Here is a 227,346-nt window from a genome sequence, read left to right as displayed (position 1 = left end):
TGGCTATGCCGCTGGCGGCCGAACGGAACGCAACGCCGGACCTTGCCGATCGCGCGGAAGAGGAAGCTCCGGCCGGCGACACCATGCAGCCGGCCGCAGTTGCTGAGACATCCGTCCCCTCGGCACACAAGGAGGTGCGTGACGACACGACAGCCTCGGATGCCTTGATGGCTGAAATGGCCGCGCTCGACATCGACGACGGACAGCTGTCGGACAAATCAACACGGCACGAGGCGACCGCTTTCGCTGCCGCAGACGACGAGATGCCAGCTGCCGATCCGCTTTCGGATCGCATGGACGATGTCGCCGCAAGGCTTCTCGAGGATCAGGTGGCCGTCGCCGTCTGCCTGTCGCCGGGCGGCGAGGCAGGCTCTGCCGCGACCGTTGCGCTGGCGCGCTATCTCGCCGACTCGGACCGGCGCACGGTTCTAGTGGATCTGAGCGGGGCTGCCCTGCCCTCACGCCTGATGATCCCCGGCGAACATCCTGGGATCACCGATCTGCTGACGGCCAGCGTCGCCTTTGGCGAAACCATCCATGCCGATCAGCTCTCCGACGCTCACATCATTCCCCAGGGTCAGGCCGATCCGGAAAAGGCATTGAAGGGCGCGGAACGCCTGACGATGATCATCGACGCGCTCGCCAGCGCCTATGAGATCGTGTTGATCGACTGTGGCGACGCCGACCCGACAACCCTCGCCCGGCTGACACGGGTCGAACGGACGCGCGTTCTCATCTGCCTGGCGGAGGCCGAAGAGGACCGGCTGGTGGCCACGCTCGAAGCCCTGTCGGCGGCGGGCTATGAGGACGCCGCCCTCCTGTCCAAGGTCTCCATGCCGCAACAGAACATCGACGAGGCGCAGCGCCACCAGATTTGAGCTGAGAGCGGCTTCACCGCGGGGAACTTTGTTCGCGCCAAATGGGCTGAAGCGCTGGCGCTAGGCTGCACCAGCCCCATCGTCGGCCTTGAACCGACGCCGCAGAGCCTGAAGCGCGGCATAAAGCCGGCTGTTGCGCTTGATCGCCGTCTTCATCGCCACCGTGGCGCGATAGGCCAGCATGGCCGCCCGGCCGCGAGCGGTGATAGGCAGGGTGACATCGCTCAGCACCGTTTCCCGAGTGCACCAGGATCGCTTGTAGAGCTGATCGCCAATGCCGAAATCGAACAGGGTGACGCCCTCGCCGACGCAGCCTTCGATGATCAAATGAAACAGCATTTCACCTGGGCTGGCGTCCTGAGAAAGCCTGTCGTCGATCGAGCTGAATTGGCAGAGCAGATGCTCCCCTTTGCGCGACAAGCCCGCCACGGCAGCGACGCGCTCCCCCTCCGGCAAATCGACGACCAAGGCATCGAGCCGCAGGATTTCAAAGGATGCCCCCTGCGGATAGGCGGCAAGGCCGTGGAAAAAGGCCTGGATCTTGGGATCGGCGAAAACATCCGGCAGGTTCTGTGCGCGAAACCGCGTCGCCTTCTGGGCGAAAAAGAGATCGAGCAGCCGCGCCTTTTCGGACGCTGTCTGCGCCCGGATATGCCGGTAGCCGCCAAGCGCCTTGAGCTTCCTGTCGGTGACCCGGAACTTGCGCCGGCGGTTGCCGGCGTTCAGCTGTCGCAAGGTCGCTTCGAAATCCGCCAGGATCGGCAGTTGGTATGAGGCGTTCTGATGGCGCGTCGACGGCATCTGCGCCAGGGGCTGCACAAAGCCGCCCCAGACCGCCGGCACCTTGTCGAAAAGGATGAGGTCCGCGCGCCCCGCCAGGAGCGGCGGCAGGCGCCTGGCCAGCATCGTGGCCATACCGGGCAGATGCTCTGCCCAGTCTGGCGCGAAGAGACCGGTATTGCCATTGCTGTGCGGGCTGCCGATGAATCGGGCGGTGCGTCCGCCCCGGCCATGGACGATCTCCAGCGGCAGAATAAAGAGGACGTTCCCGCCCACCCGCCCCTCGACCAGCACCAGCCCGTTACCCGAAGCCACTGCCCATGCCGCGCACCAGTCAAAACGCTGATGCAGAAAATTCCCGGGCCAAGCCTCAAGCGCCCGCCATGACGCCTCGATCGCGCTCATGGTGTCGTGCAGGATAATCTCGAGTGATGTCGCCTGCTGCTTCCAGGGCGGCGTCTTGTCCTCCAGGCTGCGCGGCACCAATATCCATCCTTGTTTCGCGATGTTCGAAGCATCTGCGTTCAGACTGGTCTTGCTTTCCTATATCAAGTCGGCCCTTACCATTCAGTATAAGGCTCTGCCGATCATCTACCCGTTTATCTCCATCCATATTTACGTGATTGGCATCGAAGACTTTGAGGATCGCTCGACATTGACTGGAATCATTTCCTCTTATCGGGGCGCATAACCTGACCACCTCGCTGCGCTTGAAGATCGTGCGGAACGAAGCCAGCAGCCTATGCACCCTATGTGGTCGCGATAAGACGCTCGCCGATCTTCGCTGATTGTACAATCATGGACGCGTCGATAAAGCTTGCGCCTGCAGCTTGTCACGTCGACTGCGGTATGCTTGAGGTGTGCGACACATATGCAAGGGACAAGATATGCCGGACTACGCCGCGATTTATGATGATGTTTACCAACGGGTGCCCGGCTACCAAACCCCATTGAGTTCTCCGGGCTTACGCGTCGCCTATAAGGCTGCGGACCTGATCCGAGCGTCGGGTCCTGATCATTTGGATGTTGGATGTGGTCTCGGTTTTGTCGTGGAAGCACTTCGCAATATTCCTTTCCGCAAGAATTCGAGGGGCGCCGACGTCAGCCGCGTGGCATGCCAGGGTGCGAATACGCGGCTCGGTGAAGAAAGAGCTTTTGAAATCCAGGCCGGGCGCCTCCCGTTCGAGGACCAGAGTTTCGATCTTGTGACCTGCTTCGATGTGCTGGAACACCTTGATCTTCCCGATGTCGAGCGCTTGCGCATGGAGATCAACCGCGTTGCAAAGCCGGGCGCTTTACAGATCTTCAACATCAGCTTGCGCGACTCGGGCACAAGGGACCTTAATAATGAGAGCGTCCACCGTACTGTCCGGCCAGCTTATTGGTGGGATGAGATCTTCAATTTCGATCGCTACGAGGTCGACAAGGCTGACCGAGAAATGACGGCATTTGTCCGCCGCTAGAGCCTGGTACTGCGGGGAGCTGCAACCTCTCAATTTTCGAACGACGCGTATCCGTAATGGCGCCCATTGCTGGAGAATTTTCGTGGTGGCTCGCCTTGCCTCTTGAGAAAAATTCCTGCCATCGTGCTGGCGATCATTGAGCGGCCTGCGCGGCTGATCGCTACCTGTCACGGGAATTTGTCTGGCGGCGCCAACAACCGCCGCCACGATTTCTTCATGAAAAGAACAGGCTGGGCCATACAAGCAGTTCCGCTCACGCTGCTTTTGAGCTATGGATGCACATCAGCCGAGACCGGACGGCTTGTCCGGCCGCTTAATTATGACTGGAGCTTGTGATCTATGTCTGCCAAGATCTACCGCCCTGCTAAAACCGCCATGCAAAGCGGCAAGGCGAAGACGCATCTTTGGATTTTGGAGTTTGATCAGGATGTCCCGCGCACCATTGATCCGATGATGGGATACACGAGCTCCGCCGACACCCGTCAACAGGTGAAGCTCAGCTTCGAAAGCGCAGAGTTGGCTGTGGCCTATGCTGAACGCAACGGCATCGAATATCGCGTCATCGCGCCGAAGGACGCAACCCGCAAGGCAGTTTCCTATAGCGATAATTTCCGCTACAGCCGCCTTCAGCCTTGGACGCACTGATCTAATTCAACCTTCCCTTCCGGACTGCCTTATCTAACGCGCCGCCTTCGGCCCCTTAGCTCAGCTGGATAGAGCACCTGCCTTCTAAGCAGGTTGTCGCAGGTTCGAGCCCTGCAGGGGTCGCCAACTTATCAACCAACTATTGCGGGATTGAAGCTTTCCAGTCACTCGGCGCGTTCCTCGCGCTTTGCTCTAGGCTCGCCTGAAGGAGTCGATTGCTTAGCTATGCCGTTCGTTCTCCCATAATCAGTATAATCTTATAAACAGAAATTCGGGCTCAAGAGCCGAGCTGCATATGCCCCTCGGCATCGAGCGGCGCCATGGGGTTGAAGGCCAGCTCCCATAAATGCCCGTCCGGATCGGCGAAATAACCGGAATAGCCGCCCCAGAAGACCTTTTCCGGCGGCTTTACCGGCCTCGCTCCTCGTGCCAGCGCAAAGGCATAGGCCTCGTCCACCTCGGCCTCGCTGTGGAGATTATGAGCGAGCGTGACGCCGGAAAACCCCTCGCCGGCTCCGCCTCCGGCAAGCCGCGCATCGGCGGCCAGCTTGTCGCGCGAAAACAGTCCGAGCACGATGCCTTTGAGCGCGATGAAGGTGATCGACGGGTTGGACGCGGAGGACCGCGTCCAGCCGAGCGATTCGTAGAAGGCGGTGGCGCGTGCGACATCGGCAACGCCCAAGGTGATCAGCGAAATCCGTCGGTCAAACATAACGGCCCCCATGAATGTTGCCATATTGTTCCAGTGTTTTGTGAGGCGAGCAAGTCATTTTGTCCGGGCTCAGAGCACAGCGTGTTTTCCGTCCACGAGCAAGTCGGCCTGCCGCCATCCGACACGATCGGCAAATTTTTATGTGGCAACATGATACCACAAAGCTAACATATTGTTTTTATTGAAGCAGAAAAGTTCAGCGCCTTTGCCATTCGGTTGACCGGAGGAGCGGTTTTGCCTATAAGCGCGGCGGATCGGCCGAGGCTCTTCATCAGAGTGCTCCGGCCGTTCGTTTTTCGGCGAGGCCTTTGGCTTCGGCGAAACCAAGCAACAAGAAACGCTCGGGGCTCACAAGGTCATCCGGGTCTTAAACGAAAGAACAAAATCATGTCGACCTTCGTTCAGAAGCCCGCAGAGGTGGAGAAGAAGTGGATCGTCATCGATGCCGAAGGCCTCGTTGTCGGTCGTCTCGCTTCCATCATCGCCAACCGCCTGCGCGGCAAGCATAAGCCGACCTTCACCCCGCATGTCGACGACGGCGACAACGTCATCGTCATCAATGCCGAGAAGGCCGTTCTGACCGGCAAGAAGTACACCGACAAGAAGTACTACTGGCACACCGGCTATCCCGGCGGCATCAAGGAGCGCACCGCGCGCCAGATCATCGAAGGCCGCTTCCCGGAGCGCGTCATCGAGAAGGCCGTCGAGCGCATGGTTCCCCGTGGTCCTCTCGGCCGTCGCCAGATGAAGAATCTGCGCGTCTATGCCGGCACCAACCATCCGCATGAAGCCCAGCAGCCCGCCGTCCTCGACGTCGCCAAGCTGAACAGCAAGAACGTAAGGAGCGCCTGATCGTGGCTGACCTCTCTTCTCTGAAAGACCTCGCCACGACCCAGACGGAATCCTCCGCTCCGGTTCATGTCAAGAAGGTCGACGCCCAGGGCCGCTCCTATGCGACCGGCAAGCGCAAGAACGCCGTTGCCCGCGTATGGGTCAAGCCGGGCTCCGGCAAGATCACCATCAACGGCAAGCCGTTCGTGAACTACTTCGCTCGCCCGGTTCTGCAGATGATCCTGCGCCAGCCGATCTTCGCTGCTGCCCGTGATGGACAATTCGATATCGACGCCACGGTTGCCGGCGGCGGTCTTTCCGGCCAGGCCGGTGCCGTTCGTCACGGTATCTCCAAGGCGCTGACCTACTTCGAACCCGGCCTGCGCGGTGTTCTGAAGAAGGGCGGCTTCCTGACGCGCGACTCGCGCGTTGTCGAGCGTAAGAAGTACGGCAAGGCCAAGGCCCGTCGTTCGTTCCAGTTCTCCAAGCGTTAATCGCTTCGGAGCCGGAAACGGATCTCAGGAAAGCGGGGCTTCGGCTCCGCTTTTTTCGTTTAAGGTATTCATTCATGACCTGAGGTGATCGGCCTGATCAGCGAAATGAATTTGCTTTCATTGCGAACCTTCTGTTTTAGATGCGACTGCCCGATGAATGGACGAGACCAATGGCCGACCCGACCTCTCCTTTTGCGCCTCTCCCCGAGCCGCCTTATTATGTCGTGACGTTCTCCTCGCGTCGAACGGCTGGCGATGACGGCTATGGGGCCATGGCAGAGGAAATGGCGGCGCTGGCCCAGGCGCAGCCCGGCTTTCTCGGCGTTGAGAGCGTGCGCGGCACCGATGGGTTTGGGATCACCAATTCTTTCTGGCGCGACGAAGCCTCCATCCAAGCCTGGAAGGCGGTGGTTCGCCATGCGGCTGCGCAGGCGGCCGGGCGCGCACGCTGGTATCAGGATTATCGGGTCAGAGTCGCGCGGGTCGAGCGCGCCTATGGCTTCGGCGAATAGGCGTCTGCCGGCGATCGGCGGCGGCAGGCCTCGGCATTGCCGCAGGAACCGCTGCCCTGTATAGGCTCGGCTCATGGATCGCCCGGTCCAGCGCAGCGCGCAACGGCAGTGACGGCGGATCGGGTCAAGCGCCTGTCACAATCATTCCGTAAATGACGGCAAGCCTCTGACGGAAAAGGACGAAGAGCATGAAACCGAAGATCTTCATCGATGGCGAACACGGCACGACTGGTCTGCAGATCCGCGCGCGCATGGCCGAGCGTGAGGATGTCGAGCTTCTCTCGATCCCCGAGGCCGAGCGCCGCAATGCAGCCCTTCGCGAAGATCTTCTGAACACTGCCGATATCGCGATCCTCTGCCTGCCGGACGATGCCTCGCGCGAGGCCGTGGCGATGGTGTCGGGCAACGACAGCGTGCGCATTATCGATACATCGACCGCGCACCGAACCGCACCGGACTGGGTCTACGGCTTTGCCGAAATGGACAAGGCCCAGGCCGAGAAAATCAAGGGCGCGCGTTTCGTCGCCAATCCCGGCTGCTATCCGACCGGCGCCATTGGTCTGTTGCGCCCGCTGCGCCAGGCCGGGCTTCTGCCGGAACGCTATCCCGTCAGCGTCAATGCGGTCTCCGGCTACACGGGCGGTGGCAAGCAGATGATCGCGCAGATGGAGGATCCCGCGCATCCCGACGCGATCTCGTCGCCGAACTTTCTTTACGGCCTGACGCTGAAGCATAAGCACGTGCCGGAAATGCAGACGCACGGCTTGCTGGCCCGCGCCCCGATCTTCGCCCCCTCAGTCGGCCGTTTCCCGCAGGGCATGATCGTGCAGATACCGCTTTTCCTGGGGGATCTCGGCACCGGCGCGACGCTGGAAAGCCTGCATGCGGCGCTCGTCGCCCATTATGCCGGTCAGTCCATCGTCACCGTGGTGCCGCTGGAAGACAGCGCCACGCTTGCGCGGGTCGATGCGGTGGAGCTTGCCGGCAAGGACACGATGAAGCTCTTCGTCTTCGGCACTTCAGGCGGCGCTCATGTCAACCTTGTCGCCCTGCTCGACAATCTCGGCAAAGGTGCCTCCGGCGCTGCCGTACAGAACATGGATCTGATGCTGTCTGCATGAGCATGATCCGGCGCTGAGGATGCATCCCAACCGCCTCGCGCCCGGCATCCATACCGTTCATAAAAAAGCCCGTCTCGCTGTTCTCGCGGACGGGCTTTTTCATTCGGTTGCGATGGTGAACGGCACGGATATCAACCCTTCGCCGGGACGGCCCCCGGCAGCGAGAGGCTGCCGAGGTAACCGCGCCAGTGCATGACCGACGCGGCAAGGACGACCAGTGCGCCCGCCTGATGCAGAACACCCCAGCCGACTGGCACGGCCAGCAGCAGCGTGGTGATGCCGATCGCAGCCTGGGCCAGAACGCCGAGCGCCAGATGGGTGGCGCCGCGCGCATGAGTGGAGCCCGGCGCCAGGATGTTGGCGGCGATCATATGGCCGAAGGTGACGATCAGCAGCAGATAGGCGCCGCAGCGATGCAGGAACTGCACGGTCTTCGGATTTTCGAACAGATTGATCCAGGCCGGCTCGCGCAAGAAGAGATCGCCCGGAATGATCGCCCCGTCCATCAGCGGCCAGGTATTATAGGAGAGGCCTGCATCGAGCCCGGCCACCAGCGCACCCAGATAGATCTGCACGAAGGCCAGCAGGGTGATCAGTGCCGCGACATGGACGGAGTAGCGGGTCGGCGGGCGGTCACGGCGCTTGTCCACTTTCAGCGCGCGAAAGATCCAGACGCAGGCGGCGTAGATCAGACAGGCGATGATCAAATGCGTCGCCAAGCGATACTGGCTGACCTCGGTGCGGTTGACGAGGCCGGACGAGACCATCCACCAGCCGATGAAGCCCTGGAAACCCCCCAGTGCGAGAATGCCGAGCAGCGGAGCCTTCAGCTTCGGCTCGATCTTGCCCCTCAGCCAGAAAACCAAAAGCGGCACTGCGAAGATCAGCCCGATCGAGCGCGCGAGCAGCCGGTGCGCCCATTCCCACCAGAAGATCGTCTTGAAGCCATCCAGATCCATGCCGCTGTTGAGCTGGCTATATTGGGGGATGCGCTTGTAGAGGTCGAATTCCTGTTCCCAATCGGCCTGGCTCAGCGGTGGGATGACGCCGTGGATGGGCTTCCATTCCGTGATCGACAAGCCTGATTCGGTCAGGCGTGTCGCGCCGCCGACCAGCACCAGCGCAAACAGCGCCAGAATGACGATGCCGAGCCAGAGGCGCAGATGCCGCCGGTCTCGCGCCTGCGCCGCCAGCGGGCCATGATGCCCCGCCGCTACGCCTGTCAGGGTGATGTCGCTCATCGCTTGCTTTTTGCTCCTGCCTGCATTTCACCAGAGCAGGCCCACGATCGTCGCGCCGGAAAAAATCCCGTCCGTCGATCCGGGACATGCGATAGCCGGTCGCTGGCGATCCCTGCCCTGTGTTTGGGGACATGATGTGCAACAGCCGGCTGATCAAGGCAAGCCGCAGCTTTGCGGCATCGGGTCGCGCGGCAGACGGGACAATGGGGCTTTTGGTCTCGACCGAGCGCGCTTTCCTCGGCAAAGTGACCTTACCGTGTAAGACGACGCTTGCCCAAGCATCATGCTATACGTCTGAAAGACGGGAAGCCGGCAATCGGCCGCGTACGACCATGCGCGCGAGCGCTTGCCGCCCGGAAGGAGGAGGAAGAATGCGCCCACGCCTGCGGAAATTCATCGGCACGATTCTGATCGTGCTGCTGGTCATCACATACGCGCTGGTGGCCACCACCCTTGCCGCGGCCTTCCTGGGCGCCGCGCCCTGGTGGATCCATCTTCTGTATTTCTTCCTGTCGGGCCTGCTCTGGGTGCTTCCAGCCATGCTGATCATCAAATGGATGGAGCGCCCGGCTTGAGCCCTGTCCAGAGAATAGCGGTCCTCGCGGACATCCATGGAAATCTGATGGCGCTCGACGCCGTTCTGGCCGACATCGACGGACAGGGAATCAGCGAGATCGTCAATCTTGGCGATCACCTCAGTGGTCCGCTCGATCCAGCCGGCACGGCCGAGCGGCTCATGCAGCGGCCGATGAGCGCCATTGCAGGCAATCACGACCAGTATCTGCTGACGCTTGCGCCTGACGCAATGGGGCTGTCCGACCGTTTTGCCCATGCATCGCTGACGCCGGCACATCGTGCCTGGCTTGGCAGCCTGCCGGCCACCCGCCAGTCCGGTGCGCTTTTCCTCTGTCATGGCACACCTCTGTCTGACGAGACCTATCTCTTGGAGGAGGTGGTGGGCGATCATCAGGTGATCGCACGCGGTGCCGGTGCCGTCGACGCTTTGATCGGGGAGTTGGAAGCGGACATCCTGCTGTGCGGCCACTCCCATCAGCCACGGCTGATGCGTCTGCCGAACGGACGGCTGGTTCTCAATCCCGGAAGCGTTGGCTGCCCCGCCTATCAGGACGAAACGCCTTATCCGCACCGCATGGAATGCGGCCATGCGATGGCAAGCTATGCGGTCATCGAGCGGCGTGGCACCGCCGTCGATATCGCCTTCCGCCATGTCGCCTATGACCATCTGGCCGCGGCCGCCCTGGCCGAACGAAACGGCCGGCCGGACTGGGCGGAGGCGCTGCGCTCCGGCCGGATCGGCCGGGGCGGATAAGGCAAGCCCGCGTCTCGTTCCAGGAACGCTTTACGTCACTCTTTCGGCAGCGCGGCATCGTCAAGCTCGGCCGCGCGCTTGGCGGCCGGACGTGCCAACACACGCTCGGCATAGGCTTGAAAAGTCGGGCGCGCTTCCATGGTTCTGAAGCGCAGGCCCCAGGCAACCTGGGCACCGACATAGACGTCGGCGGCCGTGAAATGGTCGCCGGCGATATAGTCATGAGCCGACACCGCCTTTTCCAGCGTCGTCATCACATCCTCATAGGTGCCATAGCCGACGGAGCGCGCCTTGTCGGCCGGCGGCTCGCATTGAAAGGCGCGGTTCGTGACCGCGGCCTCCACCGGGCCGGCCGCGAAAAACAGCCAGCGATAATAGGAGGCACGCTCGACATCGGTGCGCGGCAGCAGGCCGGCTTCCGGAAAGGTCTCGGCAAGATAGGCGCAGATGGCGGCCGTTTCCGTCACCAACGCATTGCCGTGGCGTAGCGCCGGCACTTTGCCCATGGGATTGAGCTGAAGATAATCGGGCGATTTCATCCGATCGCCAAAACCGATGAATTCTACCTCGTAGGGAAGCTCCGTCTCTTCCAGCATCCAGCGCGCAATCCGTCCGCGGGACATGGGATTGGTGTAGAGCACCAGTTCGTCTGTCATCACAGTCCTCCCTTCTCGTTGCGCGCAGGCTAAACCCGTCGGCACGCGCTGACAATGCATCCGCGTGAGAACGACACATCGCTCCGGAATCGGCGCGCCGCGCATAAAAATGGCGGGGAAAACCCCGCCATCCTGTCGCGCTTGAAGGACAGCCGTATCAGGCCGCCATGGCCTTGCGCAGGTTTTCGTCGATCTTGTCGAGGAAGCCGGTGGTCGACAGCCAGGGCTGGTCGGGACCGATCAGCAGCGCAAGATCCTTGGTCATGTAGCCGGCTTCGACGGTCTCGACGCAGACGCGCTCCAGCGTTTCCGAGAACTTGGCAAGCGCAGCATTGTTGTCGAGCTTGGCGCGATGCGCGAGACCACGGGTCCAGGCGAAGATCGAGGCGATCGAGTTGGTCGAGGTTTCCTCGCCCTTCTGGTGCTGGCGATAGTGACGGGTCACGGTGCCATGGGCCGCTTCGGCTTCGACCGTCTGGCCATCCGGTGTCATCAGAACCGAGGTCATCAGGCCGAGCGAGCCGAAGCCCTGGGCGACGATGTCGGACTGGACGTCGCCATCATAGTTCTTGCAGGCCCAGACATAACCGCCGGACCACTTCAGCGCCGAGGCAACCATGTCGTCGATCAGGCGATGTTCGTACCAGAGCTTGGCTTCCTTGAACTTCTCAGCGAATTCCGTCTCGTAGACGTGCTGGAAGATGTCCTTGAAGCGGCCGTCATAGGCCTTGAGAATGGTGTTCTTGGTCGAGAGATAGACCGGAACGTTGCGCTGCAAGCCGTAGTTCAGCGAAGCGCGGGCAAATTCGGTGATCGATTCGTCCAGATTGTACATGGCCATGGCCACGCCGGCGCCCGGCGCGTCGTAGACGTCGTGCTCGATCGTCTGGCCGTCGTCGCCGACGAACTTGATCGACAGCTTGCCCTTGCCGGGGAACTTGAAATCGGTCGCGCGGTACTGGTCGCCGAAGGCGTGACGGCCGACGATGATCGGCTTGGTCCAGCCGGGCACCAGGCGCGGCACGTTTTCGCAGATGATCGGCTCGCGGAAGATCACGCCGCCAAGAATGTTGCGGATCGTGCCGTTCGGCGACTTCCACATCTTCTTGAGGCTGAATTCCTGCACGCGGGCTTCGTCCGGCGTGATGGTGGCGCATTTGACGCCGACGCCGTGCTTCTTGATCGCATTGGCCGCGTCGATCGTCACCTGGTCATCTGTGGCGTCGCGGTTTTCCATGCCGAGATCGTAATATTCGAGATCGATATCGAGATAAGGGTGGATCAGCTTGTCCTTGATGAACTGCCAGATGATGCGGGTCATCTCATCGCCGTCGAGCTCGACGACCGGATTATCCACCTTGATCTTGATCATGGAATTGCCTCTGTGCTTGGAAGTTGGGGCCGTGATCGTTGAGACACGAGGCCCGTTGGTGAAAGCGTGAGTGCTTGCGCTATAGCATTGCCTGATGACAAGGCAAAGCGCGTTCGGCCTTCCATTTTCCGACATGATTGACGGGCAAGAACAGCGGTGCAAGCCGGCCATGGGGACCGGCGCGAACACCAGGGCATGGGTGCAATGACAAGGGGCGGACCAATGGAGACGGTAAAACGGATGACGCGCGACGGGACAATGGTCGCACGGCTGCGGCCGGCCGGCCTGGCGCTGGTGCTGGCGCTTTCGGGCAGTGCCTCTGCAGCCTGGGCGGCCGATATGACGGGGCCGGTGCGCGAGATCATGGACGAGGCCGAGCGCGGCTGGTCGGAAACGCCGGCCGGTGAAACCCGTGATTATTTCGATGCCGAGCGGCTGAAGCGGATCTACAGCCGCGACTTCAACCGCGCCTATGCGGCGGCGGCGAAATTTCCAGCCTATGAAGACAGCAGTTCGCCCTTCGACTACGACGTCGTCGTCAGCGGCCAGGACAGCTGCACGCTTCAGGATGTGCGCATCGAACAGAAGCCGGCGGAAGCGGCCGTGACGCCGGTCGACGTCAGCTTCGACAACAAGCATTGCCTGGCCGAGGAAGGGGCACCGCCACCGGACCGCAGCACCCTGATCTTCCGCATGGTCGAGGAAGACGGCCGCCCTGTGATCGACGACATCGTCCGCCCGGATGCGGCAGGCTCGCTCAAGGGCGAACTGGACGAAATTGCCCGGGTGGCTGCCGAGGAAGCCGGCAAGGACGCGCAATAGTGTAGGCGGCCGGAAACGCCAATGAGCGACAGGATGCTTGGGGTTGCCGTGATTCTGCAGTAGAGGAACGGCTTTTTCGGCAGCCGCGGCCGATGCGCCGGCTGCCGCCTGGAAAAAGGATCTGGACGGACATGGCAGGAACGAACAGCGAGAAGCCGCTTCTGGCCGAAGGGCCGGCGATCATTCTCGTCCATCCGCAGCTTGGCGAAAATATCGGCATGGTGGCGCGCGCCATGGCCAATTTCGGCCTGGCGGAGCTGCGGCTCGTCTCCCCGCGTGACGGCTGGCCGAGCGAAAAGGCCCGGGCCGCCGCCAGCCGTGCCGACCATGTGATCGACGGCGCGAAGGTCTATGACACCACGCGCGAGGCCGTCGCGGATCTGCAATTCGTTTACGCCACGACCGCGCGCGACCGCGACGGCTTCAAGGAGGTGCGCGCCCCTGGCGTGGCGGCGGATACGCTTCGTGCCCGCTTTCGCGCCGGCCAGCCGGTGGGCATCCTGTTCGGGCGCGAGCGCACGGGGCTGACCAATGACGAGATTGCGCTGGCAGACGAGATCGTCACTTTTCCGGTCAACCCCGCCTTCGCCTCGCTCAACCTGGCGCAGGCGGTTTTGCTGATGTCTTATGAGTGGATGAGATCCGGCCTGGAATCGCTCGACGCGGTGCCGTTTCAGGCGCCCGAGCAGCCACCAGCGACAAAGACCCATCTCCATGGGCTGTTCGACCATATCGAGGAGGCGCTCGATGCGCGCGGCTATTTCCGCCCGCCGGAGAAAAAGCCGAAGCTGGTGGAAAATCTGCGCGCCATGCTCACGCGTCCGGGCTTCAGCCTGACCGAAATTCAGGTGATCCGAGGCGTTATTTCCTCGTTGGATCGCTTTACGCGGGACGCGCCGCGTGGCTCGCTGGCGGCCCATGAAACCGTCCGCAGGAAGCCGAACGAGGCTGCACCGCACGATGAATGATGCAGGCTCCGCTCCTTCCGATTCGGCACAGCCGGTGCTGATCTTCGACAGCGGCATCGGCGGGCTCACCGTGCTGCGCGAGGCGCGGGTGCTGATTCCCGAGCGGGCCTTTATCTATGTGGCCGATGATGCCGGCTTTCCCTATGGCGACTGGCCGGAGCAGGCCTTGACGGAGCGGCTGCTTGCCCTTTTCGCCGATCTGATCGACCGCTTCCGCCCGGAGGTCTGCGTGATCGCCTGCAACACCGCCTTCACGCTGGCAGGCGCGGCGCTGCGGGTCGCCTTTCCGCGGATGCGCTTCGTCGGCACGGTGCCGGCCATCAAGCCGGCGGCGGAGCGAACCCGTTCCGGGCTCGTCTCTGTCCTGGCGACCCCGGGCACAGTTCAGCGCGCCTATACGCGCGATCTGATCCAGTCCTTCGCCAGCCGCTGCATCGTCAATCTGGTCGGCTCACCCCAACTCGCGCGCATGGCCGAGGCCTATATGCGAGGCGAGACATTGGACGACGCGGCGGTGCTTGCCGAGATCGCGCCCTGCTTTACCGTCCGGGACGGAGCACGCACCGACATCGTCGTGCTGGCCTGCACGCATTATCCCTTCCTGGCCAATCTCTTTCGCAGGCTTGCGCCATGGCCCGTCGATTGGCTGGATCCGGCCGAGGCAATCGCCCGCCAGGCGCGCCGCCTGGTGCCCTCTCTCAGTGATGCGCAAGCCGATCATGGCGAGGATCGCGGGTTGTTTACATCCGGCACGCCCGATTTCGCCGCGCGCCGCCTGATGCAGGGCTTCGGCCTGCGGCTCGACGGCGGCGGGACAAATGGCCTGTCTGCGCAGGGCGCACAGCAGCGCGATGCAATTCTGTCTCCGGTCTGACATCGATCCCGCCTGTGGCATTGTCCCCAGCAATCATCGCTCAAGACGCTCGAGGTAAAAATTTATTAGCGCCTTGATGCCTATGGTTGCCGCGACGTCATCCGGCAAAGCGCACCATCATGACCGAAGCCTCTCCCTCCCGCAAAGCCGAGCCCAGCCCGGCAGCGGCGATTGTGCCCGATGCGGTTGCCGGCCATCCGCCGGGCGGCGCGTCCACGCCTGTGGAGCTGAATACCCTGGCACGCCAAGTGGCAGAACAGTTTCGCCATCAGGCCTACCCCCCGACGATGATTCCGGGGATGACGCGAATCGGCGAATTTCTCCTCCTGGCCGGTGCCGGCGCTGTCGCGACGATGGCTGCCGGCCTCGAAACGCAGAGCAGCTGGCACGGACCGACGTTGCTTTGCGTAAGCGCCGCCTTGCTGGCGATCTTCTGCCTGCAGCTGGCAGATGCCTATCAACGCCCCGCATTGCGCGCCGCCATGCGTACCCTGCCCCGGGTTCTCGGCGCCTGGACACTCGTCTGCGCGCTTACGGCGCCCGTGCCCTATCTGCTCCTTGGCGAAGCACCGTCCGTTCGATGGCTGGCGATCTGGTTTTGCACGGGTCTCGTCGCGCTTGCCGCCGGCAGGTTTCTGCTGTCGGCAGCCATTGGACGCTGGGCTCGAAAGGGCCTGATGGAGCGGCGCGTCGTCATCGTCGGCGGCGGTGAGCCGGCCAAGACCTTGATCCGCGCGCTGGAGACCGAACCGGAAGGCGACATCCGCATCTGCGGCATTTTCGACGACCGCAAATCCTCCGGTCGGTCGCCCGATGTGGTCGCGGGCTATCCCAAGCTCGGCACCTTTGCCGAGCTGGTGGAATTCGGCCGCGCAACGCGCATCGACATGCTGATTATCGCTTTGCCGCTGTCGGCCGAAGAGCGGATCATGCAGCTGCTGCGCAAGCTCTGGGTACTGCCGGTCGACATCCGGCTTGCCGCCCATGCCAACAATCTACGCTTTCGGCCACGCAACTATTCCCATCTGGGCGATGTGAGGATGCTCGACATCTTCGACAAGCCGATTGCCGACTGGGACTCGGTCGCGAAACGAACCTTCGATATCGTCTTCACGATTGTCGCGCTCTGCCTGCTCTGGCCGGTGATGATCGGCGCGGCCATTGCGGTGAAGCTCTCCTCTGCGGGGCCGGTCTTCTTCAAGCAGAAGCGGCATGGCTTCAATAACCAGGAGATCGACGTTTTCAAATTTCGGTCGATGTACACCGATCGCAGCGATCCCACGGCGAAACGCGCGGTCACGCGCGGCGATCCTCGGGTAACGCCGGTCGGGCGCGTCCTGCGCAAAACCTCGATCGACGAGCTGCCGCAGCTCTTCAACGTGCTGCGCGGCGAGCTCTCCCTTGTCGGCCCCCGCCCCCATGCGGTGGCCGCGCAGACGGCCGATCTCACCTATGTCGACATTGTCGAGAGCTATTTCGCGCGTCACCGCGTCAAGCCCGGCGTCACCGGCTGGGCGCAGATCAATGGCTGGCGCGGCGAGATCGACAGCGACGACAAGATCAGGTTCCGCACCGCGCATGACCTCTATTACATCGAAAATTGGTCGCTCTGGTTCGACCTGAAAATCCTGTTCCTGACGCCCTTCCGGCTTCTGAACACGGAGAATGCTTATTGACGCTTTCGGCCGACCAGGATCTGGCGCCTAGCCTGCGCATCAGCGCCGAGCGCGTGGCCAGCGCGACGCTCGGCTTTGGCGTCTTTCTGTCTGGCTTCGTGCTGGTGGAGCCGGCGCCTTACGAGCTGATGATGGCGGCTCTGATCGCGCTTTGGGCACCGCTCGGCCTGCGCATATCCCGCACGACGGCCCCTCTGGCGGCCCTGCTGCTCATCTTCATGATCGGTGGGTTGATGTCGCTCACCGTCGTGAAGGAGCTGGATATCGGGCCGATGTACATGGCCGTGTCAGGCTTTCTGGCGCTGACATCAATCTTCTTTGCCAGTGTCATCGAAGCACGGGCCGAACGTCTTAACGTGATCTTCAAGGCCTGGACCGCGGCAGCGGTGATCACCGCCATCCTCGGCATTCTCGGCTATTTCCACCTCCTGCCCGGCGGGGAGATTTTCACCCTTTATGATCGCGCCAAAGGCGCGTTCCAGGATCCGAACGTCTTCGGGCCGTTTCTCCTGGTCCCTTCGCTCTATCTGATCCATGCCGTGCTGAAGGGCAGGCTGATCGACCTGCCTTTGCGTGCCGCCGGTATCCTGATCCTGGCGCTGGGAGTCTTTCTCTCCTTCTCGCGCGCCGCCTGGGGGCTCTACGTCTTTGCCGTGCCGACGCTGGTCCTCGTCATGCTGATCAAGGAGCGATCCGGCCTGTTCCGCGTGCGGATGCTGACCATGGCGCTTTGCGGTGCGATGGCGATGCTGATTGCCATCGGCCTGGCGCTACAGCTGCCGCAGGTCGCCAATCTGTTTTCCAACCGCTCGCAACTCGTGCAGGAGTATGATGGCGGCCATCTTGGGCGCTTCGAGCGCCATCGGATCGGCTTTCGCATGATGCTGGAAAGGCCGCTCGGGATCGGCCCGCTCGAATTCAGCAAGATCTTTCCGGAAGACGAGCACAATATCTGGCTCAAGTGCCTGACCACCTACGGCTGGCTTGGCTTTGCCGCTTATGTCACGCTGATGATCAGCACAGTCGCGATCGGTTTTCGCCTACTGCTGTATAACCGCCCCTGGCAACCGTATCTGATGATCGCCTGGATCGCGTTGATGGGCCATGCCGGCATTGGCAATGTCATCGACATCGACCATTGGCGCCACGCCTATCTGCTGTTCGGCATTCTCTGGGGCTGCGCTGGCCTGGAAGCGCGATGGCGTCGCCGAACGATCTGACGGGATCAGACTTGGCAACCAGACAGGCAGCCCGACGGACTTGAACCGCCGAGCATGGGCATCGACACGTTGCAGGCAATGTTGTGAAGTGGGCTGGCCGCGCTTTGCCCGCGCGACCTCAAAGTTACCGTACCATAGAAAAAGGGCAGGCATCACGGTGCCCGCCCCTTCTTCATGATGATAGGCGTTGGCAAGCCGTTAATAGGGCGAATAGCACTGACGGCGCGGCCCGTAATTGGGCTGGAACGTGTTGTCATAGGCGCGATACGAGCGATAGCGCGCATAGCACCAGTTCACATGGGCATTGCCGGCGCTACGATAGATCCGGCGTGGCGGTGGCGGAGCGGCGATGGCCCCGCCGATGATGGCGCCAGCAGCCAGCGCGCCGAGGGGAATGCCCCAGCTACGGTCACGATGGCGATAATAGGAGCGATCGCGATACCAGCCACGGTCACCGCGCCAATGGCGTCGACCATCGTGACGCCAGCCATGATCGCCACGCCAGCCGCGATGATAGCCATGATGCGGACGCCAGCGACGGTGATTGTCGACTTGGATCACGTCGGATGTATCCTGCGCAACGGCAATCGGTGCACGCGGCATGGCTTGAGCCGGCAATGCCACAGGCAGAGCCATGGCTGCAGACATGATGAGGGCAAGGATTTTCTTCATTGCTTCTCCCTTCCGGCGCAGCTTCGAACTGGCGGCCGCGCTCTCAACTGGAACACACTCCATGTCACGCCGGATGGCAGCACAGGAGCTGTGGGAAAACAATGCTTTGGGACGGGCAAGCGTTCCGCGGGACGACATCACATTTTCGCGAGAACGAGTATGGTCAACGCGCGAATGTGACAAATCTATATCGCAGGGAGCTGATGCTCGAAGTGCCCAAACTCACCCAATGAATGAGGGTGGAAGGCCTGTGTCTCTTTTGAGAAGAGGATCCAGAGCTAGGGGGCTCTCTGGAAAAATGGTCGGAGCGGCGGGATTCGAACCCACGACCCCTTGACCCCCAGTCAAGTGCGCTACCGGGCTGCGCTACGCTCCGACACGGCGAAATCCCTATAGGACCGGGTGTTTAGGCGCAAGCCCCCGTCCGGAATTTTCTTGGCAAAAAGGACGATAAAAGGCGCAAATGCAGGGAGAACCACATCGAGTCCCACCAAAGTCCCACGAGCCGCTTTTTGACGGCTTCTTCCGCCAACTGCCATCCATAACGCGCGTTGACGAACTTGGGACAGAGGTCCGTGACGGAGGTTATGGGCATGGCAAACTTGCAGTGACGCGTCATCTCGAACGGACGCGTCACCGCCGTCGCAATCACCGCTGCGGCCGCCCTGCCCAGTGCATGCGCTCAGCCACAGAAACGCAGCCGGCAAAGCTGATATAGGGCTGCAGGGAAACAACAGGCGGAAGACTCCTCCCAAAAAATGCGGCAGGCGGATCAGGCGATCTCGTAGGCTCTTCTTGCCGAGGCTCTCAAAGCCGGGCTCAAGCCACCGCCCGCACCCCGGTCTCTTCGTGCCGCTGTCTCAGATGGTCACCGAGCCGAAGGGCTAGGGCGACGATGACGAGGGTCGGGTTGGCGTAACCGGATGTAGGGAATGTGCTGCCGCCACAGGCATAGAGCCCTTTGACGCCAAAGACCTGGCCATCGGTATCGACGACGCCATCACGCGCGTCGCGCGCCATTTTTGTCGTGCCGGCATGGTGGTTGCAATCACTGAGCTGCGCTTTCCACGCATCACCGGGCGCCGTCAGCCAGTCCGCCATCTTGAAGTCGCCGAGGCCGAGACGGTGGAACTCGTCGATTGCGGTCTGGGTGATGGTCGTCAGCGTCTCGCGCTCGAGTGTCCCAACGTCCCAGGTCACCTTGACCATCGGCACGCCGAGCCGGTCGCGCCTGGTCTCGTCAAGTTGGACGCGGTTTTGTGCCGAAGGTTCCTGCTCGAGATAGCATTGCAGATGGACGGCGGAGGGTTTGGCGCGTGGCGACTGGCCCTGGAGACGGCGCCAGGCGGCGGCGGCGACATCGGGAAAATCGCGCAGCAAACGCCAGATATGCGCGCGCATCCGATCCGGCAAGCGCTGGGCTCGGATGCCGCGCACAATCTCCTGCAACGAGGCCATGCCGCTCTCGCTCGGATAGTCGAAGACAAGATGCGCATTGGCATTGAGGACCTGCCGCTCGCGCTGGAGCGTTTCAGACAGGGCGAATTTCGGAAAATAGCGCTTGTCCCGACGATAGAGCAGCCGGAATCGATCTTGGAGATGCGCTCCATCCGAGGTGAGCGTTGCCGTGATCCCGTTCGGATGATCCTGGAAAAAGCGGCCCACGAGATCATGCTCGTTGCCAAGCCCCTTGGGATTGACCGAGCGGGACAGAAGCAGGAGACGGGCATTTTCCAGCCCGCCGGCGCATAGGGCAACCACCGGCGCATTGATCGTCAGGGACTTGCCGCTCCAAGTCTTCACGGCCACGCCAGAGGTCACCGTACCCGTCTCGTCGGTGCGGATCTCGGTGGCCGTTGCATGGAGCAGCACCGTAACGTTGGCGTCCGCCTTCAGGGCGGCAAAATGGGTTTTGCCGACATCGACATCAGGTGTGTAGACGGTGAACATCGCCTTGAGCCGGTCTGCCTGCCAAGGCGGAGCCTGAAGCCCGAAGAGACCGTAATTCCGTGCATCGAAGACATCCTCCTCGACACAGAAAAAGCGCTTGGCCTCGTCGACGAAAGGCTGCAGCTGCGCCGCGTCGATCGGCCAGCCGCTATGGGCCACCCAAGGGCGCTGCGCGAAATCGATGTCGTCGAAAGGCAGGCATTGCCCGGCCCAGAGGCGCCCTGCTCCGCCCAGCGCCCGCGCGCGGCCCTCTTCCATGCCTTTCAGATTCAGCGGGGATGAGAAGCCCTTGTTGAGCACCTGGAGATCCTCTTCGACCTCCAGCCCGCCGCTTTCGAGCAGAATCACCCGGCAGGATGGCGAGGCCGCCTTCCTGGCCAGCGCGATCCCCGCCGGGCCAGCGCCAATGATGCAGAGATCGCAAGCGAGACTTGCTTCGTCCTCCAGATGCAGACTGTCTTCAATCATGCGGAAGCCCTTCCGCCATCACATTCCGATCGGGAGCGATTGCTCTCGATGTCCGACAAGGCTCGATGCCGCATCACCAGGACGTCCCTCTTCCCGCAAAAGCGCTGCGCGTTTTCATTCCCTCTTAATTGATAACTATCTTTTATACAGGCAGAGCTTTGCGATCAAGACGAAGAACAATGCTGTAGAGGACTTGCCAGCGAGACAGGCTGGAGAAGAGTTGGATCAACGCAGATCGCGCTTGACCATGTTCTGATAGCGGCGCTGGATGTCCAAGGCCTCATAGAACTGTACGAGAAGGCGGTCTGCCTCCCGCATCCCGACGCCGCGGGACCGTAAGCGGCTCATCAATCGTTCCTGCCGCAAAACGCGCTCCTCCGCGCGTCTTACGGCCTGGTCCGCTCGCTGAAAATCCGCCTGCGTATAGGGCATGATGCTTTGTGTCCGGAAAATTGACCATGATCCGAACAAAGAGCGCGGCAATGCGTTCCGCCTAGCGGATAAATATTCGCCAGCGACAATCGAGGGAGATTTGTCCATGCGGCCGAGCCTGACAGCAACGACCAGCCTTGCACGGATCACCGCGCTGAAAATTGAGCGTGACCGCGATGAGTTGCTCACAATCACATCGCGCACACAAAAGCGCCTGGATCGTTCACGCGATCTGCTCCATGCCACCGACCATTGCCTGTCTCCCTACCCGACGAACCGGGCACAGACAACGACGCCCGAATGGACCGACGTATCCGATAAAGCGCACTGATCACAGCTGAACGGCAGGACCTGAAAAAGATATTTTTCCGGGCTGCTCGGCCTATATTTTCTCGAGAATAGCCGAAATCTTAAAACAGCCGTCAGCAGTCAATTATATTCTCCAGCCGATGGCGAAGTGGCAGCTACGTTTCCTCTGCGTCGCCATCGAGACATGACGTGCTCAGAACCGCACTGATTTCCGCCCCCCTTTCATCATCCTTCACGCACCCAATCCACCCCACGCTGGCACAGCCAAGGTGGCGAAAGAAGACTTGCAGGCGATTCGCAAATCAGCTAAAGAACAAAACAGGAACACTTGTTGAGGAACAGGCCCCGTGAACCGGACCCAAGACGTGATCGCCTCTGCCCTTGCTGCCGTCGCGGCCTCGCGCGCTGCCCGTGAAGCTGCCGAAAAGCGCCGCCGGGAAACGTTTTCCCGCATCGACATCGCGCGCAAGCCACAATATGAGCCCAAGCAACTGTCGCTGAATTTTCATTGAGGATCACGCGATAGCTAAACCGATACGTGACGAGAATGGCCGAATCTTGACGTTGTACGTTGGGTCCACGGCTCGCTCTTCCGCCTTACGACGCCAGCCGAAGTCAACGCATAAGAGAGCCGATACCTAGCCGGCGCGGCAGTAGGCATCTATAAGACCAGACCCTTGGTCGATCGGCATCTTGAATCGACCTCGCCTAGAGCGTCCGACTGAAAATCATACGCAGTCTGACGCTCTCCATTTTTGTTTTCGCATCGGATTTTTCCGAAAACCGGTTCCCACTTTTCGGTCCGTTGCTTTAGCGTACCTGATCGAGCAGGCGCTTGCATTCCAGAAGGTCGTAGAGCGCCTCCTGCAAAAGAGCCCGATCCTCCTTGTTGACGGACCCCTTGCCGATGGTGACATCGGGCGTCTCGTCATGGTTTCCGCCGAAGGAGAAGAAGCGGCGACTGGCCGGCGGCTTGGCGCGGCCGACGATCTGATCTTCATCACCCGCTGCAAGCTTCGGCCCGCCATCTTCGTTGCTGGCGGCCGCAAGTGCTTCCACCGTGGCAAGGTCGCCGCTGGCAATAGCCGCCACGAACTTGTTTCCATTGACCTTCAGGAGCTTCTGCACTCCCTTGATAGTGTAGCCGTGGTCATACAGCAGATGACGAATGCCTTTCAGCAGATCGACATCTTCAGGCCGGTAGTAGCGCCGGCCACCGCCGCGCTTCATCGGCCTGATCTGAGTAAAGCGTGTTTCCCAAAATCTGAGAACATGCTGCGGCAGGTCGAGATCGTCCGCCACCTCGCTGATGGTGCGAAAGGCATCCGGGCTTTTGTCCATCGGGTCCTCGGAGGGCGCCGATCCGGCACCTTATACGCTTGAGCTCTTTGCACGGGAGGCGCGTATATGCCGACACGGCAGTATGCGCTCGGTTTGCCGCGGGCCCTTGAGGTCCCTTGGTTCACCCACGAGGTCTGCCGGGAGCCAGCCGCCTAACCGTCGACAAAACCTTACAAAAAGGCTTACGCAACATGACGAAGTAGACAGCGCGGATCAAACCTGCCCGTCGCTCGAATCTCTCACATAATCATGGTGAAAATCAACGGTTTATCGCGCGGTTTTCAACCGAAATCACTCGGGGTGACCTGTCAGCATGTGCACAGATAAAGCGCGTGTACTCGCAGACGACGTCAGGGTGCGGGTGGCGCGGGCTTGGTCTTTGCCTTGCGGGCAAGATGGGCCTTGAGCACGCGCTGCTTCAGCACATTGGATGCCTTGAAGGTCATCACACGGCGCGGCGAAATCGGCACTTCCTCGCCCGTCTTCGGATTGCGGCCGATCCGCTCGTTCTTGTCGCGCACCTGGAAGGTGGCGAAAGAGGAAAGCTTGACGCTTTCGCCCCGCACGATGGCGTTGCAGATCTCGTTGATGATTGTTTCCACCAACTCGGCGGATTCGGTGCGCGAAAGTCCAACTTTGCGGAAGACCGATTCGGCCAGATCCGCGCGTGTCACCGTTTTTCCGCTCATCTTCCCCGCCAATGTTGACTGCGCTGATGCGGCGGCAAGACTATTGCCGATGTCGCAGCCGGTCAAGCGGTTCAATTGAAATAGAAATTCGATTACCAGCGCAGGAGGACCGAACCCCAGGTGAAGCCGCCGCCCATGGCTTCCAGAAGCACAAGATCGCCCTGCTTGATGCGCCCGTCGGATGCTGCGGCATGCAGGGCAAGCGGAATGGAGGCGGCAGAGGTGTTGCCGTGCTGGTCCACTGTCACCACCACTTTTTCCAGCGGAATGCCCAGCTTCTTCGCCGAGCCGTCGATGATCCGCCGGTTGGCCTGATGCGGCACCAGCCAGTCCAGATCCTCGGCGGTCGTGCCGGTGGCGGCGAAAGCGGCCTCGATCACATCGGTGATCATGCCCACGGCGTGCTTGAAGACTTCGCGACCCTCCATCCGCAGATGGCCGATCGTGCCGGTGGTGGAAACACCGCCATCGACATAGAGCTTCTGCTTGTGGGAACCATCCGAGCGCAACTGCGCCGTCAGGATGCCGCGGTCGTCGCCGGTGCCGGCGCTCTCGACTGCCTCAAGCACGACAGCGCCAGCGCCGTCACCAAAGAGCACGCAGGTGGTGCGGTCCGTCCAGTCGAGCAAGCGCGAGAAGGTCTCCGCGCCGATCACCAGTGCGCGGCGCGCCATGCCGGTGCGCAGATAGGCATCCGCCGTTGCCATGGCAAAGACGAAGCCGGAGCAGACTGCCTGCATGTCGAAAGCCGCACCGCCGGTGATGCCAAGCCGAGCCTGGATATCGACCGATGTGGCCGGAAAAGTGTTGTCGGGACTGGCGGTGGCCACGATGATGAGGTCGATCGCCTGGGGCTCGATGCCGGCGCGCGACAGTGCCTCGCGTGCGGCCGCCTCGCCGAGCGAGGCCGTTGTCTCACCATCGCCGGCGATATAACGCTGACGAATGCCCGTGCGCTGGACGATCCACGCATCCGTGGTGTCGACCGTCTTTTCCAATTCCTGATTGGTCACCACCCGCTTCGGCAGCGCTGCTCCGAAACCGCGTACAACAGACCTGATCATTCTTGCTTTCCAATCTCGCCGCCCACATTGCCGGCGACAGTCGCCCCTTCGGGCGCCTGGGCGGCGCGGTATTTGGCCAGATCGGCCTCGATTTTGTTTTTCAGCCCGTTTCGGACCATATCATGACCGACATCGATGGCTGCTGCGAAACCTTCGGCGTCGGCGCCGCCATGGCTTTTGATGACAATGCCGTTCAGCCCGAGAAACACGCCGCCATTGACCTTGCGCGGGTCCATCTTCTCGCGCAGCCGATCAAAGGCGCTTTTGGCGAAAAGATAGCCGATCTTCGCCATCAGCGTCCGCGACATGGCGGCCCGCAGATAGGTCGCGATCTGGCGCGCGGTGCCCTCGGCGGCCTTCAGCGCGATATTGCCGGAGAAGCCCTCGGTCACGACAACATCGACCGTGCCCTTACCGATATCGTCGCCTTCCACGAAGCCGACATAGTCGATGCCATCGAGCCCTGCCTCGCGCAGAAGCTGGCCAGCCTCCCTAACCTGCTCCTGGCCCTTGATCTCCTCGACGCCGACATTCAGCAGGCCAAGCGTCGGACGATCAAGTTCGAACAGAGCGCGGGCCATGGCGCCGCCCATGAGGGCGAAATCCATCAGCTGGCGCGCATCGGCGCCGATGGTGGCGCCGACATCGAGAACGATGCTTTCACCCTTCAGGGTCGGCCAGATCGCCGCAATCGCCGGACGCTGGACGCCGGCCATGGTGCGCAGGCAGAAGACGGCCATCGCCATCAGCGCGCCGGTATTGCCGGCCGAGACCACGACATCCGCCTCGCCCTTGTTGATCGCGTCGAGCGACTGCCACATGCTGGACTTGCCGCGCCCGCGCCGGAGCGCCTGGCTCGGCTTTTCATCCATGGCAATGGCAATGTCGGTTGCGTGAAACGTGCTCGCAGCCTTGAGCTTGGGAAAACGCTCCAGGATCGGCTGACAGATTGCTTGGTCGCCGAACAGCACGAAGCGGATATCCGGATGACGCTCCAGCGCCCGGGCAGCGCCCGGCAGGACGACTTCGGGACCGAAGTCGCCGCCCATCACATCGAGAGAAATTCTGATCACGCCCGCCTAATCCTATCCGTGTCCCATTGCGCCATGCCGATATCGTCATCGGCCATGGCGCAGGTCGCCATTCGCCTGAGGCCCAAGCCAGAGAGGGCCGGCCGGGCCTGAGGCTCTTGCGCCCCGGTGATCGCTGCCGGGCTGCTGGCCGCTGCGGCCCCTGGCACGGTTTTCAATCCGCATTAACCACGAGACCGTCGGAAAGCCGCGTCCATCGCACAGGCGACATCCGAATGTACCGCCCTGCCCTCCGCGTCAATCCTTTTTCCAGTCCTTCAGGACGGCAAAGGGATTGGGGCGCTTGTCTTCCACGGCTTCGTCTTGTTCGGCTTGCGCAAAGGCGACGCCCGGCTTGCGGGGATAGGGATCGATGCCCAGCGCGGCATATTCAGCCACGGCCGCACCGATATCGATCTCATCGCCCTCGAAAACATCGGGCATATCTGGACCATCGGGGTCGATGAACATCTCGGCGCTGTCATTGGCAGCAATGCGGGCAAGCCGCGAGTCCTCCGGCACGAAGATCGCTTCCACCTGTTCGTCGATGTCGCCTTCCACCGGCTCAAGCGTCACGACGCAGGCCTGCACCAGCTTCGCCCGGACGCGTCCCGCCATCTTCACGCCGTCACGCTTCCAGCGCGTCAGCTTCACGTCCGCGACAAGAGAATGGATCTCAAGCACCTGCCAGAGCTTGGCGAGCGCGGCGCGTTCGCGGTCATCCGCCTCCACATGCACCTCAAGCGGGTTGTGCGACACATGGCCAACGCGGATGCGATAGGAAAAGGGCGGTCTGTCTTTCAAGGTCATTGTCCGTTTGTCCCGGAGATCAGGCTCAGGCGGCCGGTTTCCACCTGCGCTTCCGTCATGGCGGAAAGCCGCGCCTCCGCCTCTAGCATATAGTGTGCAAGCCCGGCCATATCAGGCGCATCGGCGCCCGCCTGGGGGTAAAGATTGCGCGAGAGCGCATCTGCCAGCGCCTGCGCATCGCCCTGGTCGAGTGCCGCCGCATAGCTTTCCAGGCGGCCATAGAACATGCCGGCCAGCCGTTTCATCCGCTTCGGCACGCTGACATCGCCCACGCCCAGTTCCCGGATCGAATGATCGACATCCTCGAAGAAGGCGTCGATGATTTCCTGCGCGATCTCCTGGCCGGCGCGGCCACTGGCGCGCGTGCGGCGGAAATAAAGGATCAGCACCGCCGAAATCATCTCGAAGCGGCCCATGACCGTATCGGGCACGCCACGCTCGGCATAGAGAAAGGGCTGCCGGGCAGACTCCGTCAGCGCCTGATACTGGCGGGCGACGATCGCCGCATTGCCGTTTTTTTTGCCGAACAGCCCGAAGACCATGATTACGCCTAGGTTTGCCTGCTTCAAAAAGCCGAGAGGGCCATTCATCCGAGCAACGGCCGCGCATCGTCATGTTGCATGATCGCGGAAGCTGGTTTACCGAAGCAGGTACAAAAAGCAATGGCGCGGCCGCGAGGCCCGCCCGCCGCATTCATCCATGCGGCTGCAGTCCAGGGGTAGATGTCGTTGACGAGACGCATTTTCAAGACACGGAAGCTTTCGCGGACCGCCAATCTGACGATCGCAGCCAGGGAGGCTGGGTTCAGGCATCGCGCGCTCCTGGCGCTGATGCTCTCGGCCGCGGCCGTATCCGGCTGCAGCGCAACAGGCGACTCGCTCGGCCAGACCTATAATCAGGGCTATGTGGTCGACCAGCAGACTCTGGCGCTCGCCCCCGTCGGCTCCAGCCGCGAGCAGGTGCTGCTTTCGCTCGGCACCCCTTCGACAACCGCGACATTCGACAATGAGGTGTTCTACTACATCTCGCAGAAGCGCCATCGCGCCGCCGCCTTCATGAAGCCGAAGATCGTCGATCAGTCGATTCTCGCCGTCTATTTCGATGCCAATGGCACCGTCGCGAAACTGGCTCATTACACGCTGCAGGACGGCCGCGTCTTCGATACGATCTCGCGCACCACGCCGACGGGCGGCAAGGAAATGACCTTCCTTGGCCAGGTTCTGAGCGGCAATGGCATCGGCAAGAGCATGGCGAAATCGATCTTCGCCGATGGCGGCAACGGCAACAATTAAAGCCGGGCCTTGCCGGTGGATTAAAAAGACCCCGCGCGACGTTGGCGTCGCGCGGGGTTTTTCATGCGCCGTTCGATCTCAGGCCAGAACGGCCAGCAGCAAGAGCGCAACGATATTGGTGATCTTGATCGCCGGATTGACTGCGGGGCCCGCCGTATCCTTGTAGGGATCGCCGACCGTGTCGCCCGTCACGGATGCCTTGTGCGCCTCAGACCCTTTGACATGGCGCACCCCGTCCTTGCCGACGAAACCATCCTCGAAGCTCTTCTTGGCATTGTCCCAGGCGCCGCCGCCCGAGGTCATGGAGATGGCCACGAACAAGCCGTTAACGATGACGCCAAGCAGCGAGGCGCCAAGCGCGGCAAAGGCTGAAGCCTTGGAACCCGAAAGCGCAAGTACGCCGAAATAGACGATCACAGGCGCCAGCACCGGCAGCAAGGACGGCACGATCATCTCGCGGATGGCCGCCTTGGTCAGCATATCGACCGCGCGGCCGTAATCCGGCCGGTCGCGCCCTTCCATGATACCGGGCTTTTCGCGGAACTGCCGGCGCACTTCCTCGACCACCGCGCCGCCTGCACGGCCCACCGCCGTCATGGCGATGCCGCCGAAGAGGTACGGCACCAAGCCGCCGAAGATCAGCCCCGCCACCACGTAAGGGTTGGACAGATCGAAAGAGATCGCGCCGACATCCGCGAAATACGGATAGCGGTCGCCATGCGCGGCGAAATAAGCGAGATCGTTGGCGTAAGCCGCAAAAAGCACCAGCGCGCCTAGACCGGCAGAGCCGATGGCATAGCCCTTGGTCACCGCCTTGGTGGTGTTGCCGACCGCATCGAGCGCGTCGGTGACCTTGCGCACCTCCGGCGGCAGATGCGACATTTCGGCGATGCCGCCGGCATTGTCGGTCACCGGGCCGAAGGCGTCCAGCGCCACGATCATCCCGGCAATGCCGAGCATGGCCGTCACCGCGATGCCGGTGCCGAAGAGGCCGGCGAGCTGATAGGTGGCGATGATGCCGCCGACGATGACGATCGCCGGAAGCGCGGTCGATTCGAGCGAGACGGCCAGGCCCTGGATCACATTGGTGCCATGCCCGGTGACCGACGCCTGGGCGATGGAATTGACCGGCCGCTTGTTGGTACCGGTATAATATTCGGTGATCACGACGATCAGCGCCGTCACGATCAGCCCGACAAGTCCGCAGGCAAACAGGTTGGTGCCGGTGACGTCGCGGCCCGCAACCGAGCCGAGCGATCCCCAACCGACCGTCAGCGTCGTAGCGATGGCAAGGCCGATGATCGACAGGAAGCCTGTGGCGATCAGCCCTCGATACAGCGCGCCCATGATCGAGCCATTGGCGCCGAGCTTGACGAAGAAAGCGCCGGCGATCGAGGTCAGGATGCAGGCGCCGCAGATTGCGAGGGGATAGAGCATGGCGGTTTCGAGAACCGCCGTTCCGGCGAAGAAGATCGCGGCCAGCACCATGGTGGCGACGATGGAGACGGCATAGGTCTCGAAAAGGTCGGCGGCCATGCCGGCGCAGTCGCCGACATTGTCGCCGACATTGTCGGCAATAGTGGCCGGATTGCGCGGGTCGTCCTCGGGAATGCCCGCCTCGACCTTGCCGACGAGATCTCCGCCGACATCGGCGCCCTTGGTGAAGATGCCGCCGCCCAGGCGCGCGAAGATCGAAATCAGCGAGGCGCCGAAGCCGAGCGCCACGAGCGTGTCGATCACCTCACGCGAGCCGGGCTCAAGCCCCATGAACACCGTCAGGATCATGAACATCACGGATACGCCAAGAAGCGCCAGGCCAGCAACCAGCATGCCGGTGATCGCGCCGGACTTGAAGGCGATGTCCAGCGCCGAGGCCAGGCTCACGGAGGCGGCCTGTGCGGTGCGCACATTGGCCCGCACGGACACATGCATGCCGATAAAGCCGGCCGCGCCCGAAAGCACGGCCCCAACCAGGAAGCCGATCGCAGCCATGGCGGACAGCAGCGCCCAGGCCGCCAGGAAGACGACGACGCCCACCAGCGCAATCGTCCCATATTGCCGTGTCAGATAGGCCTGCGCCCCCTCCCGAATAAAACCCGCGATCTCACGCATGCGTTGGTTGCCCTGATCCGCGGCCAGGACGACGCGCGTCGCCCAGACCGCATAGATCACGGATACCAATGCGCATGCGATGACGCCGACTAGAATGCTCATCACGCTTTTTCCTCCTCCGGCGACCGGCGGGCGATGCCCTTGACCGGTGGCGCCTCTCCTCCCCAGGCCCGCGCCTCCTCAAGCTTGGACCATGGATGTGGCAGAGTGCTGCGGCGGCAAAAGCGCGTCAAGCGCCCGCGACGCGTGCGACCGGGGGCGATTCGTCACAAGCCTAAAGAAATGCGGGGATGATGCGTCAAAGGCGGCCGCGATGGCGGAGAAGGGCCGCAAAGCGGGCTGGAAGACACGTCCAGCCGCTCGCCGAGGCGGGGGGATCGCCGCGCAGCACCTGTGGCGCCGCGCGGCAGAACCGACAGGAAGCCTACTTGCGCACGTCGGTGCGAATCTGCCGGGCGATTCGGTCCAGCACGGCATTGACGAGGCGCGGCTCGTCCTCCTCGAAAAAGGCACGCGCGATTTCGACATATTCGGTGATGATCACGGCGACAGGCACGTCGCGCCGCTCGACCAGTTCGAACGTGCCTGCACGCAGAATGGCGCGCACGGTCGAGTCGAGACGGGAGAGCGCCCAGTCGTCCTGAAGGGCAGACTTGATCATCGGGTCCAGCGTGCGCTGGTCGCGCACCACGCCCGAGACGATCGAGCGGAACCAGCCGGTATCAGCCTTCAGATAGGTGTCGCCATCGATATCCTGCCCCAGGCGATGGATTTCATATTCGGCAACGATTTCCAGGACGCCGGTGCCACCGATATCCATCTGGTACAGCGCCTGCACGGCCGCCAGGCGCGCGGCACCGCGCTGGTTGACTTGCTTGACGGCAGCGGGGCCGTCGTTTTCAGGGGTCGGATTGGTCACGGCTGGCCGCTCAATTTCTTCTTCAGGTCGATCATGGTGAGGCAGGCACGCGCGGCAAAGCCACCCTTGTCGCCTTCGGACTTGCGGACACGCGCCCACGCCTGTTCGTCATTTTCCACGGTCAGGATACCATTGCCAAGGGCCAGGCTTTCGCTGACGGCAAGATCCATCAGCGCGCGCGAGGATTCATTGGCGACAATGTCGAAATGATAGGTCTCGCCGCGAATGACCATGCCAAGCGCGACGAAGCCGTCATAATAGGTGCCGCCCTCATCTGCTCCGTCGAGCGCCATGGCAATGGCTGCGGGAATTTCCAGCGCGCCGGGAACGGTAACGACATCATAGGTCGCACCCGCTTCCTTCAGCGCGGATGTCGCGCCATCGAGCATCGCGTCGGCCATATCGTCATAAAAACGGGCTTCGACAATCAGGATATGGGGCTTGTCAGAATCGGTCATAGGTCATCCTGGCGTCAATGATGCGCGTGAGCTTTCCGGAATCTGGGCGGTCAGACCACGGCTTGCCGCACTTGGCAAGCGATTTTCGTGTAGGACGGCCCGGCCCAGCTTTCCAAAATCATCCCAATGCAGATGATTGGCATCTAAAGGAGTCGTCGCCTCATGCAAAGCATGCCGGACATCATGACAGATCGATTGATCCTGCGTCCGCATCGGCGTGACGATTACGACGTCTTTTGCGATCTATGGGCGCATCCGGATGTGGTCCGCCATATCGGCGGCAAGCGCTTTACCGCAGAAGAGAGCTGGATGCGACTCATGAACCGGCCCGGCATGTGGCACTTCATGGGGTTCGGCTTTCTGGCAATCGAGGAGCGTGCAACGGGTCGCTTTGTCGGAGAGGGCGGATTTCATGAGGTACGGCGCGACATGACGCCCTCCCTTATCGGCACGCTGGAGATGGGCTGGGCTCTTCTACCGGCCTTTCACGGCAAGGGTTACCCCTTCGAGGCCATGAAAGCCATGATCGACTGGGCGGACAAGACTTTTCCCGGGCGAACGATGACCGCCATCATCGCTCCTGACAACGCGCCATCTTTCAAGCTCGCTTCCAAGCTTGGCTTTTTGGAATATGCGCGCACCGATTATCATGGCGAGGTGGTGGTGCTGCGCCGGGAGGTTGCCCAAGACGCGGCCTGACGCGCTCGCCGACACGCCTTTTCGCGCGCAAACGCATCGACACGTGAGGTCTCCTTAACCTCTGCTGGCTTTCAATGGGCTTGGACGCCGCGCGCGATCGCGCGTCCAGCCGCCCGTCCGCCTGCCTGGAACCGATGCCGATGCAGTCCATTCCCACCATCGAGACCGAGCGCCTCGTCCTCAGGCCCTATCGGCGCGACGACTTTGCGCCCTATGCGCATCTCTTCGCCGATCCTGAGGTCACGCGCTTCATCGGCGGCATACCCTACTCGCGCGAGCAGGCCTGGGCCCGCTTCCTGCGCCAGGTCGGCATGTGGCATTATTTCGGCTTCGGCTTCTTCGCCATCCAGGAACGCGCAACAGGCGCCTTCATCGGCGAGGCGGGTTTCCACGACCTCCACCGCGTCATCACCCCGTCGATCGAGGGTTCAATGGAGACCGGCTGGGCGATCGCCACCACCGTTCACGGCCAGGGCTATGCGACAGAAGCCGTCGGCGCTGCCCTTACCTGGGCGCGCAAGAGCTTTCCGACCACGCGCAAGACCTGCCTGATCGACATCGCCAACCGCGCATCGCTGCGGGTTGCCACCAAGCTCGGCTTTCGCGAGGTGGCGCGCACGGTCTATCACGGCGCCACGGTGGTAATCTCCGAGCGCTGAGGCTTTCTCAGGCCGCAGGGCGCGGCGCCGGAAATTCCGCGAGCCTGGCGGCGTAGCGTGCCATGGTGTCGATCTCGAAATTCACGCGATCGCCGGCCTTGCGCTCACCCCAGGTGGTGACCTCCAGCGTATGGCGAATGATCAGGACGTCAAAATCCGTGCCATGAACGGCATTGACCGTGAGCGACGTTCCATCGAGCGCTACCGAGCCCTTGGGCGCGACGAACCGGGCAAGATGCTCGGGCGCGCGCAGGCGAAACCGCGTCGCCTCCCCCTCGTCCTCGACCGACAGGATTTCCGCGGTGTCATCGACATGGCCGGCGACCAGATGGCCGCCCAGCTCGTCGCCGATCTTCAGCGAGCGTTCGAGATTGATGCGCGTGCCGACCGTCCAGCTGGCAATGGTGGACAGCCGCAGCGCCTCCTCCCAGGCTTCGACCTCGAACCAGCGCTCGTTCGACCCTCCTTCCGGCAAAGCGACGACGGTCAGGCAGACGCCGGAATGGGCGATAGAAGCGCCGATATCGATGGTCTTCGGATCATAGGCCGTGGCGATCTTGAGCTTCACGCCCGCATCGAGCGGACTCGTTTCGGCAACGGTGCCGACATCGGTGACGATACCGGTAAACATCAGCGGATCCTTTCGAAATCACGGGCGCGGTCAAGGCCGAAGCGCTCTTCCTGCACCAGTGCGAAACGCTCGGCAAGATCGTGCGTGCGCAACGGTGTGTCCACGCCAACAGGGCCAATGCGTTTGTCGCTCTCGAAAAGCAGGATGCGATCCACAAGATCCGCATCGAGAAAGGCGCGGGCAACCGCCGCGCCGCCTTCCACCATCACGGTCGAGATCCCTTCCTCGGCCAAATGCGTGAGCAGCGCCTGCAGGTCTTCGGCTTCGATAATCCGCACGCCTCGCGCTTCGAGCGCGCGGGCCGCCTCCGGCTTGCGGGCGCGCGCATGTGGCAGGGCAACCACGCAGGTTGGTATCGCGGTCGCCGTTCGGGCGAGCTGGCTCTCCGGCGCGAGCGTCAAATGGCGGTCGAGCACCAGACGCAGCGGCGAGCGATCCTCCAGCCCGTCCAGCCGCACATTGAGCAGGGGATCGTCGGCCGCAGCCGTGCCGATGCCGATCAGGATGGCATCGCATTCCGCGCGGAGGCGGTGGACGGCCCCGCGCGATTGCGGACCGGTGATTGCCACCTGCCCCTCGCCCCGGCGGCCGATCAACCCATCGGCAGAGACTGCAAGCTTCAGGATCACGCGTGGCCGGCCGAGCAGCTTGCGGGTGAGATAGCCGGCGAGCAGCCGCCGTCCCTCCGCCTCCATCAGGCCGGTTTCCACTGCGATGCCGGCCGCGCGCAACCTCTCAAGACCGCGGCCAGATACCCTCATGTCCGGATCCTGCAAGCAGACGACGACGCGCGCCACACCGGCCGCCACGAGCGCATCGGCGCAAGGCGGCGTCTTGCCGAAATGCGAGCAGGGTTCGAGCGTGACGTAGGCGGTGGCGCCGCGTGCCAAAGCTCCTGCCTGCGCGAGCGCCTGCGGCTCGGCATGCGGCCGCCCGCCCCGCGCCGTCACGCCCTCGCCCAGAATGGTTTCGCCATCAGGCGCAACGATAACGCAACCGACCGACGGATTAGAGCCGGTGGTGCCAAGATGGATGCGGGCTAGCGCCAGCGCGCGCATCATGAAGCGGGCATCGTCGAGCGCCGCCATGATCGATCAATGTCCGGGATCGCGGCTGATCTTGGCCGAAATCTCGGAGATCACCTTCTCGAAATCGTCGGCATGGGAGAAGTCGCGATAGACTGAGGCGTAGCGCACGAAGCCGACATCATCGAGACCTTTCAGCGCTTCGAGCACCTGCAGGCCGATCTGCTCGGAAGCGATCTCGTTTTCGCCCGAGCTTTCCAGCCGGCGGACGATGCCGGAAACCGCGCGCTCGATACGCTCGCGATCGACCGGGCGCTTGCGCAGCGCAATCTCAAAGGAACGCATGAGCTTGTCCCGGTCGAAAGGCACCTTCCGGCCGGTCTTTTTGATCACCATCAACTCGCGCAGCTGCACCCGTTCGAAGGTCGTAAATCGACCGCCGCAATCAGGACAGATCCGCCGGCGGCGAATGGCCGTGCCATCCTCCGCCGGACGCGAGTCCTTCACCTGGCTGTCTTCCGATCCGCAATAGGGGCAGCGCATGCGGGCCGGTTACAGGTAGGGATACATGGGGAAGCGGTCCGTCAGAGCGACGACCTTGTCGCGCACGGCAGCCTCGACGGCGGCATTGCCCTCGTCGGAATTGGCGACCTTCAGCCCGTCGAGAACCTCGACGATCAGATTGCCGATCTCGCGGAATTCCGTCTCCTTGAAGCCGCGCGTCGTGCCGGCCGGCGTGCCCAGACGGATGCCGGAGGTGACGAAGGGCTTTTCCGGATCGAAGGGAATGCCGTTCTTGTTGCAGGTGATATAGCCGCGGCCGAGCGCGGCTTCCGCACGCTTGCCGGTGGCGTTCTTCTTGCGCAGGTCGACCAGCATCAGATGGTTGTCCGTGCCGCCGGAAACGATATCAAGGCCGCCGGCCACCAGCGTTTCCGAGAGCGCCTTGGCGTTCTTGACGATCTGTGCGGCGTAATCCTGGAAATCGGGCTGCAGCGCCTCGCCGAAGGCAACCGCCTTGGCGGCGATGACATGCATCAGCGGGCCGCCCTGCAGGCCCGGGAAGACCGCCGAATTGAACTTCTTGGCCAGATCCTCATCATTGGTCAGGATCATGCCGCCACGGGGCCCGCGCAGCGACTTGTGCGTGGTGGTGGTGGCCACATGGCAATGCGGGAACGGCGACGGGTGCTGGCCGCCAGCGACGAGGCCGGCAATATGGGCCATGTCGACCATCAGATAGGCGCCGACCTCATCGGCAATCTCGCGGAAGCGTTTCCAGTCCCAGATGCGGGAATAAGCGGTGCCGCCGGCCAGAATCAGCTTCGGCTTGTGCTTGCGCGCCTTCTCGGCCACGTCGTCCATGTCGAGAAGATGATCCTCTTCGCGCACGCCGTAGGAGACGACGTTGAACCACTTGCCGGACATGTTGACGGGCGAGCCATGGGTCAGATGCCCCCCGGAGTTCAGGTCGAGGCCCATGAAGGTGTCGCCCGGCTGCAGCAGCGCGAGGAACACGGCCTGGTTCATCTGCGAGCCGGAATTCGGCTGCACATTGGCGAAATTGACGCCGAACAGCTTCTTGGCGCGCTCGATCGCCAGATCCTCGGCGATATCGACGAACTGGCAGCCGCCATAATAGCGCTTGCCTGGATAGCCCTCGGCATATTTGTTCGTCATGATCGAGCCCTGCGCTTCGAGAACGGCGCGCGAGACGATGTTTTCAGAGGCGATCAGCTCGATCTCATGCCGCTGGCGGCCGAGTTCTTTTTCGATCGCGCCAAAGATTTCCGGGTCGGCATCGGCGAGCGAGCGGGTGAAAAAGGCTTCATGGACAGCGGTATGGCTCATCTGAAGAACTCCTTGCAGGACGTGGCACGGTGTTTATCGTCCTCGCATGGCAAGGGCAAGCCGCGCAGGACGTTTTGCGCCATTTGCCACACCGCGCGCGGCTTGAGCTGCAAGAACCAATGAAAGCAAGAGGACAGAAACGACGAAGACCGCGCCCGGGCAGGACGCGGTCTGACATGTGCAGCGCTTCGCCATTCCGTTTCCGGCAGAAGGCAATCGGGCTTATTGCGGCAGGCCGTCGGCCCCACCGGTGACAGGCTCGATCGCCGTTGTTGTCTGCAGCGCCAGCTCCTGCGCACCATCAAGCTGGTAGATGTCGTCGCGGAACTGCACGACGCCATCCTTGGCGGCCCAGGCGGTGATATATTTGAAATAAACAGGCACTTCCTCGGCCAGCTTGATCGGCGAATTCTGCCCGCCCCGGATCGTCGCCTCGATCTGCTGGCGCGACCAGCCGGGCGTCTCCTTCAGGAGCCAGGTGGCAAGGTCGCGGACGTTCTGCACGCGCACGCAGCCCGAGCTTTCGAAGCGGGCGAGCTTGTTGAACAGGCCCTGCTGCGGCGTGTCGTGCATATATTCGTTGTTCGGATTGTGGAAGTTGATCTTGGTCGAGGCCATGGCGTTGATCTTGCCGGGGTCCTGGCGGAAGGTCAGGTTCGGTGCCTTCTCGGCGTTCCAGTCGATCGACTCAGGCGAAACCTCGTTGCCGCTGCCGTCGATCAGCCGGATAGCGTTTCTCTTCAGATATTCCGGGTCCTTGCGCATCAGCGGCACGATGTCCTTTTCGACGATCGAACGCGGCGCGGTCCAGTAGGGGTTGAGGATGACCTCGTAGATCTTGGAATTGATGATATGGGTCGGGCGCGACAGACGACCGACGACGGCGGTGTGGCGCTGCACGACGCGACCATTCTCCACCGCTTCGATATAGGCGGCGGGAATATTGACCATGACGAAGCGGCGACCGAGATCGCCGGACATCGACTGCAGGCGCACCAGATTGGTGTTGAGCTGCTGCAGGCGGACATTGGCCGAGACATCCATCGCCTTAACCGAATAATCGCCCATAACACCATCCGGCGGCAGACCATGGCGCGCCTGGAAGCGCTTGACCGCGCCGTCGACGTAAGAGTCGAAGGAATTGGAAACGCCGGCTTCGCGTGGCAGGTCACCGGCAATGATCAGCCACTGGCGGAGTGCCTGCACGGACGGGTCGCTGACGCCGAGCTGCAGCTTGACCTGCGGATCGACCTTCGGCCAGCCGCCATTGGAAACGATCTGCTGATACTGGCCGATGGCAGCCTGGGTGTTGTAAAGCGTGTCGAGGCCGAAGATCGGATTGTTCGAGGTCACCGAAACGGCGGTGCGCGACGCCTTGGCGTCGAACTGGTCGTCCCACATGCCCCGGCGCGGCGCGTCGATCACATCCTGCAGCGAATCCTGCGCAAACGCATTGCCTGCCACCGCAGCGGCGCCAAAGCCCGCGGCCGAGCGAAGGAAAGTGCGACGGGAAAAGGGCTTGCGTTCGGTTTTCTTCGACATCATCCTACCATCCATGCTGCAATTCATCACCCGGGCGCAGCGATATCATCGTCATGGTTAAGAAACGTTCATATCTTAAGCCCCTGTTGGGGTGATCGACTTCAAACGTTCTCAACGCTTCGTGAGAGGTACCATCGGCGAGCGGTCAAAGCCGCCTGCATCGACCAAGAGCAGACGCCACGATCGGACCGAAGCGACCGCGTCAAATGACGGGGTTTTCCGTGATTTCCGGTGCCACACCAATATGGCCAAAGCGTGTTTCGCGCGAGGGCGCGACGCAGGCGCGAGATGCGTTGCGCTGCAATGGTGTCTTTCGCGCAACAGGTTTTGCGGTGGCCCATCGAGAGGCCGGATGGCCTGGAACAGCCAAGCCGAACCGAAGGGCACGATGATCTGAAAGATTGGAGATCAAGCCCGACAAAAACAAAGGCCGGCCGTTCCCTGGGCGAGAGCGTCCGGCCTTGGCGAAATCTTGAGACCTCGGCGTTACATCCGATAGGCGATGGTGTCGTTCCAGAAGCGGTCCAGCCGCTGCAGCAGGCGGTTCATCTGGCCGAATTCGTCGGTGCCGATGCCGCCGACCTTCTGGATCGAGCCGATATGGCGCTCGTAAAGGCGGGCAACGGTTTCGGCGATCTCCTGGCCGGCTTCCGTCAGGCTGATGCGCACGGCGCGGCGGTCGATGCGCGAGCGCTGGTGGTTGATCAGCCCGAGATCGACCAGCTTCTTGACGTTATAGGAGACGTTGGAGCCGAGATAATAACCACGGGAGCGAAGCTCGCCGGCGGTGAGTTCGGAATTTCCGATGTTGAACAGGAGCAGGGCCTGGATCGGGTTGACGTCGCTGCGCCCCTGGCGGTCGAACTCGTCCTTGATGACGTCGAGCAGGCGGCGGTGCAGGCGCTCCACGAGGTGGAGTGACTCCATGTAGAGAGCCAGAATTGCTTCTTCCTGGGAATCCTTGGCAGGCGCAGGCTGCGCCTTGAGCTTGGCGTTGAGCATGATGGGACCTCTTCCTGTTTCGCTTGGCGGTGTTTGTTTTTTCCCGCCTTGGAGGAAAGCCTATCGAATGCCCATAAAACTCTACTTAAAACGCAGCGTTAACAAGCCCTTATGGTTTGGCTTGCGCGGCTCAGGGTAAATCGTTTCTTGCAGCATGCGCCTGACGATAGCGCCGATGTGCGATAACGACACGAAAGAAGACGAAGGTGAGCGCCACCACGCCGTGGAGCAGGAGGATAATCGGCTTCTCGCCGAAGATATGCGTATAGAAGCCATACATGACGATTTCGGTCGTTGCCGCCACCGCCCAGATCACCGGCCCCCAGGATACCAGCAGCCAGAGACCGAGTGCGGCGACGGGATAGGCGACAGCCAGAGTCGTGGCCACCACGCGCCAGGGCACGGGCAGAAGATCGAAGCGGGCGATGCCCCCATAGGAATAGCCTGTGAGCAGCGCCCAATAGTTCAGCCCGAACCAGAAGCAGCCGAGCGCGACCAGGCGCAGGAAGATGGTGAAAAGCGTCTCGGCGAGCGAGACCTTGGGAAGCTGAACGGAGTCGAGGGACATGGCGGCGCACCATAAGCGGCGAGCGCGCGACACGCCAGCGTCAATCGCACCGAGCACGAGGCATCGCACGAATCGTGTTCTCGGCAACGCGAAGGGCCGATGGCCGGCATCGCGTGCAGCGCTTCAGGCTGCCCGGCTGACGGACCTGCGACCCCTCGCCGCGTTTCTCATGCGGTTTTTGCGGTCGCATGTCTTAAGTGATACGAGACGCAGCCATGCCCCTTCTTCCACCGACCGGACGGACGCCATGACCGACAAGACCCATCTCGTGGACCATATTACCGGCCATCGCCGCATGCGACGCAACCGCAAGGCCGATTGGACCCGCCGTCTGGTGCAGGAAAGCCGGTTGACGGTCGATGATTTCATCTGGCCGATCTTCCTGTCGCCGGGCCAGGGCGTGGTGGACCCGATCCCGGCCATGCCGGGCGTCAGCCGGATGAGCATCGACAGGGCCGTGGACGCTGTGAAGGAAGCGGCCGATCTCGGCATTCCGGCGATTGCGCCCTTCCCCGATATCGAGATGGACCTGCGCGATCCTACGGGCTCACATATTCTGGCCGACAATCTGATCAACCAGTTCACCCGTGCGGTAAAGGCGGCAGTGCCCAATATCGGCATCATCACCGATGTCGCCCTCGATCCCTTCACCAGCCACGGCCATGACGGCATTCTGCGCGAGGGCATTATCGTCAATGACGAGACCGTCGAACAGGTCGTCAAGGCGGCCGTCATGCAGGCCGATTCGGGCGCCGATATCATCGCGCCTTCGGAGATGATGGATGGCCGCATCGGCGCGATCCGCCGGGGCTTGGACGCCGCCGGGCACCAGGATGTCGGCATCATGTCCTATGCCACCAAATTCTCCTCCGGATTTTACGGCCCCTATCGCGAGGCGATCAACACCGGTGGCCTGCTGAAGGGCGACAAGAACAGCTATTATATCAGCCCGGCCAATGGCATGGAGGCGGTGCGCGACGCGGCCCTCGATGTCGAGGAAGGCGCTGACATGCTGATGGTCAAGCCCGGTCTGCCCTATCTCGATATCTGCTGGCGGCTGAAGGAGAGCTTCTCCCTGCCCACCTTTGCCTATCAGGTCTCCGGCGAATACACGCAGATCAAGGCGGCGGCCATGAACGGCTGGATCGATGGCGAGCGGGTGATGATGGAGACGCTGCTCTGCTTCAAGCGCGCCGGCTGCGACGGCATTCTGACCTATTTCGCGGTGGAAGCCGCCCGCAAGCTGGCAAAAGCCTGAGCCGGCATCCCGCGCCGTGCTATCGGACGCAGATGTGTTCCCATTGAAGCCGAAGCCTAACGCCTCCATATGAGCGGTATCGAACCAAGGAGCTTGACCCTCATGAGCATGCGCACTGACGACATCCGCCTGCCGAGCAATGACTGGCGCGCCTATCGCGGCGTGCTCAGCCGGCGCGTCATGGCGTTTCTCGTGGATTATCTGTTCGTGGCGGTTCTCTGGATCCCCGCGAGCTTCGCCCTGGCCTTTATCGGCATTCTGACGCTTGGCCTCGCCTTCGTGCTCTATCCGGCGCTCTTCGCCATCGTCGCCATGCTCTATTTCGGCTTTACCGTCGGCGGGCCTGCACAGGCATCGCCTGGCATGCGGATGATGGGGCTGATGGTGGCGCGCACCGATGGGCGGCCGATGGATTTTCTGACTGCGATCGTCCATCTGGTGATCTTCTGGCTGGCGAATGCCCTGCTGACGCCGTTCATCGTGCTCATCGGCCTCTTCACGGATCGGGGTCGCCTGCTGCATGACTTCCTCATCGGCACGGTGACGGTCAGGCGAGACAGCTATTGAGGCGTCTGCAAGACCCAGGCGCGACAGGTTGGCCCGCACGAAAGCGCGGGCCTTTTGCCATGGCGACAGGCCTCATGGATCGCTCGGCGGCAGAAGATTTTGCAAAAGTCTGCGTGCAGCCAGATCTTGCCCCGAAAAGGACCTGAGGCTGCGCGACGGGCCGCTTGCGCCGGATCGCAAGCTTTGCCATCATCATCAGATGCGCTTGTCGCCAGATGATCCGCCTCCGTCATTTGAACGTCCCGCATTCCAGTTTTCGCACTTGGATTTTTAATCCGGGATTTTGATCCGGCTGACCGCTCCGATATGAACACCCAAACCACATCGTCCCCACAATTCTATCTCACGGCACCGGCAGCCTGCCCCTATCTGCCGCATGAGATGGAGCGGAAGGTGTTTACGCATATGGTGGGGGAGCGGGCGCCGGAGCTGAACGACCTCCTGACCCAGGGCGGATTTCGCCGGTCGCAGAATATCGCCTATCGTCCGGCTTGCGAAAGCTGCCGGGCCTGCGTTTCGGTCAGGATCCTAGCTGGGGAGTTCAAACCCTCCCGCTCGATGCGGCGGATCCTGCAGGCCAATGCCGATATCGTCTCCGCCGAATATCCGGCCGAACCGTCGAACGAGCAATATAGCCTGTTCCGTCGCTATCTTGATCACCGCCACCAACGTGGCGGCATGTCGGACATGTCGGTTCTCGATTATGCGATGATGGTGGAAGACACGCATGTCCACACCAAGATCATCGAATATCGCCTGAGGGTCGAAGGCAGCGGCATTTCCAGCGATGTGCGCGGCCCGCTGGTCGCAGCCGCCCTGACGGACAGGATGGGCGATGGCCTGTCCATGGTCTACTCCTTCTACGATCCGGAACTCGGCGACAGATCGCTCGGCAGCTATATGATCCTCGACCATATCAGGCGGGCGCAGGAACGTGGCCTGCCCCATGTCTATCTCGGCTATTGGGTCAAAGGCTCGCGCAAGATGGACTACAAGATCAAGTTCCTGCCGCAAGAGCACCTGATGGCCCGGGGCTGGGAACGGTACGACGGCGCGCCCTACACGCCACCGGGCCCCGGCGGCCGCCCATCGCTTCGTCGCTGATGACAGCCTTACCAAGCTCGACGGGCGATCGCCGCCGGGGGCTTCTGATCACCGGCCTGGGCGGGCTCGCTTTGTCCTTCGACGTTCCTTTGATGCGTCTGGCCGGCGGTGAGTTCTGGTCGGTTCTGGCGGCGCGCAGCCTGTCGACCTTGGCTGCGGCTCTGGTGATCTGGTTTCTCCTCAACCATGTCCTGCGGCGGCCGCAGCCGCTTCTGCCGGGCCGCGCTGGCTGCCTGGTCGCGCTTCTCTATGGGCTCGGCTCGCTGACATTCGTGGCGGCGCTGTTTCATACGGCGTCCGCCAATGTCGTCTTCCTGCTTGCCTTCACCTCCATGTTCGCCGCGCTGCTTGCCTGGATTTTCCTCAGAGAACGGCCCGCCAAGGCCACGCTTGTAACCATGGCCGTCATGCTGGTCGGCGTCGGCCTGATCGTCGGCGGCGGGCTTCAAGGCGGGCATCTGTTCGGCGATCTCTCAGCCGTGCTCTCCGCCTTCTGCATCGCCGGGGCCATTACCGTTGGACGCGCCAGTGCGCGAGCCATGGGCCTGGTGCCGCTGGTGTCGGCCGCCCTCCCGGCCGGCGTGGCGCTGGTCATGATGCCACATGGCTTCGTCGTCGATCAGCCGTCATGGGTGCTGCTCGACGGGCTCATGGTCATACCCCTCGCCTTCTTCTGCCTCGCCACCGGCCCACGCTATCTCTCGGCGCCTGAGGTCGGCATGTTCTATCTTCTGGAAACTGTTCTCGCGCCAATCTGGATCTGGCTGGTTTTCGGTGAAGCGCCGACAAGCCGCACGCTGACAGGCGGAGCCATCCTCATCCTGGCCCTGATCGCCCATGCCCTCTGGCAAATGCGCCGGACCAGTGGGATCAGAACGCAGCGTTCCTGACCTTATCGTGGCGGACAGACTGTGGTTTAATGGGCGAAGGCGCTAAAAGAGTAGCAATGGCAAGGTCTGGCGTCATAAATACCCATTCCTCGGATTTACCGACATGACGCTAAAGGGCGCCAACGCAGGTAGGAGCCAAACATATGCAGGTGGCCATTCAGAAATTCGATGACGTGGAAGGAATCGTCATTCCCAAAGAAGTTCTTGAGACACTTGGCCTAAGGGAAGGTGATCTCTTGGAAGTTTCCGCTGTCAGAGGCATCATGACCATGACGCCGACAGATCAGACGCGGTCACGTCAACGGGCCGCTGCCCAGCAATTCATGGACAAATACAAGGTTGCCCTGAAAAAGCTCGCGGAATGACCCAGCCGATCTTTCTTGACAGATCCATCGTTGAAGAACTGCACGATATGCAGCTTGAACAATTCGGGGGTTATGCCGGGATTGCGGGATGGGGGCGCCCTTGAGTCAGCGCTGGGACGGCCCGCCAACAAGTTTCACTATGGCTGTGACGACATCATCGAACTTGCGGCAGCCTATATGTTTGGCCTATGCCGCAATCATGCCTTCGTCGATGGAAATAAGCGAATCGCTATCGTCGCAACCGCTGTTTTCCTCATGGAAAATGGCTACGAAGTCGAAACGGACGATATGACGCTTTATGACTTCGTCATTTCGGTCGCGTCAGGCGATCAAGAAGAGAGCGAGATTACGCACTTCCTGAGATCCGTGGTGGTGAAGCGAGCGCTCTGATCACGGATCTCCCGCTAACTTTCTGGGTTAATCGCTTAAGTGCTGGGTTGCCCTGCGGCTCGATCCAAACCCATCCCTCACCCCGTAAACTTACCACTCCGTGGAAAGCCCTTCGGGACAAGCCGGCCGGCTTCGGCGCGGTCGCCCAACCATTCGACCAGTTCTTCGCGAGACTTGGCGAAGCTGCGGCCGGCACTGTCGGCCCAGGTCAAGCCCTCGTCGATGGCGAAGCAGCGGATATCGGACACTCCACCATCCTTATAGCGCTGGAGCCGGACGCCCTTCCCGCGCCCCATTTCCGGCACCTGCGCCAGCGGGAACACCACCATCTTGCGGTTTTCCCCGACGACGGCCACATGATCGCCCTTGACCGGCACGAGAAGCTTCACTTCCTCGGGCAGGGTCACATTCATCACCTGACGGCCCTTGCGGGTGTTGGCGACCAGCTCCGTCTCCGAAACGATGAAGCCATAGCCGCCGGTGGAGGCAATCAGGCGCTTGCGCGTCGGATCATGGACAAAGGCGGCGAGCACGTCCTGGTCCGTGTCCATGTCCACGATGATGCGCAGCGGCTCGCCATGACCGCGCCCGCCCGGCAGCTTGTCCGCGCCGAGCGTGAAGGCCTTGCCGCCTGTCGTCATGATCAACAGCCGGTCCGTTGTCATGGCCGGGAAGGCGAGTTTCGGCCCGTCGCCCTCCTTGAACTGCAGCGTCGAGGTATCGGCGATGTGGCCCTTCAGCGCGCGGATCCAGCCCTTCTGCGAGATGACGACCGTAATCGGTTCCTTCTCGATCATCGCCTGCTGGATGGCTTCGACATCGGCCTGCGGCGCATCGGCGAAATCGGTGCGGCGGCGGCCGAGATCGGTGGCCTTGGAGAAGCGCTTGCGCACATCGGCGATCTCGTCGGAGACCGTCTTCCACTGTTTCTCCGGGCTGTCGAGCAGCGCCTCGATGCCGGCCTTCTCCTTTGACAGGTTGTCGAATTCGGTTCGGATTTCGAATTCCTCGAGCTTGCGCAGTGAGCGCAGGCGCATGTTGAGGATCGATTCGGCCTGAAGATCGGTGAGCGAGAAGGCGGCCATCAGCGCCGGTTTGGCCTCGTCTTCCTCGCGGATGATGCGGATCACCTCGTCGAGGTTAAGATAGGCGATCAGATAGCCGCCAAGAATCTCCAGCCGCTTTTCGATCGCCGCCAGGCGGAAGCGGGAACGGCGCTGCAAGACCTCGCGCCGGTGCTGCAGCCATTCCAGCAGCACGTCGCGGATCGACATGACCTTGGGGATGCGCCCCATGGAAAGCACGTTCATGTTGAGCGGAAAGCGGCTTTCCAGCTCCGTCAGGCGGAAGAGCGATTCCATCATGATCGTCGGATCGACGCTGCGGCTCTTCGGCACGAGCACCACACGCACATCCTCGGCGGATTCATCGCGAATGTCTTCCAGCAGCGGCAGCTTGCGCGCGATCAGCAGCTCGGCGACCTTCTCGATCAGCCGCGATTTCTGCACCTGATAGGGAATTTCGGTCACGACGATCTGCCAGGCGCCGCGGCCGAGATCCTCGACCGACCAGCGCGCGCGCACGCGAAAACCGCCCCGCCCGGTGGCATAGGCTTCGATGATCGAGGCGCGTCCGTCGATGATGACGCCGCCGGTCGGAAAATCAGGCCCCGGCACCTTGTCGACGATTTCCTCAATGCTCGCATCCGGCTTCTTGATCAGAAGCGTGGCGGCATCGCAGAGCTCATGCACATTATGCGGCGGGATGGAGGTCGCCATGCCCACGGCAATGCCGGAGGAGCCGTTCGCGAGGAGATTGGGAAAAGCCCCTGGCAGGACCACCGGCTCGCTGTTCGACTCGTCATAGGTTTCGCGGAAATCGACCGCATCCTCGTCGATGCCGCCGAGCAGCAGCTCGGCCACCGGCGTCATCTTCGACTCGGTGTAGCGCATGGCCGCCGGGCTATCGCCGTCGATATTGCCGAAATTGCCCTGCCCGTCGACCAGCGGATAGCGCACGGAAAAATCCTGCGCGAGACGCACCAGCGCGTCATAGATCGACTGGTCGCCATGCGGGTGGAAATTACCCATGACCTCGCCGACGATCTTGGCGCATTTGCGGAAAGCGGTGTTGGAGCGCAGCCCCATCTCGCTCATGGCATAGACAATGCGCCGATGGACCGGCTTCAGCCCGTCGCGCACGTCCGGCAGCGCACGGTGCATGATGGTCGACAGCGCATAGGCAAGGTAGCGCTCTTCCAGCGCCGCCTTGAGGTCGACTGGCTGGATATGATCGTCGTCTGGCCCTGAGGGCGGAAGGCTCTGTCCCATGGGCGTCTGCTACCTCAACAAAAGGTGAACATCAAGCGGATCGTGCGGCGCTTGGCGAAGCAGGTAAGCGCCCTGTTTCATCGCGCGGCGTGCCGCCTTATATTGGGGGCTTCGGCGTGACGATTGCATGGCGCGCCGCAAATGAAAACAGCGCACCGAGGAAACCTGTTCATGATCCTGAGCCGTCCCACCCGCTTGACGCCCGCCCGGCCCCGTGCCGCTGCAGGGGTTCTCCTGGCGGGCGTCGCCCTCATCGCCCTGTCGGGCCCTGCCTTCGCGCTCGACGGAACGGACATGGTCCGCAAGCTCAACGCCGCCTATTCCCCCTCGGGCGGCTCGATCGGCTATCAATCCATTGCTGTGGATGGCGACACCGTGACCCTCAAGGGCGCCAGCCTCAATCCGCTCAACGAGCCGCCGGTCGCGCTTGGCGACATCGCCTTCGAAGGCGTGAAGGAAAAGGACGGCGGCGCCTATTATGTCGAGACCGTCTCCTTCCAGGATGTCGATATGGCCAAGGACGAGACGCGAATCACCGCGCGCAATCTCGCGATCGGCGGCCTTCAGATCCCGGCGATAGCAACCGGCAATTCGCTCGACAACATTCTGTTCTACCAGACGGCGGCAAGCGGCCCGATCGAGATCACGGTCAAGGGACGGCAGGTCTTTTCAGCCAACGCCATGGAAAGCAACGTCTCTCGCAAGGATGGCGACAAGGGCCTGGAGTTCGATGCCAGCGTCACCGGCATCAAGGCGGATCTGGCAACGGTGGAAGATCCGCAGTCGCGTGCCACCATCAGCCAGTTGGGCTTGAGCCAGCTGAATGGAGAAATGTCGATGGAGGGCGAATGGGAAGTCGCGACCGGCGCCTTTTCGCTGGATGATGCGGAAATCGACTTCGACAAGGTTGGCAAACTGTCGCTGACGCTCGGCCTTTCGGGCTACACGCCGACGTTCATGAACGCGATGCAGCAGGCGATCAAGGCTGCGGAGGAAAACCCCAACAAGGAACAGGCCAACCAGGCGCTCGGTCTTTCCATGCTCGGCCTGGCGCAGCAACTCACCTTCACGACAGCCGAAATCCGTTTCGATGACGATTCGCTGACCAAGCGCTTGCTCGACTATTTCGGCGCCCAGCAGAAGGTCAGCGGCAAGCAGCTTGCCGAATCGCTGAAAGGTCTGGCGCCGCTGATGGTGGCGCAGCTCAACATTCCCGAGCTGCAGAACCAGATCTCCAATGCGGTGAACACCTATCTCTCCGACCCCAAGAGCTTCACCATCAGCGCCAATCCGGACAAGCCCGTGCCCTTCCCGATGATTGCGGGTGCGGCCATGGGCGCGCCAAATTCGATCCCGACGATGCTGGGCGTGACGGTCGAGGCCAATACCGGCGACTGAAGCTTGTCCGTCATGCCGGAAAGCACGACCTGAAAAAAAAGGACGCCGGCCCCTGATAGGCCGGCGTCTTTGTTTGCGGACCCTTTGAAAGGAGATTTAGTGTCCGGCAGGCAGCGCCGCGCCGTCCTTGTCGTGCACGGCGAAGCGGTCGAGCATGTGGGCGCTTGCCGCATTCAGGCCCGTGACCTCGACAGCCACGCCATGGCGGCGATATTTCAGCACAACCTTGTCTAGCGCGCCAACGGCGCTGATGTCCCAGAAATGGGCGTCGGCGACATCGATCCGGATGGCCTCGACCGGTTCGGAAAAATCGAAAGCCGCGATGAAGGCTTCCGTCGAGGCGAAGAACAGCTGGCCATCGACGCGGTAGATACGCCTGCCGTCGGCGTCGATTTCGCTGCGCACATGGAAGAGCCGCGCCACCTTGCCCGCAAAGAAGACGCCGGAGAGCAGCACGCCGACAAGCACTCCCTTGGCCAGATCATGCGTGCCGACAGTCGTTATCACCGTCGCCAGCATGACGATCGAAGAGGATGGCGGATTGCGGCGGAGATCGAGAATCGAGCGCCAGGAGAAAGTGCCGATCGAGACCATGATCATGATCGCCGTCAGCGCTGCCATCGGAATGATCCGCACGAGATCATCGAGCACGACGATCAGCACCAGCAGGAAGGCGCCGGCGACGAAGGTCGACAGGCGCCCGCGCCCGCCGGAGGTGACGTTGATGACCGACTGGCCGATCATGGCGCAGCCGCCCATGCCGCCGATCAGGCTGGAGGCAATGTTGCTCACCCCCTGGCCGATGCATTCCTGGCTCTTGGAGCTGCCAGTATCGGTCATGTCATCGACGATCTGCGCCGTCATCAGCGATTCGAGGAGACCGACAGCCGCCAGCCCGAAGGAATAGGGCAGGATGATCCGAAGCGTCTCGAGCGTGAGCGGCACGGCAGGCAGGGCGAAGATCGGCAGCGTCGACGGCAGCTCGCCAAGATCGCCGACCGTGCGTAGCTCCATGCCGGTAAAATAGGCGATGACGGTCAGCACGACGATCGCCACCAGCGGCGACGGGATGGCCTTGGTGACATAGGGGAAAAGATAGATGATCGCGAGCGCGCCGGCGATCATCACATAGGTGAGCTGCGGCACGCCGATCAACTCCGGCAGCTGCGCCATGAAGATCAGGATCGCCAGTGCATTGACGAAGCCTGTGATCACAGAGCGCGAGACGAAGCGCATCACACGCCCGAGCTTCAAGAAGCCGGCGGCGATCTGGATCACGCCCATCAGGAGCGTGGCGGCAAAGAGATAGTTCAGCCCGTGCTCCTTGACGAGCGTGACCATGAGAACGGCGGTGGCCGCGGTGGCAGCCGAGATCATGCCCGGGCGCCCACCGGCGAAGGCGGAAACGCAGGCAATGGCGAAGGAAGCGAAGAGGCCGACCTTGGGATCGACCCCGGCAATCACCGAAAAGCCGATGGCTTCGGGGATCAGCGCCAGGGCGACGACGATGCCCGAGAGCACATCGCCGCGGACATTGCAGAACCATTCGCGTCTGTAGGACGAGAGTCTTGACGTCATGAGGGAGAGTTTTCGCAAAGGTCATGCATCGGGTGCGGCATGGCGCCGGCAGCCGTCAAAGACGAGGATGCATGTGCGTTATCTGGCGGATCGGCGGCCAGAAGAGCCACCCGGAATCGCACCGGGTCCGTGGTGAATAGCCGCTTATAAGATCAAAACAACTGAGGTGCAACCGACGGACGACGCGACACATCGCTCAGGCCGCATCGTCCCTGCTGCGCGTGAGATAAAGCGCAGCGCCGAAGGGCAGGCTGACGGCGAGCCCAACGGCGACATCGAGCAGACGGTTCAGCCCGGCGGTCTCCGGCCCCATCAGCTGGATCAGCGTGGCGGAAACCCCGGCCTGAATGGCGAAAACCGGCGGCAGGCCGAAGGAGGCGCCGATCGCGAGCGACAGGAAGACGGCGAGACCGACGCGAAATTCCCAGATCGGCCCGGGGACAAAGAGGACCGCCTCTCCGATGAGGATGCCGAGCGTGACGCCAAGCAGCACATTGACGCTTTGGCGCACATGGCTGGGAATACCAGGCGCCAGGCAGACGATGGCGCCGACGGCGGTGAAGACCGGCTGGGGATGACCGAGCAGCCAGCGCGAGGCGGCATAGGCAATGGTGGCAGCCAGTGCCGCGGCGATCGCGCGTGGCAGGGCGTCCTTCAGACGCCCCCACCAGGCTGCGAACGCCGCCAGCACGGATCAGTCCTTCTTCAGCGGCACGACGCGCAGAGCCAGTTCGCGCAGCTGCGTCGGCGTCGCCTCGCTCGGCGCGTTCATCAGCAGGTCCTGCGCCTGCTGGTTCATCGGGAAGAGCGAGATTTCGCGCAGGTTCTTCGCACCCACCAAGAGCATCACCACCCGGTCGATGCCGAAGGCGCAGCCGCCATGCGGAGGCGCACCATACTGGAAGGCGCGATACATGCCGCCGAAGCGATCCTCGACATCCTGCTTGGACAGGCCGACCAATTCGAAGGCCTTGACCATCAGCTCCGGCGACTGGTTACGGATCGAGCCCGAGGCGATCTCGAAGCCGTTGCAGACGGCGTCGTACTGATAGGCCTTGATGGTGAGCGGATCCTGGCTTTCCAGCGCCTCCAGCCCGCCCTGCGGCATGGAGAAGGGGTTGTGCGCGAAGTCCAGCTTCTTTTCTTCCTCGCTCCATTCGTAGAAGGGGAAGTCGACGATCCAGCACAGCTCGAACCGGTCGCGGTCGACAAGGTTCAATTCTTCGCCAGCCCTGGTGCGGGCCTCGCCGGCGAATTTGTAGAATTTGGCCGGATCGCCGGCAACGAAGAAGCAGGCATCGCCGTCATCCAGACCCAACTGCGTGCGGATCGCGTCGGTGCGCTCGGGCCCAATGTTCTTGGCAAGCGGACCGGCGCCTTCCAGCGTCTCACCTTCCTTGCGCCAGAAGATATAGCCGAGGCCCGGCTGGCCGGTGGACTGCGCCCATGCGTTCATCCGGTCGCAGAAGGCTCTGCTGCCACCCGTCTTGGCCGGGATCGCCCAAACCTCGACCTTCGGGTTCGACGCGATCATGTTGGCGAAGACCTTGAAGCCGGAGCCGGCGAAATGCTCGGTGACGGCCTGCATCTCGATCGGGTTGCGCAGGTCCGGCTTATCGGAGCCGTATTTGCGGATTGCCACGTCATAGGGGATGCGCGGCCAGTCCTTGGTCACCGGCTTGCCTTCGGCAAAGCCCTCGAAGACCGAGGTGATGACCGGGGCCATCGTGTTCCAGACATCTTCCTGGGTGACGAAGCTCATCTCGACGTCGAGCTGATAGAATTCGCCCGGCAGGCGGTCGGCGCGCGGGTCTTCGTCGCGGAAGCAGGGCGCGATCTGGAAATAGCGGTCGAAGCCGGCCACCATCAGAAGCTGCTTGTACTGCTGCGGCGCCTGCGGCAGGGCGAAGAACTGGCCGGGATGAATACGGCTCGGCACCAGGAAGTCGCGCGCGCCTTCTGGCGAGGAGGCGGTGAGGATCGGCGTCGTATATTCGGCAAACCCGGCCGCGTTCATGCGGTTGCGCATGTCGGCGATGATCTGCGTGCGCTTGACGATGTTCTTGTGCAGCGTCTCGCGGCGCAGATCGAGGAAGCGATATTTCAGCCGGACATCTTCCGGGTAGTCCGGCTCGCCGAACACCGGCAGCGGCAGCTCCTTGGCGGCGGAGAGCACTTCGATCTCCTGGGCATAGAGTTCGATCTCGCCCGTCGGCATGGCCTTGTTGACGGTCTCAGTGGTGCGGGCCTTTACCCGGCCGTCGATGCGGATCACCCACTCGCCCCGCACCTGCTCGGCCGTCTTGAACGCCGGCGAATCGGGATCGACCACCACCTGCGTCAGGCCGTAGTGATCGCGAAGATCGATGAAGAGCACGCCGCCATGGTCGCGCACACGATGAACCCAGCCGGAAAGGCGGACATTGGCGTCGACATCTGAAGGTCTCAGAGCGGCGCAAGTGTGGCTGCGGTAAGGATGCATCGGTCTGTCCTGGGGTCTCTTGTCACGGAAAAGCTTCGCCGCCCCGAGAGCACGCCCTTTAACAGGTCAGTGCGGGGAGCGGCTGCATAAATCGGGCGGACAAGCGCATGGACGCCGATCTTTGTCAAGACAGCCACGCTTTTGGGCCCTCTCCCGCGCCCCTCGCCCGCGACCATGGCCAGGGGCACGCGCGCGGCATGGTTTTGCGTCACACGCGTTCGCACGAGCACAAAAATCGTTGCCATTCGCGCTGCGCCCGCACAGTCTTGGGCTCGCCATCCGCCAGATGCAAACACTGTCCGCATGTGTGAAAGGGACCTTCCATGCCTTCGACCAACCGCCCGCTCCTGCCCCAGGCCGCCTCGCGGCCCTTTGCGCGCCGCCTGCACCGGGTGCTCGTGCCGCTTGCCGCCGCGCTGATCGCCTTCACCACGCCGGCGCTCGCTGAAAACCGCGTGCTACTGTCCTATGAGGCGACGCCGTCGCATGGCTTCGACCTGCCGAAGATTGCAAGCGCCAGCTATCAGGACCGTGCGGCCTTCGCCCAGGAGATCCTGGAGGCCATCGTGCCCAAGATCAGCGAAGCCGTCGGCGTGGCACCCTCGGCGCTGGAGACCGAAGTGACGCCGGGCGGCTACATGCTGAAGACGAACGCATCGCTGCAAAGCGAGAGCGAGATTGACGACGCTTCCGCCGACCGGCTGGCCGCCGCCCTCGGCTATGTCTTCCGCCAGGACAGCGTGCTCGTCTCCCGCTTCGACGATCCCAAGGGCAAGACCTTCTATGTCACGGTCTCCTTCCCCAAGGACACGCTGGATGCGAAGACCGCGCAAAGCTTCTTCGAAAAGGCCGATGCTACGAAGAAGGGTCTCGGCGGCGGCTACACCGCTTTTGCCGACGACCAGATCTTCCTCAATGTTACGGACGAGGCCGGCAAGCCCTATAGCGGCTTGGACGATAAGGCCTTTCTCGAAGGCCTGACACAGACGGCGGCCACCTTTGCGCCGAACAAGCCGGAAATTTCCCAGTCCGGCCAAGTCAATGCGCGCTTCGTCGGCAATGACTGGGAAAAATCCGCCAAGGGTGAGGATTACGTCAAGGCGCTCGGCGGCGCAGACGCGCCTGTCGTCAAGGCGCTCGACGCCATCGAGGGCGACTATGCCCGGCATGTCGAAGAGGCGGCAAAGCGTTACGGCTGGAAATAGGTCGGATTTGCAGCGCAGGCGGGCGCAAACCCGCCTGTCGCGCGCCCATGGGCGGGTTTAAAGATGGTGGGAGCAGCGGGAGCGATTCCCGCTGACACCCTATTCCCTTCATCGGCAATCGAAGTGCCATGTCCGACATCCGTCCGCTCGTTCCGCTGCTCGTCACTGCCGGCATCCTGATCGGCGGCAATGGCCTGCTTGCCACCTTCATCTCGCTGCGTGGCATTCGGGAAGGTTTTTCCCCGAGCGTCATCGGCCTGATCGGCGCCGGCTACAACATCGGCTTCGCCATCGGCTGCATCTATGTCACCCGGATGCTCAGGGCCATCGGCCATATCCGCACCTTTTCCGCCATGGCGGCGATTGCGGCCGCCGCTTCGCTGTCCATGGCGCTGGTGGTCGATCCCATCGTCTGGTTCGTCATGCGTCTTCTGGCAGGGATCTGCCTCGCCAGCCTCTTTGCCACCGTGGAAAGCTGGCTGAATGCGCGCGTCACCAATGCCAACCGGGCGCGCACCCTGTCCATCTATCGCCTGGTCGATCTCGGCTCGGTCACCGCCGCGCAATATCTGATCCCGGCCATCGGCGTCGAAGGCTTCGGTCTCTTCGCCGTCATCTCCATGGCGCTTAGCCTTTCGCTGGTGCCGATCTCGCTCGCCGACCGGTCGAGCCCTGCCCCGCCAGAGGCCTGTCGCTTCGATCCGCGTGCGCTGTGGTCGGTCTCGCCGCTGGCCACCGTCGGCGCCATCGTCGTGGGTCTGACGACCGCGCCGTTCCGATCCCTCGGTCCGCTCTATGCCGCCGATATGGGCCTGTCGGTCACGGCGATCGCCACCTTTATGAGCGCCGGCATCATTGGCGGCGTGGTGCTGCAATATCCGCTCGGCCTATATTCGGACCCGCTGGACCGCAGGAAGATCATTCTGGCGGCAACCATCGGCTCGCTCGTGTCCGTGCTGTTCATCGCGCTTCTGGCCGGGCGGAACGAGGCAGCCAATATCGCCGGCATCTTCCTGTTCGGCGCCTTCGCCATGCCGCTCTATTCGCTCTGCTCCGCTCATGCCAACGATCATGCAGCCCCAGGGCAGCATGCGCTAGTCTCCGCCGGGATCCTGTTCTTCTGGGCGCTGGGCGCCATTGTCGGTCCACTCGGCGCCTCCCTGCTGATCGATCATTTCGGCAGCCGGGCGCTCTTCCTTTACATGGCCGTCATTCTCGCGCTGTTTCTCGCCTATACGCTCCGGCGCATGGGGCAGCGCGAGGGCGTGCCGACAAACAAGAGACGCTTTCGTTTCCGGGCCCTCCTGCGCATGTCCGCCTACTTCAATCGCCTGCCCGCCCGGCCGGAGGGCGAGCCGCCACCGCCCAGGCAGAACCAGCCGAAAATCGATTGATGAACATCCAGCTCAAGTTTAAGAGAGCGGCAGTTTTCGATGCAGAAGGCGTTTGTCATGATGTCGCTTTCCCGCCGCAATCTTCTCAAGGCCTCGGCCTCGCTTGCCGGCTGCGCTGCGCTCGGCGCCGGCCTTGCGCGCCATGCCGGCGCTGCGCCACCGCCAACGCCGCTTGCGCTCGTCGCCCAGCCGGCGCGCATGACCATCGGTAGCGCCACCGCGCAAAGCGAGGTGATGACCTATGGGCTGGGTGAAACCGCCCCGTCCGGCATGCCCCCGGTTTTGCGCATGCGCAAGGGCGAGCCCTTCGCCGCGCGCTTTACCAACCGCCTTGCCGAACCCAGCACGGTGCACTGGCACGGGCTGCGGATCGACAATGCGATGGACGGGGTACCGGAACTGACCCAGCCCTATGTCTATCCGGGCGATGGCTTTGACTACCGCTTCACCCCGCCCGATGCCGGCACCTTCTGGTATCATCCGCATTGCAACACGCTGGAGCAGATGGGCCGCGGCCTGACCGGCGTGATCGTGGTGGAAGATCCAGCCGATCCGGTCTTTGACGCGGAAGTGGTGCTGAACCTGCGTGACTGGCGCCTGCGCCCGGATGGCAGCTTTCTCGAAGCCTTCAAGCCGCGCGATGCCGCACGCTCCGGAACCTTCGGGACGCTGCGCACCGCCAACTGGCGCGATGCGCCCATGATCGACGCGCCGGCCGGCGGGCTCGTGCGCCTGCGCCTGGCGGCCACCGACGTCACGCGCATCTACACGCTCGGCCTGGCGGGGGCGGATGCGGTGGTGCTCTCGCTTGACGGCCACGCCACGCCGAGGCCCCTGCCGCTCGACCAAATCGACCTGGCGCCAGGCCAGAGGGCCGATCTGGTCCTGCGCATGCCCGATGGCGAAGGCATGACGGTGACGCTCACCAATTTTCGCGGCTCCACCCCTTGGACCGTCGCCGGCCTGCGCGCCGTCGGCGCCTCCGCACATCGCGCGCTGGGTGATGTAAAGGCGCTCAGCCCCAACGCCCTTTCCCCCTTCGATGCCGGCAGCGCCACCCGCATTCCGCTCGACTTCACCGCCACGGCGGAGCATGCGCCATCGCCGAGCCTCTGCGGCTCGATCGGCTACACCTTCTGGGCGATCAACAAGGTGCCATGGCAAGGCGATACGACCGACCCGACAGCGCCCTTGGCGGAGCTGAAGCTCGGCAGAAGCTATATTCTGGAGATGGCCAACCGCACGCCGCATGCGCATCCGATCCACCTGCACGGGCTCACTTTCACGATCATTTCCTCTAACAAGCGCGACCGCCTGCCCCCGCCCACGGACACGATCCTCTTGCAGCCGGACGAGAAGGCGGAGCTGGCGCTGGTGGCCGACAATCCCGGCGACTGGATGCTCCACTGCCACATTATCGAGCACCAGAAGAGCGGCATGTCGGCTTATTTCCGGGTGACCTAGCTTTTTTCATTGAGGCGCGTGCCCTGAAAGTCTAAATCGACCAAAGCCGCATTTTCGCCATCTTGATTGAAGTTTGATGATCAGCACCACCGCCGACCTTCGCGACGCCTGCGAGAAGCTCGCCACCGCGCCTTACCTGACGATTGACACGGAATTCCTGCGCGAGACCACCTTCTGGCCGCAGCTCTGCCTGATTCAGATGGCGGGACCGGATATCGCCGTCATCATTGATCCCCTGGCGCCCGGCCTCGACCTGGCACCCTTCTTCGCGCTCATGGCCAATTCCGCGGTGATCAAGGTGTTCCACGCTGCCCGGCAGGACATCGAAATTATCTTCCATCTCGGTGGCCTGATTCCGCATCCGATCTTCGATACGCAGGTGGCGGCCATGGTCTGCGGCTTTGGCGACAGCGTTTCCTATGACCAGCTCGTCAGCCGCATCAAGAACGTCCATATCGACAAGTCCTCCCGCTTCACCGACTGGAGCCGCCGGCCACTCTCGGACAAGCAGCTGGATTATGCGCTGGCGGACGTCACCCATCTGCGCGACGTCTACGAACACCTGAAGGCAGAGCTGGAACGCGAAGGCCGCGCCGGCTGGCTGGAGGACGAGATGGCCATCCTGGAAGCGCGGGAGACCTATGACATCGACCCCGAAAATGCCTGGCAGCGGCTAAAGATGCGGCTGCGCAAGCCGCTGGAGCTCGCTGTTCTCCAGCGCATCGCGGCTTGGCGCGAGCGCGAGGCACGATCGCGCAACGTGCCGCGCGGCCGTATTCTCAAGGACGACGCTCTTTATGAGATCGCCCAGCAGCAACCGCGCGACGCCGAAGCGCTTTCGCGCCTGCGCACGGTGCCGAAAGGCTGGGAGCGCTCCGCTGCCGGCGGCGCAATCCTGGCGGCTGTGAACGAGGCCTTCGAGCTCCCCAAGGCAGACCTGCCCCATTTGCCGCGACCGACCCAGTCTCCCGAGGGGGCCGGCGCTGCCAGTGAGCTTTTGAAGGTTCTCCTGAAGCTGACGGCGGAAAAGCAAGGCGTTGCCGCTAAGGTCATTGCCAGCAGCGACGATCTCGACCGCATCGCTGCCGAGGGCGAAAAGGCCGATGTCGGCGCACTCAAGGGCTGGCGGCGCGAGCTTTTTGGCGAAACGGCGCTGAAGCTCATCCGCGGCGACGTTGCGCTGCGCTTCATCGACCGCAAGATCGAAACCGTCGAACTCTGAGCACAGACGGCGCGGACGTGGCATCGTCGGCGCCTTTGACTGACCTTGAGCGGACCCGATGCAGCCGCGAGTGAGGATCTCTCATTCATTTGCACACTATGCGCCTTCATGCGCTGTGGCTTTCGCGCAATTTCCCATTGCCCTGCGTGAAAGGAGCGTGTATCCAGCCCTCGAACGACGCCGAGCCGGCAGGCACGGTCTCGTTCCAAGCCGGAGGGTTGCTTGCTGCCTGATGCAGTGACATGTGCCCCTCGGAAACGTCGGAGTGTAGCGCAGTCTGGTAGCGCATCTGGTTTGGGACCAGAGGGTCGGGAGTTCGAATCTCTCCACTCCGACCATTGTCTCATCGCTTGATTTCGATCCCGAAGATCATTTCGATCCATGATCGCTATTGTGCGCCTTTTGAGCGCGGGATCGTGGCATCCATGGTCCAAGCGCTGGAAAGCATGCTGTGGCATCTTGTGGATCTCGTGATCCAGCGTTCCCAAACGACCGGCGTAGGCGCCACGTGCCACTTCACTCATTTGAGCGAGCGTCATCTATCCTCTTCGACCGGGGGAGATCCTCGGTCAATTTGTCCGACCGGCTTTTATCGCCGAGCTGATGCCGAAGTCATCGCGAGTCTCATCTGCGCACACATGCCGTAGACTGGCATTATCCGCCAGTCGATCGTGTCGATCCTCTGGGACACGGCGCGTCCGCTGCCGGACGCATGTCCCGTTGGCGAAACTTTCCCCGCTTGATCGTGTTGTGAGTGCATCGCAATGCCATGCCGCTCTGTGGCTGATATCTGCAAACCCTATCCTGACATTGGTAGCATCATGAAACGGATCATTCCGGCTCTCCTTCTCATTCCGATCATTGGCGGCTGCAGCTCGACCGAGCCCGGCATCCGGCCGGTGCCCGATAGCCTCACCTATCGCGGCCAGCCCGCCTCACACACCGTCAAAGCCCCTGTCGGCAGCACCTTCACCCATGAAGTTCGCGACGAATTCGGTCACCGCGCCCAGGAAACCTACCGCATCGAAGCAGATCGCTCTGTGACGCTCCTTCGCCGCGATCGCATCGATCCGGATGACTGAGAACGAGGAGACAAGAAAGATGACGCGAAGCCAAAGGGCCGTGCTCCGTAGGCTTCTCACACTGACACAAGTCAGGGCCCGGCACTGAGACCATGCACCAGCCACCCTTCGAAAAAATACCCGCATTGTGACGGGCGTCATGCGAAACGGCTGGTTAGGTCTGGGAAGGTATCACCACGCAAAACCCCGAGGATGCAAGGGTTCTGGGACAGGTGGGGAGTGTGGGGAAAAGGCTGCTGGCGGAAGAGGTGGGATTCGAACCCACGGTACGGCTTCCCGCACGCCGGTTTTCAAGACCGGTTCCTTAAACCACTCGGACACTCTTCCATGTCAGGCCTGATCTCTGCGGCCTCTTCCACGGCTTTAGGATGATGGAGGCTCCGCGTCAATTCGGTTTTCGCTGCAGAGGCAATCTTGAAGCTGAAGATCCCCGAGTAGGTCTTCCTTTGATGCATTCCCATACAAAGGCATCAGGAAGAAGCTCAATCGACGACATTGCATTCAGGGCAGCGCTTTGGGAGCACAAAGGAACCTCGGAAGGTCACCAAACAGACCGGCGAAGCGGAGATCGTGAGCAAAGGACAAGGCCCATGAACGCCAGTCGGCTCTCTACCGTATCAGATCGGTTTCCACCCTGTCGCCGGGCTTCAGCTTGAGGCGTGCGACCGTGCCGGCATTGAGTTCAAGCACATAGGCCACGGGCTTGCCGGAGTCGATGATTGCTTCTGACAGCGGCTTGGCGTCATTGCGAATGGTTTCCACGCGGCCGTCGCGGGCGATGAAGAGCATGTCCAGCGGCAGATAGGTGTTCTTCATCCACATCATCACCCGGCGGACCTCGCCGAAATCGAAGAACATGCCGTGATCCTGCGCCATTTGCCGGCGGAACATCAGCCCCTGCGCGCGCTGGTCTTCATCAAGGGCCAGCTCGACCGTGAAACGATGCTCGGCGCCATCCTGGCTGTGAATGGTCAACGGTGCGGTTGTGAAACGGATGTCCTCAGCCGCCGCCGGCTGGACGTGCATCAGCGCCAGGATCAAGGCAGCGATGCCCGCCCTCCGTGCCAAACCATAGCCGAAGAGGAACTGTTCACGATTGCGTGAAGAGATAGCCGATGAGAAAGCCGCGAAGGCTTTTTGAGCATCTGATATCGGTCGATGTGTGAGATTGGCACAGTAACGTGCCATGTCTTGTGCCCCGTTCGGGCGCTCAGGCAATGCGCTTGGGAAGCGTGGCGTCAGAGACGGCAATGAAGGCGCATGAGGTTCGGCTGGCATCCTCAAGATGCCGGCTAAGGCTCTCGACGCCGCCTTAGCATAGCCAGCTAAATATCTTGATGTAGACGGCAGGGCGCTGTTCATCGTCCCTGCCTGCCTTTGTCCGATCAATGCGCGCGGCCTACGGGCGCGGGCACATCCGGGTGGATCTCGGCCGCCATCAGGCCCTTGTCGCCATCGCCGAAGCGCACGAGCACGGTCTGGCCAGGGCGCAGCTCCGTCAGCCCGAAGCGGCGCAGCGTTTCCATGTGGATGAAGATGTCTTCGGTTCCGTCGCCACGGCTGAGGAAACCGAAGCCCTTGGTGCGATTAAACCATTTGACGATGACCCGCTCGAGCCCGCTGGTCGGCGTCACCTGAACATGGGTGCGCACCGGCGGCATTTGCGAGGGGTGAACCGCTGTCGATTGATCGATCGAGAGGATGCGGAAGGCCTGGTAGCCCCTGTCCCGTTTCTGGATCAGCGCGACAATGCGCGCCCCCTCCAGCACGGTCTGGATACCATCGCGGCGCAGGCAGGTCACATGCACGAGCACATCCTGCATGCCGTTGTCGGGAACGATGAAGCCAAACCCCTTGGCGACGTCGAACCACTTGATGACACCGGTGATCTCGATCAGGTCGAGAGCGTCGCTGCCAAAGTCGTCCCCCGGCGCAAGACCTTTCGGCGTAAGTCTTTCCACCATGAATTCTCAGCCCTCGATCTACGCGACACGGTCTGCGGTTACTGATTCTTAAGGCTGAAGCATAACATCCGGGGCGCGGCCCAGCGCAAGTCCTCGAACGAAATTTGCCGCCTTGAGGAAGAAGGCTAGCGCCCGAGGCTTGCCCCTGGCTGATGGCCGGTTACATAAGCCCTGCCGGGCCTGAGGGCAGACCGACCCCGGCCTTGAGCCCCTGCCCCGATGCAGCCCACGGCACCCATTCTTCGATCGAGGACGATACGAATGCGCTATCTTCACACCATGGTCCGCGTCAGCGACCTCACCGCCGCACTGCACTTTTATGGCACAGTCTTCGGCCTGACCGAGGTTCGACGGATCGAGAGCGAGCAGGGTCGCTTCACCCTCGTCTATCTCGCTGCGCGCGACGATCTCGACCGCGCCAAGAGCGAACAGGCCCCGCTTCTGGAACTGACCTGGAACTGGGATCACGAGGACTATACGGGTGGGCGCAATTTCGGCCATTTGGCCTATGAGGTCGACAATATCTACGAGACCTGCCAGCGGCTGATGGATGCGGGAATCACCATCAACCGCCCGCCGCGCGACGGCCACATGGCCTTCGTTCGCTCGCCTGAAGGCATTTCCATCGAGCTTCTGCAGAAGGGCGAGCGGCTGGCGCCGCAGGAACCCTGGAGCTCCATGGCCAATACCGGCAGCTGGTAAGCCTCACACAAAGCTGAAAGCGCAGCTTGCCGCCGACGGACGGGCATCAGGCCCGATTCCCGCCGGCGGCATGTCTTTTGGATCGCGACCCGATACGCGGCCACGCCGGCACACAAGGCGATGGAGGCCTGCCCGCGTGATCCGCCCCACACTGCGCCTGTTCTTCGGCCTGCTCATCTCTGCCAGCCTTCTCTCCGGCTGCGTGTCGAGCAAGGAAACGGCCGACAAAGCCACGGACGCCCTTTACGAAGCCGCACAGGAGGAAGCCGCCAAGGGCCAGGTCACGGCTGCGGCGCACGCTCCCAGGCTCGCCGAGCCCGCTGTGGCGCAAGCCGGCGGACAGGCCGCCAGCCAGGCCGACACGACGGCCGCCCAGCCCGCACTTCTCACCACGCCGACAAATGGCGCCGCACCGGTCGCAACCGCCGCACCGGCTGCCTTGGACAGCCCGGAAGGCGGCGTGGTGATGCAGGGAACGGCAGTCAACGCCATGTCGGGCAGCATCTTTTCTAACCGGCAAGCCGGCCAGGGCGGCGCGCCGCGCAGCCTGTTCGAACCGCCGGCGGCCGCGGCCTACCCGCAGACCACGGTGCCCCTGCCGCCGCAAGCCGCGCCAGTGGCACAGCCGGAGAGTTCGGACGCAGGGTCCGGCTCTTCGCTCATCGGCCTCTTTGCCAAGCCCGGGAAGGGCAGCGCCGCGCTTGGCAAAGAGGCCGCCAAAGGTGCGGCAAAAATCCCCGCAGGAACGACCCCGCAGCAGATCGCCGCTTTGAGCTACAAGCCCCTGCCCGGCATCCGGGCACGGTCCATGTTCGCCACTGTCGACGACATGGACCCGGAGCATGACGACAACAGCCCGCGCGTCTCCAAGGCGTCTCTTCCTGGGCTTGCGCGGCTGGCCGCCAGTGGCTTCTGGCTCGAACAAGCCAATGTCGATTCCAGCTGCTTTCGCCCCGATCTTCGCGCAATCCTGAAATCCGTCGAAACCCGCTTCGGCCGCAAGGTGCTGGTCACCTCAGGCCATCGCACGCCCGTGCACAATGCCCGCGTCGGCGGCGTGCCGAAATCGCGCCACCTCACCTGCGAGGCGGCCGATATTCAGGTGGCGGGCGTCGGCAAGCTGGAGCTGGCCAGCTATCTGCGCTCGCTGCCGACTGTGGGCGGCGTCGGCACCTATTGCCATACCCAGTCCGTGCATGTGGACACCGGCACACGGCGCGACTGGAACTGGGACTGCAAGCCGCGCAACGTCTAGCCAAAGGGACGGCAAAGCCTGCCGGCCCGCATGGCCTCAAGACAGAATCGAGGACGCCTGCTTATGACGTGCGATGACCCGGATCACGATCTCGCAAGCTGAATCCACAGGATCAAAAGATTGATTTTAAACGATGAATTTTCACCACCGCGTCATGTGTCAAAAAAATGAAGGATCGCGATTTTCTCGCTTGCGCGCTGCGAAAGGCATGACTATAAGCACCCCCACGAGACGACGCGGCGCCAACGGGCGGCCGACGGGATCTCCGGCATGCGCCCTTCGTCTATCGGTTAGGACGTCAGATTTTCATTCTGAAAAGAGGGGTTCGACTCCCCTAGGGCGTGCCATCCACTCCAATTATGTTTGTTCGCTGGCCCGTTTCTCGACGGGCCTCTTTGCTGTTTGGCCTGTGCCTGAAGCTTATCAACAGATCGCGTTCAGCGCCAAGAAAATACGCAAAAAACGCTTCACTTTCATTCATTTGGGGCTTGCAGGCTGGTTTGTGCGAAGCTATAAGCACCCCCACGAGACGAGCGGCAAACGCGCTGTTCGATCTCAACGGCATGCGCCCTTCGTCTATCGGTTAGGACGTCAGATTTTCATTCTGAAAAGAGGGGTTCGACTCCCCTAGGGCGTGCCACCCCCCCCGATTTTCTTCTGTGATGACTATGTTCATGCGCCTTTGATGGCGGCGTGCATGGCATCTGTACGCAGCCTTGCCCCAGCGATTTCAGAGGATCGGTCGGAAAAAGCACCGGCGCGATTCGACGAGCTGGCTGCTGATTGCCACGCCGCAAGCACCGACGATGTGCGGGTCCTGCGGCAGGTGACGGTGCCGGACAAAGACGAAGAGCGCTTCGCCACCAAGATGGTCGATCCCAATCGAATCGCTTCGACCGGGATGGCATCTTCTCTGGTCGAGCGAGGGCGACGCCAAGCAGCTCTTGCCACCATCCGTGCGGGTGATGACACCTGAAGGCGGCTTCGTGCGGAAACTGACGCTGCCGCAAGGCTTTGCGCCTGTGGCTGACAAATCGAGCGGCACCCGCAACATACCTTCCAGAGCGTGACTTTCCCGGCGACATATGGCGACTGCTCATGTACCTACCGGCGGTGCGGCGGGTCTCAAGCGCCTCAGCGTGCCGGAGCGGCGTCGATCACACGCAACTGCACGCGGCGCATGCCCTGATAGCTGTCGGCGGACAAACTGCCGGCGACATGAATGAGATTGCCGCGCGACCCCAGCAGGAAATCGCCGAGCGGCCCGCCGACGGCGCGAAAGGCCATGGCGTCGATTCGCGTCGCGTCCGGCGCCTCGAGCGAGATTTTGATATGGTTTTCGCCGACGGGCCGCACATCGCGCACCCGATGGGCCGGCAGCGCGAAAATCGGCTGCGGATGGCCGGCGCCATAGGGCCCGGCACGTTCGATCTGATCCATCAGCTCAAAGGTCGCGCCCGAGGCCGCCAGCGCCCCGTCGATCTTCAACACCTCGCTTGCTGCGAGCTCCGCCACCTTGTCACGTGCGCGGTCCTCGAAGAAATTGCGCAGCGCGCCGAGCTTGCCGCGCTCCACCGTCAAGCCGGCCGCCATGGCATGGCCGCCACCCTTGACGAGCAGGCGTTCGGATACGGCCGCGCGCACGAGCCTGCCGATATCGAAGCCGCTGATCGAGCGGCCCGATCCCGTTCCGGTGCCATTGGGGTTGAAGGCGATGGCGAAGGCCGGTCGGCGGAAGCGATCCTTCAGCCGCGAGGCAATCAGTCCGACAATCCCGGGATGCCAGCCCTCCCGCGCGGTGAGAATCACGCCGGCGGTGGAGCCGTCCCCATATTCCGCCATGGCCTCGGCCTCGGCTTCGGCAAGCATGGCCTTTTCCATTGCCTGGCGCTCGCGGTTGAGATCTTCCAGCAAGACGGCGATCTCGCTTGCCTTGTGCGGATCGTCGAGCGTCAAGAGCCGGCTGCCGAGCGCGGCATCGCCGATGCGGCCACCGGCATTGATGCGCGGGCCGACGACGAAACCGAAATGATAAGGGGTGACCGGCCCGCCGATTCCCGCTTGGCGGAAGATTGCGGCGAGTCCGGGATTTTTCATATGCCGGGCGGCGATCAGGCCTTTGACGACATAAGCGCGGTTCAGTCCCTTCAGCGGCACGACATCGCAGACGGTGGCCAGCGCCACGATATCGAGCAGGCCGAGGAGATCGAAGGCGCGCGCGCGCCCGTCACCCGCCTCGCGCCGCTGGCGCAGGACCTCAACCAGCACCAGGAAAACCACACCGGCCGCGCAGAGATGGCCTTGGCCGGACAGATCGTCCTCCCGGTTCGGGTTGACCAAAGCATGGGCTGGCGGCAAATCGAGGCCGACCTGATGGTGGTCGATCACCACGACGTCGATCGCGCGATCGGCCGCCACCTGCAGCGACTCATGGCTGGTAGAGCCGCAATCGACCGTGATGATCAGCCGCGTCCCTTCATCAATCAGCTGGTTGATCGCTGCCGGGTTCGGGCCATAGCCTTCGAAGATCCGGTCTGGAATATAGATGCGTGGCTCCAGCCCGAAATGGCTGAGAAGCCGGAACATCAGCGCCGAGGCGCTGGCGCCGTCCACGTCATAATCGCCGAAGATCGCCACCTTCTCACGCCGCTCGATGGCAGCGGCGATGCGGGTTGCCGCCTTGGCGCAGTCGGTCAGGCTGCGCGGATCGGGCATCAGGTCGCGGATGGTCGGATCGAGGAAGCGCAGCGCATCATCCTGCACCACGCCGCGCCCGGCCAGTACGCGCGCCACCAGCTCCGGCAAGCCATGAACCTGGGCTATCGCCAAAGAGCGGTTGAGGCCCGCCTGATCGAGACGGGCGATCCAGCGCTGGCCCGTTGCCGATTGCTCGACATTCAGGAAAGCGCGGGGAACCGGATCCGGCGCCTCCAGCATGGGCCTGCCCTTCCCGTTCAATTGTCCTTCGGACGCTCGATGCGGATCACCTGCGGTTCGCCCACCAGATAGCCCTCGCCGCGAATGGCGGAGACGGCCTTGCGCACCTGCTCCTCGTGGGTCGCATGGGTGACGAGGATGATAGTCTGCGCCTGCTCGTCGGTCGGCTGCTTGGAATGCTGCATGATCGATTCGAGCGAGATTTCGTTCCTGGCCATCGCCGTCGCGATCGAGGCAAAGACGCCCGTGCGGTCCTGCACCTTCAGGCGGATGAAGTAGCCGCCCTCGTGATTCTGGATCTGCGCCCGGCGATAGGGACGCAGCGCGCTGGTCGGCTGGCCGAAGGCGGGCACACGCTGGGCGCCCGGGCGGCTCTTGGCGATATCGGCGATATCGCCGAGCACAGCGGAGGCTGTGGCATTGCCGCCGGCACCGGGGCCGACCATCAGCAGTTCGCCCAGAATATCCGCTTCGATCGCCACGGCATTGGTGACGCCATCGACCTGCGCGATCACCGAATTTTGCGGCACCATGGTCGGATGGACGCGCTGTTCGATGCCGCTCTCGGTGCGTTGCGCAACGCCCAGCAGCTTGATCCGGTAGCCGAGATCGGCCGCCGCCTGGATATCTTCGATCGAGATGTTGGAGATGCCCTCGAGATAGATATCGTCAGGCGCGATCGCGGTGCCGAAGGCCAGGCTCGTCAGGATCGCCAGCTTATGGGCGGTGTCGTTGCCCTCGATGTCGAAGGTCGGGTCAGCCTCGGCATAGCCGAGCCGCTGGGCTTCCTTCAGGCAGGCTTCGAAGGTCAGCCCCTCCTTCTCCATCCGTGTCAGGATGTAGTTGCAGGTGCCGTTCATGATTCCGTAGACGCGCGAGATCGTATTGCCGGTCATCGATTCACGGATTGCCTTGATAACGGGAATGCCGCCGGCAACCGCCGCCTCGTAATTCAGCAGCGCGCCGTTTTCCTCGGCCAGCGCCGCCAGTTCCATGCCGTGGGCCGCCAGCAGCGCCTTGTTGGCGGTCACCACATGCAGGCCGCGCGCCAGCGCCGCCTTCACGGCGGAATAGGCAGGATCTTCCGCGCCGCCCATCAGCTCGACGAAGACATCGATATCGGCCTCACGCGCAAGCGAGACGGCATCGTCAAACCACTTTGCACCGTCGAGCGAGATGCCGCGATCCTTGCCGCGGCTGCGGGCCGTGACCGCCACGACCTCGATCGGCCGGCCGCAGGTCGTCGCGAGGCTTTCCCGCCGCTCGGCGAGAATGCGCATCAGCGAGGCCCCCACCGTGCCGAGACCCGCAACGCCCAGTTTCAGCGCTTCCGCCATATCAGATCGTCCTTTGAAAATATCCGTCGGCAGCCTTCTGCCACCGAAGCGCCCGCTTTGTCACCCCGGCAGCGCCTGAAGATGCGATATAACAAGACGCACCAGCGCCCAAGCGCCCAGCGAACTGTCGACACCGGGCCCGGACGGACATCGAGCCTCATGGAAAAGGGCGACAATCGCTGCCGCCCTCTTTTCAATACAAGTTCAAGACGGGGCATAGGCCCAAACAAACCGCTCAGCGTCGTGCGTTGAGCGAAATTACATTGTGCAGCGTATCATCCGCCGAGGAGAGGAAGCGCTTCAGATTGCGGGCAGCCTGGCGAATGCGATGCTCGTTTTCAACGAGTGCGATGCGGACGTAGTCGTCGCCCTGCTCGCCGAAGCCGATGCCCGGCGCAACCGCGATATCGGCCTTTTCGACCAGCAGCTTGGAAAATTCCAGCGAGCCGAGATGGCGGAATTTCTCCGGGATCTTCGCCCAGGCGAACATGGTCGCCTCCGGCGGCGGGACATCGAAGCCGGCCTTGCCGAAGCTTTCAACCATCACGTCGCGCCGGCGCTTGTAGATCGAGCGGACCTCGGCAATGTCGGATCCATCGCCGTTCAGCGCATGCGTGGCGGCCACCTGGATGGGCGTGAAGGCGCCGTAATCGAGATAGGACTTCACCCGCGTCAGCGCCGAGATCAGCCGGTCGTTGCCGACGGCAAAGCCCATGCGCCAGCCGGGCATGGAGAAGGTCTTCGACATGGAGGTGAACTCCACCGTGCAGTCGATGGCGCCGGGCACTTCCAGAACGGAGGGCGGCGCCACATCGCCGAAATAGAGTTCGGCATAGGCAAGGTCGGAAAGGATGACGAGATCGTGCTTCTTGGCGAAGGCGACGACCTCCTTGTAGAAATCGAGGCTCGCCACATGGGCCGTCGGGTTCGACGGATAGTTGATGATCAGCGCGATCGGCTTGGGAATCGAGTGCCGGACCGCCCGCTCGAGCGGCGGGAAGAAGCTGTCATCGGGTTCGACCGAGATCGAGCGGATGACGCCGCCCGTCATCAGAAAACCGAAGGCATGGATCGGATAGGTCGGGTTCGGGCAGAGCACAACGTCGCCGGGCGCGGTGATCGCCTGCGCCATATTGGCGAAGCCTTCCTTCGAGCCGAGCGTGGCGACCACCTGCGTATCGGGATTGAGCTTCACGCCGAAACGACGGGCATAATAGGCCGCCTGGGCGCGGCGCAGGCCGGGAATGCCCTTAGAGGACGAGTAGCGATGGGTGCGCGGATCGCGCACGACCTCGCAGAGCTTATCGACGATCGCCTGCGGCGTCGGCAGGTCGGGATTGCCCATGCCAAGATCGATGATATCGGCGCCGCCGGCCCGGGCGGCGGCCTTCAGCCGGTTGACCTGCTCGAAAACATAGGGCGGAAGGCGCCGAACCTTGTGAAACTCTTCCATGTTTTAAATCCTCGCCGCGACGCCTCCGGCGCCGCCGATAGTCCTCGCTGTCACCGCCGATCCTCGGACCCGGATCGATGGCCGCAATCTGTTCGCTTTGCGTCCAAATGCAGGGAAAGGCAAGCGCTAATCGATCGCTGCCACGCGCCTGATCCGACAAGGCTCCGAGAGGCACTGCACTCACGGCTTTTTCAGGGCGCGAAGACCGGCCCATTGGGCTTTTTGCGCCAAAAACGGGTCTCCGCCCTTAATCGTCACTGGGCCTGCGGCGCCGCAGGCGTCTGGGACCCGATTTCGTCGAGTGTCTGCTGGCCGTGCGTCTCGGCGAGCTTCATCATCTGGCGGCGCCGACGCTCATATTCGGCCTGCGAAATTTGACCGCCGGCGCGCTGCGCCGATAGGGCAGAAAGCCGCTTCTGCTGCTCTGCCGCCTGATCATTGGTCATCTGCGGCGCGGCGGCCGGCAGCTTGCCCTCAATCGTCGGATACACGTCCTTCGGCGCTTCGCGCAGCATGGCGGCGGTATAGGCGGAGGGCTGGCTTTTCGGCATGGTCTGTGTGCACCCGCTCGCCAGCACGGCGGCAAGGCCGAGCGCGCCGAGCCCTTGAGCACCAAGACCGTGTGAACCGAGGCCTAGGAGCCTGCGGGCCGGGCGTGTCCACGCTGCGGCGTTGGTGATCTTGGCCAGTCTCATGCTTTCGTCGCTCCGCCATCAGATGCCGCGCCCCAAGCTCCCCGTCGGGTGGCGGCAGGATCATCGATATGCCCCGGCGCCTTTCATGCGGCCGGTTGCGGGGTCCATCGCGCCTCAACGCAAGGACTTTTCCCGCGCTGGCACCTTTACCGCTTTTGAGGCAGAATGCAAAAAACCAAAAGCAGCGCGCAATGCGGAGGATTCGGCTTGGCAGGGGATAATTCGACCGGGCACGGCCCTGGCGCCGGCACGAGCGGTTTTGCGGGCTTCGATCCGGCATCGGTCAATGCCTATCTGGTCAAGGATCCCGAAGCGCTGACCGTCAATCTCGCCAAGGCACTGGAAAAGGCAGGACAGGCCGCCTCTGCCTGGCTGCAGCCGCGCGAAAGCGGCGAGACGGTGGATCACCTGGCCGACCCGGCCGTGGACATGGTCAAGACTCTGTCGAAGGTCTGCGAATACTGGCTATCGGATCCACGCCGCACGCTCGAAGCGCAGACCCACCTGATGAGCGCGATGATGGGCATCTGGATGCGCTCGATGCAGCGCCTGCAGGGTGAGGAGACCGAGGATCCCGCCGCCGCGCGGCCAGACGCCAAGCGTTTTTCAGACCCCGACTGGGCCAACAACCCATTTTTCGACTTCCTGCGCCAGGCCTATAGCGTGCTGGCCGCCTGGGCCGAGCGCATGGTGGACAATGCCGAGGGGCTGGATCCGCATGTGCGCCACAAGGCGATGTTCTACACACGCCAGATGGCCAGCGCGCTGTCGCCGGCCAATTTCGTCACCACCAATCCCGCGCTTTATCGCCAGACGGTCGCCTCCAACGGCGCCAATCTGGTGCGCGGCATGGCAATGATGGCGGAGGACATTCTGGCAGGCGGCGGCCAGTTGCGCCTGCGCCAGACCGATACCAGCAAATTTGCGGTAGGCGAGAACATCGCCAATACGCCGGGCAAGGTGATCGCCCAGAACGATATCTGCCAGATCCTGCAATATGACGCGCAGACGGAGACGGTGCTCAAGCGCCCTCTTCTGATCTGCCCGCCCTGGATCAACAAATTCTACGTGCTGGATCTCAATCCGGAAAAATCCTTCATCCGCTGGGCCGTAAACCAGGGGCACACGGTCTTCGTCATCTCCTGGGTCAATCCCGACGAGCGGCATGCGGACAAGGACTGGGAGTCCTATGCCCGCGAGGGCGTTGGCTTCGCGCTCGACACGATTCGCCAGTCCTGCGGCGAGGAAGAGGTCAACAGCATCGGCTATTGCGTCGGCGGCACCCTCCTGGCCGCCACGCTGGCCCTTCATGCGCGCGAGGGCGACAAGCGCATCCGCTCGGCAACGCTGTTCACCACGCAGGTCGACTTCACCCATGCGGGCGATCTCAAGGTCTTCGTCGACGAGGAGCAGATCCACGGGCTGGAGGAGCGCATGAAGGCGCGGGGCTTCCTGGAAGGCTCGCAAATGGCCATGGCCTTCAACATGCTGCGCGCCTCGGAGCTGATCTGGCCTTATTTCGTCAATGCCTATCTCAAGGGCGAGGAGCCTTCGGCCTTCGACCTGCTTTACTGGAACTCCGATTCCACGCGAATGCCGGCCGCCAACCACGCTTTTTATCTGCGTAATTGCTATCTCGACAATAAGTTGAGCCGCGGCGAGATGCAGCTTGGCGGCGCGCCGATCTCGCTGAAGGACGTGACGATCCCGATCTACAATCTCGCGACCCGCGAGGATCACATCGCCCCGCCGCAATCGGTGTTTCTCGGCTCGTCGTGCTTTGGTGGGAAGGTTACCTATGTGCTTGCCGGCTCCGGTCACATTGCCGGCGTGGTAAACCCACCGGACAAGCGAAAATATCAATTCTGGACCGGCGGCCCGGCCGAGGGGTCCTATGAGGCTTGGCTGGAACAGGCGCAGGCGCATCCAGGCTCCTGGTGGCCGCATTGGCATGATTGGGTCTCGGCGCTCGATGCAAAGCAGGTGCCCGCACGCAAGACCGGAGGGCAGCTCAACAGCATCGAGGAAGCGCCGGGCTCCTACGTCCGCGTGCGCGCCTGACGGCCTCGCGCCCTGCCCCTTTCTGGCGGCTTGGTGATGTAGGCCTTCGCGGAAATGCGCAACGGCGCATGGACGGGCGATAGGCCGGTGGATTAAGAAATGAGTCTGCATCCCGCAGCCAGGTCCGAGGCCTTCAAGGCCGTCGTCAAGGCTCGGCGGAGACTGCGCGCGACGAAGCGAAAGACGAGAGCATGGTCACCTATATCGAGGCCGAAGCGGCCCCTTTGCGCAACACCGGCGCCATTCGCCTGTACCGACCGGAGGATTTCGAAGGCATGCGCCGTGCCTGTGCGATCACGGCGCGCTGCCTGGACGGCCTGGCCGACATCGTCAAGCCGGGGGTGACCACAGATGCGATCGACCGCTTCGTCTTCGATTTCGGCATGGACAATGGGGCGCTGCCGGCGACGCTGAATTATCGCGGCTATACAAAATCCTCCTGCACCTCGATCAACCATGTGGTCTGCCACGGCATCCCCAATGAGAAGCCGCTGCGCGAGGGCGATGTCGTCAATATCGACGTGACCTACATGGTCGATGGCTGGCACGGCGATTCGAGCCGCATGTACCCTGTGGGCGAGATCAAGCGCAGCGCCGAGCGGCTGCTCGAGGTGACGTACGAATGTCTGATGCTCGGCATCGCCGCTGTGAAGCCGGGTGCGCGCACCGGCGCCATCGGCCAGGCGATCCAGGCGCATGCGGAGGCCAATCGCTGCTCCGTCGTGCGCGACTTCTGCGGCCATGGCGTGGGCAAGCTGTTTCACGATGCGCCGAATATCCTGCACTACGGTCGGGATACGGATGGCCCTGTGATCCGCGAGGGCATGATCTTCACCATCGAGCCGATGATCAATCTCGGCCGACCGCATGTGAAGGTGCTGTCCGACGGCTGGACGGCGGTGACCCGCGACCGGTCGCTATCCGCGCAGTATGAACATGCGGTCGGGGTGACGGCGACGGGGTGCGAAATTTTCACTCTGTCGCCCGGCGGTCTGGACCGTCCCGGTCTGCCCGCGGTCGCGGCTTAAAGCGACGCGCCCTCTGGGGCGCGCTGCGTGGCCATCATCTTCGTTCGACACAGATCTCGTCGCAAGACTGCTGTCTCCTCTTGCGCCATGCTTCAAGGTCCATCACGCGGGAAGCACCCATGACCAAGAATCCGCCTCTGCTCGACGACCTTCCCGAACAGGAGGACGAGCGCGGTTTCTTTGCCGACCAGCCGACCCGGCGCCCGAGGCTCAAGCCGCCGGCCGAGCCCATTTCGCTGGCGGATGAAAAGCCCGGTGTCTCTGCCAAGACCAGCGACGAGGCCCATTATCACGGGCACCGCGACCGGCTTCGCGCCCGCTACCGCGACCATGGCGACACCGCCCTTGCCGATTACGAACTGCTGGAGCTCGTGCTCTTCCGCCTCATTCCCCGGCGCGACACCAAGCCGATCGCCAAGGCACTGATCGATCGTTTCGGCACGCTCGGCGGCGTGCTCGGCGCGCCGATCGGGCTTTTGACCGAAGTCAAGGGCGTCGGGGAAGCGGTGGCGCTCGATTTGAAGCTGACCGCCACCGTCGCCCACCGCATGTTGAAAAGCGAATTGAAGGGCAAGACCGTGCTGTCGTCCTGGTCGTCGGTCATCGATTATTGCCACGCGGCCATGGCCCACGAGACGCGCGAACAGTTCCGGATCCTGTTTCTCGACAAGCGCAATGCCCTGATCGCCGACGAGGTGCAGCAGACCGGCACGGTCGATCACACGCCCGTCTATCCGCGCGAGGTGGTGCGCCGCGCACTCGAGCTGTCAGCGACCGCGCTCATCCTCGTCCACAACCACCCCTCCGGCGACCCTACCCCCTCCCGCGCCGATATCGATATGACCAAGACGATCGTCGATACCGCCAAGCCGCTCGGCGTGACCGTGCATGATCACATCATCATCGGCCGCGACGGCCATGCCAGTCTGAAGGGCCTGCGGCTGATCTGACGCGGCACCTGTCTGAAAACGACACATCCAGTCGCCCGAGCTTCACCGTTTTTCCATGATTGACCTGCTATGCCGGTAGATGAAACATCCCGCATCGCAGCAACCTTAACGATCCTTTTTCGCGGACAGGCTCAATCATGGTTCAATTTGATCTCGTCGTCGTCGGCAGCGGCCCGGCAGGCCGCCGCGCCGCCATCCAGGCTGCCAAACTGGGCAAGAAGGTCCTGGTGATCGAGCAGGGCAAGCGCGTCGGCGGTGTGTCGGTTCATACCGGCACGATCCCCTCCAAGACCCTGCGCGAGACGGCGCTGAACCTGACCGGCTGGCGCGAGCGTGGCTTTTATGGCCGCGCCTATCGCGTCAAGCAGGAGATCAGCGCGGAAGACCTGCGCCGCCGCCTGCTGATCACGCTGGATCACGAGGTCGAGGTGCTGGAGCACCAGTTCGCCCGCAACCGGGTGCAGCACATGCGCGGCAAGGCAAGCTTTGTCGATCCGACGACGCTTCAGGTGATCAAGGACGATGGCGAGAGCCTGCAGATCACCGGCACCAGCATCCTGCTGGCGGTCGGCACCAAGCCTTTCCGCCCATCCTATATGCCCTTCGACGGCAAGACGGTGATCGACAGCGACGAGTTGCTCGATATTCAGGAACTGCCGCGCTCGCTCGCGGTCATTGGTGCCGGCGTCATCGGGATCGAATATGCAACGATCTTCAGCGCGCTCGACACGGCGGTGACGCTGATCGATCCGAAGTCGACCATGCTCGATTTCATCGACCACGAGATCGTCGAGGACTTCACCTATCAGCTGCGCGACCGCAACATGAAGCTTCATCTCGGCCAGAAAGCCGAGAAGGTGGAGAAGCAGGCCGATGGTAAGGTGCATATCACGCTCGACAGCGGCCGCGTCGTCATCGTCGAAATGGTGCTCTTCGCCGCCGGTCGCATGGGCGCAACCGATACGCTCAACCTCGAAGCCGCCGGCCTGACCGCCGACAATCGCGGCCGCCTGAGCGTCAATCCCGAGACGTTCCAGACGAGCGTGCCCAATATCTATGCAGCCGGCGACGTCGTCGGCTTTCCCTCGCTCGCCTCCACCTCGATGGAGCAAGGGCGCATCGCCGCCCGCGTGGCCGTCGGCGCCATCGCCAAGGAGCCGCCGAAATTCTTCCCCTACGGCATCTATGCCGTTCCCGAGATCTCGACCTGCGGCCTGACCGAGGAGGAAGTCAAGCAGCGCGGCATCCCCTACGAATGCGGAATCGCCCGTTTCCGCGAAACCTCGCGCGGCCACATCATGGGCCTGGAATCAGGCCTGCTGAAGCTGATCTTCTCGCTGAAGACCCGTCGCCTTCTGGGTGTCCACATTGTCGGTGAAGGCGCGACCGAACTCGTGCACATCGGCCAGGCGGTTCTCAACTTGAAGGGCACGGTCGAATATTTCGTCGAGAATACCTTCAACTACCCGACGCTAGCCGAAGCCTACAAGATCGCCGGCCTCGATGCATCCAACCGCATGGGCGATGTCGAGGAAAAGACGGTAACGGCCGTCTCGGTGTAATTGCTCTATGGAACACGGCCGCTGTGCTTGCCGGAACAGACAAGCAGAGCGGCCTAAAAATCAAAGCTGCGAACGCCGCTCCAACAGCTCGACCCGTTCCGATAGCTCACGGTAAGCGATGCTATTTTGCAGGCCGTCTTGGATCGCAGTCAGTATATCGTTGTATTGACCGCGATTTTCGCGCTGCAAGTCCTTAATGCGGCTATCTCCAGCATCGATCGAATTTTCGACCTCATCCATACGCAAAAGAAGCGCCTGAAGACGCTGCGTGACATCGGCACGAAACTGCGCGACCTCCGCCTTCACGTCCAAGATGTCGCCTCTGACCTGCGCATGGTGACGCGAGAGTTTCGTAAACTCTGCGTCGAAGCGACCGATCGTCTCAAGGTTGCCTGAAATCCGCTCGTTCAACGTTCTCATTCCGTCGCTGACAGACTATAGCTGATTCAACAAGCGCTTCTGAAACTCGAGGTCCTCGGACATCCAACCATCCCCGCATAGGCTTTTGCAAGGTAGACCCAGGAGGCCGTTGAAACAACAGCCATTCGCATAGCACACCGAAAGAGCGCCCATCAGACACTAAAACCCCGCCTGGTCGCCCAGGCGGGGTTTTTCTATGAGCTCTCTATGTCCGCCCCGCTTATTCAGCGGCAGCGTCATCCTCGGCAGCCTTCTTCTTGGTCGCGCGCTTCTTCGGAGCAGGCGCTTCCTCGGCGGCGGCTTCGACCGGAGCGGCCGCTTCGCTTTCAGCCTTCTTCTTGCCGGCCTTCTTCTTCGGCTTGTCGTCGGCCTCGTCTTCGGCGGTCAGCTCATCCTTCGAAACGGTCTTATCCGTGACCTTGATCTGGCCGAGCAGATGATCGACGACCTTTTCTTCGAAGATCGGCGCACGCAGCGAAGCGGCAGCACCCGGGGTCTTCTGGAAATAGTCGATGATCTGGCGCTCCTGGCCGGGGAACTGGCGCAGCTGTTCGAACAGCGAGCGCTGCATTTCCTCGTCGCTGACCTGGATCTCGGCCTTTTCGCCGATCTCGGAAAGAACGAGTCCAAGGCGAACGCGGCGCTCGGCGAGCTTGCGATATTCCGCGCGGGCTTCTTCCTCGGTCGTGTCTTCATCGGCAAAAGTCTTGCCGGCCTGCTCCAGGTCGGTGTTGATCTGGCGCCAGATGTTTTCGAACTCGGCATCGACAAGACGCTCGGGCGTCTCGAAGCTGTAGAGCGCGTCGAGCTGATCGAGCAGCTGACGCTTGACCTTCTGGCGGGTGATCTGGCCGAACTGGCCTTCGATCTGGCCGCGCACGACTTCGCGCAGCTTGTCCGCCGATTCGAGGCCGAGCTTGGTGGCCAGCTCGTCGTTAATCTCGACGGCACCGGGCGCTGCAACAGTCTTGACCTTGATGTCGAAGGTGGCGTCCTTGCCAGCCAGATTGGCGGCCGGGTAGTCGGCCGGGAAGGTAACGGTGATGACCTTTTCGTCACCGGCCTTCAGGCCAACCAGCTGCTCTTCAAACCCGGGGATGAAGCGGTTGGAGCCGAGAACGAGTTCAGCGTCCTCGTCCTTGCCGCCATCGAAGGGCTCGCCATCAAGCTTGCCGAGATAATCGATCGTCACGCGGTCGCCATTCTCGGCAGCGCCATCCTTGTCTTCGAAGGTGCGGGCGTTTTCGGCGATCTTGAGGATCTGCTCCTCGACTTCCTTCTCGTCGATCTCGACGACCTCGCGGGTGACGCTGATGCCCGAGACGTCCTTCAGTTCGATCGACGGAATCACTTCATAGTTCAGCGTGAATTCGAAATCGGCCTGGGCGGCGAGGATCTTCTCGGCCTGGGCTTCGTCTTCGGTCATCGCGATTTCCGGCTGGGTCGCGGACTTTTCACCGCGCTCGCTCAGGATCTCGGAAGGCTTGTCGCGCACCAGCTCGTTGACGAGCTCGGCCATGACCGACTTGCCATACATCTTCTTCATATGCGCGAAGGGGACCTTGCCGGGACGAAAGCCGTTGATGCGGACCTTGCCCTTGACGTCTTCCAGACGCTCGACCATCCGCGCTTCCATGTCAGCGGCGGGGATGACGACCTTCAGTTCGCGCTTCAGCCCTTCGGAGCGCGTTTCGATGACTTGCATGTTCAAAACCTTCACTTCGGTTGCGGGGCCCGGCCACCTCTATCGGTGAGTAAGGGGGCCCATGCTTCGCTTCAGGGGCGGCTGCGACGTGCCAGGCCGGCCTGCTCCCGCCATGGCGACGATGTGCCACGACATGAACCTGCCAGGCCAGCGGAGACCTGCCAGCCGAACCGCATCGCCTTAATCCTGGTGCGGGTAGAGAGACTTGAACTCCCACGCCTTACGGCACCAGAACCTAAATCTGGCGTGTCTACCAATTTCACCATACCCGCTTGAGCGGGCCCTATGTCACAAAGGGGGTCGGGATGCAAGCTGCGGCGGGCTTTTGCGCCGTTATCCGGGCTTTTCTTTCACGCTGAGCGCTAACCCTGCCCGGCAGCAGCGTCACGCAGCCGACAGCGTTCTGAACTTCAGTTCCGATGTGGCTTGCACAAAGGGGAAAACATGTCCTCGGACCGCTCCGATCGGCACATTCCGAAAAGCCATGCATGAACCGCATGGCAACCATACCGGAAGGCCGCTACCGCGCGGGAACCCTTTGCCATACTAATCGTTTCAACGCAGCCGCTTCCTCTCCTCCTCCCAAGAGCGGCGCGCTTGATCACCGGCCTCTCCTCCTCCCTAGCCGGTCGATCCTCAAGCCGACGCCCGCTGGACCTCCTCCCCCAGCGGGCGTCGCGCATTTTGGGCCCACGGCTATGTCCCGAGAGAGGCACCTGGTGAAATTCCGCGTCAATCGCGGCATCGATTCTTTCAGCTCCGCACAATGCATATCGATGCTTTGCAGCCGGCGACGATCGCACTGCACACCGGCACAAGGCCAGGCCAGGCGAATCGTCCCTGCGCGACCAAACAGGGGTCGCGGAAAGCCAATGTAAGATTAGGTTTGAGCGCCTGACGCCACACGTCAAAAATCAGCCATCAGACGTTTTTGCACAAAAAGGCGTCATGCATTTGCACATTTGCATAGCAGATGCCTTCGGATTGCACTGCAGCTTCAGTCCGCGCAGGTGTAGAAGATCCTCATCGGGCAAGGCGACGATACGCCTATGCCGCAACATTTTTCGAGGATTGACCCATGAACCCGATTCGCATCGCCAAGAACTGGATGAACTATCGCCGCACGCTCGCCGAACTGGCTGGCCTGTCGAACCATGCCCTGTCGGATATCGGCATCACCCGCTACGACATCCGCAACATCGCGTCGCGCTCCTTCCGCTAAGCCGGCTCTGCGGCAAGCGCCGCGCTGACGACGCCCGGCCGCTTTTGGCCGAGAGCGCCGGCGCGCCTTCCGCTAACGCTGCCCGCATCGCTGCGGTCGCGGCGCCGGAAGCTGCAGATCTCAGGCATCAATCTGATCTCTGCACGCCTGACAGCCAAATGAACGATCCGACGGCGCCCTTTGGGCGCCGTCTGCGTTTTTGCCACCGCCAACGCCTCAACGTCTTCAAGACACCACGCCGCACGTTGCTCGACGTGCTGTGCGGATTAGCTGACAGAGGTGTAAACCGCTGACACCGCTGCCCAATTTGCTTTTCATGCTGTGTCCCTCGCGCAGGAATGATGCGAGAGCGCTTGAATTTCCGGCCGCAAAGCGTCAGGACATGGGACATGACGCATAAAGACACCCTATCCCCAATCCACGTGATCGGTGGCGGCCTTGCCGGCAGCGAAGCCGCCTGGCAGATCGCCGAGGCCGGCATTCCGGTCATCCTGCATGAAATGCGCGGTGTGCGCCCCACAGAAGCGCATAAAACCGACAGCCTGGCCGAACTCGTCTGCTCAAACTCCTTTCGCTCGGATGACGCCACCAGCAATGCGGTGGGCGTCCTCCACGCCGAAATGCGCCTTGCCGGTTCGCTGATCATGGCGTCGGCCGATGCCCATCAGGTGCCCGCGGGTGGCGCCTTGGCGGTTGATCGCGATGGCTTTGCCGAAGCTGTGACGCAGGCGATCGACAGGCATCCGCTGATCACGCTGACGCGTGAGGAAGTCAGCGACCTTCCGCCTGATGACTGGGATCTGGCGATTATCGCCACCGGCCCGTTGACCGCGCCTTCGCTGGCTGCGGCTATCCAGGCGAAGACCGGACAGGACGCGCTGGCCTTTTTCGACGCCATCGCGCCGATCGTGCACAAAGACACGATCGACATGGAGATCTGCTGGTTCCAGTCGCGCTATGACAAGGTCGGCCCCGGCGGCACGGGGCGTGATTATATCAACTGCCCGATGGACGAGGCGCAGTACAATGCTTTTGTCGACGCGCTGATCGATGGCGACCGCACCGGCTTCAAGGAATGGGAAGGCACGCCCTATTTCGATGGCTGCCTGCCGATCGAAGTGATGGCCGAGCGTGGCCGCGAAACGCTGCGCCATGGACCTATGAAGCCGATGGGCCTCACCAATGCGCACAGGCCCGATGTGAAGCCCTATGCCGTGGTGCAACTGCGCCAGGACAATGCGCTGGGCACGCTCTACAATATGGTCGGCTTCCAGACGAAGCTGAAATATGGCGCGCAGGCCGAGATCTTCCGGATGATTCCAGGCTTGCAGGAGGCCGAATTTGCACGGCTCGGCGGCCTTCACCGCAACACCTATCTCAACTCTCCCGTTTTGCTCGACCCCACGCTGACGCTCAAGGGACGGCCGGGCTTGCGCTTTGCCGGTCAGATCACCGGCTGCGAAGGCTATGTCGAAAGCGCCAGCATCGGCCTGCTTGCCGGCCGGTTTGCTGCCGCCGAACGCCTTGGCCAACCTCTGCGCCGGCCACCCATGACCACGGCCTTTGGCGCGCTGCTCGGCCATATCACCGGCGGTCACCTGATGGCCGACGAGGACGAGCCGGGCAAGCGCTCCTTTCAGCCGATGAATGTCAATTTCGGTCTTTTCCCGCCGCTGGAAGCCGGGGCGATCACGAAGCCGGAAGGCGTCAAGCGCTTTCGCGGCAAGGACAAGGCGCAGGCGAAGAAACAGGCAACGGCCGCGCGCGCGCTGAACGATTGCGCCGCCTGGCTCGATCGCCTGAAGGCCGACGCCGAAGAGCGGCGCCTCTCCGCCTGAGGGTTTGGCCCGCAAGCCCGCTGTTGTGGTTTGAAAGGTGGCGCATGGTCCGCGCCGCTCGTCCGGCTGCAACGCCCGCCGCCGTCCTCCATCAGGTGCGGAAGCTGCCCAGCAGCCAGAGCGACACGTCGCCGGCGGCCTCGCTCGTCGAAAAATGGTAGAGCCCGTTCAGCTTGTCGAACTGGGTGAAGATGATCGCGAGCGTTTGCGCATCGGGGGCATGATCGAGGCGGATCTGACCGGCTTCGAAGCGATAGCAGGCATAATGCGCGCCGCGAGACAGCATGAGGCCAACGCGCTCGTCATGGAGGCGAACGAAAAAGGCGCCGCCGTCCTCGGTGGCGTGAATGGCGCGAATCGCCTCCTCCGGAAAGGCCCGGCCGAATTCGAGGATGGCGTTGCCAGGGTCCGGCGCCGCGCGCTCCTCCTCCGCCTGCCGATTCATGCGCAGATAGAACAGGCCGGCAAGAGAGGCCGCTCCAAGCGCGATGAGCCAGGACCATTCGACTGGCAACTCCATCCGATGTCCCTTTCTGATTCCTCTCGCACCCAACGGTGCTAGCGCCACCTCGGCCGCAGGCGCTTGAGCCAACGCCGCCGGCCCGCAGCCACGCGAGCACCGAACACATCGTGCACATTTGCCAGACCGGCCTTGCGTCAGTCTCGCCTGTCTTTGCCGTCCTTGAAGGCTACCAGCGACCGCTGCGGGCGGCGCGCCACATGCGCCACTGGCGACGCCATTGCGGCGGTGTGATCGGCTGTTCGAACAGCTGTGCGCCAACATGCGCCGCCCGGTCGAAGACCGGCTGCGCCAGCGCCACAGGGACAAAGGCGGGCCGCAGGCTAGGCGCCAGGCCCCGCGCAGCCTGGCGGGCTTTTGCCAGATGCTCTCGCCCTAGGCCAATCATGGCATCAACGGCGCGGCCAAGCGCCGCCTTGTCCTCGCCTTGGAGAAATCCCTCGCGATCAAGCCCGGTGGCCGCCAGGAGATCCAGGGGAAAGAACACCTGCCCCCGGCTTCGATGGATGGGCGCAAGGAGAAGCAGCCCGGCCACGGTCTGGGCAACGCCGGCATGTCCTGCCGCATCGGCAGCACCCGCCGCCGCCTGCGGGTCCAGCACCAGGCCGGCCAGCTGGATCAGGGCACTGGCCGTCTCGCCGGCATAACCCTCCAGCGCATGGCGGCCTTCCATGGGATCGTCATAAAGGTCGAAGATCCGCGCATCGATCATATCTTGGAGGACGCTGACCGGTAGACGATATGTGGCGATCGTTTCGAGCAGCGCCTTGGCGATCGGGTGGCCGCTCGCCTTCCCCCCGGAGGGGTCGTCCAGCACATCGCGCCACCATTGCAGGCGGATCTCGCCGGGAAGCGGCTCACGCACCACGTCGCGCACGCGGGCGATTTCGGCATGAAAGGCATAAAGCGCGGCCAGCGCCGGACGCGCGGCCTCCGGCGCCAGCAGGCAGGCCAGATAGCGATCGCGGTCGTTGACCCGCAAGCTGGCGAGGCTCGGTTCCAGAGCGGCATCGGAGGTTTGCACGGCGGATGTGGAGCTCATGATCAGGGATCAGACAGCAATGACCGCCGCCGCCACGCGGCGCTCTTCGGCGAGCATGATGTTATAGGTGCGCACGGCGGCTCCGGTGCTCATCGGGTCGCTGTTCATGCCGCGCGCGCGGAAGGCGGCGCGCAGTGGGGCCGGCAGCGGCCGGATGTCGGCTCCGGTGCCGACGAGAACGAACTCGATCGGCTCGACCTCATCGAAGATCCGGAAAAACTGTGCCGGTTCGAGCGCCTGCCCTTCTTCCACGTCCCAGCCATAAATGCCCGACGGCAGCAGAAGCAGCGAGCCGCGATGCGACATGCCGGCGAAGCGAAAACCGCCATTGCCATAGCTGTCGATCGGCGCGCGGCCGGGAAAATGTGCATTGCGGACTTCGAGGGGACGTCTCATGCGCGATCTCGTTTCCTTCGTTTTCCAGGCGCGTGCCTGGCGGCAGGCGCTGGAAACACGGCATGGGCGGTAGCGGTTGCAGCCACCGTGCCCTTTACATGGGCTTTGTCTCGTCAATGACCTGGTCGGGCGGCCAGGTCGGTGTCAGGTGCTGGCGCCGCCGGCTGAGCACCTGTCCACACACAATGGGTCAGGCATCTTCCGCCATGTCAGCCGCAGCGGCATCCGGCCTCGCGCCGCGCCGCATCCGCGTCAGGCGGAAGAGAATCAGCACCGGCCCCGCGACATAGATGGAGGAAAAGGTGGCAGCGGCAATGCCGAAGAACATGACGAGGGCAAAAGGCCGGATCAAGGGGCCGCCGAACACGCAGAGCGCGGCAAGCGCCAGCAAGGTCGTCGCGGCCGTCAGCAGGGTACGCGAAAGCGTCTGGTTGATGGCGGTGTCGATGGCGATGGGCAGCGGCATCATCGGGAAGCGCCTGATAACACTGCGCACGCGGTCGTAAATCACCATCGTGTCGTTGAGCGAATAGCCGATGATCGTCAAAAGCGCGGCCACGCTGGTCATATTGAACTCGATGCCGGTGATGGTGAACAGGCCGATGGTGAGAATCACGTCATGCAGGATCGCGATCACCGCACCTGCCGCGAACTGCCAGGCAAAGCGCATCCAGACATAAGCGAGAATGGCAAAGAGCGCGACGGCGAGCCCGATCGTAGCCGCCTTGGCCAGGCTTTCCGACACGACGGGCGCCACCACATCGACGCGGCGGAACTGATAGTCATCCTCCAGTTCGCCGCGCATGAGGATGACGGGCGTCTGCTCGGCATTGTCACCGCTGTCGCGCGACTGCACGCGCACGACGACATCACGCGGATTGCTGAGCGGCGTGACGCTGACATCGCCGATATTCAGGCCCTCCAGGCGGGCTTCGATATCGTCGGGATCGGCCCCGCCCTGACGTGCCGAAAGTTCGACAACGGAACCGCCGGAAAAATCGATTCCCAGGTTGAGGCCGAGATTGGCGAGGAGCAGCAGACTCGTCAGCGACAGCACCGAGAGCGCGGCGAAGACAATGTTGCGCACCGCCATGAACCGGATCGCCGCCGTCGCGAAGAAGCCGGTGTTGATCTCGGCAATCGCCTTGGCAAGGGCGCGCCGGCCCATGCCGGCCTCCAGCACGATCCGGGTCACCGTATAGGCGGTGAACAGGGTCGTGACGATGCCGATCGCCAGGGTCACGGCAAAGCCCCGCACCGTGCCGGTGCCGAGATAGAGCAGCACGATGGCGGCCATCAGCGTGGTGACATTGGCATCGACGATGGCGGCAAAGGCGTTCTGGAAACCGTAATGCACGGCGTCAACGGCATTGCCGCGCCGACGGGCCTCTTCGCGCACGCGCTCGAAGATCAGCACATTGGCGTCGACGGCCATGCCGATGGTCAGAACGATGCCGGCGACGCCGGGAAGCGTCAGCGGCAAGCCGGTCAGCGTCAGCACCGCGATGATCATCACGACATTGAGCAGCACCGCGCCGGTCGCGACCAGGCCGAACAGGCCATAAAAGCCGACCATCAGCCCGCCGATCAGCGCGGTGGCGACAAGGCCCGCCAGAACCAGCGTGCCCAGGGCATCGGCGCGCAGGCCGGCGCCGGAAGACCGCTCCTCCACCACCGCGACGCTCGCCGGCAGCGCCCCGGCGCGCAGGACGGTGGCCAGATCTTCCGCCCCCTCCGACGTCATGTCCGGCGCGAGCCGCACGGAGCCTCCGGTGATTGCACCCGAGACCGTCGGCTTGGTGATGATCAGCCCGTCCAGCGCCACAGCGATGCGCCCGCCGGCGGCCTCGCCCGTCGCTTCGGCCAGCCGCCGCGCGCCATCCTCGGAAAAATGCAGATCCACCGCCGGATGGCCGGAGCCATCGATCACCGCCTCCGCCGCGCTGACGTCATGGCTGGATACCACCGGCTGCCGGCGCACCAGCGTGCCCACCGGCGGATCGTCGGCCGTATAGAAGACAGCACTGCCGGCCGGCAGGTTGCCGGCCTCGGCCTCGGAGGTGGAGACGGAGCCATCGATCAGGTGGAAGGTCAGTTCGCCGGGCGTGGAGAGGATCGTCTTCAAGCGCTCTGCATCGACATCGCCGCGGACCTGAACGGCGATCCGATCCGCTCCGCGTGGCGCCACCGTGCCACCATCGAGGCCAAGGGCCGCCAGCCGCCTGCGCAGGACCGGTAGCGCGTCGTCGCGCAGCGCCGCAATCCGGCGGGTCAGGCCTTCCGGCGTGATCTCGATGGAGAGTGTTGCGCCATCGGCCGGAAGCAGCTTCAGGTCGCTGCCGCCTTCCGTCAGCGCTGCCAAGGCCTTTAGCGCGGCCTGGACCTGCACCGGGTCGGTGATCGTCACCGACAGTCTGTCGCCGGCGCCGGAGAGATCGCGGTAGGCAATGCGGGTGGCTTTGAGCCGGGCGCCCACTGCGTCGACGGCAATGCGCAGCCGCTGGGCCAGCACGGCCTCGCGCTCGATCCGCAGGCCAAGCTGGGAACCGCCGACCACATCGAGCCCAAGATGAAGGCGCCGGTCCGCCAGAACGGACGGCGCCTTTTCCATCAGGCTAGCGGGAATGAGATTGATACCGGCAACCAGGATGCTGGCGATCACCACCAGCCAGACGACCAGCGCCCGCCAGCGAGAAATTCGGGGATAGCCAGGCTGATGCGGCATCGGGCTCTCGACATTGGCGCCGGAAGAGCCCGCCCCCTCGGCCGCGAGGGCCTATTCCTTGACGGGTTCGCCCTTGACGCGGACTTCGGTAATGCCACTGCGTACCACACGAATCTTCACGCCGTCAGCAATTTCCACTTCGACCTCGTTGTCATCAACGACTTTGGTCACGCGACCGACAATCCCGCCAGCCACCACCTGGTCGCCCCGGCGAATGTTCTTCAGAAGTTCCTCGCGGCGCTTCATCGAGGCGCGCTGCGGACGGATGATCATGAAGTACATGACGACGAAGATCAGCAGAAACGGCAGAATCGACATGATGATCTCGGTGGTGCCGCCACCTGCTGCGGGCGCCGCCGTCTGCGCGAATGCTTGCGTCACGAACATCGAAAACTCCTTGAACCTGTAATGGGCGGGAAATCCCCGCTCTTTCCGGCCGGCACTATAGGAAAGACGCCTTCGAATGCAACAGACAGAGCGTCTGCTATGCGCAGCTCATTCAAGCAAAGAGACGTGATCGAACCCGGCTGGATGAAGCTCGCCGGATATGGCAGCCCGCACGGCCTCACGCGATCCTCCGGCGCAGGCGCGAGGTGGAACTTGCATCTGGGCAGCGGCGGCCGGGCATGGTAACGCGCGCTCGATCAGCCAATCGTGGAAGGAGAGCTCGCATGGAAGCGCGCAAGATCGACAGCCTCATCGAGGAAGTTCGCAGACTTTCGGTGGCGCTGGAGCGCCTGGCCGGCCCCGCGCCCGCCGAAAACGATTGGATGGCGGCCGATTGTTTCGTCTGGGCGCCGCAGCGGCGCCATCTCCAGCCCGTTCCCCGGCCAAACCGCATCGGGCTTGAGCTGATCAAGGGCGTCGATCACGTGCGTGACATTCTCCACGAGAACACGCGCCGGTTCGCCGAGGGGCTGCCAGCCAATAATGTGCTGCTCTGGGGCGCGCGCGGCATGGGCAAATCGTCGCTCGTCAAATCCGTGCATGCGGCCGTGGCCGAGGAAACGGGCGTCGCGTTGAAACTGATCGAAGTCCATCGCGAGGATATCGCCACTTTGCCGGCGCTGCTGGACGTGCTGCGCGATGCGCCGGCGCCGGTTATCGTCTTTTGCGACGATCTCTCCTTCGACCATGACGACACCTCCTACAAGTCGTTGAAGGCAGTGCTGGACGGCGGCGTGGAAGGACGGCCGAGCCATGTGCTGCTCTATGCCACCTCGAACCGCCGTCATCTTCTGCCGCGCGACATGATGGAGAATGAGCGCTCCACCGCCATCAATCCGTCCGAAGCGGTGGAGGAGAAGGTTTCGCTCTCGGATCGGTTCGGTCTCTGGCTGGGCTTCCACAAATGCAGCCAGGAGGATTATCTGGCGATGATCGATGGCTATGCCGACGCCTTCAGGCTGACGACACCGCGTGAGGCGATGCAGGCCGAAGCCTTGACCTGGGCCACGACCCGTGGCGCGCGCTCCGGCCGGGTGGCCTGGCAGTTCATCCAGGACCTGGCCGGCCGGGAAGGCAAGAAACTGGCGTGAGCGAACGCGAGGCCGTGCTGGCAGGACCATGCGAGGCGGGCAATTCGCCGCCTCGCCGCCGTTACCTATTTAAGGGCGCCTACTCGGGGGCACCTATTCGAGATAGCTCGACGGATTGACCGGGGTGGCGCTCTTGCGCACTTCGAAGTGCACCTGCGGCTGGGTGGCCGTGCCGCTCATCCCGGAGGAGGCAATGGTCTGGCCGCGCTGGATCTTCTGGCCGCGCTGAACATTGAGGTTCGCCGCATTGCCATAGACCGTGACCGTGCCGTCATCGTGGCGGATCAGCACGGCGTTGCCGAGTTCCTTCAGGCTGCTGCCGGAATAGATCACCACGCCGTTTTCCGCCGCCTTGATCGGGGTGCCCTCGGGCACGGAGATGTTGATGCCGTCATTGCGGTTGCCGTTGACGTTGGCGCCATAGCCCGCAATTACCGCGCCACGCACCGGCCAGCGATATTTGCTGATGCCGGTAGCCTTTGGTGCATCGGCCGAGCCGTCATCACGCGAGGCCACTTCGGTCACCGACTGCTTCGGCGCAGCCGGCTTTTCGGCCACCTCCTTCTCCGCAGCCGGCGCGGCAACCGCCGCCGGCTTCTTCGGCTGCGCTTCGGCCACGACGGGCGGGGTAGCCGCCGGCTTGACCGAGGCGGTCATCACCTGATCCGACTTGGCAGGCAGCTTCAGCTCCTGACCGACACGAATGGTGCCGTTGGCCATGCCATTGGCGGCGCGCAGTTCGTCCACGGACACGCCGTTCTGCTTGGCGATGCGGTTGAGGGAATCGCCCGGCTTAACGACGTAGGCGCCCTTCTTGTCGCCAGCACCGGTCTCAGGCTGCTTCCCAACCGAAAGATCCTTGGCGCCGCCGCCCTTTTCGCGCGACTGGCTCTGGCCCGGCAGGATGGCGACTTCGCGCTGGGCCGGAAGCTCCGGCTTGTTCTTCTGCTTGTCGATATCGAGGCTTGCAGCCTGCGACGAGGCAGAGGCCTTGGCTGCGCTGCCCGACACGCCAAAGGTCGGAATGACGATGCGCTGGCCGGGCTCGGCCTGGGCTGCGGATGTCAGGCCGTTGGCCTTGAGGATTTCCTTTTCCGGCACGCCATAACGCTGGGAGAGCGTGGCGACACTCTCGCCTTGGCGCAACATGACGGCGGGCGCATTGGTGGTCGACCAGCCATTCTTGGAGCCGGCAGGCGCTGGGGTGGAACCGGTGGAGACCGGCTCGGCCAACGCCGGCTTGCTGCCACGGCTCAAGGACGCGACCTCACGCGGCGCGGCAGGCTTCGGCCGCACAGCCGCGGCGCCGGGCTCCGCAAGTTCGGTGCGCTGCACGGCAATGGGCTGGCTTGCGGCACGTGCGCGCGAAACCGGCGCGGGCGCAAGCTCGGCAGAGCGGGTGGGCTGCGGCGGCATCGGCTGGGCGAGCGCCTGGTTGCGCCCCATATCCATCCCGCCCTGGCCCACGTCGCTCTGCGGCACCGGCGCGGTATTGACCGAACTTGTCGTCAACAGGTCCGAGCGGTTGAACAAGCCGCCAAAGCGTGACGAGTCCGAGCTGCAGCCCGTGGCAGCGCTCGCCAGCAGGATCGCCACCACAAGGCGCGAGACCGGCTTAACAACAACAGACGAACCATTGACATGCATGTCGCACCCACTTCGAAACTCAACTCGATGTAGGTCGATTACAACGCATTAGAGTTACCGGGCGGTTAAGTTCATGCCCCTTGGCGACAATCTTTTGATTATTCAATAACCTTAACAGACCGTCGCCATGGCGCGATGCAGCAGGCAAGCCGCTCTGCTGCACACGATTTCCGCGCTGGCGGAGCGTACCCCGCCCAAAAATGCAGTCACCGACAGCCTCGTCGCTGGAGGCGGCCGGTGAACAATGCGGATGGATTGGGCCGAATCTGCGGCCGACAGGCCGCGCTGGAGTGCGGCGCCTTAAAAATCCTCGTTGTAGAATTTTTCGATCTCGGAAAGCGGGCCACGCCGCTCGGAACCGTCATCATAGGAGAAAGCCGGCGCTTCCCAGCCGAACATGTCGCCCGCAATCATGTTGGTCGTGGTGCGCTGGGCGATCTCCATCTCGGGCTTCTCCCCGTCGAGAAGCGCACTGACGAGCGTGGTGAACACCTTGCTGCCACTGTCCATGCCGTCGCTGTAATCCATCGATCGCAGACCGGCGACGGCAGCGTCGCGTGTGCCGAAATAGCGCAGGCTGTTCTGGTCCTCGGGGCGCAGATTGTCGTAGTAATCGATGAAACCACGATAATAGGCTTTGTAATCGCCGGTCTCACTATGGCGACCAAAAGCCTGATATTCACGCTGCGCAAGCTGCGGCGAAAGCTTGTTGGCCCATTCGTCCTTGGTCAGCGGCGGATATTTCTCAGAGGTTGACGTGCGTTTGTTGCCGTAGCTCAGGAAAAGCATGGCCTCGGCCGAGAGCACGACACGGGAGCTCGGATCGAAGCCCTTACCCATGCTGCTGATCTCGACCTTGGGGGCCGGCCGGGCCTCCTCGGCCGTTTCCACCACGCGCACCTGGCGCGCGTTCTTATTGCCGCCGGTTTGACCGGGATTGGATTTGCTGTCCACCTGCATGGGAGCCTCCTGCGCGTCATCGGAGCGCGCTGGCTGCAGCCTGACACGATGGCAGGCCGGCGCTCCCTGTCGCCTCAGGAGTTAAGCGCCGGAGCTTGCGCCGAACTGGATGGCGGCCTCGGCGACCGTGCAGGCGACGCCACAAGGAACGCCGAATATCTCTTCTGATACAGGGAGCTAGCTGCTTTTCCTGATCGGTCAGAGATAGGCGGCCAGCTGGGGCACGATCGGCAGGTAGGGTGCGGAGAAAAGGTCTTCGCGTTCGAATCGGCTGCCCGTGCGGGTGATGCGCACCATCCGGCATTCCTTTTCGGTGACCATGATCGGCAAGAGCAGCACGCCGCCGGACACGAGATGATCGGTGTAGCTGCGCGGCAGGCTGTCAAAGGCGGCGGTGACGAGGATGCGGTCGAATGTCCCCTCCCCGATCAGGCCGTTGCTGCCGTCGCCCTGGCGCGCGATGACATTGCGGATGCCGAGTTCCTCAAGGCCACGCTGGGCGCCGGCCACAAGCGAGCGATAGCGATCGATGGTCAGCACGCGCTCGGCGATCCGTGCCATGACGGCAGCGGTGAAGCCGCTGCCCGTGCCGACTTCGAGGATGCGCTGGCCGGGCTTGACGTTCAGCGCGTTGAGGATCCGCACCGAAAGGTCATAGCCCTCCATGAAGGATCCGCATTCGAGCGGAATCATTCGGGACGACATCGCCTCCCGCTTGTAGAGCGGCGGCGCGAAGACGCTGCGTGGCGTTTGCTCGACGGCATTGAGCAAGCCCTTGGACGTGACACCCTCGGCTCTCAGCCGCAGCACCATCGCCGCGAAGCCCTCCTGCTCCGCGAGAGCGGGCATCATCATGAAAGGCCTCCCCGCTCGCTGCCCACGGCTTTTTCGAGCGCTTCGGCCACCCGGTCCTGCACGGCGTAATCGGTCAGGTCGAGCTTCAGCGGCGTGACGGAAATCTTGCGATCCTTCAGCGCCTGAATATCCGTTCCCGCGCGAAAGTCGCCGATACGCTCTCCGAAGCGCAGCCAGAAATAGGGATGACCGCGCCCGTCCGTGCGCTCGTCGATCGTCAAGCCGAAGTCGAGCTTGCCTTGCGAGGTCACTTCGACACCTGCCACCTCGTCGACCGGGCAATTGGGGAAATTCAGGTTCAAGAAGGTGCCGTCCGGCAGATCGACGGCCATCAGCTTGCGCAGGAGGTCCGGCGCGAAGCTTTCCGCCACAGTCCAGGGCATCGGCCCGCTCAATGGATAGTGGAAGGCCTGGCTGAGCGCGAAGGACCGTACGCCCTGCAAGGTGCCTTCGATCGCGCCGGCGATGGTGCCGGAATAGGTGACGTCGTCGGCCATGTTGGCGCCGGCATTGACGCCCGAGAGGATCAGATCCGGCTTGCGGTCCAGCACCTTGCGGATCGCCATGATCACACAGTCTGTCGGCGTGCCGCGCAAGGCGAAACGCTGGCCACTGATCTGGCGCAAACGCAGGGGCTCGGACAAGGTGAGGGAGTGAGCCAAGCCGCTCTGGTCGGTCTCCGGCGCGACGACCCAGACGTCGTCGGTCAAGGCGAGCGCTATCCGCTCCAGCACGGCAAGCCCTTCGGCATGAATGCCGTCATCATTCGTCAGCAAGATGCGCATGAATGTTTCCAGGTCCCAGGCAGCGCAGCGAACGGCCTCTCGCGGAGATCCCAAGGCCGGCACCATCATGATGCCAGACAAGGCCGCGCCCTTGGGACGGCTGCTGCGTCATTCCGTGCGTCGAAACCGGTTCACGGAAAGCTGGCACAGCCGATTTATGCTGACCGCAGCATCCGATGCGCCATTTTCAAACGCAGGTCGGATACGGCGGGCAGAAAATCCCTCAGGCGGCGCGTTCGATTCGCTTCAGCCCGCCCATATAGGGCAGCAATGCTTCAGGAACAGTTACCGAGCCATCCTCATTCAGGTAGTTCTCAAGCACCGCGATCAGTGCGCGGCCGACAGCCGTGCCGGAACCATTCAACGTGTGCACGAAGCGGGTCGCCTTTTCGTCGCGGCCGCGGGTGCGCGCATTCATCCGGCGCGCCTGGAAATCGCCGCAGACCGAGCAGGACGAAATCTCGCGATAGCTGTCCTGACCCGGCAGCCACACTTCCAGATCATAGGTCTTGCGGGCGGAAAAGCCCATGTCGCCGGTGCACAGCGTCATGACCCGATAATGCAGGCCGAGGCGCTTCAGCACCTCTTCGGCGCAGGCGGTCATGCGCTCATGCTCGTCGATCGCCTGATCGGCATCGGTGATGGAGACGAGCTCGCATTTCCAGAACTGATGCTGGCGCAGCATGCCGCGCGTGTCGCGCCCGGCGGAGCCCGCTTCCGAGCGGAAGGACGGAGTGAGCGCGGTGAACCGCAGCGGCAGACGCTCGGCCTCGACGATCTCGCCGGAGACGAGATTGGTCAGCGTCACCTCTGCCGTCGGAATCAGCCAGCGACCATCGGTGGTCCGAAACAGATCTTCAGCGAATTTCGGCAGCTGCCCGGTGCCGAACATGGCCTCGTCGCGCACCATCAGGGGCGAGGACACTTCGGTGTAGCCATGCTCCGTCGTGTGCAGGTCCAGCATGAACTGGCCGAGCGCGCGTTCCAGCCGGGCAAGCTGCGCGGTGAGCACGGTGAAGCGCGAGCCGGAGAGCTTGGCCGCGCGCTCGAAATCCATCAGCCCGAGCTTTTCGCCAATGTCGAAATGTTCGAGTGCCTGGTGATTCCAGCGCGGCTTCTCGCCAACGGTCCGGGCGACGACATTGCCGGCCTCGTCGCTGCCGACAGGCACATCATCCAGCGGAAGGTTGGGAATGCGCGACAGGGCGTCGGCCAACTCGGCGTCGACCGCCTTGCTCTCGTCTTCCAGGGCCGGAAGGCTCGTCTTCATCTCGGCCACTTCGGCCTTCAGCCTGTCGGCCAAAGCACTGTCCTTGGCCGCCATGGCGGCGCCGATTTCCTTTGAGACCGCATTGCGCCGGGCCTGCATGTCCTGCAGCGTTTGCACCAGACCCCGGCGCCGTTCGTCGAGCGCGATCAAGGCGGCGGCGAGTGCCGGCTGCCCACGCTTGGCGAGCCCCTGATCAAAGGCCTCGGGATTGTCGCGAATCCATTTGATGTCGTGCATGACGCGTTCCAAACCTGTGTGAAGCGGCCAGCCTGATGGCACGGCGGCGCTGAGACGTGTGCAGCCATGCCTCGGCATGGCTTTGCGGACAATTCGGCCATGCGATAGGCGGCGAAGCTGGCGCCTCGCTGGATCATGATCGCAGCTGCTCCGGCCCGAAGCGCCACCTCTGCCTACCTGAATACGCGACACGTCACGTGAGGCTGCTCGACGAAGACCTGATCAGGCCTCGTCGCCTTTTTCCGCCAGATCGCGCGAGGCTGCGGCATTGCGGGCCTGCTGACGCTCGATCAGCCGGGCCGTATGGATCGAAACCTCGTAGAGAAGGATGGCTGGCAGGGCAAGACCGATCTGCGAAACGGGATCGGGCGGGGTCAGGATCGCCGCGGCAATGAAGGCGACGACGATCGCGTATTTGCGTTTGGCGGCAAGATCATCGGCGGTGACGATGCCCACGCGCGCCAGCAGCGTGGTGATGACGGGCAGCTGAAACACCAGACCGAAGGCGAAGATCAGCGACATGATCAGGCTCAGATATTCCGAGACCTTGGGCAGAAGCTGGATCGCCACTTTCCCATCGCCGCCCCCCTGTTCCATCGTCAGGAAGAACCACATGACCATGGGCGTGAAGAAGAAATAGACCAAGCACGCGCCGAGCAGGAACAGGATCGGCGAGGCGATCAGAAAGGGCAGGAAGGCGGCGCGTTCGTTCTTGTAAAGGCCGGGCGCGACGAATTTATACACTTGGTTGGCGATAACAGGGAACGAGATCACCAGCGCGCAGAACATCGCCACCTTGATCTGGGTGAAGAAGAATTCCTGTGGCGCCGTATAGATCAGCTCCACCTGCCGGTGGTTGAGGCCTGCCCACTCCACAGACCAGCGGAAGGGCTGGACGAGAATGTTGAACAGCCCCTTGGCGAAATAAAAGCACACGAGGAAGGCGACAAAAAACGCGCCGACGGCCCAGATCAACCGCGCGCGCAGTTCGATCAGGTGCTCCATCAAGGGCTGGGGCTTGTCTTCGATCTCGCCGCTCATGCCTTGGTCTCCCCGATTGGGCTGTTGGTCTGTCTGGGATGGGCGGGCAGCCGGCGATGCGGCGGCGCCTGGACGTCGACCACGGCAAAGGCTGCCTTGCGAACACGCCGCAGCCCGCTTTTGCCATCCTCGGGACGCTCCCACAGCTTGGCCTTGGCGCGGGTATTGCGCAGCGCCTTCGGGCGAGCGGGTCTGGCTTGTTTGGGGTGGTCGGCCTTCAACGCTGCCGCAGGCGCGGCGCGCACCGGGGTAACCGGTGCGGCATAAGTCTCGGCGCCCTCATCTTCCATCAGCGCGGAGGGATAGGAGAAGGTCTGCGGCGGCGGATCGTTGGTGACCGCGCGATGCAGGTCGGCCTTGATCTCGTTGCCCATTTGACGCAGCGGGTTCATCGCGTCACGCAGGCTCTGGGCCGGGTTCAGCCGCTGCGCATCGGAAATATGCCGGCGCACCTCGTCGAGATCGGCCTCGCGCAGCGCATCATCGAACTGCCGGCGAAAATCGCCGGCCATGCCACGCATGCGCGACATCATCCGGCCGAAGGTCCTGAGCATCCCCGGGAGCTCTTTCGGCCCCACGAAGATGATCATCACCACTGCGATGACGACAAGTTCCGTCCAGCCGACATCCAGCATTGCGACGCCTCACACCATCTTCAGGGCCGGCGGCCGGCCGGGATCGCCGGTGCCGCGCGGGGCCCGTCTTCTTGTTGTCTCAAGGAAACGCGGCAGGCCGTAGCGGCCTGCGCGCGCGCCGGGGCTCAGCGAAGCTCGTCGGACTTGTGCTCGACGGTGCGGCCATCGGCCGTTTTCGTCGTGGTCGTGCCGTGATCGGTCTCGTCGTCCGTCATGCCCTTCTTGAAGCTCTTGATCCCCTTGGCAACATCGCCCATCAGTTCCGGAATCTTGCCGCGGCCGAAGAGAAGCAGCACGACAACCAGCACGATCAGCCAGTGCCAGATGCTAAAAGAACCCATATTCCAGTCTCCCCTTCAAGGATGCCATAGCGCCGATGTAAGCGGTTCGCCCGCCCTTTTCAAACGGCATTCCGTCTCGCTCGTTATCCGAAAGCAGGACATCACGCAATCCTGATGGAGCCGCCACCGGTCATCGCCCCAGAGAGATGACCCGGTCGCCGCCGCCATCAGGCGGTTTCGTCTTCACCCACGCCAGGCGCCAGGATGCCCAGCGCCTCGATATCGTCAGGCGTGATCGGATCTTCGTCAGGCCCAAGCGTATCGGAGTCCGCCGGGATCGGCAGCGACAGGCCGGAGGAAATCTTACCCGTGATCAGACCGGCTGCCTTTAAATCCTCCACGGCCGGCAGGTCGCGCAGATCCTCTAAGCCGAAATGGTCGAGAAAATCGCGCGTGGTGCCGAACGTGACCGGCCGCCCCGGCGTGCGGCGGCGTCCGCGAAAGCGCACCCAGCCCGCCTCCATCAGCACGTCCAGCGTGCCCTTCGACGTCTGCACGCCCCTGACATCCTCGATCTCCGCGCGGGTGACGGGCTGGTGATAGGCAATAATCGCCAGCACCTCCAGGGCAGCGCGCGAGAGCCGGCGCGGCTCGGCCTGCCCGTCCGCCACAAAACGGGCGAGATCCGCGGCGGTGCGAAAGGCGAAGCTCTGGCCACTCTCCACCAGATTGACCCCGCGATCGCGATAGGCCAGCTTCAGGCGCGCCATCACGGCCTGTGCGTCCACACCATCGGGAAGACGCTCGGCAATATAGGCGAGCGAAACCGGCGCGGCGGCGGCAAAGACGAGCGCCTCGGCCACGCGTTCCGCTTCGGCCTCGACGGCAGGGTCCGGTGCCACGAGCCGGGGCCTGCTGACCTTCAACTGCTCAGCTGACATGATCGGCCTCCAAGGCGCGCAGCTCTGCCGATGTGAAACTCCGGCGTCCAGAGCGGACCTCAAGCGGGGCGAAGGCCTGAGTCTGGCGCAGCTCCATCCGCCCTTCCCGCACCAGCTCGAGCGAGGCGGCAAAGACGCTGGCGAGTGCGCTGACTCGATCCTGCGGCGTCGAGAGATAATCGAGAAGAAAGGCGTCGAGCTGCGTCCACCCAGCCGGACTGTGCTGCAGCAGCCGCGCCAGCGTTAGCCGCGCTTCCGCGAGCGACCAGACGGCGCGGCGCGCGATCGTTACCCGCGTTCCCGGTGCTTGCTGGCGCAGACGGGAATAGGCGCCGATAAGATCGAACAGCGAGGCATCGAACGTCCGGCTGCTTTCGACCGGTCGATGTTCCGGCGCGCCGCGGGCGAAGAGGTCGCGGCCCAGGCGCGGGCGCTCACCAAGCGCATGGGCAAGCGCCCTCACCTCTTCCAGCCGCTGCAGCCGGCGCGCCAGCGCTTCGGCCAGCTCCTCACCCGATGGCTCATCGCCATCCTTCTTCGGCTGCGGAACTAGGAGCTTGGATTTGAGATAGGCGAGCCAAGCCGCCATCACCAGATAATCCGCCGCCAGCTCCAGGCGCAGATTGCGGGCCCGCTCGACGAAGGCGATATATTGCTCGGAAAGCGCCAGCACGGAGATGCGGGACAGATCCACACGCTGGTTGCGGGCAAGATGCAGCAGCAGATCGAGGGGGCCTTCGAATCCGGCAATATCGACCACCAGTGCCCCCTCGTCCGCCGCCGTGCCGTCAGCCTCCGACAGCGACACCCCTCGGTCGCCGGTGCGGGAGCCGTGCGGAGCCGTATCCAGCCACGCGTCTTCAGCGCTTGGCATGGTCGAGCTCCGTCTCTGTGGCGACACGATCATGGCCGCGACGATCCCCGGAGCCATCGACCATCCGGCCTTTTCCATGCGGCGCGCCGCCGAGGATGGCACGTTCGCGTGAGACCCAGGCGCCGAATGTGCGGTGCATCCTCATGCCACCGCGAAAAGGCTGGTGAATTCGTCTCGAAGCGCTGCCTCATCCGCTGCTTCCGCCGGCCGAAAGGCAGCGCGCGCCAGCTCGGCCCGCACGAGGCTTTCGCCCGCAAGCGGCGGCACGACAGCGGACACCGCCGTCATCTCCTCCATGATGCCATGGCAATGCAGCACGAGATCGAGCCCTGCCTCGACAATATTGCGCGCGCGCGTCGTCATGTCGCCTTCCAGCGCGTTCATCGACACATCGTCGGACATCAACAGGCCCTTGAACCCGATATGGCCGCGGATGATGTCATTCACCACCTTGGCCGACGTCGTGGCGGGGCGCTCAGGATCGATCGCCGTGAAGACCATATGCGCGGACATCGCCATGGCCTCGTCCTTCATCGCCACGAAGGGCTTGAAGTCCGTCTCGGCCAGAAGGTCCAAGGGCGCATCGACCACGGGCAGCTTATGATGGCTGTCGACGAAGGCGCGGCCGTGGCCCGGCATGTGCTTGATGACGGGCAGCACGCCGCCGGCCTTGAGGCCATCGGAAACGGCACGCGCCACGGCGATGACGGTTTGCGCATCGCGACCATAGGCGCGATTGCCGATGACATCGCTGCCGCCTTCCAGCGGCACGTCGAGCACCGGGAGGCAATCGACATTGATGCCGAAGCGCATGAGGTCGAGCGCGATCAGCCGCCCATGCAGCCAGGCGGCCCGCAGACCCTTTTCCGCATTGGCCTGATAGGCCGCGCCCAGCGCTGCGCCATTGGGATAGGCCGGCACGATGGGTGGACGAATACGCTGCACCCGGCCACCTTCCTGATCGATCAGCACCGGCGCCGCATCGTCGCCAATCGAGTGGCGCAATTCGGCAACGAGATCGGCGATCTGTTGCGGCTCGCCGATGTTGCGGCCGAACAGGATGAAGCCCCAGGGCCGCTCATCGGCGAAGAAGGCTTTTTCATCGGCACTGAGGCGGAGGCCCTTGCAGCCCGATATGAAGGATTTTGATTCGCGCATGAGCACCATCCTAAAAGCCTGTCCGGGGCAAAGCGAAGGCAGGACCTGACCGACAGGGCCGCAATCCCCTGATTTCACGCGAAATCCGGTGAAAAAGCCCGCAGGCTGGCCCTGTTACGAGCTGTCAGACGCAGGCGCCCGGCCCGGCGCGCCGCCCCTGATCGGCAGATGATCGCCACCGGATCGCCTCACCGATCTCATACGCAGTCCCAGTGCAAACGAAAGCGCCGCGGGGGATCAGTCCCTCGCGGCGCTTCATCTGTCGATCCTGAGAGCCTCGGTCCGATGCTCTGAAGATCAGCGTGTGACGAGGCAGGAGCCGCCTGCGGCCTTCAACTTGTCGCAAAGCGCATTGGCGTCACCGCGCGAGCCTGCCGGGATGCGCACCCGATAATAGGTGCCCTTGCCAGCGATCTCGGCCTTCTTGATGTCGACGCCACGGCCGCCCAGCACGCTGCCGAACTTCGCCGCCATCTTCTGATAGGACGCTTTGGCATCGGCCTCGCTTGGCAGCGACGCGACCTGGATCACGTAATCGCCACCCGAGGCGGCGCTGGCCGGCGCCAGGGCTGCCGTTTCTTGCGGGGCCGTGGCGGGTGCGGCCTGGGCGGCCGGGGTCGTCTGCTTGACCGCAGGGGTTGCGGCGGCAGCGGCCGGCTTGGCGGATGCCGCGGGCTTGACGGGGGCCGTCTTGGCCGGCGTCGGCACCGGAACATGCGGCTCGACGGCGGCCACCTGCATGGCGGCTTCGTCATCGAGCGCGGGCGCGGCGCGATCGCCGGGCAAGGCGCTGGTCGTTTCGCCGACCGGCGCTTGACGCTCAGCCTTGTCCGCAAGCGAAGGGCGAATGGCCGAGGCGCCGACATCGGCGGCGGCAACCGTCGTCGGTGCAGCCTCCTCCAGCTCCTCGCGCGCCACCAGCGTGCCGTCCGGCTTGACCACCATGGTGCGCACCTTGCGCGGCGGCAGAGCCGGCGGATGATCCGCCGTCTGACCGTCTGCGGCGGAGTCTTCCGCGACCAGACGCTCGGAGCCGTCATCGGGCATCATGTCGTTTTCGCCTTCCAGCGGCAGGCTCTCCGGCGTCAGCGTCCGCTGAACCACATCCATCGGCTGCTCTTCGGACGAAACGAGCTCATCCTGCTGCGGCGCGCCTTCCTTGCCACCGGAGACGCGGTCATAGACCGCCTTGTCCTGGTTGGGCACAGTCTTGCCGCCCTTTTCGACCGGCACCATCTTCGTCGGCGACTTGTCGGCCAGAATGATCTGCGGCTCGCCGCTACTCAGGCCGACGCTCTTGCTCGACAGGAGGGCATAAGCAAGCCCGCCACCAGCAACCAGCACGACCACGGCGGCCGATGCGAGCAGGACGAGCTTGCGGGCCGAACGCGGCTCTTCGAGCGGCGTGGTCGCATCCTCGGGATAAAGCGGATCGAAACCCTGCCGTCCTTCAGCCTGGCGTTCGGCAAAGCTGCGGCGGAAGTCTTCTTCCATCGCCCGCTCGAAGGCCTCGTCCGCCATGCCGACTGGAACGACGGGGGCGCGGGCAAAGGGCTCACCGGCAAAGGCCGGCTGGGCGAAGGGCTCGTTGCTGGCCGGCCTTGGGGCAGCGGCACGCGGTGCCGGCTGGAAAAGCTGGGCCATCTCGGCATCGATATCGAGATCATAGTCGCTGGCATGCGCCATCGGCTTGACCGACTCGATGACCGGCAGCTGCGGCACGTCGAATTCCGGGATCGGCGCGACCTGCTCTTCGGCTTCGGCAAACATCGCGGGGTCGAAGGCGAGCTCATCGTCCTCGGCCATGTCAGGCGCGATCGGCAAAGATGCCGCCATCTGCGGCTGGGCACGCTCATAAGCCGGCGCATGGGGGATGGGCTCGACTGCGGCGACCGCAGGCGCGGAGACCGGCATCGGCGCGGCGGCCGGGGCCATAGATGCCATCACCGGCTCCAAGGGAGCCCGCACCACGGCCGGCGCGGCGGCTGGGACCTGGAGAACCGGAGCGGGGTGAACGACGGCGGGGCTTTCGGCAACGCGCTGAACCGGCATCGGCGGCGCCACGACCGGTGCATCCCGCATCGGCGCGACATCGGCCAAAGCGAAGGGATCGGCGTCAAGATCAAGGTCGAGATCGGAGAGATCGAGCGCGAGATCGTCGAGATCGATCACCGGCTCGAAATCATCCAGCGCCTCGGGCGCATGCGCGGCGATCGGCGCGGCGGCCGCAACAGGCACGTCCGCAACGGGCATGATCGGCGCTGGCGCGGCGACTGGCGCTTGCGCAACCGGCGTCGAATTCAGCGGACGCGTATAGCTGCGCCCTCCACCGGCCTGCCCGGCCATGGTCGGCGTGGCGCGCGTGAAATTGGGCGTGAAGGGGAAGCTGTTCTTGCGCTGTGTCGGCTCGGGCGCGGAGAGCGGACGCTCGGCCGCAGGCGGAACCGGGAAGCGTGCGACATCGGAGAGCAGCGCATCGGCACTCACCGGATCGACGAAAGAGGGAACCGGCGCAAAGCCCGCGACGTGGCGCGGTTGGGCCGGCGCGGGAACCTGCGGTGCGACCTCATGCTGTTCGACAGGAGCAAACTCGGCAGCGTGACGCTCGTCGGGCGCGGCAAAAGCCTGCGGCGCCGCATGGACGTGCGCCGGCTGAGCGGGCTGCAGATCATAGGCCTCGGCGACATCAGGCATGGCGGCAAAGCGCGACTCGGCCACGGGCATCTCGGCAGACGCCATGGCAAAGTGCGGCTCGTGCGGCATAGGTTCGGCATGAGCGGGTACCGCGACCTCGGGCATCACCTGTGGTTCAGCCAAGGGGCGCTGAGCGATCGGGGCCGGTCCAACCGCGCGGTCAGCGATCGGCGCCCTGGCGGCAGGTGCCTCAGACGAAACCATAGGCTTCGGCAAACCAACAGGCTCGGCCACGAAGGGCTCGCCCCCCAGCGACTGAGTCAGCTCGTCGACAAGGTCGAAATCGGCCATTGGATCCGGCGCGGCGGAAAATGTCGGCTCGATGCGCGGTTCGACCCTGTGGTCCAAGCCGGACGAGGCAGGCGCGGCGGCCCGTGGCGGTTCAGGTGCCCGCACCGGCTCGACGGCTGAAAGGAACGGTTCGACCGCGAGAGCGGGCGGAACGGACTGTGCAGGCGCGGCATAGGCGACCGGCGCCGGCTCGATCCGCGTCTCGGTGCGCACGGGCGCATTGACAACATCATTTGCCGGGCGCGGCAGCGGCATCTCGGCGCGCACCGACTCCAGCTGCGCCACGCTCTCCTCGAACATGCCGAGCTCACGCAGGAGCTCAGCCTCCAGGTCGATCGCCGGCTCGGCGCGAACACGTTCCTGCTGACGCTCAAGCTCGCGCAATTGATGAACGGCAGGGCGGCTGTCGTCGCCCACGATGCGGGCGAGTTCGGCCAACGGGTCGTCCTTCGCAAAGGAAGGGGCGTTGCGGTCGCCGCTCAGCGCCATTTTTTTCTCTGCCATTCGCTCCACTCACGCTCAATCAGGCTCGATCTGCCAGTGCATTGTGCGGAAATGGTGTCTGCCTATCGCATTTCGTCCGGTGCGTCCGTGCCTGTAATCGACAGGCCGGACTTGAGAACGGAGGCAACAGCGTGCACCAAGCCCAGTCTGGCTATCGTCAATTCTCTATTTTTATCGTTAACAAACCGTAAGCTCGTATTGTCCTTGCCCTTGTTCCAGTGTCCGTGGAATGCGCTGGCCAGATCATAGAGGTAAAATGCCACACGGTGCGGCTCCTGCGCGAGCGCCGCAGCTTCGATAATACGGGGATATTCTGCCAGTTTGGCAATCAGCTGCAATTCGTTGGGATCATCGAGCGCGCCAACCGTGGCCGCCATCTCATCGGCGCTGAGCGAAAATCCCGGGAAGGCCTCGGCCGCCTGGCGGAAGACCGAGCGGCACCGGGCATGGGCGTATTGCACGTAGAAAACCGGATTGTCCTTGGACTGCTCGGTCACCTTGGCAAAGTCGAAATCCAGCGGCTCCGATGCCTTGCGGTAGATCATCATGAAGCGAACGCTGTCGCGGCCGACCTCGTCCACCACCTCACGCAGCGTCACGAAATCGCCCGAGCGCTTGGACATCTTCACCGGCTCGCCGTCGCGGAACAGCTTGACGAGCTGGGTGAGAAGCACGGTCAGCGTCACGGTCCCACCGGAGACCGCGCGCGCCAGCGCTTCGAGCCGCTTGACGTAACCGCCGTGATCGGCCCCGAGAACATAGATCATGTGCTCGAAGCCGCGATCATACTTGTTCTTGAAATAGGCGACGTCGGCGGCGAAATAGGTGTAGCTGCCGTCCGACTTGATCAACGGCCGGTCGATATCGTCGCCGACCTCCGTCGAGCGGAACAGCGTCTGTTCGCGGTCTTCCCAGTCTTCGGGCACCTGGCCCTTCGGCGGCGGTAGAGCCCCCTTGTAGACATGCCCCTTGAAGGTCAGGTCGTTGATGGCATTGCGGATCGGTCCCGCGCCGTCGGCATGCAGCGTGCGCTCGGAAAAAAACAGATCGTGATGAACGTTGAGCGCGGCTAGATCCTCGCGGATCATCGCCATCATCGCATCGATCGCCTTGTTTTTGACGATCGGCAGCCATTCGGCCTCGGTCTTGGAGAGCAGCGACTGGCCGAACTCGTCCGCCAGCGCCACGCCAACCGGCTTCAGATAATCGCCCGGATAAAGCCCCGGAGGGATGTCGCCGATTTCTTCGCCGAGCGCCTCGCGATAGCGCAGGAAGACGGAGCGGGCGAGCACTTCGATCTGCGATCCCGCATCGTTGATGTAATATTCCTTCGTCACCTGCCAGCCAGCATAGGCGAGCAGATTGGCCAGCGTGTCGCCGACCACGGCGCCACGGCAATGGCCGACATGCATCGGTCCGGTGGGATTGGCCGAAACATATTCCACATTGATCGGCTTTCCGCCGCCTGCCTGGCTGCGGCCGAAATCCTCGCCAGCAAGAATGGCGGCCTTCAAGACCTTCTGCCAATAGGCGACCGAGAGGCGGATATTGATGAAGCCAGGCCCGGCAACCGAGACTTCGGACACATCTCCGTCCTTGCCCAGCGCTTCGGCGATCAGCCCGGCCAGCGCACGTGGGTTTGTGCCGAGCGGCTTAGCCAGAACCATGGCGGCATTGGTGGCGACATCGCCATGCGCGGTGTCGCGCGGCGCTTCCACATTGATGCGCGAAAGATCGACTTCGCCTTCCTTTTCACGAACGATATCAAGCGTCGAAAGGAGAGTTTTAATTCGTTCTTCGAAGTCGGTGAAGAGATTCATCAGGCCCATCCGCCAGCGCGTTCCGCAGCAATCTCTTGCCCGGGAGGCAACCGGTCATTCAAGTTTTCATGCCCATGCCACACGCCGAGACGCGCCGGTGGCATGGCATTTCTGTTCATGTGTGGCATGCATATTGGCGACATCGCGTCGATAACACCCCTTACATGCGCTTGCCGCATGGTATTGGGCGGTCGACGGCGCCAAGAGCGGGTTGCTAACGCAAATCCGGAGTATGGTCAAACAAACGCCGGTGAACGGCAATGGCATAGGTATCGGTCATGCCGGCGAGATAATCCCCGACATGACGCGCCTTGGCAGGGATTTCCATGCCGGCAATCTGATCCGCCCAATAATGTTTCTCCATCTGACCGGGATCGGCGATGAAGGCGTGGTAGAGATCGGTGACGATATTGGCCGCTGCCGCGCGGACGCGCATCACCTCAGGATGGCGGTAGATCCGCGTCATCAAGAGACGCTTGATCTGTCGGTCAGTCTCGGCCATCGAATCAGAAAAGGTCGCAATGACGCGGTCGGCGCCGCGCACGTCCGAGGCAGTTTCCGGCCGCACGTCGCGCAGCCGTGTCTGCGCCACGGTAATGACATCCTCCACCATGGCGGTGATCTGGCGGCGCATGATCTCATGGGTGAAGCGGGCAGGCTCCAGGCCGGGATAGCGCGCGCGCACTTCTCCCATCAGGCCCGCGAGGAACGGGATTTCCTCCAGCATGTCGAAGGTCAGATAGCCCGACCGCAGCCCGTCATCAATATCGTGTGTGTTGTAGGCAATGTCGTCGGCAATAGCCGCCACCTGCGCTTCCAGGCTCGCATAGCTGCCGAGTTCGAGGTCATGCATGGCGCAATAGTCGAGGATCGGCTGCGGCACGGGTCCGCGAAGGCCCTCGCCGTCAGGCCCGACCAGAGGCCCATTATGCTTGACCAGCCCTTCCAGACTTTCCCATGTCAGGTTCAGCCCATCGAATTCCGCATAGCGGCGCTCGAGCTTGGTGACGATGCGCAGCGACTGGGCATTATGATCGAAGCCGCCATAGGGCTTCAGCACCTCATGCAGCGCATCCTCGCCGGTATGGCCGAAGGGCGTGTGACCGAAATCATGGACCAGGGCCACGCCTTCGGCCAGATCCTCATCGATGCGCAGAGCGCGCGCGAGGGCACGGGCAATCTGGGCAACCTCGATCGTGTGCGTCAGGCGCGTGCGGTAATGATCGCCATCGGCGGCGATGAAGACCTGGGTCTTGTGCTTCAGCCGGCGGAAGGCAGTGGTGTGCACGATGCGGTCGCGGTCGCGCTGGAAGTCGGATCGGGTGAGACTCGGCGCTTCCGGGTAGAGGCGCCCGCGCGTGCGCCAGGGATCGGAGCCATAGCGCGCGCGCTCGCCCGATCCGAAACCCAATGCCTGCCGGTCCAAGGTCAAACCCATGATCTCTCCCATTGACGACGATTTCTTCGCTTCATACCTATAGGGCGACAGCGAAAAAAGCCATGGGCGAGCCCCATGCGCTATGCCCGCATGCCACGCTCGCGCTTCGGCCTGCCGCCGCTGCAGCAGGCGTTTCCCTCAAGGCCCGGCCTTGATATGATCTTACGATGACGTGCCCCTGATGAAAGCCGGCAAAGACGGCGGACGCGGGACGGCATGAGGATGTGAACGGCCATGAACCAGACGAGCGTCACCCTGTCCGACTCCGCAGCACGGCGCATCGGGCAGATCCTGAAAAAGGACCCGGAAAAATCCGCCATGCGCGTCTCCGTCGAGGGCGGCGGGTGCTCCGGATTTTCCTACAAGTTCGACCTTGTCGGCGATGCTGGCGAGGACGATCTCGTTTTGGAGAAAGGCGAGGCACGCGTCTTCATCGATAGCCTGTCGCTCGTCTACATGGATGGCTCGGAAATCGACTTCGTCGATAACCTGCTGGGGCAGTCCTTTCAGATCAAGAATCCGAATGCGGTCGCAAGCTGCGGATGCGGCACGAGTTTCTCGATCTGAACATTGGCGGCCTTGGCTCTCACTGGCAAAGCCACAGGCACCGCCTCCTCGGCCTAAAGATAAGGTGACCCGAGCCACAAAATGCGGTTCACCAGCCGGGTGGCAAAAGGTTTTGCGCTCAAAGCCTCAAGCGTGACGGGCCGCGCAGCTTCAATCATTTGATCCACGCGCGCCTCCAGCTCTATGGCGAAGCGCCGGTCGAGCACTTCGATGTCGACCTCGAAATTCAGCCGCAGCGAGCGCGGGTCGAGATTTGAGGAGCCGACATAGGCCCAGCGACCATCGATCGCCAAAAGCTTGGTATGGTTGAACGGCCCCTCGGCGCGCCAGACACGGCAGCCGCCTTTGAGCACCTGATCGAACTGCGCCATCATCGCCCGGTCGACCAGCTGCAGATTGTTGACCGCCGGCACGACGATATCGACGGCGACACCGCGCAGCGAGGCGGTGACGAGAGCGCTGATCAACTCCCGGTCCGGCAGGAAGTAAGGCGACATGATTCGGATCGACCGGCGGGCCACCGAGAAGGCGCCGATGAGCATCTTGTGATTGGCTTCGTTTGCCTTGTCCGGGCCGGATGGCACGACACGCAGGATGGTGGGTGCGTTCGGTACGGTCGGCTGTGGCCGCTTCAGCGCCCAGGCGGCACCGTCCAGCACCTCTCCGGTCGAAAACAGCCAGTCTTCCGCCGCCACCTGGAACAGACTGGCGACAATGGGACCGGCGAAGGCAAAATGCGTGTCGCGCGCCTGCATCTGCCCGGCAAATTCGCTGGCAAAGCCGGCACGGATGTTCATGCCACCGGTGAAGGCCAGCGCCCCATCCACGACCAGGATCTTGCGGTGGGTGCGCAGATTGGCATAGGGCAGCCGCAGTCCCATGACGATATTGCCATTGAAGGTTTTCACCGTGACTCCGCCTTCTCGCAGTGGTCCGACAATGCTCGGAACGGAGTAACGCGCGCCAACCGCATCGATCAGCACCCGCACTTCGACCCCGCGCGCCACGGCGGCCTTCAGCGCCTCGGCAAAGCGCAGGCCGATGGGATCTCGATCGAAAATATAGGTCTCCAGAAGAATGGAGCGCTCGGCTGCACCAATGGCCTCTAGCATCCGGGCATAGGCTTCGTCGCCGCCATCGAGCCGGTCGATGCGGTTGCCGGCATATAGGGGATGGCGGCTGACGCGGTTGCCGAGCGTTGCAAGCGCGCCGAAACGATGGCCGAAATCCTCTTCGATCGCAGCCGGCTCGACCAGAAACTCCTCCAGTCCCTCCGTATTCGCCCAGCTCATGCCATCGCGCTGCTGGCCGATCGAGGAGCGGCGCATGCGGTTGACACCGGCGACCGCATAGATCAGCGCGCCCAGCACGGGCGACAGGATGATGATACCGACCCAGCCAAGCGCAGCGCGCACCTCCTGCTTGGTCATCGTCGCATGGATGGCCGCGGGAACGCCGAGAGTGACAGAGAGGACGGCCAGGACATGCGGCCAATAGGTTTCGAAAAGCAGGATCATGGCCGGACATAATAGGGCGCGCCGGGCGGCGTGCAATGTGGCGAATTAAGGGCAGCGTTGATCTTCGGCGCACCGGGCATGTTGCAAGCTCAATCAACCCGCCGTGCCGGCCTCTCAATGCCACCGCTGTCCCCGGCTTTTTCGCCGGAACTTCGCAAAAGCACTGCACCGCAGCCACGTGACGTCTATAAGGTCACGAACACCGCACCGCTTGCGAACGAAGCCTGCGCTAAGATTGTTGGATGCACGCGCGCTGCGAACCGGCGCGCGGCCGTTTGCCGATGAGGGGCCGCCCATGGAGATCGCTACCTGGAACATCAACGGCGTGAGGGCACGCATCGAGACCCTGCTTGCCTGGCTCAAGGAAGCGAGTCCCGACATCGTCTGCCTGCAGGAGATCAAGACGGTCGATGAAGGCTTTCCGCGCGGCGAGATCGAGGCGCTCGGCTATCACGTGGCAACCCATGGCCAGAAGGGTTTCAACGGCGTCGCCATCCTGTCCAAGCAGACCCCGGACGAGGTGACCAACGGCTTGGCTGGGGACGACGAGGACCTCCAGTCCCGCTTCATTGAGGCGGTCTTCTCGGTCGAAGGCGGCGCCTTGCGCGTCTGCTCGCTCTACCTCCCCAATGGCAACCCCGTCGACAGCGAGAAATATCCTTACAAGCTGGCCTGGATGGAACGCCTGCGTCGCTTCGCCGAAAGCCGGATGGCGCTGGAAGAGCCGCTGGTTCTCGCCGGCGACTACAATGTCATCCCCCATGGCTTGGACTGCTGGAATCCGGAAGTCTGGAAGCACGACGCGCTGTTTCTGCCGCAAAGCCGCGCCGCCTTCCAGGCGCTGGAAGCACTTGGCCTGACGGATGCCGTGCGTGCCACGACCGACGCCAAGGGCGTCTACACCTTCTGGGATTATCAGGCCGGCGCGTGGGCAAAAAATTACGGGATCCGCATCGATCACCTGATGCTCTCGCCCGAAGCGGCTGACCGCCTGATCGAAACCCGCATCGACAAGCATGTGCGCGGCTGGGAAAAGCCATCGGACCACGTGCCCGTCATCGGCCGGTTTCGCTTCTGACGCGATCCTCGCTCATCCCTCCCTGTGCCGTCCGCGAGACGAGGCGGGCGAAATGCGGTGGCTGGTTTCTGGCGCAAGGGCACCCTGCGTCATGTTTGCAAAGGCGCTCGATAGCTGAAAAGCGCGTGAAGCCACTGCCTGGCATCCAAGGCCGGGCCGCCGCACGAGAATGTCACGTGCTGGCCCCGGAACAGGGACAGTCTAGTGGACGCTACTCGGCGTCGTTATCCGAGGTCTGGATCTTCTGCGCCATGGCAATAGCTTGGCGACGGTCGTCCTCGCCGGCCAGCGAGAAAGCCTGTTCCTGCATCTGCTGCAGCCAGGGCCGGTCCTTCGGCGAACATTTATCGAGCGCGGCGGTCATATAGGCAAGCCCACGCGCCGTTTGCCCTTCCTGGAAGATCACATTGCCGAACACGCCCATGGCGCCGACATGACCCTTCTTGCGGGCCCGGTTCAGCCATTTCTTGGCCTGCTGAACATTGGTCGTACCGCTGTCGCCATCCAGAAGCAGGCGGGCGAGCTGGAATTGCGCTTCCGGCACGCCGAAGGTGGAGGCGGCCTGGAAATAGAGCTGCCGGGCTTGGTTGAGATCGCGCTTGATCGGGCTGCCGGGAATGCCTCGGCGGTAATAATTGGCGAGCGAGATCAGCGCATTGGCAAAATAGCCGGTATCCTCGGAGCCGGGCTCCACGCCCTTCTCGGCAATCTCGCTGTAGATCTTGAAAGCTTCGAGATCGTTTTCGGCGACGCCATCGCCATAGGCATACATATTGGCCAGTGCCCAGCGCGAGGCCGTATGGCCCTGCTCGGCGGCGTAGCGATAGGCCTCGACGGCCTCGTCCTTTCGGCCGTTTTTATAGGCGGAAAAGCCGAACTTGAACAAGGCGAAGGGGCCGGACTCCTTCGTCACCCCGGCATCGGGGTCGAAGGCAAGGCAGCGCTGAGCCGGACCACAAACCGTCAGCGCCATACTCACCACCAGAAACGTCAACGATCTGCAGTCTCGTGCGACCATGGTACTCGTGTTCTTTCCTACACCCGCCGCCTCTGTGCCGTCCTGGCACGGATGACAACGTCCCCGCTCGTACCGCTCGGCCGCTACAAAGGCCGCCAAACGATCATCTCTCCTTCCCGAAGAAGAGACCTAGCACCTTATTCCGGCGAGACTTGGGCCTGTCCGACGCCGCTGCCGGCACAGATCCTTCATCATCACCTTCAAAACCCCTTGCAAGCCCTTGTATCGCTTCGATCATCATTAGCATTTCGAATGCTCGACGGCATGTTGAAAACGCTGAAGTTGACCGGGCAATCCACGTTCGATCCTTGGCTCTCCAAGGTCTAACGCTGGCTACGTAAATTTCGTGCTCTGTTTTTGTGGCGGGAAATGGACAAAATCCAGCGGCGAAAATGACAGGCCAAGCTTAAGCCGGCTGTGTTGCGGAATCATCACAAGCTGCGCGGCCAAAAGCGCCTGGATTCACGCAAAATTAAGCCCGGCACGGAGGCCGGGCTTGGTCTTTCGCTGCTGTGACGGGCATGTGCCGATCTTGGGCGCGCGGCGCGTCCACTGTGACAAGACTGGGCGTAAGCGCCGTCGTCGCCGCCTCGGCTTAGAATCTCACCTTGACCGAAGTCGAAATGGCACCGACGAAATCATTGCCGAAGTCATACTTCACGTCATTGCCATAGACGCGGCCATTATATTCCTTGGCGCCGGACGAGCCGCTTGTCAGCACACCGACCACGCCGGCCAGACGGAATTCCACATGTTCGGTCGGCGTGTAGGAAACGCCGGCACCCAGCGTCCAGGTGTCGGTCTGGGAGAGCAGGCCGGTGGACGTCCCGCGATCCCAGGTCAGGCTGAGGGCGCCGGACCATTGATCAGTGAACTTGTGGCCAATACCGCCGGAGACCGTCCAGCCATCACGGTAGAGCAGATCGAGCGAGGTGATCTGTGTCGCGGGCGAGCAGCTAGGCGTGCCGACAACGCAGAAGGGGATCGTCTGCAACTGGCTCCAGTCCGTCCACTTGACCGAGCCGAACGCCAGCCAGTCGGGCGCAATCCCGGTCTGGACCTTCAGCTCCAGCGAGTCCGGCATCTTCTGTGCGCCATAGACGTCGAAGGTGCGGCCATTGACCTGGCTCAGATCGAGCGTGCCGGTGATATCGTCGAGATTGACCTCGCTGTTGTAGACGAGGCTTGCGCGCATGGCATATTCGGGGATCTCGTAGGCCACGCCGGCCCGCCAGCCCCAGCCATCTCCCTTAAGGTCCAGTCGACCGACGCCGGTGCCCGGCACGGCGAAATCCGGCGCCACCAAGCGCTCCTTGAAGCCCTCGACCTCCTGATAGAAGCCGCCGCCGATCAGGCGGATCTGCCCGGGTCCAAGCGCCCATTTATAGGAGCAGGTGGCGGCGTAATTGTCGCTCGTCACCTTGGTTTCGATATTGTCGTTGGCACCGACCCAGCCGGCGCCCGGCTTGGTGTGCACGCCCCAGGGCTGCGAATAATCGACCATGCAGTCCAGGCCTTCCCAGCCGGCCTTGATGCCGACGCGCGGCACCCAATAGCCTTCGGTATCCTTGACCGACGTGCTGCCCCCGCCCAGGCCATTTGCGCCCAGACCATTGGCGGGGTTGGTATCGACGGCGTTCTTATATTCCCGCTGGGGGCTGACATAGGTCGTCGTCGCTTCCGCCGCATAGGTACCCGGATCGAAAAGCAGATCGATATTGTAGCCGCCGCGCTCAAGCCCGCCTGCCTGCGCTGCGGACGCCGTCAGCAGCGAAGCCAGCAGCGCACCCGTCCATCTCTTGTCCATGCCCGGTAGTCCTCCCTCACTCGCACATGCCCGGCCGATCCGCGCCCCTCCCGAGCCTGCCGAATCTGAACCGCAGCATCCGCATCAAATGTGCAAGCTCAGGTTATCCGCGGTCGCGGTCCCGCTTCAAGTCATTGGCCTGTTTCCATTTTTTCCGAACGGGGCGACATTTTGACGTAAATATGCGATCGCACCGCCGAAATTGCTGAATTTTTGAAATTACAATCTACTCTGACAAGCGTTGGCGCGGATTGGCGAAAATTCATTCTACGAAATACGGACAATGTCACTTTGCCGACACAATCGTTATTTTTGCCTTTGCTGTTAGACGTGCGAGCGAGGTCATGGTCGCCGAATCGGGAAATATTCTGACGCGCGACAGGCCATTGGCCTTACTGCAAAGTGGGGGGAAGCATGCTGTTCTAAAATCCCAATAAGCGACAGCCCGCCTGCGGACTGCATCAGGACGCGAAAAGGCCGGCGCGGATGAACCGGCCGGCCTTGGTCTCTCATGGAGCTTGAGAAAGTAGGTATCCGCCTTTGGGCATGCGCATGCGACGCCGATCATCCCGGCCAGTCGCCTTGCCGCTGCACCCTCGCGTCGTCGGACGCTCAGCCGGCTTCGGCCAGACGCGACAGTGCCAGCCGGAGCGAAGCTGCTTGGGTATCGAGCTCGGCCAGGCGCTCGCGCTCGGCCTCCACCACCTCCGGCTTCGCATTGGCCACGAACTTTTCGTTCGACAGCTTTCCCAGGATGCGCTGGCGCTCGGCCTCCACCTTGTCGAGCGCTTTGCTCAACCGCGCGCTCTCGGCCTTGAGGTCGACCAGATTGCCGAGCGGCAGGCAGAAGCTTGCCTCGCCGACGACGACCTGCGCGCTGCCGCGCGGCGCCGCCTCGGCAACATCGATCGATTCGACGCGGGCCAGGCGGCGGATTGCCGCATCGTGGCGGGCGATCCGCTCTGCCGTCAGCGCATTGGCGCCGGTAACGACCAGCGGCGCCATGGCCGCCGGCGGCACGTTCATTTCCGAGCGCACCGAGCGGATGCCAGAGACGAGGTCGATCAGCCAGTTGATCTCATCGGCGGCATGAACATTGGCAAAACCGGGAGCCGGCCAGGCGGAATGACAAAGCAGGGTCTCGCGCGCGACGCCCTCGCCGGCCGTTGCCGCCCAAAGCTCTTCGGTCATGAAGGGCATGAAGGGGTGCAGGAGCCGATAGACGGCGTTCAGCACATAGGCGACGCAGGCCTGCGCTTCCTTCTTGGCGGCTTCGTCCTCGCCGGAGAAGACAGGCTTCAAAAGCTCCAGATACCAGTCGCAGAACTGGTTCCAGACGAAACGGTAGAGGCTGCCCGCCGCTTCGTTGAAGCGGTAGGTCTCCAGGGCCTCCGTGACTTCGGCGCTGGTGCGCGAAAGTTCGGTCAAGATCCACTGGTTGATCGTCAGACTGGCTGCTTCCGGCACGAAGGCCGGATCGGCGGCCACGCCGTTCATCTCGGCAAAGCGCGTGGCATTCCAGAGCTTGGTGCCGAAATTGCGATAGCCGGCGATGCGGGCCGGATCCAGCTTCACGTCACGTCCCTGTGCGGCCATGATCGCCAGCGTGAAGCGCAGTGCATCCGCGCCATATTCGTCGATCAGGTCGAGCGGGTTGATGACGTTGCCCTTGGACTTTGACATCTTCTGCCCGTTCTTGTCGCGCACGAGAGCGTGAACATAGACGGTGTGGAACGGCTCGAAGGGCTTGCCATCCTCGTCCTGCATGAAATGCAGGCCCATCATCATCATCCGGGCAACCCAGAAGAAGATGATGTCGAAGCCGGTGACGAGCACATCGGTCTGGTAATATTTGGCAAGCTCCGGCGTCTTGTCCGGCCAGCCCAGCGTCGAGAAAGGCCAGAGCGCGGAGGAGAACCAGGTGTCGAGCACATCCTCGTCGCGGGTAATGATCTCGCCCGGCTGAAAATTCTCGAGCTTTTCCTGAACCCAGGCCTTCCACGGGCCTTCATGGGCCAGATAATGCTGGATCGCCGCGTCGAGCGCCTCTTCCTCGCTCTTCTCGACGAAGACCTGGCCATCCGGGCCATACCATGCCGGGATCTGATGGCCCCACCAGAGCTGGCGCGAAACGCACCAGGGCTGGATGTTCTCCATCCACTCGTAATAGGTCTTTTCCCAGTTTTTCGGCACGAAATTGGTGCGGCCCTCGCGCACGGAGGCAATCGCCGGCTCGGCCAGCGTCTTGGCGTCGACGAACCACTGGTCGGTCAGCATCGGCTCGATGACGACATTCGATCTGTCGCCGAAAGGCTGCATGATCTTCTTGTTCTCGACATAGGGCATGTCGTTGCCCTCGGCGTCCTTGACCGTGACGGCAAGACCCTCGGCATTGATCGCCGCGACGATGCGCTTGCGCGCCTCGTAGCGGTCGAGCCCACGATAGTCCTCGGGCACAAGATTGATGTCGTCGACCTCGGCCTCACCTGGCAGCGCGCCGGACTTGGCGATGTCGAGCGCCTGAGCGGCGCAGACGGCATAGGGCTCGCCATCGGCACGCATCTGCGCCTGCGTGTCCATCAGGCGATAGAGCGGAATATTGTTGCGCTTGGCGACCTGATAATCGTTGAAATCATGGGCACCGGTGATCTTGACCGCACCCGAGCCGAAAGTCGGATCAGGATATTCGTCCGCAATGATCGGGATCAGGCGACGATGCTCCTTCGGTCCGACCGGGATCTCGCAGAACTTGCCGATGATCGGCTGGTAGCGCGTATCGGACGGATGAACCGCCACCGCACCGTCACCCAGCATGGTTTCAGGCCGCGTCGTGGCGATCGAGATATAGTTGCGCTCTTCCTGGAAGGTGACGTTTCCGTCCTCGTCCTTCTCGACATAGGTATAGGTCTCGCCGCCGGCCAGCGGATATTTGAAGTGCCACATATGGCCGTCGGTCTCGCGGTTCTCGACCTCGATGTCGGAGATCGCCGTCTCGAACTGCGGGTCCCAGTTGACCAGCCTCTTGCCGCGATAGATCAGGCCTTCTTTGTAGAGCGTGACGAAGACTTCGAGAACGGCCTTGGACAGGCCCTCGTCCATGGTGAAGCGCTCACGCGACCAGTCGCAGGAGGCGCCGAGGCGCTTCAACTGGTTGAAGATCAGGCCGCCCGATTCCGACTTCCACTCCCAGACCTTATCGACAAAGGCCTCGCGGCCCATGGCGCGCCGGCCGGGAAGCTGGCGCTCCATCAGCTGGCGCTCGACCACCATCTGCGTGGCGATGCCGGCATGGTCCATGCCCGGCTGCCAGAGCACGTCCTTGCCCCGCATGCGCTCGAACCGCACGAGAATATCCTGCAGCGTGTTGTTCAGCGCGTGGCCCATGTGCAGGGAGCCGGTGACGTTCGGCGGAGGAATGACGATGCAGAACGGATCGGCGCCGTCCTTGGCGCCGGCGCCGGCACGAAACGCATTGTTGTCGTCCCAGAGCTTGGCGATACGCGGTTCGACGGCGGCGGAATCATAGGTCTTGTCAAGCATTTCGAGGCCAGCAACCATGTTGGAGCATGTCGCGCGGAGCCGGGAACGGCTTGGCAACGACCGCTGCATAAAAACAAAAACGTCAGGCTTTGGCGCCCATCGAACCGATAGCGCCATCTCCCCACTGCATAGTCCATCAATTGGAATCAATGTAAGAAATTATGCAGCAATTTTGAAGTGCGCGAGCACGTCCCCGCCAAGGCGGCAGCGCAGGACGCGGCAGACGACGGCAAGCAGCACGTTCGGTCAACCAGACCGTCGCCGACAATGCGCCTGCCGACTGCGTTCGACATCCGATCTCCTGCTCTGTCAATCATGATGATGACAGGACGATCTCCAAATGCCGATTCGAGCGGGATTTTCCGGGTGATGCGCATCCTGTAAGGGGATGTAGGATTAGCCACTCATTGACCGCTGGGAACATAGGTTCTCGGGGTCGAGCATGAGACAGCCTGCGTTTGATCACAAGCGACGGCTTCCTCAGGAAGCGCGCTGTGCGGGCCTGTGGCGGGAACCTGCCGTCATCAAAGATAACCTCTGGCCCGTGTCCAACATGCAAGGGCCACCGCCAGACAGCTGCAGGCCCGACGTTGCGGACCACACGGACATGGCGTCGCGTTTCGGCCGGATGCGCTTCAACTTGAAGCATCCTCCCGCATTCTGCCCGATGAAACGGTGCTCTTCACAGAACATCGCAGCACGGTCTGTGCGAACCGGATTAGCGGCGCGGCCCGCGCGCCACCCGCTCGATCTCCTCGCGAACGAGACGTTCCACCAGGCTCGGCAGATTGTCGTCCATCCATTCCTGCAGCATCGGCCGCAGCATGTCTTCGGCAATCTCGTCGAAAGAGCGGCGCGGCTTGCGATCGACAGCGATAGCGAGCTGCTCGAAGGCATGGGCGACATGCTCTCCCACGACGGGCGAGATGATGCCATCCATCATATCACGCAGATCGGCGCGTGGCATGGATTCAGCGCTCCCAGACGCATGCGCGTCTGCCTCTTCGGGCTCTGCGGCGTCATGGGCATGCAGTTCGGCTTCGAAGGCATCGGCCGCCGCATCCAGGAGGTCCTGCTCATGCGTCGGCTCATCGATCCGATCGGTGACGATGTGGAAATCGTCGTCCTGCTCCTGCGCGGGCGAAACGGCCTGGTCGCGCATGGCCGGCTGGCGCAACGCCATGGCCTCGTCGAACGGCAGGTCGAGATTGTTGTGGGGCATGACAGACCGCTCGATCGACCCTTGGAAGGACGGCACAGGCGCAAATGCGACAGGGGCCGGCTCTTCGCTTCGATGAGCCTCAGGCACTGGCTCGAAGCCGGCGATTCGAGCCTTTTCGAAGCCGCGAGAGGGCTCATAACTGCGCGACGCAGCATTGGGAGGGTCGAAGGCAGGCGCCGCACCGGCGCTGCGCTCGAAAGCGGCAAAGGCACCGCCTGCCGCAGGTGCGGCACGGGCAGGTTCCAGGCCAACGACCGGCACGGAGGGTGAAGCCGGCGCGAAGACATTCGGCGCGGGCACAAAGGCCGGCTGCTGCGCTGCAACCGGACGGAGCGCCGGCTCGGCCGTCTCCACGCGGGCGGCAACGCTGCGCTCGGAGGCCGCCCGCACACGTGCGGCGACATCGGCAAGCGACAGCGGCGGATTGGCAGGCGCTGCGGGCTGGGATGCTGCCGGGGCTGCGGCCTGCGGCGGCGCTGCGGCGGCTGGCGCGGCAAAACGCGGTGCCGAATTGGCCGGCACTTCGTAGGCGTCTTCGTCAAAAGGCGAGAGCCTGAGATCGTCCTCGATCGTCAGATGCACCTCATCGGCGCGCTGGCCGGGCATGGCGTCATGCCGAAGGCCGGGATCGTTGGCAGGCTGGCCCGGACCGCCAATGTCATTGCTCTCGATGATCTTGCGGATCGAGGCGAGAATCTCATCCATGGACGGTTCGCGCGCCACATTTCCTTGAGCCATGTCGTTTTCCAATACCTGCCTGTTGACGGCCGCCTGCGCCCCCGGGCGCGCTGCGATCTGCGGCGAAATTATGCCAGCCCGACCCGAGACGAAACCGTTCGAATCAATGCCATGAGATCATGCACAGTTTTGTTCGCGCCGTCACCCGGACTGCTCGGCCCAGTGGCACGCAATCGCCAAAGGTGGCGGGTTTGCCACGCCGGAGGCCGGGCGCAACGCAGCCTCAGCGGGCCTCGACCGGGCTCGTTCCGAACGCCTTGTTCTTGACGGCCTCGTAATGCAGTTCGGGCCGGTATTCGGCAACCGGAATACCCTGCCCCCTCACCGTCAGCCGGCCGGTTGCGGCCAGCAGCGAATAGCTCGCAACCACCGCGTTTCGCTGCGCCGACGAGAGTGTCTCGCGCGCCGCCAGCACGCCCTGCTGCGCATCGAGCACGTCGATGGTCGTGCGCTGGCCGACCTTGCGCTCTTCGATCACCCCTGCCAGCGCGCGAGTGGCGGCGGCGATACGCTCACGGGTCGCGGCAATCGTCGCTCGCGCGCCGTCGAGCTGCGCATAGGCCTGCATCACCGTTTGACGCACATTGGCACGCACGGAATCGACGACGATGGCCTGTTCGCCAAGCCGTTCCTTTGCCTGGCGGATCTGGCCATATTCCTGGCCGCCCTGGTAGATCGGAATTTCGATTCGGGCAGTGACCGCGCTGGTCGTGCTGTTGGGGGTTTCGCCCGGCTCGTTGGTCAGGTTGTGGCTGACCGAGCCTTGCAGCGTCACGCCCGGCAGCATCGTGCCTTCGGCCTGACGAACGCGATAGCCAGCCGCATCCACGCGAAAGAGCGCGGCGGCAATGGCGGGATGATCTTTCTGGCCGGCAGCCACCGCAAGATCGAGCGTCTTCGGCATGTCGCGCTCGGCCGGCTTGGCCTGCTTGATGCTCTCGGCCGTCGTGCCGACGATCTGCAGATAGGTCGCCTGGCTCTGCTGAAGCTGCGCCACGGCGGTCGCCAAGAGCGCCTTGGCTTCTGCGGCCTGGGCCTGGGTCTGATTGACGTCCGTCAGCGTGCCCTCGCCGAGCTTCTGCCGGCTTCGCGCCGCGTCCACCTGCTGACGCAGGAAGGACAGGTTCTGCTTGCGAATCGCGACGACCTCCTGGTCGCGCGCGACATTGGCAAAGGCTTCCGCCGCCGAAAGCAGCGTGGAAATCTCGTTCGCCCGCATGCTTTCACGCTCGGCAAAGGCATTGGATTGGGCGACCCGCACATTGTTCAGCGTCTGAAATCCGTCGAAAACCTGCTGGGTGATCGTGATTCCGGCCGAGCGGGTGGTGTAATCGATCGGCTTTTGCAAGCTATTCGCATCGAACCGCGCCGAGTTCTGGGTCGCATTGGCCGCGATGCGCGGACGAAAACCAGACTGGGCGATCGGCACACCCTCGTCGACCGCGCGCAGGCTGGCGCGCGCGGCATTGAGATCCGGATTGTTGGCGTAGGCCTTGGCCATGGCGCCCGCAATCGTCTCGGCCGATGCGGCGTGTGCGACGCCGACAATCATCAGCAGCGTCAGGGCGGTTCGTGTCATCGAGTTCATGGGCGAACGTGTCATCCCATTGCGCCCGTAGGCGCAATCACGGGCGGCATCCACACATGCCAGCCCGCCGTCTTCCTCAGCCCCGGCACCATCGCGGGACAGCTTCCGGCCACCGCAGACGAAAGCGCCGGCGGCCGCGTCACTCCTGATCGGGACGAACGCCTTTCGGCATCCGTTACCCTGGCACCACACCGGCCAAGGCCGGCGACGCGGCTTAGAACACGAACTCACGCGCCAGGCGGAAGCCCGGCAGAGGCTTGACAGCCGTATTGAAGGACGGGCTGTCGGAAACAATGCCGCCTTCGCGGATGAAGAGCTTGGCACGCGATGCATTGCCATAGCCCACAACGGCGACCAAACGGCCGCCATCCTTCAACTGATTGAAGACGGCATCCGGCACGGTCTCGACGGCGCCATGCAGAAAGATCACGTCATAAGGCGCCTTAGCGGCATGACCAGCCTCCAACGGACCTTCGACGACCGTGACATTGCCATAGCCGAGCGCGCTCAGCGTCGCCTTGGCCTTGGCCGCCAGCGCCGCATCGCTTTCCACAGCCACGACGGACTGCGCGATGCGCGACAGAATTGCTGCGCCATAGCCACTGTTGGAGCCAATCTCCAGAACCGCATCGCCCGGCTGCACCGCAGCAAGCTGCACCAGCTTGGCCAGCGGCGAGGGCTCCATCACATAGCGGCCGCCATCGGCGGAGGAAACCTTCACGTCCGTATCGATATAGGCAAGTGCCTTCACCTCTTCGGGAACGAAAGCCTCGCGCGGCACCGTCAGAAACGCGGAAAGCACAGGATGGGACGTGACATCCGTGGTCCGGATCTGGTTGTCGACCATTTTGATGCGTGCTGCTTCGAAATCCATCTCTGCCTTGTCCCCGTGGGCGTTCGCCACCAGAAGGCCGCACCCTCTAGCGATCCGTTACGCTCATATTGCGGCACAGCCCCCGTTTCAAGCCGGTATTCTTATCAAGACCCAGCCCGGCGCATGTTTCGCATCAGTCTCATACGCTACCGAAAGGAGATCAACCACTGCCTTTGGCAATCGGACCCTCTCCATGTGCGCCTTGCCGATCTCATCAGCCTCTTCGAAAATAAGCGTCAAAACTGTTCTCAGCCTTGCGGCCATGGCCGTCATGACCATGGGTGGGATGGCGGATCGGGCGAATGCCGCCGAGGCCGGCCCGCCTATGTTCGACGAATTGCGGTTCGGGGCCGAGGTCTCGATCGCCGGTGGCGACAAGCGCGAAAGCGGGCTCTTGCCGACCGCGAGCCTGTATCTCAATCCCTTCGACAGCGCCCCTGCCCCGACGAACTGGCGCGAGATGATGGTCCCGCGCCTTTATCTCGGCGTGACAGGTGGATCAGGAGAGCGCGCGGTCAATCAAGCCTTTACCGGCCTTGCCTGGACCGCGCCGGTGACCGAGCGCTTCTTCCTCGAAGCCGGCTTTGGCGGCACCCTGCATGATGGCGACTTGCAGGAGGACGGTACCGCCGGCGCCAAGCTGGGCTGCCACGTGCTCTTTCGCGAATATATCGCCGCAGGCTATGCGATCGATCGTCACTGGCGGCTCGTCGGCGCGATCAATCATGCCTCGCACGCCAATCTCTGCGACGGCCCGAATGACGGACTGACCCATGCAAGCCTGACGCTCGGCTACAAATTCTAAGCTTTCGCGCTGACGCGAGGCCGCGGCCGAGGTCTGTCGGCTTACCGGACTCAGCGTGCCGGCATGCCTTCCAGCCCCACCAGCGCGATCTTCTGATAGCCGGCGCGCTGGATCATGTTCATCACATCCATCAGCGCGCCGTAATCCACCGACTTGTCTGCCCGCAGGAGAACGCGCGTTTCGCGGTCGCCCTTTGTCTGCGCCTGCAGGGCAGCGGCAAAATCCGCCTCTGAGGTGACATCATTGCCGATAGCGAGCGTCCTGTCCGCCTTGAGCGTGACGAAGGCGGGACGGTCGTCGCGCTTGACCGGGCTGGCGGCTGACTGCGGCAGATCCACCTTGAGATCGACGGTGGCAAGCGGGGCAGCGACCATGAAGATGATCAGGAGCACCAGCATCACGTCGATGAAGGGTGTCACGTTGATTTCGGCATTCTCCGCCAGATCGTCGGCATTCTCGTTGAGCTTGGAGGCCATGCTCAGTTCCCCCTTGCCGCCGAGCGCGCGCGCTCCCCGCTCTGGCGCTCGGCCACGAGACGCCGGGCCATGCGATGGTCGAGATCGCGGCTAACAAGACGTTCGACGGCAGCCGTGAGGTCCGCGAGGATCGTCTTGTAGCCGCTGATCGAGCGGGCGAAGTAATTATAGATCACCACGGCCGGAATGGCGGCGACCAGACCGATGGCGGTGGCCAGCAGCGCTTCGGCAATACCGGGTGCGACGACGGCGAGGTTGGTTGTCTGCGCTTGGCTGATGCCGATGAAGGAATTCATGATACCCCAAACCGTGCCGAACAGGCCGACGAAGGGGGCGATCGAACCGATGGTGGCGAGAATGCCTGTACCGCCGCCGGCGGCCTTGCCGGCTCCCGCTTCGACGCGCGCCAGGCGGGAGGCCACACGCTCGCGCAGGCCAACGCCCGGCACCAGATCGATGACGGTTTCAGAGCGCTGCAGTTCCTCGCGTGCCTCCGTCACCATGCGCGCGGCGGGTCCTGCCAGGTCCTTGCCATCGGCGAGGTCGGCGAGCCCCCGTGCGGCGCTGAGGCGTGCCAGCCCCTTGCGTGCGCGCCTCTTGGCGGCGACGATTTCCACCATCTTGGCCACCAGGATCGTCCAACTGGCGACGGATGCCAGCGCCAGGCCAATCATCACACCCTTCACCACCCAGTCGGCGGCCAGGAACATGCCCAGCGGCGAAAGATCATGCGGCAGGCCGGGATCGCGCGCCTCGCCGCTGGTCACGGCTTGGGGCTGCTGCATCTCCTGCCCGTCGGGCAAAGTCGCGGGGGCGTCTTGCGCGGACGGCCCCTCAGAGGGAGACGTCGGTGGCTCTACGCTTTGCGATGGAGCATTGGGCGCTACAGGAGCTTGGGCGGCGGGAGCTTGGACCACCGGCGCGTCAGGCTGCGGCGCCGGCGATTGCTGCGCCTGCGCGCCAGCGGCAAACGCGATCATGGCCACGGCCAAGATGCCGGCCATGGCGGGGCGACGCGAGAACAAGGGGGCCATCTTCGTCTCTCCATGCGGACATGCCGCGACGCGCGGCTGGCTTCATTGAGGGCCTTCATAAGAAAAGCCATCGACCGGCGCAAGATTATCTTGATCGCCATTGTCAGGATTATCCTCCGGCTCTGGCGTCTTGAAGCTGCGGCTGCGCCAGTCATAGAGACGGTGGCGGGCCCAGGGCGCAGACAGATCCGGCACGGCGGCCTGCGCTTGCATCCGCAGGCCGCACTCGGCCTTGGGCGCCGCATGGATCTCCAGCGCGCCGCTGCGGCGCAAGGTGGCGCCTGTCGCCGCTTCGGCCGGTCCACTGGCGCAGAGCGGCTCGTCGCGCAGTGCCTGCGGCGCAACCACCAGATCGGCCCCATCGCAGGCGGCTGGCGCGAGACGCACATCCTCCAAAGTGACGATGCGCCACCCTTGCACACTGACGGCCGCGCACCATTGCCGCGCCACGCAGGCAAAACGGCCCGTCCCACCCGCCTGCAGCAATTGCGCCAGCACCTGTCCGGCCCGTGACAGATCCAGCGGCGGTCGCTCGCGCCCGTTCGTGCGCTGGAGCCGACCCTCCTGGGGCGCAACCGGTGCCGGTCTGGGGCCGGCGAGAGACAGCGCGGGCACCATTATGGGCGGATCGCCGGCCTTCACCACCAGCGCCCGCCGCCATTGATCGTAAATGAAGGCGGGCGGCTTGGTGCGGTTCAGCGCGGCCTTGTCATGATCGATCAGAGCGACCATGCGCCCATCCTCCGAGACGAGGACGGCCGGGCGTGGCGGTGGGGACAGCACCGCAACCACGAGCCCGGCCAGCACGACCACCAGTCCGGACAAGGCCAACACCGTTCGCAGCAGGCAGATCAGAACGCCGCCGAAGGCGATCAGTGCGAAGGCCATCGGCGCCAGCCGGCCCGTTTCGATCTGCCCACCCCAGCCCGCGACCAAGCGGGCGACCCAATTCATCCAGTCCAACCCCATGGCCACCACCATCCAGACCAGACCGTCGAGACCGAAGGGCATGACCAGCATGGCCACGAGCGCGCCCGGCATCACCACCGCGCCGACGACCGGCAGCGCCAAAACATTGGCGATCAGCCCGTAGGCAGGAATCCGATGGAAATGCGCCGCTGAGTAGATCATCGTCGAGACGCCACCGATCAGCGAGGAGAGCACCAGGCCGCGAAATTCCTGCCAGAGACCAACGACCACGCCCATGCCGCTGAAGGCAGCGCTCTCGCCAGGATCGGCGCGCACCTCCAGCCGGCGATAGAGCGCCACCAGCGCCAGCGTGGCGGCAAAGGACATCTGGAAACCCGGACCGGTGACAGCAGATGGCGTGACCAGAAGAATCAGCACGCCTGATAGCGCGATGTTGCGCAGGCTGATCGACGGCCGATCGACGAAGACGGCGATGAGCATGACGACGATCATGACGAAGGATCGCACGGCGGAAACCGCGCCCCCGGCGATCATCATATAGAGCGTGACCATGATCAGTGCGCCGACGGCGGCCACCTTCTTGACAGGGTAGCGCTGGGCAAAGCCGGGAAAGAGGCTGAGCCCGGTGCGCAGGCCGACCAGCAGCGTGCCGGCCGCAAGCGCCATATTCAGTCCCGAGATCGCCAGCACATGGCCAAGCCCGGAGAGCCGCATGGCATCCACCAACGCCGGGTCGATTGCCCGCTCTTCCCCCGTTACCAGGGCCGCTGCCAAAGCGCCCGTCGAGCCCGCCACCAGTCCGCGAATATGGGCGCCGACCTGAGCACGCAGGTCCGCGATCCCGTCCAGCAGCGTTTGAAACAGACCTTCGGGCGGACCCGGTCCAAGATCGCGCGGCGTGCCGTAGAAATAGCCGACCGCGCCATTGCCGGCGAAATAGCCGTCGAAGCCGAAATCATTGGCGCCGATCAAAGCGGGTCCGGAGGGCGGGGAGAGCCTGGCGCGTCCCTCGATCATCCCACCGATCGCCACGGGGCCGGCTCGCCCGCGCGACAGAAGGGACACCGTCTCCGGCATACGAAACAAAGCCGGCTCATGGGTTTTCACGAGGGCGACCTGATATCGCCAATGGCCGCGGGAATCGAGTTCGCGGCCATGGACGATGCCGGTCACCGTCGTCGTCACCGGCGCGTCCAAGAGCACCGTGCTCATGCGCCAGCTTTCCAGCGCAGCGGCCAAAGCGCCGGCCACGATCAGCGCAGCCGTGAGCGCAAAGGCATGCAGCAGAGGATGGCGATGCCGAAACAGGCTGACAGCCATGCATAAAACGCAGATCAGCAGTGCAAGCGAGACAGGCTGCGGCGGATGGATGCCGCAGAACCAGAGAAGCGCGCCGAGACCGATCAGGACCGGCCAGAACAGAAAGCCATGGCCATAGGCCACCTCTTCCTCGATCAATGTCGTGAGCCAGGCAACGAGCCGGGCGATGAGCCCGGGGCGGCGCAGGACGAGCGGGACATCCGGCAGAGCAAGGGCCCGGCCTTGGGTGATGACGACAGGCAGGCCAGCCGACGGCCCGAGGATCGGCGTCGCATCCGCCTCCTCCCGCGTCGCCGCGACGCGCCGCTCGTGCCGCTCCTTATCCGCCCCGTCGCTCATCGGCGCCCCGCACAGCTGCCAATGGGCCTAGTGTGCGGCGGCGGATTGCATCCGGCAAGGCGAAAGCGTGATGAAGAATGAGGCATGAACTGCACCAAAGTCGTGCAGGGCCAGATATGGCGTTTCGAAATAAGCCGTGTACCATGCAATTATTGCAGAGCCGTAAGCGCTTGCTGCACCGCATTGACACAGTTGCCAGCCAAACTGGCAGCGGTGGATTAATCCGCCAGCACAAGCGCAACATTAACATTTACGGCTTATCGAATAGACCATTGAACCCGCATCACGGAGGATCCCCGATGGCGAATAAAAGCGCAGTCATTACTGTCGATGGCAAGCAGGTTGAGATGAACGTCCGATCCGGCTCCATCGGTCCGGAAGTGATCGACATCGGCAGTCTCTACAAGAATACGGGGACCTTCACCTACGATCCCGGTTTCACCTCGACCGCATCCTGCGAATCCAAGATCACATACATCGATGGCGATGAAGGCGTGCTGCTGCACCGCGGCTATCCGATCGAGCAGCTGGCCGAGCACGGCGACTTCCTTGAAGTCTGCTACCTGCTTCTCTACGGCGAACTGCCGACAGCTGCCCAGAAGAAGGACTTCGACCATCGCGTGACCATGCACACGATGGTGCATGAGCAGATGAGCCGCTTCTTCACAGGTTTCCGTCGCGATGCGCATCCCATGGCCGTCATGTGCGGCACGGTCGGCGCGCTCTCGGCCTTCTATCACGACTCCACCGACATCACCGATCCGCATCAGCGCATGGTCGCCTCTCTGCGCATGATCGCCAAGATGCCGACGATCGCCGCCATGGCTTATAAGTACCATATCGGCCAGCCCTTCGTTTATCCGAAGAACGATCTCGATTACGCCTCCAACTTCCTGCGCATGTGCTTCGCCGTGCCTTGCGAAGAGTATGTCGTAAACCCGGTCCTGGCGCGCGCGATGGACCGCATCTTCATCCTGCATGCCGACCACGAGCAGAACGCCTCGACATCGACGGTTCGTCTGGCTGGCTCCTCTGGTGCCAACCCCTTCGCCTGTATCGCGGCCGGCATCGCCTGCCTCTGGGGGCCGGCGCATGGCGGCGCCAATGAAGCCGCGCTCAACATGCTTGCCGAAATCGGCTCGGTTGATCGCATTCCGGAATACGTCGCCAAGGCCAAGGACAAGAACGATCCGTTCCGCCTGATGGGCTTTGGTCACCGCGTGTACAAGAACTACGATCCGCGCGCCAAGATCATGCAGAAGACCACGCATGAAGTGCTGGGCGAACTCGGCCACCGTGACGATCCGCTGCTCGAAGTCGCCATGGAGCTGGAGCGCATCGCGCTCACCGATGAGTACTTCATCGAGAAGAAGCTCTATCCGAACATCGACTTCTATTCCGGCATCACGCTGAAGGCACTCGGCTTCCCCACGACGATGTTCACCGTGCTCTTCGCACTCGCCCGCACGGTCGGCTGGATCGCCCAGTGGAACGAGATGATCGAAGACCCGCAGCAGCGTATCGGCCGTCCGCGCCAGCTTTACACCGGCGAACCCCAGCGCGATTACGTGCCCACGTCCAAGCGGTAAGCTGCTCCATCGACAACAAAAAACCCGGCTGGAAACGGCCGGGTTTTTTTGTCTTTGCGTCACTCCTCTGAGATCTGGCCGAACGCGATGGCTCCGCATTCCGTTCTCATGAACCCTTTCCGGCCGCTCGAGTTCGATCACATCGTGCCCTGGATGCTCATAGGGACGCGCCACGGCCCTCCGCATAAGCAAGCAGGATCGCAGCACCCGCCTCGCCCGGCGGCACTGGCGTCTGCATCCGCGCCATCACCAGATCGAAGCCCTCGCGCATGGTGCGGCGCTGGGGCGTATCGAAAGCCAGGCGCTCGATCCAGCGCGCGAGAGCCCCAGCGCGGATCGACTCGTTGAAATATTCCGGCACGAGGGGGTAATCCGCGATGAGATTGGGCAGGGCGCCGGTCCAGATGCGGATGCGCCTCTGCATCAGGGTGATCAGCCAGTCGGCCCTGTATGTGGAGACGACGGGAATGCCGCAAAGCCCGAGTTCGAGGATCACCGTTCCGGAGGCGGCCAGCGCCGCATCCGCTTCGGCAAAGGCCTGCCATTTCGCGTCCGTGCCGGCGCGCACCTCCGGCTTGTCGGCCCAGTCTGCGATGATCGCGCGCACGCGCGCCTCATGACGCGGCACTGTTGGCAGGAGGAAGCGCATGGTTGGATGCCGCTCCCTGAGCACCGCCATGGCAGCGCGGAATTCAGGCAGCAGCCGCGTGATCTCCGAGCCACGCGAACCGGGCAGCAAGAGGCAGGTTTTCGGCTCCCGCTCCTCGCCTGTCTTCGTCGTCTGGTGCGCGCGCACATCGAGAACCTGCGGATCCTGCGCCAGCCGGTGGCCGATATAGGTCGTCCTGGGCCCGCCGAGCCGCGCCATGACCTCCGGCTCGAAGGGCAAGACGGCAAGCACATGGTCGATATAGCCGAGCATCTTCACCGCCCGGTATTCCTTCCAGGCCCAGACGCTGGGGCAGACATAATCGATCACCGGCAGTTCCGGCAGCGCCGCCCGCACCCGCTTTGCCACACGATGGGTAAAGTCCGGGCTGTCGATGATGACAAGCACATCCGGCCGCGCGGCGATGATCGCGTCCGCCGTCTGGCGGATACGGCGGATCAGCTTCGGCAGCCGCGCGAGCACCTGGGAGAGGCCCATGATCGACAGTTCGCTGTAGTCGAACAGGGACACGAGCCCCTCGCGCTGGAGATCCTCGCCGCCGACGCCGACCAGGCGCAAGGGCTTTTCGGTCGCACGTTTCAGCGCGCGGATGAGATCGCCGCCAAGCAGATCGCCGGACACTTCGCCCGCGACCACCGCCACCGTCAAAGGGGAAAAGGCGCTCATCTCACTGCTCCTCGGCCAAGGTGAAATATCCAGAGCGGTGTCGGAAGCATCCGACTAAAACCGGATCCAGCCATCTGCTCCTAATCGTTTGCTTTTGCACCGGATCTTCGCCGAAGCCAGCTCCCGCTTTCCGATCCGATGCTCTGAAGCTCAAACCGCGTGAGCGTTGTGCCCATCCGATCAGCGCTCGATGCCCATGATGAAAAGGCCGGCTGCATCGGCCGCCGCGAGCGCCGCCGCGCGGTCGAGCAGCAGCGAGCGGCCGGCCTCCACGGCGATGCCGGCCAAGCCGGCGCGCTGCGCAAGCTCGACCGTCGACAGGCCGATCGATGGGAGATCGGCGCGCAGCTCCTGTTGTGGCTTGCACATCTTGACCAAAACACCTCGCCGGCGCTGCGAGATCCGTCCCTCCCGGCGAAGCGCCTCCACCCGCGCCAGCATGCCATCCGTGCCTTCCGCACCCTCTAGGGCCACCACGCGCCCGCCAATGGCGACCGCGCCCTGGCCGATATCGAGACGGCCCAGAGCACGTGCCGCGTCGCAGCCGGCCGCTATATCGCGCAATGCGGCCGCATCCGGCCGATGCAGGCCGAGCGGTCCGGTCTCCGCCAGAAGCGCCGGGACGATTTCCTGGACGCCGATGACACGGGCACCGCTGGTTTCGATCAGCGCGATCGCCATCTTCAAGACGGCATCGTCACCGCCCGATATCAAGGTGCGGACGACGCTTGGAACGCGGGAGAGCATTTTGAATGTCGGGCGGATCTGTCGCCAGTCGGGCCGGCGCCGGACCCAGCCGGACAGCACGACGCGATCCACGCCATGACGGATTAGCAGGGCTGTGATTGCTTTGAAGTCGCCGATCGACAGCGTCACATGCTCGAAGGCCTGCCAGCCGGCCTCCGCCTCGCCCGCGAGCGTGATGATCAGCGGATCCTCACCGCGTGCCCGCGCGGCCTCGGCGACATCCACCGGCAGCCGTCCGCCGCCGGCAATGATCGCCAGACGGCCGGCGCGAGAGGCAGGCGCGGCCGTGGACATGGTGCTCAGCCCTTCTTGCCCCGGTGTGGCGAGGACAGAGCCCGCTCCTTGGCAGCGGCAATGAAATCGAGGATCTCCATGACCGGCCGGCAATCGGCAAACCGTTCGCGAATCGCCTCGGCATTCGTGCGCACATTGCCGGGGCCTTCGAAAATTTCGAGATAGGCCCGTCGCACCTCGTGGATCTCAGGCTTGGAAAAGCCGGCACGCGTCATGCCCACAACATTCAGGCCCGAAAGCACCCCGGGATTGCCATTGAGCATGCCATAAGGGATCACGTCATAGCTGACTGCGGACAGACCGCCGATGAAGGCCTGACGGCCGATCCGGGTGAACTGGTGGACGGCCGAGCCGCCACCGAGAATGGCACGGTCCTCGACCGTGACATGGCCGGCCAGCATGACATTGTTCGAGAGGATGATGTCGTTGCCGAGTTTACAGTCATGGGCGACATGGGCATAAGCGAGGAAGAGATTGTTGTCGCCGACCTCGGTCAGGCCACCATGTTCCCGCGTGCCGGTATTCATGGTCACGCCTTCGCGGATGGTGCAGTTCGCGCCGATCCTGAGTTCGGTGTCGAGCGCACTGTGGTGCACGCTTTGCGAATCCCCGCCGATGACAGCCTGTGGAAAAATCCGCGTCCCCTTGCCGATGCTGGTGCGGCCGAGGACCACGACATGGCTCATCAGCGTTACCTCATCGGCCAGCACAACCTGCGGGCCGACATGGCAGAAGGGACCGACCGTCACGTTTTCGCCGACGACCGCTCCCTCTTCGATAACCGAAAGCGGATGGATCTTGGCGCTTGCAGCAATCATGATCAAGCATCTTCCTTCTTGATGATCATCGCGCCGATATCAGCTTCCGCGACAAGCTGCCCGTCAACTTTTGCGTCGCAGTGAAACTTCCAGATCGTGCCGCGCTGCTTCTGCTTGACGACGTGGAATTCGACGCGGTCGCCCGGCACGACCGGCTTGCGAAAGCGGGCATTGTCGATGGTCATGAAATAGACGAGGTTGGAGCCCTCGCCCGTCTTACGCGCGCAGATGGCGCCGGCCGTCTGCGCCATGCCTTCGATCAGGAGAACACCCGGCATGATTGGCTGCTCGGGAAAATGGCCGGTGAAATGCGGTTCGTTCGCCGTCACGTTCTTGATGCCGATCGCGGAATTGTCACCATCGATCTCGATGATCTTGTCCACGAGCAGGAAGGGGTAGCGGTGCGGCAGGAGCTTCAGAATCTCGCGAATATCGGCCGTACCGAGAACTTTGGCGTCTGCTTCACTCATCCTTGGCTCCGGATTTCCTCTGTTTGTTTCGGGTACGCGACGTGATTTCGGCAATCTCGCGCAAGAAGTCCTTGATGGGCCGGGCCGGCACGCCGGCAACCCGTTCGCCCGGGGCGATGCTGGCGATCACGCCGCTCTTCGCGCCGATCTGCACGCCATCGCCAATGGTGATATGGCCGTTGATCCCGGCATTGCCGCCAATCATCACGCCATTGCCGATGATCGCAGAACCGGCAATACCGACCTGGGCGACGACACCGCAATGGCGGCCAATGCGGACGTTGTGCCCGATCTGCACAAGATTGTCGATCTTCGTCCCCTCGCCGATCACCGTATCGTCCATGGTGCCGCGATCGATCGTGGTATTGGCGCCGATCTCGACATGATCCTGGATGATGACACGCCCGACCTGGACGATCTTGATCATGCCCGGCCGTACACCCGGCGCATAGCCGAAGCCATCCTGTCCAATGCGCACGCCAGGATGGATGATCACATGATTGCCGATCAACGCGGTGGCAATGGTTGCGCCGGCGGCAATGGTGCAGTTCCGGCCGATGGCGACATTGGCGCCGATGACGACATTGGGGCCGATCCGCGTACCCGAGCCGATCTGCGCGCCGGCACCGATGACCGCGAAAGGTTCGATCTCGACACCCTCCTCGAGCTCCGCCGTCGGATGGACGAAGGCCTGAGGCGAGATGCCGCTCTCTGGAGCCACGGCCTCCGGGCGCAAGGCCTGGGGATGGAGCAGCGCGCCGGCAAGCGCAAAGGCCGTATGGGGTTTGGAGGTGAGAAGAACGGGCAGATGCGCCGGCGCGAGCTTTGCCACGGCGGCGTCGCAAATCAGCGCACCAGCCTGCGTCGCCTGAAGCTCCTCCGCATGCCGGCGGGTCAACAGGTAGCAGACATCATCGGCCTTGGCGCGCGAGACCGGCGCCACCGAGCGGATCGGACGATCGGCCGCTTGGGTATCGCTCAGCTCCGCGCCGATCGCCTCGGCAAGCTCCGCCAGATGAATGCCCTGATGGCGCGGATAAAAGGGTCTGCTTTCCATGATGTTCACTCCAGTCACGGCACCTTCACCGCATCGTGCATGTCCTCGACGCACATGAGATGCCGTAACGCGTCAAAATCCGCTGCTTCATGTCGTCCTTCATCTCGTCCGATCAAGGGCGATGCAGGAGGCGGTCGCGTCACCTGCATCGCCCGGAAAGCGAAAAGAGGGACGGCAGACCAGACCCGAGGCAAAGCCGGATGACAGCGCCGTCAGGCATAAGCCTTGAAAATCGGTTGACTTCAAGAGCATGCTGAAAGGTTTTTCAGGGCCTGCACGAGGTTTTCGGTCCGATATCGACGGCAAAGCCTGCTGAAAGGTGCTGTCGCTCAAGATGCATCATCGCATCCGCAACTTCGAAGAGGATTGGATGACGGCTTCCACGGGATCGATCGCATCGACTTGGGAAGACAGGGGGCACCAAAACAAAACATGCCGCATGACGGGTCGCCAGCGGCATGTTGATGATGCGGTCCGCTTCAGCACGCGGCGCGAACAGCGCCGCAGGCTTGGATGCGGATCAGAACTGCGAGGAAATACCAAGCTTCAGGTTCTGAACACGGTCATAGTCGCGCTTGGCGATCGGCACGGCGTAGTCGACACGCAGCGGACCGAAGGGCGAGGCCCAGATCAGGCCGATACCGACAGATGCGCGCAGCGACGCATCGGTGCCGACGACGCGGTCGTCCTTGGTGACCGGAACATCATTGCCGTAGAGCGTGCCGGCATCGGCAAAGATCGCGCCGCGGAAGCCGGCATCACGCGAAACACCCGGGATCGGGAAAGTCGCTTCGGCCGAAGCGGTGAAATAGGTCGTGCCGCCGATGGCATTATCATATTTCAAGCTGCGCGGGCCCACGCCATTGCGCTCGAAACCGCGAATATCGGAATTGCCGAGCTGGAACTGGTCGAAGACCTCCATCTGGCTGCCCGTCTTGAAGATATGGCCGGCAGAACCCGCCAGCGAGCCGATGATATCGGCTTCGTCGTTCAGCGTGTAGTATAGCTTGGCCTTGCCGCTGACCTTGTAATAATCCGACGTACCGCCAAGACCCGCATATTCATGCGTGAAGGAGGCGAGCATACCTCCATGCGGCAGCTGCGCATCATCAAGCGTGTTGTAGGTCAGAGTCTGCGACACGGCCGAGCGCGTCCATGGCGACCCGCGCACGACATGGCGATAGGGCGAGGCCAGTTCCGACTGGTCACCGCTATAATCCAGCTGCGTGAAGGTGTAGCGGAAGGTGGACGATAGACGCTCGGTGATCGGCGCGGTCACGCGCAGGCTGAAGCCCTGATCCTCGTAGCTGTAATTGTCGTCGTCCTTGAAATCATTCTCGTTTTTGAACACGTCGAAGCCAGCGGCCAGACGGTAGCCGAGGAAATAGGGCTCGGTGAACGAGAGATTGTAGGTCTTGCTGTTTTCGCCACGGCCTGCGGCCAGGCGGATATACTGGCCACGGCCGAGGAAGTTCTTTTCCTCGATCGAAGCTTCGAGCAGCAGACCGCCGCCGCTGCCGGCTGCATAACCGGCGCCGATACCGAAGGAGCCGGTCGACTGGTCCTGCACATCGACGACCACGACGACACGGTCGGCCGCGCTGCCCTGCTGAGTCGAAATATTGACCGAGGAGAAATAGCCGAGCGCTTCGAGACGGCGCTTGGCCGAAGCGATCATTTCCTGATTGAAGGCGTCGCCTTCGCTGATATCGAACTCACGGCGAATGACATAGTCACGCGTGCGGGTGTTGCCGCGAATGTCGATGCGCTCGACATAGGCACGCTCGCCCTGGTCGACGAGATAATCGACAGCGATGGTGTGGGAGCCGAAATCGCGGTTGCCGCGCGGCGTGACGCGAGCGAAAGGATAGCCCTGGGCAGCCACACGGCGCGAGATCGCCGACATCGTGTCCTGAACATCCTTGGCCTTGTAGATCTCGCCCTGCCGGCTGACAACCAGACCCTTCAGATCCTCGACATTCACACCCTCGACGGTCGACTCGACATTGATCGCGCCGAAATCATAGCGCGGACCTTCTTCGACGACGAACTTGATGTTGTACTGGTTCGTGGCCGGATCGAGATCGGCACTCGAGGAGACAACACGGAAGTCCGCATAGCCGCGGTTGTAATAGAACTGACGCAGGGCTTCCTCGTCGGCCTGCAGCTTTTCGGGGCTGTAGACGTCCTTGCGGGTCAGGAAGGAGAAGATCCCCGACTCCTTGGTGAGGATGACAGAGCGCAGCCGGTTGTTGCTGTAGGCGCTGTTGCCCTCGAAGCTGATGTCCTTGATCTTGGTGCGCTCGCCTTCGTTGATCTGGAAGGCGAGATTGATGCGACCCTCGGCGATCGGTGCGGTCTTGACCTCAACGGTCACGTCGCTGCGGCCGGTCGCGGCATAGGCGTCCTTGATCGTCTGAACGTCAGCCTGGACAGTCGCCTCGTTATAAGGGCCGAGCGCCTTGGTCTTGACGATCGACTGAAGCTTGTCGTCCTTGATCTTGCTGTTGCCGTTGAAGACCACCTGATTGATCAGCTGGGCTTCCTTGACGGTGACGACAAGCGTCGAACCGGCGACATTGATGGTGACGTCGGAGAAATATCCGGTCTGGTAGAGCCGGCGAACCGATGCGTCGATGTCGGCGCCGGAAAACGGCTTGCCGGGGACGATACTGATATTGGCACGCACCGTTTCCGGGCTGACGCGCGTCCCGCCGCGAACCTCGATCCGCGAAACGGTCGCAGCCTGGGCGACAGAGGCGCTTGCAAGCATGGCCACGCCGGCACCCGTCGTCACCATCCCTGCAGACAGCGCGACTGCCGAAACCGCAGTCAAAAATCTCGAACCAGCTATCATGTCGTCTTCTTACCTTTTTCCGATGTCACGCGGCAAACTCGTGCCGACTCCGGTCATGCTGCCGTTTTACCGTCTTTTGCCATTGAAGCAAGGTCAGGCCTTCATTTCCGTTTACTTCGACAAAGCCCCGTGTCCTAATGGCCACGCTCAGCGTCCATTAGGGTAAACAAACTGTTATAAATCAAGCCTTTGTGCAAGGATTTGGCAAGGTTTACCCGCATTATCGGCCTGTTTGGCATAAGCGGCGGAGCTTGAGCGACACAGATCCATCCCCAGTCCCGAAACGAGACAGTGCCCCCCGCCGTCGAGACTCGGAAGCAAACCCTGTCCGCCTGTTAGCCGAGCAGCGAACTGATGTCGTTCCAAGTGGCAAAGACCATCAGCATCAGCACCATGGCAAAGCCGATACGGAAGGCGACGTCCTGGGCGCCCGCACCCAAAGGCCGGCCGCGGATTCCCTCGATGGCATAGAACATCAGATGCCCGCCATCGAGAACCGGAACCGGCATCAGGTTCAACAGGCCGATGGAGACGGACAACACGGCCGCCAGATGGAAGAGGGCGACCAGCCCCAACGTCGCCATCTGCCCCGAAGCCTGAGCCACGCGGATCGGCCCGCCGAGTTGGTCGGCCTTCATCCGCCCGGCAATGAGATTGCCGATATAGTCGAACGTGCCGGTCACGACGTTCCAGCTCTCACGCGCGCCCTCGCCAATAGCCTGCAGGGGGCCGAAGGTCTGGACGCGGAAATTGCCGCTCTGCTGGCTCGTCAGAATGCCGATGATGCCCAGCTCCATCTTGTTGCCGAACTGGTCCTCGATCACGCTGCGCTCGGGCACCATGGTCAGGTCCACATCCTTGCCGCCGCGATCGATTCTCACGGAAATCGGCATGTCCGGGCGAACGCCAACATAGCGGCGGACATCGTCGAAGGTGACGACGGGCGTCCCGTCGATTGCCACCAGCCGATCACCCGGCAGAACACCGGCGCGCTCGGCCGCGCTGCCCGGCTTGACTTCCGACACGGTGGGATCGGCAATATGCTTGCCGTAGGTGGCGAAGATGACGGCAAAAATCGCGATTGCCAGAATGAAGTTGGCGATCGGGCCAGCGGCAACCGTTGCCGCGCGCTTCCAGAGCCTGGCGCCGAGGAAGGTGTTGCCACGGTCTTCCGGTCTCATCTCCTCCAGCGCCGCATAATCCGGCGTGCTGGCCGCGTCGCCATCGCCGTAAAAACGCACATAGCCGCCAAGCGGGATGGCCGAGAGCTTCCAGCGCGTGCCGTGCCGGTCGTTGAAGCCGATCAATTCCGGTCCGAAGCCGATGGAGAAGGCCAGCACGCGAATGCCGGTCCAGCGGCCGACGAGATAGTGACCCATTTCGTGCACGAAGACGATCAGGGTCAGCACCACGAGGAACGGCAGGATGTAGCCGACGAGAAAATGCAGCGTGTCGCCGAGGAATGCCATGTCATCAAACTCCCAAGGGCAACACAGAGCCGCCCTTCACAGACCGAGCAGGATTGCACCAATCGAAGCCCGCTGTCCATCCAGAGCCGCAAGATCGCCCGAGAGTGCTGCCTGGACGAGCACGATGGCCAGAGCCAACGCGGCAGCGACGACCAGCGCATCCGCCCGGTCCATCACACCGCCATGACCGGGAATGATGCGGCCGGAATCCTTCACGCCCGAGCGGCGCTTGACCCAGGATTCGAAGAGATCGCCTGCCTGACCGGCGGCCGACAGCACCAGGGCGATGGCGAGAATGCGCAGCACACCCTGCCCGCCCGCCAGGATCTGAACGGCCGCACCCGCGGCCACGCCGGACACCGTGCCGCCGATTGCGCCGGACCAGGTCTTGCCGGGCGAAATCCGCGGAGCGAGTTTCGGCCCGCCAATTGCACGGCCGAAGAAGAACGCCATGATATCGGTGGACCAGACAACGGCGAAGAGAAAGACGGTGGCGAGCAGCCCCGCCTCCCCGCTGCCCCGGACCGCGGCGAGCGAGATCATCGACAGGCCGGAATACAGAATGCCCGCCGGCAGCCAGGGACTGGCATGGCGGGCACGATAGAGCAGGGCTGCGGCAATGACGCCAACGAAAACCACGGCCAGAGCTGCGAGAATCCCCAGCGCAAACATGAAGACCGCCGAAAGCGCGAGCGTCGCCCAGCCGAGCACCACGCCGCGCCGGCCACGCAGGACCAGGCGCGTCATCGTGCTCCATTCAGAAAAAATCAGCGCCCCGATCGCGACACTAAAGAGCGCGAAGACATGCCCGCCCACCCAGGTCACCACCAGCGCGAAGAGCGCGAGCACGATTCCCGAGACGATTCGAAGCTTGAGTTCGCGCGTCATCAGGAACCGACGGCCAGAGTGGGAGCGCTCGTCACACCACCGAAGCGCCTGTCGCGGCGGGCATAGACATCGAGCGCACGCAGGAAGACGTCGCGGTCGAAATCCGGCCAGAACTCCGGCACGAAGACGAGTTCGGCATAGGCGGCCTGCCAGAGCAGGAAGTTTGACAGCCGCTCCTCGCCGCTGGTGCGGATCACCAGGTCGGGATCGGGAATCCCGGCCGTGTCGAGACGGCTGGCCACGCGCTGGGCGGTGATATCCTCCGGCGCCAGGCGTCCGGCCGCGACGTCGACGGCAAGCGCCTGCACCGCGCGCGTGATCTCGTCGCGCGCGCCATAGTTGAAGGCGATGACCAGGGTGATTCCGGTGTTTCGCGTCGTGGTTTCCTCGGCCTCTTCCAGCAGGGGAAGAATATCGCCGCGCAGGTTCACGCGGTCGCCGATGATGCGGATGCGCACATTCTTGCGATGCAGCTCTGCCAGGTCGCGGCGGATGAAGACTTTCAGCAGGCCCATGAGGTCGTTGACCTCGGCTTCCGGCCGGCGCCAGTTCTCGGAGGAGAAAGCAAAAAGGGTCAGGTAGTCGATGCCCAGATCGCCGGCAATGCGCACGGCCTCGCGCACGGCTTCCACGCCCTTCTTATGGCCGAGCGTGCGCGGCAGGCCGCGCTTGTTGGCCCAACGCCCGTTCCCGTCCATGATGATGGCCACGTGCTGGGGAACGGTGTGAGATCTGGCTGTGGACATTGACCGCCCGTCATAGGAAAGAGTCGACACATGCAGCGTGCAAGACGCCCCTCGAAAACCCCGAGCCGGCAGATGGACCGACCTTCGGCTGCCGGATCAAAAGCGCCACAGCGGCGGCATCCCGATCTTCTTCGGTAGCAAAAGGTCTCGCCCGCTCCCCGCCCGGAGAATTTCAGGCGTCATTAGACCTGCATGATTTCCTTTTCCTTGTCCGCAAGCAAGCGGTCGACGTCAGAAATCATGTCGTCGGTGATTTTCTGCACTTTTTCAGACAGGCTGCGGCTTTCATCCTGGCCGACGACACCGTCTTTCTCGGCCTTCTTCAAGGCATCCATGCCGTCACGGCGAACATGGCGGATCGCGACCTTGCTCTTCTCGGCATAATCGTGCGCGACCTTGACGAGCGAGCGGCGACGCTCCTCGTTGAGCTCGGGCAGCGGAATGCGCAGGTTCTGCCCGTCGATGATCGGATTGAGGCCGAGATTGGACTCCCGGATCGCCCGGTCGACAGCGCCGACCATCTGCCGGTCCCAGATCGAGACGCCCAGCATGCGCGGCTCCGGCACGGTAATGTTGGCGACCTGGTTCAGCGGCACGCGGGAGCCATAGGCCTCTACCATGACGGGATCGAGAACATTGGCGGAGGCGCGGCCGGTGCGCAGCGAGGCGATGTCGTTCTTGAACGCCGCCAAAGCGCCGTCCATGCGCCGTTTGATATCGTTGAGGTCAATACCCTTGCTCATGGTGTCACACTCCCATTTTCGCCGGCGCTCTTCCCGGCCCGCTTACGCCTGTCCGCCGCCCGCGCGCCCAAGCGCAACCACATAGGACAGCTGGTCAAAAGATCATCGGCCTGGCCCGCCTCTTCGGTGAGAAGCCGGCCAAGCCCTGTTCTTCTCATGCTTCGGCCTGCCACGCGGCGCAAGCTCTGTCGGTGCAAAAAGCCAGTCCATGCGCGAGAATCGTGTGATCCCGCACCGATGGCCTGCCCTAATAGCCGGCGCGACCGGACGATGCGCCGGAGGAACCGCTAGAAGCCGAACCCGGCCTCGCAAGTCGATTTTAATTGTCGGAGACGATCGTGCAGAGGCCGCCGCCGGAGAGGATGTCGGTGAAGCCGCCCTTCTCGTGGATCGAGAAGACGATGATCGGGATATGATTTTCGCGGGCAAGCGCGACGGCGGCGACATCCATGACAGCAAGCCCCTTGGCCAGCACGTCGGAATGGGTCAGCTTATCGAAGCGGGTGGCGGTCGGATCCTTCTTCGGGTCGGCCGAATAGATGCCGTCGACCTGCGTGCCCTTGAAGATGGCCTCGGCACCCATTTCGGCGGCGCGCAGCGCGGCGGCCGAGTCGGTGGTGAAGAAGGGATTGCCCGTTCCGCCGGCGAAGATCACGACACGGCCGAGCGATAGATGATGCAGGGTCGCGCGCTGGGAGAAGCTCTCGCAGATTTCCGGCATGGCGATGGCCGAGAGCACGACCGTATCGACATCGAGTTTGCGTAGCGATGTGGCGAGCGCCAGAGCGTTGATCACGGTCGCCAGCATGCCCATGTGGTCGCCGGTAACCCGGTCTCCGCCCTTGGACGCAACGGCGACGCCGCGGAAAATGTTGCCACCGCCAACCACGACGCCGACTTCAACGCCCATGGCGCGCGCAGCCGCAATGTCGGAGGCAATGCGATCGGCAACGGCGACATCAATGCCGAAACCTTGATTTCCCATCAAGGCTTCGCCGGAAGCCTTGAGCAGGACGCGTTTGTACAGCGGCTGAGCGGGCATCGTCACTCCTGTCGGAAAAGCGCAAGAAGAGCGCGGAAAAAGCGGGGCTGCGGCAAAGCCGGCAGGCGAAAACGGGATGCTGCGGACCGGTATGCGGCCTCGGCGGCGTTCCCCGCGATACACGAAGGGCACCGCGTTGTCCACGCGATGCCCTAGGTTTTCCCGTCGATTTTGCTGCAGCGCACACAGAGCCTTCGCCGATGCAACGCGTGCTGGCAGAGGCTCTGTACCGTGCCGGCTCAGCCCTTGGCGGCGGCAGCCACTTCGGCGGCGAAGTCGGTCTCTTCCTTCTCGACGCCTTCGCCGAGAAGCAGACGGGCCATGCCGGTCACTTCGATCGGTGCGCCGACAGTCTTTTCGGCTTCCTTGATGGCGGCCTCGACCGTCAGGTCCGGGTTCATGACGAAAGCCTGCGACAGGAGCGCGACTTCCTCGAAGAACTTGCGCATGCGGCCTTCGACCATCTTTTCGATGATGTTCTCCGGCTTGCCGGAGGCGCGGGACTGTTCGATGAAGACATTGCGCTCGCGTTCAGCAACGGCGGCGTCGACTTCATTGGCGCGGATGGCGAGCGGGTTGGTCGCAGCGATGTGCATGGCGACCTGGCGGCCGATCGTGTTCAGCGCGTCCTTGTCGCCGGTCGACTTCAGCGCGACGAGAACGCCGAGCTTGCCGAGGCCATCAGCAACAGCATTGTGGACATAGGTCGAAACGACGCCGTCTTCGACCGACAGGGCGGCGGAGCGGCGCAGCGTCATGTTTTCGCCGATATGGGCGATCGCGTCCTTGATGGTGTCGGCGACGGTCTTGCCGGTGGCCGGATAGGTGGCGGCGGCAACGGCATCGACGGTGCCTTCGGTCTCGACGGCGACGGCAGCGATGCCGCGCACGAGATCCTGGAAGGCATCGTTCCGGGCGACGAAGTCGGTTTCGGAATTGATTTCGACCACGACAGCCTTGGTGCCGGTGCTGGCAATGCCAATCAGGCCTTCCGCAGCGGTGCGGCCGGACTTCTTGTCGGCCTTGGCAATGCCCTTGGCGCGCAGCCAGTCAATAGCCGCTTCCATGTCGCCGTTGGTTTCGGCCAGAGCCTTCTTGCAATCCATCATGCCTGCGCCAGACTTCTCGCGCAGTTCCTTCACCATTGCAGCTGTTACGCTCATCTTCCTGCCTCTTTGATTGGTTCCGTGTGGCGCGCAGCCCAAATGAAACGGCGCGGTGCCAGAGGTGTGAGGGGAATGCCCCTCGTTCATGACATCGTGATGAACCTCAACCCGATGCCACGCGGCAGGCAAGCCTGCCGATGAAATGAACAGGGCCGTTTTCCCATTTCAGCGGTTAAACGGCCCTGCCAGTCATTCGGTTGCGACAGACGCCGCTCTTATCGTCAAGAACGGGCTGACCTTTGCGACAGACACCGCCCTTGTCACCAAGGGCGGGCCGGCAATCAGGCTTCCGTGCTTTCTTCGAGCGCGGGCTCGAGCTGCAGTTCGGCGGCAGCGCCGAGATCGCGGCCGGAAGCGCCCTGCTGACGGGCGATACCGTCGAGGGCGGCGCGCGAGATCAGGTCGCAGTAGAGAGCGATGGCGCGCGACGCGTCGTCATTGCCGGGGATCGGGTAATCGATGCGGTCCGGATCGCAGTTCGAGTCGATGATGGCCACGACCGGGATGCCCAGGCGCTTGGCTTCGTCGATGGCGATCGATTCCTTGTTGGTGTCGATGATGAACATCAGGTCCGGAACGCCGCCCATGTCGCGGATACCGCCGAGCGCACGGTTGAGCTTTTCACGCTCGCGCTCGAGGTTCAGGCGTTCCTTCTTGGTGAAGCCCTGGGCGTCGGATGCCAGGATTTCGTCGAGCTTGCGCAGGCGCTGGATCGAGTTCGAGATCGTCTTCCAGTTGGTCATCATGCCGCCGAGCCAGCGGGCATTGACGTAATACTGGGCCGAACGCTTGGCGGCATCGGCGATGATGTCGGAAGCCTGGCGCTTGGTGCCGACGAACAGAACGCGGCCGCCACGGGCAACGGTGTCGCTGACGACCTGAAGGGCGCGCGACAGCATCGGAACGCTCTGGGCCAGGTCGATGATGTGAACGTTCGAACGCTCACCAAAGATGTAGGGCTTCATCTTCGGGTTCCAGCGATGGGTCTGGTGGCCGAAGTGAACACCAGCTTCCAGAAGCTGGCGCATGCTGAAATCAGGCAATGCCATGCCTTTTTCTCCTTTTCCGGTTGAACCTCCGCGAAGCTATCAGCCGGCTCTGCCCCGTTTTCGAGGCTTGGCACGGCACCGGCGGAACCGCCGGATGTCTCCCGGTCGATCCCAACTCCGCGTGTGGAATGGGGGGCGCCATACAGGATGGCCGGCGAACAAGCAAGGCCGAAGGTCCGAATTCGGCGCATAAGACGCCGAATAGGTCGCTTTCCCGCCTATTTCTGTTCCGTCTTGCAGTCGTCTTGCTTGAATAGGTCGAGCTTCGCCAGCTTTCCCGTCAGGACGAAATCGCCGTAATCGAGCGTCAAGTCGCGAGTCACGCCGTTTTCATAGAGCTTGAAGGTCATTCTGTAGGTCGGCGTGGTGTCGCCCACCGAATGATCCTCGAAATAGGCGATGGTGACAGGCCAATAGGGGCTTTTAGCCAGCGTACCGGCCTTGTCCGCATCGCGGTCCTGCCCATCGGCGCCGGCCTTCTGTTCCGCGCCGATGACGGTGGTCGTCAGCATGGATTTGTCGCCGGAGTCGGAGCCATCGAAGACCCGCGCCTCGAACAGCTTCTCCCCCTTGCGGGCCCGTTCGATCACATCGAGCATATGCTCGGTCGGAAACAGCGCGCGCGTCAGCTCGATCGCCCGCTTCTGCGGCGCGGCCAGATCGACCGCCAGTCCTTTGTCCGTTTCCTGCGCGGTGCCACGCACCTCCTTTTCGAGCTTGTCGTCGGTAAAAGAGCGCGTCAGGAAGCGAAAGCTGCCATGCGGGTCCTCGAAGGTCGTGGTCTGCTGGTCGGTGGTGCGCACCTCTTCGCCGCTGTCGACCTTGGTGACGAAGCGGAAACTGACCGTGTAGCCTGCGCATGCCGAGCCGTTGAATTCGTAGACCATCCGGCCATACATGTTGGAGATGCCGGATTGCTCGGTCGCATCCTGAAGCTGCAGATCATAAACCGCGCGATGAGGCACGAGCGCGGTGACGGCAAAAGCCGGCGCGGGCGCAGCCAGGAGCAGGACGGCAATGCCAGCGATGCCGAAGGGCGCCAGGCCCTGCCGGGGCGCCACCTGGCAGCGTCGATGGGGGCTCAGGAGATTTGCGAAGGTTTTCGGAAACATGCGCTTGCTCCTGTCGGTTTGCGCGGCGATGCGATAGAAGGCAGTCTGGCGGCGCGGCGCAGCTGCGTCGTCGGCAGTCACCATCCGCCAAGTCTGCCCGGCCACGCCTTTCAGGCTGAGCCCAAGGCTTCGCTCGAACCGCCTGCATGCCGCATTCGCCGGCAAAACACAATCGACCCGAATCCGGAGATATCATGTCCGCCGCCTCTGCTTCCGACCAGATCGACGCAAAAATCGCCGAACTCGGCATCACGCTTCCGGTTGCCGCCGCCCCGGCGGCCAATTACGTGCCCTATGTCCTCTCGGGCAACCAGCTGTTCATTTCCGGCCAGCTGCCGATGGAGGCCGGCAAGGTTGCGGTCACGGGCAAGCTCGGAGCCGGCGTCGATGTCAGCGCCGGCCAGCGCGCGGCAGAACTCTGCGCCATCAACATCCTCGCCCAGGCCAAGGCCGCGCTCGATGGCGACCTCTCGCGCATTCGCCGCGTGGTCAAGCTCAATGGGTTCATTGCCTCCACGCCTGATTTCGTCGAGCAGCATCTGGTCATGAACGGCGCCTCGAACCTGATCGCCACCGTTCTGGGCGATGCCGGACGCCATGCGCGTGCTGCCGTCGGCATGGCCGCCCTGCCCTTCGATGCCGCCGTCGAGATCGACGCGGTTCTTGAAGTCGCCTGAGACCTGCGGGCGCATATCATGACCGACATGAGCTGGCTGAAGACGACACCGATCGCCCATCGCGGCTATCACGACATGAACAAAGCCGTTTGGGAAAACACGCTCTCGGCCTTTAAGCGCGCAGTCGATAAAGGTTTTGCGATCGAATGCGACCTGCAATATGCGGCCGACAGCGTGCCCGTGGTCTTCCATGATGACGACACGCAGCGGCTCTGCGGCCTTGCCGGCGACGTGCGGGCCCGCACCGCCGGCGAGTTGAGTCTTTTGACGATCGGCGGCACGCGGGACAAGGTGCCGACGCTGCGGCAGACGCTGCAGCTGGTGGCAGGCCGGGTGCCGCTGGTGATCGAGCTGAAAGGCCGCAAGGGCGACGATGAGGGCTTTGCCGCCGCCGTTGCCGAGGTGCTGGAGGAGTATGCGGGGCCGGTGGCGCTGATGAGCTTCGATGCTTGGCTTTTGGCCGACCTCAAGGCGCTGGACGTGCCCTACCCGCTTGGGCTGACGGCAGACGGCGCACGCCCTGAGGATTTTGAGCGCCACGAAAAAGCCATGGCGCTAGGGCTCGATTTCACCTCCTATTTCTATGGTCATCTCCCGAACCCCTTCGTGGACGGGGTGAAGGCGCGCGACCTTCCGGTGATCACCTGGACGGTGCGAGACGAGGCCGCGCTGACGCACAGCTATGCGGAAGCCGACCAGATCACCTTCGAAGGCTTCGACCCCTCGGAAAGGCTTGAGCACAGCAAGTGAGCGGCGATATCAGCATCCGCATCGAGACCGCCTTTTCGGCGATCGGCAGGGATATATGGGCGCGGCTCGGCGGAGCGGCGCGCGGCCAGGCCGGGCATGTCTATAACCCGTTCATCTCGCACGCCTATCTCTCGGCGCTCGAAGAATCCGGTTCGGCCACGGCCAAGACCGGCTGGCTTGGCCAGCACCTGCTGATCGAGGATGACGAGGGCGGGCTGATCGGCGCGCTTCCCTGCTATCTCAAGAACCACAGCCAGGGCGAATATGTCTTCGACCATGGCTGGGCGGATGCCTTGGAGCGGGCGGGCGGGCAATATTACCCGAAGCTGCAGTGCTCCGTTCCTTTCACGCCCGCCACCGGGCCGCGGCTGCTCAGCGCGCTGCATGTCGATCCCACGGCCACGCGCATGGCGCTGACGGCGGGGCTTCAAGAGCTGACACGGCGGCTTGGCGCCTCTTCGGCCCATGTGACCTTCATGCCAGAGAGCGAGCTTCCAACCCTGGAGGCGGCCCGCTTTCTCCACCGCACCGACCAGCAATTCCACTTTACCAATGCCGGTTATGGCACGCATGACGATTTCCTGGAGACGCTGGCGTCGCGCAAGCGCAAGGCGCTGAAGAAGGAGCGGCGCGCAGCGCTCGAAAACGGGATTTCCATCGACTGGCTGACCGGCTCGGATCTGACCGAAGCGGTCTGGGACCAGTTCTTTGCCTTCTACATGGATACCGGCAGCCGCAAATGGGGCCGGCCCTATCTGACACGCACCTTCTTCTCGCTGATCGGCGAGCGCATGCCGGAAGATATCCTTCTGGTGATGGCCAAGCGCGAGGGCCGCTACATCGCCGGCGCCATCAATTTCATCGGCGAGGATGCGCTCTATGGCCGGCATTGGGGCTGTATCGAGGATCATCCCTTTCTGCATTTCGAAGTTTGCTATCACCAGGCCATCGAGTTCGCGATCGAGAAGAAGCTCGCCCGCGTCGAGGCCGGCGCGCAAGGCGAACACAAGCTGGCGCGCGGCTATCTGCCGGTGACGACGCATTCGATGCATCATATCGCCCATCCGGGCTTAAGGCGCGCCGTTGAGGCCTATCTTGAACGTGAGCGCCTCGATGTCGAAGCCATGGGCGCCATGCTTTCGGAGCACGGCCCGTTTCGAAAGGGCGAGCGGCAGCTGCGCGAGGGCGAGGAGATCGAATAGCGTGAGGCGCCGGCGAAGCGCTTGGCGCGGCCCTTGCGGTTCGCTTTGATCTCTTTCATGAGAGATCGCCCAAGCCGTTGATCCGCCGATGGCACCGAGCCAAGCCATTCGCGAACAGGAGGACCCCGATGAGCGCCACCTACGACACCGACAATATCTTCGCCAAGATCCTGCGTGGCGAGATCCCGTGCCACCGTGTCTATGAGGACGATGCCACCATCGCCTTCATGGATGTGATGCCCCAGGCGGATGGCCATGTGCTGGTCGTGCCCAAGACGCCGTCACGCAACCTGCTCGACGCCGACCCGGCCACGCTCACCGGCCTGATCCAGGTGGTGCAGAAGGTGGCGAAGGCCGCTCAGCAAGCCTTCGAGGCGGACGGCATCTCCATCATGCAGTTCAACGAAGCGGCCGGCGGACAATCCGTGTTCCACCTGCATGTCCACGTCATCCCCCGCCACGAAGGCCAGCCGCTCAAGCCGCATACCGGTACGATGGCCGACCATGCCGTTCTGGCCGCTCAGGCGGACAAGCTGCGCGCGCTGCTTGGCGAATAGCAAAATAGGCCCGTCACCGGACGCAGCTCATCGCCTTCGCAGTTGCAATTCAGCGAAAAGCCAGCCGGATCAGATAGAGGCAGGCGCCGAGGATCAGGGCCGGAAGGACGAGCACGCGCACGAGATAAGAGACGGCGATGGCGATCGAGGCGTTGAAGAGATCGCCTGAAATCGCCACGCCGTCGGCCACCACCTTGGCCTGAGAAATCAGCCCCTCCGAGAGGCGGTCGACGACGCCCGACGCGGCGGTGACCGTATCCGACAGCGCCGCGCCCGAAGCGCCGATCGCCGTGCCGATGCGCCCGAGCAAGCCCTGGTCTTCAGCCGGCACCTGGGGCGTCGGCTGCGGCGCGGGCGCCAGTGTCTCCGTCACCGCCTTGTCGTCATAATCCGTCTGAAGCCGCTCGAAAACGGCTGTGGCCTGCTGCCAAGCGGAATCGGTCATGGCCTGCCCGGCCGTGAAGGCGACCGTATAAGCGAGCGGCAGCGCGAGCGCGCCTAAAAGGCCGAGCACGAGGAAGCCCCGCATGAGCCTGTCTGCAATCGGTGGCAGGGGGCTGCGAGCGGCGCTGAGAAGCGCGCGCACGCCTGCAACGAGACCGAGGCCGCAGGCGGCAACCTTGGCGACGGGCAGAACGATCGTCGACAGGATGCCGGACAGGATCGCCAGCCAGAAGAGCAGGTCGGCCATCCTGTCGATCGTGTTTGTCACCGGCTGCAGCAATTGCCCGGGACTGGCCGTGACCGAGGCGACACCGACACCGCCGGTGACATCGGCATCCTTGGCCACGCTCATGACCGAATTCATGACCCTCAACGTGCCGTACAGCGCCGTGCTGCCGATGGTGACGTCCTTGTTGTAGGAGGCCGCGAGATCCGCCAGCGGATTGACATAGACCAGCACCGCGGCCAATGCCGCTAGAAGTGTCCAACCCAGAGCATGCCGCCTGTCCTGCATCGCGCATCTCCCATCCGCAAATCGCCGTAACGGCAATGTCTCCCATATAGGGCGGCGCGCCCGGCGAACATGCGCCGTTGTCTTGATGATGGCTCGACTGCAGCGAGGGAGATCGAAATTCCGATCAGAAACCGATCCACCAGAGCGCGGCTGCGAGCGTCGCGATCGCTGCGCCAATGCCGATGGCTGGAATGCGCCGCCCAAGAAAAAAGGCGACCGCACCGACGGTGACGGCAAGCAGGCGTACCCAAAGTGGCGAAGCGGCGAGTTCGCCCGTCGGAAAAACGATCAGCTTCGACACGACGGCGGCGACGAGGGCGGTGGCCACAGCCCGCACCCAGTTGAGCGTTTCCGACGACTCATCCAGACGATTGCCAGCCAGCACACCCAGCCAGCGCCAGATGTCGGTGGCGAGAAAGCCCGCGATCAGAATGAAGACATAGCCTTCCAGGCCCGGTGTCCAGCTCATGCCGCACGCTCCTCCCGCTTGCGCCAGGCGCGCTCGATCGCCCAGGCGAGCGTGCCGCCACCGATGCCGGAGATCAGAATGTCGATATCGGGAAAGGCGATTGCGGCAAAGGGACCGATCGCGAGGCCAACCACGAGGGCCACGAGGATGACCCGCTGCCGCGCCGAACTCCAGATCGAAGCGAGGAAGTAGACCGGCGTCATGAAGAACAGGCAGCCGGCGACCAGCGGCGGAAAGGTGGCCACGAAGGGATAGACGAGCGCCACCAGCGTCATGCTGGAGAGCGTCAGCGTCAGACCGAGGGCCGTGACATAGGCGAAACGATGGGCGCGCGGCACGGCCTGCACCCGCTGCATGGCCATGACCCAGGCCGTGATGGCGATGAGATGCGAGACGAGGAGCAGCGCCCAGGTCGGCGTCTCGCGCGTGCGGATCTCCGGAACCAGTGCGGCGATCATCGGCATCAGACGGATGGAGGAGAGCGTGACCGCCAGGAAGGCGGCGATCAGCGGCGCGCCACTGACGATCGAGCCCACAAGAATGACCTTGGCCGGGAGCGCCCAGATCACGGCCGTCATGAACACGGCCTGGGCCATGGGGATGCCGGACTGTGCCGCAAATGCCGCGAACCCGGAGAAGGAGACGAGCAGGATCATGCCCGGCAGGCTGAACAGGCCGAGCATGCCGCGGCCGATCCAGTAACCCGTCGACCGATCCCCCGGACCTTCCGCCCCATCCGTGGCTGCGGAAGAGACGCCCTGCCGCTCCAGAGCATCGGCGCGAAAACCCGAATTGGCCCGATGGTCTAGTTTCTTGTTTCGCATCGGATTCTCCCGAAAACCGCTTCCAACTTTTCGGTCCGATGCTCTGTCTGGTCCATCTGCGCTGCCTTCCCGCCGACGTCGCCCGAGCCAGGCGCGGCGGCCGATCCCTGTCCATCTGCCTTTCAGGCAGTACCCCAGGATGGGACAGGAAGAAACCACCGACACACAAGGCTGCCATGAGGAAGCTGCACGACATCATGCGTGTACGGCGTCTGCAAACGAAAATGCCGGGCGATCGCTCGCCCGGCATCGTTGCTCTGCAATTCACTGCCGCCTATTTGCGTGGCACTTTCGGCACGGTGCGGCCCTTGCGGGCAGGCCCGGCTTCCGGTGCCTCCGGTGCTTCAGGCGCCTTGGCCTTGCGGCCGGATGCCTTGGGCTCCGCGCCAACGGTCTCGACCTCAACGGCCGGTTCCGGCTTGGCGCCCTTGCGTGCCGGGCGCACCACCTCGGCCTTCGGCTTGATCCGCGCGGTTTCCGGCACCGATTCAAGCAGGATACCCTTGGAGCCGTCCGGCTTGTCGCCGATCGTCACCTTGACCACACCGCCCTTCTTCAGCTTGCCGAAGAGGATTTCCTCGGCCAGCGGCTTCTTGATGCTTTCCTGGATGACGCGCGACAGCGGCCGGGCGCCCATCTTTTCGTCGTAGCCCTTTTCCGCCAGCCAGGCGACCGCATCCGGCGCCAGGTCGAAAGTGACATTGCGTTCGGCCAGCTGGGTTTCCAGCTGCATGACGAACTTCTGCACCACCTGGTGGATGACAGGCGTCGGCAGCGGGCCGAAGGGAATGACCGCATCCAGACGGTTGCGGAATTCCGGCGTGAACAGACGGTTCAGCGCCTCGACATCCTCGCCCGTGCGCTTGGACGAGCCGAAGCCGATGGCGGCCTTGGCCATATCCGACGCGCCCGCATTGGTCGTCATGATCAGAATGACGTTGCGGAAGTCGATCTTCTTGCCGTTATGGTCCGTCAGCTGACCATGGTCCATGACCTGCAGCAGGATGTTGAACAGGTCCGGATGGGCCTTTTCGATCTCATCGAGCAGCAGCACGCTGTGCGGATGCTGATCGATGCCATCGGTCAGGAGACCGCCCTGGTCGAAGCCGACATAGCCGGGAGGTGCCCCGAGCAGACGCGAAACCGTGTGGCGCTCCATATATTCCGACATGTCGAAGCGCAGCAATTCCACACCGAGCGACGATGCCAGCTGCTTGGCCACTTCGGTCTTGCCGACGCCGGTCGGGCCGGAGAAGACATAGCAGCCGATCGGCTTGTTCGGTTCGCGCAGGCCAGCGCGGGCCAGCTTGATCGCCGAAGCCAGCGCTTCGATCGCCAGATCCTGACCATAAACGACCGAGCGCAGTTCCTTCTCCAGATTGGCGAGAACGGTCTCGTCATCCTTGGAAACGGTCTTGGGCGGAATCCGCGCCATGGTGGCGATGGTGGCTTCGATCTCGCGCTCGGTGATCAGCTTGCGCCGCTTGGCAAGCGGCAGCAGCATCTGCGCCGCACCCGTCTCGTCGATCACGTCGATCGCCTTGTCCGGCAGCTTGCGGTCGGAGATGTAGCGTGCCGAAAGCTCGACGGCCGACTTGATCGCCTCGTTCGAGTATTTCAGCTTGTGATAGTCCTCGAAATACGGCTTCAGGCCCTTCATGATCTCGATCGCATCGTCGATCGACGGCTCGATGACGTCGATCTTCTGGAAACGACGGACAAGCGCCCGATCCTTTTCGAAGAACTGGCGATATTCCTTGTAGGTGGTCGAACCGATGCAGCGGATCGCACCAGAGGAAAGAGCCGGCTTCAGCAGGTTGGAGGCGTCCATCGCCCCGCCCGAGGTTGCGCCAGCGCCGATCACGGTATGGATCTCGTCGATGAAGAGAACGGCGCCGGGATATTCCTCCAGCTCTTTGACGACCTGCTTCAAACGCTCTTCGAAATCACCACGATAGCGCGTGCCGGCGAGCAACGTGCCCATGTCGAGCGAGAAGATCGTCGCATCGGCCAGCGCTTCCGGCACCTTGCCCTCGACGATGCGCTTGGCGAGACCCTCGGCAATCGCGGTCTTGCCCACGCCGGGATCGCCGACATAGAGCGGATTGTTCTTGGACCGGCGGCACAGGACCTGGATCGTGCGGCTGACCTCGGAATGACGACCGATCAGCGGATCGATCTTGCCGACCTTGGCCTTTTCATTGAGATTAACGCAATAGGCGGAAAGCGCGTCCTGTGGCTTCTTCTGCGCCCCTTCCTCGTCGGTGCGCGCGGCCTTCGGCTCTGCCTCGTTCTCGTCCAGCCCGCGCGGCGTGCGCGATTCGGAGGTGCCGGGGCGCTTGCCGATGCCATGGGAGATGAAGTTGACGGCGTCGTAGCGCGTCATCTCCTGCTCCTGCAGGAAATAGGCGGCATGGCTCTCGCGCTCTGCAAAGATCGCGACGAGAACATTGGCGCCGGTCACCTCTTCCCTGCCCGAGGACTGGACATGGATGACGGCGCGCTGGATCACGCGCTGGAAGGACGCTGTCGGCTTGGAATCCTCGTCATAGCCGGTCACGAGATTGCTCAGGTCGTTGTCGACATAGTCGGACACGGTCTTGCGCAGGCTTTCGAGATTGACGTTGCAGGCTCCCATGACGGCAGCCGCATCCGCATCGTCGATCAGCGCCAAGAGGAGATGTTCGAGGGTCGCATATTCGTGATGGCGCTTGTTGGCGAGCGTCAGCGCCTGGTGGAGTGCCTTTTCAAGGCTTGGCGAAAATGTTGGCACGTGCGTTCCTCATTTCTTTTCCATGACGCATTGAAGCGGATGCTGATGCTGACGCGCAAAATCCATCACCTGCATCACCTTGGTCTCCGCGACCTCGTAGGTGAAGACGCCACATTCCCCCACGCCATGATGGTGAACATGCAGCATGATCTTGGTCGCCTCTTCGAGATCCTTCTGGAAAAACCGTTCAAGAATATGGATCACGAACTCCATCGGCGTGTAATCGTCATTCAGAAGCAGGACACGATACAGACTCGGCTTCTTGGTTTGCGGCTTGGTCCGGGTGATGACCGAAGTGCCTCGGCCGCGTTCACCGCCACCTTCCTTGTCACTCTGCATCCGGATCGGCAGTGCGATCATTCTTGTTCATTCCCTAATCGGATCGCCGAGCCTCCGGCTGCAATGCGACCATTCGATGACATCTTATCTAGTGGTTCGTTTCCTGATTTTAAGCCCGTTCTGCCGCTCTGCAACGATATTCGCAGGCCCTTGTAAAGAATGGGGGGATCGGCGGGTAGAAGCGCTAAAAACCTGAAGAGCATCGCCCAGCCAGCCGGAAAACCTTGTGGCATGGACCATCGTCATCGTCCCTCATGTGGCCTCGCGCGGCCCGCCCTTCAAGCGCAGGACCAAGCCTTGAGGACTCGTATCGGCGGCGGAGCACGACCGGTCCGCGACGCCGCGCTTGAAACCATGCCGCAAATGCAAAAAACCGGCCGTGGACACCACGACCGGTTTTCTGACTTATGCATCGGGCGGCCGCGTTGATCCGCGACCATCACGGCCTCAGGCCGCAGCGACCGTCGTCGCCTGGGCAGCAGCCGCCTTCATGTTGGCGGCAGCCTTGGCAACCGGCGCCTCGTAGGGCCTGTAGGTGTCGCGGGCCAGATCGGCATACATCTCGCCAAGCTTGCTGGCTTCGGCAATGTAACCCTCATAGGCCGACTTCACATAGTGAGTCTGCAACTCGACGACCGTTTCCAGGCTGCGAACGCCCTGGAGGCGTTCGATATGCGCGACGCCCTCTTCGAACGAGCGCTTGGAATAATCGGCCGCTTCCATGGCAATGGCCTGGAAGCCCTTGGCCATCGAGGCATAGGACCGCATCACGGCCTCCATGGTTTCCTTGCTGCGCTTATTCGCTTCATCGAATGCAAACATGGGGATATCTCCTCTCTCACCAAATATGCTGGATCGAGAATATGTGCACTGCACAATAAAGTCAATGTGCGCCGCAATGCACCTGCCCTGTTTGCGCCCCAAAACCCGCAGATTTTAGGAGATATAGCATCAAAACCACGTGAGCCGTCGGGCTGGCCGCCTTAGAGATCGATCGACAGGATGGCCATCGAGAAGTTGTAGGAGAGCTCGCCATCTTCCTCATCGCGGAAAATCACGCCGAGGAACTCGTCGGCGAGATAGACTTCTGCAGACTCGTCCTTGCGCGGCCGCGCCTTGATGACGATCTCCTGGTTCAGGTTGCGCTTGAAATAGGCTTCGAGCTTCTTGATTTCTTCAGGTTTCAAGATGATGTCTCCGGATTATCTTCTCACAGCATCTGCTCTCGACCGAGACGCACAGACGATGCTGTCACGTTTTGAAATTTTCCGCATATTTCTCCCTGAGCCCATTCGGCCCAAGGAATTACGCACTCGGCCCTCATGCCGGAAAACGGCGCCGCACGGACACACGTTCAACACGGCACCGACAAAGGCGAAACAGGGAGGCGACAGCGCGCGACGCGCGACAGGGGGCTTCTCTCATGAAGGCGCGCCCCCTGTAAAGCCGTGAGACTGAAACCACTGCGAAAACTCAGGCATGCCGCACGAATATCAGGCTAGGCACTCCGACACACTCAAACGCCATCGCAAAGACTGGACCGATCGTTCAGATCAGCCGTCGCTATCGCTTTGGAGCGGGCCGGCTGCAGATGCCGGTGAGATCTCGACTCACATCTCGAAGGAAGAGAGTACCTGATCCATGGACCGCGAAGGTTCCCGACATCCGGCCTCCCCGACCACGCGCGCGGGAACGCCGGCAACGGTGGAATTGGGCGGAACGGGCTTTAGCACAACGGAACCTGCGGCGACGCGCGAGCAATGGCCGATCTCGATGTTGCCGAGGATCTTGGCACCGGCACCGATCAGCACGCCATTGCCGATCTTGGGATGCCGGTCGCTGCCTTCCTTGCCGGTGCCGCCGAGCGTTACCCCATGCAGGATCGAGACATTGTCGCCGATAACGGCGGTTTCCCCCACGACCAGACCGGTGGCGTGGTCCAGGAAGATGCCTTTGCCGATGCGTGCAGCCGGGTTGATGTCAGTCTGGAAAACGGAAGACGACCGGCTCTGCAGATAGAGCGCCAGGTCCCGCCGCCCATGCGCCATCAGCCAATGAGCGAGACGATGGGTCTGGATCGCATGGAAGCCTTTGAAATAGAGCAGCACTTCGAGAAAGCGGTTGCAGGCCGGATCGCGATCATAAACGGCCTGGATATCGACGCGGAGGATCGCGCCCCAGTCCGGCAGGCTTTCCGCCATTTCGCCGAAGGCCTGGCGAAGGAGGCTGGCCGGCAGGTCACCATGATCGAGCCGCTCGCAGATCCGATGGATCACGGCCTTTTCGAGAGAGGTCTGGTTCAGAACGGTCGCATAGAGAAACGCGCTGAGCACGGGCTCCCGCTCGGCGGCCAGGGCGGCCTCCTCGCGCAGGCTATCCCAGATCGGATCCATCGGCTTGATCGTTTCGCTCGCGCGGATATCGGTTCTGGCGATCATCGCCGCTCTCCTTGCTTCCGGTGTCGGCCGTCTGACGTCCGGCCTTCCAGCCTGCGCCCCTAGAGCGCAGATATAAGACATATCGCGGCCGGCGTGAATGGCCGGCCGTGTCACAAATCCGGACAGCACCGGTGGCGACAGTCCCGCTTATCCGGCATAGCGTGCGAGAAAAGCAAGGGCTGCGGCTTTGAACACGCGATCGCCCACAGCCAGCATATGATCGCGGTTGGGAATGTCGAGCGCGGTGGCGTTCGGCATCAAGTCTGCCAGAGCCTGCGGCGAGCCGCCGATGTCGTCGCGCGTGCCGACCGCCACCAGCGTCGGCGCGGCGATACGGCCCATGTCGCCAGCCGTCAGCAAATCGCGCGATGTGGCGATGCAGGCAGCCAGCGCCTGCCGGTCGCTCTTCGTCTGCTCGGCAAATTGGCGAAACATGCGTCCGCGTTCATGGGTGACGTCATCGAGCGATGGCGCAAGCAGCGCACCGGCGATCGGATCCCAATCCCCAACGCCTTCGACCATGCCGATGCCGAGCCCGCCGAGCACCAGCGCGCGCACCCGCTCCGGCGCCGCCAGCGCCAGAAAGGCGGAAATCCGCGCACCCATGGAGTAACCCATGACCGCCGCCGACGCCACACCGAGATGATCGAGCAGGGCCAGCGCGTCGCCAGCCATGGCCGGGGGGTGATAGAGCGCGGCATCATGCGGCTTGGCGCTGCGGCCATGGCCGCGATTGTCGAGCGCGATCACCCGGTAACCGGCATCGCCGAGTGTCTTCAGCCAGCCGGGATAGACCCAGTTGACCAGCGCGCTCGAGGCGAAGCCATGGATCAGCAGGATGGGCTTGCCGTCCGGATCGCCCTTGTCGAAAAAGGCGATGTCGAGCCCCTCATGCTGGAAGGTTTGAAAAGACGGCGCGTTGAGATCCATGAAAGCGGCTATCCTTTGGAAATGTCCATGCTCTGCCGGCACAAGGAATGTCCGGCGCTGCCGGCGCTCTCTTATATGCCCGCGTGCCGCGAGGCGACAGCAAACCATGCGGCGGCCGCCAGAATTCGATAGCCGCCGGCCGGCGTCAAGCCGATGCGAGGCCAAGGGACGGCAAGCAGACCCTGAAAATCCGGTGGCGCGTCGTCTTGGCGTCTACACATTTGCCGCAAAGCTTTCTAAGGTGCCGGCCGAGCGAACACGACAACGACAACACCGGAGCGTAAAGCCATGGCCAGTCACGGCATTCCCCATTTCCAGAACGACGGCGGCCATGCCGTGATCGAAATCGGCGTCAAGGAATTCATGTGCACGGGCGCTTCCGTGCCCTTCGACCATCCGCATATCTTCATCGACATGGGCGACGACAATGAGAAGGTCTGTTCCTATTGCTCGACGCTGTATCGCTATAATCCGACGCTGAAAGCCGAGCAGACCGTGCCGGCAGGCTGCCTGTTTTCGGTCAAGGCGGCCTGAGACGTGCGGCACGCGTCCAGGGGCGCGGCCCGGCCGTCGTCCCCGGCGCGGCCGACCTTCGCCGCCCTGAAACGGCCGCCTCTGCCGCTCGGCTTTGTGCGTGAGCCTGCCGATGCAGCGTGATCTGCCCATTGCCATCGTCGGGGCCGGCATAGCCGGCCTAACGGCTGCACTTTCCCTTGCCCGTCATGGGATCAGCGTCGATATCGTTGAACAGGCGCAGAGTCTGAAAGAGGTCGGTGCGGGCCTGCAACTGTCCCCGAATGCCACGGCCGTGCTCGACAGGCTCGGGCTGACGGATACACTCTCGAGCCATTGGCGGGAGCCGGACGCGATCCGCCTGGCCGATGGGTCCAGCCTTCGGTTGGTGGCCGAGGTGCCGGCGGGCGCTTATGCCCGGGCGCGGTGGGGCCATCCCTATGCCGCGATCCACCGTGCCGATCTGCAGCAGACTCTGGCAGAGGCCGTGGCCGCCAATCCGCTCTGCCGCATGCATCTCGGCCATCGGCTCGACGGTATCGACGCCGGCAGGATCGAGACGATCACCGGCCGTCGCCCAGCAGTGCTCATTGGCGCGGATGGAGCACGCTCCAGCCTGCGCGCCAACCTGCCCGGCGCCGGCGCACGGCGTTTTTCCGGCCATGTCGCCTGGCGCATGACCCTGCCCTTTGCCGAAGCACCCGACATTCTGGACGCGCGCGCTGTGACCGCCTTCATGGCCAACCGGGCCCATGCGGTCGCCTACCCCCTGCGCGATGCTTTCAATCTGGTGGTGATCGGCCCCGGCAGCAGCGAGCTTGCTGCCGGCATGGCGGGACCTGTGCCCACAGCTTTGCTGTCGCCCTGGCACCGGGAGCTCCGAGCCGCGCTGACGAAGGCGGCGCCGGCGATCGCCTGGCCGCTCTATGAGGTGGCCGACGGCGCCTGGGACGACGGGTCACAGCGTCTTCTGATCGGCGACGCCGCCCATGCGATGACGCCTTTTGCCGCTCAGGGCGCGGCCATGGCGATCGAGGACGGCTTCGAGCTGGCCGGTTTTCTGGCCGAGGCGCGCAGCCCCGCCGATGCCTTCACCGCCTATCGCCGCCACCGCGCCGGGCGGATCGACAAGGTGCGCGCACGCGCCGCCTTCAACCGCTTTGCCTATCACGCGGCCGGGCCCTTTCGCCTCGGCCGCAACCTCGTCCTGGCCTTGCGCAGCCGCGAGAGTCTGGCCGCCGATTTCGATTGGCTCTACGGCTACCAAGCGCGCGGCTAGGGCATCGAGACCGCCCGTTTGGTCGGTCCGATGCTCCAAAGCCTTTGCTCGCCTTTCGTCTCAGGCCATGGCAACGGCGATCTCGGCTGCAAGGCGCGCATTGTTTTCCACCAGCGCGATATTGGTTTGAAGGCTGCGCCCGTCGGTGATCTCAAAGATGCTCTGCAGCAGATAGGGCGTCACCGCTTTGCCGAGAATGCCGTCACGCTTGGCATTGTCGAGCGCGCGGGCGATGTAGATTTCCATCTCTTCGCGCGGGATCTCCGCCTCTTCCGGCACGGGATTGGCGATCAGCATGCCACCATCGATGCCGAGCTGATCGCGCACCTTCTGGAAATTGGCGATCGCCGCCGGGCTGTTGAGGCTCAAGGGCGAATTGAGCCCCGAATCGCGCGACCAGAAAGCCGGGAACACCTCGCTCTCGAAGGTGACGACAGGCACGCCGCGCGTTTCCAGAACTTCCAGGGTCTTGGGAATATCGAGAATCGCCTTGGCACCTGCGCAGACGACGATGACGGGCGAAAGGGCCAGCTCTTCCAGATCAGCGGAAATGTCGAAGCTCGTTTCCGCGCCACGGTGGACGCCGCCAATGCCGCCCGTCGCAAATACACGAATGCCGGCGCGGGCAGCCGCAATCATCGTCGCTGCGACGGTCGTGGCGCCGGTGCGCCGCTCGGCAATCGCGAAAGCGAGATCGGCGCGCGATACCTTCAACGCACCCTTGGTTTGGGCGAGCGCTTCGAGCTCGGTATCCTCAAGACCGATATGCAGCGTTCCGTCGATCACCGCGATGGTCGCGGGCACAGCGCCTGCCTCGCGGATGATCGTCTCGACGCTGCGCGCCATGGAGAGATTGCCCGGATAAGGCATGCCATGGGTGATGATGGTCGATTCGAGCGCGACGATCGGGGCGTCGCGCGCCTGGGCGTCGGCGACGGCGGCCGAAAGACGCATGGGCAGCTGCGGAGAAGCGGGGCGGGTCATTGCTGGATCCTTTTCTGGTTTTCACGGCCGGGCAAAGAGCGCCAGCCTTGGCACGTGGTCGGCAGTCAGCGCGCAGGGCATGCGCGAGCGTGGCTCGATTATTCTTATGCGCGGCAATCATCCATGGTGGATGGCTGCGCGGCAAAGCGGATACGCGCCTCTTAGCAGGGGCCGTCCATAAGGTCGAACGTCACCGATAGCGAACCGACAGGAGATTATATCGCCAGCGCCAGAGCCTGAGGCACCGCCTCGAGCGCCTCGCCCAGCAAGGCAGGGCTCATGCGCTGCGACACCGCAAGAGGCGAGGCCAGCGTGATCAGCGAGGCCGCGACGCCATGGCGCAGGCTTTCGCCCAAGCTGAAGCCCGAGAGGCGCGCAGCGAGGAACCCTGCCGCCAAAGCATCGCCCGCGCCGGTCACGTCGGCATGGCCATCGATCTCAGGCGGCTGCAGAAGAACGGCCTCGTTGCCGGAAAAGGCGAGCACCGGCCCGCCCCCCGCCGTCACCACACCGCCGCCAAGCCCGAGGCGGGACAGCCTCTTTGGCCAATCCTGCGGCTTGGCTGTGGCGGGGTCCTCGGCATCCACGCCTGTCGACGCGGCGACCAGGGCAGCCGCTTCCGCCCGGTTCATGAACAGGCAATCGAGTTGACCGAGCGATGGCAGGAAGCGCACGACCTTGGCCGGCGAGATGGCAATGCCAGCCCGCAGACGGCCCCTCGCCTCGTCCAAACCCACAATGGCAGCCAGCGTTTCCGCCGGCAGATTGGCATCGGTCAGCAGCGCGTCAGCGCCGGCAATTTTCTCGCGCAAAGCCCGTTGCTGTACCCGGCGCGGCCCGAACAATCTGTAGAGATCCATATCGGCGATGGCGATCACCAGATTGCCGTCGTCCTCCAGAATCGCGGTATAGCTCGGCGTCTGCCGGTCGAGAAAGACGAAAGCCTTGTCCTCGACGCCTGCCTCCACCGCGGCCTGGGAAACGAGATCGCCCGCCGCATCCCCGCCGCGCGGGCTGACCATCGTCACCGCGCAGCCAAGGCGCGCGAGATTGCGCGCCGCGTTGAAGCCCCCGCCGCCCGCCTCCTCGAACAGGCTTCCGGGATTGCTGGCGCCCATGACCGCGCGTCCGGCAATCCGGCCGCGACGGTCGAGATGGGCGCCGCCCAAGGTGATGACGATGCGCTCGGCCAGCCGGCTCATGACGAAAAAATCCTCGCAAGAGACAAACGATTCGTCCCCGTTTCCGCAGGTTCAGTGTTAAAGCGCCAGCCGTTTGTCCCCAGCGTGAATGGAAAGAGAACGCAGCGACAATTCGATTTCTCCGTCAAAGGCTTGCGCAGCCCTTGCGAAACGAGAACAAAAAGAGTACATATTCGTGCACGGCGGCGCGATTGCCTCGACAGTTCCGATAACCTAAAGGTGGACGAAATGGCACAGAATTCTTTGCGGCTGGTAGAGGATAAATCGGTGGATAAAAGCAAGGCACTCGAGGCGGCACTCTCCCAGATCGAACGCTCGTTCGGCAAGGGATCGATCATGAAGCTCGGCGGCAAGGACAGCGTCGTCGAAATCGAGACCGTGCCGACCGGTTCCCTCGGGCTGGACATAGCACTGGGCATTGGCGGCCTGCCCAAGGGCCGCATCATCGAGATCTATGGGCCTGAAAGCTCGGGCAAGACGACGCTGGCGCTGCAGACCATTGCCGAATCGCAGAAGAAGGGCGGCGTCTGCGCTTTCGTCGACGCCGAACATGCGCTGGATCCGATCTATGCCCGCAAGCTTGGCGTCGATCTGGAAAATCTGCTGATTTCCCAGCCCGATACCGGCGAGCAGGCGCTCGAAATCACCGACACGCTGGTTCGCTCCGGCGCGATCGACGTGCTGGTGGTCGACTCGGTCGCCGCCCTGACGCCACGCGCCGAAATCGAGGGCGAGATGGGCGACAGCCTGCCGGGCCTTCAGGCCCGCCTGATGAGCCAGGCGCTGCGCAAGCTGACGGCCTCGATCTCCAAGTCGAACTGCATGGTGATCTTCATCAACCAGATCCGCATGAAGATCGGCGTGATGTTCGGTTCGCCGGAAACCACGACGGGTGGCAATGCGCTGAAGTTCTATGCCTCGGTTCGTCTGGATATCCGCCGCATCGGCTCGGTGAAGGAGCGTGACGAGGTGGTCGGCAACCAGACTCGCGTCAAGGTCGTCAAGAACAAGATGGCCCCGCCCTTCAAGCAGGTTGAATTCGACATCATGTATGGCGAAGGCGTGTCGAAGACTGGTGAACTGGTCGATCTGGGCGTTAAGGCCGGCATTGTCGAGAAGTCGGGCGCCTGGTTCTCCTACAACAGCCAGCGGCTTGGCCAGGGTCGGGAAAATGCCAAGCAGTTCCTGCGCGACAATCCACACGCTGCGCAGGAAATCGAAATGGCGCTGCGCCAGAACGCCGGCCTCATTGCCGAGAAGTTCCTCGAAAATGGTGGTCCGGAAGCCGGCGACAGCGATGACGACGATGCAGCGCTCGCCTGATCGAACGCGCAGTCGATAACCCAGCGAGGGGCGGCACGATGATTTCGTGCCGCCCTTTTCTTTGCCCGTGACGCCGGCCCGTGAGCCTTGAGAGAACATGTGGGCAAGGCTGATGCGCCAAGCGCAAATCGCCGCGCCTGAGGGCGGGAGGCACGTGCTTTTCGTTTGTGTGCTGGACAGGCTTTTTCGGCAGCGATACAAGCCGCTGTTACCCTGCGGTCTCAGGCGCTGGAGCCGGTTCGCGGGGCGCAGTGGGGACAAGCAATGGGCATGCGGGCGCCGGCCGGATAAGGCGGGGCGGACTTTGAACAGCAAAGGCAATCGAATGAGTGGCGTGAACGAAATCCGGTCGACCTTCCTCGACTTCTTCAAGGCGAATGGCCACGAGGTCGTGCCGTCGAGTCCGCTCGTGCCGCGCAACGATCCGACGCTGATGTTCACCAATGCCGGCATGGTGCAGTTCAAGAACGTCTTCACCGGACTGGAAAACCGGCCCTATTCGCGGGCGACCACAGCGCAGAAATGCGTGCGCGCCGGCGGCAAGCACAACGACCTCGACAATGTCGGCTATACCGCGCGCCACCACACCTTCTTCGAAATGCTCGGCAATTTCTCCTTCGGCGATTATTTCAAGGAGAACGCGATCGAGCTGGCCTGGACGCTGATCACCCGCGAATTCGGCATCGACCGCGAGCGCCTGCTGGTCACCGTCTACCACACGGATGATGAGGCCTTTAACCTCTGGAAGAAGATCGCCGGCTTGTCGGACGACCGCATCATTCGCATTCCGACAAGCGACAATTTCTGGGCGATGGGCGATACGGGCCCCTGCGGCCCCTGCTCAGAGATCTTCTACGACCACGGCGACCATATCTGGGGTGGCCCGCCCGGCTCGGCGGATGAGGATGGCGATCGCTTCATCGAGATCTGGAACCTCGTCTTCATGCAATATGAGCAGGTGACGAAGGAGGAGCGCGTCAGTCTGCCGCGTCCGTCGATCGATACCGGCATGGGCCTGGAGCGCGTCGCTGCGCTTCTACAGGGCAAGCATGACAATTACGATATCGACCTGTTCCAGGCCTTGATCGCCGCCTCGGTCGAGGCCACGGGTGTGAAGGCAGAGGGCAACCAGCGCGCCAGCCATCGCGTTATCGCCGATCATCTGCGCTCTTCCGCCTTCCTCATTGCTGATGGCGTGCTGCCGTCGAACGAGGGCCGCGGCTACGTGCTGCGCCGTATCATGCGGCGCGCCATGCGCCATGCGCAGCTGCTCGGCGCCAAGGAACCCTTGATGTACCGGCTGCTGCCGGCGCTTGTCGGCCAGATGGGCCGCGCCTATCCCGAGCTTCTGCGCGCCGAGAGCCTGATCTCCGAAACATTGAAGCTTGAGGAAACCCGCTTCCGCAAGACGCTGGAACGCGGTCTCGGCCTGCTTAACGACGCGTCATCCTCGCTTGGCGAGGGTGATCGGCTGGATGGCGAAACAGCGTTCAAGCTCTATGACACCTATGGCTTCCCGCTCGATCTGACGCAGGATGCGCTTCGCGCCCGTGGCGTCGGCGTCGATACCGATGGCTTCACCGCCGCGATGGAACGCCAGAAGGCCGAGGCACGCGCCAGCTGGGCCGGCTCCGGCGAAGCGGCTGCAGAGACCATCTGGTACGGCCTGCGCGAGCGCCTTGGCGCTACGGAGTTCCTCGGCTACGAGACCGAGACGGCCGAAGGCGTCATCCAGGCGCTGGTGCGCGACGGCGTGGAAATCCCCTCCGCCAAGGTGAGCGAGAGCGTGCAGCTGGTGCTGAACCAGACGCCGTTCTACGCCGAGTCGGGCGGTCAGATGGGCGATGCCGGGGTGATCACCACCGAGAAGGCGCGGCTGAAGGTCACCGATACGCAGAAGCGCGGCGACGGGCTGTTCGTGCATATGGCCGAGGTCGAGGATGGCGTCGTGGAGCCCGGCCAGGCCGCTGCGCTCGAAGTCGATCATGCCCGCCGCGGCCGCCTGCGCGCCAACCATTCCGCCACCCATCTGCTGCATGAAGCCCTGCGCGAAGTGCTCGGCACCCATGTGGCGCAGAAGGGTTCGCTGGTCGCGCCCGAGCGCCTGCGCTTCGACGTTTCGCATCCCAAGCCGATGACGGCCGAGGAGCTGAAGATCGTCGAGGACATGGCCAATGAGATCGTGGTGCAGAACACGCCCGTGACCACCCGGCTGATGAGCGTGGACGATGCCATTGCCGAGGGCGCCATGGCGCTGTTCGGCGAGAAATACGGCGATGAGGTCCGCGTGGTCTCGATGGGAACGGCGCTGCACGGGCCGAAGGCCGGCAAGCCCTATTCGGTCGAGCTTTGCGGCGGCACCCATGTCGCGGCCACCGGCCAGATCGGCTTGGTCAAGATTCTCGGCGACAGCGCCGTCGGCGCAGGTGTCCGCCGCATCGAGGCGCTGACCGGCGTCGGCGCCCTCGCTTATCTCTCCGAGCAGGACGAGCGCGTGAAGACGCTGGCCGGTCAACTGAAGGTGCAGCCTTCGGAGCTGGTGACGCGCGTCGAACAGCTGGTCGATGAGCGCCGCAAGATGGAGCGCGAACTGGCCGATGCCAGGCGCAAGCTGGCCCTGTCAGGCGGCACGGCGGCGAGTGATGCACCCCGCGAAGTCGCCGGCGTCTCCTTCCTCGGCAAGGTCGTCACCGGCGTCGAGCCGAAGGATCTGAAGGGCCTCGCCGATGACGGCAAGAAGAGCCTCGGCTCCGGCGTAGTCGTCTTCATCGGCGTGGCCGATGGCAAGGCCAGCGCCGTGGTGGGCGTGACGGAGGATCTGACGGCACGCTTCAGCGCGGTGGATCTCGTGCGCGTTGCCGCCGCCGCGCTGGGCGGCAAGGGCGGCGGTGGCCGGGCCGACATGGCCCAGGCCGGCGGCCCGGATGGCGACAAGGCACAGGATGCCGTCGAGGCTGTCGCAGCCGCCATGGCTGGCTGATCGCGTCGAATATCTTTGTGAAAACAGAACACCCGCCTTGGGACTCCAGGGCGGGTGTTCTGTTTTCGCAGAGGGTGCCGTCTTCGTTTGTGCCAGGCATGTCCAGCACTTTACCGCACCGGGGACAATCACAATCCTTCCACGGGAACGGGACGCTGACGCAAAAAAAGGGCCGGACCGCAATGGCGTTGCGGCCCGGCTTTTAACAAGTCATCGATCAGCTCACCTGCCCTTGGCGCGTTTCAACCAACTGCCGGTCTCCGTCACGTTGGCAAACGAGTCATCCGCGCGAGACCGCTGCCGCGCGCGGATAGGGTCTAATGCAGGATCTGGCTCAGGAAGAGCCTGGTGCGCTCGTGCTGCGGATTGTCGAAGAATTCGGCCGGCGAATTCTGCTCGACGATCTGGCCCTGGTCCATGAAGATCACGCGGTTGGCCACCTGGCGGGCGAAGCCCATTTCGTGGGTGACGCAGAGCATGGTCATGCCCTCTTCGGCCAGGCCTACCATGGTGTCGAGCACCTCCTTGACCATTTCCGGGTCCAGCGCCGAGGTTGGCTCGTCGAAGAGCATGATCTTCGGCTTCATGCAGAGAGAGCGGGCGATGGCCACGCGCTGCTGCTGGCCGCCGGACAGCTGGCCGGGATATTTGTTCGCCTGTTCCGGGATCTTGACGCGCTTGAGATAGTGCATAGCGATCTCTTCCGCGTCCTTCTTCGGCATCTTGCGCACCCAGATCGGCGCCAAGGTGCAGTTTTCCAGAATGGTCAGGTGCGGGAACAGGTTGAAGTGCTGGAACACCATGCCGACTTCGCGGCGCACCTCGTCGATCTTCTTGAGATCATTGGTCAGCTCGATGCCGTCGACGATGATCTGGCCCTTCTGGTGTTCTTCCAGCCGGTTGATGCAGCGGATCATGGTCGACTTGCCGGAGCCCGAGGGACCGGCGATGACGATCCGCTCGCCGCGCATCACCTTCAGATTGATGTCGCGCAGCACGTGGAAATCGCCGTACCACTTGTTCATGCCGATGATTTCGACAGCGACATCGGTGGAGGAGACGGTCATCGCTTTCGTCGCGGCTTGAGCGCTCATGATGTGTTTCCCTTTGTTCTTCTCTGTTTGTTGTAATCGCGCTGACGGCGGACGCAAGACGTGTCCTTTCCCGGTCTTCGCTCGGTCTATCGCTTATGTCCCTTGTCGAGCCGGCGCTCGATGAAGCTCGAATAGCGCGACATGCCGAAGCAGAAGATCCAGAAAACGAAGCCCGCAAAGATCAGGCCTGTCATTGGCGTGACCGGGGTCAGCCAGGCCGCGTCGCTGAAGCTGTTCTTCACCACACCGAGCAGGTCGAACATCGAGATGATCGACACCAGCGAGGTATCCTTGAACATGCCGATGAAGGTGTTGACGATGCCGGGAATGACCAGCTTGATCGCCTGCGGCAGGATCACGAAGCTCATTTTGTGGAAGTAGTTGAGCCCAAGCGAATCCGCGCCCTCATATTGCCCCTTCGGAATGGCCTGCAATCCGCCCCGGATGACCTCGGCCATATAGGCAGAGGCGAAGATCGAGACCCCGACGAGCGCGCGCAGAAACTTATCGATCGTATCGCCCGGCTCCATGAACAGCGGCAGAAGCACGCTGGCCATGAACAGAACCGTGATCAGCGGAACCCCGCGAATGAACTCGATGAACAGGATGCAGAAGGTCTTGACGATGGGCATGTTGGATCGCCGCCCGAGCGCGAGCAGCACGCCCACCGGCAGCGACACCGCGATGCCGACGAAGGAGATGATCAGCGTGACCATCAGGCCGCCCCACAGCGCGGTTTCCACATGGCTGAGCCCGAAGACGCCGCCGAGCAGCAGCACATAGGCGACGATCGGCAGCACAACGAGAAGCAGGATGGCGTTCAGGCCTTTGCGAGGCACGGAGGGCATCAGCATCGGCACCAGAAGCACGACGAAGAGCGCGGCGACCAGATAGGGACGCCAGGCCTCGGGACGCGGATAGGAACCGATCATGAATTGCTGGAAGCGGTCGCCGACATAGGCCCAGCAGGCCCCGCTCCAGCCATCCGGCCGAACACCGCCTTGAACGGCCGTGGCACAGGCCGTGCGATCCATGCCGGTCCACTGAGCGGAGACGAACAGCCAGTCGATGACGCCCGGCAGGTAATAGAGGATGAAGGCGAGCGCCAGGACGCTGAGAATGCTGTTGCTGACCGACGAAAACAGATTGTCGCGAATCCAGGCGACAGCGGTCGAGCTTGATTTTGGCGCCGGCTGTGGATCCAGAAAGGTCTGGCGAACATAGCCGAGATGGGCGCCTTTGGTTGTGGAGAGAATGTCCGACATCTCAACGCTCCCTCAAGGCCATCTTGGCGTTGAACCAGTTCATGAACACGGAGGTGACCAGGCTGATCGTGACATAGACGATCATCCAGATGGCGATGACCTCGATCGACCGCCCGCTCTGGTTCAAAATGGTATTGCCGACCTGGACGAGATCCGGATAGCCGGCGGCCACCGCCAGCGAGGAGTTCTTGATCAGGTTGAGATATTGCGAGGTCAGCGGCGGAATGATGATGCGCATGGCCTGCGGCAGGATGACCAGCCGCATGGCCCGGCTCGGATGCACGCCAAGCGCGCCGCAGGCCTCGAACTGGCCCTTGGGCACGCCACGAATGCCGGCGCGCACGATCTCGGCAATGAAGGAAGCGGTGTAGAGCGAGAGGGCCAGATAGAGCGACAGGAATTCCGGGCTGATCAGGCCGCCACCGCTGAGGTTGAAGCGGCCGAGCACCGGATAGTCGAAGGCGAGCGGCCGGCCGGCGGCGAGGAAGACGACAAGCGGCAGAAGGATGATCAGGCCGAGCGAGACCAGCAGCGCCGGCGGGCGCTTGCCGGTCGCTGCCTGCTGCCGATTGGCCCAGAGTGTGAAGACCACAGCGCCGAGAACGGCGGCGGCCAGAGCGATCCAGACGGCAGTGAAGCCCGGCTGGAAGATCGGCGATGGAAAGCTGATACCGCGATTGGAAATGATGAAGAGCGGGTCGCCCACCGTCGGATCGGCGGCCTTGGCCTTTTCCACACCGGCGCGAATGGCGCGAAAATCCGGCAGGATCGACAGCACGCCCTTGTACCAGAAAAAGATGACGAGCAGCGGCGGGATGTTGCGGAACACCTCGACATAGACGGTGCAGAGCCGCGCGATCAGCCAGTTGTTCGAGAGCCGTCCGATACCGATCAAGAGGCCGACGATGGTGGCGGTGATGATGCCGAGCACGCCGATCAGCAGCGTGTTGAGAAAGCCGACCACCAGCGCGCGGGCAAAGGTCGAGTCGGAGCTGTATGCGATCAGCGATTGGCCGAGATCGAAACCGGCGCGCCCGGAGAGAAAGCCGAAGCCGGCGGTCATATTGGCGCGTGCCAGGTTCTCGGCGGCATTCGACCAGGCCTGCCAGATAAGCCAGACAACAATCAGGACGGTGAGCGCCTGATAGACGTAGGAACGCGCGGTCGGATCGTAGAGAAGGGATGCGCGACGGCCATCCCCGTCACGGGCATCAAGGGAAGCCATGGATTTACCCCTGTTCAATCGCCCTTGTTGACCGGGCGTATGGAAGAGAAGATGTGGGAGGCAGCGACTGCCTCCCACAGATCACGCCCTGAGGGCGCGCAATCGAATGTCATGCCTTAGCGGATCGGCGGGGCGTATTGCAGGCCGCCCTGGTTCCACAGAGCGTTGAGGCCACGCTTGATCTTGAGCGGCGAGCCCTGGCCGACATTGCGCTCGAAGGCTTCGCCATAATTGCCGACGGCCTTGATGATGTTCACGGCCCAATCCTTGGAAAGACCGAAATCCTGGCCGATGGTCGAGCCTTCTTCCTCGCCGAGGAAGCGCTTGATATCCGGATTGGCCGACTTCTTCATCTCCTCGACATTGGCCTGGGTGATGCCGAACTCCTCGGCCGTGACCATGGCGTAATGCGTGAAGGAGACGATGTCGAACCACTTGCTGTCGCCCTGGCGCACGGCCGGGCCAAGCGGCTCCTTGGAGATGATCTCCGGCAGGATCACATGGTCATCCGGGTTGGAAAGCGACAGGCGGATCGAATAGAGGCCCGACTGGTCGGTGGTGTAGACGTCGCAACGGCCCGCATTATAGGCAGCGTCGACTTCTTCCTGCTTTTCGAACACAACCGGATTGTACTGAAGGTTGTGCGACTTGAAATAGTCGGCGAGATTGAGCTCGGTGGTCGTGCCGGTCTGCACGCAGACGGCTGCGCCGGAAAGTTCCAGCGCCGACTTCACGTTCAGCTCCTTGCGAACCATGAAGCCCTGGCCGTCATAATAGTTGATGGCACGGAAATCGAAGCCAAGCTGGCTGTCGCGGCTGGCGGTCCAGGTCGTGTTACGCGCCAGCATGTCGATTTCGCCGGACTGAAGCGCCGGGAAACGGTCCTTGGCCGACAGCGGGGTGAACTTCACCTTGGTGGCATCGCCGAAGACGGCAGCGGCCACCGCCTTGCACAGATCCACGTCGAGGCCGGCGAAATTGCCGGACGAATCCTGCGAGCCGAAGCCGGACAGGTTGGCGTTGACGCCGCATTGCAGGAAGCCCTTGGCCTTGACGTCTTCCAGGGTGCCCGCCGAAGCCTGCGCGCTGATCCCCACGACCGCAGCGCCGATCAGCGCCGCCAGAATCCTGTTTGCCATTGTTTGACCCTTTTTATGTTGTCGTCTGCGCTGAACGACCGCTGCGAAGCCTTTGACTTCGTACGATCCTGCCACCCTCCCGGGCGCGGTCCAGGCATCTATGTCACCATAAAATCCGGTAGGGTCAAGTCAGCTTGCCTTGTATGCAGGCATCGCCCGTTTTTTCCTCAGAATTGCTGTTGAAATGAGCGTGATGAACGGGAAAAGGCGCCTGTCAGCTCAAAAAATCATCGATCATCTTCAAGCATATCTTTGACGACACGTGGCACTCCGATTGTCTCGGTGACATGCGCGCGCTTGACGCTCTGCCAAAGCTGGTCTCTAGAAAATCGGACGTGACATGGAGCATTTTTGGCAATGAGTGACGACAAGGACCACCTGGCCGCGGCAGGCGTGAACACCCGGCTTGCCCATATCGGAAACCGTCCGTCCGAGTTTCACGGCTTCGTCAATCCGCCCGTGGTACGCGCATCCACCGTGCTGTTCCCGACGGCGGCGGCAATGGAGAACCGCGCGCAGAAATATACCTATGGCACGAGGGGCACGCCGACGACCGATGCGCTGTGCGAGGCGATCGACGCGCTGGAAGGCTCAGCCGGCACCATTATCGTGCCTTCGGGTCTTGCCGCCGTCACCGTGCCGCTGCTCGGCTTCCTCGCTGCGGGCGACCACGCGCTCATCGTCGATTCGGTCTACGGGCCGACACGGCACTTCTGCAATACGATGCTGAAGCGCCTGGGCGTCGAGGTCGAATATTACGAGCCGGCCATCGGCGCCGGCATTGAAAGCCTGATGCGGCCGAACACCCGGCTGGTGCATACGGAAGCACCCGGGTCCAACACGTTCGAGATGCAGGATATCCGCGCCATTTCGGAAGTCGCGCACCGGCATGACGCCGTGGTCACCATGGACAATACCTGGGCGACACCAATCTATTTCAAGCCGCTCGATCATGGTGTCGATATTTCGGTCCATGCCTCGACGAAATATCCGGCTGGCCATTCCGACATTCTGCTCGGCACCGTCTCGGCCAATGCCGCGCACTGGCCACGCCTGCATGAGACGATGATCACACTCGGCATCTGCGGCGCGCCGGAGGACTCCTATCTGGTTCTGCGCGGCCTGCGCACCATGGGCGTGCGGCTGGAGCATCATAGTCGGAGCGCCTTGGCCCTGGCGCGTTGGCTGGAAAGCCGCGACGACGTGGCCGCCGTTCTTCATCCGGCGCTGGAAAGCTTCTCCGGTCACGCCATCTGGAAGCGGGACTTCTCAGGCGCCTCGGGTGTCTTTTCCTTCGTGCTGAAGGCCGAGGGCGCGGGCAAGGCGAAATCGCACGCCTTCGTCGACGCGTTGCGCCTGTTCGGCATCGGCTGGTCCTGGGGCGGTTATGAGAGCCTGGCAGTGCCGGTCTATCTGGGCGATCGCGTCATTGCCAAAGCACCGAGCGAAGGGCCTGTCATCCGCCTGCAAGTCGGGCTCGAAAATGTCGAGGACCTGCAACGCGACCTCGAAGCCGGCTTCGCCGCCGCGGCCTCCGTGCGCTGAAGCCTCATTATTGCCTGCCGGGATCGCCGGCAGGCGGTCAGAGCATTTCCTGCCGAAGCGTAATCGCTTCGGCGGCTTCAGAAACAAAAGGTTGAAGCCTTATTCTGTATGTTCGGAGGTCTTTGGCACCAGGCCGAGCCGGCGCTCCAGCTCGATCGAATCCGTCGCGGCCAAGCGCAGGTCCAGACGCACCGATCCATCTTCCAGATCTTCGCGCTCCTCGACATGCGCATGCTCGTAGATCCAGGGCAGAAGATGGAGATCGTCGAGCGACAGCGTCACGCTGCCTTCGGTCATCACACCGGAGAGCCGGTCGTTGACGAGCGCGATCAGATCATCGACTCCCTCGCCCGTCATCGCCGAAAGCGGCTTCACGTCTTCCGTATGCGCGGCCTTCTGCAAAAGCGCGTCATGCGCTTCCGGATCGAGTCGGTCGATCTTGTTCCAGACCTCGACCAGCCGCTCCTTGCGCGCCTTCTCGTCAATGCCGAGATCGGCGAGGATTCGCAGCACGTCGGATGCCTGTGCTGCCGTGTCGGGGTCCGACATGTCGCGCACGTGCAGGATCAGGTCGGCTTCCAGCACCTCTTCCAGCGTCGCGCGGAAAGCGGCGACGAGATGGGTCGGCAGATCCGAGATGAAGCCGACGGTGTCGGAGAGGATGACGGTGCGGCCATGCGGCAGCTTCATTCGGCGCAGCGTCGGATCGAGCGTGGCAAACAGCATGTCCTCGGCCAGAACGCCGGCGCCGGTGATGCGGTTGAACAGCGTCGATTTGCCGGCATTGGTATAGCCGACCAGGGCCACGATCGGATGCGGCACCTTCCTGCGCTTGGCGCGGTGGAGCTGGCGGGTGCGACGCACCTGCTCCAGTTCCCGCTCCAGCCGCACGATGCGCTCCTGCAGAAGCCGGCGGTCGGCCTCGATCTGCGTTTCGCCCGGCCCACCCATGAAGCCCGCGCCGCCGCGCTGGCGCTCAAGGTGGGTCCAGCTGCGCACCAGCCGGCCCTTCTGATAGTTGAGATGGGCGAGATCGACCTGCAGCGTGCCTTCCTTCGTGGAAGCGCGGCGGCCGAAGATTTCGAGAATGAGGCCGGTGCGGTCGATGACCTTGGCGTTCCATTCCTTCTCGAGATTGCGCTGCTGCACCGGGGTGAGCGGGTGATCCATGATCACCAACCCGGCATCATGGGCAATCAGGAGATGGCCGATCTCCTCGATCTTGCCGGTGCCGAGCAGCGTGCCCGGCTTCGGCTGGGCGACCGGCACGATCAACCCCTCGACCACGGTCAGATCGATGGCGAGCGCCAGCCCCTTGGCCTCTTCCAGCCGGCTCTCGTCGGAGCGGGTGGAGACGGCGGCCTGATCGGCGGCTGCGCGGCCCGTCTTCTTGATGACCGGCACGACCACGACCGCGCGCATGTCATCGCGAAGTCGTTCGAGCTCCGGAATGATGGAGGAAGATTTCGTATCGCGTTTGGTAATGAGACCAGATCCCGTCAGGACGCGCTGTCGTCGCTTTCGAACATCTGCACCGGCTGGCCGGGCATGATCGTCGAGATCGCATGTTTATACACCAGCTGCGAATGGCCGTCACGGCGCAAAAGCACACAGAAATTATCGAAAGACGTAACCACCCCGGTCAGTTTCACGCCGTTGATCAGGAAAATCGTCAGGGAGATCTTCTGCTTGCGGACGGTATTGAGAAAAAGATCCTGCAAGTTTTGAGAACGTTCCGCCATAGCGCCGCTGCTTTCTTATTTGCCGGTCCGGCAACCGGTTGTTCCAAAATGAAAAATCATGTCCGGCCCAGCCCCTGTCCGGCATGTGGGCATTTTGGTATCAAATCGGAGTTACCTCCGCAATCGTGAAAACGAGCCGGCAACAGACCGTCCAGAAGAAAGACGCACTGCGGTAAGGTTTCAGACACCGAGAGACTTCAGCTTTCGGTGCAGCGCCGAGCGTTCCATACCGACAAATTCTGCCGTGCGGGAAATATTTCCGCCGAAACGATTGATCTGCGCAATCAGATAGTCGCGCTCGAACATTTCCCGCGCTTCGCGCAGCGGCAGTGTCATAATATGCTGGTCGCCTTGGGCGGAGATCTTGGGCAGGCTGTCGCCCACCTCGGTCGGCAGCATATCGGCGGTGATGACGCTATCGGGCCCATCAGACCGCGCGAGAATCATCAGCCGTTCCACGTTGTTGCGCAGCTGGCGGATGTTGCCCGGCCAGTCATGCGCCTGGAGCACGGCCAGCGCATCGTCGCCGATTCGGCGTGTACGGATGCCGGCCTGCTCGGAAATCTGGCGCATGAACATGTCCACCAGGAAGGGAATGTCCTCCCGGCGCTCGGCCAGCGGCGGCACGCGAACGGGGATCACCGCCAGGCGGTGATAGAGGTCTTCGCGGAAAAGCCCCTCGGCGATCAGGCTTTCGAGATTATAGGCGGTCGACGAGATGATGCGCACATCGACCTTCACGCGCTTGGCGCCGCCGACACGCTCGAACTGCTGATCGACGAGAACCCGCAGGATCTTGTTCTGCGTCTCACGGGGCATTTCGCCGATTTCGTCGAGATAGAGAATGCCGCCATGCGCCTCCTCCAGCGCCCCGATGCGCCGGGGCTGACCGGGCGTGCCCTCCGTGCCGAACAGCGCCACCTCCATCCGGTCGGGCGTGATCGCGGCCGCATTGAGCGCGACGAAAGGACCATTGGCGCGGCTGGACTTGCGGTGGATCATCCGCGCCACCAGCTCCTTACCGGAGCCGGAGGGGCCAAGGATCATGATGCGGCTGTTGGTGGGCGATACCTTGTCGATCGTCTGGCGCAGCTGCGAGACGGCCACCGAGGTGCCGATCAGCTCGACCGGGTCGCCGGAGCGCTTCTTCAGCTCGAACACCTCGCGCTTGAGCTTGGAGGTTTCCAGCGCGCGCTCGGCGATCAGGATGAGACGGTCTGCCTTGAAGGGCTTTTCGATGAAATCATAGGCGCCGCGGCGAATGGCCGAGACGGCGGTTTCGATATTGCCGTGGCCAGAGATCATCACCACAGGCAGCTCGGGATGGCGGGCATGGATTTCATCGAGCAGCGCCAGGCCGTCGAGCCGGCTGCCCTGCATCCAGATGTCGAGGAACACCAGGCGCGGCACGCGGTCGGAAATCGCCGCCAGGGCGCTGTCGCTGTCGAAGGCCGTGCGCGTCTCGTAGCCTTCGTCGGAGAGGATGCCGGAGACGATCTCGCGAATGTCTTCCTCGTCGTCCACAACCAGAATATCAGCCGCCATGCCGGATGTCCTTATTTTCTTGTTCGGCGCCCTCGGCCGTTGCCGGAGGCAGGAGCACGCGGATCATCGCCCCATGCCCCCCGTCGAAATCGGCGGGCGCATCGTGCAGTTCGAGCTGCCCGCCATGGTCTTCTATGATTTTCTTGACAATGGCGAGGCCGAGCCCCGTGCCCTTCTCGCGCATCGTCATATAGGGCTCCAGGATCCGGTGCCGGTTTTCGGTCGGCAGGCCCTTGCCATTGTCGATCACCTCGACGCTATAGAGATTGCGCGCCGCATCGGCCCGGGCGCGCACCAGGATCTTCGGCGCGCCACGCTCGGCATCGGCCGGCAGCGCCTCGATCGCCTCCACCGCATTCTTGATGATGTTGCCGAAGGCCTGGCCGAGCATGCGGGCATCGAACAGGCCCTCCAGCGGCTCGTCGCCGAGATCGCGCTGGAACTGGACGTGGTTGTTGCCCATCTCGCGCAGGAAGGCGGCGTCCTTCAGGATCGCGCGCAGATCGCTGCGCTCCTTGGTCGGCTTGGGCATACGGGCAAAGGCGGAGAATTCGTCCACCATGCGGCCGATATCCTCGACCTGGCGCACGATCGTATCGATGCACTGGTCAAAGACCGGGCGGCCGTCCTCGGCGATCTGACGGCCATAGCGCCGGCGCAGTCGCTCGGCCGAGAGCTGGATCGGGGTCAGCGGATTCTTGATCTCATGGGCGATTCGGCGCGCCACATCGGCCCAGGCGGTGGAGCGCTGGGCGATCACGAGGTCGGTGATGTCATCGATGGTGATGACATAGCTCTCCTTCGCGTCATGGCTTTCCTCGCGCGTCACCTGGACATTGAGCGTGCGCTCGGTGCCGCCGCGCATGATGTTGATCTGCCGGCGGTAATCCGCGCGCGGCCGGCTCGCCGCCTCGCTCAGCACCTGATCGATCTCCGGCGCCACGTCGCTCAACCGTTCGCCGACCATGTCGATTACCGGCCGGGCTAGGAAATCCTCGGAGGATGGATTGGCGATGGTGATCCGCCTGTCTTCCTCCACACCGATGACGGCGGCGGTGACGCCTGAGAGCACCGCCTCGATGAAGCGGCGGCGATTGTCCATCTCGTCCTTGGCTTCCAGTAGCTGGTCGCGCTGGGTGCGGATCTGCACGATCATCTTGTTGAAGGTGCGCGAGAGGCTGCCGACATCGCCATCCACAGCATGGACCGGCACCACCACATGTAGATTGCCCGAGGCCACGGCATCCGCCGCGCCGATCAGGAGCCGGATCGGCCGGACGATCCGGTCGGCCACCGCGATCGCCGTCCAGATCGCCGCCAAGAGCACGATCAGAGCGAAGCCGAGATAGAGAACGCCGAAGGCCAATTGCAGCGAGGCGCGGCCGGCCTTCAGATTGGAATATTCGGCCGCATTCTCCTCCATCTGCCGCATGGCGCGCATCACGGCCGGATCGACCGAACGGACGGTGTAAAGGAATGTGCCGGGGATGTTGTCGACCGGGATGATGGCGCCGACGAGGTTGGTGACGCCGGGCGGGATCAGCGTCGGCTGGCCGGCGACCGTGGTGTCCAGCGCATCCTTGGGGATCGCCGGCAACGGCCGCTCGGTCGGGATATTGGCCTGAAGAATGGCACTGCCATCCTTGCGCACCAGAAAGGCGCCGAGCATGCCGCGCGCCCGCGCCTGGCGCGTCATCAGTTCGATGAACCCCGTCCGGTCGAGGCTGTAGAGCTGACGATTGCGCTCGAGATCATTGGCCATCGAAGCCGTCTGTCCCTGGAGATAGCTGGCATTCTCCATCACATAGGCCTGGGCGACATCGAGCGAGGAGCGCACGATGGCCTGCGTGCGCAGCGAGAACCATCGGTCGAGCCCGACATCGAGCGTGATCGAGGCAAAGATCGCCACCAGGATCGCCGGGGTAATCGCCACGATGGAAAACAGCGCGACGATACGCACATGCAGACGCGCCGCCGCCCGGCCGCGATGGCGCGCGCGCAGGAGCCGGGTGATTTCCCGGCCGATGAGATAGGCAAGCCCGATAACGAAGACGGCATTGACCGCCACCGAGGCGATGACGATGTTACGCTCAGGCGCGATCGGCGTCAGGCCGAGCAGGATCAGCAGCGAGGCAATGGCGCAGAACAGGGCACCACTGGCCAGCACGACCCCCGGCAGCGCGAAGGACGCGCGGCGATCCTGGCCGTTCGCCATGCCCTCCTGCTGCCCTGTCGACGCTGCAAGCCCATCCACCATTCCAGCACTTCCTTCGCCGCCGCTTCGCCCATCCAGCCAAAGCCTGCGCCTGCCTTGGCCCGCGTGAGATGCGCTGGCCGTTTCTGTCTCGATTCCGTCAGGCACTCTCACGACGCCATCTGTCAGGCCGGGTGGTGCAGCAGGTCGTCCTTTTCCCGAAGACGCGCGGCACCATCAGATTCATCGCCCGACTGGCCGCCTCGCCTCCCGGCATCCGGCGTCAGGACACAAGGCAAATCAGGCCGTCATCCCACCGGCTTGGATCACCGGAAAGGCGGGTGGCACGTGTCGCGGATAAACCGTCCGTGGATCCCATAAGGCGAGATCGTGGTCTAATCAACGGATTGTGGCTAAAATGCAACGCTGCGGATGGCGAAGTCAAGCAGGCTCGCGCGGCCGAGCCTGCGCAGGCGTGGCGGCATAAGGAGAGGAAGACTGGAAAGAACGGCCAACACGCGCCGGAAACCATGGCGAACAAGCGGCTGAACCGCCGCCTGCTTGGCCTCCTCGGCAGATATCTCAGGCCGAGCGCGAGGAGCGATAGACCGAGACGCCGAGTTCGCGGATCTTCTTGCGCAGCGTGTTGCGGTTGAGGCCGAGGAGATCGGCGGCCTTGATCTGGTTGCCGCGCGTGGCCGTCAATGCGGCGAGAATCAGCGGATATTCCATCTCCGCCAGCACGCGGTCGTACAGACCCGGCGGCGGCAGGTTGTCGCCGAAGCTGGCAAAATATTGCCGCATGTTCTCCTCCACCGCCTGGGAGATGGAGAGCATGCCCGTGCGCCCGCTGCTCTTGTCGATCGGACTGTCGGGAATATCCGAGCGCAGTTCCGCCTCGATGATCTCGCGAGTGATGACATCCTGCGGATAAAGCGCGGTGAGACGGCGCACCACATTTTCCAGCTCGCGCACATTGCCTGGCCAGGGATAGGCCTTCATCAGTTCGAGGGCCTCGCTGTCGAAGCGCTTGACGTCGAGCCCGTCCTTTTCGGCCTGGGTGACGAAGTGGCGCACGAGGTCGGGAATGTCCTCCGCCCGGTCGCGCAAGGGCGGCAGGCGCAGCGGCACGACGTTCAGCCGGTAGTAGAGATCCTCGCGGAAGAGGCCCTGATTGATCGACTGCTTCAGGTCCTTGTTGGTCGCGGCGACGATGCGCACATCGGAGCGGATCGGCGTACGTCCGCCGACGGTGGTGTATTCGCCCTGCTGCAGCACGCGCAACAGCCGGGTCTGCGCATCCATCGGCATGTCGCCGATTTCGTCCAGGAACAACGTGCCGCCTTCGGCCTGCTCGAACCGGCCGGTGGAGCGCTGTTGCGCGCCGGTAAAGGCGCCCTTCTCATGGCCGAACAGTTCCGACTCGATCAGGTCGCGCGGGATCGCCGCCATGTTGATGGCAACGAAGGGGCCATTGCGCCGCTTGCCATAGTCATGCAGCGCGCGGGCCACCAGTTCCTTGCCGGTGCCCGATTCGCCGGTGATCATCAGCGTCAGGTCCGTTTGCATCAGGCGGGCGAGCACGCGGTAGATTTCCTGCATGGCGGCGGAGCGGCCGACGAGCGGCATGCCGTCCTGCGGGTCCTCCTCCACCTTGGCGGGCTTGCGCTTGGGCTCGGCCAGGGCCCGGCCGATGATGGCGATCAGCTCCGTCAGGTCGAAGGGCTTCGGCAGATAGTCGTAGGCGCCCTTTTCTGAGGCTTTGATCGCCGTCATGAAGGTGTTTTGCGCGCTCATCACCAGAACCGGCAGGTCCGGGCGGGCCTTCTTGATGCGCGGCAGCAGATCGAAGGCGTTTTCATCGGGCATGATGACATCGGTCACGACGAGATCGCCATCGCCGGCCGAGACCCAGCGCCAGAGCGTGGCCGCATTCGACGTGATGCGCACGTCGTAGCCGGCGCGCGACAGGGCCTGGTTCAAGACGGTGCGGATGGCGGCGTCGTCGTCGGCGACGAGAATCGTGGCGCCTGTCATCGGGAGGGTCCTTTTACGCTGATCGGTTCGGCCTCCTCCGCCCTGCCCTTGGAGGCCGGCATGAGGACGCGGAAGGTGGTGCGGTGGTTCTGGCTGTCGCATTCGACGATGCCGCCATGGCCACCGATGATCTTGGCTACCAGCGCAAGGCCGAGCCCGGACCCGTTGGTCTTGGTGGTGACGAAGGGATCGAACAGATGCGGCAGCAGGTCGGCCGGCACGCCCGGGCCATTGTCATGGACACAGAATTCGAGCGGCAGCGAGATCTTCTCCCGCGTGCCGGCAACCGAAAGCCGGATGCCGGGGCGATAGGCTGTGGTCAGCATGATCTCGCCATCCGCCTTGTCGCCGATCGCCTCCGCCGCATTCTTCACCAGATTGAGAAAGACCTGCACCAGCTGGTCGCGATTGGCGAAGACGGCCGGCAGCGACGGGTCGTAATTCTCGGTGATCTTGATGCGCCGGGCGAAACCAGCCTTGGCCACTGCCTTCACGTGATCGAGAACGGAGTGAATGTTGACGGGATGACGATCGACAGGCCGCTCGTCGGAAAACACTTCCATGCGGTCGACCAGCGAGACGATGCGGTCTGTTTCGTCGCAGATCAGCTGGGTCAGCGCCCGATCATCGTCTCCGACAGAGGTTTCGAGCAGCTGGGCGGCCCCGCGAATGCCCGACAGCGGGTTCTTGATCTCATGCGCCAGCATGGAGGCAAGACCGGTGACCGAGCGGGCGGCAGCACGGTGCGTGAGCTGCCGGTCGATCTTGTCGGCCATGGAGCGCTCCTGAAACACCACCACGACGCAGCCGGGTTCGGACGCGACGGGTCCGACGAAAAGATCCACCAGCTTGTCGGCGCCGAGCCGCGGCGAGCTTAAGTCGACGCGATATTCATTGACCGCCGCCCGGCGCTCGCGCACCTGGTCGATCAGCGTCAGGAGCGGGCTGCCAAAGGGAATGAAGGCGCTGATCGCATGGCGGGCGAGCGTGTTGGCACTGGCGCCGAAGAAGGATTCGGCCTGCCAGTTGGCAAAGACGACCAGACCCTTTTCGTCCACCATGATCACAGGCGTGCGAATGGCGTTCAGCACCGCCATCGGCAGGCTGTCATCGGTCTGTGCGTCTCCGTCCTTCCTGCCAGCGTCAGTCATGCGGCAACATTCCTTTCCACTTGGCTCTCGCCAGGCCGGTCTAGTTCCGGCGCTGCGGCAATGGCGGCCAGAACCCGCGCGATGACGCTCTTCGGCTCCGTTCCGGTCATGACAGCGCCCTTCTCAGTGGGCGCCAGGCCGGGTGCGAAGCGGTCGAGATACCAGCCGAGATGCTTTCGCGCATGGCGCAGACCGGCTTCGGTGCCGTAGAAGGCGAGCATGGCTTCGTAATGTTCGGCAACGAGCGCGCACAGCGCCTCCCCGGCCGGCGGCAGCGTGGCCCCGGCAAGACAGCCGGACAGCCAGGGCTGGCCTTGCGAGGCACGGCCTACCATCACGGCATCGGCCCCCGAGCGCGCGAGAATCTCGCCCACATCGCCTGATGTGGCCACGTCGCCATTGGCAACCAGCGGCACGGAAACAGCTTCGCGCACCGCGCGAATCGCATCCCAGTCGGCCTTGCCGGTGTAGAACTGCATGCGCGTGCGGCCGTGAATGGTGATCATTTTCACCCCGGCCGCCTCAGCGCGGCGGGCGATCTCAGGGGCATTCAGGGTCGTTTCGTCCCAGCCAAGGCGCATCTTCAGCGTCACCGGCAGAGCGACCGCGTTGACCGTCGCCTCGATCAGGCGCAGCGCATGATCGGGATCGCGCATCAGCGCCGACCCCGAATAGCCGCCGGTTACCTTCTTGGCCGGGCAGCCCATATTGATATCGATCAGATCGGCGCCCTCGCCTTCGACGATGCGCGCGGCCTCCGCCATCCAATGCGCCTCGCGCCCGGCAAGCTGCACCATATGCGGCGCGATGCCGCTGCTCTTCAGCCGGGCCCAGCTTTCCTGGGCCTGGCCAACGAGCTCGCGGCTGGCCACCATCTCGGTCACCACCAAACCCGCGCCAAAGCGCCAGGCGATCTGCCGAAAAGGCAGGTCTGTCACCCCCGACATCGGCGCGAGCACGAGACGGTTCCGCAACTTGACTGGACCCACCATCAAGGGGGAGGAAACATCCGGCACGCGCAACGATCGCTCTTTCGGGTGATTATCTTTCAGGCACATATTTATTTTGCCGTATTTTTAGACATAGATTAAAAGAGTTGCCAAGCGCTTTTGCAGGCTTCTCGACAATTTTCACGGCAATTGCGCCGCCAACGTGCCTCTGCCTGCCAAAGCGGCGTGAACGGCCTGCCTGCCGAACGACCACATCGCGCAGAACATCGTCGTGGGTCGAAGGCTGAAAACCCCTGGCGAATTCGGTTCCCAGCACGCGTGATCCTGCACTATAGATGGCCGCGCCCGTTGCGCTCGGGCCTGACGGGACTGGACTGGCGGGGACTTAGCACAGAGCATGCAATCAAAGAAACAGCAGGACGTCGGCATCGTCATCGTCGCCGCAGGGCGCGGCGAACGGGCCGGTCAGGAGGGTGGGCCGAAGCAATATCGCCAGATCGGCGGCGCTCCCGTCATCAGCCATACCCTGCGCCGCTTTGCGGCCTGGCACGGCACAGGCACCATCATCTGCGTGATCCACCCGGATGACGAAAACCTGTTTGCCGCGGCACTTGAAGCCAGTGGCGTTTCGCATGCGGTGACATCCATCCACGGCGGCGCCACGCGCCAGGCCTCCGTCCTGGCAGGTCTGATTGCGCTGAAGTCTGCCGCGCCCGACGCCCGCCATGTCATGATCCACGATGCCGTGCGCCCATTTTTCGACGACGCCCTTCTGGAGCGCTGCGCGGCCGCCCTCATAGCCGGGGATCAGGCCGTGCTTCCGGCAGTCGCCGTTGCGGATACGCTGAAAAAGGGCGACAGCGCCGGCCACGTCGCGGGCACCGTGCCGCGCGCGGGCCTTTTTGCCGCGCAGACGCCGCAGAGCTTCGAGCTCGATGCCATCCTCGCCGCCCACCGCGCGGCAGCGGAAACAGGCCGAACGGACTTCACCGACGATGCCGGCATTGCGGAATGGGCGGGTCTCGCCGTGCGCCTTGTCGAAGGCGATGCCGGAAATATCAAGCTGACCCTGAAGAAGGATCTCGACATGGCCGACCAGCGGCTTGCGCAACCCGAGCCCTACGCCTTTCCCGATGTGCGCACCGGCAATGGCTACGACGTTCACCAGCTGGTGGAGGGCGATGGGGTGACGCTGTGCGGGGTCTTCATCTCTCATGACCAGGCTCTGCTGGGTCATTCCGATGCCGATGTGGCGCTGCATGCACTGACCGATGCCCTGCTCGCCACCTGCGGCGCCGGCGATATCGGCGACCACTTCCCCCCCTCCGATCCGCAATGGCGTGGTGCACCGTCGCGCATCTTCCTTCAGCATGCGGCAAAGATCGTACGCGAGAAAGGCGGCGTCATTCTCAACGCCGATATCTCGCTGATCGCCGAAGCGCCGAAGGTTGGCCCTTACCGGGAGACCATGCGCCAGGCGCTGTCGGACATGCTGGGCATTGCCATCGAGCGCTGCTCCGTCAAAGCCACCACGAACGAAAAGATCGGCTTTATTGGCCGGCGCGAGGGTATCGCCGCCATTGCGACGGCAAGCGTGCTCTATCAGGCGGGCGCAAGAAGTTGAGCCTCTTTCCGGACGACATTGTCGCGCTCGCAGCCGAGGTCATCGCCGCCTTCGGCGCTGACGAACAGACGCTCGCCACAGCCGAATCCTGCACGGGCGGCCTGATCGCCGGGGCGCTGACCGACATCGCCGGTTCGTCGGCCGTTGTCGATCGGGGCTTCGTCACCTACAGCAATGCCGCCAAGCGTGAGTTGATCGGCGTCCAGCCAGAGACACTCGACCGCCATGGTGCGGTTTCGCGCGAGACAGCGCTGGAGATGACGGCTGGCGCGCTTCGCTCCTCCCAGGCCTTCGCCGCAGTCGCCGTCACCGGCATTGCCGGGCCCGGCGGCGGCAGCGCGCAAAAGCCTGTCGGCCTCGTTCACCTTGCCGCTGCGACGCGCGCCGGCACTCAGTTGCATCGCGAAATGCGCTATGGCGATCTCGGGCGCAATGGTATTCGGCTGGCAACAGTTGAAACTGCCTTACGAATGCTTCTGGAAGTGAAAAGCGGGACATGATAGTGCCTCTGCAAGAGGACCTAACAAGATCTCCGAGCCTGGAAGACGGGCGCGAGGTTTTCGCATGTGCGTGGCAGATCAGCGCCGTCGATGTCTTGAACATCGAAGCCCAGATCGCGCGCGGGCACTTGCGATAAAGCCTGCGCCGCGCCACCGCGAGATGATGTGAGTGCTTCGCAAGCTTGGCATGTCATCAACCGCTCCCGCTCCGAACCGGAGCCGATCCTGGCGCGGCCACCGGGTTGGGGATTTTCTTGACGTCCTGGACGATTTTTAGCCACTCACTGCAGCTGATTACTAGAAATCTGCGGGCGGCTGTGATGATTTACGGCCCGCTGCAGGTTCCGCTGATCTGCCTGGGCCTTCTTCTGCTGGCCGAAGACCCCAGCGCCAATATCCGCTCCGCCGCCGCTCTGGAGCGGATGGACAATTACGCCATTGCCGCCGCCAATATCATGGTGCTGCGCGCGCTGTTCACCCTGTGGATCGCCGTCGCCTGGCATCGTTTCGTGCTGCTGAACGAGCCCTTCAGCCTCCTGCCCACCTTTCGCGGCCGGCGTATCGCCGCCTATTTCGGCTGGGCGCTCGGCATCACGGTCTTCTGCTGGTTGATGCTGGCCGTGCCCTTGATGCTCGTGCTGATCTTCGCGGGCGATCTGGTCAGCAATATCATGACAAGCGCCGGCCAGGGCCTTTTGCTGGCATGGCTGCTTTCCGTGCCGGTCTTTCTCGCCTGGCTGGTGATCCTGCTGAGACTGAGCACTGCCCTGCCCGGCGTGGCGCTGGGCGAACCCATCTCGCTCGGCCACATATGGCGCCAGACGCGTGGCGCGGGCCTAACCTATCTCGGCGTGCTGCTGCTCACGACGATCGTGCTGGCCATCGCCCAGATCGTCCCCACCCTGTTCTCGCTCGTCTCCAGTGCGACAGGCATCCTCGGCGTGCTGATCTATGACTGGTTCGCGACCATGCTGTCGATCTCGGTGCTGACGACGCTCTATGGCTATTACATCGAGAGACGACCGCTGGCCTGACAGGACAGTGCGTTTTCCGACAGAGTCACGACACCATCAGGGCTTGGTATAAATCGCGTCGGCCCGCTTTTCGAAAGCTTCGGCGAAGAGGCGGAAGGCCCGATCGAACATCGATCCCATGAGGGCGCCGAGGATTCGGTTCTTGAACTCGTAATCGATGAAGAAGCTGACGGTGCAGCCGCCGTCCGCCGTCGGCTCGAAGCGCCAGCGATTGTCGAGATAGCGAAAGGGGCCATCGATATATTTCGTATCGATGGCGTGTTCGGCCCGGTTGAGCAACACCTGTGTGGTGAAGGTCTCGCGGATCGCCTTGTAGCCGACGGTCATGTCGGCGATCAAAAGCTCCTTGCCGTCGCGCTCCTTGCGGGAACGCACCGCCAGAGCCTCGCAAAGCGGCAGGAATTGCGGATAGCGCTCCACATCGGCAACGAGATCGAACATCTGCTCCGGGGAGTGCGGGACAACGCGTTTCGTTTCAAACTTCGGCATGCACGCCAGTTAGTCGGGGCTCTCAATAAGATCAAGCAGCCGCGCGGTTTCGCCGCGGCTTTTCAGCATGAGAACCGGGCAATCGGGCGCGTAGCGCTGCAACGCCTCAACGATTCCAGGCGATACCCGTTCCTCGAAATGCCAGATGTAGGAGAGAAATTCCCGGTCGGGCATCCGCTCCGGGCAGCCGGGCGCCATTTCCGGCCGCGTGCCGCCGCGATGTTTCAACCCGCGCCGGAAGACGCCATAGAGGCATAGCCAGCGCGGCATGCGCACCCAGATGACAAACTCGGCGCGCGGCAGCCGCAGATCCAGACTGGAGGAGCCGGTGCCGTCCATCAGCCAGCGCTCGCCGGCAACGGCCTTAGCAATCAACGCCCGCTCCTCGCGCTTGTCGCGCTTCACCCAGCCGGGCAGCCAGAAGAAATCGCGGTCCATCGACAGATAGGGCAGATCGAACCGGCGGCTGAGCGCCATCGATAGGGTCGATTTTCCGCCGCCCGAACAACCCATGACGAGAATGCGCTTGGCATCGGGCAAAAGGCACAATGCCCGCTCGATTGTCAGCTCCTGGTCGGTCATCCCTGCCGTCCCACCCACCGTTTCACTGGCGGCATAGTCTACTGCCGCACGTTCACACGGCAAGCGCATTTGAGCAGACGCGCATAAGGCGCTGGCGGCAGTCCCCTGCTCAGCCTTGTTCTGGCGCCGTCTGCCGGGCTGAGACGCGGCCGACCGGCCGCCAGATCAGCCGCTGGAGCTTCAGCTTCACCAGCCAATCCTCGAAGAACCAGGAGATGACCTCCTTGCGGCCGCTGACGAAGGGGAGCCAGGCGCTATCGAGATGGATGAAGGGCAGGAAGGGATTGGGCCGCTGCGAGGCATAGAGCTCGACACGGATCGACTTGCGCACCGACAGACCGCGCGCGTGAAAGCCGAAGGTGTCGCCCACGACGAGCGTGTTCGCGGGCACGGCGAATTTGGTCGGCGCCGGCATGTGCAGCCGCTTCAGTTGCGCGGCAGGAATGCGGAAGGCCCCGCCGCCGTGCCGCGCGGCGGCCAGCACGCTCATGCGCTTCTGCCAGGCAAGACGCCGCTTGGTCAGGCGATGCGACCCGGCGACATAGGTGAAAGGCCCCTCGTCCTCCGGCACGTCATAGAGGAAGAACCAGGCTTTGGCCGTGGAATGGAAGGTGTCCATATGCAGATCCGTCTGCGGATCCTTCTCGCCCGGCCGGGCGGAGGGTTCGCCGAAGATCGTCTGGATCGAAAGAACCGGCTCGACATTGAAGCCGCCGACGTAGCGGATCGGAGCGGTCCAAGCCTCGTTCTTGATGAAAGCAGCCAGGGCGGGCGAGCGGGTCAGCACATCGGGCGTCAGCGGAATGCGTCGCGTGACGGCCCCACCCTCCCGCATTTCGCGCGCCGGGGCCTGTAGTGCCTCGACCTCCGCGACCAACTGGCGAAACTCATTTTCTGCCAGCAGATTGCGCCGCTCGATATAGCCGTTTTCCGCGAAGAAAGCGCGCTCTGCTTCCGGTAGAAGATGCTTCAGCCGGCGACGACGCCATTCGGCGAGCCGCGAGGCTGTCTTTACACGCCAGATATGCAGCCCTTTGCGGTTGAGCCGCTCGCTGCCCAGAATCGGGCTGCGAAAGTCCTTGGTGCCTGTGAAGATCTGCAAGCCATGATAGGGCGCCAGAAGCACCGATTTCAGCTTACCAAGCAGGGTCTCTGCCGCCATGATGACCAGTCCATCCCCTAGGCCCGCATCACCGAGGATGCTGAGCCGGCCTTCGAATAAAGTCGAGACTTACACGAAGGAAAAGGAATGGAAAAGAACCTGACGTACCTCCCGCACGCATGACGCTCTGGCCATGCGCAGGCAACAACCTTACTCCGCCGCCTCCAGCTTGCGCGCCCGCGCGGCCCGCAGGCGAGCAAAGTCGTCACCGGCGTGGTGTGAGGAGCGGGTCAGCGGGCTGGACGCCACCATCAGGAAGCCCTTGGTATAAGCGACCGTCTCATAGGACTTGAACTCATCCGGCGTGACGAAACGCTCGACCTTGTGGTGCTTGCGGGTCGGCTGGAGATATTGGCCGATGGTGAGGAAGTCGACATCGGCGGTACGCAGGTCGTCCATTAGCTGGAGCACTTCGTTGCGCTCTTCGCCAAGGCCCACCATGATGCCCGACTTGGTGAACATGGTCGGGTCCAGCTCCTTGACCCGCTGCAGCAGCCGGATGGAATGGAAATAGCGCGCGCCGGGGCGAACCGTCAGATAGTTTCCGGGGACGGTTTCCATATTATGGTTGAAGACATCGGGCCGGGCGGCCACCACGCGTTCCAGCGCGCCTGGCTTCTTGAGGAAGTCAGGGGTGAGGATTTCGATCGTCGTCGCCGGCGATGCCGCGCGAATCGCCCAGATCACCTTCTCGAAATGCTCCGCGCCGCCATCCTCCAGATCGTCGCGATCGACAGAGGTGATGACCACATGGGAGAGCCCCATCTGCTTCACCGCCTTGGCGACATTCTCCGGCTCGTCCTGGTCTAGCGCATTGGGTCGGCCGGTGGCAACATTGCAGAAGGCGCAGGCACGGGTGCAGATCTCGCCCATGATCATGAAGGTGGCGTGCTTCTTGTCCCAGCACTCGCCGATATTCGGGCAACCCGCTTCCTCGCAGACGGTGACGAGCTTGTGGCTCTTCACGATCGAACGGGTCTCGACATAACCCTTGGAGGTCGGCGCCTTCACACGGATCCAGTCCGGCTTGCGCATCACCTCCGTATCGGGACGATGCGCCTTCTCAGGGTGGCGCACACGCTTGGCATCGTCGGCCGATGCCGGTGCCAGGTTCGTACGATCCAGAATCGTAACCATGAAGACCTGCTTTCAGGGCGCCGAGAGGCGCGAAAACGAAGACGAGCGCCGCATGAGCTGCGGCGGACGGCGGCGCCGGGATCAGCGCCGCACGATTTTTGCGAGAAATAGCAGAATACAGGCGCCGACGAAACCCGTGACCAGATAGCCCCACCAACCCGGCATGATGAAGATGTGCATCCTGTCGAAAAGAGCGCTGCCCAGCGCGGCGCCGAGAATGCCGATGATGATGTTCATCAGCACCCCGAAGCGCAGATCCATCAGGATCCCCGCCAACCAGCCGGCCAGACCGCCGACGATAATCGTTCCGAACAGGCCTACGCCTTCCATGGCTTCCCCCGCCAATCCATCCGCTGTGCCGAGATCAGGGCTTTCAAGCCCAGCCCCCAGGTGGGGCTCCGGACTTGTGCCGTCAAGCCGTCGCCGCCGACGGCCGATATTCTGCCTTAAGCCCTACGCGTTCAGCACGCGGCCATAGGCGTCGAGCACGCTTTCCTTCATCATTTCCGAGAGCGTGGGATGCGGGAATATCGTGTGCATCAGCTCTTCCTCTGTCGTCTCCAGGTTCATGGCGACGACGAAGCCCTGGATCAGCTCGGTGACTTCGGCGCCTACCATATGCGCGCCGATCAGTTCACCGGTCTTCTTGTCGAAGATCGTCTTGATCATGCCCTGGTCTTCGCCCAGCGCGATCGCCTTGCCGTTGGCGGCGAAGGAATAGCGGCCGACGCGGATGTCGCGCCCCTCGGCCTTCGCCTTGGCTTCCGTCAGGCCGACGGAGGCGACCTGCGGATTGCAATAGGTGCAGCCGGGGATCTTGGCCTTGTCCATTGGGTGGACATGCGGCAGGCCGGCGATCTTCTCGATGCAGATCACGCCTTCATGCTCGGCCTTGTGGGCGAGCATCGGCGGCCCGGCAACGTCACCGATCGCATAGAGGCCGGGCACGTTGGTCTTGCCATAGCCGTCGATGACGATGCAGCCGCGATCGGTCTTGACGCCGAGCGTCTCCAGGCCGAGGCCCTCAATATTGCCCTGAACGCCGACAGCCGAGATCAACCGATCAGCCGTAATCTGCTGCACCTTGCCGTCCTTGGTCTCGACATGGGCGGTGATCGAATTGCCGCCCTTCTCCACCTTGGAGACCTTGGCCTCGGTGATGATCTTCAGGCCGCGCTTTTCCAGCTGCTTGCGGGCGAAGGCCGAGATCTCGGCATCTTCTACCGGCATGATATTCGCCATCAACTCCACCACCGTCACATCCACGCCCATGGAGCGATAGAAGGAGGCGAATTCGATGCCGATGGCGCCCGAGCCCATGACGACAATCGATTTCGGCATGAAATCGGGCTTCATGGCTTCGAAATAGGTCCAGATCAGCTTGCCATCCGGCTCGATGCCCGGCAGCGCGCGTGGGCGCGCGCCGGTGGCGACGATGATGTGCTTGGCTGTATAAGTGCCATGCGCCAGCGTGCCCTTCGGCACGGGGTTCTGCGGCTGGACGACCGGCTTGGACGACGCGCCGACGACGATCTCGCCCGGCTTGGTCAGCTTGGCCTCGCCCCAGATCACGTCGATCTTGTTCTTCTTCATCAGGAAGCCGACGCCGGCATTGAGCCGCTGCGACACGCCGCGCGAACGCGCGACGACATCCTTGACCTCGGCCGTCATTGTGCCGTTCAGCGTCAGGCCGAAGCTCTTGGCATGGTTAGCATGGTCGAGGATCTCGGCCGAGCGCAGCAGCGCCTTGGTCGGGATACAGCCCCAGTTCAGGCAGATGCCGCCCAGATGCTCGCGCTCGACGATTGCTGTCTTCAGGCCGAGCTGGGCGGAGCGGATGGCGGTCACATAGCCGCCGGGGCCTGAACCGATGATGATGACGTCATAGGCATTCGACATGAGCGCTTCCACTCCTTCACGTTGTTCTTTTTCCGCCGGCGGCCCCTTTTCGGCGCTGGCGGAGCTTTTGGAAAGAGCGGCAAATCCGCTCCTGTCGCATCGCCGGCGTCACCCGCCGCGATGCTGCTTATTCCCACCAATCCGGCAAGCCGCTGACGACCGCCGGCCCTGACATCAAGGCCTCAGAGCCCCAGCATCATCCGCGCCACCGGCTCCAGAGCGCGGCCGAGCGCGCGGGTATTTTCGGCATCCAGATGCACACCATCGAGCGGCGTCGTCCGAGCGACCGAACCGGCATCGAAAAAGCCGCAACCCTTTTCATCCGCCAAGTCGCGATAGAGCGAGGCGAGCATCGCCGATTGCTCGACCCCGCCGGCAAACATGGCGGCGAAGGCAGCATTGGCGGTCTCGCAAAGCGGCGGCGGCGAAACGATCAGGATTTCCGGCCCCTCCTCGCGATCAACAGACCAGGCATGATGGCGCACCAGATCGATCAGCCGCTCCATGCCCATGACCGCACCAAAAGCCTGGCCGCAGATGACCGGCTTCATATCATTGGCGCCGAGCATGATGATCACGAGGTCGAGCGGATCGTGGCTGTGCAGGATCGTCGGCAGGATGCGCGCGCCGTTGCGGTCGCAATCGGCCAGATGGTCGTCATAGGCCGTGGTGCGGCCGTTCAAACCCTCGGCGATCACGGTCACCTCAGGTCCGAGTGCTGAGGCAAGCACGCTCGGCCAGCGATCCGAAAACGCATGGCGGCCGGCGCCTTCGGCATCATAGCCCCAGGTGAGGCTGTCGCCATAGCAGAGGACTGTTTTCATCGCACGCTCTCCTCCGGCGCCTGCTGTAACCCTTGCAAATGCATCCGCAGCCAATTCAACGGCCCTTCGTCAGCGCCTCGACCTTGCGCTCGAGTTCGAAGATCCGCTCCTCGAAATCGCCCGTCACGAATTTCGACATCATGGTATCGGCGGTCAGGGCTTGACGAATGGTCTTCTGGCTACTCTCGATCTTGTCCAGGCGCTGTCTGACATCGGCAAATTCTGCGCGCATTTCTTCAAATCGCCGATCCATTTCGCCGCGCATATCGCGAAGCAGAGGGATGATCATGCTTTCAGCTTCTTTTGCCATCACGTCGCTCCTTCGAGCCCTGAAGTGCCGCTCTACTCGTGAAAGATAGGATCAGAGACAGATTTTCACCATTCCATCCACCAGCCACCGAGAGATTTAAAGCAGTGGCTCTGATGGCTTTCCGCCCTGACAAGCCGGACACTTTCGAATGTGGCAATCGCACCCGTTGGCGCCATACTCCGCCCCGCAAAGTAAGCACGCCATCTTCCATATCCCCTGATTGTAATGGGTCGTCGATGGGCGACCTGTGTCGCCCATCACGCGCTGAGATCGAAGATTCACATCTCCGATCTTCGGCATCAGACCAGCATGCTCATCGGGTTCTCGATGTAGCGTTTGAAGGCGCCGAGCAGTTCGGCACCGAGTGCGCCATCGACGCAGCGATGGTCGGTCGAGAGCGTCACGGTCATGACATTGGCGATCTTCATTTCGCCCTTCTTGACCACCACGCGCTCCTCACCCGCGCCGACAGCGAGGATCGTCGCATGCGGCGGGTTGACGACGGCAGCAAAGTTCTTGACGCCCATCATGCCCATGTTGGAAACCGCCGTGGTGCCGCCCTGGTACTCTTCCGGCTTCAGCTTGCGGCCCTTGGCGCGAGCACCGAGGTCCTTCATCTCGTTGGAGATGGCGGACAGGCTCTTCAGCTCGGCCGAGCGGACGATCGGGGTGATCAGGCCGCCGGGGATGGAGACCGCGACGCCGACATCGGCATGCTTGTGCTTGACCATGGCACTATCTGTCCAGGACACATTGGCGTCCGGAACGTCGCGCAGCGCCAAAGCCAGAGCCTTGATCACCATGTCGTTGACCGAAAGCTTGAAGGCCGGCTTGCCGTCCTTCTCGGGCGCCGAGGCGTTGAGCTGGGCGCGCAGGGCCAGAAGCGCGTCGAGTTCGCAATCCAGCGATACGTAGAAATGCGGGATCGTCTGCTTGGATTCCTGCAGGCGCTTGGCGATGGTCTTGCGCATGCCGTCATGCGGCACAAGCTCGTAGGAGCCTTCGGCGAAGTTCTTGAGAACCGCCTCGTCCGACATGCCCTTGGGTGCTGCGGCCGGAGCGGCAGGCGTCGCCGCCGGAGCGGGTGCGGCAGCGGCAGCCGGAGCAGGCTTGGCGCCGCCGGCAACTGCCTTTTCCACATCGCTCTTGACCACGCGGCCATGCGGGCCGGAGCCTGAAATCGCCGCGATGTCGAGACCGGCTTCCTTGGCCAGACGCCGGGCGAGCGGCGAGGAGAAGGTGCGCTTGCCATCGCCAGTCGACGTGGACCGCGGGCTACCGTTTCCGACGCGCGGCCCCTCGGCAACCACAGCCTCGGAAGACGGTGCGGCTGCCGAGACGGCGACCTGATCGGACTTGACGTCCTGCGCCTCAGCCTTGGCCGGCGAAGCGCCGCCACCCGCAGCTGCCGCGCCGACATCTTCGCCGTCTTCGGCGAGAATGGCGATCAGCGCATTGACCTTTACGGCTTCGGTGCCGGCAGGAACGACAAGCTTGGCGACCGTGCCCTCATCGACGGCTTCCACTTCCATGGTCGCCTTATCGGTCTCGATCTCGGCGATGACATCGCCGGCCTTGACCTTGTCGCCTTCCTTCACCAGCCACTTGGCGAGGTTGCCCTCCTCCATGGTCGGAGAGAGGGCGGGCATCGTGATGTTGATCGGCATGAGATGCCCTCCCCGTTATTTGTAGCAGACAGCCTTCACCGCCTGGACGACTTCGCCGACATTCGGCAGAGCCAGCTTTTCCAGATTGGCGGCATAGGGCATCGGCACATCCTTGCCAGCAATGGTGATCACAGGCGCATCGAGATAGTCGAAGGCTTCTTGCTGGACGCGGTTGGCGATAAAATCGCCGACGGAAGACTGCGGATAGCCTTCTTCCACCGTCACCAGGCGGCCGGTCTTCTTCACCGATTCGACCACAGTCGGCAGATCCATCGGGCGGATCGTGCGCAGGTCGATCACCTCGGCGTCGATGCCGTCCTTCTCCAGCTCGGCCAGCGCCTTGACCACATAGGTCATGCCGATGCCCCAGGAGACGATGGTGACGTCGCTACCCTTGCGGTGAACGCGCGCCTTGCCGATCGGCAGAACGAAATCGTCGAGCTTCGGCACGTCGAAGGTCTGACCGTAGAGGATTTCGTTTTCCAGGAAGATGATCGGGTTCGGGTCGCGGATCGCGGCCTTCAAAAGGCCCTTGGCATCGGCAGCCGTATAAGGCTGGATGACCTTCAGGCCCGGGATCTGGCTGTACCAGGCGGCATAGTCCTGGCTGTGCTGAGCGCCGACGCGGGCAGCTGCACCATTCGGACCACGGAAAACGATCGGTGCGCCCATCTGGCCGCCGGACATATAGAGCGTCTTGGCGGCCGAATTGATGATCTGGTCGATCGCCTGCATGGCGAAGTTGAAGGTCATGAACTCGACGATCGGCTTCAGGCCGGCCATGGCCGCGCCGACGCCGACACCGGCAAAGCCGTGCTCGGTGATCGGCGTGTCGACGACGCGGCGGTCGCCGAATTCCTGCAGCAGCCCCTGGGTGATCTTGTAGGCGCCCTGATATTCGGCGACTTCCTCACCCATGACGAAGACGTCGGGATCGCGGCGCATTTCCTCAGCCATGGCGTCGCGTAGAGCTTCGCGCACGGTGGTCGGCACCATTTCGGTGCCAGCCGGAATATCCGGATCGGCGGCGACGTCGACCTTAGGCGCGGCAGGCACCTTGGCGGCGACGGGCGTTTCCGCAGCCGCTTCACGGGCCTTGCCGCCGGTGTTGTCGGCGGTCGCGGCCGGCGTCTCGGCGTCAGCCTTGGGCGCATCCGCCTTCGGCGCGGCGGCATCGGCGCTCTCGCCGTCCTGCAGCAGCACGGCGATTGCCGTGTTCACCTTCACATTCTCGGTGCCGGCAGCCACCAGGATCTTGCCGATGACGCCTTCGTCGACGGCCTCGACTTCCATGGTCGCCTTGTCGGTCTCGATCTCGGCGATCACGTCACCGGATGTGACCTTGTCACCTTCGTTCTTCAGCCACTTGGAGAGCGTGCCCTCCTCCATCGTCGGGGACAGAGCGGGCATCAAAATTTCAACAGGCATGATGTCGTCCTCGTCGGATCAAAGCAGGATGTCGGTGTAGAGCTCGGATACATCCGGCTCCGGATCGGCCTGGGCGAAATCGGCGCTGTCGGCGACGATGTCGCGCACATCCTTGTCGATTGCCTTGAGCTCGTCCTCGCTGGCCCAGCCCTTCTCCAGGAGACGGGCCTTCACCTGCTCGATCGGGTCATGCTCGGAGCGCATCTTCTGCACTTCGTCCTTGGAGCGATACTTCGCCGGGTCGGACATGGAATGGCCGCGATAGCGGTAGGTCTGCATTTCCAGGATGATCGGGCCCTTGCCTTCGCGGCAATGGGCAACGGCGGCCTCGCCTGCGGCCTTCACGGCGCGCACGTCCATGCCATCCACCTGGAAACCGGGGATGCCGATGGCGCTGCCGCGCTTGGAGAAGTCGACGCCGGCCGAAGCGCGGGCGACCGAGGTGCCCATGGCGTAGCGGTTGTTTTCGATGATGTAGATCACCGGCAGCTTCCAAAGGGCAGCCATGTTGAAGCTCTCATAGACCTGGCCCTGATTGGCCGCGCCGTCGCCGAAATAGGCGAGAGAGACATTGTCATTGCCGCGATAGCGGTTGGCGAAGGCAAGCCCGGTGCCGAGCGACACCTGGGCGCCGACGATGCCGTGGCCGCCGTAGAAATGCTTCTCCTTGGAGAACATGTGCATCGAGCCGCCCTTGCCCTTGGACAGGCCGCCCCGGCGCCCGGTCAGCTCCGCCATCACGCCGCGCGCGCTCATGCCGCAGGCCAGCATGTGGCCGTGGTCGCGATAGCCGGTGATGACCTGGTCGCCTTCCTTCAGCGCCAGCTGCATGCCGACCACCACGGCCTCCTGGCCGATATAGAGGTGACAGAAGCCGCCGATGAAGCCCATGCCATAGAGCTGGCCGGCTTTTTCCTCGAAACGGCGGATGAGCAGCATCTCGCGATAGGCCTTCAGCTCGTCGTCGCGGTCGAATTCCACGATCGCGCCGGGCGCAAAGTCTTCGATGCCTTTTGAACCTGTCTTGCGGCTGGATACGGACGCGGTATTTCGCGGAGCCATGCAATCCTCCCTTGTGGTTTGCCGTGAGAGAGCCTTACCCGATCGGAACCCGGCAACCGGCGCAGCAGCTCGCCAAAGTCTTTACCACCACCCTATCGCGCACGAAGGAAGAAGGAAAGCCGGCGGACCAGTCGTCCCTTGCAAGGCCGGACCTGTCCCGTCCGCCCGCAAGGCCATGCGAGGCTCGCCTCCTGAAAACCGGCAGGCGGATGGACCGCGACACCGACAAGAGCTTCAAAGCCCGCACGTCCTGGAGACATGCAGCGCCCCATCCGGTCGGATAAGGATCCGCGCGCACAATAGGCAAAGTTTTAGCGAACAGCAATGGCTTTGATTCAAGTCTTGGATCAAAGTAAACAATTGAAATGTATGATTTTTGCTCGATTAACCAGAAAGAGGTTAACTCGCTCTTCAGTGGAAAATGACGATCTCGTCAGGCCGAGACATGTTCAGCGCGAAGCGCGCCTTTTCGTCTAGCATGTCGCGCTCCAGCGATCCGTCGCTCAGCAGCGCGACTTCCTTTTCGATCATGGCGCGCTTTTCGACCAGGGTTGCCAGCCGCGCCTTGCGGTCGATCAGTTGCGCGTCGAAGCGCTCCGTCGCCTTCAGGCCAAATTCGCCATGGACGGAATGATAGCCGAAATAGGTCAGGAAGACTGCGGTGATCGCCGGCATGACGAGCCGGCCGAGATAGCGCTTCTTGTGATGTTTGGTCCACATAGCCATGCTGTCCTACGCAACACCTTTCGACAGTCGGGCATCAGGCCCCATGGTGTCGAGCAGACTGTAAGCGGCAGAGATTAACCGAGCGTTGACCATGACGAACGCGTGGCTCTTTCCCTCTTCGCCAACCAACGGACTGTCCGGGCAGCAAAAAGCCGGCGGGAGAGATCACCGCCGGCTTGGTATTGAGGTGGTCGGGACGGGCAGAGAGCCCGCCCCTGACCGCCTGATCAACCCTTGAGGATCGAACGGCCGGCATAGCGGGCCTGCGGGCCCAGCTGTTCTTCGATGCGGATCAGCTGGTTATACTTGGCGGTGCGGTCCGAGCGCGCGAGCGAGCCGGTCTTGATCTGCCCGCAATTGGTGGCAACGGCGAGGTCGGCGATGGTCGAGTCCTCGGTTTCGCCCGAACGGTGCGACATGACGGCGCTGTAGCGGGCCTTGTGCGCGGTCTCGACGGCATCGAGCGTTTCGGAGAGCGAGCCGATCTGGTTGACCTTGACGAGGATCGAATTGGCGACGCCCATCTTGATACCATCGCGCAGACGGGCGGAATTGGTGACGAACAGATCGTCGCCGACCAGCTGAACCTTCGAGCCGATCTTGTCGGTCAAAAGCTTCCAGCCGTTCCAGTCATCCTCGGCCATGCCGTCTTCGATCGAGAAGATCGGGTACTTGCCGGCCAGCTCGGCCAGGTAGTCGGCCATGGCTTCCGGCTCCAGCGTGCGGCCTTCACCTTCGAGAACGTATTTGCCGTCCTTGAAGAATTCGGTCGAAGCGCAATCGAGCGCGATGAACATGTCTTCGCCCGGTTTGTAGCCAGCCTTTTCGATCGAGGACATGATGAAATCGAGCGCTGCCGGAGCGGAAGCGAGACCTGGCGCAAAGCCGCCTTCATCGCCGACATTGGTGTTGTGGCCATCAGCGGCCAGCTGCTTCTTCAGCGTGTGGAAGACTTCCGAGCCCATCCGCACGGCGTCGCGGATGGTTTCGGCGCCCACCGGCACGATCATGAATTCCTGGAAGTCGATCGGGTTGTCGGCATGGGCGCCGCCATTGATGATGTTCATCATCGGCACGGGCAGCACGCGGGCGTTCGGGCCACCGACATAGCGATAGAGCGGCAGGCCAGAGGATTCTGCAGCCGCCTTGGCGACGGCGAGCGATACGCCGAGAATGGCATTGGCGCCGAGGCGGGCCTTGTTCGGCGTGCCGTCGAGTTCGATCATCGTCTCGTCGACATGGATCTGGTCTTCGGCATCGAGACCGCCGACGGCTTCGAAGATCTCGCCATTGACGGCCTCGACGGCGCGCTCGACGCCCTTGCCGAGATAGCGCGAGCCGCCGTCGCGCAGTTCGACGGCCTCATGCGCGCCGGTCGAGGCGCCCGAGGGAACGGCGGCGCGGCCGAAGCTGCCATCTTCCAGATAGACATCGACTTCAACGGTGGGATTGCCGCGGCTGTCGAGAATTTCGCGTCCGACGATATCGATGATTGCGGTCATGGATCTCTTTCCTGATTGAAGCCTGTTGATTTCAGGCGGTGATTTGCCGGCGAAGGCCAGCGGTGAGGTGGCACGTCTTTGATGACGCGCGGATGAAGGCGAAGCTGGCCGGCGCTGCCGACCGGCATGAGGGATCAGCGCTTGGCGACCGCGTCGAAGGCCATCAGCGTTTCGAGAAGACGCGGCATGTCCTTCAGATGCACCATGTTCGGCCCGTCGGAGGGCGCATGGTCGGGGTCCTCGTGGGTTTCGATGAAGACGCCGGCCACGCCGACGGCCACTGCCGCGCGCGCCAGCGTTTCCACGAACTCCCGCTGGCCGCCGGAAGAACCGCCCTGCCCGCCCGGCTGCTGCACGGAATGGGTGGCATCGAAAACCACGGGCGCACCGAGCGAAGCCATGATCGGCAAGGAGCGCATATCGGAGACGAGCGTGTTATAGCCGAAGGAGGCACCGCGCTCGCACAGGAGCACATTCGGATTGCCGCTTTCGGTGAATTTCGCCAGCACGTTCTTCATGTCCCAAGGTGCCAGGAACTGCCCCTTCTTGACATTGATCACCCGGCCGGTTTTGGCGGCGGCGATCAAAAGATCGGTCTGGCGCGACAGGAACGCCGGGATCTGCAGCACGTCGACCGTCTCGGCGACCACAGCGCATTGCTCTTCCGTGTGAATATCGGTGAGCACGGGAAAGCCGAATTCCGCCTTGAGATCGGCGAAGATCTCCATCGCCTTGTCGAGCCCGATGCCGCGCTTACCGGAGATCGAGGTGCGGTTGGCCTTGTCGAAAGAGGATTTATAGACGAGGCCGATCCCCAGCTTGGCGCAGAGTTCGCTCAGCGTGCCGGCGATCATGAAGGCATGATCGCGGCTTTCCATCTGGCAGGGGCCGGCGATCAGCGAGAGGGGCTGGCTATTGGAAAAGGTAACGGCCTTTGCTCCTGCGCCGGCGTTTACGGTTGAATTGGGCTGCATCTTCATTCTCCGAAGGCAAAAAGAACGCCCTGGCCCGGCGCGGGCGGGACGACGACCAGAGGCCCGACAAGGCGGAAAGCCACGCCTTGGGCCACCAGAAAAGCTTGAAGCGCGGCGCGGCTGGCGACGCGAAAGACCACGGCAAAGCCGCGCAGTCCCCGCTCGCCATCCGCGCGGCCCGCCTCGCCGAAAAAGGCCTGCACCGCCTCGGGTGTCAGCACGGATATGGCGGCATTGGCCGCTTCGATGTCCACGCCGAAGGAATGGGCGGCAATGGCGCGCTGCTCGAACACCTCCTGCAGGAGATATTGAAAGTCGCTGGGATTGTCTTCCGTCAGCACAACGCGGGCAATGCCGGTCACGCCATTGGCGTGACGCTCCAGCGCCGCACGGTCGGATGGCAGCGCCTGCAGCCGCTGACAGGCGAAGAAGAACAGATCGGGCGCGCGCAGATCGGCGGCAAAGGCCAAGCGAAAGCTGCCGGTCCCCTCGCTGCCGTCAGGCAGGCGCATCACGCGGGAGAAATCGAGCGTCTGGCCGCCGCTGATCCCATTGGCGACGAAGCGCGCGTGATCGGCCTCGGCATTGTCGGAGGCAACCACAAGCGCGGACAGTCCTTCTGGTCCCCTGCGGAAGCGGAAAGCCTGGTCGCGCGCGACGAAGACATTGCCGGTGCGCGCCGCGGCTTCGCAGTCCTCGCGCGAGGCGATGGCCAGGGGCTCAAGATAGGTTCCATCTGCAAAGAAGATGCAGGCATTTTCAGTGCCGAAGGGATGCAGCGCATCGGCCGCGACGGTGAAGCCCAGCGCCTGCAGGCGGACGCGCGCGATGTCCAGCATCTCCACCGGCAGAACGAGATGATCGAGCCGGCGGGCCTGGGCTGTCGTCGCCGGTGCTGATGCCATGATCCTCGTCCTCTCGCTCTTGCCCTGCTTTTGGGCTCAGCCTCGCGGCCGGGCGCATCGGCGGCTGCGCGGCCGGCTTGAAGGTCCGATCTTTAGCCGGCCAGGCCTCGTGCCATGTGGCGATAGCCTCCGCGGCGCTGCATCAGGTGCTTGGCATCTTCGGCTGAACAATTCAAGGCCATCTTGGCCGAGCGCCTGAACCAGGCGCTTGGGAAGCACACGGTCATGCTCTTCGCCGCGAAAGCGGGGTGACAGGCATCAAGCGCCCGCCAGGCGCGAACTGGAGGACCTGATCTCAGCGGCAGCTGCGCAGCTGCTTGGAATAGTTGCGGGCGATACTGGTCGCCTTGGCGGCGGCGTTGCGCACGCCCGGATCGTTGCGCCACGTGCCGCGCGCGTAGCCGGCATGGCCGGAATAATAGGCCAGGTAAAGATTATAGGGATCGTTGAGCGCGATGCCGTTCTGCTGGTGATTGTAGTTGTGGTACCAGGCGACGAAGTGAACGGCGTCGGAGAAATTGGTGCGGCGTGCGCTCCAGCGCCCGGTCGCGCGGCGGTAGTGGTCCCAGGTACCATCCAGCGCCTGCGAGTAGCCATAGGCCGAGGAGACGCGACCCCAGGGAATGAAGCCGAGAATATAGCGGCGCGGCGGGCGGGCATAAGGACGGAAGCCCGACTCGACATAGATGGTGGCCATGAGAATCGGCACGGGCACGCCATATTCGCGCGAGGCCGAGCGTGCGGAACGCTCCCAATTGTTGAACAGCCCGTCGCGCTGCTGGAAGATCGCGCAGGCATTGCTGATATTTCTGGGAGCGGTCGCACAGCCGGTCAAGGCCAGCAGCACGACGATCAACACAATACGCATCGCTCACATCTCTCGTGGTCGAGATATGAATAGACGGTAAAGATTAAGGGAAGGTTTTGAGCAGGTCCCGAGATGGGATGGGTGGAGCGGCACGCATGCTGCCTGCAAAAAGAAAACGGGCCCCTCGATCAGGAGGAGCCCGTTTACAAAACAGGTCGCGACAGTCCGCGCTCGTGATCAGACCAGCCGGCTCTGCTCCAAGGCCGCCTCGACGAAGCTGGCAAAGAGCGGATGCGGATCGAAAGGCCGGCTCTTGAGTTCCGGGTGATACTGTACGCCGATGAACCAGGGATGGTCGGGATATTCGACCGTCTCCGGCAAGACGCCATCCGGCGACATGCCGGCGAAAACCAAGCCGCAGGATTCCAGCCGGTCCCTGTAGTCGATGTTCACTTCATAGCGGTGGCGGTGACGCTCGGAGATGGCGCTCGATCCATAGATTTCGGCGATCTTGCTGTCCTTCTTCAGGCTTGCCTGATAGGCGCCGAGACGCATGGTGCCGCCCAGATCGCCGGCCGCGGTTCGCTTTTGCAGCGCATTGCCCTTGATCCACTCGGTCATCAGGCCAACGACGGGTTCGTCCGTCGGACCGAATTCGGTGGACGAGGCCTTTTCGATACCGGCAAGATTGCGCGCGGCTTCAACAACGGCCATCTGCATGCCGAAGCAAATGCCGAAATACGGCACCTTGCGTTCGCGGGCAAAGCGGGCCGCATTGATCTTGCCCTCGGAGCCGCGCTCGCCGAAGCCGCCCGGCACGAGAATACCGTGAACCTTTTCAAGATAGGGCGCCGCGTCTTCCTTCTCGAAGACCTCGGACTCGATCCATTCGAGCTTCACCTTCACCCGGTTGGCGATGCCGCCGTGGTAGAGCGCTTCGATCAGCGACTTATAGGCATCCTTCAGGCCGGTATATTTGCCAACGATGGCAATGGTCACCTCGCCCTCCGGCGTGCGGATGCGGTCGGCGACGTCTTCCCAGGCATCCATGCGCGGCTTGGGCGCCGGCTCGATGCCGAAGGCGGCAAGCACCTCCGAATCGAGCCCTTCCCGGTGATAGGCAATCGGCACGTCGTAGATCGAGGCAACATCGAGCGCCTGAATAACGGCCGATGGACGCACATTGCAAAACAGCGACAGCTTGCGCCGCTCGGCCTCGGGAATCTCGCGATCGGCGCGCACAAGCAGGATGTCGGGATGAATGCCGAGCGCCTGCAACTCCTTGACCGAATGCTGGGTCGGCTTTGTCTTCAACTCGCCTGCGGCCGGGATATAGGGCATCAGCGTCAGATGCACGTAGATGGCCGTGCCGCGCGGCAGATCGTTGCCGAGCTGGCGGATCGCCTCCATGAAGGGCATCGCTTCGATATCGCCGACCGTGCCGCCGATCTCGCAGATCACGAAATCATAGTCGTCATTGCCTTCAGTGACGAAAGCCTTGATCTCGTTCGTGACGTGCGGGATGACCTGGACGGTGGCGCCGAGATAATCGCCGCGCCGCTCCTTGTCGATGATGTTCTTGTAGATCCGACCGGTGGTGATGTTATCGGTCTTGGTCGCGGAGCGGCCAGTGAAGCGCTCGTAATGACCGAGATCGAGATCCGTCTCCGCACCGTCGTCGGTCACGAAGACCTCGCCGTGCTGGGTCGGGCTCATCGTGCCGGGATCGACATTGAGATAGGGGTCGAGCTTGCGCAGCCGCACCCGGTATCCCCGAGCCTGCAGCAACGCGCCGAGAGCAGCGGCCGCGATTCCCTTACCAAGGGAAGAAACCACGCCGCCAGTGATGAAGACATATCGCGCCATGGGCTTAACCGGATACCTTTTCACGTCTGATTCCACCACCTGAAAAACGGGAAAACGCCGCGATGCGGCGTTTTTCGTTGTCTTCGAGCTTCCGCGTCCTGCGCGCGGCCCCTTCGCCCCGCCAGACCGCTGGCAACGGGCTTTGAGCAAGGATGCTCGACGAAAGGGCATTTCCTGGGAAATGCGCCAGGCTCCTGATCGGAGCGATTACCCGCCGTCGAAACGATCACGCTTCGCCTGGGCATGCTCTGTCACGCGAGACCCAAGGTCGCAACAGGGCTGCGAAAGCTCCCACAAAAGAAAACCGGCGGGCACTTTCGCATCCCGCCGGTCGGTTCATCGGGCCTGAGCCTTACTGCCCGCTGGGTACGCCGGAATTCGTTGCCGGCGGGGTGGCGGCCGGAGCCGCCGGTGCGTTGCCCGTGGCCGGAGCGGCCGGGGCGGTGCTGGCGGGAGCCGAAGGCTGGACTGGCGCCTCACCCTGCGGCACGCCCGTGGCGGGCTGGCCCGGCTGCGTTGGTGCCGCCTGTCCTGCCGGAGCCTGGGTGGCCGGAGCCGTCGTTCCCGGAGCCTGGCTGGCAGGCGCCTGGCCATTCGGCCCGAGCGAGTCGAGTACGCCATTGCCGGTCCCGGTCGTGCCGGGAATACGGTCGAGAACGTCGGTTGCGGTCGGCTGGTAGCGGGCGAGGATGCCCATGGCCAGCGCCAGCACGAAGAACAGCGTCGCCAAGATCGCCGTGGTGCGCGTCAAGGCGTTGGCCGCACCGCGGGCGGACATGAAGCCCGAACCGCCGCCGATGCCAAGGCCGCCGCCTTCAGAGCGCTGGATCAGCACGACGCCAATCAGCGCCAGGACGACCATGAGATAGATCACGAGCAAGATGGTCTGCATGTTCTTCCAAGATTCCGGCCGTCTGGCCAAACGTCAATCATCGGGCGGCTCCATATACCATGGGGCCACCCTTTCCAAGCCCTATCGGCCAAATCGGTCCGGCTAATCGTCACCGAAGCCTGAAGTGACCCGGTGCTTCATCCCCTCAATCAGCAGGGTTTCGGCTCACGCCGCGTCTGCGAGATCGACCAGACCCTCATAGGTTTTGTAGATGGCAAGGAAATCCTCCGCCTTCAAGCTGGCGCCGCCGACCAGCACGCCATCGACATGGGCAATACCCAGAATTTCGCGCGCGTTGGAAGGCTTGACCGAGCCGCCATAGAGGATGCGCATCTGCGCTGCCTCGCTGCCGACGCGCTCATGCAGGCGGCTGCGCAGGAAGTCGTGTGCCACGGCGATATCGGCCGCCGTGGGCGTCAGTCCGGTGCCGATCGCCCAAACCGGCTCATAGGCGATGATCGTGTTGCCGGCGCTCGCGCCTTCCGGCACCGATCCGGCAATCTGGCGTGCCAGCACGTCGAGCGTCTGTCCTGCATCCCGCTCGGCCTGGGTTTCGCCGACGCAGATGATCGCCTGCAGCCCGACGCCAAGCGCGGCCTGCGCCTTGGCCAAAACCAGTTCATCGCTTTCGGCGTGATCCTTGCGCCGCTCGGAATGGCCGACGATCACATGGGTCGCGAACAGATCGGCGATCATTTCGGCCGACACATCGCCCGTATAGGCGCCGCTATTGTGGTGATGACAATCCTGAGCGCCGATCTTCAGCGGCGAATCTTCAGCCAGAGCTGTGGCCACATAGAGCAACGTCGCCGGCGGGCAGAGAACGGCATCGACCTTTTGCGAAAGCGGCCCATCCAGGCCATCGGCAATCGCCTTGATCTGGTCGAGCGCCGAGCGCAGCCCGTTCATCTTCCAGTTTCCCGCCACCATCGGCCGCACGTCCGGTGTCATCACGCCATTCCTCCACCTGATCCTCAATATGTTTTGCACCTAACAGAAGGCCTGCCGAAAAGGAAGCGCCCAAGGTTTGCCGACCAAGTTTATCCCTCCTTTGCTCTGCGGTGCAGCATGTCTCTTTCCCGGAAATTTCAACGCATTTTCCCGTGTTGTCTTGTGCTCATCCCTTGTCGGGACGGGACGATATTGCAATGCAAAAGCTCTTTGGGCGAGACAGTACATCGCGATTAAATCGGTTCGCAGAGATTTAAATCGATGATACTTCGCTCAAAGAAAATGGGCCGGCGCCACTCAAGGCGCCAGCCCACTCTCCCTCCCTTATCCTCAGACGCCGGCTCGGCTTTCGAGCAGAAGCCCGTCCGCTAGATCAGCCGATCTGCGATCCGACGAAGTCCTTGACGATGCGGATGATCCCCCGACCGAGCAGATCGTCCAGCGATTCCACGAACTGGTCGACATGCTCGCGCCCGCAGATCAGCGGTGGCTCCAGGCGGATCACGTTGCGGTTATATTCGGTGAAGGCCACCAGCGTTGCATAGTCGCGCAGGAGCAGCGCGCCGATGAAGCCGGAGAGCGAGCCCTTGAGCTTGTCGTCGAGCACGGAGACGACGGGGCGCAGCACCAGCGGCAACGTCTGGCTGAAATCCTGGAATTCCAGTCCGATCATCAGGCCTTGCCCGCGCACCTCCTTGATGATCTTCGGATATTTCGCCTGCAGCGCCTGAAGGCGGCTGAGAAGATAAGCGCCCTGGACGGCGGAATTCTCGATCAGGTTCTCGTCATAGAGGATGTTCAGCGCTTCGATGGCGGTGATGCAGGCCTCGCCGATGCCGCCAAAGGTCGCCTGCGCATGGATCATCGCCGTCTTTGGCGAGCCATAGGCCTTCATGTAGATCTCGCGCCGTGCGATCATCGCCGCCATGGCCGTCTTGCCGCCTCCGAGCGACTTGGCGAGCGCGGTCACGTCGGGCACGACGCCGGCATGCTCGAAGGCATAGAAGCGGCCGGAGCGGCCGACGCCGCACTGTACTTCGTCGGCCACCCAGATCACACCGTGCTTGTCGCAGAGCAGACGCAGCTCCTGCCAGAATTCCGGCGGCGCTGTGATGATGCCGCCGCCGCCCTGGATGGTTTCGAGCACGATGACGCCGATCTCCGGATCGCTTTCGAAAGCATTACGGATCGCGTCGATATCGCCGAACGGCACGCGGACGTTTCGATCCACCAGGCGGAACTCGCCTCGGTAAAGCGGGCTGTCGGTGATCGACAACACGCCCTTGGTCTTGCCGTGGAAGGAATTCTCGGCATAGACGATTTTCGGCCGCTTTGGCCCCACTGCCCGCTCGGCCACCTTGATCGCCGCCTCCATGGCTTCCGAGCCCGTGGAGCCGAGAAAGACCATGTCGAGATCGCCAGGCGAAATCGCCGCGAGATTCTTCGCCAGAGCCGCCGCATATTGCGACATGAAGGCGATGGCGATCTCGTGCCGGCCCTCCTCCTGGAAAGCCTTGCGCTCTGCGATCAGGCGCGGATGATTGTGTCCGACGGCGAGCGAACCGAAGCCGCCGAAGAAATCCAGGATCTTCCGGCCGTTCTGGTCGATGTAATACATGCCCTCGGCACGCTCGACCTTGATCTTGTTGAAGCCGAGCAGCTTCATGAAATGCAGCTGACCCGGATTGATGTGATCCTTGAACAGGCCGTTCATATCCGCAAGGCTCATGGCTTTGGCATCGGCCACGCTCAGGAGCTGCGGATGGGGAATGGCGGGCGCCGTCGGTCCGGCGCCGCTTTCGGGCTGCGCTTCGGCGCGGCGGGTCTTCAGGTCGAGCATGGCGGCGTCCCTCTCTCTTTCGGCCTATTCGGCCGCCACGGTGGCGCCGGCGGCATTTGCCTGGCCCGCCTTCTTGGCGCGATATTCGTCATAGGCGGCAATCAGCATGGCCCCGTCCTGATAGCGCGGAACCCAGCCGAGTTCGCGCTTGAGCTTGCCAGTCTCGCGCACGCACATTTCATCGGCGATGAGATACTGTTCGGGATCCATGATCGGCAGATTGATCAGGTCGAAGAACGCCAGCGTCTTCTTCACCGCAAAAGCCGGCGTCGGCACCAGGACGGAGCGCGAGCCCGTGTGCTTGATCAGATCGCCGAGCAGCTTGCGCACGGAAGGCGGATTGTCGGAGCCGAGATTGTACTCGGCATTGGGCACGCCGCCCTTCCAGGCGAGATAGGCGGCATCGGCGCAATCAAACACCGAGATGAACTGATAGGGCACCTTGCCCGAGCCGATCATCGGCACGGGAAGGTTCATGTCGATCAGCTTGAACAGCTTTTCCAGAATGCCCAGCCGGCCCGGCCCGATGATCAGCCGCGGACGGAAGATGGTGATATCAAGCCCCTTCTTGCGCCAGTCGAAGGCCAGCTGTTCGGTCGCCCATTTGGACTTGCCGTATTCGCCGAGCGGCGCGGCCGGATGATCCTCGGCCTGTGGCGACTGAACCGTGTGGCCATAGATCATATCGGTGGTGAACTGGACCAGACGGGTGCAGCCCGCTTCCGAAATGGCCTTCATGATGTTCTCGGCGCCGTAATAATTGACCGGCCAGAAGAAGGCCCAGCGCTTGGCGCGTACCTGCAAGGGTGAGAGCATCTTGGCCGCCATGTTGTAGACCATGTCGTCGGGCGCGATGCCGACGGCCTTGACCTGGGCGGGATCGGTGACGTCGCAGCGGACGAAGCGCGCGCGCTGGTAGAGCGGCAGATCGGACTTGACGATATCGGCGATCACGACGTTTTCGCCATCGGCGATCAGCTTCTCCGCCAGATGGCGGCCGACGAAGCCATCGCCTCCGAAGATGATGTGGTTCATGCTGCGCTCCTGATATCTTTGGTCTCTGTCGAGGTACCCTTGGCGGCGGCCTCCGGCGCGTGGCTCTCGGAAGACCGGCCCGACTGGGCAATGAAGAAGGTGCCGACGCAGATGAGGGCGATGCCGGCAATGCGCCAGGCGTTGAGATCTTCGCGGAAGACGAAATAGGCGAAGACCGCCACGGCCACATAAGCCAGGCTCAAGAAGGGATAGGCGAAGGAAAGCTCCACCTTGGACAGGACGAAGAGATGCGAGATCATCGAGATGGCGAAAGTGACCAGTCCGGCAAAGACCCAGGGGTTGAACAGGACCTGGAAGATCCGCGCCACCGCCGTCTCCGCCGTAAAGGTCAGCGGTCCCAGCGACAGCATGCCCTGCTTCAGCATCAGCTGCGCCGCCGCATTGGTCAGGACGGTAAACAGGATGAAGGGAATATATTTCATCGCAATGCCTCTTTTTCTCGGCCCGTCTTACGCGTCAAATCTCAAAAACTGGTAAGGCTTGGCTAATACTTCGACTCAGGCTTGACCAAATCTTAAGATCGGGCGGCGTCCATCTTGACGGACCTGCGTAGTCACCGGCTTATACACGAAATCGGCGCGCTGCAGGCAGCCACAGCGCGACATGCTTAATGGCTGAGGCTGAGCGCGGTGCGTCGCCAGAAATCCGACACCAGAGCCGGATCGCGCAGTGCCTCCAGCGCACGCCAGTGCGGAAAGGATGCGGCAAAGACGTCGGGTCGCATGCGGGCGTCCTTATAGGGGTTGATCGCACCGCCGGCCGCCATCACGATCTCGTCCAGCCTGTCCAGCAGCCTCAATGTCGCTGCGCCCTGGTTGGCGAAATCCAAGGTCAGCGTGAAGCCTGGCCGCGCAAAGGTGAGAAGCCCCGGCGAAGGCTGACCGCCGAAGCGCTTGAGCACGGTGAGGAAAGAGCCGTGACCGGCCTCCCGGGCCGTCTCCATCAGCCTGGCGGTGATCTCCGGCGCATTGTCCTCGGGATAAACGGATTGATGCTGATAAAGACCCTTGCGGCCATAGAGACGGTTCCAGTCGCGAATGGCATCCAGCGGGTAGAAATAGCCCGGCCATTTCACCGTCGCGATGGTTTCGCCTGGCTTCTCCTTGCGAAAATAGGCTTCGTTGAACGCTTTCAGCGTCAGCCGGTTCAGCAGGCTGACAGGCGGGCGAAAGGGCACGGCCAGCTTTAGCCCCTTGGGCACGTCGGGGAATTCGCAGGCGCCATCGGCATGATCGCCGGCAAGCAGAACACCGCGACCGGCAGACCGGCCGGTCGCCAGCTGGTCGATCCAGGCCACCGAATATTCATGTTCGGCATCGACGCGGCCGATCATCGCGAAATAGGCATCGAGCCGGTCGAAGCGGATCGCATGCTGCTGAATATGGGGCGACGGCACCTTCATCAGTTTCAGCGTAACGTCGGTCACCAGCCCCGTCAGTCCCATGCCGCCGATGGTGGCGCGGAAAAGATCGGCATGGTCGTGCGCCGAACACACTCGCGGCTCGCCATCGGAACGCAGCACTGTGAAGGACAGGACGTGATGGCCGAATGTGCCCCGGCTATGATGGTTTTTGCCATGAACATCATTGGCCAGCGCGCCGCCGACGGTGACGAAGGCAGTGCCCGGCGTGACCGGCAGGAAAAATCGGTGCGAAACCGCCCGCTCCAGAACCTGTCGCAGGGTCACGCCGGCCTCGCAGCGCAGGATCCCTGTGCCGGGGTCGAAAGACAGGATGCGGGCGCGCGGACGGTTGTCGATCAGACTGCCCCGATCATTGTGGCAACTGTCGCCGTAGGAACGGCCATTGCCGAAGGGCAGATAGGCGCCGGGCGCCGCCGAAGGCATCGCCTCCTCATAGGCATCCACCGAGATGGCAGTGCGTGGATGCGTATCGAGACGCCCCCAGCTGTCGAACGCCTCGCTCATCGCGGCCCCAGGGCGCCGGCGAGAATGAGCATGGCGCCGATCGACATAATCACCAGACTGCGCCAGTCGCGCATGATGAAAACCACAGGATCCTCATGCAGCATGCGCCGGCGCGCCAGCATCCAGATCCGCAGCTGCATATAAAGCACAAGCGGGCAAAGCGGCCAGAGCGCCCAGGGTAGCGCATACATTTCCATCATCTCCTTGCTGTGCACATAGAGCGCCAGCACGAGGGCGGAGGTGAAGGCCGAGGCGACGCCCGCCTGCCCCACCATTTCGAAATCCACCGGGCGATAGCCGCGCCCGGGAACCAGCACGTCCTCGGCCCGGGCCACGTGCTCGTCGAGCTCGACATAGCGCTTCACCAGCGCCAGGCTCAGGAAGAAGAAGATCGAAAAGGCCAGAAGCCAGAAGGACAGATCGGTCTGGGTCGCGGCCGAGCCGGCGGCGATCCGCATGGTATAGAGGCCGGCCAGGGTGAAGACATCCACCAGAAGCTTGCGCTTCAGCACGAAGGTATAGGCCGTCGTCGCCACGACATAGATCGCCAGCGTGCCGGCAAACTCGATCGGCAGCAGGGCCGAGAGGCTGAGCGAGGCCAGCACCAGGCAGAGCGCCAAACTGAGCGCCATGGGCACCGAGATCTGCCCGCTCGCCAGGGGCCGGTAGCGCTTCTTGGGATGGTTCCGGTCGTTGGTGAGGTCGGAGAGATCGTTGATGATGTAAACGGCCGAGGCCAGGAAGCTGAAGGCAAAAAAGGCCAGGATCGTGTTGATCACCGCATCGATGTGCAGAATGTCGTGATTGAGCACCATCGGCACGCCGATCAGTACGTTCTTGGCCCATTGATGCATGCGTATGCATTTCAGCGCGGCAATGGCGCTTTGCGGCCCGAGATCCAGACGCTCGGCATCATGGCGGCGGCGCCAGCGCTCGGCCGGGCCATCGGGCGCCACGACGATCGCCCGGCGCGCCGCCTTGAAGACTGGCACGTCGTCGGCGCAGTTGCCCATATAGTCGAATCCGGCCTCGCCATAGCGGGCGACCAGGGCATCGCGCTTCCTGTTGCGCGTCAGATTGTGATCGTTCGATGAATGGAGAATGGCGGTGAAGAGGCCGGTGTGGTCGGAGACATCGCGCGCAATGGATTCCGCCGCGCCGGTGACCAGGACGATCTGGCGCCCGCTTTCGCGTTCGCGCTCCAGGCGACGCAGCACAGCCTCGCGATAGGGCCAGTCCTTGGCGCAGCGTCCCGTGCGAGCGGCAATTTCATGCTTCAGCCGGCCCTTGCCCCGGCTCAGCCAGTAGAGAAGATGGAAGACGAGAAATGGATTGCGCATCAGCACGACCGCGATGCCTTCCCACAGCGTATCCGTGGCAAGCAGCGTCCCGTCCAGGTCGACGCATAGAGGAATATGCCGGGATTCGGTGCGAACATCCATTTCGTATGTCCCCGCTAACATTTCCACGCACCATTCAACCAGCCCGCTTTCCAAATAGCAAACGAGCGCGGTCGTGGGGTCTGCAACCGGCTCGGGTGGTTAATGAAGGTCAGGCCGATGTGGTTAAGGCCTCCTGCCTTTCCCTTCGGCGTGGATGCAGAGCGAAAAGCAGCGGACGGGTACCCTCGCCCAAAGCGGCTCCGGCTGCCTCAGCGTGCATCCAGCCAGTTCAGCGTTTCGCGCCAGTCGGTCATCCGCACCGGCGTGCCATGCGTGCCGGAGCGAAAGAGCACGAAGCGGGTGGGATAGCCGGCCGTCTTCAGCTGCCGATAGAGCGCGATCTGCGCATCGGCGGGATAGACCGAATCGGCGCTGCCATGGCTGAAGAACATGGGCAGCCGCGCCGCATGCGCCGCACTCTTGAAAAAGGCGGGATCGGCCGGTCCGCCCATGATCATCATGCCCTGCAGTTCGGAGACCGCCTGCTTGTCGCGCGTGATGCCCCAGCAGATGAAGCTCCCCATCGACGCACAGGAGAGAATGACCGGTCGGCCGGGCGAGGCCAAAGCGGCATGGTGGATCAGCGCCGCGATATCGGCCACGCCATTCTCGTCAAACGACTTGATGCTGGCCGCATAATAGACGCCCCGCCCTTCGACCGCGAGGTTCTTGAGCCGATTGAAATTGCCGCCGAACGTATAGTCATTGGCGCCGAGCCGCCGGTCGCCGCCGCGGCCGTGAACGAAGATCACCGTAAAGGCCGCGCCCTTGGCCCGGCCGACGCGCACCACATCCACCGCGCGTCCGCCTTCCGTCACGGTTTCGAATGCCTGCGCACTCTTGACGCCCAGCGAGACATAGGCCCGCTTGACCCGGCGTTCGGGAATGTCGTCGCGGCCGTTGATGTCGCGCATTTCCTGATAATCCACCGTGCGAAAATCGCCACCGTCCTTAGAATCGACCAGCGCCGGATAGGCAAAAAGCGCGTCCTTGTAGGGGCCGACCAGCTCGGCGGCAGCCGGCCAAGCGCTGCCGAAAAGCATCACCGCCAGGAGAAAGCGCTTGACGCGAGCGGGAATTGTGGACACGGACATAAAGAAATGTTCCTCTTTTGATCCGGGTCTTGCCATTCCGACCCGTCCGTCGCAAGACTTGCGACGCCTTTTCCTAAAACACGATCCGACGAGTTCCATGGACGACAGCAAAGATCTCTTCTCGCGCATGACACCGTCTGCGTCCGCGCCCCGCGCGGCCTCGAAGGCGGCCGCTCAGCCGGCGCAAGAGCCCGCGGCCGCCGCCCAGCCGGCCGCAACGCCGCACCCTGCCCCAGCATCGGCAGCGCCTCCAAAGGCTGCGCCGTCCCTGCCGCCCGTCAAGTCGGGCGATGGCGAGGACTACGGCGCCTCGGCCATCCGGGTTCTGGAAGGGCTGGAGCCGGTGCGTATGCGGCCGGGCATGTACATCGGCGGGACGGACGAGAAGGCTTTGCACCATCTCTTCGCCGAAGTCATCGACAATTCGATGGACGAGGCCGTGGCCGGCCACGCGAATTTCATCGACGTGCATCTGGATGCCGAGGGTTTCCTGACGGTCACCGACAACGGTCGCGGTATTCCTGTGGAAAACCATCCGCAGGTGCCCGGCAAATCGACGCTCGAAGTGATCATGACCGTGCTGCATGCGGGCGGCAAATTCGACGGCAAGGCCTATGAGACCTCAGGTGGCCTGCATGGCGTCGGCATCTCCGTCGTCAATGCGCTGTCGGATCTGGTCGAGGTGGAGGTCGCGCGCAACCGCAAGCTCTACCGCCAGCGCTTTTCGCGAGGGCTGCCGCTCGGCGGGCTGGAAGAGCTGGGCGACGTGCAGAACCGGCGCGGCACACGCGTGCGCTTCCGCCCCGATCACCAAATCTTCGGCCCAGCCGCCAAGTTCGACCCTGGCCGAATCTTCCGCATGGCACGCTCCAAGGCCTATCTGTTCGGTGGGGTAGAGATCCGCTGGTCCTGCGATGGCGCGCTTGTCGCCGGCACCGATATTCCGGAAAAGGCCGTCTTCCATTTCCCCGGCGGGCTGAAGGACTATCTGGCCGCCACGCTGGGCAAGGAATTCACCGTTACGCGGGAGATCTTCTCCGGCAAGACCGAGCGTCCCGGCGGCCATGGCTCGCTGGAATGGGCGGTGACCTGGTATGGTGGCGATCCGCAGCTGCATTCCTATTGCAACACGATTCCCACCGCCGAGGGCGGTACGCATGAGGCGGGCTTTCGCATCGCCCTGACCAAGGGGCTGAAGGCCTATGCCGAGCTGACGCAGAACAAGCGCGCGGCCGCGATCACCACCGACGACGTGATGATCTCCGCCGTCGGCATGCTTTCGATCTTCATTCGCGAACCGGAATTCGTCGGACAGACCAAGGACAAGCTGGCCACCGTCGAGGCGCAGCGCATTGTCGAAAATGCGATCCGCGATCCTTTCGATCATTATCTCGCGGGCAATCCGGCCGAAGCTGCCAAGCTGCTCGACTGGGTGATCGAGCGTGCCGAAGAGCGGCTGCGCCGGCGCAAGGAAAAGGAAGTCAACCGCAAGAGCGCGGTGCGCAAACTGCGCCTGCCGGGCAAGCTGGCCGATTGCACACAGAACACCGCCGAGGGCGCGGAACTGTTCCTGGTCGAAGGCGATTCGGCCGGCGGCTCCGCCAAGCAGGCGCGCAACCGCGCCAACCAGGCCATCCTTCCCTTGCGCGGCAAGATCCTCAACGTCGCCAGCGCCGGTCGCGAAAAACTTTCGGCCAATCAGCAGCTCGCCGATCTCGTGCAGGCGCTTGGCTGCGGCACACGGTCGAAATACCGTCAGGAAGATCTGCGCTATGACCGCGTGATCATCATGACCGATGCCGATGTCGACGGCGCGCATATCGCTTCGCTGCTGATCACCTTCTTCTATCAGGAGATGCCGGAGCTGGTGCGTGGGGGCCATCTCTATCTCGCCGTGCCGCCGCTCTACCGCCTGACCCAAGGATCGAAAACGCTGTATGCCCGGGACGATGCGCATCGCGTCGAGCTTCTGAAGCGCGAATTCAAGGGCAAGGCCAAGGTCGATATCGGGCGGTTCAAGGGCTTGGGCGAAATGATGCCGGCCCAGCTCAAGGAAACCACTATGGACCCCGCGCATCGCACGCTGCTGAAGGTCGCGATCGACGAGATCGATTTCGAAGGCACGCGCGAGGCGGTGGACAATCTCATGGGCACCAAGGCCGACGCCCGCTTCCGCTTCATCCAGGAGCGCGCCGCCTTCGCTGACAATCTGGATATCTGACGGCTCTCGCTGGAAGCGATTGCAGAAATACATGCGGGGCCGCGCCGCCGTCAGGATGGGGACGGCAGATCAGGACACGCGATAGCCGGCCGCGCGCCAAGCTCCTCGTATAAGCGCAGGAGGTAGCCGTCGGGATCGGCGATGACGACTTGACGCTGCCCGCTTTCCATCCCGCCGCCAATCGCGTACCAGCGCTCCTCCGGCGTGACGATATAAGCGACGCCCTTTGCCTCGAGCGCCACGCAGATCGGGGCAAGCGCGGTGGCTCGGATCTGTAGATTGACGCCACGCCCGAGCGGGCCGCGAAGGTCGGCGAGACCGGCATCGAAATCCCGCCCCAGGCCGATCTGGTCGATCATCAGTGCCGCCCCCTCCCGCTCCAGAAATGCGAAGCCTTCCGCCTCACGCGCGTAGCGACAGGAAAATCCGAGGCATTCGCAATAGAAGCGCAGGCTCGCCTGCCAATCGCGTACGCTGAGTTCGGGCACAAGCACGTTTGACATGCTAGAAGATCCTCCAGGTGCGAGTCGGCACTATGCATGCAGCACGGCTCTGTGTGGATAGGACGGATCGAAACGACTCATTGCGGTCATGCCATCATCCGCCAAGAGAATTGCGAGCGAATGGCTGGCCGGGCAGCGTTTCGATGCGTGGGGACAGGATGCGAGCGTGCCGGATCGTAAGCCGGAATGCGGCTCTTCCGACGCCCGGCCCAACGCTTCACATGCCGTCGGGACAAAAAAGACGCTGGGCAATCGGGCGCCAAAGGGGGGAGCATGACGACATTCGATTGCGATGCGGTGGTGGTGGGAGCCGGCGTCGTCGGACTGGCCATTGCCCGGCGGCTTGCTCTGGCAGGGCTGGAGACGCTGGTGATCGAGCGCGAAGGCGCGATCGGCATGGGCACGTCCTCGCGCAATTCCGAGGTCATTCATGCAGGGCTCTACTATCCGCCGGGCTCGCTGAAGGCGCGTCTCTGCCGCGAAGGGCGTGAACGGCTCTATGCTTATTGCGAGGCGCGCGGCGTCGGCGCGCGCCGGGTCGGCAAGTTGGTTCTTGCCGCCACCGCCGACGAGGTCGCCAAGCTGGAAGCGATCATGGCGACGGCGAAAGCCAATGGCGTCAACGACCTCCAGCGCCTGACGCGGGAAGAGGTGGCTGCGCTCGAACCGGCGCTCGCCTGTCATGCCGCCTTTCTCTCGCCCTCCACCGGCATCATCGATACGCACGGCCTGATGCTGGCCCTGCAAGGCGATCTGGAAGAGGCCGCTGGCACCGTCGCCTTCCATGCGCCCGTTGCCGAGGCGCGGCCGGAGGATGGTGGCTTTACCATCGTCACCGGCGGTGCGGACGCAACCGAGATCCGAACGCGCCTGCTCGTCAATGCCGCCGGCCATGGCGCGCCACGGCTGGCTGCTTCGATCCATGGCGAACCGGCAGCCCAAGCGCCGCGCCAATGGTTTGCCAAGGGCAATTATGTCTCGCTGATCGGGCGCCAGCCCTTTTCGCGCCTCGTCTATCCGCTGCCCGATGCCGCCGGTCTCGGCATTCACGCGACGCTGGACCTCGCGGGACGCTGCCGCTTCGGCCCCGATGTGGAGTGGGTGGAGCATGAGGACGATCTGGAGGTGTCTCCCACCCGCCTCCCCATCTTCGAAGCGGCGATCCGGCGCTACTGGCCGGCGCTGCCATCGGGCGCGCTACAGCCGGACTATGCCGGCATCAGGCCGAAGCTGCACGGACCCGGCAGCCCGATGCCGGACTTCCGTGTCGATGGACCGGAAATGCATGGGCTTTCGGGGCTGGTGCAGCTCTTCGGCATCGAGAGCCCGGGGCTGACGTCGAGCCTGGCCTTGGCCGACCTTGTGGCAGACCGGCTTGGTCTTCCGGCCATTGCGCTCTGAGCACCTCGTTTCAGAACGCCCTGCCCTCAAACACATCGTATCCCGGCTTATATGTGACAGGCGTCAGGCCGCCCCGCCGAACTGCGCCTCATAGAGCCGGCTGTAAGGCCCACGCGCGGCAAGGAGTTCGCCATGCGGCCCTGCCTCGGCAATGCCGCCGCGATCGACCACGACGATGCGCGCAGCATCGCGGATGGTGGCAAGCCGGTGGGCGATGATGAGGGTGGTCCGCCCGCGCGCCAGCTCGTTCAGCGATTGCTGGATCGCCCGCTCCGTCTCGGTGTCGAGCGCCGACGTTGCCTCGTCGAGAATGAGGATCGCCGGATTCTTCAGGAACATGCGGGCGATTGCGAGCCGCTGCTTCTGCCCGCCCGACAGCTTGACGCCGCGCTCGCCGATCACCGTATCCAAGCCCTCGGGCATGGCGGCGATCACGCTTTCCAGCCGCGCGCGCCGGGCTGCGTCCAGGATCTCCCCCTCGCTCGCGCCCAGCCGCCCATAGGCGATGTTCTCGCGGATCGTGCCGCCAAAGAGGAAGACGTCCTGCTGCACGATGCCGATCTGGCTGCGCAGCGAGGCGAGCGTCATGTCGCGAATATCGATCCCGTCGATGGTGATCGCGCCGCCTGTCACGTCATAAAAGCGCGGCAGCAGCGAGCAGAGCGTCGATTTTCCCGCTCCGGAGGGCCCGACAAAAGCGATGGTCTCGCCCGGCTCGATCTCAAGGTTGATCTGCTCAAGCACGCGCGCCTGCGGGCCATAGCCAAAGGACACGTCGCGATAGGTGATGCGCCCAGTCAGGGTGGGCGCGGCGATCGCGCCCGGACGATCGGCAATATCGGGCGCGGTCTCCATCAGTTCGGTAAAGCGGCGAAAGCCGGCAATGCCTTTGGGATAGGTCTCGATCACCGAATTGATCTTTTCCACCGGCCGGAAGAAGACACCGACGAGCAGAAGGAAGCTGACGAAGCCGCCATTCGACAGCTCACCGCGCAGCACCAGCCAGGCGCCGGCGATCATCACGATCATCTGGATCAGCCGCATGCTCATATAGCTGAGCGAGGTGGAGGCGGCCATGATCTTGTAGGCTTCCAGCTTGGTGCGGCGATAGTTCTGGTTGTCCTTTTCGAACAGTGCCTTTTCATGCGCCTCGTTGGCGAAGGCCTGGACGACGCGGATGCCGCCGACATTCTCCTCGATGCGGGCGTTGAAATCGCCGACCCGCCCGTAGAGCGCGCGGAAATTGCGCGTCATCCGTCCGCCGTAGCGGCTGGTGACCCAGGCTGTCGCCGGCACCACAGCGGCCGTCAGCAGCGCCAGCTTCCAGTTGACCGACAGCATCAGCAGGAATGCGCCGATGAAGGTCATGATGGCGATGAACAGATCCTCCGGCCCGTGATGGGCGACCTCGCCGATCTCCTCGAGATCCTTGGTTAGCCGGCCGATCAGATGGCCGGTCTTTTCATTGTCGAAATAGCGGAAGGAAAGCTTCTGCACGTGCTCGAAGGCAAGCCGGCGCATATCGGTCTCGATATTGATGCCCAGCATATGGCCCCAATAGGTCACCGTCGCCATCAGTCCTGTGTTCAGCACATAGATGATCAGAAGGCCGACCGAGGCGGCCAGAATGACCGGCCAGGCGCCGGATGGCAGGAGGTCATCGACGAAGAGCTTGACCGCCATGGGAAAGCCAAGCTCCAGCAGGCCGGAAAGCACGGCACAGCTGAAATCGAGAAGGAACAGGCCGCGATAGGGCCGATAGAACGCGAAAAACCGACGCAGCATCGGCAATCTCCCATGGCAGGGGCCGGGCGGGATGCGGAGCGACCTGGCTGAAATGCCCGGTCAGCGGATGGGACAGGCGGAGGCAATGCCATTGCGTCTCCAAGGCGCCGGTGTGACATCCGGCGCCCTCGATCCTGCGGCCCCTCCTGCCATGGATCGCCACCCCCGCCAAGCCGAAAGCAGGCAGCGCCACTCATGATTTGCCTGGGCCGTGCCGCCAAAGGCACAGCGCGTCACGCGCCCATCGTCCGCGCAGTGCCGGACGTCTCATCCAACCAGGCGCCGCTCCATGAAGAGGCTCAGCGGATCGGGCCTGTAGTTGCCGAAAGGCTCGATATCGACGAAGCCGGCCGAACGATAGAGCGCAATGGCCTCGGGCTGGTAGATACCGGTCTCCAGGCGCAAAGCCACAAGTCCAGCAGCCTGCGCGTCCGCGACCAGCCTGTCGAGCAGCCGCCGGCCAATCTTCAGGCCGCGCGCCGTTTCGTGCACGAACATCCGCTTGATCTCCGCCGTGCCATCGCCCGCCGCCACCATGGCGCAGCAACCGACGATCCGGCCCTGATGCCGGGCAACGAGGAAGCGGACCTCCGGCTTTTCCAGGCTGGCGAGATCGACCATATGATTGCTTTCGGCCGGATAGAGGGCAGCAGCATAAGCATCCGAAAGGGCCAGCAGCGCCTCGATCTCTTGTTGGCGTGGAGGCTCCTGCGCGATCTCGACCGTCATCCCATATACCCTCATATTTATGTGTTTTTACATAGACTTGTCGCGGATGCCGAAGCCGTCCCATGAGGCGGCGACAGGCGCGGCGGCTTGCCCTTTGCCTGTTCCTGCCCCAAGCAGGCAGCGCGCGCAAGCCCGATGCTTGGCATCGTCTATTGCTCAAAAAGGGGGCTTCGTCAGAGTGTTGTCGGGGACAGCTCAGAAGTCGAGTCTGGCTGCCAAATTACCTTGGGGCCTGGATGCCGCCTAATTTAGGACAGAGGAGCGGTTTAGGCCGAAGGCTTACCGCGACGGAGAGACATCCATGATTTCGGGCGCCATGATCGTCATGACCATCCTCGGCTGTGACGATGCAGTCACCTCCTGCCACTATGTCGAAACCGTCAAAGGCAGTTGGGCTTCCATTTCGGCCTGCGACAGCCATTCGCAGGCTGTGCTGCCGCGTTTCACCAAGGTGAAATATCCGGTCATTGTCGCCATGTGCGAAAAGCAGGGCGAAGGCGTTGCCGCCACCCTGCCGGGCGCCCTGCCGCAGCCGGCGGAAAAGGGCGCACAGGTTGAGTTTCCTGTGCCCGATGCCGCCAAGCCACTGGCGAGGGCCGAAGCACCGATGACGGGCCAACCCAAAGCGCCGGCCCAAACCGACGCACGCACCACGCTCGACCAGATCGAGCCCGCACCTGCGCCCCCCGAGGGAAGCGGGCTGATGGCCATTCCTACCCGCGCCTATGATTTCATCCGCAATCGGCTGCCCGGACGGGAACAGGTTCGCGATGTGCTGACCGCGCCGGTGCACTACGTCTCCGACAGCTATTCCTGGGTGGCGCGCCGCATCGTGCCCTGATCACGAGCCACGCAAGGACTACGGCGAGTTCGCGCATCGGCGCGGAGAGCTCTGAGAGATGGGGAAAAATCGCTGCTGGCCAATCAAGGCCAGCTAACGAATGAGGCCCGCCGCCACCAGGCTTTGCGCGGCGGCCAGCACCGCCTCTTCCGGCGGACGGGGGCGCCAGCCAAGCAGACGCTCGGCCTTTTCGCTCGATACACGCGCGTCTCGCCCGAGTTCGCCTGCGATGAGGCGGAGATTCGCGTCGAAGGGCGCTGCGAGCCGAGCGAGCCAATTGGGCAGGACGAGGCGGGGAACGCGACCGGCATGGTCCGGCAGGTTCTTGCGCAGGATCGTTGCGATATCGCTCAGGCTCAAGACCGGGCCGCCGGCAATGAAGCGCTCACCTATGGCGCAGTCGGCTTCCAATGCCAGGCGATGCAGCAATGCGACATCGCGCACATCAACCACGGAGACCGAAAATTTCGGGACAGCCGGATAGCGGCCGGCCAAAAGCCTGCGCACGATATCGAGCGACGTTCCCGGCGCGGAGCCGAGCAGCGGGCCGAGGATGAAAGCCGGATTGATCGTCGTCAGCGCCAGCGCATGGCGCTGAGCGAAATCCCAGGCGGCGCGCTCGGCCAGCGTCTTTGAGCGATAATAGGCTGTGGTCAATGGACCATCGGGGTCGGTCCAATCCGCCTCGGTGAAAGGCGCGTGGCCAGGGCCATAATTCGTGGCGGCGATCGAGGAAGTCAGCACCACCCTACGCACCCCGGCATCGGCCGCCGCTTTGAGCACGCGGCGTGTGCCGTCGCGGGCCGGTGCGATGAGGCCTTGCGGGTCGGCAGGCAGGCGGGATGGAAAGGGCGAGGCGGCATGAATGAGCGCCGTCGCGCCCATCATTGCTTCCGGCCAGCCATCGTCTGCCAGAAGATCCGCGGCACGAAAGTCCAACGCCCCAGTGTCGGTTCCGGATGCCGCAATGGCGCCTGAGATTTGAGGCGCACGGCTGAGGTCGCGCAGCGTCCCGCGAACCGCGTAGCCGGCTTCGAGAAAGACCTTGGTCAGATGATGCCCCAGAAAGCCGCCGATTCCGGTGACGACCACGAGATTCCGGCTGCCGCTTTCCGTCACGCGCATAAGCCCGTCCCCTTTGCGTTCCGTCAGTGGCTGGCGCCAGAGAGCGCTCTTTCCTCAGGCGGCGTCGCGGGCAGCACTGCGGGCCTGGCGGCGACGCTCGGCAATATCGAGCTTCTCGATGATTTCGGCAAGACCGGGGGCAATGGCGCCCTGCCCGCCGAGATCGCGCAGCCGCGCCAGCAGGCGCTGGGGCACGGTTTCGGTCGGCTCCCGCCGCTGCTGGCCTTCGCGCCGCCAGAGCATGACGGCGCTGGCATAGAGCCCGCTGACGTCGCGGCCAAGGCCGGCTCTTTCGATCATGGCACGCACGGCATGGCCGCTGCCACCGGACAGAATCGCCCGCACCTGGCTTTCGCCGATGCCCGTCAGGCACACCATGGCCTCGGCAAAGAGTTCGCCCTTGCCGGCGCAGAGAGCCTGCAGAAGAAAGAGCGGGGTCAGGCGGGCGCGCAGGCGCAAATGTTCGACAAGGCGGACCATCTCGCCCGGCGGCACGGCCTCGCTGAGGCTGACCGTCGCGCCATCGCAGGCCTCACGCGCAAGACGCCGCGCACGCTCCTCGCCGAGCACGTGCGCCACCAGCCCGAAGCCGGACAGTGCATCTGCCACCTCCTCCATCAGCCGCGTGCGCACCGTGGCCGGCAGATCGCCGCGCTCCAGCAGAGCGCCGCGAATTGCGGCATGGGCCGCGAAGCGCTCGGCAATGCGCGACAGCGTGCGGGCGGAAAGGCGCGCCTGCCGGTTGTCGATCAGAATAGCGATCTCCACCTCACCGCCAATTTCGGCGATTGCCGCCGCCAAGGGCGGGTTCACCGGCGCTCGTGCTGCGATCAGGGCACGGATCTCCACCGTTCCTCGCGCCACGAGGTCGACCAGATCGGCGTCGGTCAGCACGGGCGAGCGCGCGATTACCGTATAGGCCGTTTCCGTGCGGTCTTCGGCAAGCGGAAGAATGAGCGCGCGTGGGGCACGCGGGCAATCGGCCAGCGCTTCAGCAAGCGCTTGGCGCACCTGCGGCGCCGGATCGTCCAGTAGCAGGCTCATGGCCGTTTCGGCTGCATTGTAATCGAAATTGGCTTGGCTGCCCGTCGTATAGGCACGCGCGAGGGCCGCAGCCGCCCGGGCACGGTCCGAAACGGAGGCCTGTTCCACCCATCGAAGAAATGCCTGTATGATCACGTGCGACCACCCCATTCGACGGATGCCTGCCGGGCATCCTGACCTCGTTTGAGCAGAAGCTATCCTTCAATGGTTTACGATTGGTTCACCATGTTTTTGCGCTCGGCGCCTTTGCCGAGCCTGCCGACCTTGCAGCCAAGCAGTGCGCTGCCCGCCGGCAGCGGGCCCGTGCTGGTGGCGAGCCTCGACGGTCTGCCAGTCGAGCTTACAGCTGCAACTGCCGGCAATCGCCCGCTGATCCTCGCATCGAGCGCAGAGACCTTCGAGACCGCGCCAGACCTTCTGGGCAGGCTGAGGCCGGCCGCAATCCTTCTGCGCGACGCTCTGCCGGCGCAGGTGCAGCGCCTGGACGTCGCCTTGCGTGTGGCGGAAGCGGTCTGTGGCCTGGACCAAGACGAAACCGCAATCCTCGCCGAGCTCAGTGGCGTCCCTTCCGCCTTCCGCCATAGTCGCGGCTATGGCGAACTTTCGGCGCGCATGCTGGCGCTGGTGCTTGATGAGGCTGCGCTGATGCGGCGGGTGCGCGGCGCGCAGTGGGCTCAACCGGACGATGGGCCGGGTGAGCGGCCGGTCGGGCGGCACACACCGTGCGATTCCCCTCTGACGGACTCTTGCACGCGCGGAGAGATGATCATTGCCGAAAGCACCCAGCTCACCGGGCAGCGCGCCCTGGAAGCGGGTCTATCCCCGCGAACCGAAGGCGAGCGCCGACAGGCAGATCGGAGCGATGACTGGCTTAAAGGAAGCAATGTGATCGATCTTGGCGGCACAGTTGGAGACGAGCCAGCCTATCTCATGCTGGCCCGCGGCCAGACGGTTATGCTGGCGGCGGAGGCTGGCCTGCCGGCGCTTTTGCACGTCACGGCCAGCGCGTCCGCCGACAATGCCCAGCATGTGCGGGAACGCGCCTTACGCGATGGCTTTCGCGCTCTGATCAGCTGACCGGCTTCAGGCGCTGGTGGGGCGGATCATCTCAAAGACATCGCCGCCGTCACAATAGTCGCGATAGCCGAGGCGGGCGATCGGGCGCACCGTCGCCATATCGAAACGGCCATCGACAATGGCCTCCTCGCGAATGTGAATGCCGATGACCTGGCCGATCACCACGTAATTCTCCGAGGCCACGCCATCGAGGTCTTTCGGCTGGAACATCTCCGTCACCCGGCATTCCAGGGCTGCGAAAGCTTCGCCGACGAAGGGCGCTGAGACCAGGTGACCCGTCACCGGCGTGAGCCCTGCCAGCTCGAACTCGCTGACGCCGCGCGCGGCCGGCGCCGAGGTCTCGTTCATTGCATGCATCAGGCTGCGGCTGACGAAGCTCGTGGTGAAGACCCCGGTTTCCTCGATATTCGACACCGAGTCCTTGTGGCCCGAGGATGAGAACATCACCAGTTTCGGCACATCGGAAATGGCGTTGAAGAAGGAATAGGGCGCCAGATTGAGGCGCCCATCCGCTGCATGGGAGCCGATCCAACCGATCGGCCGCGGCGAGACGATCGCCTTGAACGGATCATGTGCGAGGCCGTGACGGTTGTCTGCGGTTCCGTAGAACATCATGCGGTTCCAACTTCGTCGTCGCCGACCCAGGTCACGATCTCGGCCAGTTCGGGACGGGGCCGCTCGAAAGGGGGGACCTGCGCCGTGCCGATATGGATGAAGCCAGCGACCTTTTCCTCTGATTTCACACCCAGAAGTTCGAGCGCCGCCGGATCGAAGGCGACCCATTCGGAGAGCCAGTTGGCGGAATAACCCAGTGCATTGGCAGCCATGAGCAGATTGAGGCAGACGGCGCCAGCGGACATGACCTGCTCCCATTCCGGGATCTTCACATGCGGCGCGGCGCGGCTGATGACGGCCACCACGGTCGGCGCCCGGGTGAAGCGGGTCCGCTCGACCTTGATCATCTCGTCGGAAAGATCCGGCTTGGCTGCGAGCGCCAGCGCCAGCAGGCGCTCGCCCAGTTCCTCGCGCACCGCGCCGCGATAGACGATGAACCGCCAGGGAGCGAGCTTGCCGTGATCGGGGACGCGGGACGCAAGCGTCAGCATCTCCTCGACCTCCGCGCGCGATGGGCCCGGCTCGCCGAGTTGAAAGGCGGGGATGGAGCGGCGCGTGGAGAGATAATCCCTGAGGCTGAAATCGGTTTTCATCAATTCGGCTTTCGTTTAGGTTCTTCCGGACGCTGTCTCCGGGCAGTTCGTTTCACCAAGGCTGAAGCGGCCATCAGGCAGCCACGAAGAGGCCATAACGGATCTCACGTGAAGCCACCACGACAAGAAGTCAACGTCTGACGATGCGCATCCTCCTCGCCCGCGATTCTGCCTCCGTGCGCCCGGCGCCCTTCCCAGCCGTGCGCCTGGCGCTCGCGCTCGGCATGCTCCTGGCGTTCCATCCGGCGCAAGCGCAGGATCTGCGCACCACCTTGCCGCTGGGCGAGGCGATCCCTCAGCAGGTGCCGCCGGTCGCGCCGACCGATCCGTTCAAAAGCTTTCCCTCGGTCTCCACACCGCAGAAAATGCCGAAGCTCAACAGCTTCTCGACGATGAACCCCGAGCGGCCCGCTGCCCCCGTGTCCAAGGATGTCAAGCTGCGCGCGTTGTTGAAGCAGAAGGGCGATCCGGTCGAACAGGGGCTGGTCTGGCGCGTCTTCAGCCCGGTTCCGGGATCGGATGGCAAGCTGCCGCTATTGGCCACCTCGCAAGGCGGCTCTGCGGATTTTCAGCTCATTCCAGGCGAATATTTCGTCAATGTCGCCTTTGGCCGCGCCGGCGCGACGCGCAAGATCCGCGTGCCTGAAAACGGCGAGGCCGAAAGCCAGACGCTGGTGCTCGATGCCGGCGGCGTCATGCTCAACGCGGTATCGGGGCCCGATACCAAGATCCCGCGCACCGAGCTGAGCTTTTCGATCTTCTCATCGGAAGTGAAGGACGATGGCGAGCGGCCGCTCGTGGTTGCCGACGTCAAGCCGGAGACCGTGGTGCGCCTGCCGAGCGGCACCTATCACGTGGTTTCCAACTACGGCAGCGTCAATGCGGTGATCCGTGCCGATATCCAAATCGAAGCCGGCAAGCTGACCGAGGCGACGATCCAGCACAAGGCTGCCAAGCTGACGCTGAAGCTGGTGGCCGAGCCCGGCGGCGAGGCCATCGCCGACACCGCCTGGTCGATCCTCACCGGCTCAGGCGACGTCGTCAGCGAAAGCGTTGGCGCCTTCCCGACCCTCGTCCTGGCCGAAGGCACCTATACGGCGGTGGCCCGCAACAAGGACAAGATCTACCAGCGCGACTTTACGGTGACGGCCGGGCTCAATAGCGATGTCGAGGTCTATCTCGACGAGAAGGAAAACGCCGAGGCCTCGGCCAAGGCTGCACGCGCCGAGGATTGAGGCAGGCGACGAATGCGCCTATGCGCGCTTGGTGGCGCGCCGCTTCAGCCCGAGGCGACGGCGGCGCGGCGTTTGGCGGCGCAAGGCGAAAACCGCGTCGAAAATCCGTGCCAGCAGATCCTTGCGGTCGGTTACCGAAGCGAGTGACGTCCATGGCAGCACCGGCCCGATCCGCGCCTCGATCGTTCTGCCGGATAGCCGGCGAAATTCGCGAATGAGAAGCGACAGGCGCAGCGTCAGCGAAATTTTGCTGACCAGATGAAACAGCCGGCCATTCTGCCCCTCGAAATAGACGGGGATGACGCTTGCTTGCGCGGCCTGGACCAGCTTGGCCGGAAACATCTTCCACGGCAGATCCTCCGCCCGGCCAAAGCCGCGCCGCGCCGTTGCCACGCCGCCGGCAGGAAAGATCACGATGGTCGTGCCTTCTTTGAGAAGCTTAACCGCCTCGTGGCGGGTGCGCATGTTGAGCGCCAGCGCTTCGCGGCTTTCTTCGAAGGACACCGGCAGGGCATAGGGCGCCATCTCGGCGATCTTCAAGAGGTCGTTGTGGATCAGCACGCGGAAGGGACGCCCGAGCCTTTCGGCAAGCGAGAGAATGGCAATGCCGTCGCCAATGCCGAAGGGATGGTTGGCGACGATGACGAGCGGCGTGTCCGGCAGGTCGCGCGGTGGCCATTCGCCTTCCACCTTCAGGCCGATATCGACCATGGCCAGCATGTCGCCGAAGACCTGGTCGCTGCGCCCCACGACTTCACTGCGCCAGCGGCCATAGATGCGGGCATAGCGGTCGCGCCCGCCCAGTCCCTCCACCGTGCGGATGAACCAGCGCTTCAGCCGGCGGTCGCTGTCATTGGCGTAGGAGAGTTCCTTGAAATGCACCGGCCTCGCGTCCCCTGCTCCTGCGCATGCTCTGGCATTTTCGTCATCGCATCGCCTATGGCGATGAGATCAGTCTCATCAGACTAGACGGGAAAGATGTCGGCAGCTTGCCGCCCCTGTTGAAAAAGGGGCGCGGCCATCGGCCACGCCCTTCAAACGATCGCCTTAACCGGCCTTGCGCGCAGCGCGCTTGCGCAGCACGTCCGGCGGGGTCGCTTCCTCGATCAGGCTCGCCAGCGCCTCGTCCAGCGCCATCGGCGTCTGGGCCTGACTTCCGAGCCGGCGGATGTTGACCGAACGCTCCTCGGCCTCCTTGCGTCCGCAGACCAGGATCACCGGAACCTTGGTCACCGAGTGCTCGCGGACCTTGTAGTTGATCTTCTCGTTGCGGAAGTCGGTCTCGACCGTGAGGCCCGCCTCGCGCAGCATCTCGGCCACTTCTTGGCCATAGGCATCGGCCTCGGAGGTGATCGTCGCCACCACGACCTGCACCGGCGCGAACCAGAGCGGCATATGCCCGGCGAAGTTCTCGATGAGAATGCCGAGGAAGCGCTCCATCGAGCCGCAAATGGCCCGGTGGATCATCACCGGCTGGGTCTTTTCCGAATTGCTGTCGATGTAGAAGGCGCCGAAGCGTTCCGGCAGGTTGAAGTCCACCTGCGTGGTGCCGCATTGCCATTCGCGGCCGATGGCGTCCTTCAGCGTATATTCGAATTTCGGTCCGTAGAAGGCGCCCTCGCCCGGCAGAATGCCGGTCTTGATGCGGCCGCCGGATTGCGCCTCGATGGTCTTCAGCACCTCCATCATCACGCTTTCGGCGCGATCCCAGAGTGCGTCCGAGCCGACACGCTTTTCCGGCCGGGTGGAGAGCTTGACGACGACTTCCTTGAAGCCGAAATCCTCATAGACCGACAGGATCAGCGCGTTGATGCGCAGGCATTCCTCAGCGAGCTGTTCGTCCGTGCAGAAGACATGCGCATCGTCCTGAGTGAAGCCGCGCACGCGCATCAGGCCATGCAGCGCGCCCGAGGGCTCGTAGCGATGGACATTGCCGAATTCCGCAAGCCGGATCGGCAGTTCGCGGTAGGACTTCAGGCCGTGCTTGAAGATCTGCACATGGCCGGGGCAGTTCATCGGCTTCAGCGCGAAGACGCGTTCGTCATCGGTTTCGTCGCCTGCGACGGTGACCTTGAACATGTTGTCGCGATACCAACCCCAATGGCCCGAGGTTTCCCACAGCGACTTGTCGAGCACCTGCGGCGCATTGACCTCCTGATAGGTGCCGGCGAGCCGTCGGCGCATATAGGCGACCAGCGTCTGGAACATGCGCCAGCCCTTGCCATGCCAGAAGACGACGCCGGGACCTTCCTCCTGGAAATGGAAGAGATCCATTTCACGGCCAAGACGGCGATGGTCGCGCTTCTCGGCTTCGGCCAGGATGTTGAGATACTGGTCGAGTTCTTCCTGCGTGCGCCAAGCGGTGCCGTAGATACGGGTCAGCATCGGATTGTTGCTGTCGCCGCGCCAATAGGCGCCGGCCACCTTCATCAGTTTGAAGGCCGTACCGATCTGGCCGGTGGAGGCCATATGCGGCCCACGGCAGAGGTCGAACCAGTCGCCCTGGTAATAGATCTTCAGGTCCTGGCCTTCGGGGATCGCATCGACCAGCTCGACCTTGAAGGCCTCACCCTTGTCGGCGAAAACCTGGCGCGCCTTGTCGCGCGGCCAGACTTGCTTTGTGAAGGCCTTGTTGCGCTGGATGATCTCCTTCATCCGCTTTTCGATCTTGGGAAGATCGTCGGGCGTGAAGGGCTCGTTCTTGGCGAAATCGTAATAAAAGCCGTTCTCGATCACCGGGCCGATGGTGACCTGCGTGCCGGGCCAAAGCTCCTGCACGGCCTCGGCCATCACATGGGCGGCGTCATGGCGGATGAGTTCGAGCGCGCGGTCATCCTCGCGGGTGACGATTTCGATCCGGCCTTCGCTCACCGGGTCCGCGAGATCGACGACCGTGCCGTCGAGTGCGATCGCAATCGCCTTTTTGGCGAGCGATTTGGAGATGGATTCGGCAACCTCGCGGCCGGTCGTGCCGGCGGCGTAAGAGCGAACGGAGCCATCAGGAAATGTCAGGGAAACGGCGTCAGCCATGGGTCTCTCCTATCCAGTCCCGCCAACGAATGCGGGTGGGTGCTATCAGGCCGCGCGGGCGCGCGGCGAACGCGTTCTGATAGGGCTTTTCCGGCACGGAGGCAAGAAAGCCGGGCGCGCCTGCGTGGATCAGCATCAGCCTGAAACAAGCTTGCGCGACGCGCACGGACAAAGACTGAAGGGCTTAAGACGCCTTACTGGCTGGCGCCGACAGGCAGGCACGCCATATGCTGGCGTTTCAGCAGCGCGCAAGCCATGCGTGCCTCGGTCGGGCCGCCCGAACCGGTAAAGCGGACGCGGTAGAGCGCCTTGCGACCGTGATGCTCTTCCACCAGTCGGCCCTCGGCGCTGCGATTGACCTTGAGGAAAAGACCGTCGACCCGAACTTTCAGCGATTCGGCGGTCTTACGATTAGGGCTCGCGCCCACCTGGATCTGCCATATCGGCTGCGTGGCGACGGGCAGTCCGCCATCGCCCTGCTCGATTTCGGCCTGGTTGATGATGTCGGCCACGTCCACCGGCCGATCGGCCGGCGCGGGGGCCTTGACCTCGGCGGCCTCGGCAAGCGGTGTTGGCGTGCTGGCCGTTCTGGCCTTTGCGACGACCACACTTTTCTCCTGGGAGAAGCGGTTGAGCAATGTCGCCATCTGCCGGTCTCGCGCCACGGCCGTGCGCCCGCCCAGCACCACGCCGATCAGGCGATGGGACGGCGTGCTAAGCGACGAGACGAGATTGTAGCCGGCCGCGTCGGTATAGCCGGTCTTGATGCCATCGACACCGGCATAGCGATACATCAGATTGTTATGGCCATGCAGCACGCGGCCGCGAAAGACTGTCGTTCGTTGGGCAAACAACGCATATTCGGCTGGAAAGTCGCGCTTCAGCGCCAGGCCCAGCCGCGCCATGTCCTGCGCGGTGGTCACCTGCGTTGCCTTGGCGGTGAGCCCGGATGGCGTCGCGAAGACCGTGTTCTGCATGCCGAGCTGGCGGCCCTTGCGGGTCATCAGCGCCGCAAAGCCCGATTCGCTGCCACCCAGACGCTCACCGACCGCGGTTGCCGCATCGTTGGCGGAGATGACGATCATGCCGTTGACGGCTTCGCGCACCGTCAGCGAACTGCCGGCCTTCACGTTCAATTTCATGCGCACCTTCGAAGCGGCATTGGCGGAGACGGGGATCTTGTCATCCCAGTGCAGATGGCCGTCACGCAGGGCCTCGAAGGTGAGATAGAGCGTCATCATCTTGGCCAGCGACGCCGGCGGACGAAGCGTGCGCCCGCCCGATTCACCGAGGAACTGGCCGGACGAAACGTCGAGCACCGCCCAGGTGGTCTCGGCAGAGGCGGCGTTTGCCTGCAGCACTCCGGCCAGAACGAGCAGGCCCGTCGCTGCGACGCGCGCAGCCTTCAACAGCATCAACATAGTCCGGCCTCAATACGACGAAAACAAGTGAGCGGCACGCTGTCGCGCCATCGTGACGGACCCGGGGCAAAGCGCTACGTGCGCTGGCTGCTCCTCCGGAAAATCCAGAAACGATATGAACGACTTCTTAACCGCGGCGCAAGTGGTTTCACAGTGGATACGGCGAGCCGCGTTCCGCAGCTCTCCGTCCGGGCTTTCAGGTCTGGCACCATCATACAGGCGATGAAGCGCGCAGTGCGGCGGCATCCTGCTGTCGAGGATCACGTCGCCCCGGCCCGCCAATAGCGCCAGGGCGTCCACCAGTGAAACCGCGCATCGAGATGGTCCGGCACGGGATCGAGGCCGGTCGTTCCACCAGGGCCGCAACGGGCAACGCGAAAGAGCGCCAGCCAGCCACCTGGCCAGAGTCCATGCCGAGCAATGGCCTCATAGCCATATTCGGAACAGGTCGGAATATGGCGGCAGCCATGGCCGACGAAGCCGGAGAGGGTCAACTGATAAAAGCGGATGAGGCCAAGCCCGGCCAGGCGCCCCGGCGTGCGGGCAAATGGGCCGCGCCAGTTGCGGCTGAAGCGATGGGGTGCGACAGGTGGCGGTGTGTGCCGCTCAGCCTTGCCGACGCGCTGATCGCCTTTCGGCGCGGGATCAGGGCTGCATGCAGTGCACATCGATGTTCCTTGTCCGTGATGCGCCGGCAAGAGGCGCAGGCGCCACCCTCCCGGTTCGCGCAGTCATGGCCGGCTCATTCGGCCGCTGCCCGGCGCGCGTCGATCTGGTCGAGACAATCGACCACGGCGTCGAAGGTCAGCATGGTCGAGGCGTGACGGGCCTTGAAGTCCTTGACCGGCTTCAGCACGCGCATCTCCTCGAAACGTCCCTCCGGGCCCTCGCCCTCTTCCTTCAGCATGGCCAGCATGGCCAAGCGCGCAGCCCTCAGCTCCTCGACGCTGGCACCGACGACGTTTTTGGCCATGATGGCAGACGAGGCCTGGCCGAGCGCACAGGCCTTTACCTCCTGTGCGAAATCGCTGACCCGGCCCGCCTCCATCTTCAGATAGACCTTCACCTTGGAGCCGCAGAGACGCGAATGGGCCTGAGCGGCGGCATCCGCATCGTCCAGCCGGCCAAGGCGGCCGACATTGCCGGCATAGTCCAAGATGCGGCTGCTATAGATATCGTCCATCATCATTGTCTCGATCGCCCTCCTCCCCGCCAAGGACCAGACCGGCTTTCGGTGGTCGATTGCGGAGAATTTTCCGTATCATGGCGCAAAAAAGCGAATGGCGTGCGCACATCGCTCTTTCGACAAAAGCTCGACGACATTATATGGTAGCCATCGCGAGGGCGGCAATCCGCCCGAGGAGGCGATTATCAGCCGTCCCGGCTGCCGGATTGTAGCCAGCGGGCAGCGGATGAAACGCAAGCGACGCCCTGGCAATCAGGACGGTTGGGTCTGGTGTCAGCCTTCTATGCCGAAGGCGGCAAGAGGACGAAACGTGTCGGACAGAGCCAGGCGCTATGGACTGCCGCGCCTAAGGAACCAGCATGGACGCCATCATCAAGAGTTTTCCCGCGCCGTCAGGCGTTGACGATCGGCCGACCCAGAAGGAAGCCGAGGATGCGGTGCGCGTCCTCCTGCGCTGGGCAGGCGAGGATCCCGACCGCGAAGGTTTGAGGGACACACCGGCGCGCGTGGCCAAATCCTATCGTGAGCTTTTTTCCGGCTATGATCTGGCCGCGGAAGACGTGCTTGGGCGCACCTTCGAAGAGGTGTCTGGCTATGACGATATGGTGCTCGTCAAGGACATTCCGTTCTTCTCCCATTGCGAGCATCACATGGTTCCGATTATCGGCCATGCCCATGTCGCCTACCTGCCGCAGGGCCGCGTTCTCGGCCTGTCGAAGATTGCCCGCGTGGTCGATATTTTCGGCCGCCGGCTGCAGACGCAGGAAAGCATGACGGCGCAGATCGCCGCCGCGATTGACGATACGCTGCGTCCGCGCGGCGTGGCCGTGATGATCGAGGCCGAACATCTGTGCATGGCCATGCGCGGCGTGCAGAAACAGGGCGCGACCACGCTGACGACGACCTTTACCGGGGTCTTCAAAAGCGATCCGGCTGAGCAGGCGCGTTTCATGACCTTCCTGCGCACCCAGCGCTGATCCGTGCGCGGCGGCCCACGCCGCCTCGCCTTCCCCTCCCGCATCTCCGGCCTGCCCATGTCATCTTCCGTGTCCGCCATTCCCTTTGCCTTCAGCGCGCCGCCTGCCGACGAGCATGCGCTCGAAGAGGGCGAGGTGTTTACGCCGCGCTTTGGCACCGATGGCCTGATCACCGCCATCGTGACCGATGCCGAAGACGGGGCGCTGCTGATGGTCGCGCATATGAATGCGCAGGCGCTTGGCCTCACCCTCTCGACCGGCATTGCCCATTACTGGAGCCGCTCGCGCAGCGCGCTGTGGAAGAAGGGCGAGACCTCCGGCAATCTGCAGAGCGTTGTCGAGCTGCGCACCGATTGCGATCAGGATGCGCTGTGGCTCAAGGTCCGCGTTGCGGGCAACGGCCCGACATGCCACACCGGTCGCAGATCGTGCTTCTATCGCACCGTCACATTGCAAGACGGTGCGCCGCTGCTCCTCGGCGACGGGCTGGAACCGCATAGCCACGATTGATCGGCCAGGCTTGGTCGGATCGAATGCCAGGCAGGGTCTGACCGATTTGCATCTCCAGGGAATGCCGTCTCACATGTCGCCTTCGCAGAGGCCGTGAACAGAACGTCAATTCTCTCATGCTTTACTGACGGGGGTTCAAAAGATCGTTTGCTCCTGAGGCGTATGCCTCCGGCCTGCCTTAACGCTGCCATCTCCTGCGTCATCATGAAGACGAGGCGGCCAGCGGGTTGCCGCGCAGCAACGGGTTGCCGCGCAGCGGCGGACCGGGCCCGGTTGAGGCATCCTCTGAGGGGAAGGATGCGCAGCCTCTCTGTTTACTGGGGGTGGGGAGATGCGGATGCTGGATTGGAATTTCCTGCGCATGCCCGCAGCCAACGGCCATTCGGCCAGAGGCGCCGGCGAGCCGGTGCTTCCCGAACCCAAGCGCAAGAAAGCCAAGATCGCGCTGGCACTGGGCGGCGGCGCGGCCCGGGGCTGGGCCCATATCGGCGTCCTACGGGCGCTGGACGAGGAAGGCATCGAAGTCGGCATGATCGCGGGCACCTCGATCGGGGCCCTGGTCGGTGGCTGTTATCTCGCCGGCAAACTCGACGAACTCGAAAGCTTTGCCCGCTCGCTCACCATGCGCCGTATTGCCAGCATGCTGGATTTCGCGATCGGTGGTGGCGGCCTGTTTGGCGGCCTCCGGCTGACCAAGCGCATGCAGGAACATATGGCCGACCTGACCATCGAAAGCCTGGGGCGCCCTTTCGTCGCCGTGGCCTGCGAAATCCAGACAGGTCACGAGGTCTGGATCGGCGAAGGTTCGCTGATCACCGCGCTTCGCGCCTCCTATGCCCTTCCGGGCATTTTCGAGCCGGTCAAATGCGCCGGGCGGACATTGGTCGATGGCGCGATCGTCAATCCCGTGCCGGTCGCCGTTTGTCGCGCCTATGAGCAGCCGCTCGTGGTGGCCGTCAACCTGAATTACGATCTCTATGGACGCTCTGCCGTCATCAAGCTGAAGGCCAGCCATCCGCCGACGACTACACCGGGGCCGAGCGAGGAACCGGTCTCTCGCCTCGGTGTCACCAGCGTCATGGTCCAGGCCTTCAACATCATCCAGGACCGCATATCGCGGGCACGCCTGGCGGGCGATCCGCCCGATCTCTCGCTCCATCCACGGCTCAACGATATCGGCCTGTCGGAATTTCACCGTGCAGGCGAGGCGATCGACCGTGGCTATCTGGAAGCACGCGCCCGCATCGCGGATTTGAAGCGTCTCCAGGACGTGGTCTTGCGCTGAGCCTGACAAGCGCGCGCAATGCGCAAAAAGCGCGCCTCGATCTCGCAAGCATCGTGCGTCTTTCACAACGCACGATGCTGCCTTGCTTTCACATCTACAGTATCACTGCTGCCGGGTTCAGGACAGGACGCAGGATATCGACGATCAGCCGGCGATATAGGCTTTGATCTGCTCGGTCTCGCCTTCGATCATGCGGATATGATTGCGCACCGCGTCGCCGATCGAGACAATGCCGATCAGCCGCCCATTGCGCTCCACCGGCAAATGCCGGGCTCGGTGGCGATTCATGGTTTCCATCAGCTGGTGAATGCCGGTCGTCTCCGTGCACAGATGCACCTCGCGCGACATCAGCCTGGACACCGGCAGGTCGAGCGCCTGAGCCCCATAACGGGCAATGGCGCCGACCACGTCGCGCTCGGCCAGAACGCCGACGATCGCTTCGGCATCCAGCACGACCACCGCGCCGATGCGATGCTCATGCAGCAGTGCCGCCGCCTCCTTCAGCGACACATCCGGCGCGACGGTGACGACGCGACGGCCCTTTTCATCGAGGATGGTCTTCACAGACATTCGAAACCTCCCGTTTTCGGTGACTGACGACGGCGATGGTGCGCCTTGCAGGCCGCGAAAGCAAGCGGAAGGTCAACAATAGGTTACCGCGATAGGATGCAGTGCAACCGTCTCGTGCCGCAACGCATCGAACCGCCTGTCCGGTCCGAGCTACGTCTAGCTGTGAGCTTTCAGGAGGTTGTCCATTCGGGGCTGATCGAGGAGACTGGAGTTACCACACCTCAGTTCCTGGATCGCAGGCCCCGAATGAACATCCATAAGAATGCCCGACTGACGCCTTTGCGTCGAGAAGAAATGGCGCGTCTGGTGCTGGCTGGCATGCCGGTTTCCCAGGCCGCGCGCATGTTTGGCGTCTGCGCCAAGATCATCAGGCGCTGGACCGAGCGCTTCCGGCAAGGCGGCCGGGACGCCATGATCGACCGCTCGTCGCGACCCCATGCAAGCCCCAGGATGACCGGTCAGGCGCTGGCGGAGCGCATTGTCACGCTTCGCCGCCAGCGCCTGACCG

208 protein-coding genes, 7 tRNA genes, 2 pseudogenes and 1 other annotated feature (1 of these 218 only partly in view) are annotated in these 227,346 nt (G+C 63.1%); of the genes and pseudogenes, 72 read left to right on the top strand and 145 right to left on the bottom strand.

The annotated features are described in order from the left end of the window. Nucleotides 1-878: the end of an exopolysaccharide transport family protein gene (locus tag BMX61_RS02805; RefSeq protein WP_075627876.1), read on the top strand. 1,435 nt of this gene lie to the left of the window's left edge; 878 of the gene's 2,313 nt are visible here — the last part of the coding sequence; the start codon falls outside the window, past its left edge; the stop codon is at nt 876-878. A gap of 60 nt (nt 879-938) precedes the next feature. On the opposite strand, the gene BMX61_RS02800 is transcribed toward BMX61_RS02805, so the two are convergent. Then, nucleotides 939-2,141, bottom strand: a complete 1,203-nt coding sequence (locus tag BMX61_RS02800; RefSeq protein ID WP_139198868.1) for a GNAT family N-acetyltransferase — start codon at nt 2,139-2,141, stop codon at nt 939-941. Between the two features lie 404 nt (nt 2,142-2,545). On the opposite strand from BMX61_RS02800, the gene BMX61_RS02790 reads away from it, so the two are divergent. The 4 genes from BMX61_RS02790 (at nt 2,546) to BMX61_RS02780 (ending at nt 3,892) form a co-directional block, all read left to right on the top strand. Further along, a complete protein-coding gene (locus BMX61_RS02790) occupies nt 2,546-3,121 on the top strand; it encodes a class I SAM-dependent methyltransferase (protein WP_075627686.1) in 576 nt (191 codons plus the stop codon). Between the two features lie 66 nt (nt 3,122-3,187). Continuing rightward, nucleotides 3,188-3,457, top strand: a complete 270-nt coding sequence (locus BMX61_RS24235) for a hypothetical protein (RefSeq protein ID WP_139198867.1) — start codon at nt 3,188-3,190, stop codon at nt 3,455-3,457. Between the two features lie 3 nt (nt 3,458-3,460). Next, nucleotides 3,461-3,766 (top strand): ETC complex I subunit, encoded by a 306-nt coding sequence (locus tag BMX61_RS02785; protein ID WP_075627687.1) that lies wholly within the window; start codon nt 3,461-3,463, stop codon nt 3,764-3,766. A gap of 49 nt (nt 3,767-3,815) precedes the next feature. Continuing rightward, nucleotides 3,816-3,892, top strand: a tRNA-Arg gene (locus BMX61_RS02780). A 151-nt stretch (nt 3,893-4,043) separates the two neighbouring features. Here BMX61_RS02780 and BMX61_RS02775 read toward each other — a convergent pair. Then, on the bottom strand, nt 4,044-4,478 hold the full coding sequence (locus tag BMX61_RS02775) for a VOC family protein (RefSeq protein ID WP_075627877.1): 435 nt from the start codon (nt 4,476-4,478) through the stop codon (nt 4,044-4,046). Between the two features lie 387 nt (nt 4,479-4,865). Here BMX61_RS02775 and rplM point away from each other — a divergent pair, with 387 nt between their 5' ends. From rplM to argC, 4 genes are all read left to right on the top strand, one after another. After that, nucleotides 4,866-5,330: a 50S ribosomal protein L13 gene (rplM, locus tag BMX61_RS02770; RefSeq protein WP_075627688.1), complete on the top strand. Its 465-nt coding sequence runs from the start codon at nt 4,866-4,868 to the stop codon at nt 5,328-5,330. Between the two features lie 2 nt (nt 5,331-5,332). Further along, nucleotides 5,333-5,803 carry a 30S ribosomal protein S9 gene (gene rpsI, locus BMX61_RS02765; protein ID WP_075627689.1) on the top strand — a complete coding sequence of 157 codons (471 nt, stop codon included), beginning with the start codon at nt 5,333-5,335 and terminating at the stop codon, nt 5,801-5,803. Between the two features lie 170 nt (nt 5,804-5,973). Beyond that, nucleotides 5,974-6,315, top strand: coding sequence for an antibiotic biosynthesis monooxygenase family protein (locus BMX61_RS02760; RefSeq protein WP_075627690.1), 342 nt, complete (start codon nt 5,974-5,976; stop codon nt 6,313-6,315). 188 nt (nt 6,316-6,503) lie between these two features. After that, nucleotides 6,504-7,436 carry an N-acetyl-gamma-glutamyl-phosphate reductase gene (gene argC, locus BMX61_RS02755; protein WP_075627691.1) on the top strand — a complete coding sequence of 311 codons (933 nt, stop codon included), beginning with the start codon at nt 6,504-6,506 and terminating at the stop codon, nt 7,434-7,436. A 131-nt stretch (nt 7,437-7,567) separates the two neighbouring features. Here argC and BMX61_RS02750 read toward each other — a convergent pair whose 3' ends face one another. After that, a complete protein-coding gene (locus BMX61_RS02750) occupies nt 7,568-8,677 on the bottom strand; it encodes a COX15/CtaA family protein (protein WP_083639436.1) in 1,110 nt (369 codons plus the stop codon). A 371-nt stretch (nt 8,678-9,048) separates the two neighbouring features. On the opposite strand from BMX61_RS02750, the gene BMX61_RS02745 reads away from it, so the two are divergent. Further along, nucleotides 9,049-9,252 carry a DUF2842 domain-containing protein gene (locus BMX61_RS02745; RefSeq protein WP_075627692.1) on the top strand — a complete coding sequence of 68 codons (204 nt, stop codon included), beginning with the start codon at nt 9,049-9,051 and terminating at the stop codon, nt 9,250-9,252. Further along, nucleotides 9,231-10,007 carry a metallophosphoesterase family protein gene (locus tag BMX61_RS02740; RefSeq protein WP_075627693.1) on the top strand — a complete coding sequence of 259 codons (777 nt, stop codon included), beginning with the start codon at nt 9,231-9,233 and terminating at the stop codon, nt 10,005-10,007. The genes BMX61_RS02745 and BMX61_RS02740 overlap by 22 nt, the downstream gene beginning before the upstream one ends. 35 nt (nt 10,008-10,042) lie before the next feature. Here BMX61_RS02740 and BMX61_RS02735 read toward each other — a convergent pair whose 3' ends face one another. Both BMX61_RS02735 and BMX61_RS02730 read right to left on the bottom strand, forming a co-directional pair. Then, nucleotides 10,043-10,663 (bottom strand): glutathione S-transferase family protein, encoded by a 621-nt coding sequence (locus tag BMX61_RS02735; RefSeq protein ID WP_075627694.1) that lies wholly within the window; start codon nt 10,661-10,663, stop codon nt 10,043-10,045. Between the two features lie 157 nt (nt 10,664-10,820). Beyond that, nucleotides 10,821-12,035 carry an NADP-dependent isocitrate dehydrogenase gene (locus tag BMX61_RS02730; RefSeq protein ID WP_075627695.1) on the bottom strand — a complete coding sequence of 405 codons (1,215 nt, stop codon included), beginning with the start codon at nt 12,033-12,035 and terminating at the stop codon, nt 10,821-10,823. Between the two features lie 222 nt (nt 12,036-12,257). Here BMX61_RS02730 and BMX61_RS02725 point away from each other — a divergent pair, with 222 nt between their 5' ends. The 5 genes from BMX61_RS02725 (at nt 12,258) to BMX61_RS02705 (ending at nt 17,595) form a co-directional block, all read left to right on the top strand. Continuing rightward, nucleotides 12,258-12,857 carry a hypothetical protein gene (locus BMX61_RS02725; protein ID WP_139198866.1) on the top strand — a complete coding sequence of 200 codons (600 nt, stop codon included), beginning with the start codon at nt 12,258-12,260 and terminating at the stop codon, nt 12,855-12,857. A gap of 131 nt (nt 12,858-12,988) precedes the next feature. Next, nucleotides 12,989-13,825: an RNA methyltransferase gene (locus tag BMX61_RS02720; RefSeq protein WP_075627696.1), complete on the top strand. Its 837-nt coding sequence runs from the start codon at nt 12,989-12,991 to the stop codon at nt 13,823-13,825. Then, nucleotides 13,818-14,699, top strand: coding sequence for a glutamate racemase (murI, locus tag BMX61_RS02715; RefSeq protein WP_075627697.1), 882 nt, complete (start codon nt 13,818-13,820; stop codon nt 14,697-14,699). The genes BMX61_RS02720 and murI overlap by 8 nt, the downstream gene beginning before the upstream one ends. Before the next feature lie 119 nt (nt 14,700-14,818). Next, nucleotides 14,819-16,375 carry an undecaprenyl-phosphate glucose phosphotransferase gene (locus tag BMX61_RS02710; RefSeq protein ID WP_075627698.1) on the top strand — a complete coding sequence of 519 codons (1,557 nt, stop codon included), beginning with the start codon at nt 14,819-14,821 and terminating at the stop codon, nt 16,373-16,375. Then, nucleotides 16,372-17,595: an O-antigen ligase family protein gene (locus BMX61_RS02705; protein WP_075627699.1), complete on the top strand. Its 1,224-nt coding sequence runs from the start codon at nt 16,372-16,374 to the stop codon at nt 17,593-17,595. The genes BMX61_RS02710 and BMX61_RS02705 overlap by 4 nt, the downstream gene beginning before the upstream one ends. Nucleotides 17,596-17,793: 198 nt before the next feature. Here the strand turns inward: BMX61_RS02705 and BMX61_RS02700 are convergent, their stop codons facing one another. The 4 genes from BMX61_RS02700 to BMX61_RS25280 all read right to left on the bottom strand — a co-directional run bounded on the left by BMX61_RS02700 (nt 17,794) and on the right by BMX61_RS25280 (nt 21,033). Then, a complete protein-coding gene (locus tag BMX61_RS02700; protein ID WP_075627700.1) occupies nt 17,794-18,267 on the bottom strand; it encodes a BA14K family protein in 474 nt (157 codons plus the stop codon). 299 nt (nt 18,268-18,566) lie between these two features. Next, nucleotides 18,567-18,643: transfer RNA gene (locus BMX61_RS02695), tRNA-Pro, on the bottom strand. Nucleotides 18,644-19,086: 443 nt separating this feature from the next. Further along, nucleotides 19,087-20,685 carry a GMC oxidoreductase gene (locus tag BMX61_RS02690; protein ID WP_075627701.1) on the bottom strand — a complete coding sequence of 533 codons (1,599 nt, stop codon included), beginning with the start codon at nt 20,683-20,685 and terminating at the stop codon, nt 19,087-19,089. A 225-nt stretch (nt 20,686-20,910) separates the two neighbouring features. Continuing rightward, complete coding sequence (locus BMX61_RS25280; RefSeq protein WP_267890853.1) at nt 20,911-21,033, bottom strand: hypothetical protein; 123 nt, start codon at nt 21,031-21,033, stop codon at nt 20,911-20,913. A gap of 190 nt (nt 21,034-21,223) precedes the next feature. On the opposite strand from BMX61_RS25280, the gene BMX61_RS24230 reads away from it, so the two are divergent. Together BMX61_RS24230 and BMX61_RS24570 are read left to right on the top strand one after the other, a co-directional pair. Continuing rightward, entirely contained in the window at nt 21,224-21,448 is a 225-nt protein-coding gene (locus BMX61_RS24230; RefSeq protein ID WP_075627703.1) for a hypothetical protein, read from the top strand. A gap of 325 nt (nt 21,449-21,773) precedes the next feature. Further along, nucleotides 21,774-21,938: a hypothetical protein gene (locus tag BMX61_RS24570; RefSeq protein WP_170854888.1), complete on the top strand. Its 165-nt coding sequence runs from the start codon at nt 21,774-21,776 to the stop codon at nt 21,936-21,938. A gap of 298 nt (nt 21,939-22,236) precedes the next feature. Here BMX61_RS24570 and BMX61_RS02680 read toward each other — a convergent pair whose 3' ends face one another. The 6 genes from BMX61_RS02680 to BMX61_RS02650 form a co-directional block, all read right to left on the bottom strand. After that, complete coding sequence (locus tag BMX61_RS02680; protein ID WP_075627704.1) at nt 22,237-22,767, bottom strand: MerR family transcriptional regulator; 531 nt, start codon at nt 22,765-22,767, stop codon at nt 22,237-22,239. Between the two features lie 350 nt (nt 22,768-23,117). Continuing rightward, a complete protein-coding gene (locus BMX61_RS02675; RefSeq protein ID WP_075627705.1) occupies nt 23,118-23,456 on the bottom strand; it encodes an integration host factor subunit alpha in 339 nt (112 codons plus the stop codon). A 92-nt stretch (nt 23,457-23,548) separates the two neighbouring features. Then, nucleotides 23,549-24,520, bottom strand: coding sequence for a beta-ketoacyl-ACP synthase III (locus BMX61_RS02670; protein WP_075627706.1), 972 nt, complete (start codon nt 24,518-24,520; stop codon nt 23,549-23,551). Beyond that, on the bottom strand, nt 24,517-25,593 hold the full coding sequence (gene plsX / locus BMX61_RS02665) for a phosphate acyltransferase PlsX (RefSeq protein ID WP_075627707.1): 1,077 nt from the start codon (nt 25,591-25,593) through the stop codon (nt 24,517-24,519). The genes BMX61_RS02670 and plsX overlap by 4 nt, the downstream gene beginning before the upstream one ends. A 255-nt stretch (nt 25,594-25,848) precedes the next feature. Then, the gene (locus tag BMX61_RS02655) at nt 25,849-26,400 is read right to left on the bottom strand and encodes a YceD family protein (RefSeq protein ID WP_075627709.1); all 552 of its coding nucleotides are present in this window, start codon (nt 26,398-26,400) and stop codon (nt 25,849-25,851) included. Continuing rightward, nucleotides 26,397-26,942 carry a ubiquinol-cytochrome C chaperone family protein gene (locus BMX61_RS02650; RefSeq protein ID WP_075627880.1) on the bottom strand — a complete coding sequence of 182 codons (546 nt, stop codon included), beginning with the start codon at nt 26,940-26,942 and terminating at the stop codon, nt 26,397-26,399. Before BMX61_RS02650 ends, BMX61_RS02655 begins: the two co-directional genes overlap by 4 nt. Before the next feature lie 288 nt (nt 26,943-27,230). Between BMX61_RS02650 and BMX61_RS02645 the strand changes: the two genes are divergently transcribed. Next, a complete protein-coding gene (locus BMX61_RS02645; protein WP_075627881.1) occupies nt 27,231-27,692 on the top strand; it encodes an outer membrane protein assembly factor BamE in 462 nt (153 codons plus the stop codon). A gap of 78 nt (nt 27,693-27,770) precedes the next feature. Here BMX61_RS02645 and BMX61_RS02640 read toward each other — a convergent pair whose 3' ends face one another. From BMX61_RS02640 to ribH, 3 genes are all read right to left on the bottom strand, one after another. Then, a complete protein-coding gene (locus tag BMX61_RS02640; protein ID WP_075627710.1) occupies nt 27,771-29,906 on the bottom strand; it encodes a sodium-translocating pyrophosphatase in 2,136 nt (711 codons plus the stop codon). A 322-nt stretch (nt 29,907-30,228) separates the two neighbouring features. Continuing rightward, on the bottom strand, nt 30,229-30,723 hold the full coding sequence (nusB, locus tag BMX61_RS02635) for a transcription antitermination factor NusB (protein ID WP_075627711.1): 495 nt from the start codon (nt 30,721-30,723) through the stop codon (nt 30,229-30,231). Beyond that, nucleotides 30,720-31,181, bottom strand: a complete 462-nt coding sequence (gene ribH / locus BMX61_RS02630; protein WP_075627712.1) for a 6,7-dimethyl-8-ribityllumazine synthase — start codon at nt 31,179-31,181, stop codon at nt 30,720-30,722. The genes nusB and ribH overlap by 4 nt, the downstream gene beginning before the upstream one ends. A gap of 162 nt (nt 31,182-31,343) precedes the next feature. Here ribH and BMX61_RS02625 point away from each other — a divergent pair, with 162 nt between their 5' ends. Together BMX61_RS02625 and BMX61_RS02620 are read left to right on the top strand one after the other, a co-directional pair. Beyond that, nucleotides 31,344-31,880 (top strand): GNAT family N-acetyltransferase, encoded by a 537-nt coding sequence (locus BMX61_RS02625; RefSeq protein ID WP_075627713.1) that lies wholly within the window; start codon nt 31,344-31,346, stop codon nt 31,878-31,880. A gap of 140 nt (nt 31,881-32,020) precedes the next feature. Continuing rightward, nucleotides 32,021-32,539, top strand: coding sequence for a GNAT family N-acetyltransferase (locus tag BMX61_RS02620; protein WP_075627882.1), 519 nt, complete (start codon nt 32,021-32,023; stop codon nt 32,537-32,539). A 7-nt stretch (nt 32,540-32,546) separates the two neighbouring features. Here BMX61_RS02620 and BMX61_RS02615 read toward each other — a convergent pair whose 3' ends face one another. From BMX61_RS02615 to BMX61_RS02585, 7 genes are all read right to left on the bottom strand, one after another. Continuing rightward, on the bottom strand, nt 32,547-33,170 hold the full coding sequence (locus BMX61_RS02615; RefSeq protein WP_075627714.1) for a riboflavin synthase: 624 nt from the start codon (nt 33,168-33,170) through the stop codon (nt 32,547-32,549). After that, the gene (gene ribD / locus BMX61_RS02610; protein ID WP_075627715.1) at nt 33,170-34,261 is read right to left on the bottom strand and encodes a bifunctional diaminohydroxyphosphoribosylaminopyrimidine deaminase/5-amino-6-(5-phosphoribosylamino)uracil reductase RibD; all 1,092 of its coding nucleotides are present in this window, start codon (nt 34,259-34,261) and stop codon (nt 33,170-33,172) included. Before ribD ends, BMX61_RS02615 begins: the two co-directional genes overlap by 1 nt. Before the next feature lie 3 nt (nt 34,262-34,264). Beyond that, nucleotides 34,265-34,738, bottom strand: a complete 474-nt coding sequence (gene nrdR, locus BMX61_RS02605) for a transcriptional regulator NrdR (protein ID WP_075627716.1) — start codon at nt 34,736-34,738, stop codon at nt 34,265-34,267. 9 nt (nt 34,739-34,747) lie between these two features. Then, nucleotides 34,748-36,046 (bottom strand): serine hydroxymethyltransferase, encoded by a 1,299-nt coding sequence (gene glyA, locus BMX61_RS02600; RefSeq protein ID WP_075627717.1) that lies wholly within the window; start codon nt 36,044-36,046, stop codon nt 34,748-34,750. A gap of 222 nt (nt 36,047-36,268) precedes the next feature. Beyond that, the gene (locus BMX61_RS02595) at nt 36,269-37,588 is read right to left on the bottom strand and encodes a L,D-transpeptidase family protein (RefSeq protein ID WP_075627883.1); all 1,320 of its coding nucleotides are present in this window, start codon (nt 37,586-37,588) and stop codon (nt 36,269-36,271) included. Between the two features lie 486 nt (nt 37,589-38,074). Next, a complete protein-coding gene (gene ldtR / locus BMX61_RS02590) occupies nt 38,075-38,590 on the bottom strand; it encodes a transcriptional regulator LdtR (RefSeq protein ID WP_075627718.1) in 516 nt (171 codons plus the stop codon). Nucleotides 38,591-38,720: 130 nt separating this feature from the next. Further along, nucleotides 38,721-39,158, bottom strand: coding sequence for a DUF6163 family protein (locus BMX61_RS02585; RefSeq protein ID WP_075627719.1), 438 nt, complete (start codon nt 39,156-39,158; stop codon nt 38,721-38,723). Between the two features lie 247 nt (nt 39,159-39,405). Here BMX61_RS02585 and hemB point away from each other — a divergent pair, with 247 nt between their 5' ends. From hemB to BMX61_RS02555, 6 genes and pseudogenes are all read left to right on the top strand, one after another. After that, the gene (gene hemB / locus BMX61_RS02580) at nt 39,406-40,416 is read left to right on the top strand and encodes a porphobilinogen synthase (RefSeq protein ID WP_075627720.1); all 1,011 of its coding nucleotides are present in this window, start codon (nt 39,406-39,408) and stop codon (nt 40,414-40,416) included. A 102-nt stretch (nt 40,417-40,518) separates the two neighbouring features. After that, nucleotides 40,519-40,983 (top strand): RDD family protein, encoded by a 465-nt coding sequence (locus tag BMX61_RS02575; protein ID WP_075627721.1) that lies wholly within the window; start codon nt 40,519-40,521, stop codon nt 40,981-40,983. Between the two features lie 306 nt (nt 40,984-41,289). Further along, nucleotides 41,290-42,087, top strand: coding sequence for an arginyltransferase (locus tag BMX61_RS02570; RefSeq protein ID WP_075627722.1), 798 nt, complete (start codon nt 41,290-41,292; stop codon nt 42,085-42,087). After that, nucleotides 42,087-42,977: a DMT family transporter gene (locus BMX61_RS02565; RefSeq protein WP_075627723.1), complete on the top strand. Its 891-nt coding sequence runs from the start codon at nt 42,087-42,089 to the stop codon at nt 42,975-42,977. Before BMX61_RS02570 ends, BMX61_RS02565 begins: the two co-directional genes overlap by 1 nt. 143 nt (nt 42,978-43,120) lie before the next feature. Beyond that, nucleotides 43,121-43,342: an AbrB/MazE/SpoVT family DNA-binding domain-containing protein gene (locus tag BMX61_RS02560; protein ID WP_075627724.1), complete on the top strand. Its 222-nt coding sequence runs from the start codon at nt 43,121-43,123 to the stop codon at nt 43,340-43,342. Continuing rightward, nucleotides 43,339-43,732, top strand: a pseudogene (locus tag BMX61_RS02555) (type II toxin-antitoxin system death-on-curing family toxin). The gene BMX61_RS02560 and the pseudogene BMX61_RS02555 overlap by 4 nt, the downstream one beginning before the upstream one ends. A gap of 77 nt (nt 43,733-43,809) precedes the next feature. On the opposite strand, the gene parC reads toward BMX61_RS02555, so the two are convergent. After that, nucleotides 43,810-46,062 carry a DNA topoisomerase IV subunit A gene (gene parC, locus BMX61_RS02550; protein WP_075627725.1) on the bottom strand — a complete coding sequence of 751 codons (2,253 nt, stop codon included), beginning with the start codon at nt 46,060-46,062 and terminating at the stop codon, nt 43,810-43,812. A 171-nt stretch (nt 46,063-46,233) separates the two neighbouring features. Between parC and BMX61_RS02545 the strand changes: the two genes are divergently transcribed. Further along, nucleotides 46,234-47,460: a hypothetical protein gene (locus BMX61_RS02545; RefSeq protein ID WP_075627726.1), complete on the top strand. Its 1,227-nt coding sequence runs from the start codon at nt 46,234-46,236 to the stop codon at nt 47,458-47,460. Between the two features lie 96 nt (nt 47,461-47,556). Here the strand turns inward: BMX61_RS02545 and BMX61_RS02540 are convergent, their stop codons facing one another. From BMX61_RS02540 to aspS, 3 genes are all read right to left on the bottom strand, one after another. Beyond that, entirely contained in the window at nt 47,557-49,038 is a 1,482-nt protein-coding gene (locus tag BMX61_RS02540; protein ID WP_075627727.1) for a SulP family inorganic anion transporter, read from the bottom strand. A gap of 76 nt (nt 49,039-49,114) precedes the next feature. After that, nucleotides 49,115-49,170, bottom strand: a sequence feature (sul1 is cis-regulatory element that is thought to sense ions involved in sulfur or methionine metabolism; They are found in Alphaproteobacteria). Between the two features lie 64 nt (nt 49,171-49,234). Then, nucleotides 49,235-49,729, bottom strand: a complete 495-nt coding sequence (locus tag BMX61_RS02535; RefSeq protein ID WP_234794575.1) for an FUSC family protein — start codon at nt 49,727-49,729, stop codon at nt 49,235-49,237. A 3-nt stretch (nt 49,730-49,732) separates the two neighbouring features. Further along, nucleotides 49,733-51,520 carry an aspartate--tRNA ligase gene (gene aspS / locus BMX61_RS02530; protein WP_075627728.1) on the bottom strand — a complete coding sequence of 596 codons (1,788 nt, stop codon included), beginning with the start codon at nt 51,518-51,520 and terminating at the stop codon, nt 49,733-49,735. A 323-nt stretch (nt 51,521-51,843) separates the two neighbouring features. On the opposite strand from aspS, the gene BMX61_RS02525 reads away from it, so the two are divergent. From BMX61_RS02525 to BMX61_RS02500, 6 genes are all read left to right on the top strand, one after another. Beyond that, nucleotides 51,844-52,725, top strand: a complete 882-nt coding sequence (locus tag BMX61_RS02525) for a hypothetical protein (protein WP_234794574.1) — start codon at nt 51,844-51,846, stop codon at nt 52,723-52,725. A gap of 128 nt (nt 52,726-52,853) precedes the next feature. Then, nucleotides 52,854-54,119, top strand: a complete 1,266-nt coding sequence (locus BMX61_RS02520) for an MFS transporter (RefSeq protein ID WP_075627729.1) — start codon at nt 52,854-52,856, stop codon at nt 54,117-54,119. A gap of 57 nt (nt 54,120-54,176) precedes the next feature. Next, nucleotides 54,177-55,583 carry a multicopper oxidase family protein gene (locus BMX61_RS02515; protein ID WP_075627886.1) on the top strand — a complete coding sequence of 469 codons (1,407 nt, stop codon included), beginning with the start codon at nt 54,177-54,179 and terminating at the stop codon, nt 55,581-55,583. A 76-nt stretch (nt 55,584-55,659) separates the two neighbouring features. Continuing rightward, entirely contained in the window at nt 55,660-56,805 is a 1,146-nt protein-coding gene (rnd, locus tag BMX61_RS02510; RefSeq protein WP_075627730.1) for a ribonuclease D, read from the top strand. Between the two features lie 261 nt (nt 56,806-57,066). Beyond that, nucleotides 57,067-57,143 (top strand) — tRNA-Pro (locus BMX61_RS02505). Nucleotides 57,144-57,626: 483 nt separating this feature from the next. Further along, nucleotides 57,627-57,887 carry a hypothetical protein gene (locus tag BMX61_RS02500; protein ID WP_075627887.1) on the top strand — a complete coding sequence of 87 codons (261 nt, stop codon included), beginning with the start codon at nt 57,627-57,629 and terminating at the stop codon, nt 57,885-57,887. A gap of 237 nt (nt 57,888-58,124) precedes the next feature. On the opposite strand, the gene BMX61_RS02495 is transcribed toward BMX61_RS02500, so the two are convergent. From BMX61_RS02495 to BMX61_RS02485, 3 genes are all read right to left on the bottom strand, one after another. Then, nucleotides 58,125-58,214, bottom strand: a tRNA-Ser gene (locus BMX61_RS02495). 282 nt (nt 58,215-58,496) lie between these two features. Further along, nucleotides 58,497-58,913, bottom strand: a complete 417-nt coding sequence (locus BMX61_RS02490) for a DUF192 domain-containing protein (protein WP_075627888.1) — start codon at nt 58,911-58,913, stop codon at nt 58,497-58,499. 359 nt (nt 58,914-59,272) lie between these two features. Continuing rightward, complete coding sequence (locus BMX61_RS02485) at nt 59,273-59,851, bottom strand: cold-shock protein (protein ID WP_075627731.1); 579 nt, start codon at nt 59,849-59,851, stop codon at nt 59,273-59,275. A 261-nt stretch (nt 59,852-60,112) separates the two neighbouring features. Between BMX61_RS02485 and BMX61_RS02480 the strand changes: the two genes are divergently transcribed. From BMX61_RS02480 to BMX61_RS24225, 5 genes are all read left to right on the top strand, one after another. Next, complete coding sequence (locus BMX61_RS02480) at nt 60,113-60,553, top strand: VOC family protein (protein WP_075627732.1); 441 nt, start codon at nt 60,113-60,115, stop codon at nt 60,551-60,553. Nucleotides 60,554-60,689: 136 nt separating this feature from the next. Next, nucleotides 60,690-61,808 carry a D-Ala-D-Ala carboxypeptidase family metallohydrolase gene (locus BMX61_RS02475; protein WP_075627733.1) on the top strand — a complete coding sequence of 373 codons (1,119 nt, stop codon included), beginning with the start codon at nt 60,690-60,692 and terminating at the stop codon, nt 61,806-61,808. Nucleotides 61,809-62,080: 272 nt separating this feature from the next. Then, nucleotides 62,081-62,155 (top strand) — tRNA-Glu (locus tag BMX61_RS02470). A gap of 218 nt (nt 62,156-62,373) precedes the next feature. Continuing rightward, a tRNA-Glu gene (locus BMX61_RS02465) sits at nt 62,374-62,448 on the top strand. Nucleotides 62,449-62,505: 57 nt separating this feature from the next. After that, entirely contained in the window at nt 62,506-62,784 is a 279-nt protein-coding gene (locus BMX61_RS24225; RefSeq protein ID WP_139198865.1) for a hypothetical protein, read from the top strand. Between the two features lie 158 nt (nt 62,785-62,942). On the opposite strand, the gene recJ is transcribed toward BMX61_RS24225, so the two are convergent. The 4 genes from recJ to BMX61_RS02440 form a co-directional block, all read right to left on the bottom strand. Beyond that, nucleotides 62,943-64,745, bottom strand: a complete 1,803-nt coding sequence (gene recJ, locus BMX61_RS02455) for a single-stranded-DNA-specific exonuclease RecJ (RefSeq protein WP_075627735.1) — start codon at nt 64,743-64,745, stop codon at nt 62,943-62,945. 17 nt (nt 64,746-64,762) lie between these two features. After that, a complete protein-coding gene (locus tag BMX61_RS02450) occupies nt 64,763-66,082 on the bottom strand; it encodes a homoserine dehydrogenase (RefSeq protein WP_075627736.1) in 1,320 nt (439 codons plus the stop codon). Nucleotides 66,083-66,317: 235 nt separating this feature from the next. Beyond that, entirely contained in the window at nt 66,318-67,535 is a 1,218-nt protein-coding gene (locus BMX61_RS02445) for an LL-diaminopimelate aminotransferase (RefSeq protein ID WP_075627737.1), read from the bottom strand. 254 nt (nt 67,536-67,789) lie between these two features. Next, complete coding sequence (locus tag BMX61_RS02440; protein ID WP_139198864.1) at nt 67,790-68,230, bottom strand: hypothetical protein; 441 nt, start codon at nt 68,228-68,230, stop codon at nt 67,790-67,792. Between the two features lie 207 nt (nt 68,231-68,437). Between BMX61_RS02440 and phaC the strand changes: the two genes are divergently transcribed. From phaC to sthA, 4 genes are all read left to right on the top strand, one after another. Then, complete coding sequence (gene phaC, locus BMX61_RS02435) at nt 68,438-70,291, top strand: class I poly(R)-hydroxyalkanoic acid synthase (RefSeq protein ID WP_075627739.1); 1,854 nt, start codon at nt 68,438-68,440, stop codon at nt 70,289-70,291. A 191-nt stretch (nt 70,292-70,482) separates the two neighbouring features. After that, nucleotides 70,483-71,319 (top strand): type I methionyl aminopeptidase, encoded by an 837-nt coding sequence (gene map / locus BMX61_RS02430; RefSeq protein WP_075627740.1) that lies wholly within the window; start codon nt 70,483-70,485, stop codon nt 71,317-71,319. A 119-nt stretch (nt 71,320-71,438) separates the two neighbouring features. Next, nucleotides 71,439-72,269 carry a RadC family protein gene (gene radC, locus BMX61_RS02425; protein ID WP_075627741.1) on the top strand — a complete coding sequence of 277 codons (831 nt, stop codon included), beginning with the start codon at nt 71,439-71,441 and terminating at the stop codon, nt 72,267-72,269. 137 nt (nt 72,270-72,406) lie between these two features. Then, the gene (sthA, locus tag BMX61_RS02420) at nt 72,407-73,831 is read left to right on the top strand and encodes a Si-specific NAD(P)(+) transhydrogenase (protein ID WP_075627742.1); all 1,425 of its coding nucleotides are present in this window, start codon (nt 72,407-72,409) and stop codon (nt 73,829-73,831) included. Nucleotides 73,832-73,891: 60 nt separating this feature from the next. Here sthA and BMX61_RS02415 read toward each other — a convergent pair whose 3' ends face one another. The 3 genes from BMX61_RS02415 to BMX61_RS02405 all read right to left on the bottom strand — a co-directional run bounded on the left by BMX61_RS02415 (nt 73,892) and on the right by BMX61_RS02405 (nt 76,228). Continuing rightward, complete coding sequence (locus BMX61_RS02415; RefSeq protein WP_139198863.1) at nt 73,892-74,242, bottom strand: hypothetical protein; 351 nt, start codon at nt 74,240-74,242, stop codon at nt 73,892-73,894. Nucleotides 74,243-74,471: 229 nt separating this feature from the next. Further along, a complete protein-coding gene (gene tig, locus BMX61_RS02410) occupies nt 74,472-75,956 on the bottom strand; it encodes a trigger factor (protein WP_075627744.1) in 1,485 nt (494 codons plus the stop codon). 187 nt (nt 75,957-76,143) lie between these two features. Next, a tRNA-Leu gene (locus BMX61_RS02405) sits at nt 76,144-76,228 on the bottom strand. Nucleotides 76,229-77,034: 806 nt separating this feature from the next. On the opposite strand from BMX61_RS02405, the gene BMX61_RS02400 reads away from it, so the two are divergent. Together BMX61_RS02400 and trmFO are read left to right on the top strand one after the other, a co-directional pair. Then, on the top strand, nt 77,035-77,178 hold the full coding sequence (locus BMX61_RS02400) for a DUF1127 domain-containing protein (protein ID WP_075627745.1): 144 nt from the start codon (nt 77,035-77,037) through the stop codon (nt 77,176-77,178). A gap of 389 nt (nt 77,179-77,567) precedes the next feature. Then, entirely contained in the window at nt 77,568-79,016 is a 1,449-nt protein-coding gene (gene trmFO / locus BMX61_RS02395; protein ID WP_075627746.1) for a methylenetetrahydrofolate--tRNA-(uracil(54)-C(5))-methyltransferase (FADH(2)-oxidizing) TrmFO, read from the top strand. Between the two features lie 91 nt (nt 79,017-79,107). Here trmFO and BMX61_RS02390 read toward each other — a convergent pair whose 3' ends face one another. From BMX61_RS02390 to yajC, 5 genes are all read right to left on the bottom strand, one after another. Beyond that, nucleotides 79,108-79,536: a hypothetical protein gene (locus tag BMX61_RS02390; RefSeq protein WP_075627747.1), complete on the bottom strand. Its 429-nt coding sequence runs from the start codon at nt 79,534-79,536 to the stop codon at nt 79,108-79,110. Between the two features lie 169 nt (nt 79,537-79,705). Continuing rightward, a complete protein-coding gene (locus tag BMX61_RS02385; RefSeq protein WP_075627748.1) occupies nt 79,706-80,578 on the bottom strand; it encodes a phytoene/squalene synthase family protein in 873 nt (290 codons plus the stop codon). A gap of 9 nt (nt 80,579-80,587) precedes the next feature. Beyond that, the gene (locus BMX61_RS02380; protein ID WP_075627749.1) at nt 80,588-80,974 is read right to left on the bottom strand and encodes an Mth938-like domain-containing protein; all 387 of its coding nucleotides are present in this window, start codon (nt 80,972-80,974) and stop codon (nt 80,588-80,590) included. A 190-nt stretch (nt 80,975-81,164) separates the two neighbouring features. Beyond that, nucleotides 81,165-83,699, bottom strand: coding sequence for a protein translocase subunit SecD (gene secD / locus BMX61_RS02375; protein WP_075627750.1), 2,535 nt, complete (start codon nt 83,697-83,699; stop codon nt 81,165-81,167). 51 nt (nt 83,700-83,750) lie between these two features. After that, nucleotides 83,751-84,086 carry a preprotein translocase subunit YajC gene (gene yajC, locus BMX61_RS02370; protein WP_075627751.1) on the bottom strand — a complete coding sequence of 112 codons (336 nt, stop codon included), beginning with the start codon at nt 84,084-84,086 and terminating at the stop codon, nt 83,751-83,753. A gap of 284 nt (nt 84,087-84,370) precedes the next feature. Here yajC and BMX61_RS02365 point away from each other — a divergent pair, with 284 nt between their 5' ends. Further along, nucleotides 84,371-85,237 carry an ATP-binding protein gene (locus BMX61_RS02365; RefSeq protein ID WP_075627752.1) on the top strand — a complete coding sequence of 289 codons (867 nt, stop codon included), beginning with the start codon at nt 84,371-84,373 and terminating at the stop codon, nt 85,235-85,237. A 93-nt stretch (nt 85,238-85,330) separates the two neighbouring features. On the opposite strand, the gene BMX61_RS02360 is transcribed toward BMX61_RS02365, so the two are convergent. The 15 genes from BMX61_RS02360 to BMX61_RS02295 form a co-directional block, all read right to left on the bottom strand. Further along, nucleotides 85,331-86,884: a peptidoglycan DD-metalloendopeptidase family protein gene (locus BMX61_RS02360; protein ID WP_075627753.1), complete on the bottom strand. Its 1,554-nt coding sequence runs from the start codon at nt 86,882-86,884 to the stop codon at nt 85,331-85,333. A gap of 300 nt (nt 86,885-87,184) precedes the next feature. Further along, nucleotides 87,185-87,844, bottom strand: a complete 660-nt coding sequence (locus BMX61_RS24960) for a hypothetical protein (protein ID WP_075627754.1) — start codon at nt 87,842-87,844, stop codon at nt 87,185-87,187. A gap of 198 nt (nt 87,845-88,042) precedes the next feature. After that, nucleotides 88,043-88,696, bottom strand: coding sequence for a protein-L-isoaspartate(D-aspartate) O-methyltransferase (locus BMX61_RS02350; RefSeq protein WP_075627755.1), 654 nt, complete (start codon nt 88,694-88,696; stop codon nt 88,043-88,045). Then, complete coding sequence (surE, locus tag BMX61_RS02345) at nt 88,696-89,484, bottom strand: 5'/3'-nucleotidase SurE (RefSeq protein WP_075627889.1); 789 nt, start codon at nt 89,482-89,484, stop codon at nt 88,696-88,698. The genes BMX61_RS02350 and surE overlap by 1 nt, the downstream gene beginning before the upstream one ends. Before the next feature lie 223 nt (nt 89,485-89,707). Beyond that, complete coding sequence (gene serS / locus BMX61_RS02340; RefSeq protein WP_075627756.1) at nt 89,708-90,991, bottom strand: serine--tRNA ligase; 1,284 nt, start codon at nt 90,989-90,991, stop codon at nt 89,708-89,710. Between the two features lie 222 nt (nt 90,992-91,213). After that, nucleotides 91,214-92,032 (bottom strand): twin-arginine translocase subunit TatC, encoded by an 819-nt coding sequence (tatC, locus tag BMX61_RS02335; RefSeq protein ID WP_075627757.1) that lies wholly within the window; start codon nt 92,030-92,032, stop codon nt 91,214-91,216. After that, nucleotides 92,029-92,667, bottom strand: a complete 639-nt coding sequence (tatB, locus tag BMX61_RS02330) for a Sec-independent protein translocase protein TatB (RefSeq protein ID WP_075627758.1) — start codon at nt 92,665-92,667, stop codon at nt 92,029-92,031. The genes tatC and tatB overlap by 4 nt, the downstream gene beginning before the upstream one ends. Nucleotides 92,668-92,792: 125 nt before the next feature. Further along, nucleotides 92,793-93,008: a twin-arginine translocase TatA/TatE family subunit gene (locus BMX61_RS02325; protein WP_075627759.1), complete on the bottom strand. Its 216-nt coding sequence runs from the start codon at nt 93,006-93,008 to the stop codon at nt 92,793-92,795. A 167-nt stretch (nt 93,009-93,175) separates the two neighbouring features. Then, complete coding sequence (gene scpB, locus BMX61_RS02320) at nt 93,176-93,889, bottom strand: SMC-Scp complex subunit ScpB (protein WP_075627760.1); 714 nt, start codon at nt 93,887-93,889, stop codon at nt 93,176-93,178. Beyond that, nucleotides 93,879-94,763: a segregation and condensation protein A gene (locus BMX61_RS02315; RefSeq protein ID WP_083639442.1), complete on the bottom strand. Its 885-nt coding sequence runs from the start codon at nt 94,761-94,763 to the stop codon at nt 93,879-93,881. Before BMX61_RS02315 ends, scpB begins: the two co-directional genes overlap by 11 nt. Continuing rightward, complete coding sequence (locus tag BMX61_RS24875; protein WP_175577647.1) at nt 94,750-94,902, bottom strand: hypothetical protein; 153 nt, start codon at nt 94,900-94,902, stop codon at nt 94,750-94,752. The genes BMX61_RS02315 and BMX61_RS24875 overlap by 14 nt, the downstream gene beginning before the upstream one ends. A 2-nt stretch (nt 94,903-94,904) precedes the next feature. After that, on the bottom strand, nt 94,905-95,921 hold the full coding sequence (gene nagZ, locus BMX61_RS02310; RefSeq protein ID WP_075627891.1) for a beta-N-acetylhexosaminidase: 1,017 nt from the start codon (nt 95,919-95,921) through the stop codon (nt 94,905-94,907). Between the two features lie 297 nt (nt 95,922-96,218). Next, entirely contained in the window at nt 96,219-99,410 is a 3,192-nt protein-coding gene (locus tag BMX61_RS02305) for an SPOR domain-containing protein (RefSeq protein ID WP_092742243.1), read from the bottom strand. Between the two features lie 62 nt (nt 99,411-99,472). Beyond that, entirely contained in the window at nt 99,473-101,230 is a 1,758-nt protein-coding gene (gene argS / locus BMX61_RS02300) for an arginine--tRNA ligase (RefSeq protein ID WP_075627892.1), read from the bottom strand. Nucleotides 101,231-101,444: 214 nt separating this feature from the next. Next, nucleotides 101,445-102,662, bottom strand: a complete 1,218-nt coding sequence (locus BMX61_RS02295) for a deoxyguanosinetriphosphate triphosphohydrolase (RefSeq protein WP_075627893.1) — start codon at nt 102,660-102,662, stop codon at nt 101,445-101,447. A gap of 240 nt (nt 102,663-102,902) precedes the next feature. Here BMX61_RS02295 and BMX61_RS02290 point away from each other — a divergent pair, with 240 nt between their 5' ends. Further along, nucleotides 102,903-103,235, top strand: coding sequence for a HesB/IscA family protein (locus BMX61_RS02290; protein WP_075627762.1), 333 nt, complete (start codon nt 102,903-102,905; stop codon nt 103,233-103,235). A gap of 53 nt (nt 103,236-103,288) precedes the next feature. Here the strand turns inward: BMX61_RS02290 and BMX61_RS02285 are convergent, their stop codons facing one another. Next, complete coding sequence (locus tag BMX61_RS02285) at nt 103,289-104,752, bottom strand: phospholipase D-like domain-containing protein (RefSeq protein ID WP_075627763.1); 1,464 nt, start codon at nt 104,750-104,752, stop codon at nt 103,289-103,291. Nucleotides 104,753-105,047: 295 nt separating this feature from the next. Here BMX61_RS02285 and xth point away from each other — a divergent pair, with 295 nt between their 5' ends. Further along, nucleotides 105,048-105,830, top strand: coding sequence for an exodeoxyribonuclease III (gene xth, locus BMX61_RS02280; protein WP_075627764.1), 783 nt, complete (start codon nt 105,048-105,050; stop codon nt 105,828-105,830). 211 nt (nt 105,831-106,041) lie between these two features. Here xth and exoR read toward each other — a convergent pair whose 3' ends face one another. From exoR to BMX61_RS02250, 6 genes and pseudogenes are all read right to left on the bottom strand, one after another. Further along, nucleotides 106,042-106,848 (bottom strand): exopolysaccharide production regulator ExoR, encoded by an 807-nt coding sequence (gene exoR, locus BMX61_RS02275; protein ID WP_075627765.1) that lies wholly within the window; start codon nt 106,846-106,848, stop codon nt 106,042-106,044. 595 nt (nt 106,849-107,443) lie between these two features. Continuing rightward, nucleotides 107,444-108,655 (bottom strand): OmpP1/FadL family transporter, encoded by a 1,212-nt coding sequence (locus BMX61_RS02270; RefSeq protein ID WP_075627766.1) that lies wholly within the window; start codon nt 108,653-108,655, stop codon nt 107,444-107,446. A 612-nt stretch (nt 108,656-109,267) separates the two neighbouring features. Continuing rightward, nucleotides 109,268-112,195 (bottom strand): valine--tRNA ligase, encoded by a 2,928-nt coding sequence (locus BMX61_RS02265; RefSeq protein ID WP_075627894.1) that lies wholly within the window; start codon nt 112,193-112,195, stop codon nt 109,268-109,270. A gap of 718 nt (nt 112,196-112,913) precedes the next feature. Further along, nucleotides 112,914-113,129 (bottom strand): annotated as a pseudogene (locus BMX61_RS24565) (PopZ family protein); the annotation flags it as partial. A 1,249-nt stretch (nt 113,130-114,378) separates the two neighbouring features. Then, nucleotides 114,379-115,758, bottom strand: coding sequence for a TolC family outer membrane protein (locus tag BMX61_RS02255; RefSeq protein ID WP_407703732.1), 1,380 nt, complete (start codon nt 115,756-115,758; stop codon nt 114,379-114,381). Between the two features lie 199 nt (nt 115,759-115,957). After that, nucleotides 115,958-116,617, bottom strand: a complete 660-nt coding sequence (locus tag BMX61_RS02250) for a protein-L-isoaspartate O-methyltransferase family protein (protein ID WP_075627769.1) — start codon at nt 116,615-116,617, stop codon at nt 115,958-115,960. Nucleotides 116,618-116,888: 271 nt separating this feature from the next. Between BMX61_RS02250 and BMX61_RS02245 the strand changes: the two genes are divergently transcribed. Further along, a complete protein-coding gene (locus BMX61_RS02245) occupies nt 116,889-117,422 on the top strand; it encodes an acyloxyacyl hydrolase (protein WP_234794573.1) in 534 nt (177 codons plus the stop codon). A gap of 50 nt (nt 117,423-117,472) precedes the next feature. Here BMX61_RS02245 and exbD read toward each other — a convergent pair whose 3' ends face one another. Genes exbD through BMX61_RS02230 form a run of 3 tightly spaced genes read right to left on the bottom strand, consistent with a single transcriptional unit; the run spans nt 117,473 to nt 121,521 of the window. Continuing rightward, nucleotides 117,473-117,898, bottom strand: a complete 426-nt coding sequence (gene exbD / locus BMX61_RS02240) for a TonB system transport protein ExbD (protein WP_075627771.1) — start codon at nt 117,896-117,898, stop codon at nt 117,473-117,475. 2 nt (nt 117,899-117,900) lie between these two features. Continuing rightward, nucleotides 117,901-118,932, bottom strand: a complete 1,032-nt coding sequence (exbB, locus tag BMX61_RS02235) for a tonB-system energizer ExbB (RefSeq protein ID WP_234794572.1) — start codon at nt 118,930-118,932, stop codon at nt 117,901-117,903. Between the two features lie 42 nt (nt 118,933-118,974). Continuing rightward, nucleotides 118,975-121,521: a ComEC/Rec2 family competence protein gene (locus BMX61_RS02230; protein WP_075627773.1), complete on the bottom strand. Its 2,547-nt coding sequence runs from the start codon at nt 121,519-121,521 to the stop codon at nt 118,975-118,977. A gap of 299 nt (nt 121,522-121,820) precedes the next feature. On the opposite strand from BMX61_RS02230, the gene gltA reads away from it, so the two are divergent. Then, a complete protein-coding gene (gltA, locus tag BMX61_RS02225; protein ID WP_075627774.1) occupies nt 121,821-123,110 on the top strand; it encodes a citrate synthase in 1,290 nt (429 codons plus the stop codon). A 157-nt stretch (nt 123,111-123,267) separates the two neighbouring features. Here gltA and lpxB read toward each other — a convergent pair whose 3' ends face one another. From lpxB to bamA, 7 genes are all read right to left on the bottom strand, one after another. Continuing rightward, the gene (gene lpxB, locus BMX61_RS02220; RefSeq protein WP_075627775.1) at nt 123,268-124,446 is read right to left on the bottom strand and encodes a lipid-A-disaccharide synthase; all 1,179 of its coding nucleotides are present in this window, start codon (nt 124,444-124,446) and stop codon (nt 123,268-123,270) included. A gap of 180 nt (nt 124,447-124,626) precedes the next feature. Further along, a complete protein-coding gene (locus BMX61_RS02215; RefSeq protein WP_075627776.1) occupies nt 124,627-125,487 on the bottom strand; it encodes an LpxI family protein in 861 nt (286 codons plus the stop codon). A 5-nt stretch (nt 125,488-125,492) separates the two neighbouring features. Then, on the bottom strand, nt 125,493-126,311 hold the full coding sequence (lpxA, locus tag BMX61_RS02210) for an acyl-ACP--UDP-N-acetylglucosamine O-acyltransferase (protein ID WP_170854887.1): 819 nt from the start codon (nt 126,309-126,311) through the stop codon (nt 125,493-125,495). Further along, nucleotides 126,308-126,775: a 3-hydroxyacyl-ACP dehydratase FabZ gene (fabZ, locus tag BMX61_RS02205; RefSeq protein ID WP_075627778.1), complete on the bottom strand. Its 468-nt coding sequence runs from the start codon at nt 126,773-126,775 to the stop codon at nt 126,308-126,310. Before fabZ ends, lpxA begins: the two co-directional genes overlap by 4 nt. Continuing rightward, nucleotides 126,768-127,832: a UDP-3-O-(3-hydroxymyristoyl)glucosamine N-acyltransferase gene (gene lpxD, locus BMX61_RS02200; protein WP_075627779.1), complete on the bottom strand. Its 1,065-nt coding sequence runs from the start codon at nt 127,830-127,832 to the stop codon at nt 126,768-126,770. Before lpxD ends, fabZ begins: the two co-directional genes overlap by 8 nt. A gap of 99 nt (nt 127,833-127,931) precedes the next feature. Next, nucleotides 127,932-128,165, bottom strand: coding sequence for a hypothetical protein (locus BMX61_RS24220; protein ID WP_139198862.1), 234 nt, complete (start codon nt 128,163-128,165; stop codon nt 127,932-127,934). Nucleotides 128,166-128,352: 187 nt separating this feature from the next. Beyond that, a complete protein-coding gene (gene bamA, locus BMX61_RS02195) occupies nt 128,353-130,689 on the bottom strand; it encodes an outer membrane protein assembly factor BamA (RefSeq protein ID WP_075627780.1) in 2,337 nt (778 codons plus the stop codon). Here bamA and BMX61_RS24560 point away from each other — a divergent pair. Then, on the top strand, nt 130,604-130,855 hold the full coding sequence (locus BMX61_RS24560) for a hypothetical protein (protein ID WP_170854886.1): 252 nt from the start codon (nt 130,604-130,606) through the stop codon (nt 130,853-130,855). The genes bamA and BMX61_RS24560 overlap by 86 nt on opposite strands. Before the next feature lie 169 nt (nt 130,856-131,024). Here BMX61_RS24560 and rseP read toward each other — a convergent pair whose 3' ends face one another. The 8 genes from rseP to BMX61_RS02155 form a co-directional block, all read right to left on the bottom strand. Further along, nucleotides 131,025-132,158 (bottom strand): RIP metalloprotease RseP, encoded by a 1,134-nt coding sequence (gene rseP / locus BMX61_RS02190; protein WP_075627781.1) that lies wholly within the window; start codon nt 132,156-132,158, stop codon nt 131,025-131,027. 36 nt (nt 132,159-132,194) lie between these two features. Further along, on the bottom strand, nt 132,195-133,046 hold the full coding sequence (locus BMX61_RS02185) for a phosphatidate cytidylyltransferase (RefSeq protein WP_075627782.1): 852 nt from the start codon (nt 133,044-133,046) through the stop codon (nt 132,195-132,197). Further along, nucleotides 133,046-133,792 (bottom strand): isoprenyl transferase, encoded by a 747-nt coding sequence (locus BMX61_RS02180; RefSeq protein ID WP_075627783.1) that lies wholly within the window; start codon nt 133,790-133,792, stop codon nt 133,046-133,048. Before BMX61_RS02180 ends, BMX61_RS02185 begins: the two co-directional genes overlap by 1 nt. A 182-nt stretch (nt 133,793-133,974) precedes the next feature. Then, a complete protein-coding gene (gene frr / locus BMX61_RS02175) occupies nt 133,975-134,535 on the bottom strand; it encodes a ribosome recycling factor (protein WP_075627784.1) in 561 nt (186 codons plus the stop codon). 319 nt (nt 134,536-134,854) lie between these two features. Further along, nucleotides 134,855-135,577, bottom strand: coding sequence for a UMP kinase (gene pyrH / locus BMX61_RS02170; protein ID WP_075627785.1), 723 nt, complete (start codon nt 135,575-135,577; stop codon nt 134,855-134,857). Nucleotides 135,578-135,816: 239 nt separating this feature from the next. Then, the gene (tsf, locus tag BMX61_RS02165) at nt 135,817-136,740 is read right to left on the bottom strand and encodes a translation elongation factor Ts (protein ID WP_075627786.1); all 924 of its coding nucleotides are present in this window, start codon (nt 136,738-136,740) and stop codon (nt 135,817-135,819) included. A 284-nt stretch (nt 136,741-137,024) separates the two neighbouring features. Next, entirely contained in the window at nt 137,025-137,792 is a 768-nt protein-coding gene (rpsB, locus tag BMX61_RS02160) for a 30S ribosomal protein S2 (RefSeq protein WP_075627787.1), read from the bottom strand. 218 nt (nt 137,793-138,010) lie between these two features. Continuing rightward, on the bottom strand, nt 138,011-138,904 hold the full coding sequence (locus tag BMX61_RS02155; protein ID WP_083639449.1) for a cell envelope integrity EipB family protein: 894 nt from the start codon (nt 138,902-138,904) through the stop codon (nt 138,011-138,013). A 194-nt stretch (nt 138,905-139,098) separates the two neighbouring features. Between BMX61_RS02155 and BMX61_RS02150 the strand changes: the two genes are divergently transcribed. From BMX61_RS02150 to BMX61_RS02135, 4 genes are all read left to right on the top strand, one after another. Beyond that, complete coding sequence (locus BMX61_RS02150; RefSeq protein WP_075627896.1) at nt 139,099-139,581, top strand: RidA family protein; 483 nt, start codon at nt 139,099-139,101, stop codon at nt 139,579-139,581. Nucleotides 139,582-139,599: 18 nt separating this feature from the next. After that, nucleotides 139,600-140,331, top strand: a complete 732-nt coding sequence (locus BMX61_RS02145) for a glycerophosphodiester phosphodiesterase (RefSeq protein ID WP_075627788.1) — start codon at nt 139,600-139,602, stop codon at nt 140,329-140,331. After that, nucleotides 140,328-141,533: a GNAT family N-acetyltransferase gene (locus BMX61_RS02140; protein WP_075627789.1), complete on the top strand. Its 1,206-nt coding sequence runs from the start codon at nt 140,328-140,330 to the stop codon at nt 141,531-141,533. The genes BMX61_RS02145 and BMX61_RS02140 overlap by 4 nt, the downstream gene beginning before the upstream one ends. 128 nt (nt 141,534-141,661) lie before the next feature. Further along, nucleotides 141,662-142,090 (top strand): HIT family protein, encoded by a 429-nt coding sequence (locus BMX61_RS02135; protein WP_075627790.1) that lies wholly within the window; start codon nt 141,662-141,664, stop codon nt 142,088-142,090. Nucleotides 142,091-142,139: 49 nt separating this feature from the next. On the opposite strand, the gene BMX61_RS02130 is transcribed toward BMX61_RS02135, so the two are convergent. From BMX61_RS02130 to BMX61_RS02090, 9 genes are all read right to left on the bottom strand, one after another. After that, nucleotides 142,140-143,048 (bottom strand): hypothetical protein, encoded by a 909-nt coding sequence (locus BMX61_RS02130; protein ID WP_139198861.1) that lies wholly within the window; start codon nt 143,046-143,048, stop codon nt 142,140-142,142. Nucleotides 143,049-143,172: 124 nt separating this feature from the next. Beyond that, the gene (locus BMX61_RS02125) at nt 143,173-143,517 is read right to left on the bottom strand and encodes an AzlD domain-containing protein (protein WP_075627792.1); all 345 of its coding nucleotides are present in this window, start codon (nt 143,515-143,517) and stop codon (nt 143,173-143,175) included. Beyond that, nucleotides 143,514-144,200: an AzlC family ABC transporter permease gene (locus tag BMX61_RS02120; protein WP_092742284.1), complete on the bottom strand. Its 687-nt coding sequence runs from the start codon at nt 144,198-144,200 to the stop codon at nt 143,514-143,516. The genes BMX61_RS02125 and BMX61_RS02120 overlap by 4 nt, the downstream gene beginning before the upstream one ends. Nucleotides 144,201-144,615: 415 nt before the next feature. Further along, nucleotides 144,616-147,114 carry an ATP-dependent Clp protease ATP-binding subunit ClpA gene (clpA, locus tag BMX61_RS02115; protein ID WP_075627793.1) on the bottom strand — a complete coding sequence of 833 codons (2,499 nt, stop codon included), beginning with the start codon at nt 147,112-147,114 and terminating at the stop codon, nt 144,616-144,618. Nucleotides 147,115-147,123: 9 nt separating this feature from the next. After that, the gene (gene clpS, locus BMX61_RS02110; RefSeq protein WP_075627794.1) at nt 147,124-147,474 is read right to left on the bottom strand and encodes an ATP-dependent Clp protease adapter ClpS; all 351 of its coding nucleotides are present in this window, start codon (nt 147,472-147,474) and stop codon (nt 147,124-147,126) included. Between the two features lie 426 nt (nt 147,475-147,900). Continuing rightward, nucleotides 147,901-148,275, bottom strand: coding sequence for a phasin family protein (locus BMX61_RS02105; protein ID WP_075627795.1), 375 nt, complete (start codon nt 148,273-148,275; stop codon nt 147,901-147,903). Nucleotides 148,276-148,436: 161 nt separating this feature from the next. Then, entirely contained in the window at nt 148,437-148,640 is a 204-nt protein-coding gene (locus tag BMX61_RS02100) for a DUF3126 family protein (protein WP_075627796.1), read from the bottom strand. A gap of 423 nt (nt 148,641-149,063) precedes the next feature. After that, entirely contained in the window at nt 149,064-149,891 is an 828-nt protein-coding gene (cysE, locus tag BMX61_RS02095) for a serine O-acetyltransferase (protein ID WP_075627797.1), read from the bottom strand. A gap of 147 nt (nt 149,892-150,038) precedes the next feature. Beyond that, the gene (locus BMX61_RS02090) at nt 150,039-150,821 is read right to left on the bottom strand and encodes an alpha/beta fold hydrolase (protein WP_075627798.1); all 783 of its coding nucleotides are present in this window, start codon (nt 150,819-150,821) and stop codon (nt 150,039-150,041) included. A 288-nt stretch (nt 150,822-151,109) separates the two neighbouring features. On the opposite strand from BMX61_RS02090, the gene BMX61_RS02085 reads away from it, so the two are divergent. After that, nucleotides 151,110-151,355, top strand: a complete 246-nt coding sequence (locus tag BMX61_RS02085) for a zinc-finger domain-containing protein (protein WP_075627799.1) — start codon at nt 151,110-151,112, stop codon at nt 151,353-151,355. Between the two features lie 112 nt (nt 151,356-151,467). After that, on the top strand, nt 151,468-152,613 hold the full coding sequence (locus BMX61_RS02080) for an FAD-dependent monooxygenase (RefSeq protein ID WP_075627800.1): 1,146 nt from the start codon (nt 151,468-151,470) through the stop codon (nt 152,611-152,613). 60 nt (nt 152,614-152,673) lie between these two features. Here BMX61_RS02080 and BMX61_RS02075 read toward each other — a convergent pair whose 3' ends face one another. Then, on the bottom strand, nt 152,674-153,597 hold the full coding sequence (locus BMX61_RS02075) for a pseudouridine-5'-phosphate glycosidase (protein ID WP_075627801.1): 924 nt from the start codon (nt 153,595-153,597) through the stop codon (nt 152,674-152,676). A gap of 215 nt (nt 153,598-153,812) precedes the next feature. Beyond that, nucleotides 153,813-154,799, bottom strand: coding sequence for a carbohydrate kinase family protein (locus BMX61_RS02070; RefSeq protein ID WP_092742241.1), 987 nt, complete (start codon nt 154,797-154,799; stop codon nt 153,813-153,815). 228 nt (nt 154,800-155,027) lie between these two features. On the opposite strand from BMX61_RS02070, the gene recA reads away from it, so the two are divergent. Then, nucleotides 155,028-156,122, top strand: a complete 1,095-nt coding sequence (recA, locus tag BMX61_RS02065; protein WP_075627802.1) for a recombinase RecA — start codon at nt 155,028-155,030, stop codon at nt 156,120-156,122. Nucleotides 156,123-156,447: 325 nt separating this feature from the next. After that, nucleotides 156,448-159,102 (top strand): alanine--tRNA ligase, encoded by a 2,655-nt coding sequence (alaS, locus tag BMX61_RS02060; RefSeq protein ID WP_075627803.1) that lies wholly within the window; start codon nt 156,448-156,450, stop codon nt 159,100-159,102. 317 nt (nt 159,103-159,419) lie between these two features. On the opposite strand, the gene BMX61_RS02055 is transcribed toward alaS, so the two are convergent. The 4 genes from BMX61_RS02055 to BMX61_RS02040 form a co-directional block, all read right to left on the bottom strand. Beyond that, complete coding sequence (locus tag BMX61_RS02055) at nt 159,420-160,196, bottom strand: amino acid ABC transporter ATP-binding protein (RefSeq protein WP_075627804.1); 777 nt, start codon at nt 160,194-160,196, stop codon at nt 159,420-159,422. Nucleotides 160,197-160,282: 86 nt separating this feature from the next. Further along, nucleotides 160,283-161,461 carry an amino acid ABC transporter permease gene (locus BMX61_RS02050; RefSeq protein WP_083639444.1) on the bottom strand — a complete coding sequence of 393 codons (1,179 nt, stop codon included), beginning with the start codon at nt 161,459-161,461 and terminating at the stop codon, nt 160,283-160,285. Nucleotide 161,462: 1 nt separating this feature from the next. Continuing rightward, nucleotides 161,463-162,686 carry an amino acid ABC transporter permease gene (locus BMX61_RS02045; protein ID WP_075627805.1) on the bottom strand — a complete coding sequence of 408 codons (1,224 nt, stop codon included), beginning with the start codon at nt 162,684-162,686 and terminating at the stop codon, nt 161,463-161,465. Between the two features lie 116 nt (nt 162,687-162,802). After that, entirely contained in the window at nt 162,803-163,825 is a 1,023-nt protein-coding gene (locus tag BMX61_RS02040; RefSeq protein WP_075627806.1) for an amino acid ABC transporter substrate-binding protein, read from the bottom strand. 357 nt (nt 163,826-164,182) lie between these two features. Between BMX61_RS02040 and BMX61_RS02035 the strand changes: the two genes are divergently transcribed. Next, complete coding sequence (locus BMX61_RS02035) at nt 164,183-165,370, top strand: cystathionine beta-lyase (RefSeq protein WP_075627807.1); 1,188 nt, start codon at nt 164,183-164,185, stop codon at nt 165,368-165,370. A gap of 99 nt (nt 165,371-165,469) precedes the next feature. Here the strand turns inward: BMX61_RS02035 and hflX are convergent, their stop codons facing one another. The 8 genes from hflX to BMX61_RS24215 form a co-directional block, all read right to left on the bottom strand. Continuing rightward, the gene (gene hflX, locus BMX61_RS02030) at nt 165,470-166,792 is read right to left on the bottom strand and encodes a GTPase HflX (protein WP_092742238.1); all 1,323 of its coding nucleotides are present in this window, start codon (nt 166,790-166,792) and stop codon (nt 165,470-165,472) included. 77 nt (nt 166,793-166,869) lie between these two features. Continuing rightward, nucleotides 166,870-167,112 (bottom strand): RNA chaperone Hfq, encoded by a 243-nt coding sequence (gene hfq, locus BMX61_RS02025; RefSeq protein ID WP_075627809.1) that lies wholly within the window; start codon nt 167,110-167,112, stop codon nt 166,870-166,872. A 180-nt stretch (nt 167,113-167,292) separates the two neighbouring features. Further along, on the bottom strand, nt 167,293-168,657 hold the full coding sequence (gene ntrX, locus BMX61_RS02020; protein ID WP_075627810.1) for a nitrogen assimilation response regulator NtrX: 1,365 nt from the start codon (nt 168,655-168,657) through the stop codon (nt 167,293-167,295). Next, on the bottom strand, nt 168,647-170,914 hold the full coding sequence (locus BMX61_RS02015) for a sensor histidine kinase NtrY-like (RefSeq protein ID WP_075627811.1): 2,268 nt from the start codon (nt 170,912-170,914) through the stop codon (nt 168,647-168,649). The genes ntrX and BMX61_RS02015 overlap by 11 nt, the downstream gene beginning before the upstream one ends. A gap of 519 nt (nt 170,915-171,433) precedes the next feature. Next, nucleotides 171,434-172,888 carry a nitrogen regulation protein NR(I) gene (gene ntrC, locus BMX61_RS02010; protein WP_075627812.1) on the bottom strand — a complete coding sequence of 485 codons (1,455 nt, stop codon included), beginning with the start codon at nt 172,886-172,888 and terminating at the stop codon, nt 171,434-171,436. Beyond that, nucleotides 172,885-174,039, bottom strand: coding sequence for a two-component system sensor histidine kinase NtrB (locus tag BMX61_RS02005; RefSeq protein ID WP_075627813.1), 1,155 nt, complete (start codon nt 174,037-174,039; stop codon nt 172,885-172,887). The genes ntrC and BMX61_RS02005 overlap by 4 nt, the downstream gene beginning before the upstream one ends. Continuing rightward, nucleotides 174,036-175,097, bottom strand: a complete 1,062-nt coding sequence (gene dusB / locus BMX61_RS02000; protein ID WP_075627814.1) for a tRNA dihydrouridine synthase DusB — start codon at nt 175,095-175,097, stop codon at nt 174,036-174,038. Before dusB ends, BMX61_RS02005 begins: the two co-directional genes overlap by 4 nt. Further along, a complete protein-coding gene (locus BMX61_RS24215; RefSeq protein WP_139198860.1) occupies nt 175,081-175,305 on the bottom strand; it encodes a hypothetical protein in 225 nt (74 codons plus the stop codon). The genes dusB and BMX61_RS24215 overlap by 17 nt, the downstream gene beginning before the upstream one ends. A gap of 81 nt (nt 175,306-175,386) precedes the next feature. Between BMX61_RS24215 and BMX61_RS01995 the strand changes: the two genes are divergently transcribed. The 3 genes from BMX61_RS01995 to BMX61_RS01985 all read left to right on the top strand — a co-directional run bounded on the left by BMX61_RS01995 (nt 175,387) and on the right by BMX61_RS01985 (nt 178,147). Beyond that, complete coding sequence (locus BMX61_RS01995; protein ID WP_075627815.1) at nt 175,387-176,613, top strand: bifunctional 2-C-methyl-D-erythritol 4-phosphate cytidylyltransferase/2-C-methyl-D-erythritol 2,4-cyclodiphosphate synthase; 1,227 nt, start codon at nt 175,387-175,389, stop codon at nt 176,611-176,613. Beyond that, complete coding sequence (locus BMX61_RS01990) at nt 176,610-177,113, top strand: CinA family protein (RefSeq protein WP_075627816.1); 504 nt, start codon at nt 176,610-176,612, stop codon at nt 177,111-177,113. The genes BMX61_RS01995 and BMX61_RS01990 overlap by 4 nt, the downstream gene beginning before the upstream one ends. A gap of 320 nt (nt 177,114-177,433) precedes the next feature. Continuing rightward, nucleotides 177,434-178,147, top strand: coding sequence for a hypothetical protein (locus tag BMX61_RS01985; protein WP_075627817.1), 714 nt, complete (start codon nt 177,434-177,436; stop codon nt 178,145-178,147). 36 nt (nt 178,148-178,183) lie between these two features. Here BMX61_RS01985 and BMX61_RS01980 read toward each other — a convergent pair whose 3' ends face one another. From BMX61_RS01980 to BMX61_RS01855, 25 genes are all read right to left on the bottom strand, one after another. Further along, nucleotides 178,184-178,636 carry a type II toxin-antitoxin system RatA family toxin gene (locus BMX61_RS01980; protein ID WP_075627818.1) on the bottom strand — a complete coding sequence of 151 codons (453 nt, stop codon included), beginning with the start codon at nt 178,634-178,636 and terminating at the stop codon, nt 178,184-178,186. Nucleotides 178,637-178,645: 9 nt separating this feature from the next. Beyond that, nucleotides 178,646-179,218, bottom strand: coding sequence for a P-loop NTPase family protein (locus BMX61_RS01975; RefSeq protein ID WP_075627819.1), 573 nt, complete (start codon nt 179,216-179,218; stop codon nt 178,646-178,648). 109 nt (nt 179,219-179,327) lie between these two features. Continuing rightward, nucleotides 179,328-180,380, bottom strand: a complete 1,053-nt coding sequence (locus tag BMX61_RS01970; RefSeq protein WP_075627820.1) for a phytanoyl-CoA dioxygenase family protein — start codon at nt 180,378-180,380, stop codon at nt 179,328-179,330. Between the two features lie 150 nt (nt 180,381-180,530). After that, nucleotides 180,531-181,517, bottom strand: coding sequence for a lipoyl synthase (gene lipA, locus BMX61_RS01965; protein WP_075627821.1), 987 nt, complete (start codon nt 181,515-181,517; stop codon nt 180,531-180,533). A gap of 81 nt (nt 181,518-181,598) precedes the next feature. Further along, nucleotides 181,599-181,847 carry a GlsB/YeaQ/YmgE family stress response membrane protein gene (locus tag BMX61_RS01960; RefSeq protein ID WP_075627822.1) on the bottom strand — a complete coding sequence of 83 codons (249 nt, stop codon included), beginning with the start codon at nt 181,845-181,847 and terminating at the stop codon, nt 181,599-181,601. A gap of 123 nt (nt 181,848-181,970) precedes the next feature. Next, nucleotides 181,971-183,416, bottom strand: coding sequence for a dihydrolipoyl dehydrogenase (gene lpdA, locus BMX61_RS01955; protein WP_075627823.1), 1,446 nt, complete (start codon nt 183,414-183,416; stop codon nt 181,971-181,973). A gap of 182 nt (nt 183,417-183,598) precedes the next feature. Further along, nucleotides 183,599-184,240 (bottom strand): SGNH/GDSL hydrolase family protein, encoded by a 642-nt coding sequence (locus BMX61_RS01950; protein WP_075627824.1) that lies wholly within the window; start codon nt 184,238-184,240, stop codon nt 183,599-183,601. A 55-nt stretch (nt 184,241-184,295) separates the two neighbouring features. After that, complete coding sequence (locus BMX61_RS01945; RefSeq protein WP_075627825.1) at nt 184,296-184,550, bottom strand: hypothetical protein; 255 nt, start codon at nt 184,548-184,550, stop codon at nt 184,296-184,298. 299 nt (nt 184,551-184,849) lie between these two features. Beyond that, complete coding sequence (locus tag BMX61_RS01935) at nt 184,850-186,217, bottom strand: pyruvate dehydrogenase complex dihydrolipoamide acetyltransferase (RefSeq protein ID WP_075627827.1); 1,368 nt, start codon at nt 186,215-186,217, stop codon at nt 184,850-184,852. Nucleotides 186,218-186,232: 15 nt separating this feature from the next. Next, nucleotides 186,233-187,645 (bottom strand): pyruvate dehydrogenase complex E1 component subunit beta, encoded by a 1,413-nt coding sequence (locus BMX61_RS01930; protein WP_075627828.1) that lies wholly within the window; start codon nt 187,643-187,645, stop codon nt 186,233-186,235. 18 nt (nt 187,646-187,663) lie between these two features. Beyond that, nucleotides 187,664-188,707 carry a pyruvate dehydrogenase (acetyl-transferring) E1 component subunit alpha gene (pdhA, locus tag BMX61_RS01925; RefSeq protein ID WP_075627829.1) on the bottom strand — a complete coding sequence of 348 codons (1,044 nt, stop codon included), beginning with the start codon at nt 188,705-188,707 and terminating at the stop codon, nt 187,664-187,666. Between the two features lie 411 nt (nt 188,708-189,118). Beyond that, nucleotides 189,119-189,427, bottom strand: a complete 309-nt coding sequence (locus BMX61_RS01920; RefSeq protein WP_075627830.1) for an FtsB family cell division protein — start codon at nt 189,425-189,427, stop codon at nt 189,119-189,121. A gap of 233 nt (nt 189,428-189,660) precedes the next feature. Then, complete coding sequence (gene eno, locus BMX61_RS01915; RefSeq protein ID WP_075627831.1) at nt 189,661-190,935, bottom strand: phosphopyruvate hydratase; 1,275 nt, start codon at nt 190,933-190,935, stop codon at nt 189,661-189,663. A gap of 134 nt (nt 190,936-191,069) precedes the next feature. Further along, nucleotides 191,070-191,909, bottom strand: coding sequence for a 3-deoxy-8-phosphooctulonate synthase (gene kdsA / locus BMX61_RS01910; protein ID WP_092742235.1), 840 nt, complete (start codon nt 191,907-191,909; stop codon nt 191,070-191,072). Nucleotides 191,910-191,911: 2 nt separating this feature from the next. Next, on the bottom strand, nt 191,912-192,814 hold the full coding sequence (locus tag BMX61_RS01905) for a VOC family protein (RefSeq protein WP_075627833.1): 903 nt from the start codon (nt 192,812-192,814) through the stop codon (nt 191,912-191,914). A gap of 295 nt (nt 192,815-193,109) precedes the next feature. After that, nucleotides 193,110-193,682, bottom strand: a complete 573-nt coding sequence (locus BMX61_RS01900) for a transglycosylase SLT domain-containing protein (protein ID WP_075627834.1) — start codon at nt 193,680-193,682, stop codon at nt 193,110-193,112. 177 nt (nt 193,683-193,859) lie between these two features. After that, complete coding sequence (locus tag BMX61_RS01895) at nt 193,860-195,488, bottom strand: CTP synthase (RefSeq protein ID WP_075627835.1); 1,629 nt, start codon at nt 195,486-195,488, stop codon at nt 193,860-193,862. Between the two features lie 352 nt (nt 195,489-195,840). Beyond that, entirely contained in the window at nt 195,841-196,380 is a 540-nt protein-coding gene (secG, locus tag BMX61_RS01890; RefSeq protein WP_075627836.1) for a preprotein translocase subunit SecG, read from the bottom strand. Nucleotides 196,381-196,545: 165 nt separating this feature from the next. Further along, nucleotides 196,546-197,331 (bottom strand): triose-phosphate isomerase, encoded by a 786-nt coding sequence (tpiA, locus tag BMX61_RS01885; protein WP_075627837.1) that lies wholly within the window; start codon nt 197,329-197,331, stop codon nt 196,546-196,548. A 373-nt stretch (nt 197,332-197,704) separates the two neighbouring features. Further along, a complete protein-coding gene (locus BMX61_RS01880) occupies nt 197,705-199,060 on the bottom strand; it encodes an aspartate aminotransferase family protein (RefSeq protein WP_234794585.1) in 1,356 nt (451 codons plus the stop codon). 135 nt (nt 199,061-199,195) lie between these two features. Next, complete coding sequence (locus BMX61_RS01875) at nt 199,196-200,206, bottom strand: NAD-dependent epimerase/dehydratase family protein (RefSeq protein WP_075627839.1); 1,011 nt, start codon at nt 200,204-200,206, stop codon at nt 199,196-199,198. Continuing rightward, the gene (locus BMX61_RS01870) at nt 200,203-200,649 is read right to left on the bottom strand and encodes a DMT family transporter (protein ID WP_075627840.1); all 447 of its coding nucleotides are present in this window, start codon (nt 200,647-200,649) and stop codon (nt 200,203-200,205) included. The genes BMX61_RS01875 and BMX61_RS01870 overlap by 4 nt, the downstream gene beginning before the upstream one ends. Nucleotides 200,650-200,834: 185 nt before the next feature. Next, nucleotides 200,835-202,154, bottom strand: a complete 1,320-nt coding sequence (locus BMX61_RS01865) for an FAD-binding oxidoreductase (RefSeq protein WP_075627841.1) — start codon at nt 202,152-202,154, stop codon at nt 200,835-200,837. Next, entirely contained in the window at nt 202,151-203,596 is a 1,446-nt protein-coding gene (locus tag BMX61_RS01860; protein WP_075627842.1) for a UbiA family prenyltransferase, read from the bottom strand. Before BMX61_RS01860 ends, BMX61_RS01865 begins: the two co-directional genes overlap by 4 nt. A gap of 209 nt (nt 203,597-203,805) precedes the next feature. Further along, complete coding sequence (locus BMX61_RS01855) at nt 203,806-204,690, bottom strand: alpha/beta hydrolase (RefSeq protein WP_075627843.1); 885 nt, start codon at nt 204,688-204,690, stop codon at nt 203,806-203,808. A 97-nt stretch (nt 204,691-204,787) separates the two neighbouring features. Here BMX61_RS01855 and parE point away from each other — a divergent pair, with 97 nt between their 5' ends. Further along, complete coding sequence (gene parE / locus BMX61_RS01850; RefSeq protein WP_075627844.1) at nt 204,788-206,911, top strand: DNA topoisomerase IV subunit B; 2,124 nt, start codon at nt 204,788-204,790, stop codon at nt 206,909-206,911. A 50-nt stretch (nt 206,912-206,961) separates the two neighbouring features. Here parE and BMX61_RS01845 read toward each other — a convergent pair whose 3' ends face one another. Continuing rightward, nucleotides 206,962-207,414 carry a bleomycin resistance protein gene (locus tag BMX61_RS01845; protein ID WP_075627845.1) on the bottom strand — a complete coding sequence of 151 codons (453 nt, stop codon included), beginning with the start codon at nt 207,412-207,414 and terminating at the stop codon, nt 206,962-206,964. Between the two features lie 273 nt (nt 207,415-207,687). Here BMX61_RS01845 and BMX61_RS01840 point away from each other — a divergent pair, with 273 nt between their 5' ends. Further along, nucleotides 207,688-208,815, top strand: a complete 1,128-nt coding sequence (locus BMX61_RS01840; RefSeq protein ID WP_075627846.1) for an NAD(P)/FAD-dependent oxidoreductase — start codon at nt 207,688-207,690, stop codon at nt 208,813-208,815. 63 nt (nt 208,816-208,878) lie between these two features. Here BMX61_RS01840 and BMX61_RS01835 read toward each other — a convergent pair whose 3' ends face one another. Together BMX61_RS01835 and BMX61_RS01830 are read right to left on the bottom strand one after the other, a co-directional pair. Further along, nucleotides 208,879-210,600, bottom strand: a complete 1,722-nt coding sequence (locus BMX61_RS01835) for an ABC transporter ATP-binding protein (RefSeq protein WP_075627847.1) — start codon at nt 210,598-210,600, stop codon at nt 208,879-208,881. A 267-nt stretch (nt 210,601-210,867) separates the two neighbouring features. After that, nucleotides 210,868-211,329, bottom strand: coding sequence for a GNAT family N-acetyltransferase (locus BMX61_RS01830; RefSeq protein WP_075627848.1), 462 nt, complete (start codon nt 211,327-211,329; stop codon nt 210,868-210,870). 301 nt (nt 211,330-211,630) lie between these two features. On the opposite strand from BMX61_RS01830, the gene BMX61_RS01825 reads away from it, so the two are divergent. Further along, complete coding sequence (locus BMX61_RS01825; protein WP_075627849.1) at nt 211,631-212,170, top strand: hypothetical protein; 540 nt, start codon at nt 211,631-211,633, stop codon at nt 212,168-212,170. A 93-nt stretch (nt 212,171-212,263) separates the two neighbouring features. Here the strand turns inward: BMX61_RS01825 and BMX61_RS01820 are convergent, their stop codons facing one another. Together BMX61_RS01820 and BMX61_RS01815 are read right to left on the bottom strand one after the other, a co-directional pair. After that, nucleotides 212,264-213,295, bottom strand: a complete 1,032-nt coding sequence (locus tag BMX61_RS01820) for an NAD-dependent epimerase/dehydratase family protein (RefSeq protein ID WP_075627850.1) — start codon at nt 213,293-213,295, stop codon at nt 212,264-212,266. 54 nt (nt 213,296-213,349) lie between these two features. Further along, nucleotides 213,350-214,474 (bottom strand): DUF2336 domain-containing protein, encoded by a 1,125-nt coding sequence (locus BMX61_RS01815; RefSeq protein WP_092742279.1) that lies wholly within the window; start codon nt 214,472-214,474, stop codon nt 213,350-213,352. Nucleotides 214,475-214,543: 69 nt separating this feature from the next. Here BMX61_RS01815 and BMX61_RS01810 point away from each other — a divergent pair, with 69 nt between their 5' ends. Beyond that, entirely contained in the window at nt 214,544-215,416 is an 873-nt protein-coding gene (locus BMX61_RS01810) for a hypothetical protein (protein ID WP_075627852.1), read from the top strand. Between the two features lie 6 nt (nt 215,417-215,422). On the opposite strand, the gene BMX61_RS01805 is transcribed toward BMX61_RS01810, so the two are convergent. Together BMX61_RS01805 and BMX61_RS01800 are read right to left on the bottom strand one after the other, a co-directional pair. Continuing rightward, nucleotides 215,423-216,028 (bottom strand): flavin reductase family protein, encoded by a 606-nt coding sequence (locus BMX61_RS01805; RefSeq protein ID WP_075627900.1) that lies wholly within the window; start codon nt 216,026-216,028, stop codon nt 215,423-215,425. Continuing rightward, nucleotides 216,028-216,624, bottom strand: a complete 597-nt coding sequence (locus tag BMX61_RS01800; RefSeq protein WP_075627853.1) for a nitroreductase family protein — start codon at nt 216,622-216,624, stop codon at nt 216,028-216,030. Before BMX61_RS01800 ends, BMX61_RS01805 begins: the two co-directional genes overlap by 1 nt. Nucleotides 216,625-216,767: 143 nt before the next feature. On the opposite strand from BMX61_RS01800, the gene BMX61_RS01795 reads away from it, so the two are divergent. Continuing rightward, the gene (locus BMX61_RS01795) at nt 216,768-217,859 is read left to right on the top strand and encodes a hypothetical protein (protein WP_234794571.1); all 1,092 of its coding nucleotides are present in this window, start codon (nt 216,768-216,770) and stop codon (nt 217,857-217,859) included. A gap of 18 nt (nt 217,860-217,877) precedes the next feature. Here BMX61_RS01795 and BMX61_RS01790 read toward each other — a convergent pair whose 3' ends face one another. From BMX61_RS01790 to BMX61_RS01770, 5 genes are all read right to left on the bottom strand, one after another. After that, entirely contained in the window at nt 217,878-218,741 is an 864-nt protein-coding gene (locus BMX61_RS01790) for a lysophospholipid acyltransferase family protein (protein ID WP_075627854.1), read from the bottom strand. A 165-nt stretch (nt 218,742-218,906) separates the two neighbouring features. Then, on the bottom strand, nt 218,907-220,889 hold the full coding sequence (gene thrS / locus BMX61_RS01785; protein ID WP_075627855.1) for a threonine--tRNA ligase: 1,983 nt from the start codon (nt 220,887-220,889) through the stop codon (nt 218,907-218,909). Nucleotides 220,890-221,083: 194 nt separating this feature from the next. Next, on the bottom strand, nt 221,084-222,304 hold the full coding sequence (locus BMX61_RS01780) for a D-alanyl-D-alanine carboxypeptidase (RefSeq protein ID WP_075627902.1): 1,221 nt from the start codon (nt 222,302-222,304) through the stop codon (nt 221,084-221,086). A 266-nt stretch (nt 222,305-222,570) separates the two neighbouring features. Beyond that, complete coding sequence (yidD, locus tag BMX61_RS01775; RefSeq protein WP_075627856.1) at nt 222,571-222,978, bottom strand: membrane protein insertion efficiency factor YidD; 408 nt, start codon at nt 222,976-222,978, stop codon at nt 222,571-222,573. A gap of 74 nt (nt 222,979-223,052) precedes the next feature. Then, the gene (locus tag BMX61_RS01770) at nt 223,053-223,496 is read right to left on the bottom strand and encodes an iron-sulfur cluster assembly scaffold protein (RefSeq protein ID WP_075627903.1); all 444 of its coding nucleotides are present in this window, start codon (nt 223,494-223,496) and stop codon (nt 223,053-223,055) included. Between the two features lie 359 nt (nt 223,497-223,855). On the opposite strand from BMX61_RS01770, the gene folE reads away from it, so the two are divergent. From folE to BMX61_RS01755, 3 genes are all read left to right on the top strand, one after another. Continuing rightward, entirely contained in the window at nt 223,856-224,473 is a 618-nt protein-coding gene (folE, locus tag BMX61_RS01765; RefSeq protein WP_075627857.1) for a GTP cyclohydrolase I FolE, read from the top strand. Nucleotides 224,474-224,530: 57 nt separating this feature from the next. Continuing rightward, on the top strand, nt 224,531-224,983 hold the full coding sequence (gene hisI, locus BMX61_RS01760) for a phosphoribosyl-AMP cyclohydrolase (RefSeq protein ID WP_075627904.1): 453 nt from the start codon (nt 224,531-224,533) through the stop codon (nt 224,981-224,983). Between the two features lie 337 nt (nt 224,984-225,320). Beyond that, nucleotides 225,321-226,268 (top strand): patatin-like phospholipase family protein, encoded by a 948-nt coding sequence (locus BMX61_RS01755; RefSeq protein WP_083639450.1) that lies wholly within the window; start codon nt 225,321-225,323, stop codon nt 226,266-226,268. A 144-nt stretch (nt 226,269-226,412) separates the two neighbouring features. Here BMX61_RS01755 and BMX61_RS01750 read toward each other — a convergent pair whose 3' ends face one another. After that, nucleotides 226,413-226,838 (bottom strand): CBS domain-containing protein, encoded by a 426-nt coding sequence (locus tag BMX61_RS01750; protein ID WP_075627858.1) that lies wholly within the window; start codon nt 226,836-226,838, stop codon nt 226,413-226,415. Nucleotides 226,839-227,084: 246 nt separating this feature from the next. Here BMX61_RS01750 and BMX61_RS01745 point away from each other — a divergent pair. Continuing rightward, on the top strand, nt 227,085-227,346 hold a 262-nt coding region (locus BMX61_RS01745), incomplete at its 3' end, for a helix-turn-helix domain-containing protein (protein ID WP_139198859.1).

Source organism: Xaviernesmea oryzae, assembly GCF_900109605.1.
In the GTDB taxonomy this organism is placed as follows: domain Bacteria; phylum Pseudomonadota; class Alphaproteobacteria; order Rhizobiales; family Rhizobiaceae; genus Xaviernesmea; species Xaviernesmea oryzae.
This window is presented reverse-complemented; position numbering and strand designations above follow the sequence as displayed.

Coding starts and splice junctions, on each gene's coding strand:
- BMX61_RS02790 (WP_075627686.1), top strand. CDS start 2,546: ATGCCGGACTACGCCGCGATTTATGATGATGTTTACCAACGGGTGCCC.
- BMX61_RS02785 (WP_075627687.1), top strand. CDS start 3,461: ATGTCTGCCAAGATCTACCGCCCTGCTAAAACCGCCATGCAAAGCGGC.
- BMX61_RS02775 (WP_075627877.1), bottom strand. CDS start 4,478: ATGTTTGACCGACGGATTTCGCTGATCACCTTGGGCGTTGCCGATGTC.
- rplM (WP_075627688.1), top strand. CDS start 4,866: ATGTCGACCTTCGTTCAGAAGCCCGCAGAGGTGGAGAAGAAGTGGATC.
- BMX61_RS02760 (WP_075627690.1), top strand. CDS start 5,974: ATGGCCGACCCGACCTCTCCTTTTGCGCCTCTCCCCGAGCCGCCTTAT.
- argC (WP_075627691.1), top strand. CDS start 6,504: ATGAAACCGAAGATCTTCATCGATGGCGAACACGGCACGACTGGTCTG.
- BMX61_RS02750 (WP_083639436.1), bottom strand. CDS start 8,677: ATGAGCGACATCACCCTGACAGGCGTAGCGGCGGGGCATCATGGCCCG.
- BMX61_RS02745 (WP_075627692.1), top strand. CDS start 9,049: ATGCGCCCACGCCTGCGGAAATTCATCGGCACGATTCTGATCGTGCTG.
- BMX61_RS02740 (WP_075627693.1), top strand. CDS start 9,231: ATGGATGGAGCGCCCGGCTTGAGCCCTGTCCAGAGAATAGCGGTCCTC.
- BMX61_RS02735 (WP_075627694.1), bottom strand. CDS start 10,663: ATGACAGACGAACTGGTGCTCTACACCAATCCCATGTCCCGCGGACGG.
- BMX61_RS02730 (WP_075627695.1), bottom strand. CDS start 12,035: ATGATCAAGATCAAGGTGGATAATCCGGTCGTCGAGCTCGACGGCGAT.
- BMX61_RS02725 (WP_139198866.1), top strand. CDS start 12,258: ATGGAGACGGTAAAACGGATGACGCGCGACGGGACAATGGTCGCACGG.
- BMX61_RS02720 (WP_075627696.1), top strand. CDS start 12,989: ATGGCAGGAACGAACAGCGAGAAGCCGCTTCTGGCCGAAGGGCCGGCG.
- murI (WP_075627697.1), top strand. CDS start 13,818: ATGAATGATGCAGGCTCCGCTCCTTCCGATTCGGCACAGCCGGTGCTG.
- BMX61_RS02710 (WP_075627698.1), top strand. CDS start 14,819: ATGACCGAAGCCTCTCCCTCCCGCAAAGCCGAGCCCAGCCCGGCAGCG.
- BMX61_RS02700 (WP_075627700.1), bottom strand. CDS start 18,267: ATGAAGAAAATCCTTGCCCTCATCATGTCTGCAGCCATGGCTCTGCCT.
- BMX61_RS02690 (WP_075627701.1), bottom strand. CDS start 20,685: ATGATTGAAGACAGTCTGCATCTGGAGGACGAAGCAAGTCTCGCTTGC.
- BMX61_RS25280 (WP_267890853.1), bottom strand. CDS start 21,033: ATGAGCCGCTTACGGTCCCGCGGCGTCGGGATGCGGGAGGCAGACCGC.
- BMX61_RS24230 (WP_075627703.1), top strand. CDS start 21,224: ATGCGGCCGAGCCTGACAGCAACGACCAGCCTTGCACGGATCACCGCG.
- BMX61_RS02680 (WP_075627704.1), bottom strand. CDS start 22,767: ATGGACAAAAGCCCGGATGCCTTTCGCACCATCAGCGAGGTGGCGGAC.
- BMX61_RS02675 (WP_075627705.1), bottom strand. CDS start 23,456: ATGAGCGGAAAAACGGTGACACGCGCGGATCTGGCCGAATCGGTCTTC.
- BMX61_RS02670 (WP_075627706.1), bottom strand. CDS start 24,520: ATGATCAGGTCTGTTGTACGCGGTTTCGGAGCAGCGCTGCCGAAGCGG.
- BMX61_RS02655 (WP_075627709.1), bottom strand. CDS start 26,400: ATGACCTTGAAAGACAGACCGCCCTTTTCCTATCGCATCCGCGTTGGC.
- BMX61_RS02650 (WP_075627880.1), bottom strand. CDS start 26,942: ATGGTCTTCGGGCTGTTCGGCAAAAAAAACGGCAATGCGGCGATCGTC.
- BMX61_RS02645 (WP_075627881.1), top strand. CDS start 27,231: ATGCTCTCGGCCGCGGCCGTATCCGGCTGCAGCGCAACAGGCGACTCG.
- BMX61_RS02640 (WP_075627710.1), bottom strand. CDS start 29,906: ATGAGCATTCTAGTCGGCGTCATCGCATGCGCATTGGTATCCGTGATC.
- ribH (WP_075627712.1), bottom strand. CDS start 31,181: ATGACCGATTCTGACAAGCCCCATATCCTGATTGTCGAAGCCCGTTTT.
- BMX61_RS02625 (WP_075627713.1), top strand. CDS start 31,344: ATGCAAAGCATGCCGGACATCATGACAGATCGATTGATCCTGCGTCCG.
- BMX61_RS02620 (WP_075627882.1), top strand. CDS start 32,021: ATGCAGTCCATTCCCACCATCGAGACCGAGCGCCTCGTCCTCAGGCCC.
- BMX61_RS02615 (WP_075627714.1), bottom strand. CDS start 33,170: ATGTTTACCGGTATCGTCACCGATGTCGGCACCGTTGCCGAAACGAGT.
- nrdR (WP_075627716.1), bottom strand. CDS start 34,738: ATGCGCTGCCCCTATTGCGGATCGGAAGACAGCCAGGTGAAGGACTCG.
- glyA (WP_075627717.1), bottom strand. CDS start 36,046: ATGAGCCATACCGCTGTCCATGAAGCCTTTTTCACCCGCTCGCTCGCC.
- BMX61_RS02595 (WP_075627883.1), bottom strand. CDS start 37,588: ATGTCGAAGAAAACCGAACGCAAGCCCTTTTCCCGTCGCACTTTCCTT.
- ldtR (WP_075627718.1), bottom strand. CDS start 38,590: ATGCTCAACGCCAAGCTCAAGGCGCAGCCTGCGCCTGCCAAGGATTCC.
- BMX61_RS02585 (WP_075627719.1), bottom strand. CDS start 39,158: ATGTCCCTCGACTCCGTTCAGCTTCCCAAGGTCTCGCTCGCCGAGACG.
- hemB (WP_075627720.1), top strand. CDS start 39,406: ATGACCGACAAGACCCATCTCGTGGACCATATTACCGGCCATCGCCGC.
- BMX61_RS02575 (WP_075627721.1), top strand. CDS start 40,519: ATGAGCATGCGCACTGACGACATCCGCCTGCCGAGCAATGACTGGCGC.
- BMX61_RS02570 (WP_075627722.1), top strand. CDS start 41,290: ATGAACACCCAAACCACATCGTCCCCACAATTCTATCTCACGGCACCG.
- BMX61_RS02565 (WP_075627723.1), top strand. CDS start 42,087: ATGACAGCCTTACCAAGCTCGACGGGCGATCGCCGCCGGGGGCTTCTG.
- BMX61_RS02560 (WP_075627724.1), top strand. CDS start 43,121: ATGCAGGTGGCCATTCAGAAATTCGATGACGTGGAAGGAATCGTCATT.
- parC (WP_075627725.1), bottom strand. CDS start 46,062: ATGGGACAGAGCCTTCCGCCCTCAGGGCCAGACGACGATCATATCCAG.
- BMX61_RS02545 (WP_075627726.1), top strand. CDS start 46,234: ATGATCCTGAGCCGTCCCACCCGCTTGACGCCCGCCCGGCCCCGTGCC.
- BMX61_RS02540 (WP_075627727.1), bottom strand. CDS start 49,038: ATGACGTCAAGACTCTCGTCCTACAGACGCGAATGGTTCTGCAATGTC.
- aspS (WP_075627728.1), bottom strand. CDS start 51,520: ATGCATCCTTACCGCAGCCACACTTGCGCCGCTCTGAGACCTTCAGAT.
- BMX61_RS02525 (WP_234794574.1), top strand. CDS start 51,844: ATGCCTTCGACCAACCGCCCGCTCCTGCCCCAGGCCGCCTCGCGGCCC.
- BMX61_RS02520 (WP_075627729.1), top strand. CDS start 52,854: ATGTCCGACATCCGTCCGCTCGTTCCGCTGCTCGTCACTGCCGGCATC.
- BMX61_RS02515 (WP_075627886.1), top strand. CDS start 54,177: ATGATGTCGCTTTCCCGCCGCAATCTTCTCAAGGCCTCGGCCTCGCTT.
- rnd (WP_075627730.1), top strand. CDS start 55,660: ATGATCAGCACCACCGCCGACCTTCGCGACGCCTGCGAGAAGCTCGCC.
- BMX61_RS02500 (WP_075627887.1), top strand. CDS start 57,627: ATGAAACGGATCATTCCGGCTCTCCTTCTCATTCCGATCATTGGCGGC.
- BMX61_RS02490 (WP_075627888.1), bottom strand. CDS start 58,913: ATGCACGTCCAGCCGGCGGCGGCTGAGGACATCCGTTTCACAACCGCA.
- BMX61_RS02485 (WP_075627731.1), bottom strand. CDS start 59,851: ATGGTGGAAAGACTTACGCCGAAAGGTCTTGCGCCGGGGGACGACTTT.
- BMX61_RS02480 (WP_075627732.1), top strand. CDS start 60,113: ATGCGCTATCTTCACACCATGGTCCGCGTCAGCGACCTCACCGCCGCA.
- BMX61_RS24225 (WP_139198865.1), top strand. CDS start 62,506: ATGGCATCTGTACGCAGCCTTGCCCCAGCGATTTCAGAGGATCGGTCG.
- recJ (WP_075627735.1), bottom strand. CDS start 64,745: ATGCTGGAGGCGCCGGATCCGGTTCCCCGCGCTTTCCTGAATGTCGAG.
- BMX61_RS02450 (WP_075627736.1), bottom strand. CDS start 66,082: ATGGCGGAAGCGCTGAAACTGGGCGTTGCGGGTCTCGGCACGGTGGGG.
- BMX61_RS02445 (WP_075627737.1), bottom strand. CDS start 67,535: ATGGAAGAGTTTCACAAGGTTCGGCGCCTTCCGCCCTATGTTTTCGAG.
- BMX61_RS02440 (WP_139198864.1), bottom strand. CDS start 68,230: ATGAGACTGGCCAAGATCACCAACGCCGCAGCGTGGACACGCCCGGCC.
- map (WP_075627740.1), top strand. CDS start 70,483: ATGGTCACCTATATCGAGGCCGAAGCGGCCCCTTTGCGCAACACCGGC.
- radC (WP_075627741.1), top strand. CDS start 71,439: ATGACCAAGAATCCGCCTCTGCTCGACGACCTTCCCGAACAGGAGGAC.
- sthA (WP_075627742.1), top strand. CDS start 72,407: ATGGTTCAATTTGATCTCGTCGTCGTCGGCAGCGGCCCGGCAGGCCGC.
- tig (WP_075627744.1), bottom strand. CDS start 75,956: ATGCAAGTCATCGAAACGCGCTCCGAAGGGCTGAAGCGCGAACTGAAG.
- BMX61_RS02400 (WP_075627745.1), top strand. CDS start 77,035: ATGAACCCGATTCGCATCGCCAAGAACTGGATGAACTATCGCCGCACG.
- trmFO (WP_075627746.1), top strand. CDS start 77,568: ATGACGCATAAAGACACCCTATCCCCAATCCACGTGATCGGTGGCGGC.
- BMX61_RS02390 (WP_075627747.1), bottom strand. CDS start 79,536: ATGGAGTTGCCAGTCGAATGGTCCTGGCTCATCGCGCTTGGAGCGGCC.
- BMX61_RS02385 (WP_075627748.1), bottom strand. CDS start 80,578: ATGAGCTCCACATCCGCCGTGCAAACCTCCGATGCCGCTCTGGAACCG.
- BMX61_RS02380 (WP_075627749.1), bottom strand. CDS start 80,974: ATGAGACGTCCCCTCGAAGTCCGCAATGCACATTTTCCCGGCCGCGCG.
- secD (WP_075627750.1), bottom strand. CDS start 83,699: ATGCCGCATCAGCCTGGCTATCCCCGAATTTCTCGCTGGCGGGCGCTG.
- yajC (WP_075627751.1), bottom strand. CDS start 84,086: ATGTTCGTGACGCAAGCATTCGCGCAGACGGCGGCGCCCGCAGCAGGT.
- BMX61_RS02365 (WP_075627752.1), top strand. CDS start 84,371: ATGGAAGCGCGCAAGATCGACAGCCTCATCGAGGAAGTTCGCAGACTT.
- BMX61_RS02360 (WP_075627753.1), bottom strand. CDS start 86,884: ATGCATGTCAATGGTTCGTCTGTTGTTGTTAAGCCGGTCTCGCGCCTT.
- BMX61_RS24960 (WP_075627754.1), bottom strand. CDS start 87,844: ATGCAGGTGGACAGCAAATCCAATCCCGGTCAAACCGGCGGCAATAAG.
- BMX61_RS02350 (WP_075627755.1), bottom strand. CDS start 88,696: ATGATGCCCGCTCTCGCGGAGCAGGAGGGCTTCGCGGCGATGGTGCTG.
- surE (WP_075627889.1), bottom strand. CDS start 89,484: ATGCGCATCTTGCTGACGAATGATGACGGCATTCATGCCGAAGGGCTT.
- serS (WP_075627756.1), bottom strand. CDS start 90,991: ATGCACGACATCAAATGGATTCGCGACAATCCCGAGGCCTTTGATCAG.
- tatC (WP_075627757.1), bottom strand. CDS start 92,032: ATGAGCGGCGAGATCGAAGACAAGCCCCAGCCCTTGATGGAGCACCTG.
- tatB (WP_075627758.1), bottom strand. CDS start 92,667: ATGCTGGATGTCGGCTGGACGGAACTTGTCGTCATCGCAGTGGTGATG.
- BMX61_RS02325 (WP_075627759.1), bottom strand. CDS start 93,008: ATGGGTTCTTTTAGCATCTGGCACTGGCTGATCGTGCTGGTTGTCGTG.
- scpB (WP_075627760.1), bottom strand. CDS start 93,889: ATGTCAGCTGAGCAGTTGAAGGTCAGCAGGCCCCGGCTCGTGGCACCG.
- BMX61_RS02315 (WP_083639442.1), bottom strand. CDS start 94,763: ATGCCAAGCGCTGAAGACGCGTGGCTGGATACGGCTCCGCACGGCTCC.
- BMX61_RS24875 (WP_175577647.1), bottom strand. CDS start 94,902: ATGCACCGCACATTCGGCGCCTGGGTCTCACGCGAACGTGCCATCCTC.
- nagZ (WP_075627891.1), bottom strand. CDS start 95,921: ATGCGCGAATCAAAATCCTTCATATCGGGCTGCAAGGGCCTCCGCCTC.
- BMX61_RS02305 (WP_092742243.1), bottom strand. CDS start 99,410: ATGGCAGAGAAAAAAATGGCGCTGAGCGGCGACCGCAACGCCCCTTCC.
- argS (WP_075627892.1), bottom strand. CDS start 101,230: ATGAATCTCTTCACCGACTTCGAAGAACGAATTAAAACTCTCCTTTCG.
- BMX61_RS02290 (WP_075627762.1), top strand. CDS start 102,903: ATGAACCAGACGAGCGTCACCCTGTCCGACTCCGCAGCACGGCGCATC.
- BMX61_RS02285 (WP_075627763.1), bottom strand. CDS start 104,752: ATGATCCTGCTTTTCGAAACCTATTGGCCGCATGTCCTGGCCGTCCTC.
- xth (WP_075627764.1), top strand. CDS start 105,048: ATGGAGATCGCTACCTGGAACATCAACGGCGTGAGGGCACGCATCGAG.
- exoR (WP_075627765.1), bottom strand. CDS start 106,848: ATGGTCGCACGAGACTGCAGATCGTTGACGTTTCTGGTGGTGAGTATG.
- BMX61_RS02270 (WP_075627766.1), bottom strand. CDS start 108,655: ATGGACAAGAGATGGACGGGTGCGCTGCTGGCTTCGCTGCTGACGGCG.
- BMX61_RS02265 (WP_075627894.1), bottom strand. CDS start 112,195: ATGCTTGACAAGACCTATGATTCCGCCGCCGTCGAACCGCGTATCGCC.
- BMX61_RS02255 (WP_407703732.1), bottom strand. CDS start 115,758: ATGACACGTTCGCCCATGAACTCGATGACACGAACCGCCCTGACGCTG.
- BMX61_RS02250 (WP_075627769.1), bottom strand. CDS start 116,617: ATGGATTTCGAAGCAGCACGCATCAAAATGGTCGACAACCAGATCCGG.
- BMX61_RS02245 (WP_234794573.1), top strand. CDS start 116,889: ATGACCATGGGTGGGATGGCGGATCGGGCGAATGCCGCCGAGGCCGGC.
- exbD (WP_075627771.1), bottom strand. CDS start 117,898: ATGGCCTCCAAGCTCAACGAGAATGCCGACGATCTGGCGGAGAATGCC.
- exbB (WP_234794572.1), bottom strand. CDS start 118,932: ATGGCCCCCTTGTTCTCGCGTCGCCCCGCCATGGCCGGCATCTTGGCC.
- BMX61_RS02230 (WP_075627773.1), bottom strand. CDS start 121,521: ATGAGCGACGGGGCGGATAAGGAGCGGCACGAGCGGCGCGTCGCGGCG.
- gltA (WP_075627774.1), top strand. CDS start 121,821: ATGGCGAATAAAAGCGCAGTCATTACTGTCGATGGCAAGCAGGTTGAG.
- lpxB (WP_075627775.1), bottom strand. CDS start 124,446: ATGAGCGCCTTTTCCCCTTTGACGGTGGCGGTGGTCGCGGGCGAAGTG.
- BMX61_RS02215 (WP_075627776.1), bottom strand. CDS start 125,487: ATGTCCACGGCCGCGCCTGCCTCTCGCGCCGGCCGTCTGGCGATCATT.
- fabZ (WP_075627778.1), bottom strand. CDS start 126,775: ATGAGTGAAGCAGACGCCAAAGTTCTCGGTACGGCCGATATTCGCGAG.
- lpxD (WP_075627779.1), bottom strand. CDS start 127,832: ATGGAAAGCAGACCCTTTTATCCGCGCCATCAGGGCATTCATCTGGCG.
- BMX61_RS24560 (WP_170854886.1), top strand. CDS start 130,604: ATGGCCACGCCGGCACCCGTCGTCACCATCCCTGCAGACAGCGCGACT.
- bamA (WP_075627780.1), bottom strand. CDS start 130,689: ATGATAGCTGGTTCGAGATTTTTGACTGCGGTTTCGGCAGTCGCGCTG.
- rseP (WP_075627781.1), bottom strand. CDS start 132,158: ATGGCATTCCTCGGCGACACGCTGCATTTTCTCGTCGGCTACATCCTG.
- BMX61_RS02185 (WP_075627782.1), bottom strand. CDS start 133,046: ATGACGCGCGAACTCAAGCTTCGAATCGTCTCGGGAATCGTGCTCGCG.
- BMX61_RS02180 (WP_075627783.1), bottom strand. CDS start 133,792: ATGTCCACAGCCAGATCTCACACCGTTCCCCAGCACGTGGCCATCATC.
- frr (WP_075627784.1), bottom strand. CDS start 134,535: ATGAGCAAGGGTATTGACCTCAACGATATCAAACGGCGCATGGACGGC.
- pyrH (WP_075627785.1), bottom strand. CDS start 135,577: ATGCCCGCTCAGCCGCTGTACAAACGCGTCCTGCTCAAGGCTTCCGGC.
- tsf (WP_075627786.1), bottom strand. CDS start 136,740: ATGAGCGTAACAGCTGCAATGGTGAAGGAACTGCGCGAGAAGTCTGGC.
- rpsB (WP_075627787.1), bottom strand. CDS start 137,792: ATGGCATTGCCTGATTTCAGCATGCGCCAGCTTCTGGAAGCTGGTGTT.
- BMX61_RS02155 (WP_083639449.1), bottom strand. CDS start 138,904: ATGTTTCCGAAAACCTTCGCAAATCTCCTGAGCCCCCATCGACGCTGC.
- BMX61_RS02150 (WP_075627896.1), top strand. CDS start 139,099: ATGTCCGCCGCCTCTGCTTCCGACCAGATCGACGCAAAAATCGCCGAA.
- BMX61_RS02145 (WP_075627788.1), top strand. CDS start 139,600: ATGACCGACATGAGCTGGCTGAAGACGACACCGATCGCCCATCGCGGC.
- BMX61_RS02135 (WP_075627790.1), top strand. CDS start 141,662: ATGAGCGCCACCTACGACACCGACAATATCTTCGCCAAGATCCTGCGT.
- BMX61_RS02130 (WP_139198861.1), bottom strand. CDS start 143,048: ATGCAGGACAGGCGGCATGCTCTGGGTTGGACACTTCTAGCGGCATTG.
- BMX61_RS02125 (WP_075627792.1), bottom strand. CDS start 143,517: ATGAGCTGGACACCGGGCCTGGAAGGCTATGTCTTCATTCTGATCGCG.
- BMX61_RS02120 (WP_092742284.1), bottom strand. CDS start 144,200: ATGCTCGGCCTGTTCAGCCTGCCGGGCATGATCCTGCTCGTCTCCTTC.
- clpS (WP_075627794.1), bottom strand. CDS start 147,474: ATGATCGCACTGCCGATCCGGATGCAGAGTGACAAGGAAGGTGGCGGT.
- BMX61_RS02105 (WP_075627795.1), bottom strand. CDS start 148,275: ATGTTTGCATTCGATGAAGCGAATAAGCGCAGCAAGGAAACCATGGAG.
- cysE (WP_075627797.1), bottom strand. CDS start 149,891: ATGATCGCCAGAACCGATATCCGCGCGAGCGAAACGATCAAGCCGATG.
- BMX61_RS02090 (WP_075627798.1), bottom strand. CDS start 150,821: ATGGATCTCAACGCGCCGTCTTTTCAAACCTTCCAGCATGAGGGGCTC.
- BMX61_RS02085 (WP_075627799.1), top strand. CDS start 151,110: ATGGCCAGTCACGGCATTCCCCATTTCCAGAACGACGGCGGCCATGCC.
- BMX61_RS02080 (WP_075627800.1), top strand. CDS start 151,468: ATGCAGCGTGATCTGCCCATTGCCATCGTCGGGGCCGGCATAGCCGGC.
- BMX61_RS02075 (WP_075627801.1), bottom strand. CDS start 153,597: ATGACCCGCCCCGCTTCTCCGCAGCTGCCCATGCGTCTTTCGGCCGCC.
- BMX61_RS02070 (WP_092742241.1), bottom strand. CDS start 154,799: ATGAGCCGGCTGGCCGAGCGCATCGTCATCACCTTGGGCGGCGCCCAT.
- recA (WP_075627802.1), top strand. CDS start 155,028: ATGGCACAGAATTCTTTGCGGCTGGTAGAGGATAAATCGGTGGATAAA.
- alaS (WP_075627803.1), top strand. CDS start 156,448: ATGAGTGGCGTGAACGAAATCCGGTCGACCTTCCTCGACTTCTTCAAG.
- BMX61_RS02055 (WP_075627804.1), bottom strand. CDS start 160,196: ATGAGCGCTCAAGCCGCGACGAAAGCGATGACCGTCTCCTCCACCGAT.
- BMX61_RS02050 (WP_083639444.1), bottom strand. CDS start 161,461: ATGTCGGACATTCTCTCCACAACCAAAGGCGCCCATCTCGGCTATGTT.
- BMX61_RS02045 (WP_075627805.1), bottom strand. CDS start 162,686: ATGGCTTCCCTTGATGCCCGTGACGGGGATGGCCGTCGCGCATCCCTT.
- BMX61_RS02040 (WP_075627806.1), bottom strand. CDS start 163,825: ATGGCAAACAGGATTCTGGCGGCGCTGATCGGCGCTGCGGTCGTGGGG.
- BMX61_RS02035 (WP_075627807.1), top strand. CDS start 164,183: ATGAGTGACGACAAGGACCACCTGGCCGCGGCAGGCGTGAACACCCGG.
- hflX (WP_092742238.1), bottom strand. CDS start 166,792: ATGCGCGCGGTCGTGGTCGTGCCGGTCATCAAGAAGACGGGCCGCGCA.
- hfq (WP_075627809.1), bottom strand. CDS start 167,112: ATGGCGGAACGTTCTCAAAACTTGCAGGATCTTTTTCTCAATACCGTC.
- ntrX (WP_075627810.1), bottom strand. CDS start 168,657: ATGGCGGCTGATATTCTGGTTGTGGACGACGAGGAAGACATTCGCGAG.
- BMX61_RS02015 (WP_075627811.1), bottom strand. CDS start 170,914: ATGGTGGATGGGCTTGCAGCGTCGACAGGGCAGCAGGAGGGCATGGCG.
- ntrC (WP_075627812.1), bottom strand. CDS start 172,888: ATGACAGGCGCCACGATTCTCGTCGCCGACGACGACGCCGCCATCCGC.
- BMX61_RS02005 (WP_075627813.1), bottom strand. CDS start 174,039: ATGACTGACGCTGGCAGGAAGGACGGAGACGCACAGACCGATGACAGC.
- dusB (WP_075627814.1), bottom strand. CDS start 175,097: ATGTGCCTGAAAGATAATCACCCGAAAGAGCGATCGTTGCGCGTGCCG.
- BMX61_RS01995 (WP_075627815.1), top strand. CDS start 175,387: ATGCAATCAAAGAAACAGCAGGACGTCGGCATCGTCATCGTCGCCGCA.
- BMX61_RS01985 (WP_075627817.1), top strand. CDS start 177,434: ATGATTTACGGCCCGCTGCAGGTTCCGCTGATCTGCCTGGGCCTTCTT.
- BMX61_RS01980 (WP_075627818.1), bottom strand. CDS start 178,636: ATGCCGAAGTTTGAAACGAAACGCGTTGTCCCGCACTCCCCGGAGCAG.
- BMX61_RS01975 (WP_075627819.1), bottom strand. CDS start 179,218: ATGACCGACCAGGAGCTGACAATCGAGCGGGCATTGTGCCTTTTGCCC.
- BMX61_RS01970 (WP_075627820.1), bottom strand. CDS start 180,380: ATGGCGGCAGAGACCCTGCTTGGTAAGCTGAAATCGGTGCTTCTGGCG.
- lipA (WP_075627821.1), bottom strand. CDS start 181,517: ATGGTTACGATTCTGGATCGTACGAACCTGGCACCGGCATCGGCCGAC.
- BMX61_RS01960 (WP_075627822.1), bottom strand. CDS start 181,847: ATGGAAGGCGTAGGCCTGTTCGGAACGATTATCGTCGGCGGTCTGGCC.
- lpdA (WP_075627823.1), bottom strand. CDS start 183,416: ATGTCGAATGCCTATGACGTCATCATCATCGGTTCAGGCCCCGGCGGC.
- BMX61_RS01950 (WP_075627824.1), bottom strand. CDS start 184,240: ATGAAAACAGTCCTCTGCTATGGCGACAGCCTCACCTGGGGCTATGAT.
- BMX61_RS01945 (WP_075627825.1), bottom strand. CDS start 184,550: ATGGCAAAAGAAGCTGAAAGCATGATCATCCCTCTGCTTCGCGATATG.
- BMX61_RS01935 (WP_075627827.1), bottom strand. CDS start 186,217: ATGCCGATCAACATCACGATGCCCGCCCTCTCTCCGACCATGGAGGAG.
- BMX61_RS01930 (WP_075627828.1), bottom strand. CDS start 187,645: ATGCCTGTTGAAATTTTGATGCCCGCTCTGTCCCCGACGATGGAGGAG.
- pdhA (WP_075627829.1), bottom strand. CDS start 188,707: ATGGCTCCGCGAAATACCGCGTCCGTATCCAGCCGCAAGACAGGTTCA.
- BMX61_RS01920 (WP_075627830.1), bottom strand. CDS start 189,427: ATGTGGACCAAACATCACAAGAAGCGCTATCTCGGCCGGCTCGTCATG.
- eno (WP_075627831.1), bottom strand. CDS start 190,935: ATGACCGCAATCATCGATATCGTCGGACGCGAAATTCTCGACAGCCGC.
- kdsA (WP_092742235.1), bottom strand. CDS start 191,909: ATGCAGCCCAATTCAACCGTAAACGCCGGCGCAGGAGCAAAGGCCGTT.
- BMX61_RS01905 (WP_075627833.1), bottom strand. CDS start 192,814: ATGGCATCAGCACCGGCGACGACAGCCCAGGCCCGCCGGCTCGATCAT.
- BMX61_RS01900 (WP_075627834.1), bottom strand. CDS start 193,682: ATGCGTATTGTGTTGATCGTCGTGCTGCTGGCCTTGACCGGCTGTGCG.
- BMX61_RS01895 (WP_075627835.1), bottom strand. CDS start 195,488: ATGGCGCGATATGTCTTCATCACTGGCGGCGTGGTTTCTTCCCTTGGT.
- secG (WP_075627836.1), bottom strand. CDS start 196,380: ATGCAGACCATCTTGCTCGTGATCTATCTCATGGTCGTCCTGGCGCTG.
- tpiA (WP_075627837.1), bottom strand. CDS start 197,331: ATGACACCGGACGTGCGGCCGATGGTGGCGGGAAACTGGAAGATGAAC.
- BMX61_RS01880 (WP_234794585.1), bottom strand. CDS start 199,060: ATGAGCCTTGCGGATATGAACGGCCTGTTCAAGGATCACATCAATCCG.
- BMX61_RS01875 (WP_075627839.1), bottom strand. CDS start 200,206: ATGAACCACATCATCTTCGGAGGCGATGGCTTCGTCGGCCGCCATCTG.
- BMX61_RS01870 (WP_075627840.1), bottom strand. CDS start 200,649: ATGAAATATATTCCCTTCATCCTGTTTACCGTCCTGACCAATGCGGCG.
- BMX61_RS01865 (WP_075627841.1), bottom strand. CDS start 202,154: ATGAGCGAGGCGTTCGACAGCTGGGGGCGTCTCGATACGCATCCACGC.
- BMX61_RS01860 (WP_075627842.1), bottom strand. CDS start 203,596: ATGGATGTTCGCACCGAATCCCGGCATATTCCTCTATGCGTCGACCTG.
- BMX61_RS01855 (WP_075627843.1), bottom strand. CDS start 204,690: ATGTCCGTGTCCACAATTCCCGCTCGCGTCAAGCGCTTTCTCCTGGCG.
- parE (WP_075627844.1), top strand. CDS start 204,788: ATGGACGACAGCAAAGATCTCTTCTCGCGCATGACACCGTCTGCGTCC.
- BMX61_RS01845 (WP_075627845.1), bottom strand. CDS start 207,414: ATGTCAAACGTGCTTGTGCCCGAACTCAGCGTACGCGATTGGCAGGCG.
- BMX61_RS01840 (WP_075627846.1), top strand. CDS start 207,688: ATGACGACATTCGATTGCGATGCGGTGGTGGTGGGAGCCGGCGTCGTC.
- BMX61_RS01835 (WP_075627847.1), bottom strand. CDS start 210,600: ATGCTGCGTCGGTTTTTCGCGTTCTATCGGCCCTATCGCGGCCTGTTC.
- BMX61_RS01830 (WP_075627848.1), bottom strand. CDS start 211,329: ATGACGGTCGAGATCGCGCAGGAGCCTCCACGCCAACAAGAGATCGAG.
- BMX61_RS01825 (WP_075627849.1), top strand. CDS start 211,631: ATGATTTCGGGCGCCATGATCGTCATGACCATCCTCGGCTGTGACGAT.
- BMX61_RS01820 (WP_075627850.1), bottom strand. CDS start 213,295: ATGCGCGTGACGGAAAGCGGCAGCCGGAATCTCGTGGTCGTCACCGGA.
- BMX61_RS01810 (WP_075627852.1), top strand. CDS start 214,544: ATGGTTTACGATTGGTTCACCATGTTTTTGCGCTCGGCGCCTTTGCCG.
- BMX61_RS01805 (WP_075627900.1), bottom strand. CDS start 216,028: ATGTTCTACGGAACCGCAGACAACCGTCACGGCCTCGCACATGATCCG.
- BMX61_RS01800 (WP_075627853.1), bottom strand. CDS start 216,624: ATGAAAACCGATTTCAGCCTCAGGGATTATCTCTCCACGCGCCGCTCC.
- BMX61_RS01795 (WP_234794571.1), top strand. CDS start 216,768: ATGCGCATCCTCCTCGCCCGCGATTCTGCCTCCGTGCGCCCGGCGCCC.
- thrS (WP_075627855.1), bottom strand. CDS start 220,889: ATGGCTGACGCCGTTTCCCTGACATTTCCTGATGGCTCCGTTCGCTCT.
- BMX61_RS01780 (WP_075627902.1), bottom strand. CDS start 222,304: ATGCTGTTGAAGGCTGCGCGCGTCGCAGCGACGGGCCTGCTCGTTCTG.
- yidD (WP_075627856.1), bottom strand. CDS start 222,978: ATGTGCACTGCATGCAGCCCTGATCCCGCGCCGAAAGGCGATCAGCGC.
- BMX61_RS01770 (WP_075627903.1), bottom strand. CDS start 223,496: ATGATGGACGATATCTATAGCAGCCGCATCTTGGACTATGCCGGCAAT.
- folE (WP_075627857.1), top strand. CDS start 223,856: ATGGACGCCATCATCAAGAGTTTTCCCGCGCCGTCAGGCGTTGACGAT.
- hisI (WP_075627904.1), top strand. CDS start 224,531: ATGTCATCTTCCGTGTCCGCCATTCCCTTTGCCTTCAGCGCGCCGCCT.
- BMX61_RS01755 (WP_083639450.1), top strand. CDS start 225,321: ATGCTGGATTGGAATTTCCTGCGCATGCCCGCAGCCAACGGCCATTCG.
- BMX61_RS01750 (WP_075627858.1), bottom strand. CDS start 226,838: ATGTCTGTGAAGACCATCCTCGATGAAAAGGGCCGTCGCGTCGTCACC.